Origin of the sequence: Streptomyces sp. NPDC091281, from assembly GCF_044757425.1 — a bacterium.
Classification (GTDB): Bacteria; Actinomycetota; Actinomycetes; order Streptomycetales; family Streptomycetaceae; genus Streptomyces.
On record NZ_JBIVUY010000004.1, the window covers coordinates 1 to 229,195 of the forward strand.

Here is a 229,195-nt window from a genome sequence, read left to right on the forward strand (position 1 = left end):
CAACAACGGCCCCATCACCGCCCAGGCAGCGTCAGAAATCTCCCCATCCCTCACAACCAGACCAACGATCCGATGATCGGAAAGACACTCCCTAGGGCCTGCCGGGTGTCCAGGGCCTGTCGGCGCTAGGGGAACGTCGAGGGTGGGGAGGCGAGGTCTTCCAGCTCGATGCCGGGGGCTGCGAGGACGACGTCGCCGCTGAGGTGGACGGTGTGCTGTTCGCCGGTGTCCAGGGCTGTGACCTGGTATTCGTCCACGGTCAGGGGTCCGTTGTCAGTGGTGTGTGCTTCGCTTCTGAGCAAGGTCCAGGACTGGTCCACCGTGCGGGGGGCGAGGACGGGGTCGGTGAAGGCCGTGAGGCGTACCCGGGTCGCGGAGGCGGAGGGGGTGAGGCGCAGCAGGCGGGCGGTGGCGACGAGGAAGGCGGGGGAGGTGCCGGTGAACGCGTGGGCGGGGACGTTGCCTTCGGTGGCGTGGGTGCCGGTGGGGTCGGTGCGGACCCAGGTGACGCCGTCGAGGGCGGCGCCGCGGACCTGCCAGTCGCCCGCGTGGAGTTCGAGCCGGAGGGGGCGCCCGAGGGCGTCGAGCGTGAGATCGACCGAGCCGCGGTGATCGCCGTCGGGGGTGGTCAGGGTGGAGACGTAGCGCCAGCCGGAGGGTCCGGGGGCGCACTGGAAGTGCTCGTGGGCGAGGAGGGAGTGGTCGTGCGGGTCGTGGAGCGTGTAGTGGCCGCGGGGCATGAGGGTCCTGGGGGGTGACGGGCTGGTCAGGTCTCCTCCGGAGGGTCCGGCGCGCGGTGCGGCCGGGGCGGTCCGGAGGCCGACGGGGCAGGCCCCCGACACGGGGGTGCGGGGGCCTGCTTCGCTGGACCTGGTCGAGCCGTCGGGCTCAGTAGCGGTAGTGGTCCGCCTTGTACGGGCCGTCGACGTCGACGCCGATGTACGAGGCCTGCTCGGGGCGGAGGGTCGTGAGCTTCACGCCGAGCGCGTCGAGGTGGAGGCGAGCGACCTTCTCGTCGAGGTGCTTGGGCAGCGTGTAGACGCCGGTGGGGTACTCGTCGGGCTTGGTGAACAGCTCGATCTGGGCCAGGGTCTGGTCCGCGAAGGAGTTGGACATCACGAACGACGGGTGGCCGGTGGCGTTGCCCAGGTTCAGGAGGCGGCCCTCGGACAGGACGATGATGACCTTGCCGTCGGGGAACTTCCAGGTGTGGACCTGCGGCTTGATCTCGTCCTTGACGATACCGGGGATCTTGGCGAGGCCGGCCATGTCGATCTCGTTGTCGAAGTGGCCGATGTTGCCCACGATGGCCTGGTGCTTCATCTTGGCCATGTCGGTGGCCATGATGATGTCCTTGTTGCCGGTGGTGGTGATGAAGATGTCGGCCTTGTCGACGACCTCTTCGAGGGTGGTGACCTGGTAGCCGTCCATCGCGGCCTGGAGGGCGCAGATGGGGTCGATCTCGGTCACGACGACGCGGGCGCCCTGGCCGCGGAGGGACTCGGCGCAGCCCTTGCCGACGTCGCCGTAGCCGAAGACGACGGCGGTCTTGCCGCCGATGAGGACGTCGGTGGCGCGGTTGATGCCGTCGATGAGGGAGTGGCGGCATCCGTACTTGTTGTCGAACTTCGACTTGGTGACGGCGTCGTTCACGTTGATCGCCGGGAAGAGCAGGATGCCGTCGCGCTGCATCTCGTAGAGGCGGTGGACGCCGGTGGTGGTCTCCTCGGTGACGCCGCGGATCTCCGAGGCGAGCTGGGTCCACTTCTGGGAGCCGTCGCTGATGGTGCGGTGGAGGAGTTCGAGGATGACGCGGTGCTCGTCGTTCTCGGCGGTGTCGACGGCGGGGACCTTGCCGTCCTTCTCGTACTCGACGCCCTTGTGGACGAGGAGGGTGGCGTCGCCGCCGTCGTCGAGGATCATGTTCGGGCCGCCGGTGGGGCTGTCCGGCCAGGTCAGGGCCTGCTCGGTGCACCACCAGTACTCCTCCAGCGTCTCGCCCTTCCAGGCGAAGACGGGGATGCCCTGGGGGTTGTCGGGCGTGCCGTTCGGGCCGACGGCGATGGCGGCGGCCGCGTGGTCCTGGGTGGAGAAGATGTTGCAGGACGCCCAGCGGACCTGCGCGCCGAGGGCGGCGAGGGTCTCGATGAGGACGGCGGTCTGCACGGTCATGTGCAGGGAGCCGGTGACGCGGGCGCCGGCGAGGGGCTGGGCGGCGGCGTACTCCTTGCGGATCGCCATCAGGCCCGGCATCTCGTGCTCGGCGAGGGTGATCTCCTTGCGGCCGAACTCGGCCAGGGAGAGGTCGGCGACCTTGAAGTCCTGTCGCTGGTCGACAGTCGTCATGGGGAGCTGCTCCTCGGGATAGGGGCGAGGTCTGGATACGGCTGGTCTGCGCGGCGGCGGACACAGGGGTGCCCGGGAGGACACAGGCATGCCCGCGTACACGCAGCGCAGTCCGTCGGAGGCCCTCTCTCCCTCGGACGGTCCGTCGTGGACCGCCCGACCGCCATCAGCAGCGACGTCTGGCTCCGCTCCAAGCTACACCGGAGGTGGGGGGCGGCCCCAGTCCGGCTGCGAACAGATCACGCCGAATGGGGCGGGGCCCGCCGTGGTGCGGGCGGGCCCCGGTGCGCTGAGGCGGGTGGTGCGGGGAGGGGTCAGGGGGCTGACCGGAGGGGCTGGGCGCGGGCCGGGGCCGTCAGTGGTCGTCGGCCGGGGGGTGGGCCGGGCCGCCCGGGGAGGCCTCGGGGTCGGGGCCCTTGGCGGCGTCGGTGGCGCTGTAGACGTCGGGTTCGAGGTAGATGACGCGGGCGATCGGGACGGCGGCGCGGATGCGGGACTCGGCGGCGTCGATGGCGGTGGCGATCTCGGCGGCGGTGTTGTCGTGCCGTACGGCGATCTTGGCGGCGACGAGGAGTTCCTCGGGGCCGAGGTGGAGGGTGCGCATGTGGATGAGGCGCGGGACGGTGGTGCCGTCGACGAGGGCGGCCTCGATCTTGCGGGTCTCCTCGGGTCCGGCGGACTCGCCGAGGAGGAGGGACTTGGTCTCCGCGGCGAGGACCAGGGCGATGAGGACGAGGAGGACACCGATGCAGACGGTGCCGATGCCGTCCCAGACGCCGTCGCCGGTGGCGAGGGCGATGCCGACGCCGCCGAGGGCGAGGATCAGTCCGACGAGCGCGCCGAGGTCCTCCAGGAGGACGACGGGGAGTTCGGGGGCCTTGGCGCGGCGGACGAACTCCTTCCAGGAGAGGTCGCCGCGGAGCGGGTTGGACTCCTTGATGGCGGTGCGGAAGGAGAAGGACTCGGCGACGATCGCGAAGATCAGGACGCCGACCGGCCAGTACCAGTGCTCGATCTCGTGGGGGTGCTTGATCTTCTCGTAGCCCTCGTAGATGGCGAACATGCCGCCGACGGAGAAGAGGACGATGGAGACGAGGAAGGCGTAGATGTAGCGCTCGCGGCCGTAGCCGAAGGGGTGTTGCGGGGTGGCTTCGCGCTGGGCCTTCTTGCCGCCGACCAGGAGGAGTGCCTGGTTGCCGGAGTCGGCGAGCGAGTGGACGCCCTCGGCGAGCATCGAGGACGAGCCGCTGAACGCGAACGCCACGAACTTCGATGCCGCGATGGCGAGGTTGGCGGCGAGTGCCGCCACGATCGCCTTGGTGCCGCCTGACGCGCTCATGTGTCCGCGTGGTCCCTTCGTCCTCGGGGCGTTCCCGGGCCGGCCCGGGGCGTGCTGGTGCGGGCGGTGCGCCGGGTCGGCGCTTTGCCCGTGCTTTGCGGTGGGCCATTGTTGCAGCCGCGGCCGTGGTGCGTGTGCCCGGAGGGACGAGCGGGATGCGTACGGGGACGGGGGCGGGCAGGAGGAAGGGGGTGCCGCGGGTGGGGGGATGCGGGGCGTCGGGCGGCCTGGCGGGGTGGGCGGGGTGGCTGTCAGACGACGACGGTGGCGCGGAACAGGGTTCCGGGGCCGGTGACTTGGGCCTTTTCGTACGCGGGGACGAAGACGGAGTCGCCGGGTGTGAGGGTGTGGTCGCCCGCGTGGACGGTGCCCGCCGTGCAGAGCAGGATCTGCGGGGTGGGCAGGGTGAGGTCGTGGGGGGCGGCGCCCTCGGGGAGGACGTGGCGGGAGAGGCGGAACTCGTCGATGGGGGTCGCGTAGACCTCTTCGCCGTCCGGGGCGGCCTCGGGGCGCAGGACGCCGGGGTCGCCGGGCTCGAACCGTACGACGCGCAGGAGTTCGGGGACGTCGACGTGCTTGGGGGTGAGGCCGCAGCGCAGCACGTTGTCGGAGTTGGCCATGATCTCGACGCCGAGTCCGCTCAGGTAGGCGTGCGGGATTCCGGCGCCGAGGAAAAGCGCCTCGCCGGGCTGGAGGCGTACGTGGTTGAGGAGCATCGCGGCGAGGACGCCGGGGTCGCCGGGGTAGTGGTGGGCGATGGCGGCGTACGGGGCGTGGTCGCCGCCGAGGCGGTCGCAGGCGGCGGCCGCGGCGGTGACGGTGTGGGCCATCTCGTCGGGGTCCGCGGTGAGGATCGCCGTCAACACCTCGCGCAGGGCGGCCTCTTCGGGGCGGGCGCGCAGCAGGTCGACGTACGGCGCCAGCGAGTCGACGTCGAGGGCGGCGAGGAGGTCGGCCGCGGCGGCGGGGGCGCGGAAGCCGCACAGGCCGTCGAACTCGGTGAGGGCGCAGATGAGTTCGGGCTTGTGGTTGGCGTCCTTGTAGTTGCGGTGCGGCGCGTCCAGCGGGACGCCCCGGCGCTCCTCGTCGGCGTAGCCCTCGCGGGCCTGGGCGAGGTCGGGGTGGACCTGGAGGGAGAGGGGGGCACCGGCGGCGAGGATCTTGAGCAGGAAGGGCAGGCGGGGGCCGAACTTCTCGACCGTCCTGGGGCCGAGTTCGCGCTCGGGGTCGGCCTCGATGACCTCGACGAGGGTGCCCCGCGGGGTGCGGGAGGGGGCGCCGGGGTGGGCGCCCATCCACATCTCGGCCTGCGGTTCGCCGGTGGGGGCGACGCCGAGCAGGTCCGGGAGGGCGGTCGGGGAACCCCAGGCGTAGGGGCGGATGGTGTTGTCGAGGCGGTCCATGCCGGTGTGTGCCTGCCTGTCCTTGTGGCGGGTGGTGCTGTCGGGGCGGGGGGGTGGCTGCGGGTGCGGCCCGCTTGTCTTGTGGCCGGGTGCGGTGGGGTGCCGGTGGGGTGGCCCGTGGGCCAGGTCAGGCGCCGGAGGCGAGGGCCAGGTAGACGGCGGCGAAATCCGTGACGGCGATCAGTTCCGCGAGGGTCACCAGTGCGTCTCCGGGCTCCGGTTCCAGCTCGCTGATTGGCGTGTCGTGGCCGAGGACCAGTTCACGGGCGGCCGGGGCGGCGGTGAGGCCGCCGATCGGGCGGTCGCGGAGCAGCACCACGCGCGCGTGCAGCGCGGGCGCCTCCTCCACGCGGTCGCGGAAGAAGTCGTCCGGGTCGGCGCTCGCGGCGAGCGGGCCCGCCAGGAGGGTGCTGTGCGCGGCGAGCGCCTCGGGGAGTTCGGCCACCAGGGCGGGCCGCCCGGCGAGTTCGGCGAGCGCGGCGGCGAAGCGGCGGCCCGCGGGCCCGGCGGAGGTGCCCTCGGTCCAGATCACGGGGAGGGCGTCGGCGAGTTCGGCGGCCAGCGTCTTGGCGGGGTTGCTGTACGTGGCGACGGCGGGCCCGCAGCGTTCGGCGATCTGGTCCAGGCGGTCGGCGACCCGCTCCAGCTCCTCGGGCGGGGCCGACAGCAGGGCGATGCGGTCCAGGAGGGCGAGGAGGGGGGTGAGCAGGGCCCACAGGACGCCGGGGGCGGAGGCGGTGGGGACGGGGGTGGTGGGGACGAGGGCGGCGGGGACGGGGGGTTGATCGTCGTGGCCGCGGTGGTCGCCGTCCTGGGTGGGCCGGTCGTACGGGGCCCGCTGGTCGTACGGCGCCGGTTGCTCGTAGGGGGCCGTCGCCATCGGGACGAACAGGCTGTGCGTGGCCTCCGCCGCCTCCGCGAGGGGGGTCCGGGCGGGGGCCACGGCCACGACCGTGCAGCCGCGGCGGTAGGCCTGTTCGGCGAGGAGCGAGAGGCCCGGCTCGCCGCCGTCGGGGGTCGCGATCAGGAGGAGGTCCACGGAACCGGCCCAGCCGGGGAGTTCCCAGCGCAGGGCGCCCGCCGCGGGGGCCACGCCGGTGGGGGCGAGGCGGGTGACGGGGCAGGCGGCGCCCGCGAGGGTGCCGAGCAGGTCGGCGACGCAGGTCGCGGCGGCGCCGGGGCCCGCGATCAGGATCGCGCGCGGGCGGCCGTCCGGGCGGAGGTCGCCGACGCCTGCCTCCGCCGCGTGGCGGGCCGCGGTGCGGACCCGCGCGCCGGCCTCGGCCGCGCCGCGCAGCAGGGCGCGGCGGTCCGCCTCGGCGAGGGCCTCCGGGGTGTCGAGCAGCGATTCGTCGAGCATGGCGTCAGGTCTCCGGTCGCCGGGGCGTCGTCGGGGGCGTGCGGCGGGCTCCGCCGGGGGCGGGGCCGGGGGGCGGGGCGGGCTGGCTCGGCGCCTTGGCGGGCGTCGGGGTGGGTGTGTGGCGTGGGGGGGTGCGGGGGGTCGTTGCGCGGGTGCGGGTCTCGGGCGGGGCCGGCCGCGGGGGTGTTACGCGGGGCGGCGGGCCTCGTCGACGAGGAGGACGGGGATGCCGTCGCGGATGGGGTAGGCCAGGGCGCAGTCGGTGCCGGTGCAGAGGAGTTCGGTGGCGGGGGCGTCGGTGTCCGCGGTGGCTGCGGTGTCGGTGGCCGTGGTGTCGGTGGGGGTCGGCTCGGGGGCGGGCTGTTCCTTGAGGGGGGCGTGGCAGGCCGGGCAGGCGAGGATCTCCAGGAGGCCGGCTTCGAGCGGCATGGGGGTGTCCTTTCGGGGGCGGGTGAGGGGGGTGTACGGCGGGTGGGTGCCGGGTGTGGGGGTGGTGGGCGGTGCCTGGTCAGGTTACCGCTGGTGGGGGTGGGGCGGGGTGGGGGGTTTGTCGCCCCCGCCGCCCCTTCCCGACCCGTCCCCCAGGGGCGCCGCCCCTTCCGGCCCCGCCAGGGGGCTGTGCCCCCTGGATCCCCCTTTCGGCCTGAACGGCCTCGTCCTCAAACGCCGGACGGGCTGGCAGAACGGGGACCGCCCTACCCGCGGATGATCGCCAGGACCTCGTCCCGCACGTGCCGCATCGTCTGCTCGTCCCGGGCCTCCGTGTTGAGGCGGAGGAGGGGTTCGGTGTTGGAGGGGCGGACGTTGAACCACCAGTCGGGGGTGGTGACGGTGAGGCCGTCGAGGGTGTCGAGGGTGGTGTCGGGGCGGTCGGCGTAGGCGGCGGTGATCGCGGCGAGGCGGGCCTGCTGGTCGTCGACGGTGGAGTTGATCTCGCCGGAGCCCGTGTAGCGCTCGTACTGGGAGACGAGGGCGGAGAGCGGGGTGTCCTGGCCGCCGAGGGCGGCGAGGACGTGGAGGGCGGCGAGCATGCCGGTGTCGGCGTTCCAGAAGTCCTTGAAGTAGTAGTGCGCGGAGTGCTCGCCGCCGAAGATCGCGCCGGTGCGGGCCATCTCGGCCTTGATGAAGGAGTGGCCAACGCGGGTGCGGACGGGGGTGCCACCGTGCTCCTCGACCACCTCGGGGACGGTCCAGGAGGTGATCAGGTTGTGGATGACCGTGCCGTGGCCGCCGTGGCGGGCGAGTTCACGGACGGCGACCAGGGCGGTGATCGCGGATGGGGAGACCGGGTCGCCCTGTTCGTCGACGACGAAGCAGCGGTCGGCGTCGCCGTCGAAGGCGAAGCCGAGGTCGGCGCCCTCCTCGCGGACCCGCTTCTGGAGGTCGACCAGGTTGGCGGGGTCGAGGGGGTTGGCCTCGTGGTGGGGGAAGGTGCCGTCGAGTTCGAAGTAGAGGGGGACGAGGGTGACGGGCAGGCCGTCGAAGACGGTGGGCACGGTGTGGCCGCCCATGCCGTTGCCCGCGTCGACGACGACCTTCAGGGGGCGGATCGAGGTGACGTCGACGAGGGAGCGGAGGTGGGCCGCGTAGTCCTTCAACGTGTCGGCGGCGGTGATCGTTCCGGGGGTGGCGGCCGGTGCGGGGGCGCCCTCCCGCGACCAGCGTTCGACCAGCTCGCGGATGGTGGCGAGGCCGGTGTCCTGGCCGACGGGGGCGGCGCCCGCGCGGCACAGCTTGATCCCGTTGTACCGGGCGGGGTTGTGCGAGGCGGTGAACATGGCGCCGGGCAGGTCGAGGGCGCCGGAGGCGTAGTACAGCTGGTCCGTGGAGCACAGGCCGATCTCGGTCACGTCGACGCCGAGGGCGGCCGCGCCCCGGGCGAAGGCGCGGGTCAGGCCGGGCGACGAGGGGCGCATGTCGTGGCCGACGACGATCGCCGCCGCCTCGGTCACGCGGGCGAAGGCCGCCCCGAACAGTTCGGCCAGCGACTCGTCCCACTGATCCGGGACCACCCCGCGCACGTCGTACGCCTTCACGATCTGCGACAGATCAGCAGCCACGGCCAAACCTTCCTGAAAGTCCTGTCAGTCACCACAAACTACCCGGCGGCGCGGACGGGTCGTCCCGGGTCCACCGGGACCGACCCACAGACGTAACGTGCGCGGTGGTCCGGGGTCGGTGCGGCGATCCGGCGCGGGCGCGCGCGGTGGCGGCACACGGCACGCGACGCGGAAACGTGCGGCACGCGCGTGCCGCACGCGGCGGAGACGGGCAGCGGCGGACGGCGCGCGCGTCGCGCGTCACGGGAGCATCCAGTCCAGTACCGGTGAGCTCTGCCCGACCACGATCAGGCACATCACCAGCAGCAGGCCGAGGCTCCAGGGCAGGACGCGGCGCAGGAGGTCCCCCTCGCGGCCCGCGAGGCCGACGGCGGCGCAGGCGATGGTGAGGTTCTGCGGGGAGATCATCTTGCCGAGGACGCCGCCGGAGCTGTTGGCGGCGGCGAGGAGTTCGGGCGAGAGGCCGGACTCGCGGGCGGCGGTGACCTGGAGGGCGCCGAAGAGGGCGTTGGCGGAGGTGTCGGAGCCGGTGACGGCGACGCCGAACCAGCCGAGGACGGGTGAGAGGAAGGCGAGTCCGGCGCCCGCGGCGGCGACGGAGTAGCCGATGGTGGCCGCCTGGCCGGACAGGTTCATGACGTAGGCGAGGGCGAGGACGGAGGTGACGGTGAGGATCGCGAAGCGCAGTTCGCGGACGGTGGCGGCCCATTCGCGGACGGCGTCGCGCGCGGGGACGCCCAGGACGGCGGCGGTGGCGATCCCGGCCAGCAGGACGAGCGTGCCGCCCGAGTTGGCGACGGGCCAGCTGAACACGTTCCCGGCGACCGCCTCGCCGTCGGCGTCGACGACGTCCAGGAAGGGCCAGTCGTAGGTCTGTGTCGCGCGCGCGAGCCAGTCCTTGACGGCCGGGATCTGGGCGACGGAGAAGACGGCGACGATCAGGGCGTACGGGGCGTAGGCGCGGACGACCTCGCGGCGGGGGTCGGACGCGTCGAGTTCCTCGCTGCGGGTGCCGGTGAGGACGGCGACGCGGACCGCCTCGGGGGCGGGCGCGCGGGTCTGCGGTACGAGGACGAGGGCGCCCGCTCCGGCCAGGGCGGCGCCGATGTCGGCGAGTTGGGCGGAGACGTAGTTCGAGGCGGCGAACTGGGCTACGGCGAAGGCGCATCCGCAGGCGAGGGCGGGAACCCAGGTGTCGCGCAGGCCTCTTCGGCCGTCGACCAGGCCGACGAGGACGAGGGGGACGACGAGGGCGAGGAGCGGGGTCTGGCGGCCGACGACGGAGGCGAGGGTGTCGAGGGGGAGGCCGGTGACCTGGGCGAGGGTGACGACGGGGGTGCCCATGGCGCCGAAGGCGACGGGCGCGGTGTTGGCGACGAGGGCGACGACGGCGGCGCGTACGGGGTCGAAGCCGAGGGCGACGAGCATGACGGAGCAGATGGCGACGGGGGCGCCGAATCCGGCCAGGGCCTCCAGGAGGGCGCCGAAGCAGAAGGCGACGACGAGGGCCTGGATGCGGGGGTCGGCGGAGAGGCGGCCGAAGGAGCGGCGCAGGATGTCGAAGTGCCGGGTGCGGACGGTCATCCGGTACACCCAGAGGGCGTTGACGACGATCCACAGGATGGGGAAGAGCCCGAAGACGGCGCCCTGGGCGGCGCTGGAGAGGGCCTGGCCGACCGGCATGCGGTAGGCGAGGCAGGCGACGAGGACGGCCGCGAGGAGGCCGGTGAGGCCCGCGAGGTGGGCCTTGAGGCGGACGCCGCCGAGGAGGACGAGGACGATCACGAGGGGCAGGGCCGCCACGAGGGCGGACAGTCCGAGTGATCCGGCGACGGGTTCCAGTTCCTGGACGTACACGGGCGCCTCCCGGGGCCGCTGTCCGGCGCGGTCCCGTGGTGCGGTCCCGGCCCACCGGCGAATTCCGTCATGCGAAATCGACTTCTCGATCCTAGTGAAACGGAACCATCGTGTCCGCGGCACGCGCGCGTCAACGGTCGTGCGCCACCGAGAGGGACGTACGGCTCGTGGAGGGGTGAGATCCGGCCGCGGGCGGGACCCGCGCGGCGGCGGTCCGGCGGGCGGACGCCGGTCGGCCGGTCAGTTGTCGGGGGAGCGCAGAATCCTCAGGTGGCCGCGGCGGGCGACCTCCATGGGGTCCGCCCCGCGGCCCGCGCCCCCGGCGGCGCGCTCCTGCGGACGGGCGGCCTCGCGCACGGCGTTGGCCAGCGCTTCGAGGTCGTCGCCGCTGGGGCGGGCGGGCGCCGAACCGTCGAGGAGCCGGACGACCTCCCAGCCGCGCGGGGCGGTGAGACGCTCGGAGTGCTCGGCGCACAGGTCGTAGCAGTGGGGTTCGGCGTAGGTGGCGAGGGGGCCGAGGACCGCGGTCGAGTCGGCGTAGACGTACGTCAGCGTCGCGACGGCGGGTCGGCCGCAGGCGGTGCGCGAACAGCGACGTACAGGGCTCACGACGTTGGACGGTACCGCACTCTTGAGCGGGCCGCGACGACTCTCCACCAGGTCACCCCACCGTGTCGTGTTGTGGAACGCCCCACGGGCGACTCCAGTCATACCCCGCTGACCTGCGGGAACACCAGCCCTTCGGGGGAAGGGAGCGGGTCGGTGCGGTCAACTGTGCGCACAAACGCCATCAATTGCCATGAGTTCGGCGGTCCAGGAGAGATACGGAATCGAGCCCAAGCTTGGCCGGAATGGTCATCCTGCGACAGGGGGTGTCGCGGCCGTCGGGCGTGCCGGGTCGCCGTGCGGAGCCGGGCGGCCGCGTGGGCGGGGACTACGCTTCAGTAGTGATGGAGACCCCCGTACCGCAGCCCGCCGCCGGACCCGGCCGCCCCCGCCGTCGTGATCGTCACGGCCGGGGCATGCGGGGGCCCGTCGCTCCCCCGCAGGTGCCGCTGGCCGCGAGCCGTTCCGACGTGTTCGCGGACCTGGTGCAGGACTCCGTGGAGCGCCTGGAGCGGCGGTTGCCGCAGCTCGCCGACATCGACTTCATGGTGCTGGAGGTGCCCCGGCTGGACGGGTCCGGCGAGCCGTGGAACGACGAGGCGGTGCCGCTCGGCGGGACGATCCCGGCGCGCGAGGGACGGCACGCGCGCGTGGTCGTCTACCGGCGTCCGGTGGAGATCCGCACCAAGGGCCGCGACGAACGCGCGGCCCTGGTGCACGAGGTCGTCGTGGAGCAGGTCGCGGAGCTGCTGGGGCTGACGCCGGAGGCGGTGGACCCGCGGTACGGCGAGGACTGAGCGCCCGGCTCCGGCCCCGCTCCCTCTCCCCCGGCACGCTGTCCACCCCTGCCTGCGGGCCGCTGTCGGCTCCGGGCCGCCGCTATCTCTGGACGACCGTCAGGTCCTCGTCCGCGTTCGGGACGGCCACGGCGCCGCCGTCGTCGGGGAGGGTCTGGACGGTGAAGCCGGGGACGCCGTCCTCGGTGGCGGTGAGGGTGCGGGCGGCGTGGACGGGGACCGGGGTGAGGGGTTCGACGGTGAGGGCGTAGGTGCCCTTCAAGCCCGCCGGGACGGGGAGTTCGACGTCCTGGGTGGTGCCGGACCGGATCGTGTACGTCTGCGACGCGGGCGTTCCGCCGCCGGTGCCCGCCGACGCGGTGACCTTGACCTTGGCCGTGCCGCGGGGGGCGGTCAGGGAGAGCGTGGTGTTCTTCGCGCCGTTGGCGACGGCGGAGGCGCGCCGGCCGACCGGGTCGGTGGCCGGGATGAACGCCGACTCCTGCTTCTCGCCCTTGCCGCGCACCACGCGGACCGCCGCGACGACCGGGACCGCGCGGCCGGCGGGTGTGAGGACCAGTGAACCGGCCTCCCCGCGCGTGACGTCGCCCAGGTCGACGGCGGTCGTCATACCGCCCTTGACCTGGAGGGTCTCCTGTCCGGCGGGGGTGATCAGGCCGGACGGGGAGGCCAGCTGGACCTTGAGGTCGGCGTCCGCGTCGCCCGGCGTGTGGACGACCAGGCGGACGGCCGTGGCGTCCTTGGGGATACCGGGGATCACCAGGCTGCCCGCCGGGTCGGCGGACGCAGTCAGCCAGTCGCCGCCGAGCTTGTCGTCCAGGGCCTGGACGGCGGCGCCGACGCGTCCGCTGCGGACGTTGACGTGGACGGTCAGGTCGTCGAGCTTCTCGTCGGTGAGCGTGGACAGCAGGACCGGCTCGGTGGAGTGCGGGGGGACGGTGATGCCCTCGCCCGCCGTGGTGGCCACGGCGCCGTCCTTGCCGTACAGCTCGATGTCGGCGACGGCGGCGGAGTCGTCCGGGTTGGTGAGGTGGACGTAGTCGGCGCGGTCGGCGGCCGTGCTGACGCCCGGGAACCAGAACTCGGTGTCGGGCTCCGCGCAGGTCACGCCGAGCAGGCCGCGGCCCGCCCCGGCGGCGACGCGGGTCGTCTCCTGGAGGGTCCAGCCGGGGGCCGTCCTGCCCTCGGCGGTGGCCACCAGGGCGGGGGCGTCGGCGCCGGAGACGTCACCGGTGACGGGGACGCCGGGCTCCTTCGGGGTCAGGACGGGCTTGGCGTCCTTCTTCCCGGCGGAGTCCTTCTTGTCGTCGTTCTTGTCGTCCTTCTCCGCGTCGGCGTCCTTGTCGGCGTCGGTCTTGTCGTCGTCGTCCGTGGCGGCCGGGGGTGCCGAGGCGTCGCGCGGGGCGGGGAGCAGTTCGGTCCTGCCGGTGCTGCCCGTGCCCTTGGTGACGGGCGTGAACGACGTGTACGTCGTCTCGGCGATGTCGGAGGTGCTGGGCGCCGGGCAGAGCAGGCCGGTGCGCTCCACGGGGAGGACGGCGGCGGCCCCGGCCGGGGCGTCGGCGGGCGCGTCCGGTGCGGCGAGCGTGGCGAAGCCGGTGACGGCGGCCAGGGCGGCCGTGCCGGCGATCAGGGACAGGGTGGGGCGGTTCACTGCTGGCTCCCGTCGGGGCGCTCGCTGCCGGTGCCGTGGGGGCGCTGGTCCGGGTCGTAGGCGGGATCGTAGGCCGGGTCGTAGCCGCCCTGCGGGTAGGCCGAGGGGTCGTAGCCCTGCTGGTAGGCCTGGTCGTAGGCGGCCGTGGCCTCGGGGCGGGGCTCGTAGGCGTACGGGTCGTACGGGGTGGCGGCGTAGGGGTCGTAGCCCTGGTCGTAGCCGCCCGCCGGGTACGGCGCGGTCTGCGGCGGGTAGCGGTCGTCGCCCTGGTCGGCGTAGGCCGCGGGGGCGCCCGCCCAGGCCGGGTCCTGGCCGCCCGCGGGGGCGTCCGCCGGGTGGGACGGGCGGGGTACGGCGGCGGGGATCTCGTCGGGCGCGGGGAACGGGGCGCCGTCGGGGCCGGTGTCCGGGTCGTCGTCGCCGTCGGGGCCGGTGCCGGTCTCGGCCTGGGCGCGCAGGCGGCGGGCGCGGCGGCCCTCGCCGTCGACGGGCTGGGCGGGGACGGTCTCCTCCTCGGGGAGGTCGTCGTCGACGTCGCGGCGGCGGCCGGGGAGGGCGAGGACGACCAGGACGAGGGCGAGCAGGCCCTGCGCCCACAGCCAGGCGGTGTGGGTGAACGGGTCGTCGTAGGTGAGGTCGAGGCGGCCGCCCTGTGCGGGGAGTTCGAAGCCCTGGGCCCAGCCGTCGACGGTGGTGGGGGTGAGGGGCTTGCCGTCGAGGGTGGCGGTCCAGCCGTCGGTGGCGGTGTCGGCGAGGCGCAGGACGCGGCCGTCGGCGCCCGCGGGGATCGTGGTGTGCGCCTCGACGGGGCCCGCGGCGACCGCGACCGGGGTGCCCTTGCCGTCGGCGGCGACGACGGCGACGCGGGAGACCTCCTGGTCGACCCGCCACAGGGCGCTGCCGTCCTGCTGGCTGAGCCGGGACAGGCCGGGGGTGGCGTCCAGGACGCGGGTCATCTCGCGGGGCGCGCCCTGGTGGACGAGGACGTAGCGGACGGCGAACCGGCCGAGCTGGTCGGCCTGGTCGGCGCCGGACCCGGCGACGAGGTTGGCGACGGTCTTGTCGAGCGCCGCGTTCTCCCCGTCGGTGGCGGCGAGTTCGGCGTCGCCCATGCGCGCGCCGGAGCCGCGCACCAGGAGGTAGCCGACGTGGGCGGTGGAGTCGCTGTCGAGGACGAGGGTGCGGGCCTGGTCGCGGGTGTTGCTCTCCTCGGCGACGAAGGCGGGCACCTGGATGGGGTTGCGTCGCTCCAGCGGGCCGTCGGCGCCGCCGAGCATCCAGCCCGCGGCGACGAGCAGCGGGCCCGCGGCGCACGCGAAGGCGATCAGCGCGGCGACGGGCTGGCGCCAGCCGAAGCTCTGTTCGGCGACGCGTGTGCGGGCGCCGTCTGCGCCCAGGAGGGCGGCGGCGATCAGGGCGAGGCCGTAGACGAGGGTGGGCGGGCCCGCCCAGGTGGAGCTGTTGGACAGGACCGCGAAGACCAGGCCGGTGAGGGCGACCGCCCAGGTGGCCCAGATCCCGACGTGCCGCTCGGCGCGGAGCAGGGCGGCGAGCGCGGCCAGGACGACGCCGATGAGCATCAGGCCGCTGACGGTGCCGGGGCCGCCGGGGCTGATGCCGAGCAGGTCGGTGGCGGAGGCGGCCGACGGGCCGTACTCCAGGCCCGCCTCGGTGAAGAAACCGAGCGGGAGCAGCGTCAGCGACCAGGGCGCGAGGACCAGCAGCGGGGTGCCGAGCTGGGCCACGAAGCGCAGGCCGTAGGCGGTGACGTCGCTGCGGCGCAGGGCGAGGACGGCGAGGCCGAGGACCAGGGCGAGCGGCCAGACGATCGGCGTGAACGCGGTGGTGACCGTCAGGAGCAGGGCGTACGCCCAGGTGGCGCGCCAGCTGCCGCGGGAGCCGGGGCGGCGGGCGAGGCCGCCCGCGGCGATGCCCGCGCGCGCGAGGAGCGGCAGCAGGACGGCGAGGACGGCGGTGCCGATGCGGCCGCCCGCGAGGGCGCCGGTGGCGGCGGGCAGGAAGGCGTAGACGACGGCGCCCCACGCGCGCAGGAGGCGGGACTCCACGAGCGGGCGGGACGCGAAGTAGGCGGTGAGGCCCGCCAGCGGGATGGAGCAGACCAGCAGGAGGGTGACGGCGAGGCCGGTCGAGCCGAACAGGACGGTCGCGAGGAGCGCGACGATCGCCAGGTAGGGCGGGGCGGAGGCGGTGCCGCCGACGCCGACAGGGTGCCAGGCGTCGAGGTGGCGCGCCCACAGGTCGGCGGCGTCGGCCGGGGCGGGCAGCAGGGCGCCCCCGGCGAGGGCGCCGCCGCCGAGGAGGTTGCGGCAGGCGACGAGGGAGACCAGCAGCAGCACGAGGAAGAGCAGCGGGCCGGGCTTGCGGGCGATGCGCTTGACGCGCGCGAACTGCTCGACCTCCAGGAAGTCGGCGTCGTCGCCGCCGGGGCCGGACTCGATGGCACCGCCGTGGCGGCCCGCGCCGGTGGTGGCGTCGGGGTCGTCGGAGCCGAACAGGTCGCCCGCGACCTGCTCGACGGTGGCGCGGACGGTGGCGCCGGGGGGCGGGAACAGGGGGCGCAGTTCGTCCTTGTCGATCTGCGGGCGGCCCCGGTCGCGGCGTCCGGCGAGGATGCGTTCGGGGCGCAGCAGGGTGCCGAGGAGGCCGCGGATCTCGTCGACGGCCTGGCCGGGGACCTTGCCGACGAGGTAGGCGACGGTGCGCACCAGGGTGCCGAGGACGAGGCGGAACAGGACCCAGGGCAGCAGCGCGGTGCGGCTGTTGACGAGGAGGGCGTAGGCGGCGCCGGCCTTGTCGACCTTGTGCGGGGAGGCGGTGGTGCGGCCGGCGCAGTCGACGGCGCGGCGCTCGCGGGAGGCGGCCTCGGCGTGCCGGACGACGGCGTCGGGGGCGACGAGGACGCGGTGTCCGGCGGCGTGCGCGCGCCAGCACAGGTCGACGTCGTCGCGCATGAGGGGCAGGCGGCGGTCGAAGCCGCCGAGTTCCTCGAAGACGTCGCGGCGGATCAGCATGCCCGCGGTGGACACGGCGAGGACGGGCCGGACGTGGTCGTGCTGGCCCTGGTCCTGTTCGCGGCGGTCCAGGCCGGTCCAGCGGCGGCCGGAGTGGGCGATGGTGACGCCGACCTCCAGCAGCTGGCGGCGGTCGTACCAGCCGCGGAGCTTGGGGCCGACGACGGCGACGTCGTCGCGGCCTAGTTCCCGTTCGTTCTCGACGACGCGGAGGAGTTCGGCGAGGGCGTCGGGGTCGGGGGCGCTGTCGTCGTGCAGCAGCCACAGCCACTGGACCGGTTCGCCGTGCGGCAGCTCGGGGAGGTCGTAGGCGTCGTCGCGCCAGGTGCGGGTGACGGGGTCCCAGCCGCTGGGCCGCTTCAGGTACGGCAGGTCGTCGGGGGTGAGGTGCGGGGCGGTGCGGTGCGCCTCCTCGACGGCCTGGCCGAAACCGGTGCGCCGGGCGAGGTGCAGGACACGGTCGGGGCCGAGGGCCTCGGCGACCAGCTGGGCCGAGTCGTCCGCGCTGCCGGTGTCGGCGGCCATGACGGACTGGACGGGACGCTCCTGGCCGAGCAGTCCGGCGAGCGCGTCGGGGAGCCAGCGGGCGCCGTCGTGGCAGACGAGGACCGCGGTGACGACATGACGCGGGAACTCAGGAGTGGCAGCGTCGGGTTGGGCTGCCGAGTGGCTGTACGCGGACATCGAGGTACGGGCCCCGGTTCGATGGACTGCGGTGGACGCCCGCGCCAGGTGGGAACGGCGGGGTGTCTCGGACGAGCGCCCACACTAGCGGCTGGGTACGGCGACGGCCCGCCGCCTGTGGACAACCCACCCGCGACGGGCCGTTCGAGCCCTCGGACACCCCCGGCGGGGGCGGTTTTGAGACAGCCGCCGTGGTCGGCCTGCCTCGGACGGCCGCCGTGCGCCGTCCGGTTCAGACGGCCGCCTTCTTCAGCCTGCGGCGCTCCCTCTCGGACAGACCGCCCCAGATCCCGAAGCGTTCGTCGTTGGCGAGGGCGTACTCAAGGCATTCGGAGCGGACCTCACAGGCGAGGCAGACCTTCTTGGCCTCGCGGGTGGAGCCGCCCTTCTCGGGGAAGAAGGACTCGGGGTCGGTCTGGGCGCACAGCGCGCGCTCCTGCCAGCCGAGTTCCTCGTCCGCGTCGTCGACGTCGACCAGCAGTTGCTGCACCAGCTCGGTCATGTGCGCCCCTCGCTCTGTCTTTCGCGTCCCCGTGACGTGGCCGTTACCGATGTCGGCGAAACGACACGAGTGAAATTACAAGTGTGCTGCTCCGGGCGAGTCAAGCCGAGATCTGCTATTGGGCCCCTTATTCACTCTGCGGAACCAAGGTGGCGCGTTAAGTGTTCAAATCGCCATAAACCTTGACAGGCAGATGAGGCCGCGGAGGACCTCCGGCCCCGCACAGCACGTGTGTACCTGTACGGAGAAAGACGCCCGGCGATGCGATCTCGTTCCGACCCGCGGCCGGAAGCGAACCGCGTCACATGTGGATCACATGGGGAACGCGGGACACGACGGGCCGACGGGCCCGGCATGTGCGCCATGTGTCCCGGTCAGAGGAAGGACAAACCTTTCCCCTTCGAGATCGACCTGATGAGGTGAACCCGGCGCCGCCGAGCGCCACGGAGTTGACAGGTGAGGTGTGAACCGGTGTCCTAGTGGGCATGCTCGCGAACTTGGCGCTCACCTCGACCCGCACCGCCGGGTCCCACGGTGCTGCCCGCGGTCGCCGCTTCTGTTGTTGCTGTCCCGGCTGTTGAGCCCAACGCGCTCCGGCCGACCCTGAGTCCACCGCGACTCGGCTGCTTGTTCCCCGCCCCCACCCGGGCCTCCCTCACGCCCGCGACCCGGGCGGACGGTACGTGACACCCAGCCCCCCTCACCTTCCGCCGAGGAACCACCCCACTCCATGAACAGCGACAACGATCTCCAGATCGCCGGCGACCTCCTCGAAGTCCAGCACCTCCTCCAGGCGCCCCGCGAGCACCCCGCGACGGTCGCCGAGTTCGTCGGCCTGGCCCGCTCGATCGCCGCCGACCGCTCCCAGTGGGAGCACCTCGTGCGCTACGACGCGACCAGCCGCTGGTACCACCGGCTGCGCACCGGCCCCGGCTACGAGGTCTGGCTGCTGTCCTGGGTGCCCGGCCAGGGCACCGGCAGCCACGACCACGGCGACTCCTCCGGCGTCCTGACCGTCCTGGACGGCACCCTCACCGAGCACGCCGGGCACACCACGCGCGCGCTGACCGCGGGCGCCCAGCGCGTCTTCGCCCCGGGCTACGCGCACGAGGTCGTCAACGACGCCCTGGAACCCGCCGTCAGCCTGCACGTCTACTTCCCCGGCCTCACCGAGATGCCGCTGCACACCGCGCCGTCGTGCGAGGCGCGCGCGGTGACGGCCTGACGATCCGACGGCTCGACGGCCCGGCGGGCCGGGCAGCCGGTACGGACATCGGACCGGCGTCCGGTGTGACGGTACGACCGGGCGACCGGCGGACCCGCTGTCGGTCCCGCCTGCGAGACTTCCTCCATGCGCATTGTGGTTCTGGCAGGCGGCATCGGCGGTGCCCGGTTCCTGCGCGGTCTGAAGCGGGCCGTGCCGGACGCGGACATCACCGTCATCGGCAACACCGGCGACGACATCCACCTCTTCGGGCTCAAGGTCTGCCCCGACCTCGACACGGTGATGTACACGCTCGGCGGCGGCATCAACGAGGAGCAGGGCTGGGGGCGGGCCGACGAGACCTTCCACCTCAAGGAGGAACTCGCGGCGTACGGCGTGGGGCCCGAGTGGTTCGGGCTCGGCGATCGGGACTTCGCCACGCACATCGTGCGGACCCAGATGCTCGGCGCCGGGTTCCCGCTCAGCGCGGTCACCGAGGCACTGTGCGACCGGTGGAAGCCGGGCGTGCGGCTGATCCCCATGTCCGACGACCGGATCGAGACCCATGTCGCCGTGGACATCGACGGCGAACGGCGGGCGATCCACTTCCAGGAGTACTGGGTACGGCTGCGCGCCTCGCTGCCCGCCGCGGCGATCGTGCCCGTCGGCGCCGAGCAGGCGAAGCCCGCGCCGGGCGTCCTGGAGGCGATCGCGGAGGCGGACCTGATCCTCTTCCCGCCGTCCAACCCCGTCGTCTCGGTCGGCACGATCCTCGCCGTGCCCGGCATCCGGGAGGCCGTCGCGGAGGCCGGGGTGCCGGTCGTGGGCCTCTCCCCCATCGTCGGTGACGCGCCCGTGCGCGGGATGGCCGACAAGGTGCTCGCGGCGGTCGGCGTGGAGTCGACGGCCGCGGCGGTCGCCGAGCACTACGGCTCCGGGCTGCTCGACGGCTGGCTCGTCGACACCGTCGACGCCCCGTCCGTGGAGCGGGTCGAGTCCGCCGGTATCCGCTGCCGGGCGGTGCCGCTGATGATGACCGACGACGACGCGACCGCCGAGATGGCCCGCCAGGCGCTGGCGCTCGCGGAGGAGGTGCGGGGGGCGTGAGCGACGAGAGCGGTGCGCGCGCGACGGGCGGCGCGCACGACGGGAGTGGCGGAGTCGGCCGCGGCCACGGCGATGGCGACGGCGGCGGTTTCCGGGTGTGGGCCGTGCCCGGACTGCCCGAGGTGCGGCCCGGTGACGACCTCGCCAAGCTGATCGCCGCCGCCGGGCCGGGCCTGGCCGACGGGGACGTCCTGCTCGTCACCTCGAAGATCGTGTCGAAGGCCGAGGGCCGGATCGTACGGGCCGACGACCGGGAGGCCGCGATCGACGCCGAGACCGTCCGGGTCGTCGCCCGGCGCGGCCCCCTGCGGATCGTCGAGAACCGGCAGGGCCTGATCATGGCCGCCGCCGGGGTCGACGCCTCCAACACGCCGGCCGGGACCGTACTGCTGCTGCCCGAGGACCCGGACGCCTCCGCGCGCGCGATCCGCGCCGGACTGCGCGACACCCTCGGCGTCGACGTCGGCGTCGTCGTCACCGACACCTTCGGCCGCCCCTGGCGCGCGGGACTCACCGACGTGGCGATCGGCGCGGCGGGCGTCCGCGTCCTCGACGACCTGCGCGGCGGCACCGACGCCCACGGCAACCCGCTCTCCGCCACCGTCGTCGCCACCGCCGACGAACTCGCCGCGGCCGGGGACCTCGTCAAGGGCAAGGCGGCGGGGCTGCCCGTCGCCGTCGTCCGGGGGCTGCCCCACGTCGTCGTCACCGGGGACACCCCCGGCGGGGACGACGAGGGCGCGCGGGCCCTCGTACGGGGCGCGCGCGACGACATGTTCCGGCTCGGCACCTCCGAGGCGGTCCGGCTGGCCGTCACCCAGCGGCGTACCGTCCGGGCGTTCACCGACGAACCCGTCGACCCCGGCGCGGTCCGGCGGGCGGTCGCCGCGGCGGTCACCGCGCCCGCGCCGCACCACACCACGCCGTGGCGGTTCGTGCTGCTGGAGTCGGCGGCGTCCCGGCTCGCCCTGCTCGACGCCATGCGGGACGCCTGGATCGCGGACCTGCGGCGGGACGGGAAGTCCGAGGACTCCATCGCCAAACGGGTCAGGCGCGGCGATGTCCTGCGCCACGCGCCCTACCTCGCCGTGCCGTGCCTCGTCATGGACGGCTCTCACACCTACGGCGACGCGCGACGGGACGCGGCCGAGCGGGAGATGTTCGTCGTCGCCGCCGGGGCCGGGGTGCAGAACTTCCTCGTCGCGCTCGCCGGGGAACGGCTCGGATCGGCGTGGGTCTCCTCGACCATGTTCTGCCGGGACGTCGTCCGCGAGGTGCTGGACCTGCCCGCCGGGTGGGACCCGCTGGGCGCGGTCGCCGTCGGGCATCCCGCGGAGGAGCCGAAGGCGCGGGCCGAGCGGGACGCGGGGGCGTTCCTGGTGGTGCGGTGAGACGGGTGCGGTGCGGTGGAGGGGCCGAGCAGTCGGAGAGGGCTGAGCAGTCAGAGGGAGCCGGGGGCGGAGGGGGCCTCGGAGCCGGAGGGGGTGGAGGTGAGCGGGTGGGGGCTTAGGCTCGGGGCGGGCGTCCGGCGGGGACGGGCGACGGCCTTCCCTCGCGGTGCGGGGCGCCCGTGATCCGCAGTCGACGCTAGGACCACCGTGGCAGGACGCTTCGATCCCCGGCCCTCCCCCACCCGTACGACCGTGCGCGGCGGGGAGGTCGCCGTGCCCGCCGGGGTGCCCCGGCAGGCGGCGGCGCCGGGGCGGGTGCGGACCTTCGTCCCGCCGTGGCCGCTCGATCTGGGGCTCGTGCTCGGGCCGCTGCGGCGCGGGCCCGCCGACCCCACCTTCCGGGCGCTGCCCGACGGCTCCGTCTGGCGCGCCAGCCGTACGCCCGACGGGCCCGGCACCCTCCGCGTCTCCGTCGCCGCCGCGAGCGGTGCCGTCCGCGGCGAGGCCTGGGGGCCCGGCGCGCAGTGGCTGCTGGAACGGTTGCCCCAGTTGCTCGGCGCCGACGACACACCCGAGGCCTTCACGCCCCGGCACCGGCTGCTCGCCGTCACCCGGCACCGGCGGCCCGGACTGCGGCTCACCCGGACCGGGCTGGTGCTGGAGTCCCTGATCCCGTCGGTCCTCGAACAGAAGGTGACCACCGACGAGGCGTACCGCGCCTGGCGCATGCTCGTACGGAAGTTCGGGGAGCCCGCGCCCGGTCCCGCCGCGGGCGGGCGGCTGTGGGTGATGCCCGCGCCGCGGACCTGGGCGCTGATCCCGTCGTGGGAGTGGCACCGGGCCGGGGTCGACAACAAGCGGGCGTCGACGATCCTGCGGGCCGTGCGGGTCGCTGCGCGGCTGGAGGAGGCGGTGGGGATGGACCCGGTCGCCGCTCGGGCGCGGTTGGAGGTCGTGCCGGGGGTGGGGGTGTGGACGTCTGCGGAGACCGTGCAGCGGAGTCATGGGGCGGCGGATGCGGTGACCGTGGGGGATCTGCATCTGCCGGGGATCGTGGGGTTCGCGCTTGCGGGGGAGCGGGATGCGGATGATGCGCTGATGTTGTCGTTGCTGGAGCCTTATGCGGGGCAGCGGCATCGGGCTGCTCGGTTGGTTCTGTTGAGTGGGCGGGTGCCTGCTCGGCGGGTGCCGCGGATGCCTCGGGGGGACATCGGGCGGTTGTAGGGCGCAGGGGGTGCGGGCCCCCTGTTTTCGCCCCCGCCGCCCCTTCCCGTCCCGAACCTGGGGGCTGCGCCCCCAGACCCCCGCTGTCGGCCCTGGACGGGCCTCGTCCTCAAACGCCGGACGGGCTGGGGTGACCGTCGGACGGGCTGGGGGCGCGTGGGGTTACTGGTCCGAGGAGAAGCGGACTGCTCCTCCGGGGATGCGGGCGTCGCACCAGATTCTGGCGCCCTCTCGGAGTTCGTTGTCGGGGCCGATGACCGCGCCGTCTCCTATGACGGCGCCGGTGAGGACGGAGCGTTCGCCGACGCGGGCGCGGGTGCCGATGAGGGAGTCGGTGATGACGGCGCCGGGCTCGATGACGGCGCCGGGCAGGATGGTCGAGCCGAAGACGCGCGCGCCCTCCGCCACGAACGCGCCCTCACCGACCACCGTGCCGCCGGTCAGCCTGGCGTCGGGGGCGACGCGGGCCGTCGGCAGGACCAGGCGGTCGCCGCAGCGGCCGGGGACCGCCGGGGACGGGGCCCGGCCGAGGACCAGGTCCGCCGAACCGCGGACGAAGGCCGCGGGCGTGCCGAGGTCGAGCCAGTAGGTGGAGTCGACCATGCCCTGGAGGTGGGCGCCCGCCGAGAGGAGGTCGGGGAAGGTCTCCCGTTCCACCGAGACCGGGCGGCCGACGGGGATCGTGTCGATGACCGAGCGGCGGAAGACGTAGGCGCCCGCGTTGATCTGGTCGGTGACGATCTCCTCGGGTGTCTGCGGCTTCTCCAGGAAGGCCAGCACCCTGCCGGTGTCGTCGGTGGGGACCAGGCCGTACGCCCGCGGGTCCGTCACCTGCGTCAGGTGCAGGGAGACGTCCGCGCCGCTCGACCCGTGGGTGGCGACCAGGCGCCGGATGTCGAGGCCGGTCAGGATGTCGCCGTTGAAGACGAGGACCGGGTCGTCGGGGCCGGAGTGCAGCCGGGACGCCACGTTGCGGATGGCGCCGCCGGTGCCGAGGGGCTCGTCCTCGGTCACGTACTCGATGTGCAGGCCGAGTGCCGAACCGTCACCGAAGTGCGGTTCGAAGACCTCCGCCAGATAGCTCGTCGCGAGGACGATGTGGTCCACGCCCGCCGCCCTCGCCCGCGCCAGCTGGTGCGTGAGGAACGGCACCCCCGCCGCCCTGACCATGGGTTTGGGCGTGTGCACCGTGAGCGGGCGCAGCCGGGTGCCCTTGCCGCCGACCAGGAGGATCGCTTCTGTCACCGTCGTCTCTGCTTCCTGCCGGGACCGGCCGAACTGTCTTTCGGCCGGCCAGTGTATGCAGACCGTGGTGCGGCAACTTCGATGGCCGTGCGGTGTTCCACGCGGTCCCCCCGACGGCTATGGATGTGCCCCCCACCGGGCCTGACCTCCGGCGGCCGCGGGACACCGCGGGGCCTCCCCAGGCCCCGGGGTCCCGTGCCCGGCCTCAGCGCCCCTGGTAGCGCGCCGCGATCGAGCGGGCCGTGCCGAGCTTGCCGTAGAGCTGCTTTCCTGGGCATTCCGTGGCGAAGCCGTCGCGGTGTCCGGAGATCACGTCCAGTCGTACGTTCTTACCTTTGCGGTAGAGATTGCCACCGCCGGACTTCAGGTATGTCTTTCCCTTCGGATTCGCTCCGGAGAGTCCGAGCTTCCACGCCGTCAGCTTCGCGATGGCCGTCACCGCCGCCGCGGACGGCTTCTTCGAGGTGAACGTGCCGAGGACGGCGATGCCCATGCTGTCGGTGTTGAAGCCGAGGGTGTGGGCACCCAGGACGGGCTTCGCCACCCCGCCCGCCCGGCCCTCGTAGATCTTTCCGCACTTGTCGACGACGAAGTTGTAGCCGAGGTCCCGCCAGCCCATGCTCTTGACGTGGTAGCGGTAGATACCGCGAATGACGGACGGTGCCTGGGCGCAGGTGTAACTGTTGCCGGTGGCCGAGTGGTGCACGAAGGCCGCCTTGACCTTCTTCGTGTACACGAACTTCTTCTCCCGCAGCTTCTCGTCGGCGCCCCAGCCCTTGCGGGTGACGATCGCGGGGCGCGGCCCGATGTACGGCTTGACCTCCGGGGCGCCGGGAGCGGCGGGGGCGGCCGGGGCGGGGGCCACCGGGGCGGGCGCCGCCGGCCGTCCGGCCGAGGCGGCGGGGAGTCCGCGGGCGGCGGCCGGGTCCGGGGCGCCCGGGTCGACCAGTTCCAGGCGCAGGCCCGCCGGGAGGGCGACGGGCGCGGAGACCGTACGGGCGCCGCGCGCGGTGTCCTCCGTGCGGGCGGCGGTGGCCGGGCTGACCCGGATCTCCACGCCGTCGGAGGCGCCCACCCACAGCGGGGCGGTCGCGCCGCGGACCCGGCCGGAGGCGCGTTCGGCGGTGCCGGGGTCGGCGCCGTGGTCGGCGTTGTGGGTCTCGACGTCCTGCCAGGCGGACCAGGCGCCGGAGCCGACGGCACGCGTGCGGACCTGGACGGTGCCGTCCAGCGCGGCCTCCGGGTCGTCCCAGACGACACCGAGGAGCGAGAAGGGGCGTACGTCGCGGCGGGGCAGGCCCTGTACGGCGCCCGCGGCGGCGCGGTCACGGGTGAGGGGGGTGAGGGGCAGCGACTCGGTGCCGCCGGGGAGTTCGGCGGCGGGGAGCGCGGCGCCGGGGAGGGCGGCGGCCACGGCGGCCTGCGTCGGTCCTGCCGTCGCCGCGGTGGCCGGTGGCGTCAGCGGAAGGGCGAGTGCCGCCGCACAGGTGACACCGATCGAGGGAGCAAGAAATCCACGCATGCCTACGATCCTGGACATAGTCATATATTCCTGTCCATCGCGGGCCTGACGGATCGTCGGACCGCGTTCCGCCGAACCGGTGGCGCGACAGCCGCGGGCCGGACACCCGCGACGCGTACGCTGAGCCGGGTGAACGCCACCGACCGCACCCCTGCCGACCTGCTGCGTTCCGCGCTCGCCGCGGACCCCGCGCGCCCCCTCGTGACCTTCTACGACGACGCCACCGGCGAACGGGTCGAACTCTCCGTCGCCACCTTCGCCAATTGGGTGGCCAAGACCGCGAACCTCCTCCAGGACGGGATGTCCGCCGAACCCGGCGACCGGGTCGCGCTGCTGCTGCCCGCGCACTGGCAGACCGCCGTCTGGCTCGTCGCCTGCTCCTCCGTCGGGGTCGTCGCCGACGTCGACGGGGACCCCGCCCGCGCCGACTTCGTGGTGGCCGGGCCGGACCGGTTCGAGGAAGGGCTCGCGTGCCGGGGCGAACGGTACGCGCTGTCGCTCGCGCCGCTCGGGCGGCGGTTCGTGCCGGGGCCGCCCGAGGGGTACGCCGACTACGCCGTGGACGTGCCGACGCACGGGGACCGGTTCGCGCCGTACGTCCCCGTCGACCCGGAGGAGCCCGCGCTCGTGGTGGCCGGGGCCGAGCTGACGGGGGCGCAGGTCGTGGAGCGGGCGCGGGGGGACGCGGAGGGGCTGGGGCTGACCGGGCCGGGGGCGCGGTTGCTGTCGGGGGTGGGGTTCGGGACGTGGGAGGGGTTGAGCGCGGGGCTGTACGGGCCGCTGGCGTCCGGGGGGTCGGTGGTGCTGTGCCGGAATCTGGAGGTCGCGGAGGAGTCCGTCGTGGAGCGGAGGGTGGTGGCTGAGCGGGTGACGGCGACGGTGCGGTAGGGGGCCGCCGGGGGGTGTTTCGCCCCCGCCGCCCCTTCCCGTCCCGAACCTGGGGGCTGCGCCCCCAGACCCCCGCTGTCGGCCCTGAAAGGGCCTCGTCCTCAATCGCCGGACGGGCTGGGATGGACCGCCCTCTTCACCCGTTCGGCCGGTCATCCCCCCGCACCGGACCCCCGCTCAAGGCATCGTCGTCAGGGCAGCGGCCCTACGGCGAGCGAGGGGGTGAGTGGTGTGAGCAGGAGTGTGGTGGGGGCTTCGGCGGTGGGGGTGGGGCTGGCTCGGCGGCGGCGTCGGCGGTGGGTGCGGGGCGGGGCGGGGGTGGTGGCGCTGGTCGTGGTGGGGGCCGGGGTCGCGGGGTGGGTGGCGTACGCGAAGCTCGACGGGAACATCACGCCGGACGAGGCCGCGGCGCGGGAGCTGGAGCGGTACGCGAAGGAGCGGCCTACGGCGCTGGTGAAGGACGCGCGGAACATCCTGCTCATCGGGTCGGACTCGCGCGCGGGCGCCGGGAACCGGGCGTACGGGAAGGACTCGGGCACCGAGCGGTCGGACACGACGATCCTGCTGCACCTGGCCGCCGGGCGGCGCAGCGCGACCGCGGTGTCGCTGCCGCGGGACCTCATGGTGGACGTGCCGAGCTGCCGCCAGGCGGACGGGACGCGGACGAAGCCGATGTTCGCGATGTTCAACTACGCGTTCCAGAAGGGCGGTTCGGCCTGCACCATCCGGACCGTCGAGAAGCTGACCGGCATCCGGATCGACCATCACATGGTCGTCGACTTCAGCGGGTTCAAGGAGATGGTCGACGCCGTCGACGGGGTGCGGGTCTGCCTGAAGGAGCCCATCGAGGACAAGGACGCCAAGCTGCGGCTGCCCGCCGGACGGGTGACGCTGAACGGGGAGCAGGCCCTCGGGTACGTCCGGGCGCGCAAGACCCTCGGCGACGGCAGCGACACCGACCGCATGGACCGGCAGCAGCGCTTCCTCGGGGCGCTCGTCAACAAGGTGCAGAGCAACGACGTCCTGCTGAATCCGGCGAAGCTCTATCCGGTTCTGGACGCCGCCACCTCCTCCCTCACCACCGATCCCGGCCTGGCGAGCCTGCGCGGCCTCTACAACCTCGTCCGCGGCCTGCGGGACATCCCCACCGACCAGGTGCGGTTCCTGACGGTGCCGCGCGAGGCGTACGCCCTCAACGCCAATCGGGACCAGCTCGTGGAGCCAGCGGCGGAGAAACTCTTCACCCGGCTGCGGACCGACGCGCCCGTGGCCGTCACGGAGAAGGAGGACGCCGCCGCCTCTTCCGCCGCGGAGTCGGAGGAACACGGAACGTACACGTCACCGCCTCCCGCGGAGCCCACCTTTCGGGGGAACACCGCCGCCGAGGACACCTGCGGGTAGGGCCTCCGGCGGCGCCGCGGACGCGCTCCGGGTAAAGCACGGGCCAAGCAGAGACCGGGACCTGAACTTCTGTTCAAGGAAATAGCACGGATTGCCCGGTTGTAGGGACGTGGAATATGTCACCGTCGTCGCCCCTTCCCGAACAGGGCGGATAGTGTGAGCGATCCGGTGCACCGGGCCAGAGGACCGTTCTCGGGTCGTGCACTGTGTGACCGAGACCCGAGCGCCTTTGAGGGGGGAAAGGCGCCGCGTGGCCCCGACGGAGGATTCGGACAACCGTGGACGCGCAAGGCCGTGGGCGGGCGGACAACATCGACCCCGCAGACCAGTGGGTACTCAATCCGGACACCGGCGAATACGAACTGCGACTGAGCCCTTCCGCAGCGCAGTCGGCGGTCCCCGGACCGCGCAGAGCGGGCGCCCGCGCGGCGACCGGCGCCTCCGGCGACCGGCGTGCCGCCGCGGCTCCCGCCGCGCGCCGTACGGCGGCGCCGGAACGCGACGCCCCGGAGGTGCCCGCGCCGCGCAGACGGCGCGGCGTGCCCGAGGAGGTGCCGCCGGGACGGCGTGGCCGCAGGCCCGCCAAGAAGTCGAAGTCCAAGGCGAAGAAGGTCGTGCTGTGGACCGGCGGGACGATGGCGTTCCTGCTCGTCGCCACGGCCGGGGCCGCCTATCTGTACCTGGAGCACCTCAACGACAACATCACCTCCGTCTCCGACGACGGCGCGAGCACCGGTGGCTTCAGCAAGGACAAGGCGATCAACCTCCTGCTGATCGGCACCGACAAGCGCACCGGCTCGGGCAACGAGGGCTACGGCGACTCCGGCAGCGTCGGGCACGCCGACACGACGATCCTGCTGCACGTCTCCAAGGACCGGACGAACGCGACCGCGCTGTCCATCCCGCGCGACCTGATCGTGAACGTGCCGGACTGCGACACGAAGCAGGACGACGGCACCAGCAAGGTGATTGCGGGCACCGACGGCGTGCGGTTCAACACCAGTCTCGGGCAGTTCGACCGGACGCCGTCCTGCACCATGCGCACGGTGACGGAGCTGACCGGGGTCACCCCGGACAACTTCATGGTCGCCGACTTCAACGCGGTGAAGACGCTGACCTCGGCGGTCGGCGGCGTCGAGGTCTGCCTCGCCAAGGACATCGACGACCCCGACTCCCACCTCAAGCTGCCCAAGGGCACGCACACGGTGGAAGGTGAGCAGGCGCTGGCCTTCGTACGGACCCGGCACTCCGTCGGCTTCGGCGGCGACCTGAGCCGGATCGCGATCCAGCAGCAGTTCCTCAGCTCGCTGATGCGCAAGCTCAAGTCGAACGACACGCTGACCAGCCCCACCAAGATGATCAAGCTGGCGGAGGCGGGCACCAAGGCGCTCACCGTCGACTCGCAGCTGGACAGCATCAACAAGTTGAAGGACCTCGGTCTGGAGCTGGGCAAGCTCAACACCGAGAACCTGACCTTCACCACCGTGCCGGTGATCGACAACCCGGCGGAGAAGGTCAAGGCGACGGTCGTACCGAACCCGGCGACCGCGCCGACCGTGTTCCAGATGATCCGGGACGACGTCTCCTTCACCGAGGTGAAGGAGAAGGAGAAGGCGTCCAAGAACGCCGCCGCCAAGGAGGCCGCGGCCCGCCTCAAGGGCGCCCAGTCGGCCGCCTCCGAGGTACGGGTGCAGGTCATGAACGGCGGCGCCCCCGCGGGCAGCGCCCAGGAGACGCTGAGCTGGCTCCAGAACACCGAGGGCATCACCAAGTCCGAGAACGCGGGCAACGCCCCGAAGAACCTGGCGAAGACCACGCTGGAGTACGCGCCCGAGCAGGCCGCGCAGGCCCGCAAGCTGGCCGCCGTGATGGGGCTGCCGGGGACGGCGCTGAAGCCGGGCGAGAGCGTCACCAACGCGCAGGGTCTGCCGACGATGACGCTGACGCTGGGCAAGGATTTCAAGGGCGCGGGCGTTCCGCTCACGTCTCCGACGAAGGTGCCGGACTCGGTCGAGAAGTCCACGGCGGACAAGGTCGAGTGCGCCAAGTAGGTAACCCTGCGGGCCCGTCGTGCGTCTGACTTGACGCGGGACGGGCCCGCGGCAGGTCAGGCGCAGGGCGGGGAGGGCAGGGGAAGTGGCGCGGAGCAGTGTGCGGGGGACGGATTCCGAGGTCGGGGACGGTGCGCCGGGTCAGGCGGGCCCGTCCGGGACGGACGGCGGCCCGGCGACGACGGACACGGGCAAGGACCCGGACGGAACGGACGGCAAGGGCGGCAAGGGCGGCGCGGACGGCAAGGGCGGCACAGGCGGTGGGTCCGGTGCGGACCGCAGACGGCGCAGACGCCGTGTCCTGCGCTGGTCCGCGTCCGTCCTGGCGTTCGTCATACTCGGCGGCGCGGGGGCCGGATACCTCTACTACGAACACCTCAACGCCAACATCCGCAGCGACGCCCTCAACCTGGGCGACGCCAAGGACCGGGCGGCCGAGCCGACGGCCAACGAGGCCGGACAGAAGCCGCTGAACATCCTCCTCATCGGGTCGGACGCGCGGGACACCGCGGAGAACCAGAAGCTCGGCGGCGCCAAGGACACCTTCGACGGCGTCCCCCTCGCCGACGTGCAGATGCTGCTGCACATCTCCGCCGACCGCAGCAACATGTCGGTCGTGAGCATGCCGCGCGACACCCTGCTCTCCATACCCAAGTGCACCGACCCGGACACCGGGGAGGTCTACCGGCCGCTCACCCGCGAGATGACCAACTCCTCGCTGGGGCGCGGCGGTCCGGGCTGCACGGTGGCCACCTGGGAGAAGCTCACCGACATCCACATCGACCACTTCATGATGATCGACTTCGCGGGTGTGGTGTCGATGGCGGACGCCATCGGCGGCGTCCCGGTGTGCGTCGACGCCAACGTCCACTCGCACACCAGCGACGGCAAGGGCTCCGGCCTGAAGCTGGAGGAGGGCACCCACTCGGTCAAGGGCGAGCAGGCCCTCCAGTGGCTGCGCACCCGCTACGGCTTCGAGGACGACACCGACCTCGCGCGCGCCAAGGCCCAGCACATGTACATGAACTCGATGGTCCGTCAGCTGCGCTCCGAGGCCAAGCTGACCAACCCCAACGCGCTGCGCAAGCTCGCCGAGGCCGCCACCCGGGCGATCACCGTCGACGACGGCCTGGGCACCATCAAGAAGATGTACGACCTGGCGACCGAGCTCCAGAAGGTCCCCACCGAGCGCATCACGATGACGACGATGCCCAACCGCTACGTCGGCGCCCGGGTCGAGCCCACCGAGGACGCGGAGAAGCTGTTCCGGCTGGTCCGCGAGGACATCGCCCTGGACGGCAAGGACCCCGCGAAGGCCACCGCGAGCCCCTCCCCCACGCCGACCGACGCGGCCGCCGCCGACGACGCGATCGCCGTGCAGGTCCACAACAGCACGTACACCGACGCATTGGGCGCCGCCCGCGGGCGGGCGACCGCCGTCGCGGACCTGCTCGTCGGCAAGGGCTTCACCGAGGCGGTCGCGGACACCTCCGCGGCCACCGCCGAGAAGACCACGCTCGTCCGCTATCCGAGCGCCGACCTCCAGGGCGACGCCCTGCGGGTGGCGAAGGTCCTCGGCATCCCGGCCGGGCAGGTGAAGAAGTCCACCGACGTCACCGGGGTCACGCTGCTGGTGGGCGCGGACTGGCGCTCGGGGACGGCGTACAAGGTGCCGGAGCGCGACGACCGGACGCCGAAGTCGGCGGAGACGATGAACGCGGCCGACACCAGCCAGTGCATGCGCGTCGACCCGGCCTACTCCTGGTAGGCCGGGCCGGGGGGCTCAACGCGGCGCGCGGTCACGGCTGTTGAAGCGCGACCGCCATGGGTCCGGGTGCTCAGCCCGCGCTGCTCACGACCGCCGGGCGGCGGGAGGCGATGACTTTGCGCGCGAGGGAGCGGGGGCTGGTGAGGAAGCCGTAGCCCCAGGACATGTGCATGGTGGCGAGGGCGACCGGTATCCGCAGCCGGGCGCCCACCGGGAGGCCCTTGCCCGCGGGCAGGGAGCCCGCGGCGATCGCGGCGAGGTAGCCGGCCGGGACGACGAAGCCGAGCGGGGTCAGCGCGACGCCGACGACGACCCCGGCCGCGATCGCGCACACCGCGGTCGGCGGCGCGAGGTAGCGGAGGTTGATGGAGCCCTCGTGGTAGCGGGCGACGACGTGCCGCCAACGGCCGTAGTCCTTGTACTGCTTGGCGAGGGCCTTCACCGTCGGGCGGGGCCGGTAGGAGACCTTCAGCTCGGGCGAGAACCAGATCAGGCCGCCCGCCTCACGGATGCGGAAGTTCAGCTCCCAGTCCTGGGCGCGGATGAACTCCTCGTTGTAGCCGCCCTGTTGCTCCAGCGCCTCACGCCGGAACACCCCGAGGTAGACCGTCTCGGCGGCACCGGCCTGCCCTCCGGTGTGGAAGGCCGCGTTGCCGACGCCGATCTTCGAGGTCATCGCGGCGGCGACCGCGTGCTCCCAGTCGTTCTCGCCCTCGGCGTGCATGATGCCGCCGACGTTCTGCGCGCCGGTCTCCGCCAACAGCCGTACGGCGGTGGCGATGTAGTTGGGCGAGAGGATGCCGTGCCCGTCGACGCGGACGACGACCGGGTGGCGGGAGGCCTTGATCGCGGCGTTGAGGGCGGCGGGCGTGCGGCCGGTCGGGTTCGGCACGGTGTGCACGCGCGGGTCCTCCGCCACGAGGGCGGCCGCGATCTCGTCCGTGCGGTCCGTGGACGGACCGAGGGCGATCACGACCTCCATCTCGCCGTCGTACTCCTGCGCGAGGATCGCTTGGACGGCTCCGCGCAGATGCCGCTCCTCGTTGAGGACGGGCATGATGACGGACACGGCGGGGAGCTGCACGTCGGGCTTGGCGTTCATAGACCGCTCACGTTACCGCGAACGGGGGACAGCGGTGCGCCCCGCCGGGTGCCTTGCGCCGGTCCGCCGATCGTATGGGCCTACGGTGCTCACGGCTCGCTCCCCCCAGTCCTCCCTGGCCCCGCACGGACGGCCAGCGCCCGGAGGTGACCCGCTTGTCCCCCGCACCGCCGCCCCGGTCCCCCGCCGCCCGGCCCCCGCGCCCGCCCCGCCGCCGCCCCGCGCCACCCGTCCGGCGCGGCCGGCCGCGCTGGGCCATGCGGGCGACGATGACACTGTCGGTGGTGGTGCTGGCCGCCGCGGGGATCGGCCACACCCTCGTCAACAGCCTCGACGCGGGCATCGCGCGCGTCGACCCCTTCAAGGACATGAAGAACCGGCCGCGGGCCGGACACGGCATGAACGTGCTGCTGGTCGGCACCGACGGCCGCGACCGGATCACCGAGGCGGAACGGCGCCGCTACCGGCTCGGCGGGGCGCCCTGCCACTGCACGGACACCCTGATGATCGTGCACATCTCCGAGGACCGGCGGCGGGCCAGCGTGGTCAGCCTGCCGCGCGACTCGTACGCCGACACCCCGCCGCACACCGACCGCATCACGGGTGAGGAGCATCACGGCCACCCGATCAAGATCAACGCGGCGTACGCGGAGGGCGGGCCGCAGCTGACCGTGCGGACCGTCGAGCACATGACGCGGGTGAAGATCGACCACTACCTGGAGGTCGACTTCACCAGCTTCATGAAGACCGTCGACGTCCTCGGCGGGGTGAAGGTCTGCACCGACCGGCGCCTCACCGACTCCTACACCGGGCTCGACCTAGCCCCCGGCACGCACACGCTGCGCGGCGGCGAGGCCCTCCAGTACGTCCGCTCCCGGCACGCCGACGGCTCCTCCGACCTCGGCCGGATGAAACGCCAACAGCGGTTCCTGGCCGGGCTGGTGGACCGGACGACCTCCTCGGGCATCCTGCTGAACCCGCTGAAGTTCCGGGACGTGACCCGGGCCGTGCTGGGCTCGGTGCGCGCCGACCGCGGCTTCGGCACCGACGAACTCCTCGACCTGGGGCGGGCGATGCGCACCTTCTCGCCGTCGTCGTCGGAGTTCACCACTGTGCCCATCGGCACGATGGGGTACGCCGTGAAGGGCATCGGCTCGACGCTGAAGTGGGACCCCGTGAAGTCGCAGCGGCTCTTCGCCGCCCTGCGCGACGACAAGCCCCTGGCGGCCACGCCCCGCAAGCGGGCGGCCGAGGCCGTACGGGTGGAGGTGGCGCCGCAGCAGATCCGGGTGCGGGTGGAGAACGGGACGCCGACCGCCGGGCTCGCGAAGCGGGTGGACGCGGCGCTCGCGGCGGCCGGGTTCCGTACCGACGGGGCGCCGACGACCGGGAAGAACACCGCGGTGCGGCGCACCGTCGTCTCCTACGACCCCCGCTGGGACCGCTCCGCGAAGTCCCTCGCGGCGGCCCTGCCCGGCAGCGAACTGCGCTCGGTGCCCGGCCTCGGGCCCGTGCTGCGGGTGACGGCGGGCGCGGACTTCGAGGCGGTACGGAAGGTCCGCGCGGACGTCACCGGCCAGGACGGGTCGGCGGTCGTGCGGGGGGACGAGGTGCGGTGCGGGTGAGACGGGTCAGACGGGTGGGACGGGTGAGAGGGGTCACGCGTATCGCCGTACCGCTGGGACACGTACCGCCACGGAGCCGGGCCGTCAGTCCTCGAAGCCCTCGGCCGCGCGGCGTTCGCGCAGGGCCATGATGGCGCGGCGGCGGGACAGCCGGTGGGTGCGGCGGATCTGCGCCTCCTGGTAGCGGCGGCGGTCGCGGTCGGTCTCCGGGAGGACCGGCGGGACGCGGCGCGGCTTGCCGTCGGCGTCGACGGCGGCGAAGACGAGGTAGGCCGAGCCGACCTGGGTGGCGGGCGCCGACTCGTTCCAGCGCTCGGCCATGACCCGTACGCCGACCTCCATCGAGGTGCGGCCGGTCCAGTTGACCTGCGCCTTGACGTGGACGAGGTCGCCGACGCGGACCGGCTCCAGGAACGCCATCTCGTCCATGGACGCGGTGACGGCGGGCCCGCCGGAGTGGCGGCCGGCCACCGCGCCCGCCGCGTCGTCGACGAGCTTCATGATCACCCCGCCGTGGACCGTGCCCAGCAGGTTGGTGTCGCTGTGGGTCATGATGTGGCTGAGCGTGGTGCGGGACGCGGACGTCGGCTTGCCGGGGAGGTCCGGGGCGCCCGCCGCGTCCGGGGAAACCGAGGAGTCCGTGCCCGGGGCGTCCGTACCCGGGACATGGGTGCCCGGGACGTGGGTGCCCGGCGGGTCCGTTCTGCCCGAGGGGTCCGAGTCCGCTGCGGTGACCTGGTCTGTCATGACCTCCACCTTATGCCGACGCGGACAAGCCGGGACTTTGTGTCAGCTTGGCAACAGCGGGGCCCTGATTCTCCGACGCCCCTTGTACGGCACATGGCGGTGACCGGCACACTGGGCGCATGAACGATTGGCCCGAGGGATGGTCCGACGACAACCGCGGCTCCCGGCACGGACGAGGCGGCGCGAGCGCACAGCCCGAGGGCGCGCGCGTGATGCGCCAGGTGCGCCGCGGCCCCGGGGCCCCGCCGCAGGGCGGCGGCGTCCCGCAGCAGCCGTCGTACGGGGACGGTCAGGGACACGGCGACTACACCAACGCCCGCAACACCGGCTACGACAGCGGCTACAGCGACGGCCAGGTCTACGGCGGCGGCCCCGAGGGGCCGGGCGGCGGCGGGTACGGCACGCAGGGCCCGCGGCCCGCGCCGGACTGGCGCAAGCGGATCAAGTGGACGGCGATCGCCGTGGTGACCGTCGTCACCGTGACGACCGTGGCCACGTACTTCTGGGCCGACTCCAAGCTGAAGCGCGAGGTCGACCTCTCCAAGGTCATCGACCGGCCCGAGCAGGGCGACGGCACGAACTTCCTCATCGTCGGCTCCGACAGCCGTGAGGGCATGTCCGCCGAGGAGAAGAAGAACCTCCACACCGGGTCCGCCGAGGGCAAGCGCACCGACTCGATGATGATCCTGCACACCGGCTCCAACGGCGACACCCTGGTCTCGCTGCCCCGCGACTCCGACGTGGAGATCCCGAGCTTCGTCGGCTCCGAGTCCGGCAAGACGTACAAGGGCACCGGCCGGCACACCAAGCTGAACGCCGCCTACGCCGAGGACGGGCCCGAACTCCTCGTGCGCACCGTCGAGTTCAACACCGGGCTGCGCATCGACCACTACGTCGAGATCGGCTTCGCCGGGTTCGCGAACATCGTGGACTCCGTGGGCGGCGTCGAGATCGACATCCCGCAGGACATCAAGGACACCAAGTCGGGCGCGGACCTCAAGAAGGGCAAGCAGACCCTGAACGGCGAGGAGGCGCTCGCCTTCGTCCGCACCCGGTACGCGCTGGCCGGGTCCGACCTGGACCGCACCAAGAACCAGCAGAAGTTCCTCGCCGCCCTCGCCAACCAGGTGGCCACCCCGAGCACCGTCCTCAACCCGTTCAAGCTCTACCCGACCATGAGCGCGGGCCTGGACACCCTGATCGTCGACAAGGACATGGGCCTGTACGACCTGGGGAAGATGTTCTTCGCCATGAAGGGCGTCAACGGCGGCGACGGAAAGTCCATGAACATGCCGATCTCGGGATCGACCGGCGGGAACCTCGTCTGGGACAAGGCGAAGGTGAAGCAGCTGGTGGAGCAGTTGAAGAACGACGAGAAGGTGACGGTGTCGGGTGGCTGACCCGAACCCGGTCCCGGCCGCGCGGTCCGGCGAGGGACGGCCCTTCGACGCCGTGCTGTGCGACGTCGACAACGTGATCCGGACCTTCGACCCGCGCCCGCTGGAGGCACTGGAGCGGGCCGTGGGCCTCACCGAGGGCACCACCCGCAAGGTGGCGTTCTCCCCGGAGATCGACGAGCCGCTGCTGCTGGGGCGGATCACCGAGCAGGAGTGGGTGGCGGCGATCGCCCGCGCGCTGACCGGGCAGGTCGACGAGGAGACCGGCTGGGCGCTCGGCACCGCGCTGCTGGAGTCGCCGTTCCACGCCGACGGGGACGTCGTGGAACTGCTGCGGCGGGCCCGCGTGCGGGTGCCGGTGGTCCTCGTCTCCAACGCCACCCTCGGCCTGGAACGGGACCTGGAGGCGATGGGCCTGAGCGAGCTGGCCGACGACGTCGTCAGCAGCGCGCGCGTCGGCCTCGCCAAGCCGGACCGGCGCATCTTCGAACTGGGCGCGCAGCGGGCGGGCGTCCGCCCCGAGCGGTGCCTCTTCGTCGACGACACCGAGGAGAACGTCGAGACCGCCGCCGCCCTCGGCATGACCCCGCTCCACTTCCGCGAGGCGGCCGACCTGGAACGGGCCCTGGCACCGCTGTTCGCGTGAACGGCGCGGCGCGGCTCGGTAGCGGCTTCCGGCACGCGCGAGGGCACCCACCGGGGTGCCCTCGGACGGGGAGCGGACGGGCCGTGTCACATGGTGGCGCCGGCCATCGTGCGGCACATGTCGGCGCAGCGGCGACACGCCTCCGCGCAGCGCATCATCTGCGGATCGTCCGGCATGGACATACACGCCTCGGCACACATGTCGCAGGCCTTGGCGCACAGGGCGCACATCTCGGCCGACAGCGGCGAGCGCCGCATCATCATGTCCGCGCACATGCGGGTGGTCTCGGCGCAGTCCATGAGCGCGCGCATGACCTGCATGCGGGCCTGGCCGCCCTCCTGCATGCAGGCGCTCATGGTCTCCTCGCACAGCGTGTGCGCCGCCATGCACGCCTCGACACAGTCCTGCATGGCCTTGGTCATGGCCGTCATCGGGGCCGGCTGGTTCATGGTCATGGCTTCCTCCTGGAGGACGAGGGCCCCCGAACGGGCCCCGTGCCCTTCTGTCGTACGCCTCCCCCGGTCCGCCCGCCATCGGAGAGGGGTCGGGGGGCGGCCTCGGAGGGGTAGGGGTCGGCCGGGGTGACCGTGGGCGCGCGAACGGCCCCGGTGAAGGGCCGGGGCCGTCGGGGGCCGGGTGAGGGCCGGGGGCTACGGCAGGTTGCGGGCCATCACGATCCGCTGGACCTGATTCGTGCCTTCATAAATCTGGGTGATCTTGGCGTCGCGCATCATGCGTTCGACCGGGTAGTCGCGGGTGTAGCCGTAGCCGCCGAGGAGCTGGACGGCGTCGGTGGTGACCTCCATGGCGATGTCGGAGGCGTAGCACTTGGCGGCGGCGCCCTGGAAGGTGAGGTCGGCGTCGCCGCGTTCGGACTTGGCGGCGGCGGCGTAGGTGAGCTGGCGGGCGGCCTCGATCTTCATGGCCATGTCGGCGAGCATGAACTGGATGCCCTGGAAGTCGCCGACCGGCTTGCCGAACTGCTTGCGCTCGCGGACGTAGCCCTTGGCGTAGTCGAAGGCGCCCTGCGCGACGCCGAGGGCCTGGGCGGCGATGGTGATGCGGGTGTGGTCGAGGGTCTTCATCGCGGTGGCGAAGCCGGTGCCCTCCGCGCCGATCATGCGGTCGGCGGGGATGCGGACGTTGTCGAAGTAGACCTCGCGGGTCGGGGAGCCCTTGATGCCGAGCTTCTTCTCCGGCGCGCCGAAGGAGACGCCCGGGTCGGACTTCTCCACGACGAACGCGGAGATGCCCTTGGAGCGCTTCTCCGGGTCGGTGACGGCCATCACCGTGTAGTACTCGGAGACGCCCGCGTTGGTGATCCAGCGCTTCACGCCGTTGAGGATCCAGTGGTCGCCGTCGCGGACCGCGCGGGTCTTCATCCCGGCCGCGTCGGAGCCGGCGTCCGGCTCGGACAGGGCGTACGAGAACATCGCGTCGCCCTTGGCGAGCGGGCCCAGGTACTTCTTCTTCAGCTCCTCGGAGCCGGACAGGATCACCGGCAGCGAGCCCAGCTTGTTGACCGCGGGGATGAGGGAGGAGGACACGCAGACGCGGGCCACCTCCTCGATCACGATCACCGTGGCCAGGGCGTCCGCGCCGGTGCCGCCGTACGACTCGGGCACGTGCACCGCGTGCAGGTCGCTGGCGACCAGCGCGTCCAGCGCCTCCTGCGGGAAGCGGGCCTCCTCGTCGACCGCGGCGGCGTACGGCGCGATCTTCGCCTCGGCCAGCGAACGGATGGCGTCGCGGAGCATGTCGTGCTCCTCGGCCGGGCGGTACAGGTCGAAGTCAGCCGATCCGGCCAAGGTCTCTCACGCTCCCACGCACTGGGGTGATCCCGGGAACACCGGGTGACCACCGGGGTGATCTCGCTAATTACCGTTAAGTAACTCGAATTTTAGGGGCCCTCCCCCGGGGACCGGTACGTGAGCTTGGCGACAGGGGGAACGACTGGGGGAATCACTGGGACCGGCAGGGCGGCGAGCCCGTCCGGGGTCGCTGGGAGAACTGCCCCGTGAAGGGCGTTCGTACGCCCCGACTATGCTCGTGCGCGCATCCGCCCTCCGTCCAGCCCAGGAGCACGCATGGCCCTCAGGATCACCGTGATCGGTACCGGTTATCTCGGCGCCACGCATGCCGCCGCCATGGCCGAGCTGGGCTTCGAGGTCCTCGCGCTCGACATCGTGCGCGAGAAGATCGAGATGCTGGCGCGCGGCGAGAGCCCCATGTACGAGCCCGGCCTGGAGGAGCTGCTGCGGCGGCACGTCGCCGGGTTCGAGGGCACCACCGGGCGGCTGCGCTTCACCCAGGACTGGGCGGAGGTCGGCGCCTTCGGCGACGTCCACTTCGTCTGCGTGAACACCCCGCAGAAGCACGGCGAGTACGCCTGCGACATGTCGTACGTCGAGTCCGCGATCGCCTCGCTCGCCCCGCACCTGGAGCGGCCCGCGCTGGTCGTCGGCAAGTCGACCGTGCCGGTGGGCTCCGCCGAACGGCTGGCGGCGACCGTCGCCGAGCTGGCTCCCGCGGGCGCCGACGCCGAGCTGGCGTGGAACCCGGAGTTCCTGCGCGAGGGCTTCGCCGTCGACGACACCCTCCACCCGGACCGGATCGTCGTCGGGGTACGCAGCGAGCGCGCCGAACGGGTGCTGCGCGAGGTGTACGCCACGCCCGTCGCGGAGGGGTCGCCGTTCGTGGTCACCGACTTCCCGACGGCCGAGCTGGTGAAGACCTCGGCGAACTCGTTCCTCGCCACGAAGATCTCCTTCATCAACGCGATGGCGGAGGTCTGCGAGGCCGCCGGGGGCGACGTCGCGAAGCTGGCGGAGGCCATCGGGCACGACGACCGGATCGGGAAGAAGTTCCTGCGCGCCGGGATCGGCTTCGGCGGCGGCTGCCTGCCCAAGGACATCCGGGCGTTCATGGCGCGCGCGGGCGAGCTGGGCGCCGACCAGGCGCTGACGTTCCTGCGCGAGATCGACTCGATCAACATGCGACAGCGCGGGCAGATGGTGGAGCTGGCGCGGGAGGCGCTGGGCGGGGGGCCGTTCCTCGGGAAGCGGGTCGCGGTGCTCGGCGCGACGTTCAAGCCGGACTCGGACGACGTCCGGGACTCGCCCGCGCTCAACGTGGCCGGGCAGATACACCTCCAGGGCGGCCAGGTGACCGTCTACGACCCCAAGGGCATGGACAACGCCCGGCGGGTCTTCCCCACGCTGGGGTACGCGGAGAGCGCGCTGGAGGCCGTGCGGGGCGCGGACGTCGTGCTGCACCTGACGGAGTGGCGGGAGTTCCGGGAGCTGGACCCGGCGGCGCTGGGCGAGGTGGCTGCGGCGCGGCTGGTGCTGGACGGGCGGAACGCGTTGGACCCGGCGCTGTGGCGCAAGGCGGGGTGGACGTACCGGGCGATGGGGCGGCCCACCGCCTGAGGGTGCCTGCGGCGCTTGGGCAGGTGGGGTTCGGGGGGCAGGTTCTCGTCGGTCGGGCGCGGGCCGGTGGGGGCTGGTCGCGCAGTTCCCCGCGCCCCTGAGGGGGTTGCGGTCCCGTCGGCCGAGAGGCACTGGGGCCCTGGGCCCCACTCGTGATGAGGTGACGCCGGTTCGGCCGAGGCTCAGTCGGCCGAACCGGCGTCCCGTGCATTGTGCCGCACCGCGGGAGCGGGTGTCGGGTGTCGGGGGAACTTCGCGGGGGTTACGGCGGCGGTGCGGCCGGGCACTCGTACGGCTCCGTGTCCCGTCCGTCTCCGGAGGCCCCGTATGACGCCCGTCGTCCGTCTGCGTTCCGTCGTGCTCGACTGCCCCGACCCGCGCGCCCTCGCCGAGTTCTACGCGGCCCTGCTGGGCGGCACGCCGCAGGGCGAGGAGGGCGACGACGACTGGTACGTCCTGCACGTCCCCGGCGGCACCCGGCTCGCCTTCCAGCGGTCGGAGGGGTTCACGCCGCCCGAGTGGCCGCGGGCCGACCGTAACGCGCAGCAGTTCCACCTGGACCTCGACGCCGGGGTGACCTGGGCGGAGGTCGACGTGGCGCACGAGCGGGCCCTCGCGCTCGGGGCGCGGCCGCTCCAGGTGGCGGAGCGGGAGAAGCTGGACTTCGCGGTGTACGCCGACCCCGCGGGGCACCCGTTCTGCCTGTGCCGGATCGCGGACGGATGAGCGTCGGCGCCGTTCTCATTCCGGGGCGGGCCCGGACCCTCCCGGGCCGAGCATGCTAATCGCGAGGCGGGCGAAGCGGTCCAGCTCCGGCATGGTGCGGTGGCGGCCCTGGGCGAGGGCGACCATGCCGGGGGCCACGTCCTCCAGCGGGACGCAGCGGACGTCGTCGCGCCGGTAGAAGCCCGCGATCCCGGCCGGGAGGACGAAGACGCCGAGGCCGAGGGCGACCCGCTGGAGGCTCTCCTCGATGGTGGGGGGCCGCCGGTGGTCCTGGCCGGGGGGCGGGGCGAGGTCGGTCACCGGGCCGTGCCACTCGGGCACCTCGGCGCGGTCCTGGAGCAGCGGCAGGTCGTGGAGCTTGGCGAGGGCGACGGACGGCGCGTCGGCGAGGGGGTGGGTGGCGGGCAGGGCGACCACGCGGGGCTCCGGGAACAGCGGCACCACCTTGAGGGACTCCTCCGGCAGCGGCAGCCGTACGAAGCAGACGTCGACGCGGCCGTCGAGCAGGTACGGGAGCTGGTCGGTGACGGTGGTGTGCACGACGTCGATGCTGAGGCGGGGGGCGAGGCGGGCGAACTCCCGGATGATCGGGGTCGCCTGCACGCCCGGCATGAAGCCGATGGTGAAGTGGGCCGCGTCCCGTCCGGCGAGCCGGGTACGGCGTTGCAGGGCCACCGAGGCGGCGAGCAACGGCACGGCGTCCTCCAGGAGTTGACGGCCCGCGGGGGTGAGGGAGGTGCCGCGCCGGTCGCGGTCGAGGAGGCGGGTGCCCAGGTCGTGTTCGAGCGCGCCGATCTGGCGGCTGAGCGCGGGCTGGGTCATGTGCAGGAGGCTCGCCGCGCGGACGAAGCTGAGTTCGCGGGCGACGGTGACGAAGTAGCGCAGCCTCCGCAGGTCGATGTCCATGCCCGCACGATAGACCGGTCGGCGACCGGAATCTGATGCCGTTTCAGCATGAGAGGTGAGGTGATCGGCATTGGCCGCTTCCCGAGCGATCCCGCGACGATGAGATCTCCTTGAGGTCGTGTCCGCGACCGTGTCCGACCTGCGGACGGCGGACTCCGCCATCGCTTCGAAGGGAAACGCACCGATGAGGAAACCCTCCCGCTTCCGCCTGCCGTCCCGCTCCCGGACGCTGTCCCGTTCCCGCACGCTGTCCCGCACCTGGTCGCTGTCCCTGGCCGCGGCCGTCCTGCTGGCGGGCAGCGGCTCGGCCCTCGCCGGTACCGGCACCGGCGGCAGCGGAAGCGGCGGCAGCAGCACGGCGGACACCGTCGCGGCGCGCTCCGGGTCGTCCACCGCGGCGAAGCCGACGATCGTGCTCGTGCACGGCGCGTTCGCCGACTCCTCCGGCTGGAGCGCCGAGATCACGGCGTTCCAGAAGAAGGGGTACCGGGTCCTGGCGGTCGCCAACCCGCTGCGCGGTGTCGCCTCCGACTCGGCCTACCTGGACAGCTTCCTCAAGACGGTCGACGGCCCGGTCGTCCTGGTCGGCCACTCGTACGCCGGTTTCCTGATCAGCGCCGCCGCACGGAAGAACCCGCAGGTCAAGGCGCTGGTGTACGTCGCCGCGTACATTCCGAAGGCGGGCGAGAGCCCCGCCGACCTCACCTACCGCGACCCGGGGTCGCTGCTGACGGGCACGAACCTGGTGACACGGGCGGCGCCGGGCGGGGTGACCGACATCTCGATCAACCCGGCGACCTTCGGCGAGGTGTACGCCGGGGGCCTGTCGCGCCGGGAGACGGCGGTCGCCGCGGTGACGCAGCGGCCGATCACGGCGGCGGCGCTCGGCGAGGCGACCACCGTCGACCCGCCCGCGTCGGTGCCGAAGTGGGAGATCGTCGCGCTGGACGACCACGCGATCCCGCCGAAGACGCAGTTCTTCATGGCCGACCGGGCCGGGGCACGGGTCACGACGACCCACTCGGGTCACGACGTCCCGGCGGCCCGCCCCGAGGTCGTCACGGACGTCGTCCTGAAGGCGGCCCGCTCGATCCGCTGACCGCCCCCGCCCGTACGACGCGGACGGCCGTCGGGACCCCGACGGCCGTCCGGATGCCGCCCATCCCACGCATCCCACGCATCCGACGCGCGTGACGGGTCAGTGCTCCTGGGGGCCGTCCAGGGACGTGATCGTCGCGTTCGACGGGCCCCGGGTCGCCTGGAGGTCGCGGGCGACGGCCTCGGCGGCGGCGAGGACACGGGCCGTGTTCCGCCAGGTGAGCTTGGCGAGGTCGGGCGCGGACCAGCCGCGGTCGAGGAGTTCGGCGATCAGGTTGGGGTAGCCGGAGACGTCGTCGAGGCCACGGGGCGTGAAGGGGGTGCCGTCGTAGTCGCCGCCGATGCCGAGGTGGTCGACGCCGGCGACCTCGCGCATGTGATCGAGGTGGTCGGCGACGTCGGAGACCGTGGCGACCGGGCGGGGCACGCGCTCCTCGAAGGCCTGGTGGACCTTCCGGCCCTCGGCGGTGCCGTCGAGGGGGTGGAAGCCGTGGGCGCGCATGTTCGCGTCGGCCTCGGCGGTCCAGTCCACGGCGGCCTGGAGGACGAACTTCGGCACGAACGTCACCATGGCGACACCGCCGTTGGCGGGCAGCCGCTCCAGGACGTCGTCGGGGATGTTGCGCGGGTGGTCGCAGACGGCGCGCGCGGAGGAGTGCGAGAAGATCACCGGCGCGACGGTCGCGTCCAGCGCGTCCCGCATGGTCGTGGCGGCCACGTGGGAGAGGTCGACGAGCATGCCCTCGCGGTTCATCTCCCGCACGACGGCGCGGCCGAACGCGGTGAGCCCGCCCGCGCGGGGCGCGTCGGTCGCGGAGTCCGCCCAGTCCACGTTGTCGTTGTGGGTGAGGGTCAGATAGCGCACGCCGAGCGCGTACAGGGCGCGCAGGGTGCCCAGCGAGTTGGCGATGGAGTGGCCGCCCTCGGCGCCCATCAGGGACGCGATCCGGCCCTCCGCGCGCGCCGCCTCCAGGTCGGCGGCGGTCAGCGCGGCCCGCAGGTCGGCCGGGTGCCGGTCGATGAGCTGCCGTACGCAGTCGATCTGCTCCAGGGTCGCGGGGACCGCGTCGGGCAGGTCGGAGCGGACGTACACGGACCAGAACTGGGCGCCGACGCCGCCCGCGCGCAGGCGGGGGATGTCGGTGTGCAGGTGGGTGTGCTGGTCGGCGGCGACGTCGCGGGCGTCGAGGTCGTAGCGGACCTGTTCGCGCAGCGCCCACGGGAGGTCGTTGTGGCCGTCGACGACCGGGAACTCGCGCAGCAGGGCGCGCGCGGCGTCCAGGGAGGTCACCGGCGTCACTTCCCGAAGCCGAAGCCGCCGGAGGAGGCGGAGTCGACCTTGGCGCGCAGCCGCTTGCCCTTCTCGGTGGCCTGGTCGTTGAGGTCCTGCTGGAACTCGCGCATCCGGGCGAGGAGGTCCTCGTCGTGGGCGGCGAGGATGCGGGCGGCGAGGAGTCCGGCGTTGCGGGCGCCGCCGACGGAGACGGTGGCGACGGGCACCCCGGCCGGCATCTGCACGATCGACAGCAGGCTGTCCATGCCGTCGAGGTACTTCAGCGGCACGGGCACGCCGATCACCGGCAGCGGGGTGACGGAGGCGAGCATGCCGGGCAGGTGGGCGGCGCCGCCCGCGCCCGCGACGATCACCTTGAGCCCGCGGTCGGCGGCCTGCTCGCCGTAGGCGACCATCTCGCGCGGCATGCGGTGCGCGGAGACCACGTCGACCTCGTAGGCGATCTCGAACTCGTCCAGGGCCTTGGCGGCGGCCTCCATGACGGGCCAGTCGGAGTCCGAGCCCATCACGATGCCGACAATCGGGCTGCTCATTCGGTGATCGTGCCCCTCAGGTAGCCGGCAGCGTGGCGCGCGCGCTCCAGCACGTCGTCCAGGTCGTCGCCGTAGGTGTTGACGTGCCCCACCTTGCGGCCGGGTTTCACGTCCTTGCCATACATGTGGATCTTGAGCTGGGGGTCGCGGGCCATGCAGTGCAGGTACGCGGAGTACATGTCGGGGAAGTCGCCGCCGAGGACGTTCGCCATGACGGTCCACTTCGCGCGGGGGCGCGGGTCGCCGAGCGGGAGGTCGAGGACGGCGCGGACGTGGTTGGCGAACTGGCTGGTGATCGCGCCGTCCATGGTCCAGTGGCCCGAGTTGTGCGGGCGCATCGCCAGTTCGTTGACGAGGACGCGGCCGTCGCGGGTCTCGAACAGTTCGACGGCGAGGTGGCCGACGACGCCGAGTTCCTTCGCGATGGTGAGGGCCATCTCCTCGGCGCGCAGCGCGAGCGCCTCGTCGAGGCCGGGGGCGGGCGCGATGACGGTGTCGCAGACGCCGTCGACCTGCCGGGACTCGACCACCGGGTAGGCGACGGCCTGGCCGTGCGGCGACCGTACGACGTCGGCGGCCAGCTCCCGGACGTAGTCGACCTTCTCCTCGGCGAGGACGGGGACGCCCGCGCGGAACGGGTCGGCGGCCTCCTCCACGGAGTCGACGACCCACACGCCCTTGCCGTCGTAGCCGCCGCGCACCGTCTTCAGGACGACGGGGAAGCCGTCGCCCTCGGCGGCGAACGCGGCCACGTCGGCCGGGTCGCTCACCAGGCGGTGGCGCGGGCAGGGGACACCGAGCGCGCTGAGGCGGGCCCGCATCACGCCCTTGTCCTGGGCGTGCACGAGCGCGTCCGGGCCGGGGCGGACGGGGATGCCGTCCGCCTCCAGGGCCCGCAGGTGTTCGGTGGGGACGTGCTCGTGATCGAAGGTGATCACGTCGCAGCCCCGCGCGAACGCGCGCAGCGTGTCCAGGTCGCGGTAGTCGCCGATGACGACATCGCTCACCACCTGGGCCGCGGAATCCTGGGGAGTGTCACTGAGGAGCTTGAACCTGATGCCGAGCGGGATGCCCGACTCGTGCGTCATACGCGCGAGCTGGCCTCCGCCGACCATGCCGACTACCGGGAACGTCACGCCCCCAGGGTATCGGCCACCGCGAGGTGGCCGGATTCCACGGTCCGCCCCCGGGCCGCGACCGCCCCGGCGGAAACCCCGCAGGGGGGTGGTTAGCATGGCCGGGTCGGCGCAATCGAACCCGGACGGGGGCCTGTACGAGCATGGGACACGGTTCCCCAGGGCCTTCGGTGTCCGCACCGCCCGTGACGCCCCCGGAGCCCGGCGGGGCTGAGCGGCTGCGGCGGATCGTCCGTGAGCTGGCCCGGTTCGGGGCGGTCGGCGGGGCGGGGCTGCTGGTCAATCTCGCCGTGTTCAACCTCGTACGGCACGTCACCGATCTCCAGGTGGTGCGGGCCAGCGTCATCGCGACCGTCGTCGCGATCGCCTTCAACTACGTCGGGTTCCGGTACTTCACCTACCGGGACCGCGACAAGGGCCGCCGTACGCGGGAGATGTCGCTGTTCCTGCTGTTCAGCGCGGTGGGGCTGGTGATCGAGAACGGGGTGCTGTTCCTCGCGACGTACGGGTTCGGGTGGGACAGCCCGCTCCAGAGCAACGTGTTCAAGTTCCTCGGCATCGCGATAGCGACCCTGTTCCGGTTCTGGTCCTACCGGACCTGGGTGTTCAGAACGATGGGGGTGCCTCCGGCGGAGGCGGGGGTCTCGGCGGAGTAGGAGTAGGGGTGCGGGGGCTGTGCGCACCGTCACGGCGCTTGCCCACCCACGACCACCCGTCTCGGTGGGCTGGACAGCGGACGTCCAGGCCATCCAGCCCGTCCGGCGATTGAGGACGAGGCCCGTTCAGGGCCGAAGCGGGGGGCTGGGGGGCGGCAGCCCCCGGAAGCGCGAGGCGGGTCAGCGCACCGTCGGCCGGTCCGTGTCCCCCGGCGGGGTCTCCGGGGTCGTGCGGGACAGGAACAGCGCGAAGATCGGCGGCGCCGTCTGGAGCATCTCCAGGCGCCCCCCGTCCGCCTCGGCGAGGTCTCGGGCGACGGCGAGCCCGATCCCCGTGGAGTTCCGCCCGCTGATCGCCCGCTCGAAGATCCGCGCCCCGAGATCCGCGGGGACACCGGGCCCTTCGTCGGTGACCTCGATCACGGCCTGGTTCCCGGTGACCCGGGTCCGCAGCGCTACCGTGCCGCCGCCGTGCATGAGCGAGTTCTCGATGAGCGCCGCCAGCACCTGCGCGACCGCGCCGGGCGTGCCGACCGCCTCCAGGTGCCGTTTCCCGGAGGAGACGATGGCCCGGCCGACGCCGCGGTAGGCGGGCCGCCATTCGGCGAGCTGCTGCTGGATGACCTCGTCGAGGTCGAAGGTGACGGCGGACCCGGTCCGCGGGTCGCGCGAGTTGGTCAGGAGCCGCTCGACGACGTCGGTGAGCCGTTCCACCTGGGTGAGCGCGATGGTCGCCTCGTCCTTCACGGTGTCCGGGTCGTCGGTGAGGGTGATCTCCTCCAGCCGCATGGAGAGCGCGGTGAGGGGGGTGCGGAGCTGGTGGGAGGCGTCGGCGGCGAGGCGCCGTTCGGCGGTGAGCATGCGGGCGATGCGCTCGGCGGAGGAGTCCAGCACGTCCGCGACCCGGTCCAGCTCGGGGACGCCGTACCGCTTGTGGCGGGGGCGGGGGTCGCCGGAGCCGAGGCGTTCGGCGGTCTCGGCGAGGTCGGTGAGGGGGGAGGCGAGCCGGTTGGCCTGCCGGATGGCGAGCAGCACGGCGGCGATGACGGCGAGCAGCGCGACGAGGCCGATGATCAGCAGGGTGCGGCCGACCTCGCGGGTCACGGAGGAGCGGGGCTCCTCGACGACGACGGTCTCGCCCTCCTCGCCGCGCGCCTCGCCCCGGATGACGTCGCCCTCGGGGCGGCTGCCGACCTCGATGACGGGCTTGCCGGGGATGCGGACGAGGGCGTACCGCTCGTCGGTGAGCTGGTCGCGCAGCACCTCGGCGTCGACGGTGCCGGAGCCGACGAGGCGGGAGTCGACGATGCTCGCGAGCCGGGCGGCCTCCAGCTCGACCCGTTCCTGGGCGCTGTTGCTGATGGTGCGGGTCTCGACGATGACGAGGGAGACGCCGAAGACGGCGATCACGACGAGGACGACGGCGAGGGTGGACTGGATCAGACGGCGGCGCACGGGTTACTCCGACTGGCTCTTCTGCCTCGGCCTGGTGGTTCTGCCTGGTGGTTCTTGTGCCCCGGCCGTCCGTCAGCTCTTCTCGAAGCGGAAGCCCACGCCGCGCACGGTGGCGATGTAGCGGGGGTTCGCGGCGTCGTCGCCGAGCTTCTTGCGGAGCCAGGAGATGTGCATGTCGAGGGTCTTGGTGGAGGACCACCAGGTGGTGTCCCAGACCTCGCGCATCAGCTGGTCGCGGGTGACGACGCGGCCCGCGTCGCGGACGAGGACCCGCAGCAGGTCGAACTCCTTGGCGGTGAGCTGCAGCTCCTCGTCGCCCATCCAGGCGCGGTGCGACTCGACGTCGATGCGTACGCCGTGGGTGGCGGGCGGCTGCTGGGGTTCGGCCGCGCCGCGCCGCAGGAGGGCCCGGACCCGGGCGAGGAGTTCGGCGAGCCGGAAGGGCTTGGTGACGTAGTCGTCGGCGCCCGCGTCGAGGCCGACGACGGTGTCCACCTCGTCGGCGCGCGCGGTGAGGATCAGGATGGGGATCGTCAGGCCCTCGGCGCGCAGCCGCCGGGCCACCTCCAGTCCGTCCATGCCGGGCAGGCCGAGGTCCAGCACGACCAGGTCGATGCCGCCCTGGACACCGGCGTCGAGGGCGGTCGGGCCGTCCTCGCGGACCTCGACCTCGTATCCCTCCCGGCGCAGGGCGCGGGCCAGCGGCTCCGAGATGGACGCGTCGTCCTCGGCGAGCAGTACACGGGTCATGAGGCGATGGTAGTCCGCGCCGCCCGCGGGCCGGGGTGTGATGCCCCCGTTGCCTTCTTACCCAGGGACACCCACGGACACCTGCGGCGAATCGGACAGGCCGCCGACGAACCCGTCCGCGCCACCCCGCCCCCGCGCCCGACTCCCCCGGACCGCCGCCCCACCCCCGCGCCCGCCCCCACCCGGCGGCCCCGTCACCCGCTCGCACCAGTCACCCCCAATCCACCCACCACCTTGGTCCGGACCTGGTCTCGCGGGATGGCATCCTTGCGGGGCCTTCGAATCACCGGCGTGGTTCCCTTCTCACCTGTGATCTGCGCCTCAAGTCCTTCCATTTCCGGTTCTGTCCTGCCGTATGGTGAAACAACGCCTGTAGCACCTCTGGGACCTTCGGCGCTCGACTGGACGCCGGGGGTCTCTGCTGTGTGCGGGCCGGCCTCTCCCGCCGGCCCTCGAAAGGAATGACCTGCGGCCGGGCCCCTCATGCGGGGCGTCGATCCCGGCGGTCGCCGTCCTCCGTCCCGCGATCCGGGGCGGACCTCCCCCCGGGCGTGGGGGCCGGGCGGGCCGATCGAGCCGGTTGCCGGCCGCCCCAACCGGGCGCGTTCGCTCCACCGCGCGTCCCGACAGCAAGGAACGACCATGGCGTCCAGCCTGACGAAGGCCTCGGCGGCCCCGGGAACCCCCGGCGCCGAGAAGACCTTCTTCGGCCACCCCCGCGGACTGGCCACTCTCTTCATGACCGAGATGTGGGAGCGCTTCTCCTACTACGGCATGAGGGCACTCCTCCCGCTGTACCTCGTCGCCCCCGGCGGTCTGCACCTGAACGCGGCCACCGCGACCGCGATCTACTCGGTGTACGTGTCGCTGGTGTACCTGCTCGCCATGCCCGGCGGCTGGTTCGGCGACCGCGTCTGGGGGCCGCGGAAGACCGTCGCCGTCGCGGGCGCGGTGATCATGCTGGGCCACCTCACGCTGGCCCTGCCGTCCTCCGGGACGTTCTACGCCGGTCTCGGTCTCGTCGCGATCGGCTCCGGTCTGCTGAAGGCCAACATCTCCACGATGGTCGGCCACCTCTACGAGGGCCGCGACGACGCCCGCCGCGACGGCGGCTTCACCGTCTTCTACATGGGCATCAACCTCGGCGCCTTCGCCGCGCCGCTGGTCATCGGCACCATCGGCGAGAAGGTGAACTGGCACCTCGGCTTCGCGCTCGCCGCGCTCGGCATGGCGCTCGGCCTCGCCCAGTTCCTGCTCGGCAGTCGCCACCTCGCCGACCGCTCCAGCGTCGTCCCGACCCCGCTGTCCGCCGCCGAGAAGGCGTCGACGCTGCGCAAGGCCGCGCTCTGGGCGGGCCTCGCCGTCGTGTTCTACGCGGTCGTCGGCTTCTCCGGCTCGTACACGCTGAACTGGATTCTCGTCCCGCTGACCCTGCTCGGCGTGATCATCCCGGTGATGGTGCTGGCCCGGATCAAGCGCGACCGGGACCTCGACCGCGCCGAGCAGTCGAAGATGTCGGCGTACATCTGGTTCTTCGTGGCCGCCGCCGTGTTCTGGATGATCTACGACCAGGGCGGCTCGACCCTGTCGATCTTCGCGTCGGAGTCGGCCGAGAACAGCGTGTTCGGCTGGGGCTTCCCGGTCTCCTGGTACCAGTCGGTCAACCCGGTCCTGATCATGGCGCTGGCGCCGGTCTTCGCCTGGATCTGGCTCGCGCTGAACCGGCGCGGCAAGGAGCCCAGCACGATCGTGAAGTTCGCCTCCGGTCTGCTCCTGGTGGGTGCCTCGTTCTTCCTGTTCCTGGCCCCGCTGTCGATCGCCGAGGGCGGTCACAAGGCGGCGGCGCTGTGGCTGGTGGCGATCTACTTCGTGCAGACCGTCGGCGAGCTGCTGCTCTCCCCGGTCGGCCTGTCGGTGACGACGAAGATGGCGCCCGCGAAGTACGCCTCGCAGATGATGGGCGTCTGGTTCCTGGCCGTCACCGCGGGCGACGCCACGACCGGCCTGCTCTCCCTCGCCGGGGTCGACCTGAACAAGACGGGCATCGTCGCCCTGGAGGCGCTGCTCGCCGTCGTCGCGGGCGGCGCGGTGTGGATGTACCGCAAGCGCGTCAAGGAGCTGATGGGCGACGTCCGCTGACGTCCGTCCCCCCACCCCGCTCCCGGAGGGCCGCCGCGCACGTCGCGGCGGCCCTCCGCGCGTACGGCGTCCACACGTACGGCGTCCGCGCCCGCCCGGTCAGCCGGCCCGGCGGCGGGCGGGCAGGTACGTGAGGACCGCGCCGCCGAGCAGCACCACGGTGCCCGCGAGCAGCCCGAGCGCCTTGAGCGCGCCCCGGTCGCCCGCGCCGGTCTCGGCGAGCCCGCCGCCGGAACCGGCCGTGCCTGCGCCGCCGCTCGCACCGCCGCTGCCGCCCCCGCCCGTACCGCCGCCGTTGCCGCCGTTGCTGCCGTTGCCGCCGCCCGAGGCGCCGCTCGCCTGCTCGGCGGTGTCCAGGGTGAGGGAGACCCGCGAGGTGTCGGGGGTGCAGGTGGTGGTCGTGCCGAGCGCCTCGATGGTGAGGACGCCGGGGGCGAGCGTGGAGACGCCCGTCGCGCCGGGCCGGTAGGTGCCGGTGAGGTCCGGGATGCGGATCGGGTCGCCGGACTTCACGGGCGCCGTGTTCGCCGGTCCCGTCACCTTCACCGAGCCCCGGTCGGCGCCGCCGAGCACGATCCGCATCGAGGGCTTCACGGCGTTCGCGGGAATGTCCACGGGGCTGTCCATCACGGACTTCTTGAACTGCGCGGTGAGGTCGTAACTCCCGCCGTTCTTCCGGGCGTTGATCTGCACCGGCGAGGTCGCCCGCTTCTCCCCGATCGGGGAGGCGCAGGTGTACGGCACGTCCACGACGTCACCGGTGAAGTCGGTCGCCCCGCCGCCCGAGGAGGACGGCCCCGGGGACGCGGAGGGCGACGGAGATCCGCTCGGGGACGCCGAGCCGGTCGGGACGTCCGTCGGCGTACCCGTGGGGGAGCCCGTCGGTGTCCCCGTGGGGGTGCCGTTCCCGGCCGTCACGGTGATGGTCGCCGCCGCGCCCACCGGTCCGGTCGGCGTGCAACGGGTGTCCGTGGACAGCGCGTTGACGACGTACCCACCCGGCGTGAGCGTCACCTGGCCCGCGGCCGTCAGCCGCAGTGTGCCCGTCATCCGGGAGAGCGTCATGGCGCCGCCCTTCGGGATGGGCGGGTTCTCGCGCGGTCCGCGCAGCGCGACGTCCGCGGTCTGCGCCCCGGCCGCCCTGAGGGTGCCGGACGGCTGGACCGAGTCGGCGGGCAGGTCGATGAGGTCGGGGTTGCGGGAGGCGGCCTGGACGAAGGTCCAGGCGAGGTCGACGGTGTCGCCCACCCGCGCGGTGGCGGGCGCGGTGATCTCCACCTTCGTCGTGCCGTCGACGTCGGGCAGTCCGACCCCAGGGGGCGGCACGCAGCGGGTGGCGAACGCCACCTCGGCGGCGCGCGCCTGCGGGACCGCCAGGCCCAGCAGGACGGCGCCCCCTCCGGTCAGCGCGGCGAGCGCCCCCGCGACCGGATCACGCCACCGCCCCCGCCGTACGGCTCTTTCGGTTCCTCCGGCTCTCTCGCGGGTGTTCACATCGTTCCCTTCCCGAAGTCGCTGCCAGGAGCCGTACGGCGGGTGGGGTCCGCCGGGCTCGGGGGACGGTCGTCGTCGTGCGGGGCGGTGGCATCGGCGTCCGGGGCCGCCGGGCGGGCCGTCGGGCGGGCCGCCGGGGCCGCGGGCCCCGCGACCCGGTCCACCACCGCGAGGCCGATGCGGAACAGCGCCGACGGCACGACCAGGCAGAGCAGCACCCAGAACAGGGTCACGCCCCACGGGCGGCCGACGTCCCAGGACCGTTCGGCGAGGACCTTCCCGCCGTACCGGACGGAGACGGTGTGGTCGCCGTGCGCGCCCGCGGCGAGTTCGACGGGCAGGGCGACGCGGGCCTTGCCGCCGGGGGCGAGCGTGCCGCGCCAGGGCCGTTCGTCCCACTGGGGGGCGAACACGCCGTGCGCCGTGCCCACGCTGAAGACGGGGTCGGTGACCGGGGCGGTGCCGGGGTTGCCGACGGTGAAGACCAGGGTGCGGGCGGGCGGCGCGCCGAACCAGGTGAGCAGCGAGTCGGAGCCCTCGAACGCGGTCGCGGTGAGGACGGACAGCCGCCCGCCCCTGGCGACGGGCAGCGGGGCGTCGGGGTGCCCGGCGATCCGCAGTACGGCGGCGGCGCGCGCCGTCGCGCCGGTCGCGGCCGTCACGTGGACGACGCACGGGCAGGGCACGGGCGGCGCGGTCACCGGCAGCGCGCGCCGGAACCGGCCGTCGGCGCCGGTGGTGACGGCCCGTCCGTCGGCGTTGGCGCAGCCGTTGGTGCCGCCGGTGAGGCCCGCGGCCGGGGTGGCCTGTCCGCAGACCAGCAGCATCAGCAGGGTCCGGGGGCGCCACCCGGACCCCGTCACGGTGACCTCTCCGCCGGGCCGGACCGGGGCGGCGGCGACCGTCACCGCGGGCCCGTCGGCCGCCCGGACCGGCCCCGCCCCGGACAGCACCGGCAGGGCGAGCACGGCCACCGCGACCGCCGCCGTGACCAGGACACGCAGCGCCGCGCTCCCCCGCGCACTCACGCCGACTCCCGCCGTACGGAGGGGACTTCGGGCGGCGTACGGTCCGGGCGGCGCCGTACGGCCGTGGGGGCGGACCTGGTGCGGGCGGGCCGGTCGGGGGGTGGGGCGCAGGCGGTGGCGTACGGCATCGGCGGCTCCGGGGGTGAGGGCGGCGCGGTCAGCGCGTCGGGGTCCGCCGGGTCAGCCAGAGGGTGCCCGCCGCGCCCGCGAGGAGGACGGTGCCGCCGAACGTGGCGAGGGCGAGCGCGGAGTCCTCGGGGCCGGTCCGCGGCAACTCCCCGACGGAGCCCCCGCCGGTCGCGCCACCGCTGCCGCCACCGCCGGTCCCGCCGCCTCCGCCGGTCGATCCGCCGCCCTGGGCCGCCGTCACGTCGAGGGTGAGGGAGGGCGCGGGGTTGCCGGTGGGGGTGCAGGTGGTGGTCGTGCCGAGGGCCTTGATGGTGAGCACCCCGGCGGTGAAGGTGACCTTGCCGCTGCGGCGCGGGGTGTAGGTGCCGCTCAGGTCGTTGATCTTGATGGGGGTGTCGGCGGGGATGGCCTGCTGGTTGGCGGGTCCGCTGACGGCGACGGTGCCGCTGTCGGCGCCGCCGAGCCTGATGACGGCGCTCGGGGTCATGGCGCCCTTGCCGAGTTCGACCGGGCTGGAGGAGACGCCCTTCTGCCAGGACATGGTGATCCGGTAGGCGGCGCCGTTCCTGACGGCCTTGATGTCGAGGGGCGAGACGGCGCTCTTGTCGCCGATGGGCGTCTTGCAGGTGTAGGCGACGTCGACGACCTGGGCCCCGGCCGAGGGGGCGGCGGCCCACACGGCGGGACCGGCCAGCGCGACGACGGTGACCAGCGCGCCCGCCCGCCTCGGACACGGCACGGCCGCTCGCCTGGTACGCGACGCGGTCGCCCGCTCAGGACGTGACGCGGTCGCTCGCTCCGGACACGGCACGGTCCTCACCCCACACCTCGGCGCCGCCCGCCATACCTGACGGACCATCAGACAGGGCCGTCAAGGTACGCCGGGCGACGTGAGGAGGGAAGGGGAGGGCGAGGGGCAGTTGCGGGCCCGGTCAGGCCGGGGCCGCGCCCAGTTCCGCCCAGACGGTCTTGCCCGTGACGTCCGCGGTCCGCACGACCCCCCAGTCCAGGCAGAGCCGCTGCACGATGAACATGCCGTGGCCGCCGGGGCGCCCCGCGCGGTGCGGGGTGCGGGGTGCGGGCTGGCCCGTGCCGCGGTCGGAGACCTCCACCCGGATCACCTTGTTGTCGCGGGAGAGGACGATCTCGTCGGGGCCCTCGGCGTGCAGACAGGCGTTGGTGACCAGTTCGGAGACGACGAGCAGCACGTCCTCCGCCGCGGCCCGCCGGTCGGCGCCCTCGGCGGGCAGCCAGCCCCACGCGTACAGCGCCTGTCGGGCGAAGTCACGGGCCATGGGGACGACCCCGCTCGCGCCGTCGAAACTCAGCCTGCGGACCTGGCGACCCGCCGACGCCCCGGGGGCGCCGTCGGGCTCCGGCTCCGGTCCGCGGTCGCCCGGCGAGTAAGGCCGGGTGGTGCTCATCAGCGCTTCACCTCACCGATTCACCTGTTCGATCCACCTGTTCACGTTCATACGATTCGAGATTTCAGTTGAGTTTTCAAGAGTGCGCGGTGGCCGGTGCGCACAGGAGCCAGTAGACACGGTCCGCGGCCCTCGTACGGGTCGGTCCGCGCATCCCGTCCCCTTGTCGCCCTCGTGGCCGTCGTCACCGTCACCGTCGTCGCCTCCGGCGCCGTGGGCGCCGTCGTCGCGCTCACCGCTCCCGCCGCCGTACCGCCGACATGTTCCGATGTCTCCCGCAGATGTCTCCTGCCCGACGGAGCCGCCGGGACACCCCCCGTTTCAGGTGAGGTGGCCCATCCGACCACCGCCGCGGGCCGCGCGGGGCCCGCCGGGGCGCGGGTCGGACGGGTCAGACGCCCCGGTCCGGCCGGTCGGGCCCGTCCGGACCCGCCGCCGCACCGCCCGTGGCGCCGGGATCGTCGGCCAGGGCGTCGGCCACCGAGGCGTGCACCGTGAAGACGGCGTCCGCGCCGGTGATCTCGAAGACCCGGGCCACGACGGGCAGCATGCCCGCGAGGTGGACCGCGCCGCCCGCGGCCTCCGCCTTCAACCGGGCGCCGAGCAGGACGTTGAGCCCGGTGGAGTCGCAGAACTCCAGCCGGGAGCAGTCCACGACGAGGCGCTCGATCCCCTTGTCCAGGCAGGCGTCCAACGGCTCGCGCAACAGGTCGGCCGTGTGGTGATCCAGCTCACCCGCCGGAGTCACGACGGCGCTGGAGCCCTCTTCCCGCACCTCCACCAGAAGCCGGCCAGACTGTGCGCTGCCGACCGTCCCGCGGTCCATGCCGTGTCTCTCCCGAGGTCGTGAGTGCTTGCTGACGCCCTCGAACACTACGCCTTCGATCCGCACCCCAACAGCCGAACAATCGCCCACAAACGGACATAACTCAACAAAACACACTTGCGATCGATCGAGCAAAGCAGGTAGGGCTAGAGAAGTACGTATCCGACACGGCCGGCTTTGGAGGCGCCGCACACCGCAGTGCACGCATGGCTTCGGCAGCCGTATGCCGAGAACGATGGAGGACATCATGTCACCCCGGCTCGACGCACCGCATACCCGCAGGGCGCCGTCGACACCCCCTCCGGAACACCTGACTTCCCCCGCTCCCCACCCCGCACCCGGCGTCTCCCCCGCCCCCGACACCGCGGGGCTCGCCGGACTTCCGGAGATCCCCCCGTTCGACGAGGTCGGCCCCGTCGACGCGCGGGCGCTGTCCAAGACCCTCTTCGAGCGGCTGGAGTCGCTGGAGGAAGGCACGTACGCCCACGCGTACGTCCGCAACACCCTCGTCGAGCTGAACCTCGCGCTCGTCAAGTTCGCCGCCTCCCGCTTCCGCTCGCGCAGCGAGCCCATGGAGGACATCATCCAGGTCGGCACGATCGGCCTGATCAAGGCGATCGACCGCTTCGAGCTGAGCCGCGGGGTGGAGTTCCCCACCTTCGCGATGCCCACGATCGTCGGGGAGATCAAGCGGTTCTTCCGCGACACCTCCTGGTCGGTGCGGGTGCCGCGGCGGCTCCAGGAGCTGCGGATCGACCTGGCCAAGGCGGGCGACGAACTCGCCCAGCAGCTCGACCGCGCCCCCACCGCGGGCGAGCTGGCGGAACGCCTCGGCCTCACCCGCGAGGAGGTCGTCGAGGGCATGGCCGCGTCGAACGCGTACACCGCGTCCTCGCTGGACGCGCAGCCCGAGGACGACGACACCGAGAGCGCCCTCGCCGACCGCATCGGCTACGAGGACCACGGCCTCGAAGGCATCGAGTACGTCGAGTCCCTGCGGCCGATGATCGCCGAACTCGCCCCGCGCGACCGGCAGATCCTCTCCCTGCGCTTCGTCGCCGGGCTCACCCAGTCGGAGATCGGCGAGGAGCTGGGCATCTCCCAGATGCACGTCTCCCGCCTCCTCTCCCGCACGCTGGTACGCCTGCGCGAGGGCCTGACCCTGGAGGAGTGAGCGCCCCCGCGGCGCGCCGAGGCCCCGCATACGTCCGCGCCCGGGTGAGCACGACGCGTGCTCACCCGGGCGCGGACGTATGCGGGGCGCGACGGGGCTTGCCCGGAGGCCGGGGCGAGCCCCCGTATATCGGGGCGCGCTCCGGCACCGCGACTCGGCATAATCGGGCGCCGGTGGCGCGGCGCGGCCGCGTCCCGTCCCGTCTTCGGCCGGCAGTGTCGCGGGCCCCGTTCTCCGTCCGCCGAGGAGCGCCCGTGCCCGCCGTACCCGCCGCCGTCGCGGCATCGTCCCGGTTCGCCGATCTGCCCGTGCTGCTGGTCGCCGCCGTGTGGGGGTCGAGCTATCTCGCCGCCAAGGGCGTCACGACCGCGGACACCGTGCTCGCCGTCCTGGTCCTGCGGTTCGCCGTGGTACTGCCCGTCCTGGTCGCCGTGGGCCTGCGGCGGCTGCGCGCGCTGAGCGGGCCGCAGTGGCGCGGCGGCGGGCTGCTCGGCCTGATCCTGGCGGGGATCTTCCTCCTGGAGACGTACGGCGTCGTCCACACCTCCGCAACCAACGCCGGTCTGATCATCAGCCTGACCATGGTGTTCACCCCGCTCGCGGAGAGCCGGGTGCGCCGGGTCCGGCTGCCGGGCGCGTTCCTGGCGGCGGCCGGGCTGTCCGTGCTCGGGGTGCTGCTGCTGACGCAGGGCGCCGGGTTCACCGCGCCGTCGGCCGGGGATCTGCTGATGCTGGCCGCCGCGGTGGCCCGTACGGCGCACGTGCTGGTGATGGCGCGCACCGAGTCGGTGCGGGGCGCGGACGCGCTGTCCCTGACGACGGTCCAACTGGGCGGCGCGGTCACGGTGTTCGCGCTGCTGTGCGCCGTGCTGCCGGGGGCGGGGGCGTCCCCGTGGGCCGCGGCGCGCGCCTTCGACGCCGGGGACTGGGCGGGGCTGCTCTACCTGTCGGTGTGCTGCACGCTGTTCGCGTTCTTCGTGCAGATGTGGGCGGTCCGCCGCACCTCGCCGTCCCGCGTCAGCCTGCTGCTGGGCACCGAGCCGGTGTGGGCGGCCGTCGTCGGCATCGCGCTCGCCGGGGACCGCCCCGGCTGGGCGGGCCTGGCGGGCGCGCTGCTGGTGCTGGCGGGGACGGCGTGGGGGCGGGCGGTGGCGGACCGGGAGCGGGGGGCCGTGGCGGGGGCGGGGGCCGACCCGGAGCAGGGCCCGGTGCCGGTGCCGCCGGTCGCGGACGGGGGCCCGCAGGCCCCGACGGCGGCGGCTCAGACCACCCGTACGCCCGCCCGCCACACCTGCGACACGAGCGGGACGCCCGGCCGGTAGGCGAGGTGGACGTGGCTCGGGGCGTCCAGGACGGCGAGGTCGGCGCGGGCGCCGGGGGCGAGGCGGCCGACGTCCGTGCGGCGCAGGGCGGCGGCGCCGCCCGCGGTGGCCGACCAGACGGCCTCGTCGGGCGTCATCCCCATGTCCCGTACGGCGAGCGCGACGCAGAACGGGACGGACGAGGTGAACGACGAGCCCGGGTTGCAGTCGGTGGACAGGGCGACGGTGACGCCCGCGTCGAGGAGGCGGCGGGCGTCCGGCCAGGCGGCGCGGGTGGAGAACTCGGCGCCGGGCAGCAGCGTGGCGACGGTCCGGCCGCTCGCGAGGGCGTCGACGTCGGCGTCGGTGAGGTGGGTGCAGTGGTCGGCGCTGGCCGCGTCCAGCTCGACGGCGAGTTGCACGCCGGGCCCGTAGGACAGTTGGTTGGCGTGGATGCGGGGGTGCAGGCCCTTGGCGCGGCCCGCGGTGAGGATGGCGCGGGCCTGGTCGCCGTCGAAGGCGCCCTTCTCGCAGAACACGTCGATCCAGCGGGCGTGCGGGGCGCAGGCGTCGAGCATCTCGCCGGTGACGAGGGCGACGTAGGCGGCCGGGTCGTCGGCGTGCTCGGGGGCGACGATGTGGGCGCCGAGGTAGGTGACCTCGTCGGTGTGGGCGGCGGCGATGCGCAGGGCGCGGGCCTCGTCGGCGACGGTCAGGCCGTAGCCGGACTTGGTCTCGAACGTGGTGGTGCCCTGGCGGAGCGCCTCGGCGAGGTAGCGGGTGAGGTTGGCCTCCAGTTCCGTATCGGTCGCGGCGCGGGTGGCGGCGACGGTGGTGCGGATGCCGCCCGCGGTGTAGGAGCGGCCGGACATGCGGGCGTTGAACTCCTTGGTGCGGTCGCCCGCGAAGACGAGGTGCGAGTGGGAGTCGACGAAGCCGGGGATCACCGCCCGGCCCCCGGCGTCGACCCGGTTGTCGGTGGCGGGTGCTTTGCTCGACGCACCGGTCCACACGACGCGGTCGCCCTCGATGACGACGGCCGCGTCCTGGACCAGGCCGAGGGGAGAGGTGTCACCGAGGGAGGGGTCGTTGGTGACCAGCGTGGCGATGTTGGTGATGACGGTGCTGCTCATCGTGTCCTCGTCGGGTGCGCGTGCCGGTGTGGGGGCGTGGTCGGGGGCGGGGGCCGTGGGGCGCCCGGAGGGCGCGGGCCGGGTGGGGGCGGGGGTCAGCCGTGCAGGGCGGCCACGGCCTCCGCGAGCGCGCGCGGCACGTCCGGTACGAGGGTGTGCGTGCCGTCGCGGACGATGTGCCGTCCCGCGACGACCGTGTGCCGGACGTCCGCCGCGGTCGCCGCGAAGACGGCCGTCTCGGCGCCGAGCCGGGGCAGCGGGCCCGCGGTCCTGACCGAGTCGAGGGCGATCGTCGTGAAGTCGGCGGCGGCGCCCGCCTCCAGGGTGCCCGCGTCGTCGCGGCCGAGCGCGGCGTGCCCGTCGGCGGAGGCGGCCCGCAGCAGGGCGGCGGCCGTCCAGTGGCCGCGGGTGCGGGTGCGCAGCCGCTCGTCCAGCTCCATCGCGCGTGCCTCTTCGAGGAGGTCGATGACGGCGTGGCTGTCGGAGCCCAGGGAGAGCGGGGACCCGGCCCGCTGGAGGGCGACGGCCGGGCCGATGCCGTCGGCGAGGTCGCGTTCGGTGGTGGGGCACATGCAGGTGCCGGTGCCGGTGGCGCCGAGGAGGGCGATGTCGGCGTCCGTGAGGTGCGTGTTGTGGACGCCGGTGGTGCGGGGGCCGAGGACGCCGTGGTCGCCGAGGAGGCGGGTCGGGGTGCGGCCGTGGGCGGCGAGGCAGGCGTCGTTCTCGGCGGTCTGCTCGGAGAGGTGGACGTGCAGCGGCGCCCCGCGCTCCTCGGCCCAGGCCGCGACCGTGCCGAGCTGGTCGGCGGGCACGGCGCGCACGGAGTGGATCGCGGCCCCGACCCGCGCGTGGTCCCGTTCCTTCAGCAGGGAACAGCGCTCCGCCCAGGCGTCCGCGTCGCCGTCGGAGAAGCGGACCTGGTGGGGGTTGGGCGGTTCGCCGAAGCCGGAGGAGAGGTAGGCGGTGTCGAGGAGGGTGATGCGGATACCGGCGTCGGCGGCGGCCTCGACCAGGGCCTCGCCCATCGCGTTGGGGTCGCTGTAGCGGGTGCCATCGTGCGCGTGGTGCACGTAGTGGAACTCGCCGACGGCCGTGATCCCGGCGAGCGCCATCTCGGCGTACACGGCGCGCGCCAGCCGGTGGTAGGTGTCCGGGGTGAGCCGGTCGGCGACCGCGTACATGACCTCGCGCCAGGTCCAGAAGGTGCCCGAGCCGACCTGGACGGTGCCGCGCAGGGCGCGGTGGAAGGCGTGGCTGTGGGCGTTGGCGAGGCCGGGCAGGGTGAGGCCGCGCAGCGCCTCCGCGCCCGGTGGCGGGGCGGGGACGCCGGTGCGCAGGGCGGTGATCCGCCCGCCGGTCACGTCCAGGGCGACGCCCGGCTCGACATGGGTGCCGAGCCAGGCGTGCTCCAGCCAGTACGTCCGTGTCGGCGGCGCGGTGCTCACGAGCAGGCCAGTCCTTCCAGTACGTCGGCGAGGGCGCGGACCCCGGCCACGCAGTCGTCCTCGGCCGCGAACTCGGCCGGGGAGTGCGAGACGCCCGTGGGGTTGCGCACGAACAGCATGGCGGTCGGGACGCTCCCGGAGAGGATGCCGGCGTCGTGTCCGGCGCCCGTGCCGAGGACGGGGACGGTCAGGCCGGTGTCCTTGCCGAGGACGCGGGCGAGTTCGTCGCGCAGGGCGTGGTCGAACTCGACGACCGGGGTGAACGACTCGCGGACCACGTCCAGGTCGACGCCGTGGGCCGCCGCGTACTCCCGGGCTGCCTTCTCGACCCCGCCGACGACCTGGTCGAGGCGGGGCTGGTCGGCGGCGCGGGAGTCGAGCCAGCCGCGCACCAGGGAGGGCACCGCGTTGACGCCGTTCGGCTCGACCGAGATCTTCCCGAACGTGGCGACGGCGCCCGCGAGTTCGGCCTCCCGGCGGGCGGCGAGGACGGTCTCGGCGTACGGCAGCATCGGGTCGCGGCGGTCCACGAGCCGGGTGGTGCCCGCGTGGTTGGCCTCGCCGCGGAAGTCGAACCGCCAGCGGCCGTGCGGCCAGATGGCGCTCGCCACGCCGACCCGGTCGCCGCTCAGGTCGAGGGCGCGGCCCTGCTCGACGTGGAGTTCGACGAACGCGCCGATCCGGGCGAGGCGTCCGGGGTCGGCGCCGATCGCGTCGGGGTCGTACCCAGCGGCCTCCATGGCGCGCGGGAGGGTGATCCCGTCGCCGTCGGTGAGCCGGTGGGCCTGCTCGACGGTGAGGTGTCCGGCGGTGAGGCGGGAGCCGACGCAGGCGAGCCCGAAGCGGGCGCCCTCCTCGTCACCGAAGTTGACCAGCCCGAGCGGGCGCCTGAACTCGGCGCCGCGGGAGCGGAGTTCGTCGAGCGCGGCGAAGGCGGAGACGACACCGAGGGGGCCGTCGAAGGCGCCGCCGTCGGGCACCGAGTCGAGGTGCGAGCCGGTGACGACGGCGTCCCCGGCCGCCGGGTCGCCGAGCCAGGCCCACTGGTTGCCGTTGCGATCGGTCTCGCAGACGAGGCCGCGCGCCTCGGCCTGGGCGGTGAACCAGGCACGGCAGTCGGCGTCGGCGCCGGTCCAGGCGTGCCGGCGGTAGCCGCCGGACTCGGCGTGGCGGCCCAGGGGGGCCAGGTCCCGCCACATCTCCTGGAAGGAGGCGCCGCGCGGCGGCCGGGTGTCGGTGCTCACGCCTGGTCACCCTCGCGCATCGGGACGCGGACGCCCCGCTCGTCGGCGACCCGCTCGGCGATGTCGTACCCGGCGTCGACGTGCCGGATGACGCCCATGCCGGGGTCGTTGGTGAGGACGCGGCGGATCTTCTCCCCGGCGAGCTTCGTGCCGTCGGCGACGGTGACCTGTCCGGCGTGGATCGAGCGGCCCATGCCGACGCCGCCGCCGTGGTGGATCGACACCCAGGACGCGCCGGAGGCGACGTTCACCATGGCGTTGAGGAGCGGCCAGTCGGCGATGGCGTCGGAGCCGTCGAGCATGGCCTCGGTCTCCCGGTACGGGGAGGCGACGGAGCCGCAGTCGAGGTGGTCGCGGCCGATGGCCAGCGGCGCGGCGAGTTCGCCGCTCGCCACCATGTCGTTGAAGCGCTCACCGGCCTTGTCGCGCTCGCCCTGGCCGAGCCAGCAGATACGGGCGGGCAGGCCCTGGAAGTGGACGCGCTCACCGGCCAGCTTGATCCAGCGGGCCAGGGACTCGTTCTCGGGGAACAGGTCGAGCATCGCCTTGTCGGTGCGGGCGATGTCGGAGGCCTCGCCGGACAGGGCGGCCCAGCGGAAGGGGCCCTTGCCCTCGCAGAACAGGGGGCGGATGTAGGCGGGGACGAAGCCGGGGAACGCGAACGCGCGGTCGTACCCGGCGAGGCGGGCCTCGCCGCGGAGGGAGTTGCCGTAGTCGAAGACCTCGGCGCCCGCGTCCTGGAAGCCGACCATGGCCTCGACGTGCCGGGCCATGGACTCACGGGCGCGGCCGGTGAAGCCCGCCGGGTCCTTGGCGGCGGCGTCGGCCATGTCCTCGAAGGCGATCCCGGTGGGCAGGTAGGCCAGCGGGTCGTGGGCGGAGGTCTGGTCGGTGACGATGTCGATCGGCGCGCCCATCGCGAGGAGCTGCGGGACCACCTCGGCGGCGTTGCCGAGGACGCCGACGGAGAGCGGGCGGCGGGCGTCGCGGGCCTCGACGGCGAGCTGGAGGGCGTGCTCCAGGGAGTCGGCCTTCACGTCGAGGTAGCGGTGCTCGATCCGGCGGTCGATGGCGCGCGGGTCGCAGTCGACGCAGATCGCCACGCCGTCGTTCATGGTGACGGCGAGGGGCTGGGCGCCGCCCATGCCGCCGAGTCCGGCGGTGAGGGTGATGGTCCCGGCGAGGCTGCCGCCGAACTTCTTGGCGGCGACGGCGGCGAAGGTCTCGTAGGTGCCCTGGAGGATGCCCTGGGTGCCGATGTAGATCCAGGAACCGGCGGTCATCTGCCCGTACATGGTCAGGCCGAGGGCCTCCAGGCGGCGGAACTCCTCCCAGGTCGCCCAGTCGCCGACGAGGTTGGAGTTGGCGATGAGGACGCGTGGCGCCCACTCGTGCGTCTGCATCACGCCGACCGGGCGGCCCGACTGGACGAGCATCGTCTCGTCCTGCTTGAGCGTCCGCAGCGTGCGCACCATCGCGTCGAAGGACCGCCAGTCACGGGCGGCCTTGCCGGTGCCGCCGTAGACGACGAGCTTGTCCGGGTGCTCGGCGACCTCGGGGTCCAGGTTGTTCTGGAGCATCCGCAGGGCGGCCTCCTGCTGCCATCCCAGGGCGCTCAGTTCCGTACCGCGCGGCGCTCGGACGGGGCGGGGTCCTGACATGGTCTGCCTCCTTGAGGACGGGGCGTTCCCGACGGATTTTGCTGCTCTTATTCACATCCTGGCCCGATGAATAGAGCTAGTCAATACGACGGGGCCCTCCGGGGGGGGGAGCGGAGGGCCTACGGGGGTGAGGGCGGGGGCGCGGGCGGGGCCCGGCGCGAGGGATGGGGCGTCGGGCGCGGGTGGCGGCCCGGCGCGAGGGACGGGACGTCGGGCACGGGCGGGGCCCGGCGCGAGGGACGGGACGTCGGGCACGGGTGGCGGCCCGGCGCGAGGGACGGGACGTCGGGCACGGGTGGCGGCCGGGGGCAAAGACTGGGGGTACGTACGGGGTGGCCGGTACCGGGAGGATCGATCCGGCTGCGGCGCGACGGGGCGGCGCGCGCGACCACGGGTCGGGGCCGCCCCGAGGCCGACCGGGCGGCGGAGCGCGCCCCGGCCGCCGGGGCATCAGGCGAGGCGGGCCAGGTCCGCGGCATCCCGCGAAACAAGCCGGGAGCCCGGAATGTGGCCCTCGGCAGCACCGCGCGAAGCGACCGGGAGGGGGCGCCCCGCCCAGCAAGCGGGCGCCCCCGCGCGCCGGGGAACGGGCGGGGGCGGCGTAGCGCCGAAGGCCGCCGATCGGTCGCGGAGGCGACCGGACCGGGCGCCGCCCACCGGCCCCGGCGACGGGCCCCGCAGCCGTGAGGGTGCTCCCCGCCGAGGGCGAGGGGCCTCCGCCCACCCACGACACGGGCCCCCGCGCGGCAGGAGAGACGCCGCGCGGAAACCCCTCCCGCCGAGGCGGAGAGCCGCGGCGCACCCGCCCCAAGGGGGCGCACGCCACACCTCTCACCACCCCCGCCCGCCCGCACGCCCTTGACGTGCGCCGGGGGGCGCGGTGTTGAACTGGGAGGTGGGGCCGGAGCGGGCTGATTTCCGTACAGCCGACCCACGCTAGCCACTCCGGGCATGTTCCGCTGGAAAATGCCAGAAGACTCACCGCGAGCGCACACGTTGCGTAGCGTCTCCCTCACTCAGCCGAACCGCAGGCAGAAGGGGGAGCCAACGGTGCCCGGAATCGACGAGTGCCTTGTGGAGGCCATGCGGCTGCCCGGAGCCCGGGGAGCGGCGCTGGTCGACTGGACCAGCGGACTGGCCCTGGGCTCGGTCGGGGAGTTCCCGGGCGGCGACCACGAGACGGCCGCCGCCGAGGCGGCCGAGGTCGCGCGGCTCACGGCGGAGCAGCGGGCGTTCACGCCCGGGGACCTCGGCGGGGACGGCCCGGCCGACCCCCCGGTCGAGGACCTCATCGTCAGCAACCGGGACAGCTACCACGTCCTGCGGTTCGTCCCCACGTCCTTCGACAGCAGCGTGTTCCTCCACGTGTGGCTGGGCCGGTCGGACGGCAATCTCGCACTGGCCAGAATCCGGCTGGGCGAGATGGCCGAGCGGCTGGTGCTGGGATGACCGCCGTCGTGGGGACGACGCCACCGCACACCCCGCCGCCCCGGCTGCCGGTGCGCGACCGCGCGACGGCGGCCCGGGAGGCTGGGGCGGGCGGCGCGGTCTCGCCGATGCTGACCCGGCTCGCCGCGGAGCGGGCCACCGGCGTCCTGGAGCGGGAGCGCGGCACGCTCTACCTGGCCGACGGCCGGGTGGTGCACGCCGAGAGCCCGTACGCGCCCGGCATGGAGGTGCTGCTCCTGACGCACGGCACGCTCGACCCGGCGGACTGGCGGGAGGCGGTGGAGCGCGCCGACGAGGGGTACGGCGCCGCGCTGCGCCTGATCGACTCCGGCCGTGTCACCCGGGCCGCGCTGGAGATATGCCATCTGGGGGCGCTGTTCGACGCGGCGTACTTCGCGCTGGCCCCCAGCAGCACACCGGGCCAGTTCCGCTACGGCACCGGCCACTGGTTCGGCGCGCTGCGCCCGGTGCCGGTGGAGGCGCTGGAGCGGGAGGTCCTGCGCCGCCGGACCCTGCTCCAGGGCCTGTGGCCGGACCCCCTGCCGGACAGCGCCCCCCTGCGGCGGCCGGAGCCGGTCACCATGGGGCCGCTCGCCGGGGGACCGCCCGCCGCGGAACCGTTCGCCGTGCCGGGGCTGACCGCGCGGCGGCGGGCGGTGCTGGCGCTGGTGGACGGGGTGCGGACCGCCCCGGACATTGCGCGCGAGCTGGGCCGGCCGACGTTCGCCACGCTGGTGGACGTACGGCGGCTGGCGGCGGCCGGGCTGCTGACCGCGCCGTTCCCGCCACCGCCGCCCCCGGGGCCACCGGCCGCGCCCGCTCCCCCGCCCTCGTCGTCACCGCCACCGCTCCCCCTGCCGCGGGTGAACGACACCGACATCACGCTGCTGAAGAGGCTCAGGGATGCGCTGGAGGCCCTTTGACCGGCAGCGACCCCGGCCCGAGAAGCACCGGCCGACGGCGGCCGGGCCGGAGATCCTCGCCGAGCTGCGGCGGCTGCGGGCCCGGGTGCCCCGGCTCACCGGGGCGCTCGCGGCGGGCGCGGACGGCATCGTGCTCGCCCACGACACCCCCGGCGTGGCGGCGGAGGGGGTCGCCGCGCTCACCACGACCGCGCTCGGCGCGGCCGTCCGGCTCACCGACACCAGCGGCCAGGGCGAGCTGCGCGAACTGCTGGTCCGCGGGGCCGACGGCTACGTCGCGGCGTACGCGGCCGGGGAGCACGCCGTCCTGACCCTGCTGGCCCGGGACGAGGTGAACGTGGGGCGGCTGCACCTGGAGGGCCGCAGATCGGCCGCCCGGATCGGCGCCCTGCTCGACGGCACCGTACGCCCCCGCCCGGCCACCCCCCTCCCGGCCCTGCCCCCCGCACCCCCGGCCGCCGCACCACCCCCGGTCGCACCGCCCCCCGTCGAACCGCTCCCCGTCCCCCCACCGCACGTACCCCCACCGCCCGCGGCCCCGGCGCCCGCGTCGTCCGAGGTCCGCGAGGCGCCCGCCCGCACCACCACGAAACCCCGCACCACCACCGAAAGTTGAGAGGAACCGAGGAACCGTCATGGCCAACACCGAAACCACCCTCAAGGAAGCGCTGTCCACGATCGAGGGCGCCACCGGCGTCGCGCTCGTCGACTACACCAGCGGGATGGCGCTGGGCACGATGGGCGGCAGCAAGGGCTTCGACCTGAACGTCGCCGCCGCCGGCAACACCGACGTGGTGCGCGCCAAGATGCGCACGATGGAGCACCTGGGGCTGAAGGCGGAGATCGAGGACATCCTGATCACGCTCTCCGACCAGTACCACCTGATCCGGCTGATCAGCGGCCGCGGCGGCAACGGCCTCTTCCTCTACCTGGTCCTCGACGGCAAGCGGGCCAACCTGGCGATGGCCCGCCACCAGCTGAAGCGGATCGAGAACGACCTGGAGATCTGACGCCCGCGGCCCCCGCCGTACGGGGTCCGCCCGCCCGGGACGTGAGGGCGAGGTTCACACCAGTGCCGCGGTGCGGCGACGCGCTCCGCCGGGGGCCGCGTCGCCCGCCGCGACGCCCGTGCCGCGGTAGCCCTTGACCGGCTTTCCGGCCGGGCCCCCGCCGCGGCGGTCGAGCCAGTCGACCCGCACCCACAGCAGCGCGTCCCCGGCCCGCTCCTGCCGCCCGATCCAGCCCGCCTTGAGCCACAGCCCCGCGCCGGCGCCCGCGCACAGCATCCCGGCCGCGGCGGGCACGGCGAAGGCGCTGCCGAGCGCGGCGGCGAAGGCGAGCAGCAGCCACCAGCGGTGCCCGCGCCGCCAGGCCCGTACGGTCACCGCGCGGTCCTGGAGCACGTCGTGCTTGCCCGCCCGGCCCGCGCCGCGGGCGAGTGCCCGGTAGCGTCCGCGCCGGGTGAGCGCCGTGACGGCGGCGGCGAGGATGAAGAGCGCGGCCCCGGCGAGCACGCCGATCCGCCGTCCGGTGATGCCGGGCGGCAGCACGCCGACGCCCGCCGCGCACACCCCGAGCCACCACAGCGGCGCGGCCCCGGCCCGTACGACGACGGCCACCCGCACCAGTCCCTGACCTCCGCGCCCCGCGCGCCCACCACGTGCCACGCCCCGCCTCCTCACCGTCCCGAAGCCGTACGCCCCGGCGATTTCTGGTCGCAGAACGTACCGGCGGAACCTGAGACGAGCCTGAGAACGGACCTGGCTCTCCCTGAGACGCGGCCGACTCCCCGCACGGACCCGGCTCTGTCCACGAGAGGCGGCCGACTCCACCGACGGACCCGGCTGGCGGCCGAGCCGGGCTCACTCCACGAACAGCCCCCGACCGGCGGCGCGGGCGTCGAACTCCTCCAGCCGGGCCTGCGCGTCGGGCAGGTCGTCGCACATCGCCTCCAGCAGCACCCGTCCGAGCAGCATGGGCGCGCAGGCGGTGTCGAAGGCGAGGCCGGTGCCGACGGCGGCGGGCAGCAGCAGGTCGGAGACCTTGGCGACGGGCGCGAACGCCGAGTCGGCGACGGTGACGACGGTGAGCCCGGCGGAGCGCGCGTAGCCGAGGGTGTCGACGACCTCGCGGGGGTGCCGGGGCAGCGCGAAGCAGAGCAGCGCGGACGCCCCGGCCCGGACGGCGGCGTCGATCCGGTCCTGGAGCATGGTGCCGCCCTCGTGGAGCAGCCGTACGTCCGGGTGGACCTTGGCGGCGAAGTAGGCGAAGCCGTACGCCTGGGAGGCGGCGGCGCGCAGCCCGAGCATGGGCAGCGGCCGGGAGGCCGCCAGCAGCCGTCCGGCCCGCTGGACCGGGCGCGGGTCGGCGAGCACCTCGGCGAGATGCCGCAGGTTCTCGATCTCCGCCTCGACGGCCTGCTGGTACTCGTTGAGGGCGACGGCCCCGGCGGGCTGCTCGGCGGGTGCCACCTCGCGCAGATGCCGCCGCAGGGCCGGATACCCGTCGAAGCCGAGCGCGACGGCGAACCGGGTCACGGACGGCTGGCTCACCCCCGCCAGCTCGGCCAGCTCCACACTCGACAGGAACGGCACGTCGGCGGCGCGCCGCACCATGCTGTGCGCGATCCGCCGCTGCGTCGGCGTCAGCCGATGCCCCTCGAACAGCGCCTGGAGCCGCACCCCGGGCCCGTCCCCGCCCTGGCCACCCCTGTCCGCACTCATCGCCCGCTCCACCTCGACCCATTCACCACCGGATAGCTCTGCATGAGGCTATACAGGGAAGCCGGGGTGAGACAGCCGCCCGGAGGGGGAGAGCGATCCGGCCGCCGCGGTCGCGGGCGGCCGGATCACGGGCGGCCGAGGTCAGCCGTCGAGCACCACGCACTGGCGGAGCAGCGGTTCCAGGCGCACCTGGGTGTCCACACGGTCGAGGACCTGGAGAGCGTCGAGGCAGGCGACGATCAGCCGTGCCTCGTCCTCGTCCTCGCCCTCGATCTTGAGCGCCACCGCGGTCGCCGCTCCTTCGAGGTCGAACAGCCCGTCCTTGAACGCGTCCTCAAGGGCCCGGTAACCGGCGATGAGCAGCGGGTCCGCGTACACCCCGGTCTCTTCGGCGAAGGCACGGGCCGCGGCCCGATCCGCGCGGAGTCCCGCCATCCGGCGCAGCACCTCGTCCGGATCACCCAGCTCGTTGTGCAGGCGGTGTGCCCGGCCGACCAGGACCGGCCAGCCACCGGTCAGCTCGTGAAGGCGGTCGAGGCGGTCCTCCGTGTGGAACATGTTGACGCGCTGAGCCCACCCGCGCAGGCTGCGGCGGTCGTGGCGGCGCAGCACCACCGGGGCCGCCGCGGTGGGTTCGGTTCCCGACAGCAGGGTGCGCCACAGGTCCAGCTGGGTGGTGTCGGTGACGAGGACGACCGCGCGGGTGACCCCCGGGGTGGCCGGCAGCATGGTCTCGGCCAGGTCGACGGCCTCACGGCACGTCTCGGGCCGTACCGGGTCCCGGTAGTTGACGAAGTCGCTGATGACGACGCGTCGTTCGCGTGGGCGCCCGCCGGTGAGTTCCTGCTTGTAGACGCTGGGCTTGCCGACGGGGGGCAGGGTCCAGCCGTCGATGGACCCGGCGATCGTTCGCAGGGTGTGGGCCACATCTGTGACTCCGGTGGCGGACGTCCCGAGGACGACCCTCGTCCGGTTGGACCGCTCGCCCAGGAGGTCGTCGAGCTGGGTGTTGGTCAGCGGAGCGGGCTGGCCGTCGGGCAGCTCGGGGCGGCCCTCCTGCACGATGCTCTCCTGGAGTTCGCAGTCCTGTTCGGCCCGGAGCAGACGGGCCTCCACCTCGTGGGACGTGCCGATCATGCGCAGGGCGTTGGGGCCGCGCAGATGCCAGCCCAGGCCGTCGTGGTTGGGCGCGAGAATGCCGAGACCGACCATCTCGGAGAGGTAGGCGCGGAAGCCCTCGGTGTCGAGCTGCTCGAAGCCCTCACGCCAGTAGGTCTCGCACTCCTCACGCAGCTCGGTGTCGCTCAGCCGCACCTCCAGGCCGTGGTGACGCGCCTGGTAGGCCAGCACGTTGGCGATCACGTCGTACCGGTGATCGAGGCTCAGCGTGTCCTTGAAGGCGGCCGAGATGCTGTCCCTGAGCGCGGCGTCCGACTCCACGACCTCGATGTCGGTGACCTCGACCTCGTAGGGGGGTCCTTCGGCTCCGCGGCGCGCCCGCTTGCGCTGCATGAGTTCGACCAGCCGGTGCCCGAACATCTGGAGCAGGAACGGCTGGTAGGAACAGTGTCCGAGGACCCGGTTGACGAGGTCGAGGTCCTTGAACTCGAACCCGAGCGCCCGCATCGGTTCGACCAGCAGCTCGGCCGCGGACTGGGGTGCCAGCGGTCCGATGACCTTCGGGGTCTGGGCGAGGTGGCCGAACGGGCCGTTGCTCGCGAGCTTGGAGAAGCGCTGCACGGAGTGGAGTCCGGCGAAGACGACCTTGGCACGGTCCTTCGTGTCGGACCCCAGGCCCTTGAGCTTCTTCGTCTGGTCGAACCGCGGGGCGTCCGCCTCGAAGAACTGGTCGCACTCGTCGAGCAGGATCAGCAGACGGCGGCGTGAATCCCCGTCGAGCCAGGTCCGGATACCGGTGCGCACCCGGTCGGAGATCTCCTGCCGCTTCCTGCGCCCCGGGGACCGGCTGTCGAGTACCTCCGCCTCGGCCAGTTCGCGTTCCAGGACGCTCCACAATGTCTCCGGCCCGAACGAGCTGCCCTTGCCGATGTTCTCCTGGTCCAGATTGACGTACACCGTCTGGTGGTAGCCGGGGCGCTGCTCCGTGAACCGCTCACCGGCGTCCGCGAGCAGCGCCGACTTGCCGAGTCCTCGGCCGCCATAGATGACCTGGGTTCCTCGCGGGTCGAGGATGCTCTTGCGTTCCGCGTCCCGGCCGTAGAACATCTCGCCGCCGATCCGGCCGCGCTTCTCCCTGATGTAGGGGTTGACGCCGGAGAAGGGCAGCAGTGTCTGCGTGGCCGTGCTGACCTGACGGTTGCCGCATGCCGCGAGATAGGCGAGCGCGGCGTCGTCCACGACCACCAACGGCTGCAACCGGTCCGATCCGACAGCGAGTTCGACGCGGGCCTCACGGCTGAGTGTGCCGAAGTAGACGACGAGGAGGCTCGCTCCGCTGGTGTCACGCTCTGCCCAGCTCATGACGACCTTGGCAGGCGGCCTGCCCCACACCATCATCATCCGCAGGTTGCCGCCCTGCTCCCTGACCTGCGAGCCGAACGCGGGCGCCTTCGCCCTGCCGTTGACCTCCACCCCGGTCGCTTCGAAGAGGCGGTACTCCCGCCGGTGCTGAGAGCGGTCGTCGAGCGCCCTGGCGCTCTTGGCGTCGTAGCCGAGGAGCTTGAGGAGCGGCGGCACCTGTCGCGTCGGAGCCACCTGCAGCCGCTCCTTGGGCTCGGCGGCGGCCAGCGCACGCCACTCGTCCAGGGCGTCGGCCGCCAGTGCGGCCTCGTCGGTGGACAGGGCGCCGTAGTCGAGAACGGGAAGCACCGGGTGCTTGCCACCGGACCGGACCAGGGCGACGAGGTCGTGGTCGATACCGCCCGGCAGGCCGTCGGGCACGACCGGGAAGAACTCGGTGAGGTGGGACTCGCCCCCCTCGATCTCCGGGACGGGCTCGCCGATCTCCAGGAAGTAGACCAGGTCGGCGGCGGTGGCCAGGTCGTTCGTCTCCAGGCGCCGCAGCACCTGGGAGCGCTCCTCCGCGGTGGGCTCCAACGCGTCGAGCCGGGCGCGGACACGGTCGGCGGCCTGCTGCCGGAACGCGGGCAGGTCGCCGCGTACCCTGTCGAGCGCTCGGCGCACGAGCAGCAGGTCGCGGGAGGCGGAGGGGTCCTCCAGGCGGTCACGGGACCCGGCGAGCAGTTCCTGGAGACCCAGGTCCTGGTCCTCGGTCACGGCGCCGTCCGCCTGCGCGCGGTGCAACTCGGCGACGAGTTCGTCGTACGCCGTCCGCAGCTTCCTGTGCCGTACGGCCGCCCGCTCGTCGATCTCAGCCGTGGACGGAGGGGCGAACTCGCCGTTCCGGGCTCCGGGGAGCTGCCCGCGACCGGCCAGCTCGACGATCGTCCGGGCCGCGGCGAAGGCGTCGCGGGAGAGTCTTTCGGCGAGGGCGTCCTGCCAGCTCCGGTCGACCGCGGCGAGGAGCTGATCGAGCGAGGGGTGCTCGTCGGGGCTGTCGCACACCTTGAGCAGTTCGGCGTCCAGCACGCGTTCCGGCGAGTCGGGCGAGCCGCCGGAACGCGCGGGGGCGATGTCTCCGGCCAGCAGGGCGAACAGGTCCTCCATCGAGGCGCGTGCCGCCCAGGCCGTCGCGACGGACACGGCGTCCGAGCGGCGTGCCAGCTGCTCCAGATCGGCCAGGGTCGCCTCCCTGCCGTCCAGCAGTGACTGGCGCAGGGCCGAGATCTCCTTGGCCGCCCGGTTGCCGTCGGAACGGTCACCGCGGCGGGCGACATCGACCGCCAGACTCCATTCCTTGACGATGTCCACGGCCCGCTCGACGAGGTGAACCAGGTCCTGCCGTCCGGAGCCCTGCAACGGCTTGCCGCTGGACGACCGGTGCTTACGGTCCATCCGGTCGATCTCGCTGTTGACCTCAGCGAGTTTCGACAGCCGCTCGGCCTGCTCGCGCACCTGCTGCACCGCGTCGCGGTTGTCGGTGGCGACCGCCGTGAGCAGCGATCCGAGCATTCCCTCCTCGGGGGCCAGCCAGCGCTTGGCGATCTCCGTCGCCCGCGCGAACCGCAGCCGCTGCGGCGCGAGCAGGCCACGAGCCTGCTCGCGCAGCGCCCGCAGACGCAGTTCGCTCTCGGAGGAGTCGGCGGCGAGCGGGGAGGCCATCATGAGGGCACCGCTGAGCGCACGGTCGGCGACGGCGGTGGCCGCCTCGGCGAGCCGGTCCGGGAGCCGTGGCACCAGGACCTTGAGCTGAGCGCCCGCCGAGTGATCGCCGGTGATCAGGGCGGTACGCAACAGGGCGGGCAGGAGGAGGAGTTCGCTGGCCTCGGTGTCGCGGCCCGCGTACCCGCCGTACTCCTGGAGGAGGTCCGCCGTCAGCCGGGCGCCCTGGCTGTCACCCGAGGTGAGCAGCGCGGCAGCGCCTGCCAGCCGGAGCGCCGCCACCTGCGGCCCGGCGTGGTCGGCCGCCTTCGCCAGATGGTGGGCGAGCCCGAAGCGCCGGTCCACGATCAGCCGGGAGAGAGCCCGCTCGACGGCGGCCTCCCGGGTGTCGTCCTCCGCGGGGGCGTCCGCCTCCCGGAGCGGTGCGTGCTGAACGGGAGGGACCGTCGGCGGGGCCGGTTCCGGGACGGGCAGGTCGTGTTCCGCCACGTCCGGCTGCTCGTCGGCGACGGTGGGCGCGGCTTCCGGCTCGGCGGCGGGGGGCGGCTCGGGGGCCGCCGTCGGCGCGGAGTCGACGGGGTCCGGCTCGGGGGCGGCGGGAGCCTCGGTCTCCTGGGCGCGCTGGTCGGCGGTGTCCTCGTCCCCACCGGACAGTTGTATGTCGTGCTGTTCCGGGGTCGTTCCGGGGGCGGCGGAGCCGGCAACGGCCTCGACCTCGGCGGGCTCGCTAACCACGGCCTCCGGCGGGTCAAAGGTCAGTTCGGGTGCCATGAGTACCGCCATGCCGAACGTGGGGAGGACCCGGACGACCTGCGCCTGCAGGGCGAGGATCTCTGCGGCGGCATCCGTCTGCCGCCCCAGTCGGATGAGCTGCGCCAGGGCTGCCAGTGCCGCGCTCTCGTCCCACTGCGGCTTCTCCCAGGCCGGGGAGTCCAGCAGCCGGAGGGCTGCGTCCCGGACGGCTTCCGCGGCGGCCGACGCAGCGGCGGAGCCGTCGGGCCGGGGCGAGACGTCGAGCAGCTGCCGCAAGGGTTCCCGTGCCGTGAGGCCACGCTCGTGCTCCACCCGGAGCGCGTCGACGGCACTCGTGAGGTCCGCCAGTCGACGCGGGACCCCCTCGATCCCCACCGTGCGAAGGGCCCTGTCGGCGGTGTCGAAGGCAGCGCCCAGCGTGTTCAGCGGAGCCAGGTCCTCACCCTCGGGAGGGCGGCCGTCAGCGATCGCGGCGGTTACCCGCTCGGCAGCCTGCCGGGCTTGGGCCAAGGCGGATTCCAGCAGTTGGCAGGCCGCTTCCGGATTCGTCTCGTCGGCGACAGTGTCAAGGCCGACGTCCACGGGCTCGGGTGTGGACGTGCCCGCCCCCTGGCGGCTCACCGCAGCCGCGTGGACGGATGGTGCGTCAGCGGCGACCGGCGGCTTGTCCATGTCCACTGCTTCGGGGACGAAGTCCGGGTTCGCCCCCGCGATGGACCGCGCCGCGGTCCCGACGGCGACAAGCCGGGCCGCATCTTCGTCTCCGGCGGACGCGGCGAACCAGTCCTGGTCAGCCGCCCAGGCGAGGAGACGGGCATCGGCGACCGAAGCGTTGCACCACGCGAACAGCGTGGCCCGGACGAGGGTTGCACCCCACCGTCCGACGGGATCGGGCACCGTCACCCCATCCGGCGGGTGGACAAAGCTGTCCACTTGGTGGAAGACGGTGAACGTGAGCCTCTTGATACCGCATGTACAGGTGTGCTGGCGCGACTCGCGTCGCAACCTGGCAAGGACGTCCCGGCAGAGGGCGCTGCTCACCCTCCGAGGTGCCGCCATGCGGATGCCCAGGCTGCCGAGTAACTCCTGCCGTTCTCTGGGCCGCAGCGAGTTGAAAGCGAGCTCCACCATGTCGACCGTGAGGTCGTGGAGGGCGGCGTCGGCCGGATGGTCCAGAGCGTTGAGGGCGTCGGCCAGGAGCCCGAGGTCCTTTGTCGAGGTATTCGGCGGGGACAAGGGCGGTCCTGTGATGACGCGATACCGATCGTGCATGTACGCGTGCTCCGTTTTCTGTAGGCACTGAACAGGAGGAGGGGAGGAAGACGGGACGGCCGGGCGGGCGAGCGCGGCTCGTCGAGGATGGGCGGATCAGTGGCCGCGCGTGTGCTCGGTGACGAACGTGTATCCGTGCGGCAGTTCCCAGCCGTCGGCTTTGCCGAGTCGGCGGCAGTGGTCCCTGAAGGCCACCCGCTGCGCCTCGCTCGGCGAGCAACCTGGTTGCAGACGGCGCAGGTGTCCGGGGACCAGCTGGACCGCCTGGAGGCCGTCACCGTCCGCGTCGGAGCTGCCCCAGGGCCGTACCACGCGCGGCTGGGCCGGGCGGTAGCCGATGAGGGGGATGGTCCGCTGTCCCTCGCGTGGCGGGAAGTGCGGCTGACCCCAGACGTCACGGCTGCCGAGGGCCGGTTCCAGAAGCCGTTCGGTGAGCAGTTCCGCGACGGCGGAGTTCAGCGCGGCGACCTGTGGGCGGGCGGGCCGCCGCCCGTAGGTGGCGCTGGGAAGCTGCGAACGGTCCATCAGCGCATGGCCGTCGAGGGTCAGCAGACCGCAGCGGCGGACCGTGCGCATCACGAGTTGCCGCGGGGTGAGCCCGGCGGAGCTGTCACCGTGCCGGTCGCTCCCGGGGACGTCCTCCCGTGTGAGCACCTGGGGGTCGTAGCAGTGGCCGGTCTCCCGGTCGCCGACCTGTACGCGTTCCTTGAGCCGTGTCGTGGCCAGACGGATCACCGTGCCGCCACGGAGCCGACGTAGCTCGATCACCAGACCGGGGAAGAAGTCGGAGGGCCAGGCTATCCCCGTCAAGCGCGCTGATTCGTCGCCGAGTTCGGCCGTGACCTGCTGCACCTGCTCCGTGTCCGGTGCGCCGCCGACATGGTCGAGTTCGAGGCGGACCGTGGAGCGCACGTCGTGCGAGAGGCGTAGATCCTCGACGACGTACGGATGCAGGGGGAACCAGCCGCCCATGAGCTGGGCCAGTCGAAGCGGCGCCCGCCAGACGATCTCGTGGGCGTCGCTCCGCAGCAGTTCGCCGGTGCCGAGAGAGGCGTCGTCGGCCAGTGGAAGGTCGACGGGGTCATGTTCCTGTGCGTGGTCCGGCTCCGAGGGGGCGGGCAGCGTGGACGTCCAGCCACGTCCGGCCGGAGCCAGGGGATCTCCGGGCTCTTCCTCGGCACCGGGATGATGCGAGCGCCACACGCCTCCGCCCTCGAAGGCGTCGTCGAGTGTGATCCGGGAACCGTTCCCGAACAGGCCCTGCTCGCTGTCTCCTTGGACGACGTCCGCGAGCGCCAGGTTCGCCCGGCACACCGCTGCCGCGTACCCCACTCCCCTGAGCCGCTCCGTCGCGCCCGGGAAACCGCGGAGGCGCGGGCCGACGGCCGTGTACACGGTGACGGGAGCGGTGAGGCCGTAGCGGCGCTTCGGCGGGGTGGCCGCGCGTTCGACCGCCGAGGCGAGCGACCTCAGATCGTCACCGCCCAGGGGGCCGGTGTCCCGCCAGCAGTCCGCCAACGATGTCCGCGTCATCGCGTAGTCCCGCCAGGTACGGAGGAGGGGGCTGGAGCCGAGGACATCTCGCACCGTCCCGAGGAGACCGAGCAGTCCGGCGCGCAGGTCGTCGTCGTGCGTGCCGCCGACCAGTGCGGCCAGGGAGACGGGGACGAAGGGGCTGAGGAGCTGGTCCCGCGCCGTGGTCAGAAGGTGGTCCGCGTAGGCCGTCAGATCGTCGCGCCGGGCAGCTTCCGGGGACGGGTACCGGACGTCGACGACGACATGCCCGTCCTCGTTGATCCAGCGTCGGCGCGTGCGTAAGCGATGGAGCTGGGTCGACGACAGGCTCAGTGCCGGGCCGAAGGCGTGGAGATCCGGGACCAGGAGTTCCCTCCTGGTGCCCGCGGCGCCGTCACCCGGCGCTCCGGGACCTTCGGCGCCCAGCGGCGCCCCGGACACCCAGGCGGGTAATTCCCCCAGCGTGCCCGATTCCGGATGGGCTCCCTCACGGTGGACGATCTCGGCGTAGAGCGGGTCGGAGCCGGTCGCGACGCACACCATGGCTCCGACCGGGAGCGCGGGCGCGGACCCCCCGAAGGTGATCACGGGGAAGTCGTCGAGGCGCAGCGGGCTCGCACCGTATCCGTCGCCGCCGATGTCGTATCCGAAGTACACGGCGTTGAAGGCCACGGCGGTGTGCACGGGCGAAGGGCGGACGGCGACCACCGCTTCCAGATAGCGCCGCAACCGATCGCGTTCCTCGCCGGGAACGGCGCGGTAGCCCTGCACCATGGCAGACGTCAGCAGTGCCCGGTGCCCATAGGGATCAGGCACCTGTTCCCCACCGCCGAGCGCGGCAGGCTCTTCCGATCCCCCACGTGCGTCATCCGTTGCGCATACATACGGGTCCCCACCCATGACACCTCCGCCGCGCGTCAGCCCACTGCGGTCTGACGTGCGGTTATGCACGCAGGTTATGCCGACCCGGCACATTCCGGAAGCACTTTGGTCACTTTGCGATGATGGACGATTACCAGAATCGAACATGTCTACGTGCAGACGATCGGACCGGCTTCCCGTGTTCGACAGCGGGGCCTGGGGCGCCCCATGAGGTGCCCGGCGAACCGCACGCCCGCGTGGGGCCTGTCGGCGCGGGCGATCACCGAGGCGCTTCGTCGACGTGATCCGGAATGACGCCCCTGCTTCCCGGGCGAAGGTGGAAGTGTGTTCCTCCGGCGCCCCTCGACTCGCTCCGCTCCCCCTGGGACCGGGAACGCGGGATGTCACACAAGGCCTGGACGTGTTTGCGGAAAGGAAAGCCGAGATGACCGAGACCTGGCCCCCCGGCACCCCCGGCCTGCTCCGTCTGCCCTCCGGGCGGGCCGTGCGGGGGCGGGGGCTGCGGTACGGGGACGTGGCGGGGGAGGTGCCCGCGTACGGGGTGTGTCTGACGGGGCGTCGGCCCGAGGAGCGGGCGTGGGAGTCGGTGTGGGTGCCGTGGCGGGACTTCTGGCTGCCGGGTGACCCGGAGGCGGCGCGGGCGGTGCTGCGGGGGGCGTACGAGCGGGCGGCGGTCGAGCGGGTGGAGATCTGCTGCGGGGGCGGGGTCGGGCGGACCGGTACGGCGCTGTCGGCGCTGTGCGTCTTCGACGGGCTGGAGCCGCGGGAGGCGGTGCGGTGGGTGCGGGCGCGCTATCACCGGCGCGCGGTCGAGGTGCCGTGGCAGCGGCGGTTCGTACGGCAGGTGCACGCCGCGGAGCACGGGGGCGCGCGGCGGGGATGACGCCCCGCCCCGGCCGGGGTGGCGGGGCGCCCCCCTGCCGACAGGGGGGCTAACCCCAGTGTCAGCGGCCGGGCGGCTGCCTACCGTGGAGGGCATGACGGGACGGGAGACCACCATGGACGCGCGGGACGCCGAGTTGAAGAAGGAACTCCACGCCACCTTGCAGGCCCGCAGGGAGCTGGGTGAGGAGTACGAGTCCGCGTTGGTGGACTCGTTCCTGGAGAAGGTCGACCAGCGGATCGACGGGTCGGTCGAGCGGCGGGTGCGGCGGCAGTTCGCCGAGCAGCGGATGGTCGCGGCCCGCGACGGCGGGCGGTCGGCGGGGGCGGGCGACTCGTGGGGCGAGCGGTTCGGGTTCGGGATCGTGTCGCTGGTGCTGGCGGTGCCGCTGTCCGCGATCGGCGCGGGCGTGGCCCATCTGCCGGGGCTGATCGTGTCCTGGCTCGGCATCGTCGGCGTGAACGCGGTGCAGGCCGCGCGGACCAACCCGGATCTCTTCGGCGGGCGGAGGCGGCGCGGGGGCGGGTCGGACGACGACCGCTGGTCGGACTGACCCGCGGGGGCCCGGTGACGCCTGAGCCGCCGGGGGACCCGCGACCGGCGGGAAAGAGGCTCCGCGCCGGGACATGGCCCTGAGCCGGGTGAGGCCGTGCGCGGGGAAAAGGCTGTGCACCGGGAAAAGGCTGTGCGCGGGGACCGCCGCACCCCCGTTGCCGGGGGGCGGGACGACGGCGGTCCCCGCGAGGGACGCGGGCCGGGTCAGGGCCGGGCCTCACGTCCTTGGCGTCGGTGGATGGTCCGGGAGCCGCTCCGGTGGTCCGTGACGCCGTTTTGGTGCCGGTGGGGCGGGGAGCCGCTCCCGCCCTGCCGACATCCACCAATGTGCCGGACGCGTGTTAAGCGTGTGCTGCGCGGACGTGACGCCCTCGTACCACTTCCGCGAAGTCCGCCGCCCGTGAAGTCCACCGGTCGCGGGGGCGGTTCACCGCAGGTTTCCCCGCCGTCGCGCCCCCGGACACCGGATTCGCTACTTGCCGCCCTTGGCGAGGAAGGCCAGCAGGTCCTGGCGGCTGATGACGCCGGTGGGCTTGCCCTCGACGAGGACGATCGCGGCGTCGGCGGCACCGAGCACGGTCATCAGGTCGCCGACCGGCTCACCGGAGCCGACCTGCGGCAGCGGCGCGCACATGTGCTTCTCCAGCGGGTCCTCCAGCGAGGCGCGCTGGCTGAACAGGGCGTCCAGCAGCTCCCGTTCGACGACCGAGCCGACGACCTCGGCGGCCATCACGTCGGGGTGACCGGCGCCGGGCTTGACGACGGGCATCTGCGAGACGCCGTACTCGCGCAGCACCTCGATGGCCTGGCCGACGGTCTCCTCGGGGTGCATGTGCACGAGGGACGGCATCGCGCCGTGCTGCTTGTCGTTGAGGACGTCGGCGACGCGGGCGCTGGGGCCCTCGTCCTCCAGGAAGCCGTAGTCGGCCATCCACTCGTCGTTGAAGATCTTGCTGAGGTAGCCGCGGCCGCTGTCCGGCAGCAGCACGACCACGACGTCGTCCTCGCCGAGCCGCGCGGCGACCTCCAGCGCGGCGACGACGGCCATGCCGCAGGAGCCGCCGACGAGAAGGCCCTCCTCCTTGGCGAGGCGGCGGGTCATCTGGAAGGAGTCCTTGTCGGAGACCGGCACGATCTCGTCGGCGACGGTCCGGTCGTAGGCGGTCGGCCAGAAGTCCTCGCCGACGCCCTCGACGAGGTACGGCCGCCCGGAGCCGCCGGAGTAGACGGAGCCCTCGGGGTCGGCGCCGACGACCTGGACGCGGCCCTCGCTGGCGTCCTTCAGGTAGCGGCCGGTGCCGGAGATGGTGCCGCCGGTGCCCACGCCCGCGACGAAGTGGGTGATGCGTCCCTCGGTCTGCTCCCACAGCTCGGGGCCGGTGGAGTGGTAGTGGGAGAGGGGGTTGTTCGGGTTGGAGTACTGGTCCGGCTTCCACGCGCCGGGCGTCTCACGGACCAGCCGGTCGGAGACGTTGTAGTACGAGTCCGGGTGCTCCGGGTCCACGGCCGTCGGGCAGACGACGACCTCCGCGCCGTACGCGCGCAGCACGTTGATCTTGTCGGTGCTGACCTTGTCGGGGCAGACGAAGATGCACTTGTAGCCCTTCTGCTGGGCCACGATCGCCAGCCCGACCCCCGTGTTTCCGCTGGTCGGCTCCACGATGGTGCCCCCCGGCCGGAGGGCGCCGCTCTGCTCGGCGGCCTCGATCATGCGCAGGGCGATGCGGTCCTTGACCGAGCCGCCGGGGTTGAAGTACTCGACCTTGGCCAGGACGGTCGCCCGGATGCCCTTGGTCACGCTGTTGAGCTTCACCAGCGGGGTGTTGCCGACGAGGCTGATCATCGAGTCGTGGAAATGCACCGTTGTCTCCGGTTGCTTGCACAAAACAGTGGTCGTGGTTGGTCGTGCCAGCCTACGGCCCGGTCATCACGTTCACTCCCGCGCGAGATTGACCGACCGCCGCCACGGGGCAAGGAGTGGGTGTACGACACGAGGAGGTGGCGGCGAGGCATGACGAGCATGTCCAGGGCGAGGGTGGCCAGGCGCATCGCGGCCGGCGCGGCCTACGGCGGCGGCGGGATCGGTCTGGCCGGGGCGGCGGCCGTGGGACTGGTGCTGGCGGAGGTACGGCTGGCCAGACGCGCCGTCGGCCACGGCGCCGGCGATCCGCACGTCCCCCAGGCCGACGGCCGCTACGGCCGGGCGTACGACTCCCCCGGCCCCGGCGTCGAGCCGCTGTACCTGACGCTGCTCGGCGACTCCACGGCGGCGGGGCAGGGCGTGCACCGGGCCGGGCAGACACCGGGGGCGCTGCTGGCGTCGGGGCTCGCGGCGGTGGCGGAGCGGCCGGTGGAGCTGCGCAACGTGGCGCTGCCGGGCGCGCAGTCCGACGACCTCGACCGGCAGGTGGCGCTGGTGGTCGGCGACTTCGGGCGGGTCCCCGACGTGTGCGTGATCATGGTCGGCGCGAACGACGTGACCCACCGCATGCCCCCGACCCGCTCGGTGCGGCACCTGGCGGCGGCGGTACGGCGGCTGCGGACGGCCGGGGCGGAGGTCGTCGTCGGGACCTGCCCCGACCTGGGCACGATCGAGCCGGTCGGCCAGCCCCTGCGCTGGCTGGCCCGCCGCGCCTCCCGCCAGCTGGCCGCCGCGCAGACCATCGGCGCGGTGGAGCAGGGCGGCCGTACGGTGTCGCTGGGCGACCTGCTGGGCCCCGAGTTCGCGGCGAACCCCGGCGAGCTGTTCGGCCCCGACCACTACCACCCCTCCGCGGAGGGCTACGCGACGGCCGCGATGGCCGTCCTGCCCACGGTCTGCGCCGCCCTGGGCCTGTGGCCCGCCGACGAGGAGCGCCCCGACGCCTCCCGCCGCGAGGGCTTCCTCCCGGTCGCCCGAGCCGCCGCCGAGGCGGCGAGCGAGGCAGGCACCGAGGTCACCGCCGCCCTCCCGACCGGCCCCCGAGGCCCCTGGGCCCTCCTCAAACGCCGCAGGCGCAGGAGGGTCCCAGAACCGGAACCGACCCCGACAAGGCAATAAGCCCGTCCGGCGTTTGAGGACGAGGCCCGTCCAGGGCCGAAAGGGGGGTCTGGGGGCACAGCCCCCAGGGACGGGACGGGAAGGGGCGGCGGGGGCGAACCCAGGGCGCCACCCCCACCCCGCACCCCCACCCCGCCCCCCAAGCAAGCGCTTAGAAAGTGAGCCCAGCATCACACCCCACCCCCCGTGACCCACCCCATACGGACGGGTAACTTGCCAACGAACCCCGCCCAGAACAGACGCAGGAGCCGTGATGCCCGAAGCCGTCATCGTCTCGACCGCCCGCTCCCCCATCGGCCGCGCCTTCAAGGGCTCCCTCAAGGACCTGCGCCCCGACGACCTCACCGCCACGATCATCCAGGCCGCCCTCGCGAAGGTCCCGGAGCTGGACCCGCGGGACATCGACGACCTGATGCTCGGCTGCGGCCTCCCCGGCGGTGAGCAGGGCAACAACCTTGGCCGGATCGTCGCGGTGCAGATGGGCATGGACCACCTGCCGGGCTGCACGATCACCCGCTACTGTTCCTCCTCCCTCCAGACCAGCCGCATGGCCCTGCACGCCATCAAGGCAGGCGAGGGCGACGTCTTCATCTCGGCGGGCGTGGAGATGGTGTCGCGGTTCGTGAAGGGCAACTCCGACAGCCTCCCGGACACGCACAACCCGCTCTTCGCGGACGCGGAGGCCCGTACGGTGGCGGTGGCCGAGCAGGAGGGCACCTCCTGGCACGACCCGCGTGAGGACGGCGCGGTCCCGGACGCGTACATCGCGATGGGCCAGACCGCGGAGAACCTGGCCCGCCTGAAGGGCGTCACCCGCCAGGACATGGACGAGTTCGGCGTCCGCTCGCAGAACCTGGCCGAGGAAGCGATCAAGAACGGCTTCTGGGAGCGCGAGATCACCCCGGTGACCACGCCCGACGGCACGGTCGTGAGCAAGGACGACGGCCCGCGCGCGGGTGTCACCCTGGAGGGCGTGGCGGGTCTGAAGCCCGCGTTCCGCCCCGACGGCATGGTGACGGCGGGCAACTGCTGCCCGCTGAACGACGGCGCCGCGGCCGTGGTGATCATGAGCGACACGAAGGCGCGCGAACTGGGCCTGACCCCGCTGGCCCGGATCGTGTCGACCGGCGTCTCCGGCCTCTCCCCCGAGATCATGGGCCTCGGCCCGGTGGAGGCGAGCAGGCAGGCGCTGGGCCGCGCGGGCCTGACGATCGACGACATCGACCTGGTCGAGATCAACGAGGCGTTCGCCGCGCAGGTGATCCCCTCCTACCGCGAGCTGGGCATCGACCTGGACCGGCTGAACGTCAACGGCGGCGCGATCGCCGTGGGCCACCCCTTCGGCATGACGGGCGCCCGCATCACCGGCACGCTGATCAACTCCCTCCAGTTCCACGACAAGCAGTTCGGTCTGGAGACGATGTGCGTGGGCGGCGGCCAGGGCATGGCGATGGTGATCGAGCGCCTCAGCTGACGTCGAGCGCCCCCGGCCGACGCGGAACACCCCCGGTACGGGCGGCCCCCCGCCCGAACCGCTCTCCCCGGCCGAGCAGTTGGCCGAGCGGTCGACGACCCGCGACGCCCCGCCGAGGGGTGTCCGCGCGGACCTCTCCGTAGCCGTGGAAGCACCAACGGTGAGCGGATGGCCCGGAGTCCGGGAAGCCCCTGGATTCCGGGCCGTTTTGTGATCCAATCTCCCCCAGGATGTGACCTATCTCCCTCGGGGGAGGGATTTAAGCAGCTCAGAGCCGTTTCAGCACGATAGACCGGGCCCAAAGTCCCGCCCGTTTCGTGACGTTACGCACTGACAGCTGGATAGTCCGCCCTTCAAGCTGATGTAGGAAGTCGGGGGTCGACTTTGAACCGGGAGTACGTCAGTGAGCGCCATGCCGATCGCCCTGCTGGTCACCACGGCCGCCACCGGCGCCGTGGGCGTCGCCGTCCTGCGCACCCTGTTGCAGCTGCGCCGTCAGGTCGCCGCGCTGCACACGCAGCTCGCCGAGAGCTCCGAGCACGCCGGGAGGGCGGCCGCTGAGGCCGCCGCGGCACACGGACTCGTACCCGCCGCCCGCACGTCCGACACGGACGAGATACGCGCGGCGGTGGCCGAGGCGCTCGCGGAGGAGCGGGAGCGGGAGCTGGCCGAGGCGCGTGCCTTCTGGGCCGCGCAGGAGGCCCGTGACGCCGCCGACGCGCCCTCGCTGCTGGGACTGCCGGACAGCGAGCTGTTCCTGCCCCGGCAGGCCGACCTGGTGGGTCTGGAGCCGCTGGAGCCGGTGACCGAGCCGCCCGCGGAGCTGGACGAGTTCGCGGCGGACTCCCCCGAACTGGCCGCCGCCCGCCGCCGTCACCCCTCCCACCCGGACTTCGTGCCGGTGCAGTCGCCGATCGTGAACGACCACGAGCGCACGGTGACGACGCTGGAGGACCTGGCGGCCTCGCGCGTCGAGCTGACCGATGTCCGCCCGGGTCCGCTCGGCACGCTGGACGTCTACGTCTTCGCCGACGGCACCACGCTGTGCATGACGCCGGGCCACCGCGAGACCGCCGACCGTCTCGCGCTGGCGCTCACGGCGGGCGAGACCCCGTACCTGCTCGGCGGGTCGGGCATCTCGGGCGCGTACACGCTGACCTTCGCCTGCGGCGAGGAGAACGTCTACATCCTGGCCGACCGGGTCATAGCCAGCCTCTGACCGTACGGGGCCGACAGAGCCGACGGAGCGCGCGGGCGTAGGTCTTTCACACGCCCGCGCGCTTCTGCGCCTCCGCCACCTTCCGTACCGCGTCCTCCACCTCGGCCTCGCTCGTCAGCACGACGGCGAGGTCGTGGGCGGCGACGGTGATCTGGTCGGCGGCGGCGAACATGCCCGCGTCGGGCATCTCCCGCGGTTCGGTGCCGGGCTCCTCCACCTGCTGGGTCCAGCGGGCCAACTCCCTGGCCAGCTCCAGGGCCTCGGCGGCGGCGCCGCGCTGGAGGCGGCTCTGGGGGGCCGCCCGGAGGCGGTCGGCGAAGTGGTCCACCGCACGGGACAGAGGCGACGTATCAAGCACGCGGTGAGCGTACGCGCCGTACCGGGACTGTTGCCAACGGGCGAACGGTCGGGCACGGTGACCTGAAGGACCGGCTCACACCCATGCGTCCCGGAGGCGCCGATGTCCCAAGTCTTCTCCGAAGAGACCCATCGCAACATGCTCGCCCGCATCCCGCACTGCACCGGCCGTGAGATCTCCGACTGGCTGCGGACCGTCGAGGAGGGCCCCGCTCTCCGCTTCGAGGAGAAGGTCAGCTGGCTCCGCGCCGAGCACGACCTCGCCTACGGCCACGCCAAGGCGATCATCCACGAGTACGACCTGAGAAGGGCCGCCCGCAAACTGCGCTAGCGCCCGCGCCTCCCACCCGCCCCTCTCTTTCCCTTCTGTCTCCTGTCTGTCCTCCGCCACACGACGAAGGGCCCCGGGACGAACCCGGGGCCCTTCGTGTGACGTGCCGCCGACGGGCGGGCGCGTCGGGCGTCAGTCGCTGCTGTTGAGGATGGACAGGAGTCGCAGGAACTCCATGTAGATCCACACCAGGGTCAGCGTGAGGCCGAAGGCGGCGAGCCAGGCCTCCTCACGCGGGGCACCGTAGGCGATGCCGTCCTCGACCTGCTTGAAGTCCAGGGCGAGGAAGCAGGCACCGAGGATGATGCCGATGATGCCGAAGACGATGCCGAGGCCGCCGCTGCGGAAGCCGAGGCCGTCCCCGCCGCCGAAGACGGCGAACAGCAGGTTCACGGCCATCAGCAGCACGAAGCCGAGCGCGGCGGCCATGACGAAGCCGTAGAAGCGGCGGTTGACGCGGATCCAGCCCGCCTTGTACGCGACGAGCACACCGGCGAAGACCGCCATCGTGCCGAGCACGGCCTGGGCGACGACACCGTCCGCGATGTACGTGGACACCGCCGACGAGATCACGCCGAGGAAGACGCCCTCCAGGGCGGCGTACCCCAGGATCAGCGCGGGGACCGGCTTGCGCTTGAAGGACTGGACGAGCGCCAGCACCATCGCGACCAGACCGGCGCCGACGCCGATGGCGTACGACTTTCCGAGGTTGGCCTCGTCGACGGGCAGCAGCAGCCAGGACAGGACCGCGGTGACGACCACGAGACCGAGCGTCGTCGCGGTGCGCGCGACGACGTCGTCCATGGTCATCGCGCCGCCGGTGGTGACCGGGGCCTGCGGTGCGCCGTGCTGGACGTCCTGCTGGGCGTAAGGGTTCTGCGCGTAGGGGTTGCCGGCCGGCGGGGCGTAGGTGCCGCCCTGCCCGTACGGGTTGCCCTGCTGCGTACCGACAGCGGGACCCCCGGCCTGCGGCGCGGCGTTGAAGCCCGCGTAGCCGTTGTCGCGGCTGAACCCCCGTCGCGAGAAGACCGGGTTTCTGCTCCTCATTTCACTCCTCCATGGCCACACAGCGCGGCCTTGGCTCAAGAGTAATAGGTAGGCAAAGGAAAGACCCTAGTGCCTGGGGAGGATCTTTCCCCCCTGTGCTCGGCAACACGCTACGTGTCCTGCCGATTCCCGCCCCCTCCGGCCCCGATTCATGACCGTTCCGGTACACGCCCGCGATGCTCCGGAGACCCGGGGCGGCGCTTCAGGCGAGGCCCTCCGGCCGGGGGGCGCGGGCCATGAGCGCCCCGACGACCTCCTCGGGGTCCCGGCCGCCGTGCACGATGTCGACCACGGCCCGCGTCACCGGCAGCTCCACCGCGTGGCGGGCACCGAGCGCGTCCACCGCCCGGCAGGACGCGACGCCCTCGGCGGTCTGCGTGGTCCGCCCGCGTGCCTCGGCCACCGTGAGGCCCGCGCCGAGATGGCGGCCGAAGGTGTGGTTGCGCGAGAGGGCCGAGGAGCAGGTGGCGACCAGGTCGCCCATCCCCGCGAGCCCGGCGAAGGTCAGCGGGTCGGCGCCCATCGCGACGCCGAGCCGCGTCGCCTCGGCCAGCCCGCGGGTGACGAGCGCGGCCTTGGCGTTGTCGCCGAGCCCCATGCCGTCGGTGACGCCGACGGCGAGGGCGATGACGTTCTTCACGGCACCGCCGAGTTCACAGCCGACGACGTCGTTGTTCGTGTACGGACGGAAGTGCGGGGTGTGACATGCCGCCTGCACCAGTGCGGCCGTGCCCTCGTCGGCGCAGGCCACGACGGAGGCGGCGGGCCTGCGTTCCACGACCTCACGGGCGAGGTTCGGCCCGGACAGCACCGCGATCCGGCCGGGCCCCGCCCCGGTGGTCTCGGCGATCACCTCGCTCATCAGCTTGCCGGTGCCCAGCTCGACCCCCTTCATCAACGACACGAACACCGTCTCCGGCGTCCACAGCTCCCGCCAGTCCTCCAGCAGGGGGCGCGCGTGCTGGGCGGAGACGGCGAGGACGACGAGGTCCGCCCCGAGCGCGGCCGCACCGGGGTCGGTGGTCGCCCGCACGGCACCGGGAAGCCGCGCGCCGGGGAGGTAGGCGTCGTTGACACCGGTGGCGTTGATCGCGTCGACCAGTTCGGGACGTCGGCCCCACAGCGCCACCTCGCACCCCGCATCGGCGAGAATCAGCGAGAACGCGGTCCCCCAGGACCCGGCTCCGTAGACGGCTGCGCGACGGGCCATGCGGCGGTTCTCCTCGGGAGTGGCGGTGAATCGTTCGGCGGGCGCTTCGATGTGACGGGCGTCTTAAGGTCCCCCTAGCTGTGGCTCACCAGCTCCATGTTGCGGATGAGGCCGGAGAGGGCGGAGGCCTGCGACGGCACGCCCACCCGTGCCAGGTCGGAGACGAGGGCGCGGGCCATCGGGTCGGAGTAGACGTAGTACGGAGCCTGACTCGCCGCCTCGCGCAGCTTGACGACGGCGGAGGGGCTGCGGCCCATGCGGTGCAGCGCCCTCGCCTTGTCGATCGCGAAGTGCGTCCGCCGCTCCTTGCTGGGCACCTCGGTGACGTCCGCGTCCGGCACCCGCCGCAGGCCGGTGTCGGGCTGCTCCACCTCGACGCCGGCCTCCGCCGCGTGGACGGCTACGGTGCCCCGGCCGAACACCGTCTGCCGCTCCACGTCGTACCAGCCGGGCCCGAGCCGGTCGGCGTCCTCGAGAGCGGCGTCGATACGCGCCCAGGCGTCGTCGGCGCGGCCGCCCCGCGCGTACCCGATGGCCGCCCTCAGATGGAGCGCCCCGCGCAGGGAGATCACCTCGGCGTCGGCGCCGTCGCGCGCAGCCAGGGGCTCCAGTTCCCCCAGTGCCGCGTCGGCGACCGTGACGGCCTCCCGGAGGGTGGCCTGGTGGAGGAGGGCTCCGCACCTGTCCCAGGCGACCGCCGCCATCACCACGGGGTCCCCGAGCCGGGTGGCCGCGCCCGCCGCGACCTCCGCCGAGGACCATGCCAGGTCGGGGTAGCCGAGTTGGTTGAGGCACATGCGGGCGGTACGGGCGGCGTCCGCGAGGAGACGCAGCGTCTGTTCACGTTCGTCTCCTTCGGTGACCAGCAGCGCGGTGTTGAGGTCTTCCACGAGGGGTGGCAGGAGCGTGGCGACCTGCGGCAGATTCGCCGCCTGGCGCGCGGAGTTCGCCTTGGCGGAGCGGCGCCGGAGTGCCGCGAGATCGACCGGCGCACCGGACGGGTCCAGCCCGGGGTGCCCCGACAGGATGAGGTGGGAGCGGCGCAGTCCGGTCCGCAGGGCCGGGATGTACGCGTGGGCGAGGGAGCCACCGCCGCGCTGGAGCCGGTAGGGCTGGCCGAGGAGCCACACCACGTCGACGTCGCACCGTTCCGCAATGGCGGCGATGACGGAGAACCGGTCCAGCGCGAGCCGCCCGTTCTCGACCCCGGCGACCCAGTCCGCCGACTTCCCGACGAAGTCGGACAGCTCGACCTGCGTCAGTCCAGCCGTGTTTCGCGCGATGCGGACGCGAGTACCGATGTGCTCACTGAGGGAGGACAAACGGGGTCTCCGTTCTGACCTGGATACGCGGAACGCTACTCCGCACGGCGTCGCGGGCGGCGTGAGATCTCGGGAGCCGATACGTCCACGGCGTCGCCCTCAGCGCGGGGTGGGCCCGTGGGAAGCGGCTGGGCGACCCCGGTCCCCCTACGCCGGGCGGGGGTGCAGATAACACCCGAAAGGGACCGGCGACGATCCTGGCGCCGTACAAGGAAAGGTGCCCGGAACCGGACTTGAACCGGTACGCCCGCGAGGGCAGCGAGGTTTAAGCTCGCCGTGTCTGCATTCCACCATCCGGGCAGGCCATGGGGCTCCGCGTCGAGGATCGAGCCTATCGGGGAGCGTCCGGCCAACACCGGGTCAGGGACCCGATGTTGTCTTATTTTATTGAGGTCTGAGGGAGCATCAGACCACGGACCAGGCCGTCCGCACTTGCCAAAAGGCTCGCCCGAGGGGGTCGGCCGGGTAGACGGAATGACGGAATTTCACCGTCCGAACGAGGGTGCTCCACCGGTTCTTGACGTCCGGCTCCGTGCCGCCCGCCCGCGCCGGGTCTCCTCCTGAGTCAGGGACGCGGCTCATCCCCTGGTATGACACGGGCGCCCCCCGTCCCCCCGAAGTCGCCCCCCGGAACCGGAACAGCGGCTGACTCCACGGGCCGGATCGGCCGGGACGATGGAACGGAAGCAGCACGGAAGCACGACCGATCCCGGTGGCCGCCCTCGGCCCCGGTGCCCCTCCCCCCGTCCCGACAGGAGCCCCTCCGTGACCACCACGCCCCTCGCCGACCGGACGACCGCCGTGGCCGCGCGCGCCACGGACCTGTCGAAGATCTACGGACAGGGGGAGACCCAGGTGATCGCCCTGGACCGGGTCTCCGTCGATTTCCGGACGGCCGAGTTCACCGCGATCATGGGCCCGTCCGGCTCCGGCAAGTCCACGCTGATGCACTGCGTCGCCGGACTGGACACCTTCTCCTCCGGGTCGGTGCGCATCGGCGACACCGAGCTGGGCTCGCTCAAGGACAAGCAGCTCACCAAGTTGCGCCGGGACAAGATCGGGTTCATCTTCCAGGCGTTCAACCTGCTGCCGACCCTGACGGCGCTGGAGAACATCACGCTGCCGATGGACATCGCGGGCCGTAAGCCCGACAAGCAGTGGCTGGACACCGTGATCCGGATGATCGGGCTCGCGGACCGCCTCGGCCACCGCCCGTCCCAGCTCTCCGGCGGCCAGCAGCAGCGCGTCGCCGTGGCCCGCGCCCTGGCCTCCCGGCCCGACATCATCTTCGGCGACGAGCCGACCGGCAACCTCGACTCCCGCTCCGGCGCGGAGGTGCTCGGCTTCCTGCGCAACTCGGTGCGCGAGCTGGGCCAGACGGTCGTCATGGTGACCCACGACCCGGTGGCGGCGGCGTACGCGGACCGGGTGGTGTTCCTCGCGGACGGCCGGATCGTGGACGAACTGCACGGCCCGACGGCCGACTCGGTGCTGGACCGCATGAAGCGGTTCGACGCCAAGGGCCGCACCAGCTGACCCCGTGAGCCACATCAGCTGCCCCGTGAGCCACCAGCTGACCCCGTGAGCCACATCAGCTGACCCCGTGCGCCGCACCAGCTGATCCCGTGAGGGGCGTAGAGCCCCCGCCGCGCCCGGCCCCGGACGAGACAGGTTCCGGACGGGACAGGTCCCGGCGCGCACGGACCAAGACGCCCCCGGCGGGCCCGGCGGCACCGGCATGCCCGGCAGCTCCGCCCGCCCGACCGGACGAGAAGAAGAGACGCCATGTTCCGTACCGCCCTGCGCAACGTCCTCGCGCACAAGGCCCGGCTCCTGATGACCGTGCTCGCCGTGATGCTCGGCGTGGCCTTCGTGTCGGGGACGCTAGTCTTCACCAACACCATCTCCGACGCCTACCAGAACAGCTCCGCCAAGGGCTTCGACCAGGTCGACGTCGCCGTCACGCCCGAGTACCAGCACAGTGAGGGCGACCGGGTCGGCAAGCTCGCCGAGCTGGACGAGTCCATGCTCGACACCAGCGCGAAGGTGCCGGGCGCCGCGTCCGCGATCGGTGTGGTCAGCGGCTTCACCGCCGTCGCCGACAAGGACGGCAAGCTCGTCGGCGACGGCTTCCAGTCCCAGGGCGGCAACTACTGGGGCGACAAGGACCCCCGGTACCCGCTGAAGGAGGGCGCCGCCCCGCGCGGCACCGGGCAGATCGCCCTGGACGCCGAGACCGCCCGCCGCGCCGGATACCAGGTCGGCGACACCGTACGCGTCTCCGTCGACGGCCCCGTGCTGGCGCCGAAGGTCAGCGGCATCTTCACCACCGACGACGGCAACGTCGCCGCGGGCGGCAGCCTCGCCCTGTTCGACACGGCGACCGCGCAGAAGCTGTTCGGCAAGACCGGCACGTACGACCAGATCGACGTGAAGGCCGCCGCGGGCACCTCGCAGACCGCGCTGAAGGCCGCCCTCGACAAGGCGCTGCCCGAGGACAAGGTCGAGACGCAGACCGGTGCCGTCCTCGCCGACGACCAGGCCGAGACGATCGCCTCCTCGATGAGCGGGCTCAAGCAGGGCCTGCTGGTCTTCGCCGGGATCGCGCTCTTCGTCGGCACCTTCATCATCGCCAACACCTTCACCATGCTGGTCGCCCAGCGCACCAAGGAGCTGGCCCTGATGCGCGCGGTCGGCGCCTCCCGCCGCCAGGTCACCCGGTCGGTGCTGATCGAGGCGTTCGTGGTCGGCTCGGTCGCCGGGGTCACCGGTCTGCTGGCCGGTGTCGGCATCGGCGCCGGGCTGCGCTCCCTGATGGGCACGATCGGCGCGGTCGTCCCCGACGGCCCGCTGGTCGTCACCCCCGGCACGGTCGCCGCCGCCCTCGGCGTCGGTGTGGTCGTCACGATGCTGGCGGCCTGGCTGCCGGGCCGCCGCGCCGCGAAGATCCCGCCGGTCGCCGCGATGAGCAGCGTGCACGCCAAGGCGACCACCAAGTCGCTGGTGCTGCGCAACACGATCGGCGCCCTGTTCTCGGCGGCGGGTGTCGCGGTGATCCTCGCGGCCACCACGATGAAGGGCTCCGACGGTCAGGCCCCGATGGGCTTCGGCGCGGTCCTGCTCATCATCGGCGTCTTCGTGCTGACCCCGCTGCTGTCGCGTCCGCTGATCGCGGCCGCCTCCCCGCTGCTGCGGATCTTCGGGGTGTCGGGCAAGCTGGCCCGCCAGAACTCGGTGCGCAACCCGCGCCGTACGGCGGCCACCGCGTCGGCGCTGATGATCGGTCTGACGCTGATCACCGGTATGACGGTGATGGCGGGCAGCCTCCAGAAGTCGATCGACAAGATGGCGTCGGCGGCGATCGAGGCCGACTACGTGGTGTCGATGGCGAGCGGCTCCGCCTCCCTCTCCCCGGACGTCGCGAAGAAGCTCGCGGCGACCGACGGGGTGACCGCGATCAGCCCGCTGCGCAACTCGCCCGGCCAGATCGACGGCAGGAACAGCGAGTACCTGACCGGCGTCAACGGCGCGACGATCGGCAAGCTGACCGACCTGACGCTCAAGGACGGTTCGTTCCGGGTGGGCGGCGACCGGATCGTCGTCGACCAGGAGACCGCCGACCGGTACCACTGGAAGGCCGGTTCGGCCTTCAGCCTCGCCTTCGAGGACGGCGCCAAGAAGAAGATGACCGTCGCCGGGGTCTACGAGGGCAACGAGATGATCCGGGGCATCTTCCTGGACAACAAGGTCCTCGGCCCGCACCAGGACGACCCGGCCGACCGGCAGATCATGGTGAAGACGTCCGGCGGCGCCTCGGACGCCACCAAGGACCGGCTGGAGAAGGCCCTCGGCTCCAACCCGGCCATCCAGGTGCAGAGCAAGCAGGACCTCTCCGACCAGATCGCGCAGATGTTCACGCTGATGCTGAACATGCTCTACGGCCTGCTCGCCATGGCGGTGATCGTCGCGGTGCTCGGCGTCATCAACACCCTCGCGATGTCGGTGTTCGAGCGGTCCCAGGAGATCGGCATGCTGCGGGCGATCGGCCTCGACCGGCGCGCGGTGAAGCGCATGGTGCGCCTGGAGTCGCTGGTGATCTCGCTGTTCGGCGGGGTCCTCGGCATCGGGCTCGGCGTGTTCTTCGGCTGGGCGGCCGGTGAGCTGATCGGCTCCCGGATGCAGACGTACGAACTCGTCCTGCCGTGGGGCCGGATGGTGCTGTTCCTCGTGCTGGCCGGTGGCGTGGGCGTGCTGGCGTCGCTGTGGCCGGCCCGGCGCGCGGCCCGGCTGAACATGCTCTCGGCGATCAAGTCGGAGTAGTACGGGGTCTGTTGGGACACGCGTGGGGCCCCTCGCCGGGACGGAGGCGAGGGGCCCCACGGGCGTTGCCGTCCGGCGCGGGTCAGTTCCAGGTGCGGGTGCGCAGCGGCAGCCCCGAGGTGCCGTCGGGCGGGGTGCGGACGGCGAGGACCTGGTTGACGCCGATGCCGTTGCGTTCGAAGGAGAGCGCGGAGGCGGCCATGTAGAGCCGCCAGACGCGGGCCCGGCCGGGCGAGGTGAGGGTGGCGGCGCGCCGCGGGTCGGCCTCCAGGCGGGCGACCCAGTGGCGCAGGGTGAGCGCGTAGTGCTCGCGGATCGACTCCACGTCGCGCACCTCGAACCCGGCGCGCTCCAGTTGGGTGACGGTGGTGCCGAGGGGGGCGAGTTCGCCGTCGGGGAAGACGTAGGCGTCGATGAACGCGTCGACGTGGTAGGCGGATTCGTCGGCGTGGGGGCGGCGGGAGATCTGGTGGTTGAGGAGCCGCCCGCCGGGCTTGAGGAGGGCGTACAGGTCGCCCGCGTACTCCAGGTACTTCTCGGCGCCGACGTGTTCGGCCATGCCGATGGAGGAGATCGCGTCGTACGGGCCGTCGGTGACGTCGCGGTAGTCCTGGACGCGGATCTCGATCCGGTCGGTGAGGCCCTCCTCGGCGACCCGCTTGCGGGCGTACGTGGCCTGCTCCTGGGAGAGGGTCACGCCGACGACGCTCACGCCGTGCTCGCGGGCCGCGTGGACGGCCATCGAGCCCCAGCCGCAGCCGACGTCGAGGAGGCGCTGACCGGGTCTCAGGCCGAGCTTGCGGCAGACGAGTTCGAGCTTGTCGCGCTGGGCGTCCTCCAGGGTGCCGTCCGGGTCCTGCCAGTAGGCGCAGGAGTACACCATCGACGGGCCGAGGACGAGGGAGTAGAAGTCGTTGCCGACGTCGTAGTGGTGGCTGATGGCGGTGCGGTCGGAGCGGCGGGTGTGGCGGTGGCCGGGGCGGCGGACCTCCTCGCGCGGCGGCGCGGGCGGCAGCGGCGGTCCGGCCATCCGCAGCAGGCCGCGTACGGCGGAGCGGAACCGCGGGTCGCGCAGCGCCTCGCCGAGGCCGCGGGCGTCCTCGCCGCGCTCCCAGAGGAGGCCGGAGACGAGGCCGAGGGCGGTGTAGAGGTCGCCCTCGACGTCGAGGTCACCGGCCACCCAGGCGCGGGCCAGGCCGAGTTCGCCGGGTTTGAAGATCAGGTGACGCAGGGCCCTGCGGTGCCGGACCACCAGGGCCGGGGCGCCGGGCGGGCCCGCCTGCGAGCCGTCCCAGGCCGTGAGGCGCAGCGGGAAGGGGGCGCCCAGCAACTGTTCGACGAGGGCATGGAGCCGCGACGCGGCGTCTGCCATGGTGCACACCTCCGTGACGGAGATCCCGGTATGTTCTGCCACCACGTAAACACCCGCGGGGGTCCGGATCAGTCCCCCACGCACGTCAACGATGGGCAAACCATCCGGACCGCCCCGCCCGGTGGACCCCCTGGGCATCCGGCCCGCCCTGCCTCGCGCCGGTGCCGGTGCCGGGCCGGGGCCGGGCACGCCGAAGGGGCCGCCCGCACCACGGATGGCGGGCGGCCCCTTCGGGAGTGTCTCAGCGGACGGCTGCGACCGGCGTCAGGAGGCCTTGGCCTTCTCGGCCTCGGGCTTCACGGCCGCCGCGGCCGGGGCCGGGGCGGGCTTGGCGGCCTCGTAGAACTCCTCGCGCGGGGACTCCAGCGCGCCGAGCGCCACGACCTCACGCTTGAGGAACATGCCGAGCGTCCAGTCGGCGAAGACGCGGATCTTGCGGTTCCAGGTCGGCATCGCCATGCCGTGGTAGCCACGGTGCATGTACCAGGCGAGACGGCCCTTGACCTTGATCTTCATCTTGCCCATGACGATCATGGCGACGCCCTTGTGGAGGCCGAGGCCCGCCACGGCGCCCTTGTTGGCGTGCGCGTACTCCTTCTGCGGGAAGCCCCGCATGCCGGAGATGACGTTGTCGCCGAGGACCTTCGCCTGGCGCAGCGCGTGCTGGGCGTTCGGCGGGCACCAGGCGTTCTCGACGCCGGCCTTGCGGGCGGCGACGTCCGGGACCTGGGCGTTGTCGCCCGCGGCCCAGATGTAGTCGGTGCCCTGCACCTGGAGGGTGGCGGCGGTGTCGACGTGACCGCGGGGGCCGAGGGGCAGGCCGTAGCGGGAGAGGACCGGGTTGGGCTTGACGCCCGCGGTCCACACGATGGTGCTGGAGTCGACCTCCAGGCCGTTCTTCAGCACGACGTGGCCGTCGACGCAGGAGTCCATCGAGGTGGAGAGGTAGATCTCCACGCCGCGGCTCTCCAGGTGCTCCTTGCCGTACTGGCCGAGCTTGGGGCCGACCTCGGGGAGGATCTTGTCGGCGGCGTCGACGAGGATGAAGCGCATGTCCTCGCGGGAGACCGTCTTGTAGTACTTCGCCGCGTCGCGGGCCAGGTCCTCGACCTCACCGATGGTCTCGGCACCGGCGAAGCCGCCGCCGATGAACACGAAGGTGAGCGCCTTGCGGCGGATCTCCTCGTCGGTGGTGGAGTCGGCCTTGTCGAGCTGCTCGAGGACGTGGTTGCGCAGGCCGATGGCCTCCTCGACGCCCTTCATGCCGATGCCCTGTTCGGCGAGGCCGGGGATCGGGAAGGTGCGGGAGACCGCGCCGAGCGCGACGACCAGGTAGTCGAACGGCAGCTCGTACGCCTCGCCGACGAGCGGCGCGATCGTGGCGACCTTGCGGTCCTGGTCGATGGTGGTGACCCGGCCGGTGAGGACCTCCGCCTTGGGCAGCACGCGTCGCAGCGGGACGACGACGTGGCGCGGGGAGATGTTGCCGGCGGCGGTTTCGGGGAGGAAGGGCTGGTAGGTCATGTACGACCGGGGGTCGACGACCGTGACGGTCGCCTCTCCGTAGCGCATCTTCTTCTGGATGCGCCGAGCTGCGTACAGGCCTACGTACCCACCGCCTACTACGAGGATCCTGGGACGCTCCGTGGTGCTCATGCCATCGAGTATCCACCCGCCCCGAGGGGGGTGCTCGTGCGCCCCTTCACAAGGTTGTGCGGGGTATGTGCTATCCTCCGCGACTCGCGTGATCCACATCATGGTCCACTTCGGGAACCGGGACCCCCTTCACGCCGTTGTCAATGCCGCGTGAGCTGCCCCTCCGGGCCGAACGGGCTACGGGACGACCCGGCCCGGACCCCCCGCGGCAACACCTCCGAAACGTCCGCGCCCTCCGCTTTTGAACATGTTCACCCGCCCCCTCGGCCACCGGAAGGGTCAACCGGCCCCACTTCGTCGTCCGACCGTGCCGTTTTCCTTGTGAAGAACTTCACGAACTTTTCCGCAGCGGGCTCCCGAAGGAACGATTCCGGGCCCCTGAAGCACGCTCAAACGGCGTCCGACCTGCTCAGCGGAGAGGCGGGGGAAGGCTGGAGGAGAGCTGCGGAACGGCGGGCCGACGGGGCTTCCCGCACGGCCCGCCCCCTCCCTTTTCCGCCCCCTCACTTCTCCCGCACCCTCACTTCTTCAGGGCCGCGACCTCACGCACCCGGCCCGCCATCTCCCGTACCGGCCGGACGGTGACGTGCCTGCGGAGCTGGCCGCGCAACGTCTCGAAGTGGTCGTCGCCGCGAGCCGACGAGATGTGCTCGTAGTCGTCCAGGAACCGCCCCCAGGACGCGCAGGAGGCGTCGAGGTGGCCGTGGGCGTACTGCCGCTGAGCCAGCAGTGCGTGCGCGTGGGCGCGTCCCTGCCGCTCCACCTTCGGCTGCACCCTGATGGACTGCTGGAGCGCCTTGATGCTGCCGGGCAGGTCGCGTTCCTCGTGGAGGACGTGGGAGACGTGGAACAGCCACGCCGTCCGGTCGTACCCGCCGATCGCGTCGCGTCGGCTGTCCGCCCGGTCCAGCGCCTCCTCGGCCTCCCGGAGGCGGCTGTGCGCCAGGCGGCGGTCACCGACCATGCTCGCCGCGTGCGCCTGCTGCCCCCGGAGGAAGGCCACCAGACGCGGCCCGGCGGACGGTGCCGCCTCGGCGGCGGAGTCGGCCAGCTCGAGCGACCTGCGGCCGTGTCCCAGGTTGGACGCCTGGAGGCTCATGCCGCGCAGCGTCCGGCAGTAGGTCACGTGGTCCTGCGCCTCGGTCGCGAGCTTCAGCGCCTTGACGTAGTAGGTCTGGCCGAGGCCGTGAGCCTTCTCGTACATGGCCATCCACCCCGTCAGGTACGTCAGGTCGGAGGCGGCGGCGAGCATGTCGTGGCGTACGCGGTCGCTCGCCTGCGCGTGCAGCCACGGACCCACGGTGTTCACGAGGAACGCGGCGGCCATGGGGCGTGCGTGCCCCGCGCCGAGTTCGTCGAGGATGCCGGCGATCCGCTCGGTCATGGTCCGCACAGCCTGGACCTGCGAGGGGCCGACCCGGGTCGCGCGCCTGCCGGGGGCGGCGGGCTGCTCCGCGGCGTGCGCCGCCTTGCTGAAGCCGGGTACGGCCAGAGCCGCCGAGAACACGCCTGCGGCGAGCACGCCGCGCCTGGAGGGATCCATGTCCGCCCTTCCGAGATCCATCAAGTCCTCGACAGTGTCGGTCGATTCACCACCGAGGACCGACGGCGCGGGGGTGAGCCCCGCTTCGGCGTGCGTGACCGGGCGGCCGAGCCGTGCCGAGATCACCTCGACGATCAGCGCCCTGGCCTCGGGTCTCGGACGCGTGCCGGAGATCCAGTGCGAGACGGTGGATTGGCCGTAGTGGAGGTCCAATCCCGCCTGTTCGCCCAGGCGGTTGACGCGCTGCGCGAGCTGCGTCCGCGTCAGTCCCGCCTGGTCGAGCAGCCCCGCCAAGGCGGGGTTGGGGGTGCGCTTCTTCGCGACCATGCCTCATCTCCCGACGGCATTCATGGCGTTCACGGTCCCACGGTCCTCCCACGGTACTGCGGAGGGTGATCGCACGGTTACCTGTTCACCGAACCCCGAACGATCCCAGCCCGAAAGGGGGCCTGGTGACCGCCCCGTCCCCAGCACGCGGACGTCACGTCCCGCCGCCTCGCTCCGCCGTCGACTCCGCGCAGCCGTCCCTCCCGCGGTTCTCCGCCCCTTCGCAGGCGCTGCTGCTGGTGAGCGATCCGCAATCCGCCTCGGTCGCACGCGACTTCGTCCGCAGGTACGTCGGCCACCACCTGCCGGACGCGAGCACCGAACACCTCGACGCCTGCCTGCTGGTCACCTCCGAACTGGTGACCAACGCGATCCGCTACGGCACCGAGCCGGGCGACCGCCTACGCCTGGCCGTGGACGCCGACGACACCCGCACCCGCGTCGAGGTGCACGACCCCGTACGCCGCCAACCGCGCAGGCGGCCCGAGTCCGCGTGCCGCGCTCGCGGGCGCGGCCTGCTGATCCTGGACGCCCTGTGCCCCGGCCGGTGGGGAGTCAGTGACCGGCCGATGGGCAAAGCGGTGTGGGCGGAGGTGAAGGCGACATGACCGCCCCGCGGCGGACGCCCTCTGCCCGCCGCCTCACGCGGGATTACGCGATCGACCAGGCGATGCCGTCGAGGATGTCGTGCTCGCTGACGACGACCTCGGTGGCGCCGGTGCGTTCCATGATGGCGAGGAGGACCAGGGCGCCCGCGCCGATGACGTCGACGCGGCCCGGGTGCATGGACGGGATCGCGGCGCGTTCGGCGTGGGTGGAGGCGAGGAGGCGGGTGGTGATCTCGCGGACCCGGTCCAGGGGGACGCGGGAGTGGTGGATGGCCTCGGAGTCGTACTCCGGGAGGTCCTGGGCGATCGCGGAGACCGTGGTGACGGAGCCCGCCAGGCCCACCAGGGTGCGCGCCTCGCGCAGCGGGACGGTCTTCTCGGCGAGGTCGAGGGCGGCGTCGATGTCGGCCCGCATGGCCGCGATCTGCGCCTCGGTGGGCGGGTCGGTGACCGCGCCGTCGCGCACGAGGTGCCGTTCCGTCATCCGGACGCAGCCGATGTCGACGGAGCGGGCCGCGGAGACGCCCTCGGCGCCCACCACGAACTCCGTGGAGCCGCCGCCGATGTCCACCACCAGGTAGGGCCGGGCGAGGTCGTCACGGCCCGTCAGTTCCTTCGTGGCGCCCGTGAAGGAGAACGCGGCCTCCTGGTCGCCGGAGATCACCTCGGGCTCGACACCGAGGATGTCGAGCACGCCCCGCACGAACTCGTCGCGGTTCTCGGCGTCGCGGGAGGCGGAGGTGGCGACGAAGCGCACGTGCTCCGCGCCGTGCTCCTCGATCGCGGCCGCGTACTCCCGGCACGCGGCGAAGGTCCGCTCCAGGGCGTCGGGGGCGAGCCGCCCGGTGCGGTCCACCCCCTGGCCGAGGCGCACGATCGTCATCCGGCGGTCCAGCTGGACCAGTTCACCGGTCTCCGGGTGCGCGTCGGCGATCAGGAGACGGATGGAGTTCGTACCGCAGTCGACGGCGGCGACGCGGGTCATGGCGGTTCCTAGAGGGAGAAGGAGTACGGGGTCACGGGGAAGCAGGGGTCGGGGTCGGCAGCCCGTCCGGCGTCTGAGGACGAGGCCGTCCAGGCCGAAGCGGGGGGCCGGGGGCGGCAGCCCCCGGACAGCGCCCGGACCGGGGGTCAGGCGTCAGCGGCCGGGGAAGACGACACGCACCCCTCAGCCGTCGGCGAGACACACGCGCCCTTGCGCCACCACTCCGGCAGCATCGCGAGCGCCTCGTCGCCGAGGGGGTTCACGCCGGGGCCCGCGGCCAGGGAGTGGGCGACGAGGACGTGCAGGCACTTCACCCGGTCCGGCATGCCGCCCGCGGTGGGGAACCCCTTCAGCTCCTCGATGGCGTCCCGGCGGCCGAGGTAGTCCTCGTGGGCGGCCCGGTAGGCGGCGGCCAGTTCGGGGTCACGGCCCAGGCGCTCGGTCATCTCCTTCATGACGCCGTCGGCCTCCAGCGTGCCGATGGCGGAGTTCGCCTTGGGGCACGTCAGGTAGTACAGCGTCGGGAAGGGCGTGCCGTCGGGGAGACGGGGGGCCGTCTCGACCACGTCCGGCTGCCCGCACGGGCAGCGGTGGGCGATGGCGCGCAGTCCGCGCGGCGGGCGGCCGAGCTGCTGCCGGAAGGCCTCGACGTCCGCGTCGGTGGGCTCGGTGCGGGGGGTTGTGGGCGGGGGCGTTTCCATGCCGGTACGAGAGTCTCTCTGTTCAGTTCTGTTCGTCTTGGGGGGCCGCGGCGTCGGACTTGTCGACGCCGTCCCACACGTTGGAGTACCAGGGGCGGTCGGCGCTGCCCTGATCGGCGCGGGCCTGCCGCGCGGCGTCCGGGTCGACGACGACGTAGCCCGTCTCGCCCGGCATCACGTAGTGCAGCCGCAGCCGGATCTGCTGTTCGGCGTACGCGTCGTCCTGCCAGCGGGCCTTGAGGTCGCGGAGTTCCTCCACCCGCTCGCGGGCCTGCTCCTTCTCGCGCTGGAGCCCGGCGATCTCGGCGCGCTGCGAGACGTACTGGCGCATCGGGTAGGCCAGCGCCACGATCAGCGAGCACAGGACGAGCGCGAGGAGGGCCGCACGGCCGGTGAGGCGGGAGCGGCGGGCCTGGCGTCTGGTCTGCGACCGGTAGACCCGCGCGGCGGTCTGCTCGCCCAGCAGTCTGATCCTGGTCGAGGTGGAGAAACGGTCCCGGTCCTTCACGGCCACTGTCCCGCTCCCGTCTCCCACGTGCGTACGTCCCCGCACACGGTACGGGACCGGTACGGGGACGTACGTACGACGGGGCTAGGTCGGCCCGGTGCGTGACCCCGGAAGGGTCAGCGGGTCCGCCTCCCCCGGCCGGGTGCTCAGCCCTTGAAGCGGGGGAACGCGGAGCGGCCGGCGTAGACCGCGGCGTCGTCGAGGATCTCCTCGATGCGCAGCAGCTGGTTGTACTTGGCGACGCGCTCGGAGCGGGCCGGGGCGCCGGTCTTGATCTGGCCGCAGTTGGTGGCGACGGCCAGGTCGGCGATGGTGACGTCCTCGGTCTCGCCGGAGCGGTGGGACATCATGCACTTGAAGCCGTTGCGCTGGGCCAGCTCGACGGCGTCCAGGGTCTCGGTGAGCGAGCCGATCTGGTTGACCTTGACGAGGAGCGCGTTGGCGGCGCCGTCCTCGATGCCGCGGGCGAGGCGCTCGGGGTTGGTGACGAAGAGGTCGTCGCCGACGATCTGCACCTTGTCGCCGAGGCGGTCGGTGAGGACCTTCCAGCCCGCCCAGTCGTCCTCGAACAGCGGGTCCTCGATGGAGACCAGCGGGTAGGCCGCGACCAGCTCCTCGTAGTACTCCGTCATCTCGGCGGCGGAGCGCTCCTTGCCCTCGAAGACGTACGAGCCGTCCTTGTAGAACTCGGAGGCGGCGACGTCGAGGGCGAGGGCGATCTGCTCGCCGGGCGCGTAACCGGCTTCCTTGATCGCTTCGAGGATGAGGTCGAGGGCCTCGCGGTTGGAGCCGAGGTTCGGGGCGAAGCCGCCCTCGTCGCCGAGGCCGGTGGCCAGGCCCTTGGACTTCAGCACCTTCTTGAGGGTGTGGTAGACCTCGGTGCCCCAGCGCAGGGCCTCGGAGAAGGACTCCGCGCCGATGGGGGCGATCATGAACTCCTGGATGTCCACGTTGGAGTCGGCGTGCGAGCCGCCGTTCAGGATGTTCATCATCGGGACGGGCAGCAGGTGCGCGTTCGGACCGCCGAGGTAGCGGAAGAGCGGCAGGTCGCTGGCCTCGGAGGCGGCGTGCGCGACGGCGAGGGAGACGCCGAGGATGGCGTTGGCGCCGAGCGAGCCCTTGTTGTCCGTGGCGTCCAGGTCGAACATCGCCTGGTCGATCAGGCGCTGCTCGGTGGCGTCGTAGCCGACCAGCTCGGGGCCGATCTGCTCGATGACGGCGAGGACGGCCTTCTCGACACCCTTGCCCTGGTAGCGGTTGGGGTCACCGTCACGCAGTTCGATGGCCTCGAAGGCACCGGTGGAGGCGCCGGACGGAACGGCGGCACGACCCGTGCTGCCGTCGTCGAGGCCGACCTCGACCTCGACCGTGGGGTTGCCTCGGGAGTCCAGGATTTCCCGGGCTACGACGACGTCGATGGACGGCACGAGCATCTCCTTCTTGGGATGTGACGCTGTTGTGGTGCGCCTAGAGCCTAACCGCCCGGGGGGCGTCGCCACCCGACCGACCGTCCCGTGGACAGGGGGCCGCGGGGGCACGCTGCGGGCGCGCAAGGGACTGTACCCATTGTTTCAGAGCGGAACAAAGGGGAGGGCCAACTCCGGATGACCGGGAGGCGACGAATGCGGGGCGCCGGAGGCGCGGGGGTGACGGGGGTGACGGGGGGTCGTGGCGGCCGGGGGGCGGGGCGGGAGCCGCGTGGCGGCCGGGGGGTGACGACATGACCCCGCCCCGACGCGTACGGGGGAACACGCGCCGGGGCGGGGGGGCCCGTGGGGGACGGGCTCGCAAGGGGGGCCGGTGGGGGCCGGCCGCGCCCGTGCGAGGGGTGAGCGGCCTGTCGGGTCGTGACCCGGTGCGGGACGGGACGCCCGCGGGGTCACGCCGGGATCACTTCAGGTGCAGCTGCTGACCGGGGTAGATCAGGTCGGCGTCCTGGACGATGTCCTTGTTCAGCTCGAAGAGCTTGGCCCAGCCGCCCTTGACGTCGTGCGCGGCGGCGATGGAGCTGAGGGTGTCGCCCTTGACGACCTTGTACTCGCCGTCGCCCTTCTTGACCTTCTTGCCGGTCGGGGTGGTGACGGTCTTCTGCTGCTTCTTGGCGGCCGGGCGCTCGGCGGAGCGGGAGGCGCTCTGCTGCTCGGTGGCGCGGCTCTCGGTCTTGGCGGAGCCGGAGCTGCTGGAACCGGAGCCGCTGGAGGAGGAGCCGCTGGAGGAGGAGCCGCTGGACGAGGACTCCGAGGAGGAGCCGCCGCCGTACGCGGCGGAGGACAGGCCCACGCCGCAGACCGGCCAGGCGCCCTTGCCCTGGCCCGCGAGGACCTTCTCGGCGATCTCGATCTGCTGCGCCTTCGAGGCCTGGTTGGCCTGCGCGGCGTACTGCGTGCCGCCGTACGCGGCCCAGGTGGAGGCGGAGAACTGGAGGCCGCCGTAGTAGCCGTTGCCGGTGTTGATGGACCAGTTGCCGCCGGACTCGCACTGGGCGACGGCGTCCCACTCGGAGGCGGTGGCGGCGGAGGCGTTGCCGGCCGCCATCAGCGGGGCGGCGATGGCGACGCCGGTGACACCGGCGAGCGCGGCGACGCGGGTGGCCTTGGACGGACGGCGGTGCTTGCCCTTGCCGGAAAACAGCATGGAGGATCCCCTCACCGACGCCTGCGAGGTGAGCTGTCGGGTTCGGGCCGGTTGAGTTGCCCGGCCACTCCGGCGCGGGAGGCGTGCTCCCGGCGGTGTGGCTTCACCCCCAGCCGCTCCGGTCGACTCCCGGAGACGGCACTTACCTGGGTCCCCCGCTCCTGCCTGCGGCGCGTGACGCGACGACTGTTCCCGGACTGCCACTGGCAGGATTCGGCGTTGTGACGGCCGGGGCTCGGGTTGCCGAGCGGTGATGACCGTAGACACGCGCTCGGCGGAATTTCAAAGACGATCAGGGCTTCTGAGACTCATCCCACACTTTCACCAAACCGGACATTCAGCATGAAGTGTGACGAGTGCTCAGGTCACTTCGTCCCGTTTCCGGCTTCTGTCCCGACCGGGGTGGTCAGCGTCTGACCGGCGCTGATGTTGTCCGGGTCGGCGCCGATGGCGCCCCGGTTGGCGGCGTACAGCGCGCGCCATCCGCCGTCGAAGTCAAGGGAGTCGGCGATGGACTCCAGGGAGTCGCCGACGCGGACCGTGTACGTGCCGGACGGGGCCCCGGTGGCGTTCGCGGCGTGACGGCCGCTGGAGGCGGGCTCCGTGGCGTCGGGGACGGCCTTCTCCTCGGCGGTGGCGCCGCGGTGGCGACCGGTGCCGGAATCGGTGTCCGCGTCCGCGTCGGCCGAGCCCGTGTCGAGGATGCCGCCGTCCAGGGGGGGGCGCGCTGCCGAGGGAGCCGGTGTCGACGAGGCTCCAGGAACCGACGTCCTGGACGAACTCGCCGGAACGGTCCGGGGTGTCCGTGTCGTCCGAGGGGGTGCCGGAGGCCGTGGGGTCGTCCGCGTCGGCCGATCCGGACGGGGCGGGCTTGGCGGACGAAGAGGAGGAAGGGGACGAAGAGGGCGAAGTCTTCTCGTCCGCCGACGGGTTCGCGGACGGGTCGCCGGACTCGGCCGACGGATCGGCGGACTTGCCGGAGCCCGAGGAACCGGAGGAGCCCGCGGAACCGGTGCCGCCCTTGGAGAGGTCGGACAGGCCGGGCACGAGGGAAGCGTCCTCGGACGTACCGGACGAACCGCTTTCGCCGGAGTCGTCCACCACGCCGGTGTCCAGGGCGCCCGTGCCGTTGGCCAGGGTGAGACCGGCCTCCGGGGCGCAGCTGCCCCAGGCGCCGACACCCTGGTCGGCGAGGAGCTTCTGGGCGATGGAGATCTGCTGGTTGCGGCTGGCCAGGTCGGCCCGCTCCGCGTAGTCGAGACCGCCGTACGCCACCCAGTCGTCCTGGCTCAGCGCCAGGCCGCCGTACTCGCCGCCGCCCTCGTCGGCGCTCCAGGAGCCACCGGTCTCGCACTCCGCGACCTTGTCCCAGACCGAGCCGTCGGCGGCGCTCGCGCCGGAGGCGCCGAGCAGCGGGATCGCGATGGCGGAGCCGGTCACGCCTGCCGCGACGAGCAGGGCCGGGGCCTGACGGGGTCGACGGTGACGACCGTTCCCGGAGAGCATGCGGGGGCCTTTCCCTAGACAGCGGTGCCCACACGGCGACGCGATCGGACGCGAACGGACGCGAACGGACGGACGCGGTCGTCGTGTTGACAGGTGAAGGTATAGGCAGACGATCACTTGTCACAAGTTCATGCCGCGCAGATCACGTGAAGATCACATTGTTGAAGAACGGTCATCTTTTCGGTGGGGAGGATGAGAAGGCGACCGGCAGCGTACGCAGCCCCCGCATGATGAGCCCGCCGCGCCATCTCAACTCCGCCGGGTCGGCGGCGAGTCGGAGGTCGGGCAGCCGGGTGAGCAGGGTGGCGAGCGCGGTCTGGCCCTCCAGGCGGGCCAGCGGGGCGCCCAGGCAGTAGTGGATGCCGTGGCCGTAGCCGAGGTGCTGGTTGTCACGTCGGGAGAGGTCGAGGACGTCGGGGTCGGTGAAGCGGGCCGGGTCGCGGTCGGCGGCGGCCAGCACGACGAGGACGGGATCGCCGGGGGCGATGTCCTGCCCGCCGACGGTGAGCGGCTCGGTGGCGAACCGCCAGGTGGCCAGTTCCACGGGGCCGTCGTAGCGCAGGAGTTCCTCGACGCCCGTCTCCAGCAGGGTGCGGTCGCCCGCCGCCAGCGCGGACTGGAGGCGGTGGCGCTGCTCGGGGTGGGTGAGGAGGGCGTAGGTGCCGTTGCCGATGAGGTTGACGGTCGTCTCGAACCCGGCGAACAGGAGGATGAAGGCCATCGCGGCGGCCTCGTTCTCGGTGAGGTGCTCGCCGTGGTCGGAGGCGCGGATGAGGCCCGAGAGAAGGTCCTCGCCGGGCGCCGCCTCGGCGGTCAGGGCCTCGCGCTTGCGGTGGATGAGGTCGGCGAGGTAGCCGCGCATCTTCTTCACCGAGCGGGCGACACCGCCGCGCGGGCCGCCGCCGTGGCGGATCATCATGCCCGCCCAGTCGCGGAAGTCGTCCTGGTCCTCGCGGGGGACGCCGAGCAGGTCGCAGATGGCGTAGATGGGGAGCGGGAACGCGAAGTCGTGGATGAGGTCGGCCTCGCCGTCCGCCGCGAACCGGTCGATCAGACCGTCGGTCAGCTCCTGCACGCGGGGCGTGAACTCGGCCACCCGGCGCGGGGTGAACGCCTTGCTGACGAGACGGCGCAGCCGGGTGTGGTCCGGCGGGTCGATGTTCAGCAGATGCGTCATCAGCTCGGCCTTGCGCTCCCCCGGGATGCCGGTACGGCCCCGGGCGTGCGCGGGCCCGTCGTGGTGCGCCGGGTTCTTGCTGAGGCGCGGCTCGGCGAGGGCCTGCTTGGCGTCGGCGTACCGGGTGACCAGCCAGGCCTCCACCCCGCTGGGCAGCCGCGTACGGTGCACCGGCGCGTGCTCCCGCAGCCAGGCGTACGCCGGGTAGGGATCGGTGGCGAACTCCCACGTGAAGAGGGCGGGGGCGGGGGGAGCGCCGGGGGCGGGGTCCTCGGTGCTCTCGGGGGGCCGGGGGGTGGGGGTGGGGGTGGGCTGGTCGGTCACTCCCTGACCGTATCCGGGGCGGGGGTGGGGGGTGGGGTGGCGGGGGGAGCTGCGGCTGCGGCTGTACCCGGGTAGCCGCCCGCGGCGGCTTTGCGGGACCACTCGGCGGCTTCCTCGGTGCGGCCCTGCCGGTGCAGGAGGCGGGCGAGGCGGTGGGCGGCGTAGGGGTCGCCCTGGGCGTAGCCCAGCTCGTAGGCGAAGCGGGCGTCTTCGAGACGGCCCTGCTTCTCTCGGAGATGGCCGAGGTGGGTGTGGTCCCAGGGGTAGATGCTCTCCATCATCGTGTCCTCCAGGGAGGTCTCCAGCTCCCTCGGACCGCGCGCGTCTTCGCTGCGCAGGTTCTTCCGCAGCGTCGCCGCGATCGGGTCGCCCGCGTCGGCGGCGCGCGCCAGGTACATCTCGGCCTCGGCCGGTTCCCCCCACAGCAGGAGGTGCATGCCCCGGCCGCGCGCGGCGGGCGGGTACCCGTGGCTCTCGGCCGTCGAGTAGCTGTTCCCGGCCGCCCTCAGTTCCCCGCGCCCCAGCAGCAGATCCCCCAGGTGCTGGGCCGCCTCCGCGTCGTCGCCCTGTTCGCCCCGGCGCAGCCAGGTCTCCGCCAGGGCGAGGTGGGCCCGGCCGAGGAGGCGGGCGGTGGCGGGGGCGGCGTCGGGCTGTTCGGCGGCGGTGCGCAGGTACGGCAGCGCCTCCTCCGGCTTCCCGTCGGCCAGGAGGAGTTCGCCGACCCGGGCCGCCAGCTCGGTGATGCCCGCGTCGGCGGCCCGCCGGTACCAGGACAGTTGCTCGGCCGGGTGCTCCGCGAGCAGCGCCATCAGCCGTAGGGCCTCCGGGTCGCCCGCCTCGGCCGACGCCTCGAAAGCGGCCCGGCCGGTGGCACGGACGGCTTCATGGACGTCGGCGCTGTCCTTGGTGCCGTCCAGCGCGGCCCGCCAGATCTCGCGGTCGATGCGGGTGAGCGGGCCGTGCCGCTCGGCGTCCGCGACGAGGGAGCCGTACGGTCGCCAGACGGTGTGGTCCGGCCGGGACGAGGCCACCAGCAGGCCGGTGAGGCCGTGGCGGAGTTCGGTGGCCCAGGCGATCGCGCTCTCGAAGGACTCGCGATGACTGGCGGCCCGGCCCGCCGGATAGCACCGGGCCGCCTGCTCCAGCAGGGAACGGTGCAGGCCGCCTGTGACGCCGCACATCGTCAGCTCGACGGCAGCCCGGACCAGCAGACGACCGTAGGGATGACGGCTGGTGGAGAGGCGGGCGCGAAGCAGCAGCTCCGCGAGTTCGGTGCCCAGCGCGAGGTACTGGGTGACGCCGGTGGTACCGCGCCGGGCGAGCGCCTCGTCCAGCAGGGGGCTCCCGGCGGCGGCGAACCGGTCCAACTCGGCCGCGCTCCAACGGGAGCTGACGGCCTCGGTACGGGCCCGGCTCAGGAGACGGGGGGCCGCCCCGCTGCCGAAACGGTGCTCGTCGTAGACGTCGTCGGTCATCGTGGCCACCACCGGCACGTCCAGCGCGGTGAGTTCGGCCAGCAGACCCGCCGTCAGGCCGTGGTCGCCGAGATAGCCCTCCAACTCGTCGAGCCACAGCGCGTAGTGGCCCGGACGACCCCGGAGGAGGGAGGGCAGGGGGCGCAGGTCGGTGCCGGGGGCGGGGGCGTACACGCGGGTTCCCGGCGGTGTGTCGCGCAGCAGGGCGGCCCACGCGGTGCGGGACTTGCCGGTGAGCGGGCCTCCGGTGATCACCAGCAGGCCGTGCCGCTCCCGCCAGCCGGACAGCATGGCGTCGAGGTCACGCCGTACGTACGGGGGCAGCGGGTCGTGCACGCCCGGCCGCCGCACGGGACGCACCCCGAACGCCACCGGGTCCGCCTCCGCGGCGACCGGTCGGCTCGCGGGATCGGCCAGCCCGAACCCGCCGTCCGCCGAGGTGTAGGTGGTGTGGTGCTGCACCCCGACGACCGGCCCGTGGAACGTCCCGTCACGGAAGTCGACGTGGTCGGCGGTGGGAGGTGGGGAAGAGGTGGTCGGCAGCGGAGCGTACGGTTCCGGAGCCACCGGTTCCGGAGCCACCGGTTCCGGAGCCACCGGTTCCGGAGCCACCGGTTCCGGAGCATACGGCCTTGGAACCGGTGGTGAAGCCGCCCCGGGCCACCGCAGGAACGGTGCCGGGGGAAGGGCCTTCTCGGCCTCGGGCGGACCCGACGACCCCGGCGGCTCTGAGACGGGCAACGGCCCGGCGAACGCCTTGGAGGGGGCCCCCGGTGGAACTCCCCACGGAGCGGCGGGGGAAGCCGACGCTTCGGGTCGGCCCGAGGCGGGTGCCGCTGGAGGGGGCGCCACTCTCTCTCCGGGGGACGGCGGGGCCGCGGGGCTCACCCCCGGAGGCGGAGGAAAGGAGTACTCCTCGCCTGAGGGGAGCCGGACCAGGCCGCCGTCGTCGGCGTCACCCCCGGCGGGCGGGGAGTCGGCCGCGCTGTCCGGTCCGGAGGGGGACGACTGCGTTCGGCCCTCCGCGTACCAGCCCGGAGGCTGGATGAACTGGATGAACCCGAGGTCCTTCCCCGCGTCCTCCTCGGCGGGGGCCTCCGGTCCGGGCGGGTCGGTCGCGATCGGCAGCCGGCGGGTCGCGGGCAGCGGGACACCGACGCCGCACACCGGGCACTCGCTCCCCGCCAGACCGATGCTGCCGCACTGCTCGCAGCGTGCCGACGGATACGCCGTCACCGCGTCCCCTCGCACCAGGTCGTCCCCGGCAGCACGCCGAGTGCCGCCCGATCCGTCCGTCGTCGGGATGCCCCCGCGCCCGGTGCCCACGACTCGTGTTCCATGACCGCCCCCGTACACCACGTCGGCTCAGGAACCCACCGTACTAACCGTCCACCCCCTCGGCCGACACAATCGCGTCGCGGTAGACGCGGGCCGCGGCGCGCAGGGCGGCCTCCGGGTCGACGCCCTCCGCCTCCGCGCGGGCGGCCAGGGCGAGGAGTTCGTAGCCGATGCCGTCGGCGGCCGGGAGGGGGACCGTCAGGCCGTCGGTGACGCGGACTCTGGACGCCAGTTTGGCGGCGAGGGCGAGGGCGGGCTGCTGGAGGGGGACGCCCTCGGTCACCGAGGCGCGGTGCTTCTCCTCCGCCTTGGTGCGCCGCCAGTGCTCCTTGACCTCCTCCGGGGTGGTCGCCGTGGCGTCGCCGAAGACATGGGGGTGACGGTGGACCAGCTTGGCGACGATCGTGCCCGCCACGTCGTCGACGGAGAACGGCTCCTCGGGGTCCTCCTCGGCGATCCGGGCGTGGAAGACGACCTGGAGCAGCACGTCGCCCAGCTCCTCCCGGAGCGCCTGGCGGTCGCCGTCCTCGATGGCCTCGACGAGTTCGTACATCTCCTCCACGCCGTACTTCGCGAGGCCCTGGTGGGTCTGGATCGAGGACCAGGGGCAGGCGGCGCGGATACGGTCCATGACCTGGACGAGGTCGAGGAGGCGGGCGCCCGGCAGGTCGTAGGAGGCGGGGAGCAGTTCGAGCGCGGGCAGGGCGAGCGGTCCGGAACCGGCGAGGCGGGCCAGGCCGTCGGTGAGGGCCGGTTCGCCCTCGCCGGTGGCCACGACGACCACGCTGCGCCCCCCGGCCGCCGCCGCGACGAGGTCCTCCGCGGTGGGCGCGGACTCCTCCACCCGTATGCCCGCCTCGCGGAGGTAGGGCAGCTGGGGGTGGGCGCCGTCCGCGCACAGGACCAGGTCGGCGGAGCGCAGCGCCTGCCAGGCGGGCCAGGAGAGCAGGCCGGGGGCGACGCGGTGGCTGGTGGTGAGGAGGACGACGCGGCCGGGACCGGCGGCGGGGGTGGGGACGGCTTCGGGACTCGTTGCGTTCACCCCCCGAACGTAACCCACCCCGCCGACCCCGCCCCGAGTTGTCCACAGGCCCCGGAGCGCGGTCGTACCGGAGCGGGTCGGGGCCGGGTGCGGGCGGGTTTTCCACAGGCTCGGCGGGGTGGCCCGGAAGCGTGCAGACTTTCTCGTGTCCGGCCGTCGGGTGCCGGGCGGACCCGGCGCGTCGGGCCCGCCCGGGACCGGACGGGGCCGACCGGACAGGACCGACCGGACGGACCGGACCGGGTCGGGTCGGGTCGGGGTCGGACGGACCGCGGAAAGGGCCGGGCGTGGCCGTCGCGTCCGTCAGGCCGGTTGCGGCGTCTCCGCGGGCTTGGTCACGTCCCGGACCCACGGCGTCTTCGCGTCGACCCGGCTCACCTTCCGCGCGTCCCAGTCCCCGTAGCGCGGGTTGACGTCGACGTCGAGGGCGCGGGACGCCTTGGAGAGGGTGTCCCAGAAGGCGGGCTGGCTGGTGTCCATGCCGAGGCGGGCGGCGAGCTTCTGCGCCTCGACCTGGACGCGCAGGTTCTCGTCGAGGCGCTGCGGCGGCACGCCGTACTGCTGAAGCCAGGTCGTCTCCAGGGCCTTCGCGCCGCCCGCCTGCCGCTCCAGGTCGGTGCGCAGGGCCTGGACCTCCTTGCGGCTGACGGTGACGCCCTCGTCCTCGGCGGCCCGGTGCAGGACCCGGTCGAGGACCATGCCGTGCAGGGTGTCGCGGGTGAGGCCGCCGGTCTGGGTGAGGGCCTGGGCGTACTGGGTGTCGTCGGAGACGGCGGCGCGCTGGGCGGAGCGGACCTCGTCCACCCGGTTCTCCAGCTGCGCGACGGTGATCCGCTGGCCGCCGACGACGGCCGCCGCTCCGGGGTGCGCCTCGTTCCCGCAGGCGGAGAGGAGCGGGGCCGCCGCGGTGAGCGCGGCGGAGAGCAGGAGCGCGGTGCGACGGCGGCGGTGCAAGGGAACCTCCCGAGGAGATTGTGCGACGGTGCACAAAGTCTTGCGGTGATCGATGGTAGGCAGTGGGACGGCTGTGGCCAACCCATTCGACCAACGATTCACCGGGACTTCGGGCACCGCCGCGCCCGCCGCGTCCGCCGCGCCCACCGGGGCGGGGCGGGGCGCCGGTCAGCCGACGAGGGCGACCGGCGCGTCCCAGGCGTTGCGGTCCACGGTGATCGTGAAGCCGCCGCGGGTCTCCTTGCTGTTGGCCATGTACTGGTGGGCCCGGCTGTGCGGGGTGTAGAGCTTCGGGTCCCAGGGCCAGTCGGCGGTGGTGGTGTTCTTCTTGTCCCAGAGCGCGTACCAGAGGTTGCCCGGCAGGTCGGTGCGGTCCTTGGCGGTGGCGACGGCCTTGGCGCTGGAGCTGCTGAAGCCGTAGTAGCCCGCCCGGTAGGTCTTGGCGCGCAGGGTCTTGGTGAAGGAGCGGACGTAGGCCAGGACGGCGTCGTTGCACGCCGTGTTCGCGACGTCGTACGGCTCCATGTCGAGGTAGATCGGGCTGCCGGTCCTCATGCCGAGTCCGGCGGCCTTGGCGACGGCGTCGGCGGCATCCTTGGCGCCGAGGGAGACGGCGGTGGCGGCGGTCAGCTTCTCGGGGCTGGAGCCGGTCTGGCAGGGCGGCTGGGCGCCGACGTAGAGCGGGATCAGCTTCCAGCCGGCGGAGTTGACGGACTTCACCCAGGACGCGGTCAGGTTGGGCTGGGCGCAGCCGCGGTTCTTGCCACCGATGTAGACGGCGGCGCCGCCGTAGAAGCCGTCCGTCTTCCACGCCTTCATCGCGGCGAGGGAGGGGGCGGTGCAGGCGTCGAAGGCGCGGCCGGTGTACGTCTTCTGCGCGGGCCAGGCGGCCGGGGCGGCCATGGAGGTCTGGGCGGCGATGCCGGCGCCCGCGACCACGGCGGCGCCCGCGACCGCCCAGGTGACGTATCTGCGTTTCCTCGACTGCCGGTGCTCGGCCATGGCGTTCCCCACCCCTGTCGTCCGCGGCGCGCGTCGTCCGCGGCGCCGGTCCCTGTGCCGCCGGTCCCCCTGAACCGGCATCGCACGGTACCCCGTGACCGTCCGTGGCCTACTCTTGCCCCCTGGCCACTCGGGGGGACGGGGATCGGGGATGACGACAGTGACAGCGGTACCGGAGAAGCGGCTGGAGGCGGGCTGGGGCGAGCGCGTGGGCTGGACGGTCCTCGCGTGGTTCTCGTTCGGGCTCCTGGTGTGGGTGCCGTTCCTCTACATCGCGATCCGGCGGGGGCGCGCCTCCGACTGGACGGCGCTCGGCGCGTTCGGTCTGTACGAGGCCGTGACCATCCCGTGGATGGCGACGGACGACAGCCCCGACGGCGACGAGTTCATGGGGCTCGCGATCCTGGTCGCACTGATCACGGCGGCGCTGATGCTGCTGTTCGCGATGTTCGAGAAGCGGACCCGGCCGGTGGCGTACAGCGCCGCGCAGCACCAGGGGCACCCGTACCAGCAGCAGGGCTACCCGTACGGCCGCTGACAGCGACGCCGGCGGGAACGCCGGTCGCGGCTCAGTCGGCGCGGAAGCGGCCGGGGGCCTTCGTCGGGGTGCCGCCCGTGGGGAGCTTCTGGTCGGGGCAGGCGGTGAGGACCTTCGTCATCGCCGCCTTCTCGGCGTCCGTGACCCACAGCTCGTACTTCTTCTTCACCGCGACCTGCGCCGCCACGTACGCGCAGCGGTAGCCCTTGTTCGGCGGGAGCCAGGTCGCGGTGTCGCCGTCGCCCTTGGAGCGGTTGGTGCTCGCGTCGACGGCGATCAGGTTCAGCGGGTCGTTGGCGAGGGCGATGCGTTTGCCCGCGTCCCAGTACTTCGCGCCCTTCTGCCAGGCGTCGGAGAGGGCGACGACGTGGTCGATGTCGACCTGGCTGCGTCCGCGCCGGTAGGTGATGTCCTTGCCGGAGTAGGGATCGGACTCCAGGACGCCGTACGTCACCTTGCAGGTGCCGCCGGTGGACCGGACGTCCTCCAGGTCGCGGCGGAGGATGTCGTCGCGGGTGTCGCAGTCGTTGGAGTCGGTGTCCGCCCAGGGGGTGCCGAAGCGGTCCCGGTCGTAACCGGTGCGCGGCGCGCGGCCCTTGACGGGCAGCGACCGGGCCGCGCTCAGGGCCGGACCCCCCTTGCCCCCGGTGCCGCCGGTGTCCCCGGTGGACTGCGCCGGTCCGGCCGAGCCGGGTCCGGCCAGGTCCTCCTCGCAGCCCGCGGCGGCGGCGCATGTCAGCAGTACGACGGCGGCCGCGGCCGCCCCACCCCTCAGACGCCTCACGCGCCCCTCCCCTGTCACGTCCCTGTCATGCCGTGCTCCCGGCGGCCCTCGCCCGGTATCAGGCGGCTTCCCCCGCCCGGCTCCGGTACACCGTAGTCCCGGCCCGGCCCGCTCAAGTGGCAAATCACCCCGAGCCGGGCATATCGTCGGTAGGGAGTCGTCACCGGAAGGACTTCCGCATGGGCATCTTCGACAGGTTCAAGAACCAGGGCCGGGACAAGGCCAGGGACATGTCCGACACCGCCGAGCAGAAGATCAACGAGAAGACCGGCAACAAGTACGAATCGCAGGTCGACTCCGCGCAGCAGCAGGCGCACCGGCGGATGGGCATGGACGAGGAACGGCCGCCCGAGCAGCAGCAGTAGGCGAGGGCGGACCGGGCCACCGCGAGCCCGCACGGAATCCGCGAAGGGGGCGGCGGCCACCGGACATCTCCGGTCGGCCACCGCCCCCTTCGCCGTGCATGCACCCGGCTCGCCGCGCAGGCACTCGACTCGCCGCGCACGCACCGGCTCACCGCGCACGCACGGGCTCACCGTTCACGGCACCGGCTCACCGTGCACGCACCCGGCCAGGGTTACGCCCCCGGCACCGAGGTCAGGAACTCGCCCACCCAGCCGAGCAGTTCGCGGCCGACCAGCGGCTTGCCGCCGACCTTCGCGGTCTTCGGGCGCGGCACCAGGATCTGGTGCGAGGTCGGCTTGATGACCGAGCCGGGATACAGCCGCTTGAGGCGCAGCTCCTGCGACTCGCGCAACTCCACCGGCGCGAAACGGACGTTGGCGCCCTGGAGGACGATCTCCCCCACCTCGCAGGCCCGCGCCAGCATCCGCAGCGCGGCCACCAGCAGCAGGTTCTCCACCGGCTCGGGCAACTTGCCGTAGCGGTCGGTGAGTTCCTCGCGGACGGCCTTGATGTCCTCCTCCGAGTTCGCGGAGGCGATCGCCCGGTACGCCTGGAGGCGCAGCCGCTCGCCGGGCGCGTAGTCGTGCGGGACGTGCGCGTCGACGGGCAGCTCGATCTTGACCTCCAGCGGCGGCTCCTCCTCGACGCCGCCGCTCTCCAGCTGGCGCCGGTAGTCCGCGACGGCCTCGCCGACCATCCGGACGTACAGGTCGAAGCCGACGCCCGCGATGTGGCCGGACTGCTCGCCGCCGAGGAGGTTGCCCGCGCCGCGGATCTCCAGGTCCTTCATCGCGACGTACATGCCCGCGCCCATCTCGGTGTGCTGGGCGATGGTGGCGAGCCGCTCGTGCGCGGTCTCCGTGAGCGGCTTCTCCGGCGGGTAGAGGAAGTAGGCATAGCCGCGCTCGCGGCCCCGGCCGACGCGGCCGCGCAGCTGGTGGAGCTGGGAGAGGCCGAAGTTGTCGCCGCGCTCGACGATCAGGGTGTTGGCGTTGGAGATGTCGATGCCGGACTCCACGATCGTGGTGGAGACGAGGACGTCGAACCGCTTCTCCCAGAAGTCGACCACGACCTGCTCCAGGGCCGACTCGGACATCTGGCCGTGCGCGGTCGCGATGCGCGCCTCGGGCACGATCTCCCGCAGCCGGGCGGCGGCCCGGTCGATGGACTCGACCCGGTTGTGGATGTAGAACACCTGGCCCTCACGCAGGAGTTCACGCCGGATCGCGGCGCCGATCTGCTTCTGCTCGTAGGGGCCGACGAAGGTCAGCACCGGGTGGCGCTCCTCCGGCGGGGTGGTGATCGTGGACATCTCGCGGATGCCGGTGACCGCCATCTCCAGGGTGCGCGGGATGGGCGTGGCGGACATGGTGAGGACGTCGACGTTGGCGCGGAGCTTCTTCAGCTGCTCCTTGTGCTCGACGCCGAACCGCTGCTCCTCGTCGACGATGACGAGGCCGAGGTCCTTGAACTTCGTCTCGGAGGCGAACAGGCGGTGGGTGCCGATGACGACGTCCACGGAGCCCTCGCGAAGGCCCTCCAGGACGGCCTTCGCCTCGGTGTCGGACTGGAACCGCGACAGGGCCCGCACCTTCACCGGGAACTGCGCGTACCGCTCGCTGAACGTGCCGAAGTGCTGCTGCACGAGCAGCGTCGTCGGCACCAGGACGGCGACCTGCTTGCCGTCCTGGACGGCCTTGAAGGCGGCGCGGACGGCGATCTCCGTCTTGCCGTAGCCGACGTCCCCGCAGATCAGGCGGTCCATCGGGACCGACTTCTCCATGTCCTCCTTGACCTCGGCGATCGTGGTGAGCTGGTCGGGGGTCTCCGCGTACGGGAAGGCGTCCTCCAGCTCGCGCTGCCACGGCGTGTCACCGCCGAAGGCGTGTCCGGGGGCCGCCATGCGGGCGCTGTACAGCTTGATCAGGTCGGCGGCGATCTCCTTGACGGCCTTCTTGGCGCGGGCCTTGGTCTTCGTCCAGTCGGCGCCGCCGAGCCGGTGCAGCGTGGGGGCCTCCCCGCCGACGTACTTGGTGATCTGCTCCAGCTGGTCGGTGGGGATGTAGAGGCGGTCGCCGGGCTGGCCGCGCTTGGCGGGCGCGTACTCGACGACGAGGTACTCGCGGGTGGCGCCCTGCACGGTGCGCTGGACCATCTCGATGTAGCGGCCCACGCCGTGCTGCTCGTGCACGATGTAGTCGCCCGCCTCCAGGGTGAGCGGGTCGATGGTCTTGCGGCGGCGGGCCGGCATCCGGGCGCCGTCCTTGCCCGCGGCCTTCTGCCCGGACAGGTCGGTCTCCGTGAGGACGGCCAGGCGCAGCCCCTGGTCGACGAAGCCGTGGTCGATGGAGCCGCACGACACGTGCACCAGGGACGGCGAGAGCGCGCCGAGGTCGGTGTCCAGGCGGGCCGGGACGCCCTCGCCGCCGAGGACCTCGACGGTGCGGGCGGCCGGGCCGTGCCCCTCGGTGACGAACACGACGCGCCAGCCGTCGGCGAGCCAGCCCTTGGTGTCGGCGAGGGCCTTCGCGGTGTCGCCGCGGTAGGTGTCGGGGGCGTGCATGCCGAACTGGACGGTGTCCGCCTCCAGTTCGAGGTCGGCGGCGAACGGCGACACCGACCACCACATCATGTCCAGCTCGCGCGCCCGGTCACGGACGTCGGCGAGGGACCACAGGGAGGCCGCGCCGACGTCGATGGGCGCCTCGCCGCCGCCCGCGGTCGCCGCCCACGACGCCTGGAGGAACTCCTGCGAGGTGGCGACCAGGTCGGTGGCGCGGGTCCGCACCCGCTCCGGGTCGCAGACGACCGTCATCGCGCCCTTCGGCAGCACGTCGAGGAGCAGCTCCATGTCGTCCACCAGGACCGGCGCCAGGGACTCCATGCCCTCCACGGCGATGCCCTCGGCGATCTTCCCCAGCAACTCGCCCAGTTCCGGATGCTGTTCGGCGAGGACGCGGGCGCGTTCCCGTACGTCGTCGGTGAGGAGCAGCTCGCGGCAGGGCGGCGCCCACAGGCCGTGCTCGGCGACCTCCAGGGAGCGCTGGTCGGCGACCTTGAAGTAGCGGATCTCCTCGACGTCGTCGCCCCAGAACTCCACCCGCAGGGGGTGCTCCTCGGTGGGCGGGAAGACGTCGAGGATGCCGCCGCGTACGGCGAACTCGCCGCGCTTCTCCACCAGTTCGACCCGGGCGTACGCGGCGGCGGCCAGCGCCTCGACGATCGCGCCGAGGTCGGCGTCCTGGCCGCTCCTCAACGCCACCGGCTCCAGGTCGCCGAGCCCCTTGACCTGCGGCTGGAGCACCGAGCGGACGGGGGCGACGACGACCGAGACCGGGCCCGTCTCCGGGTCGTCCGGGCGGGGGTGGGTCAGGCGGCGCAGGACCGCGAGACGGCGCCCGACGGTGTCGCTGCGCGGGCTGAGGCGCTCGTGCGGCAGCGTCTCCCAGGACGGGTAGTCCACGACGCCGTCCGGCGGCAGCAGGGTGCGCAGCGCGGCGGCCAGGTCCTCGGCCTCCCGCCCCGTCGCGGTGACCGCGAGCACCGTACGGCCGGTCTCCCGCGCGAGGGCGGCGATCGCGAAGGGGCGGGCCGCGGGGGGACCGACCAGGTCGAGGTGCCGGCGGTGGCCGTCGGCGGCCGCGGGGATCGCTTCCGTCAGGGCGGGGTCCTTGAGTACGGCGTCGAGCAGACCGTGGAGGGTCATGGAGGGGGTGTCTTCCGTCCGGGGCGGGGTGGATTACGTGGGTGGACAACGCGAACGGCCCGACGCGTGTCACGGGCCGGGGGTGTCCAGGGTACGACCTGGCGTCCCGGGGCGCCGGGTCGTACCCCGGGTGGCCCCGGCCCGGGGGCTGCCGCCCGTGCCCCCGCTGGGCCCCGCTTCTGGGGGCTGGCGCCCGGCCCTGGCTCGGGCTGCCGCCCCGTCCCGCCACTTGGGGTCCCGCTTCTGGGGGCCGCCCCCAGACCCCCGCAGTCGGCCCTGAACGGGCCTCGTCCTCAAACGCCGGTCCGGATACTCCAGACATACCACTCTGGAGTGATCACAGGTGAGCACCCTTGCCGCCCCGCTCGTCCGCCCTCACGGGAATGTCTTGGTCCCCACACGGACATGACGACTACACCCCGGAACTTTCTCGCGGGCACGGTCCACACCGAGACCCTGCGGGGTGTGCGGTGTGTCCGGCTGTCCGTGATGACGGACGAGACGACCAGCCCCGAGAGGCAGCGCGAAGCCGACGACATTGCGGCGGCAGCCCTCGGAATCAGCTTCGGCGAGGGTGACGCGCTCCGCGAAGCCGTCGACCTGGACGCAGGGGCGTGAGGCAGAGCGCGGGGAGATCACACCGCCCATGAGTAACCGGCCCGTCCGCGGGTCGCCGAAGCGGGTTGTAAGCCCGTGTGATCTCCCCACCATGTCCGGACCGGCCGAGCCGGCGAGGACGACCAAGCCCACTGACCCAACGGTAGAGGTGCGCGGTACTGGCCCCGGATCGGGGATATCGGCCGCAGAGTTCTCCGGTTCAAGTCCGGGGGTGGGCACGCAACGACGAACACCAGGACGACGACCAGGGGGTGAGCATGCGGTGTGTTGACTGCACCGAGCCCGCTACTCACCGGGGCCGCTGCGAGGTTCACCACCAGGTCTACGAACGGCGTGCTTCGGTACGTGCTCGGCGGGTCCGCCGGGCGGTGCTGGTCCGGGTGTTCTCGGGGGCCGCTCGGTTCCGTGCTCTGGTCGGTGCCCGTGGTGGTGCCAGGTGTGCGCGGTGCGGGTCGCTCGTCCTCGCGGACGTGGTGGACGTGGACCATGTGCAGCCGCTCGCCCTCGGTGGCGAGGACACGGACCGGAACGTGCAGCCGCTGTGCCATGGCTGCCACAAACTCAAGACCCGTGACGAATTTGAGGCCCAGTCGCCCCCCTGCTGATATGCGCTCAACGGCTCGACCACCAAGCGGCGCCCGTTCCCGCGGCTGTAGTGACCAGCGCGACGAACCATGCAGGTACACGTTGAATGACCACATGTACGGGTCCACAGCGCATTTCGAACTGTGGCGGGTCATTGTCCTTCGGCATCACTGAGGCCTTTCTGTTTGCCTGAGAAAGGACGCTAAACCCGAGCGTTTCGAAGCAGACACCACGCGACCGGATGTGTCAGAAACTGTTCGCAGTTGGACTCCCGATGACGGGACACTCGGCCCGCCGCTACCACCTTGCTATGCAGACCGAAACCGATGCGACGATTTCACTGCACGCCACAGCGTGAGTGTGGTACCTGCTCGCGTCACATCGTTGGAGGCGGTTCCCGTACCGCGTAGGCGCGCCTTGCCTGCTCAGTCGCCGGCCGCTCTGCGGAACGTCACCGCGACGTGAACCAAGCCGCGAGCCCGCTTCCTGCGGCCGTGGTGAGCGGCTAGCCATCTGGGGAGGCGCTGAATCGTCACGTGCAGTCCACGGAAGCGGAGTTCGAGTTCGGGGCTTTGGTCGCTATCCGTCATTCGCTGCATGCCCCTCATTCAGCCGCACGTGTGGAGGTATTGCTACGCCAGACCGAGTCCCATTTAGGTCCCACTTTTAGGCAGGCATCAGCGTCCCCTGTGGGGTATCTGCAAATGTTGGGCAGCATGTCAACCCAAAATCAGTCCCATATCGGTCCCACATTGGCGGCCCGCCCTCGCTGGAGGTGACCCCCTGTGCCTCGTAAGCCCCGCCCCCTTGCTCGGTACCCGGTTGCCCGGAACTCACTACCGGCGGACGCTGCCCCCAGCGCGCCAAGGAAGCGGAGCAACAGCGCGGGACGACCACGGCCAAGGGATACGGGGTCAAGTGGGAGCGCATCCGCCGCCGCTACCTGTACGCGCATCCGTGGTGCGTGCTGTGTAGCAAGACAGCGACCGTCGCTGACCACTTTCCCGAGTCGCGCCGTGCTCTGGTCGCCAAGGGCGTCAACGATCCGGACGCGTTCTCTATGAACGGTGCACTTCGGGCCAAGATTGTCTCCGGGTTCCGTCGGCTCGGTGGCGGTGGACTCGACTCCTGGTCAATGAGATAGCCGGGAAGCGCGCCACCATGTGGAACCGGGTCCCGCTGCTGGACGCGGGGCAGCGGCTCGACGGCACGGACGTGCTGCCGCTCACGACGGAACCGAGCGGCAAGGCGACCGGTGACATCTACGCCGTGCGTTTCGGCTCCTCCGAGGCGGACGCCGGAGTGTCCGGGCTGACCAACGGCGGAGTTCAGGCAACCGACCTGGGCGAGCCACACGACAAGCCCGTCTACCGGACTCGCATCGACTTCTCCTGCGGTCTCGCGCTGTTCGGCGGGAAGGCCGCCGCACGCCTGACAGGCGTTGCGAACGGCTGACAGCGCTCACGGTTATGCCCCGTACTCACTTCCCCTTCCGGGAGGTTGAGTGCGGGGCCTTTCCAGTTCTGGTGGTGCTTCAGATGGCCTCTGGCGAGCTGGTCCGGGTTGACTGATCGGAGTTGCCCGGCTACGGCGGGGGCATACGCTTGACGTGAGGTGAGTGCCGATGTCCACAGGGTTGGCAGACAACGTCAAGAAGTTCCGCCGTACGGCCGGACTGAGCCAAGAGGGCTTGGCTGAAGCGGCGGATCTCTCGCTGAGCACCGTGCGCAAGGCCGAGCAGGGCGGGCACGTCAGCATGGACACGCTTGCTGCCCTGGCCCGCGCACTGGGGGTCTCGACGTCTGCCTTATTCACCACCGAGGCTCCGACGTCCGTACTGGGCACCGAGGATGAGGCGAACCGGCGGTACCTGGCGGAGCTGAGGCGGGCTCTCATGCCCCCGGTCGGGCTCTCGGTGCCGCTTGCTGAACCCGGTGAAGCAGGGGAAGTCTCCGCCATCCGGCAAGGCGTGCAGGACGGTCACGCGCTCTATCAGGCCGACCGGTACACGTCCGTCGCGCGGAAGTTGCCCGGTCTGCTGCGCTCCTCCGAAGCCGCCGTTGCCACCCTCGAAGGCGAGGAGCAGCAGCACGCCACGATTGCTCGGGCTCACGCGCTGCTGCTCACAGGCAAGTACCTGACGCAGGTCCGGCAGTACGACATGGCCTATTTCGCGCTCGCCGAGGCCATCCGCCTTGCCCGCGAGACCGGCCAGACTCAGTTGGCGGCAACGGGAGTCGTGGGGCTGTGCTGGCTCCTGCTGCGAGAGGACCGGTTCGACGAGTCCGAACAACTCGCAGCGCAGACGGCACAGGAGATCGAACCGCGCATGTCCGAAGCTACCCCCGCGAACCTCGCCGTGTGGGGTGAACTCTGGCTGAGGGTCGCGGCGGCATCAGTGCGCAACAACCGGCCGGACGTGGCGCAGGAAGCGCGCAGGATGGCACGGACCGCAGGGGGTGCGCTGGACGGTGAACACGTCGATTTCCCCGCGCACTGGAGTGCGTTCGGCCCCGTCACTGTTGAGGCGAAAGCTGTTGAGGACCTGTCTCTGATCGGCGATGCGCGGGGCGTGCTGCGCCGGGCCGACGACGGGCCGCTCAGTGGCAAAGCCGTGCGGAACTACGGGACGTTGAGCACTAACAACTGGGGACGGCACCGGCTGGACGTCGCCCGCGCTCACGTCGTGCTCGGGTCGCACCAGGACGCCATGGACGAGCTGACCCGTATCCGTCGTACAGCCAGTGAGTGGATGACCCATCAGCCCATGGCCCGGCGCGTGATGGAAGACATCCTCAAGACCCGCAAGCGGACACTGACGGAAGAAATGCGCAGCATGGCGGCTCATCTCCGGGTCGCCGGGTAGTTGCTGCGGAGCGTGGTACTTCGGCTGCTCAAGGCACTGAACTACTTCTGTGAGCAGGTGGATTGAGCTTCTGAGCGCCCGTAGGTTCCCTCTACCGAGGAGCCATCAGAGGGGGCCGAAGCAATGCGCAGAACGGACAGCGACCGGCAGCGACGGCAGGACCTTGCCGAGATCCCTCCAGGGCACCATGTGCGGTTGCTGCCCTGGACGACGGACGGCAAGCGGTGCCTGCTGAGCACGGACAACGCGGGCGGTTACCTGTCCCGGCTCGCCGACGAGATGGAGTCCATTCAGCTTGCGATGGGCTCGGAAGTGCTGGAGCACGCAGGCAAAGTGCTCGACGACCAGACGGCGTCGACTGGAGAGTTGAGGTACGCCGGGGTTCGTCTCGCCGAGTGCCTGCGGGACGCGCTGAGGGTGGCCGAGTCGCGCGGAATGCGCCTGCCCGTGCCGGAGGACGTCGAAGACGACGAGAACGACTCCGACAGCCCCGCTGAGGCAGTTGGGTGACTACCGCCCCGGAGCGGTCCCAGATCGCTGTCAGGGAGCCCCACCGGACGTGCGCCGAGAGCATCAGGAAGCATCCCCTCCCACTAAATTCACTCAGCTACTGCGGGCTTTGTATCGGGCACCGGTCCATCTGGTGTGACGGGTGCTGCGGATTCGGTGGGTGTCAGCTCTGCGGATGGACCGAGAAACGCCCCTGCCCCGTATGCGTTGGTGGCAGCGCGGAACCTGTCCGCTGGTGACTCCGGCCCGCTGAGGACGGCCCGAGCAAGGCTCAGCCGGTCGGACGCCCCGCATGTGCGTCCATATCCCCGTGACGCATGGGCGGGGTCCCGTTCCTCTATCTCATCCCCCAAAGCCGAGAGCACGTTTTGGCGTGCCCGCACAACGAGGAGACGTCTTGCACAGTGACATTGACCTGACCAACCCGCCCGCTCGGCGCATCGGCGCTCTCGCGCTGATCAGGAACGAGAGCGGAGCGGTCCTCATGGTCAAACCGTCCTACAAGGACGGGTGCATCCTGCCAGGAGGCGCAGCGCACAGCGACGAACCCGCACACGAGGCGTGCGCCCGTGAAGTGACCGAGGAGACCGGGCTTGCCAACTTCCGGCCGGGCCGGTTGCTCCTGGTCGACTACATTCCGCGCGACGAGGAGACCGGCGTCACCGAGGGATACAACCTCGTCTTCGACGGCGGGACCCTGCCGAACACGGCGGCCGTCACCCTGCCCGAGTCGGAAGACGGCAAAGAGCCGGAACTGACCGCCTACCGATGGGTGCAGCCGCACACCCTGAACACCTTCACCGAACCGCACCAGGAAAGCCGCGTCCGCCGGGCACTCGCCGTTCTCGACGGCTTCGGGCCCGCGCAGTTCCTCTGCGAGGGCAAGTCGGTGACGGCGGACAACCGGTAATGGGAATCGCCAAGCGAACCGTAGCGGCGGCGCAGGCAGCCATCGAGCGGGACCGGACGAACGGCACACCGCAGAACACGCAAGAGGCACTCGCGGACCGGCACGTGCGCACCCACACGCCGGAAAGCCCCTACCCCAACGAGACCGACGAGACCGACGACGACAACGGCACCGAGACAGCGTCGTAGCACCGGTTCGAGTTGAGCCCCGTCCATGCACCTCCCCCGGCGCATTGGACGGGGCTTGCGCATGGTCTCGGCACCAGCTTCCCGTCAGCTGAGTCCCGAGCCGCACCGACACCAGGCGGCAGACATCGTCACCGCTGTAAAGTCGTCGTTCAGCGACCGAACAGACACGGAAGCGCCCCGTCCCGCCACTTGGGGTCCCGCTTCTGGGGGCCGCCGCCCCCAGACCCCCGCAGTCGGCCCTGAACGGGCCTCGTCCTCAAACGCCGGACGGGCTGAGTTGACCGGGCGTCGGCCTCGGAGGGGCAAGGTGGGACCACACCCGCCGGACAGACCCGGTGGCCCCCCCAGACACGAACCGGCGCCGAGCACACCCCCGTGGGTGCTCGGCGCCGGGAAGGGAGCCCTGGGTGACCCTTGCGGGGTCAGTCCGTGGCGATGGCGTTCAGGACGTTCATGCGGCCTGCCCGGAAGGCCGGGATGAGGGCGGCGAAGAGGCCCACGAAGGCCGAGGCGATGAAGACGCCCACGATGGTCGGCCAGGGGATGTCGAGGACGGTGAGGCCCTCCAGGGCGAGGAGCTGCTGGGCGGTGGCGCCCCAGCCGAGGCCGAGGCCCAGGCCGAGCAGGGCGCCGAAGAGGGCGATGACGACCGACTCCAGACGGATCATGCGCCGCAGTTGGCGGCGGGAGAGGCCGATGGCGCGCATGAGGCCGATCTCGCGGGTCCGCTCGACCACCGAGAGGGCGAGGGTGTTGACGACGCCGAGCACCGCCACGATGATCGCGAGCGCCAGCAGGCCGTAGATCAGGTTGAGGAGCTGCCCGATCTGGTCCTTCAGTTCCTGCTTGTAGTCGGTCTGGTCCCGGACGGTGTACTGCGGGTAGTCGTGCAGCGACGCCTTGAGCGCGGTGTACGCGGCGTCCTGCTGCCCGTCCTTGGCGGTGGCGAAGACGAGCTGGTCGAGCGGCATCCGGTCGGCCGGTACGTACTTCGCGGCGGTGGCGATCGACACGTACATGGCGCCCTTGTCGATGACGACCTCGTCGCTGGTGACGGCGCGGACGGTGAGGGTCGCGGTGGTGCCGTCCTTGAAGTCGACGCCGACCTTGGAGCCGACGGTGATGCCGTGCTTCTCGGCGAAGCCCTCGAAGACGGACATCGAGCCGGGGCGGTAGGCGTCGGCGAGGTTCCCGGCGACGGTCTCGGTGGCGACGTCGCTGGCGTACGACGGGTCGGCCGCGTTGAGGGTCTCGTTCTTCGAGGTCCGGCCGTCGGGGGTGGTGAGGGAGGCGTCGAGCAGCTTGTACTGCGTGACCCGCTCCAGGCCGGACGTCTCCTTGATCGCCGTGACGGCCTGCGGGGTGATGAGCTGCCCGCTGTCGCTCTGGATGATGAAGTCGGTGCCGACGCTCTTGTCGAGCTGGTCGGTGGCCGAGGCGACCATGGAGGAGCCGACCACGGACAGGCAGGCGACGAGCGCCAGGCCGATCATGAGGGCGGCGCCGGTCGCGCCGGTGCGGCGCGGGTTGCGCAGGGCGTTGCGCTCGGCCATCCGTCCGACCGGGCCGAAGACCCGCAGCACGACCACGCCCAGCACGCGGACCACGGCACCGGCCAGCAGCGGGCCGATCACCACCAGCCCGATCAGGCTCAGCACCACGCCGAGGCCCAGCCAGAGCGAGCCCTGGCTCGCCTTGTCAGCGGCGGAGGCGAGATAGAGGGCGCAGCCGCCGCCCCCGGTGAGGACCAGGCCGAGGACGGCCCGTACGGCTCCGGCCCGCGCGTCGGCGGGGGCGCCCGCGTCGCGCAGCGCGGCCATCGGGGAGACCTTGCCGGCCCGGCGGGCGGGCAGCCAGGCGGCGAGGACGGTGACGACCACGCCGAGGACCAGGCCGACCACCGGGGTGGTCCAGGCGACGGTGAGGTCGTCGGTGGAAAGGTTCATCCCGGCCGCGCTCATCAGCTTCATCAGGCCGACGGCGATCCCGACGCCCGCGGCGACGCCGACCAGCGAGCCGACCACGCCGAGCAGCAGCGCCTCGGCGAGGACCGAGCGGTTGACCTGCTTGCGGCTGGAGCCGATGGCCCGCATCAGGCCGATCTCGCGGGTCCGCTGGGCGACCAGCATGGAGAAGGTGTTGATGATGAGGAAGATGCCGACGAGGAACGCGATCCCGGCGAAGCCGAGCATGGCGTACTTGATGACGTTCAGGAACTCGCCGACGTCCTTCTGGTTGGCGTCGGAGACCTCCTTGGCGGTCTGCACCTTGACGTCGGTGCCGAGGGCGGTGACGACGTTCTTCTTGAGCTGCGCGTCGGAGACCCCGGCGGCGGCGGTGACGTTGACGTTGGTGAAGACACCGGAGGCGCCGACCAGGGTCTTCTGGGCGGTCGGGGTGTCGAGGTAGAAGATGGCGGCGCCGGGGTTGGTGACCTGGAAGGCGGCGATGCCGGAGATCTTCGCGGTGTGGGTGCCGACGGCGCTGATCACGCCCAGTTCGTCACCGAGCTTCAGGTGGTGCTTGTCGGCGGTGTCCGCGTCGACCATGACCTGGTCGGCACCCTTCGGGGCCGCACCCTCGGTGATCTTCATGGTGCGGGCGTCCTGGGAGTTCCAGCTGCCCACGATGGTGGGGCCGCCGCTGGTGGGCGACAGGCTGTCCTTGCCGGCGTCGACGACGGTGACGGAGGTGGAGAACACGGTCCCCTCCGCGGCCTTCACGCCCCGCGCCCCGCGGACCTCGCCGACCACGGCGGCCGGGAGGACCGGCGGGCGGCCGGTGCCGGAGGTGGTCTCCCCGGTGTCGGAGGCGCCCTTGGGGGTCACCGTGACGTCGGAGGAGGTCGCGGCGAAGAGCTTGTCGAACGTCGTGTTCATGGTGTCGGTGAAGACCAGCGTCCCGCAGACGAAGGCCACCGACAGCAGGACCGCCACGGCCGACAGCGCCATGCGTCCCTTGTGCGCGACGAAGTTGCGCCGCGACGTCTTCCATACGGTCATGGTCATGACGTCCGTCCCCGGGCGTCGAAGTCCTTCATGCGGTCCAGGACCTGCTCGGCGGTCGGCTGGTGCATCTCGTCGACGATCCGGCCGTCGGCGAGGTAGAGCACGCGGTCGGCGTACGAGGCGGCCACCGGGTCGTGGGTGACCATGACGATGGTCTGGCCCAGCTCGTCCACGGACCGGCGCAGGAAGCCGAGGACCTCGGAACCGGCCCGTGAGTCGAGGTTGCCGGTCGGCTCATCGCCGAAGATGATCTCGGGGCGGGCGGCGAGGGCGCGGGCCACGGCCACGCGCTGCTGCTGGCCGCCGGAGAGCTGGGTGGGCCGGTGCCGGAGCCGGTCGGCGAGACCGACGGTCTCCACCACCCGGTCCAGCCACGGCTTGTCGGGCTTGCGGCCCGCGATGTCCATCGGCAGCGTGATGTTCTCCAGGGCGTTCAGGGTGGGCAGCAGGTTGAACGCCTGGAAGATGAACCCGATCCGGTCGCGCCGGAGCTGGGTCAGCTTCTTGTCCTTGAGGCCGGTGATCTCCGTCTCGTCCAGGTAGATCTGCCCGGAGGTGACGGTGTCGAGCCCGGCGAGGCAGTGCATCAGGGTGGACTTTCCGGACCCCGAGGGGCCCATGATCGCGGTGAAGCGGCCACGGGCGATGTCCACGTCGACATGATCGAGGGCGACGACGCGGGTCTCCCCGGACCCGTACGCCTTGACGACCTGCCGCGCCCTTGCGGCGACGGCCGTACGCCCTCCAGTGCCCCCGTGCCTGGGAATGGTCACAGCCGAAGTCACGGTATGTCTCCTAAGTCGGAAGTAAGGAACGTGTTCGGGACGCACGGAGCCCCGCCGGACGCCTCCTGCGGGCCACCCGGCCGATTCCGGCCCGTGCGGTGTGCGGTGCAGCTCTGTGCGGTGTGCGGTGCTGCGCTCTCGCGTGGTGCTGTGTGGTGCTGTGTCGAAGAGTCTGGCGGTGGAGGCGGGTCCCGCGCGCTGGTGCACGGGCCCCTCTTCGTGGGGGGTTAACCCCCCCTCCGGTCGGTGGGGGCACCCCGCCCCCAGCGGCATAAAGCCAGGTTAAGGACGGGAACGGGGTGTCTCGTCCTCCGCCGGTACGACCCCTCCCCGAGCCGGAGTACGGAGATACCCCTAGGGGCCGTCCACCGCAGGGTGGAGGGGTCCGGGGAGGCCGTCCACCTCCGGCCACCGTCAGGCTCCACCCTCCCGCCGCGTCAGGGTCAAGTGGGAAGCTGTCCGCGGCCGATGGATGCAAGGGGCACGGGAACCGGCGGGAACGGCACAGCAGGTACGGCACGGCGAGGACTGCGGGAGGGGCTTCAGGTGGGCGACACGAGACCGGCGACCCGGCGGGACACGGAGCGGGCGGAGACCGGGCGGCGGGGCGCGGTGGTCGCCGCGCTGATGCTGGCGATGGCGCTGGCCGCGCTGGACTCCACGGTCGTCTCCACGGCCGTCCCGCAGATCGTGGGCGACCTCGGCGGGTTCTCCGTCTTCTCCTGGCTGTTCTCCGGGTACCTGCTGGCCGTCACGGTCACCCTGCCCCTCTACGGCAAGCTCTCCGACACCTTCGGCCGCAAGCCGGTGCTCATCGTGGGCGCGGCCCTGTTCCTGCTCGGTTCGCTGCTGTGCGCGCTGGCCTGGAACATGGGGGCGCTGATCGCGTTCCGGATCGTGCAGGGGCTGGGCGGCGGCGCGTTGCAGGGAACCGTGCAGACCCTCGCCGCCGACCTGTACCCGCTCAAGGAACGCCCGCGCATCCAGGCCCGGTTGTCGACCGTGTGGGCGGTGTCGGCGGTCGCGGGCCCCGGCATCGGCGGCCTGCTCGCGGGCTACGCCGACTGGCGCTGGATCTTCCTCGTCAACCTGCCCGTCGGCGCGGTCGCGTTGTGGCTGATCGTCCGTCATCTGCACGAACCGCGAAGGGAGTCGGCCGGGAAGGCGCGGGTCGACTGGGCGGGCGCGTGCGCGGTGTTCGCCTGCGGCGGGGTGCTGCTGACCGCGCTGGTGCAGGGCGGGGTGGCCTGGCCGTGGTGGTCGGCGCCCTCGCTCGGCCTGTTCGGCGCCGGGATCGTCCTCGTCGGGGTGGTGGTCGCGGTCGAGCGCCGGGCGGCGGAGCCGATCATCCCCGGCTGGGTCTGGCGCCGCCGTACGATCGCCGCGGTCAACCTCGCGCTGGGCGCGCTCGGCCTGCTGATGGTGGCGCCCACGGTGTTCCTGCCGACGTACGCGCAGGCGGTGCTGGAACTGGACCCGGTGTCGGCCGGGTTCGTGCTGTCGGTGTGGACTCTGAGCTGGCCGCTGTCCGCCGCGCTCAGCCAGCACGTGTACCGGCGGATCGGCTTCCGCGACACCGCGCTCCTCGGCATCGGCACGGCGACGGCGGTCCTGCTCGCCTTCCCGTTCCTGCCGTACCCCGGCGCGGCCTGGCAGCCAGCGCTGCTGATGCTGGTGCTCGGCGGCGCGCTCGGCCTCTTCCAACTGCCGCTGCTGGTGGGGGTGCAGTCGACGGTCGGCTGGGCGGAACGCGGCACGACCACCGCGTCGGTCCTCTTCTGCCGCCAGACCGGCCAGACGATCGGCGCCTCGGTCTTCGGCGCCGTCGCCAACGCCGTCCTCGCGTCCCGCCTCGGCGGCACCGGCGACCTCGACTCCGTCGCCCGCGACCTGGAAGCGGGCAGCACCGCCCCCGGAACCCGCCACGCGGTGGCCGAGGCCGTCCACGCGGTGTACCTGGGCGCGGCGGGAGCGGCGGCCCTCGCCTTCCTGGCCCTGCTGGTGCTGGCACCGCGGGTGTTTCCGGTGCGGGGGGAGTGAGGACGAGGCCCCTTGAGGGCCGACAGCGGGGGCCTGGGGGGCGGGAGCCCCCAGCAGCACGCGGACGGACCGGCGCGGGCGGGTGCTACTCCACCCCCCGAGCCGTCAGCACGTTCAGACTGCTCCGCACCGACGCGATCTGCCCCTGCACCTCGTCCCACCGCTCCCCGTGCTCCCGCAGCACCCGCTCCGTCTCCCGCGCGACCCCCTCCGCCCGCACCCGTGCCTCGGCGACGATCTCCGCGGCCCGCCCCCGCGCCTCCTCGTGGGCCCGGCGCCCGGCCGTGCCCGCCGTGGCGACGGCGTGTTCGGCGTCCGCGAGGGCCGCCTCGGCGCGCGCGAGGGCCGCCGCGTGCTCCGCGTCGAGCGCGGCGGTCCGCTCGGCCGCCTCCCGCTCGGCGGCCTCCCACCGCTCGGCCTGCTCCCGCTGCTGCGAGGCGAGCAGTTCGGCGCCGCGCCGGCGGGCCTCCCGGACGAGGGCGAGCGCCGCGCCGCGTCCTTCCCGTACCGCCCGGCGGGCGCCGATCCGTACGCCGTCGGCCTCGGCGCGCGCCCTCAGCATCCGCTCGCGGGCGTACTCCTCGGCGGCCGCCCGGACCCGTTCGCCCTCCTCGCGGGCCGAGCGGCGCAGGTCACGGCCGTGGGCCTGGGCGCGTTCGACCTCGTCGACGCCCGCGCGCCGGGCGCGTTCGCGGACGTCCGCCGCCTCGGTCTGGGCGAGCCGGAACACCGTACGGGCCCGCTCGCCGAGCCCTTCGTACGTCTGGGGGGCGAGTCCGGCGACGGTCTCCCGCAGGGCCGCCGCCCGTGACCGCATCTGTTTGGCGAGCACGGTGAGCCGGGCGGCGCGCTCCCACGCGGCGTCACGGTCGGCGCAGAGCGCGGCGGTGTACGCCTCGACCTGTTCCGGCCGGTAGCCGCGCCCGCGGACGGTCTCGTACCCGGGCGGTGGCACCGGTGTGCCGATCATCCTGAACCCCTTTCCACCGGACGGACGCATACATCATGATTTGGTGCATATCTTGATGTATGGGGTGGAGAGGAACGTAACGCGACACTCCGGCCAGTGGTCACGCACGACCACCCGTACGGGACACGGAAGGGGCCGGGCCCGGTCGCATCCGACCGGGCCCGGCCCCTTCCGTCCTCGTCCCCGTGCGGCTCAGTGGCCGCCGCGGGTCACAGCAGTCCGTCCCACATCTGCTCCAGCAGCACCGACCACCAGCTCTCGGGCGAGCCGAGCGCCGCCGGGTCCAGGGAGGCGAGCTGGGCCTGGAAGTCGACGGTCCAGCGGCCCGCCTGCTCCTGGTTCAGCCCGAACCGCAGCCGCCACATCCGCCCGAGCAGGGCGAGGCAGCGCGCGAACTCGGGGAGCCCGGTGTTCACGAACTGCGGCGGCACGGACCCGCCGCCCGGCCCGGCCTCGACCGGGACGGCGACGATGTTGGCCGTGCCGTACTGCACGCACAGCGCCTTGCCGAAGTCGCTGCCCATGACGAGGTACGAGCCCGCGTCCGGGGCGGGCCGCACGCCGCGTTCGGCCGCCAGCTCTGCCAACGTCGGTACCGGGCGGCCGGGTTGGGCCTGCGCCCAGAAGAACGGGCCCATGTCCAGGGGCAGTCCGGCGACCACCAGGGTGTGCGCCACGACCGGCGGCACGCCCTGCCGGGACACCGCGGCCTGCTCGAACCGGAAGATCCCCGGCCCGAACGCCGCCGCCAGCTCCTGCGCGATCGCCTCCGGCGGCACCGGCGGAGCCGCCTGCACGGGCGGCAGCGGAGCCCGTACGGGTGCGGGGCGCGCGGGACCATCCGCCACCTGGTGCAACTCGCCCTGGTGGGCGAGGAGTTGCCGCATGCCCTGCTGGCGTCCGGCGTGGTCGGCGCCGTACGGGGCGATGCTGGTGATGCGCGCCTGCGGCCACTGCTCACGGATCATCCGCGCGCAGTAGGCGCCCGGCAGTTCGCAGGACTCCAGCTCGGTGTGCAGCTCCAGCACCTGGTCCGGCGGCACGTTCATCGCGCGCAGCTCGTGGAAGATCTGCCACTCCGGGTGCGGGGTGCCGGGCGCCGAGCGGCGGATGACCTGCTGCTCGGACCCGTCCTGCGCGCGGTAGCGCAGCACGGCCTGGTAGCCGGGGCCGACGGTCGGCTGCCCCTGCTGCGGATAGCCGTACGCGGGCGGCGCCCCCGGCACGGGCCCACCGGGCTGCGGCACGGCGCCGGGCGGCACGGCACCCGGCGGCGGCATCGGCGGCCGGGGTGCGCCCGCGACCGGGCCCGGGGCGCCGGGGAAGGCGGGCGCGGGCGGCGGGGGCGCGCCGGGACCGGCCTGCGGCGGGCGGGGTCCGGTGGCGCCGGGGTCGGCGAACATCGTCGGGGCCTGGTGGACCCCGCCGGGCGGCGGGGTGCCGGGTCCGGCGGGCGGGGCGGGCGGCTGGGGGGCCTGCGGGCCGCCGAGCGAGGAGACCAGCTGCGTGGGCACGTACCCCGATCCGCCGGAGCCGCCCGCGGGGGGCGCGCCCGGTCCGGCCGGGGGCGCGGGGGGCGGTGTGGCGCCGGGGCGCGCGCCGGGCGCGCCCGGTGCGCCGGGCGGGGGCGGCGGCGTCGAGCCCCCGCCGCGCGGGCGGCGCGGCGGCGGTTCGGCCTTGCTGGTCGCGGCGTCCGCGATGTCACCGGCGTGCGGCGGCAGCGGGCGCGGCGGGGTGTGCGGACCGGCGGGCGGCTGCGGGGCGCCGCCGTACGAGGGCGGGGGCGTGCCCTGCGGACCCGCGGGCGGCGGCTGCGGGAAGCCGTACGCCTGCGGGCCGGACGGGGGCGGCGTGCCCGGCCCGGACGGGGGTGCGCCGGGGACGGGGGTGCCGTGGACCGGGGTGCCGGGCGCGTGCGGGTCGTCGAGGGTGGGCGAGACCGCCGTCGGCGGGAGTTGGCTGCCGCCCGCGATCAGCGCCGTCTGGGCCTCCGCGAGCGCGGAGGGCGGGGGCGTGTCGTCGTCCGAACCGCTCAGCGGCGGCGCGAACACGGTCGCGGGCAGCGGTACGGAGCCGTCGTCCCGGTTCTCCGGGTCGGCGTTGGTGTCCGTCCCGGCCCACGGGGTCGCCCCGACCGGGGTCCCCACCGGGGTGGCCGCCGGACCAGGCGCGCCCACCGGCACGGGCCCCGACGGTGCCGCCGGACCGGCCGGGGCGGGCACCCCGGCCTGGGTCTGCGGCAGCGCGCCGCCGGGTACTCCGGCCTGCGTCCGCGGCAGCGACGGGTCGGCCGCCACCGGGGACGGGTACGGCACCGGCGCCGGGTCGGGGGAAGGCGCGGGACCCGGAGCCGGGGTGGGGGCCGCAGCCGCCGTACCCGCTCCGCCGTCCGCCGCCGCGGCCCCCGTCCGGCCGTCACCTGTCTGGCCGCCGGTCGCCTGCCCGCCACTCGTCCGTCCGCCCCGCGTCTGTCCGCCGCGGGTGCCGCCGTCCTCGCGGCGGTCGGGGATGCCGAGCCGGTCCGCGGCCTCCTGGAGCCACTCGGGCGGCGACAGCAGGAACGACGTCTGGTTGAGGTCGACGCGGGCGGCGGGCTCCGGTTCGGGCTCGGGCCCGCCGTCGGGGCGGCCGTACTCCTCCTCGTACCTGCGGATGACCTCGCCGACCGGCAGCGACGGCCAGAGCGTGGCCTCGCCGCTGTCGCGGGCGAGGACCAGCCGCAGCGCGGACCCGTCGGAGCGAGGTCCCTCCGCGCGGTCCTCGGCCCACACCACGAACCCGAGGCCGAACTCCCGCACCCGCACCTCGCGGTGCTGGTACGCGGGCACGTCCCCGTTGATCCACTCCTCGCCGCGCTCCTGCGCCTGCGCGAACGTCACCATCCCCGGATCACTCCCCCACGCCGCTGGGCGGCACCGCACTGCCGGCGGCGACGGGCACGACCCGCGCGAAACCGCCGTCGACCATCAGATTCGCCACCGTGTCCAGCTCCGGGGGCTGCCCGGCGAGCCGGGCCAGGAACGCGTCGAAGTCCTCGCCGCAGGGCAGCAGCAGCCGCTCCACCCGCTCGGCGGGCGTCCACGACGGGTCCGTGTCGCGGGCGTCGTCGTAGGCGCAGAACCAGACCGAGCCGATCCGGTCGCCCTTCACCTTCACGGCCAGCAGGCCGCCCTGCACGAAGCCGACCCCGAGGTAGTCCTTGGTGAGGTGGTCGCGCAGGCACTTGTTGACGTAGACGAGGTCGTTGACGGCGGCCTCGTCGCGGACCGTGAAGAACGGCTGGTCCAGCAGGAGGCCCAGCTCGGCGTCGAGCGCGGCGCCCACCGGGGCGCAGCCGCCCGCCGCCTTCAGGAAGGACCGGTAGGCGCCGGGGAGCCGGTAGCCGAGGTCCTCCTCGACGCCCTGCACCTGCGCCTCCGTCACGGCCACGCCCGACCGGGGCAGCCCGAAGTGGGCGGGGCGGGTCTCCTGGAGCGGGCGGGTGCCGCGCTTGGCGTGGTCGACGGCGGCCGTGGCGATGCCGCCGTGGTGGCGCAGCAGCGCCTTCACCTCGACGGGGACCAGCTCCAGGCGCCGGGTGTCCGCGACGTGGTGCCAGGTCCAGCCGTGCGGGGTGGCCACGCTGGGCACGGTGTCCCACAGCGGGTGGCCGGTGGCGGCGAGGGCGGCGTTCGCCGAGACGTAGTCCGTGAGGCGCAGTTCGTCGACGCCGAAGCCCTCCGGGGGCTCGGCGATCTCGGCCGCCGCCCGCGCGTACGCCGAGAAGTCCGGGTGACCGTGCTCGTCGACCCGTACCCCTCTCGGGTGACGTGCGGCCCGGACCGGGTCCGGGAAATGCACGACCTGCCCGGCGTAGGCCGCGTTCGGCGGCGTGGCGCGTCCCCCGGCCTGACGGCCGGGAGGTGCCCCCAGCCCGAGCCGACCTGTCGTCATGGCGGTTGCCCCCTGCGGCATTGTGGACGGAGCGCGGCGACCGGCCCCGCGCGCGGACCCGCCCACCACACCCCGTACCCGACGGTCTCCAAAGGTCTCCCGCGCGCGTCGACCGCGCGCCTGGTGGTGGCGACAGCCTATGCGGTACGACGGGGGCGGTCACCGGGCCTCCGCTTCCGTGACCTGCCGTCACCCCCTCGTGACAGCCCGCCCCGGCGCGGGCGTGTCGCGGCGCCCCAGCTTCCCCACGCGCCCCGCCGTTTGGCAGTCTGTGACCTCCGGGGGGATGCTCGGGAGGGGATGATGATCATGAACACCACGCACACGGGACCGCACACCGGCCGATCCGGCGACCCCCGCGTCGGCTGGAGCAGCGACGACACCCTCCCCGCGCCCGTCCTGCTGCACCGCCGCGACGGCATACTGCCGACCGTCGCCGCGGCCCTCTCCGTACGGGGTGCCACCCTCACGGGGACGGCCGCCCGCGGGGACCAGCCGCCCGTGCTGCATCCGCTGGTGCAGGACTTCCTGGACTCGCTGCCGACCGCCCGGCGGGACCGCTCGACCGGCCGCTGCGCGGAGGCGCTGCTGATCTCGCGGCACCTCGCCGCGGTGGACGCGGGCCGCTCCAAGCGGGCGGCGCGCAAGCCGCTCACCAACGGCGAGGCCCGGCGGGCGCTGAAGCACGCCAAGCTGACCGCCCGGCGCATCCGGGAGGACGGCGACCCGCTGCACGGCAGCTTCGCCGCGCCCTGCCGCGCCTGCGCCGCCCTCAGCGCCCACTTCGGCGTCCGCGTCGTCGACCCGGCGGGCACCGCCTGACCCGACCCGTACGACCCGTAGACCCCTACGGGCACCCGTACGCCCCCCGTCCCCGCCGCGCCGGGAACCGGCCGTCCCCCCGCGCCCCTCCTACGACCCGTACACCCCTGGTACCCCCGGAGTCCTCCCCCCTGGCCCCCCACACCCGTCCCGGACCGTCCGGCCGGACGTACTCGACGAACGAAGGGCAGATGCACCCCGACCGCACCTCCTCCACCCGCTTCCCCGTGCCCGTCGACGCCGCGCTGCGCGCCGCCGGCTGGCAGCCCGGCCGCTGGGACATCAAGCAGGCCGAGATCTGGGCCGACACCCTGCGCGAGCACGTCTCCCCCGCCGGTCACCGGCACGCGGTCTTCCCGGCCGCCGTGGAGGCGTGGGCCGAGTTCGGCGGGCTGCACGTCACCCCGTCGGGACCGGGCCGCCGCGTCGCCCCCGCCGCCCTGCACCTCGACCCCCTGCACGGCCTCCACCTGGCCCGCACCCTCGCCGACCTGGGCCGCGCCCTGGACACCGAGGTCAGCCCCCTCGGCACGGAGACCGACAGCCACGCCCTCCTCGCCATCGACACCGAGGGCCGCGTCTACGCCCTCGACCACACCGGCGACTGGTACCTGGGCCCCGACATCGACCGCTCCCTCGCCACCCTGGTCACCGGCACGGAACCCCTCCGCCTGACCGCGGGCTGAACGGCCGTCCATGACGCGCGGACGCCGTGCCCCGCGCCCCGCCACCCGCCAGGCCCCTCCGCCCCCGGCCCCTACCCCGCAGGGATCACCGCCGACACCCTGAATCCGCCGGCCTCCGTGGGGCCGGAGACGAAGACGCCGCCGAGGGCCAGGACGCGCTCGCGCATGCCGACGAGGCCGTTGCCGCCGGAGGGGAGGCGGGGGGAAGGGGCGTCGGGGGGTGGTTCGTTCTCGATCTGCATGGCGATCTCCGCGTCGCGGTGGGCGAGGCGGACGTGGGTCTTGGCACCCGACGCGTGCTTGTGCACGTTGGTCAGGGCCTCCTGCACCAGCCGGTACGCGGTCTGTTCGATCGCGGCGGCGTAGCCGCGGATCTCGCCGTCCACCGAGAGGTGGACGACCATCCCGGCCGCCGCCGACTGGCCGACCAGCTCCTCCAGTTCCTCCAGGCAGGGCCCGTCGCCCTCCTCCGCGGCCTTGGAGGCGGCGGCCGCCGCGGCGGCGCCGACGGCCGCGAGCGGCAGCGGCGCGGGCCGCTCGCCGGGGCCGTCCCCGCTGCGCAGCACCCCGAGCATCTCGCGCAGCTCGGTCAGCGCCTGCCGCCCCATGTCGCCGACGAGGGCGGCGTTCTTCACGGCCTTCTCGGGGTCCTTGCGGGCGACGGCCTGGAGTGCCGCCGCGTGCACCACCATGAGGCTCACCCGGTGCGCGACGACGTCGTGCATCTCGCGGGCGATCCGGGTGCGTTCCTCGTTGCGCGCCCACTCCGCGCGTTCCTCGGCCCGCTCGGCCAGCAGTTGCAGCTCGCGCTCCAGGCTGTCCGCCCGCTCCCGCAGGCTCTCCATCAGGCGGCGCCGGGCCCCGACGTAGAGGCCGAGGAGCAGCGGGGGCGCGGTGACGCCGAGCGCGGTGGTGATGGAGGCGAACGGGACGAACCAGTCCCCGATGTCGAGTTCGCCGCGGACCATGTCCTGCCGGACCCGGACAAACATCACGATCAGCGTCCCGGCGAGCTGCATGCCCGCGAGGGAGGCGATGATCCGGCGCGGCAGCTCGGACGCGGCGAGCGTGTAGAGGCCGACGATGCCCATCAGGAAGCCCATCTGGGCGGGCGTGATCGCGATGGACACCAGGACGACGGCGATCGGCCACCGGCGCCGCACCAGCAGCACCGAACCGGCGAGCAGGCCGAAGACGAACCCGGCGGCGGGCGGGATGCCCGCGTCGTTCGCGAACGGGACGCCCTCCAGCGCGCACTCGGCCGCGGACAGCACCGCGAGACTCGTGTCGAACACCGCGCTGCGGCGCCTGCTCCACCACCACGGCCCTCCCCGAGCCGTGGCGTGCTCTTCCCCCGTCGTGGTCATGGCTCCAGCCTACGGGCGGCGGCCCCGGCTTTTCCGGAGCATTTCGCCGACTGGACCAGACCACTGTGCGTAATCGAACAACCCCGCAGCGGGGAGGGGCGCGGCGCCCGCTCCACCCGTCGGCGCGGGCGGTGGCGGACGGTTCGCCGTCGCGTCGAGGGCCCCGCGTGCGGCATAGTGGGTGCCGCGATCCCCGCGGACGGCCGCCCCGTCCGCCCGGTTCAACGCACCTTCCCCTGTGGTGTAATTGGCAACACGGGTCACTTTGGATGATTTGTTCCAGGTTCGAGTCCTGGCAGGGGAGCCTCCGTCACACCAGCCCCGACAGCAGCGTCGGGGCCCACTCTCATGTCCTCCGGGAAACGCCCCGGTATCCTTCGGATGTCCCACCTCTCCACAGCCGAAGGGCAATTCCGTGAGCGCCACTCGCCCGGCCGCCGTCGTCGTCCTCGCAGCGGGTGAGGGCACCCGCATGAAGTCGGCCACACCGAAGGTCCTCCACGACATCTGCGGACGCAGCCTGGTCGGCCATGTCCTGGCCGCCTCGCGGGAGTTGGACCCCGAGCACCTGGTCGTCGTCGTGGGGCACGCCCGCGAGCGGGTCACCGCCCACCTCGCCGAGGCCGACCCGGCGGCGCTCACCGCCGTCCAGGTGGAGCAGAACGGCACCGGTCACGCGGTCCGGACGGGGCTGGAGCAGCTCGGCGGGGCCGTCGACGGGACCGTGGTGGTCGTCTGCGGGGACACCCCGCTGCTGACCGGCGCGACCCTCGCCGCCCTCACCGCCACCCACCACGCCGACGGCAACGCGGTCACCGTGCTGACCGCCGAGGTGCCGGACGCCACCGGGTACGGCCGGATCGTGCGCGACGACGCCACCGGCGCGGTCACCGCGATCGTCGAGCACAAGGACGCCACCGAGGCCCAGCGGGCGCTCCGGGAGATCAACTCCGGGGTGTTCGCCTTCGACGGGCAGCTCCTGGCGGAGGCGCTCAAGCAGGTCCGTACGGACAACAGCCAGGGCGAGGAGTACCTGACGGACGTCCTCGGCATCCTGCGCGAGGCCGGGCACCGCGTCGGCGCCTCGGTCGCCGCCGACCACCGCGAGATCGCGGGCATCAACAACCGCGTCCAGCTCGCCGACGCCCGCCGCGTCCTCAACGAGCGGCTGCTGCACGCCGCGATGCTGGCCGGGGTGACGGTTGTCGACCCGGCGAGCACCTGGGTCGACGTCACCGTCACCTTCGAGCAGGACGCCGTGATCCACCCCGGCACCCAGCTCCAGGGCGCCACCCACCTCGCCGAGGGCGCCGAGGTCGGCCCCAACAGCCGCCTGAAGGACACCCGGGTCGGCGCGGGCGCCCGCGTCGACAACACGGTCGCCGACAGCGCCGAGGTCGGCCCCGCGGCCACCGTCGGGCCGTACGCCTATCTGCGGCCCGGCACCCGGCTCGGCCTCAAGGCGAAGGTCGGCACCTACGTCGAGACGAAGAACGCCGTCATCGGCGAGGGCACCAAGGTGCCGCACCTGTCCTACGTCGGGGACGCGACCATCGGCGAGTACAGCAACATCGGCGCCGCCAGCGTGTTCGTCAACTACGACGGCCGCGACAAGCACCACACCACCATCGGCTCGCACTGCCGTACGGGTTCGGACAACATGTTTGTGGCACCCGTCACGGTGGGGGACGGCGCCTACACCGCCGCGGGCTCCGTGATCACCAAGGACGTGCCGCCCGGTTCGCTGGCCGTGGCCCGTGGCCAGCAGCGGAATATCGAGGGCTGGGTGGCGCGCAAGCGTCCCGGCAGCGCGGCGGCGAAGGCCGCCGAGGCGGCCTCGGGCGAGAGCACGACCGGAGACTGACCGGAAACAGGCGCGCCGGACACGGCGTACCGTGATAAGTGCACACCCGCACCCACCAGCTGAGACGACCTCTCACGCCCCGCCGAGGTCGCTCGACACCCAGCTGAGACACCTCTGAGGAGACAGTGCTGTGACCGGGATCAAGACGACCGGCGAGAAGAAGATGATGTTCTTCTCCGGCCGCGCCCACCCCGAGCTTGCCGAGGAGGTCGCCCACCAGCTGGGTGTCGGGGTCGTCCCGACGAAGGCCTTCGATTTCGCCAACGGCGAGATCTACGTCCGCTACCAGGAGTCCGCGCGCGGCGCCGACTGCTTCCTGATCCAGAGCCACACCGCTCCGATCAACAAATGGATCATGGAGCAGCTGATCATGATCGACGCGCTGAAGCGCGCGTCGGCCCGCTCCATCACGGTGATCGTGCCGTTCTACGGCTACGCCCGCCAGGACAAGAAGCACCGCGGGCGCGAGCCCATCTCGGCCCGGCTGATCGCGGACCTGATGAAGACCGCGGGCGCCGACCGCATCCTCACGGTCGACCTGCACACCGACCAGATCCAGGGCTTCTTCGACGGCCCGGTGGACCACCTGTTCGCGCTGCCGCTCCTCGCGGACTACGTGGGCGGCAAGGTCGACAAGACGAAGCTGACCGTGGTCTCGCCGGACGCCGGCCGGGTCCGGGTCGCCGACCGCTGGTGCGACCGGCTCGGCGCCCCGCTCGCGATCGTGCACAAGCGGCGCGACAAGGACGTGGCGAACCAGGTGACGGTCCACGAGGTCGTCGGCGAGGTCAAGGGCCGGGTCTGTGTCCTGGTCGACGACATGATCGACACCGGTGGCACCATCTGCGCCGCCGCGGACGCCCTGTTCGCGCACGGCGCCGAGGACGTCATCGTGACCGCGACGCACGGCGTGCTGTCCGGTCCGGCCGCCGACCGGCTGAAGAACTCGAAGGTCAGCGAGTTCATCTTCACCAACACCCTGCCCACGCCGGGCGAGTTGGAGCTGGACAAGATCACCGTCCTGTCGATCGCCCCGACCATCGCCAGCGCGGTGCGCGAGGTCTTCGAGGACGGCTCGGTGACCAGCCTCTTCGACGAGCAGTGATCTCCGGGGGCCGGTCCGGCCCCCGCGCATGATCGATTTTTCTGCGGCCTCCCCCGCCGAGTAGACTGCGCGAGTTGCTCGGCGAGGGAGGCCGTACACGTGTGACCACGTGTGTACGGCGGTCCGTTATCGACGCGCTCTTCGTAGCAGGCCGTTCGTGGCCGGGTGACCACGTCCGACCCGATTTCTACGAGGAGTGATCCCCATGTCCGAGGTCAAGATCTCCGCCGCGTCCCGCACCGAGTTCGGCAAGGGCGCCGCCCGCCGCATCCGCCGCGACGACAAGGTCCCCGGCGTCCTCTACGGCCACGGCTCCGACCCGCTGCACCTGACCCTCCCGGGCCACGAGCTGCTGCTCGCGCTGCGCACCCCGAACGTCCTGATCGCCCTGGACATCGACGGCAAGGCCAACGAGCTGGCCATCCCGAAGGCCGTCACCCGCGACCCGATCAAGGGCTACCTGGAGCACGTCGACCTGCTGCTGGTGAAGCGCGGCGAGAAGGTCAACGTCGAGATCCCGGTCGTCACCGAGGGCGAGCTGGCCCCGGGCAACTTCCTGCTGGAGCACGTCCTGAACGCGCTGCCGGTCGAGGCCGAGGCCACCCACATCCCGGAGAACGTCACCGTCTCCGTCGAGGGCCTGGAGGCCGGTGCCTCGATCCACGCCAAGGACGTCACCCTCCCCAAGGGCGTCACCCTGGCCGTGGACGAGGACGCCGTCGTGATCCAGGTCCTCGCCGCCCAGGCGGAGGAGGCCCCGGCCGACGCCGAGGAGACCGAGGGCGAGGCCGCCGAGGCCGACGCCGAGGCCTGATCCTCACCGCAGTCCGTCCGTCAGCCGCCGCCCCCGCCGGGGGTGGCGGCTGGCGCGTATCGAGGAGAGCCGAAGGTGACGACCGCGACACCCGACCCCAGCGCCCCCTGGCTGATCGTGGGACTGGGCAACCCGGGCCCCGAGTACGCGATGAACCGGCACAACGTCGGCTTCATGGTGGCCGACCTGCTCGCCGGGCGGATCGGCGGAAAGTTCAAACGCGCGGGCAAGGCGCAGGCGCACGTCGTCGAGGGCCGCATCGGCCCGCCCGGCCTGTCCAGCCGCCGCGTGGTGCTGGCCAAGCCGATGTCGTACATGAACCTGTCGGGCGGCCCGGTGAACGCGCTGCGCGACTTCTACAAGGTGCCGGTGGCGCACGTCGTCGCCGTCCACGACGAACTGGACATCGACTACGGGGTGCTGCGCCTGAAGCTGGGCGGCGGCGACAACGGGCACAACGGGCTGAAGTCGATGACCAAGGCGTTCGGCGCCGACTACCACCGGGTGCGGTTCGGCATCGGCCGCCCGCCGGGCCGGATGCAGGTCGCGGACTTCGTCCTGAAGGACTTCGCCTCCGCCGAGCGCAAGGAACTCGACTACTTCGTCGACCGGGCGGCCGACGCGGTGGAGTCCCTGGTGATCGACGGCCTGGAGCGGGCGCAAAGCACGTACAACTCCTGACTTGTCCCCCCGCTCGCCGAGGCGGAGGTTGACGTGCTGTTCGGGCATGGCCAATGATCCCCGCCATGCCTGCCCGCGCCTCCTCCCACCGGCGGCCCCGCCGGGCCCCGGCCCGCGGCGCCGTCGCGCTCCGGTTCGGCCGGGTCGCCTCGATGGGGCTCCTCGCGGTCGTGATCCTCTGCGCGGGCGTCGCCGCGTCCTGGGGCACCGCGCAGCACGTGATGCTGACCAAGGGCCGCGAGCAGGGCACGGTCGCGGTGACCCGCTGCGGCGCGGAGACCTGCGCGGGCCCCTACCGGCCGCTGTCGCCGGGCTCGCGGGCCCGGGAGCGGGTGGTGCTGGAGAGGACGGTCGCGGTGCGCGCCGGCCGCACGTACACGGTGGTGGTGAAGCCGGGCGGCGGCGACCGGGTGCTCCGGTCGGGCCCGGCGGGCGTGCTCTACGCGTGGGTGCCGTTCGGCGGCGCGCTGCTGCTGGCGTCGGTGGTGGTCGCGGGCGGCCTCGGCCGCACCCGCGCGGGCTGGGTCCTCGCGGGGACGGGGACGGCCCTGCTGACGGCGGCCTTCCTGGCGGCGTAGCACCGGACCGGACACACGGGGGCGCCCCCGGAGCCGTGGATACGGCTGCGGGGGCGCCCCTGGTGTCGTGCGGCCCGGTGTCGGTCAGCCGGTGTTGCGCAGGCCCGCGGCGACGCCGTTGACGGTGAGGAGCAGGGCGCGGGCGAGCAGCGGGTCGGGCTCCTCGCCGCGTGCGGCGGCGTCCCGCTGGCGCTTGAGCAGGGTCACCTGGAGGTAGGAGATCGGGTCCAGGTAGGCGTCGCGGATGGAGAAGGTCTGCTTCAGGACGGGGGTGGCGTCGAGCAGTTCGCTCTCGCCGGTGACGCGCAGCACCTCGGCTACGGTCAGCTCGTGCTCGGCCCGGATCGCGGCGAACACGTGCTTCAGCTCGTCGGGGACGAGGGTGTCGACGTAGTGCTGGGCGATCCGCAGGTCGGTCTTGGCGAGGGTCATCTCGACGTTGGAGATGAAGTTGCGGAAGAAGTGCCACTGCTCGTGCATCTCGTCCAGGACGCTGTCGAGGCCGGCCTCGCGCAGCGCCTTGAGGCCGGAGCCGACGCCGAACCAGCCTGGCACGATCTGCCGGGACTGGGTCCAGCCGAACACCCACGGGATGGCGCGCAGTCCGTCGAGCGAGACGCCCGAGCCGGGCCGGCGGGCGGGCCGCGAGCCCAGGTGCAGATCGGCGAGCTGGTCGACCGGCGTGGAGGCGAGGAAGTACGTCGGCAGGTCGGGGTCCTCGACGAGTGCGCGGTAGGCGGCGTGGGCGGCGTCGGAGGCGACGTCCATCGCGGCGTCCCAGCGGGCCAGGGCCTCGTCGGACTGGCGGGGTGCGGTGTGCAGGGCGGACGCCTGGAGGGTGGCGGCGACCGTCAGCTCCAGGTTCTCCCTGGCCAGGGAGGGGATGAGGTACTTGTCGGAGATGACCTCGCCCTGCTCGGTCACCTTGATCTCGCCCTCCAGGGTGCCCCAGGGCTGGGCGAGGATCGCGCTGTGCGAGGGGCCGCCGCCGCGGCCGACGGTGCCGCCGCGGCCGTGGAAGAGGCGCAGCCGGACGCCGTAGCGGTGGGCGACGTCGCGCAGGCGGCGCTGGGCGCGGTGGATCTCCCACTGGCTGGTGGTGATGCCGCCGAACTTGGAGGAGTCGGAGTAGCCGAGCATGACCTCCTGGACGTCTCCGCGCAGCGCGACCAGGCGCCGGTAGGAGGGGTCGGAGAGCATGTCCTCCAGGATGGTGTCGGCGGCCTTCAGCTCGTCGGTGGTCTCCAGCAGCGGCACGATGCCGATCTTGGCCCACTCGGCGTGCAGGTCGATGAGTCCGGCCTCGCGGGCGAGGACGGCGGCGGCGAAGACGTCGTCGGCGCCCTGGCACATGGAGATGATGTACGACTCGATGACCTCGGGGCCGAAGACCTCCAGGGCGCGCCTGACGGTGAGGAAGACGCCGAGGGTCTTCTCCCCGGCCGCGTCGACCGGCGCCGGGACCGGGGCGAGGGGGCGCCGGGAGCGCAGTTCCTTGGCGAGCAGCTTGGTGCGGTACTCGCGGGGCATGTCCGCGTACCGCCAGGACTCCTCGCCGAGGCGGTCGAAGAGCTGGCCGAGGGTGTGGTGGTGGGCGTCGGCGTGCTCGCGGACGTCCATGGTGGCGAGCTGGAGACCGAAGGCGGCGAGGGTGCGGATGGTGCGGTTCATCCGGCCGTCGGCGAAGAGGGCGCCGCGGTGGGCGCGCAGCGAGGCCTGCACGAGGGTGAGGTCACCGAGGAGTTCGCTGGTGCCGAGGTAGTCGCGGCCGGGCTCGTGCGGGGTGCCCTTGGCGAGGCGCTGCTTGGTGTTCTCCAGCTTCTGCCGGATGCAGGTGGCCTTGAGCCGGTAGGGCTCCTCGGCGTTGAGCCGCTTGTAGCGGGGGCTGATCTCGGGCAGCAGGTCGAGGTCGGCGCGGAGCGAGGTGAGGAGTTCCTCGGTGGCGCCGGTGTAGCGGATCGAGTTGGAGAGGAAGCCGCGCAGCTCGTCGATCATCTCCAGGGCGTCGTTGATGCCGTGCTCGTGCTGGAGGATGAGGACGTCCCAGGTCACCTGGGGGGTGACGTTGGGGTTGCCGTCGCGGTCGCCGCCGATCCAGGTGCCGAAGGTGAGGGGGCGGGTGTCGTCGGGGAGGGTGACGCCGACGCGCTCCAGTTCGGCGGTGAGGTCCTCCAGGACGTCGCCGACCGCGTTCGCGTGCAGTTCGTCGAGGTAGTAGATCGCGTTGCGGGCCTCGTCGGCGGGCTCGGGGCGGACCACGCGGAGTTCGTCGGTCTGCCAGACGAGGTCGATGTTCTCGGCGAGCCGGGTGTCGTGGCGGCGGCGGTCGGACTCGATGACCGGGGTCTCCAGCAGGGCGGCGATCCGGCGCAGCTTGTTGAGGACCGAGCGGCGGGCGGCCTCGGTGGGGTGGGCGGTGAAGACGGGGCGGACGTTGAGGTTGCGGACGGTCTCGCGGACGTGCTCGGGGTCGGCGTCCTTGAGGCGGTCGGCGGTGCGGGCGAGGAGGCCGCCCTCGGCGGCCCGGCGGGCGCGCAGCTCGCGGCCGCGGTGCACCTGCTCGGTGACGTTGGCCAGGTGGAAGTAGGTGGAGAAGGCGCGGACCAGCTTGGCCGCGGTCTCCAGTTCGGTGCCTCGCAGCAGTTCGGCGGCTGCGTCGCCGTCCTCGCGCGTGAGGCGGCGGACCTTCTCGACCAGGTCGAGCAGTTCGGGGCCCTCCTGCCGGACAAGGGTCTCTCCCAGGAGGTCACCCAGTCGGCGGATGTCGGCACGCAGCTCGGGGCTGGTCGTCGTCTGGTCGTCGGCACTGCTCACAGGTGCGGCTCCTTGCAGTGTTGAAGCTCGTCCGGGAGGGTACTCGGCTGCCGGTCCCGGCGGCGGGCGCCGCATGGGGGTGTGGCATCCGGGCAGAAAACAGAGCGGACCGCGCTGTCCGACCGTCTCCAAGGATAGGTGTCCGGGCGGACGCGCAGTCGCGCGGGCCTTGCCGCCGGGCGGCGCGCTGCCATACTTACGACGCCGTAGGTTACGGAACCGTAGGAAGTGCGGGGCGCCGTCGCCCCGTACGGCCTCCCGTCCGGCATCTCTCTCCCACCACGACCCCCCAGGGGACGCGCATGACCACTCCGTCCGACGTGATCGAAGAGCCCTCACAGTCGCCCGACGACTCCTCCGCACCCGCCGCCACCGCGGCCGGCGCGGGTTCCGCCACCGCCGCCTCCGCCACCCTCGGCGGCGAGCAGAAGCGTTCGATCGAGCAGATCGCCCTGCTCGTCTTCATCATCGTGCCGTTCCTGGCCGTGCTGGCGGCGGTGCCGCTGGCGTGGGGCTGGGGGGTGAGCTGGCTGGACCTCGGTCTGCTGGTCTTCTTCTACTTCCTCGGCTGCCACGGCATCACGATCGGCTTCCACCGCTACTTCACGCACGGGTCCTTCAAGGCGAAGCGGCCGCTGCGGATCGCGCTGGCGATCATGGGGTCGATGGCGGTGGAGGGCCCGCTGGTGCGCTGGGTGGCGGACCACCGCAAGCACCACAAGTTCTCCGACGCGGAGGGCGACCCGCACTCCCCGTGGCGGTTCGGCGAGACGCTCCCGGCCCTGATGAAGGGCCTGTGGTGGGCGCACATCGCCTGGATGTTCGACGAGGAGCAGACCCCGCAGGAGAAGTACGCCCCCGACCTGGTGAAGGACGGCGCGATCCGGGCGATCTCCCGGCAGTTCGTGTACTGGACGATCCTGTCGCTGGCGCTGCCCGCGCTGATCGGCGGTCTGGTCACGATGTCGTGGTGGGGCGCGTTCACCGGGTTCTTCTGGGGCTCGCTGGTGCGGGTGGCGCTGCTGCACCACGTCACCTGGTCGATCAACTCGATCTGTCACGCGGTGGGCAAGCGGCCGTTCAAGTCGCGGGACCGCTCGGGCAACGTGTGGTGGCTGGCGGTGCTGTCCTGCGGCGAGTCCTGGCACAACCTGCACCACGCCGACCCGACCTCGGCCCGGCACGGGGTGGAGCGCGGGCAGGTCGACTCCTCGGCCCGCTTCATCCGCTGGTTCGAGATGCTGGGCTGGGCCTATGACGTGCGCTGGCCGTCACGCTCGCGTATCGATTCCCGCCGGAACACGGACGGGGACGGCTCCCGGCGCCGGAAGGTCACGGCCGACGCGGCATGATGGACGGCGTGGCGACCGACTCCGGCAGTACCCCGAGCAATGACAAACCGCGGCGCGTCCGCCGCACCAGGATGACCGGCGCCGAGCGCCGTCAGCAGTTGCTGGAGATCGGCCGCACCCTGTTCGCCGCGAAGGGCTTCGAGGGCACGTCGGTGGAGGAGATCGCGGCGAAGGCCGGGGTGTCCAAGCCGGTGGTGTACGAGCACTTCGGCGGCAAGGAGGGGCTGTACGCGGTCGTCGTGGACCGGGAGATGCGCGGTCTGCTCGACATGGTCACCGGTTCGCTCACCGCGGGGCACCCCCGTGAGCTGTGCGAACAGGCGGCGTTCGCGCTGCTGGACTACATCGAGGAGAACACGGACGGTTTCCGCATCCTGGTCCGTGACTCGCCCATCCCGCAGTCGACGGGGTCCTTCGCGTCCCTCATCTCCGACATCGCCACCCAGGTCGAGGACATCCTCGGCCGGGAGTTCAAGAACCGCGGCTTCGACGCCAAGCTGGCCCCGCTGTACGCGCAGGCGCTGGTGGGGATGGTGGCGCTGACCGGGCAGTGGTGGCTGGACGTGCGGCGGCCGAAGAAGGCGGAGGTGGCGGCGCATCTGGTCAACCTGGCCTGGCACGGCCTGGACGGTCTGGAGCAGAAGCCGCGCCTGATAGGGCACCGCAAGAGCTGAGCCGTTCCCGCGTGCACGCGTGAGGCCCCCTGTCCGACCAGGACGGGGGCCTCACGCGTGTGTAGGGGGGTGCTCAGTGCTTGAAGACGTCCTTCGTCTTCTCCTTGGCCTGGCGGGCGTCGCCCTTCGCCTGCTCGGCCCGGCCCTCGGCCTCCATGCGCTCGTTGCCCACGGCGCGTCCGGCGGCCTCCTTGACCTTGCCCTTGGCCTGCTCCATCTTCGCCTTGGACTTCTGCTCGCCTGCCACGCTCATCACTCCCAGTCAGGTACGCCGGTTGTCTGGGGACCGAGTGACCGCTGAGACCGGGCACAAACCTCCCGGCCCGGTCGGCGGGAGGGATCAGGCGGCTTTCCGGGCCACCGCGAACAGGCGGCGGAACGGCAGGACGGTGCCGTACGGGGCGGGCGGGTAGGCCGCGCGGAGCAGGTCGCGGTACTCGGCGACGAACGCGTCACGGGCCTCGGGGTCGTCGGCGAGGGCGGTGAGGACGGGCCGCAGTCCGGTGCCCTTGATCCAGTCGAGGACGGGGTCCTCCCCGGTCAGGACATGGTGGTACGTCGTCGTCCAGACGTCGGTGGCGCAGCCGAGGCGGGCGAGGCGGTCGAGGTAGACGCCGGGGGCGTGGACGGAGTCGGTGGGGCGCAGCGCGTCGGCGAGGCGGGCGCCCCAGCGGGGGCCGGTGCCGAGGCGGCGCAGGAGGGTGTGCAGGGGCGCGTCCAGGTTGTGCGGCACCTGGAAGGCGAGGGTGCCGCCGGGGGCGAGGCCGTCGAGCCAGGCGGGGAGGGCGTCGAGGTGGCCGGGGACCCACTGGAGGGCGGCGTTGGAGATCAGCAGGTCGTACGTCTCGTCCGGGGTCCAGGTGGTGAGGTCGGCGTGCCGGAAGTCGAGGCGGGGGCCGGCGTGCGCGCGGGCGTCGGCGAGCATCTGGGGCGAGTTGTCGTAGCCGGTGACGCGGGCGGTGGGCCAGCGGGCGGTGAGGAGGGTGGTCACGGTGCCGGGGCCGCAGCCGAGGTCGGCGACGCGGGGCGGATCGCCGGGGAGGCCGGGGACGCGGGCGAGGAGGTCGGTGAAGGGGCGGGCCCGGTGCCCGGCGTGGCGGAGGTACTGGGCGGGGTCCCACACGGGCGGCGTCGCGTTCATGTCTCCACTGTCACCCTCCTTTTCTCTCGGCGTCAAGAAACTCGACATCAAGAGACTTCACATCGACACAACCACTACACTGATCGTCATGGAGGACGAGGTCGATCGGCTGGTCGCTGCGTGGCGCCGGGAGCGCCCGGACCTCGACGTGGAACCGCTGGAAGTGCTGAGCCGGGTGAGCAGGCTGGCCCGGCACCTGGACCGCGCCCGACGCCTGGCGTTCTCCGAGCACCAGCTGGAGCCCTGGGAGTTCGACGTGCTGACCGCGCTGCGCCGCGCCGGGGCGCCGTACCAGCTCTCGCCGGGGCAGTTGCTGACGCAGACCCTCGTCACCTCGGGCACGATGACCAACCGGATCGACCGGCTGACGAAGAAGGGCCTGGTCGAGCGGCTGCCCGACCCGACCGACCGGCGCGGGGTGCTGGTGCGCCTCACCGACGACGGCAAGGACCGCGCCGACCAGGCGCTCGCCGGACTCCTCGACCAGGAACGCGCCATCCTGGCCGAGCTGTCCCACGGCCAGCGCGGCGAACTGGCCCGGCTGCTACGCCAGCTGACCGCCCCGTTCGACAACATCCCCGGCTAGGTCCACCGGCCCCACCCCGGCCCGTCGGGCCAGCGCCACCGCGGCGAGGGTGGAGTGCACACCCAGCTTGCCCAGCACGTTCTGCATGTGGGTGCGGACCGTGTGCGGGGAGAGGAACAGCCGTTCGGCGACGGCCTTGCGGCCGAGCCCCGCGACCATGCAGCGCAGCACCTCCCGCTCGCGCGGGGTCAGCGACTCCACCAGCCGCTCGCTCTCGGTACGGTGCTTGCGCGCCGCGGTCAGCTCCTTCAGCACCCCGGTCAGCAGGGCGGGCGGCAGATGCGTCTCCTCCCGCAGCACCCCCCGGATGACGGTGAGCAGCCGGGACAGCGAACAGTCCTTGGCGACCCAGCCGCAGGCCCCGGCCTGGAGGGCGAGGGCGGCCCGGCGCGGGTCGTCCTTCTCGGCGAGGACGACGATCCGCGCGTGCGGGTGTGCGGCGCGGACCCCGGTGACGAGGGAGATCCCGTCGACCAGCCCCTCCTCGTTGCCCTCCTGCACCGGCACGGCCGGGCGGACGCCGGGCAGCCGGCCGCCCAGGTCGGCGTCGACCAGCAGCACGTCGTAGCGGCGGCCCTCGGCGACCGCGCGGTCCAGGCTGCGCAGCGCCGCCGGGCCGCTGCCGGCCGCGGAGACGTCCACATCGGGCTCGGCGGCCAGGGCGGCCGCGAGCGACTCGGCGAAGATACGGTGGTCGTCGACGACCAGAACACGGATACGAACCACGAAACCCCCTTCCCCAGGCTCCTTCACGGAGCAGGGGATACCCCAGGCCCGGAGAACGACGACCGGCGCGGACCCGACGGCCCGCGGCGGAAGGCCGACCGCACGGACGCCGCCGTGCAGAGACTTGCTACCCCCACCGCGGGCGTCGTACCCGGCTGTCTCGCCCCCTGATCAGCACACCGGCCCCCACCGGCGCTGTCCACAGCGTAGGGCCGTGCGCGGGGAGCGGAAGGAAAATCACAGAACTGGCCGTCTCCCGCGTTTATGGTGAGGCGCATGTTCCGTCTTGAGGCAGAAGTCGACCGGACCCGGCGTGATCTGCTCCGTTCCCGGCTCCGCGACACCAACACGAACGCCTCCACCGCGCTCCGCGCGATGCGCGGCACCTCCGAGGAGCGGGAACAGCCGCTGCACCTGTGGGTGATGGACGAGGCGGGCGACCTCGCGGGCGGGCTGGTGGGCCACACCTGGGGCACCTGGCTGCACGTCGCCCTGCTCTGGGTCGACGACCGCCACCGCGGCGCGGGCCTCGGCGCCCGCCTCCTCACCGAGGCCGAACGCCTCGCCGCCGAGGACCGCGGCTGCCTCCGCTCCCGCCTGGAGACCTGGGACTTCCAGGCCCCCGACTTCTACCGCAAACACGGCTACGAGGTCGTCTGCGTCATCGAGGACTACCCGCCGGGGGTCACGGAGTACACGCTGACGAAGCGTCTGGGCTGAACGGCCGGGGGCGGGCGGCGCGGGTGGGCGCGAGAGAAGGAGAGCGGCCCGCGCTGTCAGGGGCGCGGGCCGCTCGGGCGGGGGTGGTGCGGGCGGGTCAGGTCAGGCGGTGGGCGCCTGCCGCGGGGACGGCCTCGAAGGCGCGGGGGGCCGTGAAGTCCGCGGCGGCGAAGGCTTTTTCGACGGCCTGGGTGACGGGGGCGACGTCGGCCGTCTCCACCAGGACGATCGCCGAGCCGCCGAAGCCGCCGCCGGTCATCCGGGCGCCGAGGGCACCGGCCGTACGGGCGGTGTCGACGACCAGGTCGAGTTCCGGGCAGGACACCCGGAAGTCGTCCCGCAGGGACGCGTGCCCCTCGTCGAGGACCGGCCCGATGGCCCGGGCGTCGCCCGCCTCCAGCAGGGCCACCACCCGCTCCACCCGCTCGTCCTCGGTGACCACGTGCCGCACCAGCCGCCGCACCTCGCCGTCCGGGTCGTCCGGCGCCAGCCGCTCCAGCGCCGCGCCGAGGCCGGCGTACGGGACGTCGCGCAGCGCGTCGACGCCCAGCAGGGCCGCGCCCTTCTCGCAGCCCGCGCGGCGCTTGCCGTACTCGCCGCCGCTGTGCGCGTGCTTGACCTGGGTGTCGACCACCAGCAGCCGCAGCCCCTCGGCCGCGAGGTCGAACGGGATCTGCTTCTGCGTCAGGTCGCGGGTGTCGAGGAACAGGGCGTGCCCGGCCTCGCAGCAGGCGGACGCGGTCTGGTCCATGATCCCGGTGGGCGCGCCGACGTAGACGTTCTCGGCGCGCTGGCACAGGCGGGCGAGCTGCCAGCGGGGCAGGCCCAGCCCGTACAGGTCGTTCAGGGCGAGCGCGACGACGACCTCCAGGGCCGCCGACGAGGACAGGCCCGCGCCCGCCGGGACGGTCGACGCGAGGTGCACGTCGGCCCCGGTGACCGGGTGCCCGGCCTCGCGCAGCGCCCACACCACGCCCGCCGGGTACGCCGTCCAGTCGTGGTCGCCGCCGGGGGCGAGGGCGTCGAGCGCCAGCTCGGCCACCCCGCCCTCGACGTCCGCCGAGTGCAGCCGCAGCACACGGTCGTCGCGGCGGGCGACCGCGGCGACGGCGGTGTGCGGCAGCGCGAAGGGCATCACGAAGCCGTCGTTGTAGTCGGTGTGCTCACCGATGAGGTTGACCCGGCCGGGCGCCGACCAGACGCCCTCCGGCTCCGCGCCGTACAGCTCCGTGAACGCCGCGCGTACCTGCTGCTCCCCCACCTACCGCTCCTCTGCGATCTTCCGCGTGAACTCCCACGCGTCGGCGACGATTCCCGCGAGGTCCGCGCGGGACGGGTTCCAGCCGAGGCGTTCGCGGGCGGTGGCCGCCGAGGCGACCAGGACCGCCGGGTCGCCGCCGCGGCGCGGGGCCACGACCTCGGGGATCGGATGTCCGGTGACCCGGCGGACGGTCTCGACGACCTGGCGCACGGAGAAGCCCTCGCCGTTGCCCAGGTTGCAGATCAGGTGCTCGCCCGGCTCGGCGGCGGCCAGCGCGAGGAGGTGCGCCTCGGCCAGGTCGGCGACGTGGATGTAGTCGCGTACGCAGGTGCCGTCGGGCGTCGGGTAGTCGTCGCCGTAGACGGAGATCGCGTCGCGGCGGCCCTGGGCGACCTGGAGGACGAGCGGGATCAGGTGCGACTCGGGGTCGTGCCGCTCGCCGTACGCGCCGTACGCGCCCGCCACGTTGAAGTAGCGCAGCGACACCGCCGCCAGGCCGTGCGCGCCCGCCTCCCCGGTGATCATGTGGTCGACGGCCAGCTTCGACGCGCCGTACGGCGAGGTCGGCGCGGTCGGGTCGGACTCGGTGATCGGCGTCGACACCGGCTCGCCGTAGGTGGCGGCCGTGGACGAGAACACCAGGCGCCGCACGCCCGCCTCACGCATCGCGCCGAGCAGCGCCATGGTGCCGCCGACGTTGTTGTCCCAGTACTTCTCGGGCTTCACCACCGACTCGCCGACCTGGGAGAACGCGGCGAAGTGCAGGACGCCGTCGAAGGAGGCGTCGAGCCACTTGGCGGCGTCGCGGATGTCGCCCTCCACGAACGCGGCGCCCGCGGGGACGCCCTCGCGGAAGCCGGTGGAGAGGTTGTCGAGGACGACGACCTCGTGGCCCGCCTCCAGCAGGTGCTGGGCGACCACACCGCCGACGTATCCCGCGCCACCCGTGACCAAGTACTTGCCGCTCATCAACTCGCTACCTCTCGCAGTCGCTCGGCCGCGCGCTCCGGCGGCACGTCGTTGATGAACACACTCATGCCGGACTCGGAACCCGCGAGGAACTTCAGCTTGCCGGACGTACGGCGGATGGTGAAAAGCTCCAGATGCAGCGCGAAATCGTCCCGGTTGACGCCCTCGAACTCCTCCAGCGCGCCGAACGGCGCCTGGTGCCAGGCCGCGATGTACGGCGTCTGCGGCTCGTTCTCACCGAAGATCCGGTCGAAGCGGCGCAGCAGCTCCAGGTAGACGCGGGGGAACTCGGCGCGCGCCGCCTCGTCCAGCGCGAGCAGATCCGGCACCCTGCGCCGCGGGTAGAGGTGCACCTCGTACGGCCAGTGCGCGGCGTACGGCACGAACGCGACCCAGTGTTCACTCTCCAGGACGATCCGCTCACCGCCGCGTTCACGCTCCAGGACGGCGTCGAAGAGGTTCTCCCCGCCCGTCGCGTCCTTGTGGGCCGCCGCCTGACGGAGCATGAGGGCGGTGCGGGGCGTGGTGAACGGGTAGGCGTAGATCTGCCCGTGGGGATGACCCAGCGTCACCCCGATCTCGGCACCCCGGTTCTCGAAGCAGAACACCTGCTCGACGGAGGGCAGATGGGACAGTTCGGCCGTACGGTCCGTCCACGCGTCCAGCACCAGCCGCGCCTGCTCCTCGGTGAGGTCGGCGAAGGCGGCGTCGTGGTCGGAGGTGAAGCAGACCACCTCGCAGCGCCCGGAGTCGCCGGCCAGCGAGGGGAAACGATTCTCGAACACCACCACGTCGTAGGCGGAGTCGGGGATCTCGCTCAGCCGTCCGTCCCGCGAGGGGCAGAGCGGGCACTCGTCGGCGGGCGGGTGGTAGGTGCGCCCCTGCCGGTGGGAGGCGATGGCGACCTCGTCGCCGAGCAGCGGGTCGCGGCGCACCTCGGAGGTGGTGACCGTGGGTTCCAGCGGGCGCCGGTCCACGGCGTCGCGCAGGACGTCGTCCCGCAGGTCGTAATAGATCAGCTCACGACCGTCGGCCAGGCGGGTCGAGGTCTTCTTCACCGGGTCTCTCCATCCCTCCACCGATCTCAACGGATTCCGTCTTCCAACAGAACCGAACACATGGAACCATAATTCCCCACCAGTGGTCACCCCCACGTATGAATCCGACCGCAGGGGCAACAGATTCCGAGGCGTCACCCGAGAAACGCGCACCACGGTGACCACATGCACTACATGAACTGTCTGCCCTAATTGCCCTAATTGCACCATCCGCACCATCCGCGTAACCCGCACCACCCGCACCACCCGCACCACGTCCGTCACCCGGCTCTCCGACCGAAGCGAGCAGCGCATGGGAAACCCCACGTACCCCGTTGACCCGGTCCACTCCACCTATCTGGCGGCGGAGCTGCGGCTGCCGACCAACTGGCTCGACTACACGATCCTGGGCATCTACTTCGTGGTCGTGCTGGGCATCGGCTTCGCCGCCCGCCGCTCGGTGAGGACCAGCCTCGACTTCTTCCTCTCCGGCCGTTCGCTGCCCGCCTGGATCACGGGCCTGGCGTTCGTCTCGGCCAACCTGGCGGCCACCGAGATCCTCGGCATGGCGGCCAACAGCGCGCAGTACGGCGCGTACACCGTGCACTGGTACTGGATCGGCGCCATCCCGGCGATGGTCTTCCTGGGCCTGGTGATGATGCCGTTCTACTACGGCTCCAAGGTCCGCTCGGTGCCCGAGTTCCTGCTGATGCGCTTCGACAGAAGCGCCCACCTGCTGAGTTCGGCCCTGTTCGCGTTCGCCGCGATCCTCATCTCGGGCGTCAACCTGTACGCGCTGGCGATCGTCGTCGAGGCGCTGCTGGGCTGGCCGCAGTGGGTGGCGATCGTCGTCGCGGGCTTCTTCGTGCTGGCGTACATCACGCTGGGCGGCCTGTCCTCGGCGATCTACAACGAGGTCCTCCAGTTCTTCGTGATCCTGGCGGCCCTGATCCCCCTGACCATCCTCGGCCTGAAGAAGGTCGGCGGCTGGGACGGCCTGACCGACTCCCTCGACAAGAGCCACGGCGACGACTTCGTGACGGCGTGGGGCGGCACCGGCATCGGCAGCGACAACCCGCTCGGCGCGAACTGGCTGACGATCGTGCTCGGCCTCGGCTTCGTGCTGTCCTTCGGCTACTGGACGACCAACTTCGCCGAGGTGCAGCGGGCGCTGTCCGCGAAGAACCTGTCGGCGGCGCAGCGCACCCCGCTGATCGCCGCGTTCCCGAAGATCTTCATCGTCTTCCTGGTGATGATCCCGGGTCTGGTCGCGGCCGTCCTGGTCCCGAAGATCGGCACGTCCGGCTCGGACCTCCAGTACAACGACGCGATCCCCTACCTGATGGAACAGCTCCTGCCGAACGGTGTGCTGGGCATCGCGGTGACAGGTCTGCTGGCCGCGTTCATGGCGGGCATGGCGGCCAACGTCTCGTCCTTCAACACCGTGTTCACCAGCGACATCTGGGCCAAGTACGTGGTGACGGGCCGGGAGGACGCCTACTACGTCCGCTTCGGCCGCCTGATCACCGCGATCGGTGTGCTGGCGTCGGTCGGCACGGCGTTCCTCGCGTCGTCCTTCTCCAACATCATGAGCTACCTCCAGACGCTGTTCTCCTTCTTCAACGTGCCGATGTTCGTGGTCTTCATCGTCGGCATGTTCTGGAAGCGGGCGTCGATGAAGTCGGGCTTCTGGGGCCTGCTGGCGGGCACCACGGCCGCGATGGTCAACTACTTCGTCCTCTACAAGCAGGACATCGTTGCCATCCCCACCGACCAGGGCGCCAACTTCGTCTCCGCGATCGCGGGCTTCGTCGCGGGCGCGGTGGTCATGGTCGGCGTCTCCCTGTTCACCAAGCCGAAGCCGGAGGCGGAACTCCAGGGCCTGGTCTACGGCACCCGCTCCCCCGGCATGGCCGAGGCGCCCGCGAAGGGCGACGACGCCTGGTACCGGCGCCCGGCGCTGCTGGGCTGGGGCGCGGTGATCCTGGCGGCGGCCTGCTACATCCCGTTCTCGTTCTGAGCGGCCGCCGATCCGGGCGGCTGCCGTCCCGGGCAGCCACCGTCCCGAGCAGCCACCGTCCCGGGCGGCTGCCGTTCGGTCCCACACGACGTCCGTCGGTGACGACGGGAGGATGGAAGAGTCATGGCATCTGAGCACGAAGAGCACCCGGAGCGCGCGACCGGGGGTGGCACCACCCCCGGCTCCGGTTCCGGTTCCGAGGCGGGTCTCCAGAAGGAGGTCACGGACCTGGAGCAGAAGTCCGCGACGGCGGCCCGTATTTTCGACCTGCGCCGCATCATCGGCGGCCTGTTCGTCGTCTACGGCGTGATCGTCACGATCGCCGGTCTGACCGACGACGACGCGGCGATCGACAAGGCGCAGGGCGTCAACATCAACCTGTGGACAGGCCTCGGCATGCTGCTGCTGGGCGTGTTCTTCCTGGCGTGGCTGAAGCTGCGCCCGACCCCGCCCCCGCTGCCTCCGACGGAGGAGGGGACGGAGACGCGGGAGCAGTTCTGAGGCGCGGAGGGCTCTGACGCGCGGGAGGTTCTGACGCGCGGAAGGTTCAGGGGGCGGCCGGCCCCGCCGGAAGGCGGGCGGGCCGCCCTCGGCGTGCGGGAGCTTTTCGGTCTGGGAGCCTTTCGGTCTGGGAGCCTTTCGGTCCGGGAGGCTTTCGGAGGGGTCAGAGGAGGAACAGCCCGCTGAGCCGGGGCAGTCGGCGGCGCGTCTCCTCCTCGTCCTCGGCGTCCCAGTCGTCGCCGGTGGGCCGACCGGGCCGGTCGAGGCCGCGGAGGGCGTCGGTGAGGGCGGCGTCGAGGGTGTCCGTCTCGCCCCGGACCTCCCGATAGGCCTCCCTCACCAGGTGGTTGAGCGACTCGAACCCGAGCCAGCCGCTCTCGCCCCGGCTCATCCGGACGACGAGGGGAAGGTCGGCGAGGGAGTCGGGGTCGGCGACGGCCCGCTCGAAGACGGCCCGCCCCTGGAGGGCGAGCCCGTCCCGGAAGTCCATGAACCCGTCGTCGCCGCAGCCGCCTTCGATGAGGTACGCGGCGTTCCAGAGGGGGTAGTGGTAGGCGGAGTCGGTGACGGTGATCCGCCGGACCCCGAAGGCGACGATGCCGTCGGCCCCGAGCGGAACGAGCACGTCGGTGAGCGCACGGGGCAACGGATCGTCCCGAGCGTCCCGGTCCTCGGCCCGCGCCTCCCCCACCGCGACCCGCGCCCGCTCGACAAGCCCCCACCACACACTGGTGTCCATGCGCCGGAGCCTAGGCCAGGCCACTGACATCGACGGGAGGAGCGGCCCGCCACCGCCCATCGGGACCGGTCAGTCCGCCGTCTCCCCGAACAGGGCGCTCGCGTCGGTGACTTCGTACGAGCGGTCCAGCCAGGTGCTCAGTTCGGTCATGTCGGTGGAGGCGAGGACGCGGTCGCGGACAGCGTCCGGGATGTCGATCCGGCGCCACTGGAGATTCCGCAGGACGACCTCGGCCCGCTCACGCGCCCGCCCCTCCTGACGTCCCTCCTCCCGGCCTTCCTCGCGGCCCTCCTCCCGGACCTCTTCGGCCAGCGGGTGCCGCCAGAAGTACTGCATCGCCGTCATCAGGTCCCTCCACATCTGCCGGGCCTGGGCGTCCGCCAGGCACGAGTCGACGAACTGCACGAAAACCGCGGCGCTGTCGCGGTCGATGGTCCGCAGGGCGGCCGCCAGCGATTCCAGTATGGCCGGAGCCTGCCTGCCCCGCCCGTGTGTCATGGCCGAGAGCACCGCGAGGGGTACGTCCCGTTCGGCCTCCCGCTCGTCCGCGATCACCGGCACGTTGTCCGGGCCCAGCACGAACGGACGGACCGTCAGCGACGGGCAGCCCCGTACCCCCAGGTGGATGGGCTCCGCCGCCCACCGTGCCGTCGCGCTGTTCTGCGTCACGACGATCAGCACCGGCTCGCACCGGTACTTCTCGTGCAGATAACTCAGGTAGTACGGCCAACTGCCGCGCTTGCGCTCGTCGGGCTTGCCCTGCGACTCGACCACCAGCAGATACGTGCCCTCGTCGGTCTCGGCCCGCAGCAGCGTGTCCACGCGGCGCTCGACGGGCTCGATCTCGGTGAGGTCGATGTTCATGGCCGCGAAGTCACGGGGCTCCGGGAACGGCACGCGTAACACGTGTTGGAGGGCGCGGGTCAGGAGCGCCGGGTCCTTCTGGAAGATCCTGTGCATGGCCTCGTGCGAGGAGCCGGGCATGGGCTACGCCACCTCCAGTTCGCACCATACGAACTTGCCGTGCCGCCCGAAGCGGGCCAGCGGGTGCCAGCCCCACACGTCGGCGAAGGCCCGCACCAGCGCGGTGCCGCGTCCGTTCTCCGCGTCCGTCAGGTTCGCCCAGTCGTCCGGCGGCTCGGGCGGCTCCGGGTCCGCGTCCCACGCCCCCACCCGCAGCACCCCGCCCGCACAGCGCAGCCGGAAGATGGCCGGCCCCTTGGTGTGCAGCACGGCGTTCGACACCAGCTCGGAAGTGATCAGCTCCGCCGGTTCCGCGAGGTGGGCAAGCCCGTGCACGGTCAGGATCAGCCGCAGGGTGCGACGGCACACCGGAACGGCCTTCGGGTCGTTGGGGATCTGGAGGGAGTACTCCCAGGGCTCAGCGGAGGTGGTTCCAGGCATGCGTCAACTCCGTGTGTGGGGTGAGGGGTTGAGGGCGCGGTGGCAGTGCCGCGGGCGTCCTGGCAGGACGAAGCGGTGCGCTTCCGCAGAGTGAGGCTCGCATCACCGACGGTAGGGCAACAAATTATTCCCATGCAACCCGTTGCCGTAATCTGACACCCGAACGAGGCACGAATCGTCGGGTGTTGAGGAGCTGGCATGGCCCCGAGAAGCCATCCCACCGCGCGGCAGATGCGGCTCGGGGCGGAACTGCGCAAGCTGCGGGAGGCAGCGGGGCTGAAGGCTCGGGAAGTGGCGGCGTTCCTCGACTCCACGTCGACGCAGATGAGCCAGATCGAGGCCGGAATCGCGGCAGTCAGCGCCGAACGCATCCGCCGCCTCGGTACGCACTACGGCTGCACGGACGATGACCTGATCGACGCCCTCGCCGACATGGCGGGCGACCGTGTACGGGGCTGGTGGGACGACTACCGGGGAGTGCTGCCCCAGGTGAACCTGGATGTCGCGGAGGCCGAGCACCACGCGACGTTCCTACGAGAGATCTCCATCGCCTACGTACCTGGGCTGTTGCAGACCCCTGACTACGCGCGGGCGGTGTTCCGCTACGTGCGGCCTGAGCTGCCCGAGAGCGAGCTGACGCCACGGGTGGAGCACCGGATGCGGCGGCACGCCATCATCGAAGCCGACGCTCCGACGCCGTACGAGACGATCGTGCACGAGTTCGCCCTCCGCCTGCGCGTGGCCGACCGTGGCGTCTCCCTGGCTCAGCTCCGGCAGATTCTGCATCGCATCGAGGAGGGGCACGCGGCCGTGCGCGTCATCCCTCTCGACCAAGACAACTTCGCCGGGGCAGACGCCTCGATGGTCCACGTCGGTGGCCCGGTGCCCAAGCTGGACACGGTACTCAGGGACACCCCCAGCGGCACGGCTTTCATCGACGCCGAACTTCAACTTGCGCATCTGCAACGCCTGCTCCATAGAGTGAGATCGGCATCGCTGGACGCCACGGCGTCGCGGGACTTCATCCACCGTCTGACCAAGGAACTGTGAGGGATCACATGAACGCCGCCCCTCAGTGGCAGAAGTCCAGCTTCTCCGGAGGCGGCGAAGGCAACACCTGCGTGGAGCTGGCGTCCTTCACCGGCGAGATCCGGCTCCGCGAGAGTGACACCCCCGCAGCGACCCTCTCGATGACGCCAACCACCCTTGCCCTCTTGCTCCAGGGCATACGGAGCGGCACTCTGCGAGAGACGAAGGGGGCTCCATGACTGACACCCTGCGCTGGCAGAAGTCGACGTACTCCGACGGCGGCGAAGGCAACACCTGCGTCGAACTCGCCGCCTCACCCTGTGGGATGCACCTCCGCGAGAGCGACGAACCCGAGACGGCCCTCACGGCAACCCCGACCGCGATGAGCCATCTGCTGCACGCCATCCGTCTGGACTTCTCACGAAGGACGTGAATCCATGGCCGCCAGAGCCACCCCGCGCTGGCAGAAGTCCACCTTCTCCGGAGGCGCGGAGGGCAACGCATGCGTCGAACTCGCCTCCACCTTCGGCAACATCCACCTCCGCGAGAGCGACACCCCGGTCGAGACCCTCACCACCACCCCCGCCGCCCTCGCGCACCTCCTGCTCGGCATCCGCGAAGGGCTTTCGGCGCGGTAATTCGATGGCGTACCGGTGAAACCGTGACCACTCTGGTCCGGTGACCCACCCCAAGCACCAGATCCGCGCCCTGCACACGGACTCCACGATCACGGTCTACCAGGCGTACTCGCCGACGATCGGGGTGGCGGCGGCCCGGGACGGGCGCTTCCCGGAGGTCTGGAAGCGGGACCGGATGACGTGGATCAAGCCGTCGTTCCTGTGGATGATGTACCGCTGCGGATGGGGCACGAAGGAAGGCCAGGAGCACGTCCTCGCCGTCGAGGTCGCCCGCGAGGGCTTCGAGTGGCCACTGCGGCATGCCTGCCTGTCCCACTACGAGCGGGGGCTGCACAGCGATCGCGACGCGTGGCGACGCGAGGTGAAGCGGGCGCCCGCCCGGGTGCAGTGGGACCCCGAACGCGATCTGCACCTCCGGCCGCTCCCCCACCGGTCGCTGCAACTCGGCCTCACCGGGGAGGCCACGCGCCGCTACGCCGACGAGTGGATCGTCTCCCTGACCGATGTCACGCCACTGGCGCGTGAGATCCACGCTCGCGTTCGGGGTGGAGAACTGGACGCCGCGCGGCGTCTCCTGCCGCGGGAGCGCCCTTATCCGGTGACCGCGCCGCACGTGACCCCGGAGGAGGACGCTGCCCCGAAGATTCTCCGAGGGCTGTGACCACATAGTGGTCACAGCCAGAACTCCAGCGTGTGGAATGTCAGGAAGACGCAGACGATCAGCTGGACCGCGCCGACGAATTGGGGGCCTGTCCGCAGCAGCACGACGGCGATTACGCCAACCAGCAGGGCCAGAGCGCCGAAGCCCAGTACGGACGCCCAGTCCACGGGCTGCGCGCCGGGCACTGCCTGTCCGGAGCTGGAGTGCATCCGGTTCAGCCCCCGGACGGCGAGCACGATAGCGACCAGCAGTGCGGCCGCCGCGTCAGCCACCAGGACGAGAAACAGGAGGCAGCCTGCGGTGAGGGCTCGCTCACTGCCGGAGGACTGCTTGTCGTCGAGTTCGGGCATGGCTTGACGATCGCCCGGAATACATCCCTCCGAACGGCCCGTCGTCAACTCGCAACCACGGCGTACTGCACTCTTGATGGGCCCATCGAGTCCCGAGATCACGCCAAGGTCCGCAGCCTCGGCAAACGTGTCACGGCTGACCACTCTTGAGTGCTGATGATCGCCCCTTGAGTGGCCGTTGGAGGCTTGGCCGTTGGCGACAGCACGCGGGCAGAAGATCGTTTATTCCAAGACGCGAATAGTCGCGTCCCGTCATAGACACGTCTCCGTGACCTGCCTAGCGTCGTCCCTGAGAGTCGGGAAGCGCCCGACCGGCAGGGGGCCACGGTGACGACCAGGGAACGCCTTACCCGTCTCACAGGCACGGTCAACGGGCGAACTGTGATGACGACGACTGCCCAACGTGTGTGACACAGAGCGCCGCACGTTCGTGGTTCAGGGAGACGCGTACGGGACTTTCAAGGTGCCGGACAGCGAAGGGCTCGCAGAGATTCCTGAGCACGTTCTCAGGGAGGCTGTGCGCGCTCTCGAATGGTGAGTGGCGGAACGTCTTCGACGCCTTCCAGCACGACGCATGGCGTTTCAAAACCCAACCGACGTACATCATGCCTCGCGAAGCTGAGAACGTGGCCCGCCTCCTGCGGGGTGAGGACAAACCCGCCGAGCACCACGTGGAATGGCACTCGCGCGTCAAAGGCTATCTCGAAGAAGGTAAGAAGATCGGGCGCATATGTATTGTTCGGCACCCGCTGACCGACTACCAGCGGTATCAATCCGCGTGGGGTATCCCTGGGAATGTCGCGGTGAGTGAAGACATTCGCGTTCTGGACGTCACGCACGATGAATACGGTCTTCCCGTTGGCGGGCAGGATTGGTGGATTTTCGACGAGTCCACCATTGTTCATCTGAACTTCCGGCCGGACGGAACGCAGATCGGTCGCGAAATCCACGAAGGCGATGTGGAATAGTTTCGCGCCTGGAAGCGTACGACTCTTTCCGCAGCAGTGCCGTACGCCGAGTATGTGAAAGAGCACGGGTGACACTTGAGCCAGAACGGTTGGGCCGGTCCAAGGCCGACCTAGCTGAAACTCTACGCGACTTGCGGAAGCGAGCTGGCCTCACCGGGGATCGGCTCGCCAAGCGTTGCGCCATGAGTCAGTCGAAAATCAGCAAGATCGAGACGGGCAAGACCACTGCCTCACTCATGGACGTCGAACGCATATTGCGGGCCCTGGAGGCTCCTCCGGAGCTTGTCAGAGAGGTCATGGCCATAGCCGGGCTGGCCAAAACCGAGTGGCAGGAAAAGCGTTCATTATGGCGCATGGGCCTTGACAAGCGACAAGTGGAGCTAGCGGCGCTGGAATCCGAGTCAACGGAGATGCGCTACTTCCTGCCGTCCATGCTGACCGCCCTTCTGGCCACACCCGAGTACGCGAAGGCAAGCCTCACCCATTCCCCAGGGGACACATCCAAGACTGTTTCCCGCAAACTGGAACGCCAAGCCGTCCTGTACGACACGTCAAAACGTTTCACCTTTCTGCTCACCGAACAGGCGGTCAGGTGGCTCATCGTTCCCGCATCAGCGATGACCGTTCAAATTGACAGACTCACGTCACTTTCACGGCTGCCCAATATCAGGATGGGCATACTCCTCGACGGAGTCACCATTCCGCGCGGGCCGTTGAACCCCTTCACCGTCTACGACGACCGCCTGGCGACCGCCGAGACCTTCACAGGCCGGATAGTTTTCCAAGACGGCCGCGATGTAACCCAATATCGGGAAGTCTTCGACATGTATGCCGGGTTCGCGGTCTACGAGGACGAAGCCCGCAACTATCTGGCCGCGCGGGCGCGGTCTCTCCTGCGTGATCTTTAGGCGACAACAGGAATTATTCTGAGTCCCTGCCGAACCCTCCTTTACCTTGGGTGCCACACGGAGAAGACGGAGGGAAAGTCGTGGGAGAGCGGGAAATCGGCACGCGGAACGTGGTTCGTGTGTTGCCGTGGAAGACGAAAGACGGCAAGAGATGTCTGCTTCAGAGCGACGATGCCGGGGGTGTGCTCAGCCGTCTCGCGGACGACATGGAAGCGGCGCAACTCGGCATCGGGCAGCGGGTCCTTGTCCACGCCCAGGCACTCCTGACCAACCCCCGTGCCACCGAACCCGAAATTCGTTATCTCACACGGCAGTTGACGGAGTGCCTGGGGGACGCCTTACGCGTCGCCGAGAGCCGTGGTGATCGTCTGGGAATCAGCCCTGCCGACGACGATCAAGGCGACGGCGAGGAAGAGCCGGAGCTGCCCGCTGAGGCCTTCGGATGACCACCGCGCCATCTGGTGCAACGGGTACCGTGGCCAACCCGAGCTGCTGCGATCACTGGCGCCCGGCCGCCGGTCTCGCGGCCCGCCCGGCCCGGTGGCCGAAGTCCGCCCCACCAGCGGGAGTTGGCGCGGATATTCGCGCGGTGCTTCCAAGATCAGCGCCTAGACTCCCCGCATTCGGGTCGATGCGACGGGGGTCTGCATGTTGTTCAACCGGGGCCGCTTCTTGCTGCCCGCGGTCGCTGCCGGTGCTGTGGTGGTGCTGGTCGGGGGGTGTTCGCCGGCCGAGGGGGGTGCGAAGGCGCGGGGCGGGGAGTCGTCCGGTGCCGCGTCGGCGAAGGCGGTGCGGCCGTTGAGTGCGCAGGAGTTGGCTGCCGCGCTGCCCACGGAGGCGTCCGCTCCGGGGTTCCGGATCGTGGGGACGCCGACGCTGCGGACCGGTGGCAGCACGTGGGGCGCGGACGCCGAGCCCGAGGTGTGCCGTCCGCTCTGGGAGGCGCGTGCCGGTGGCCCCGACCGAGCCGTGGCCTCCGCGTCGCTGTCGATATCGCACTCCGACACCGCCCTGGAGACCAGGTTCCTGACCTTCGCCAGTCTCGGTCCCGGACAGGCGGACGCCTTCGTCGCATCCGTCGGGAAAGCCCTCGCTTCCTGCGCGTCGACCTCCTTCGTCAGCTCCCGTGGGGATCGCGTGACCACGCAGGTCGAGGAGGTGACGGAGCCGACGGTGGCGGGCTACGACGCGGTGAGTTTCCGGATGCGCTGGCACAGCGAGATCGACGGGTTCGCGGCGGACACCCACACCCTCGTCACGACGCTGCGGGCCGGTGACGCCACCCTCACCGAGGTGGCGGACATCAGCCTGGGGAGCCGGCTCTCGGCCGCGCGGCAGCGGGCCTTCGTACCGACGCTCTATCCGGACCCGCTGAAGGCGCAGGCCGACAGCCTCCGGGAAGCACAGTCCCGGTCCGCCGCCGGCTGAGTGGTCCTCGTGGGCCGTCCTCCGCCTCGGGAGAGGATCTCAGCTCTCCGCCCCACCCCGCGGCAGCGCCCCCGCGCGGTCCAGCAGGCCGGTGCGGGCGGCCAGGGCGGCCGCTTCCAGGCGGGAGCCGACGCCGAGTTTCATCAGGACGCGCTGGACGTGGGTGCGGGCCGTGGAGGGGGCGATGCCCATGCCTGCCGCGATGAGGCGGGTGTCCTCGCCGTCGGCGACGCGGACCAGCACCTCGATCTCGCGCGGGGTGAGGAGCTGGAGCAGGCGCTGACCCTCGTCGTCGGGCTGGGCGGCGGGGTTGAGGAGTTCGGCGAAGGCGCCCTGGAGGAGGGTGGGGGCCACGGCCGCCTCGCCCGCGCGGGCCTTCATGATGGCGCGCTCCACGCCCTCGATGCGCTCGTCGTGACGGACGTAGCCCGAGGCGCCCGCGGCGAACGCGGCGGCGATGCCGCGCGGGCTCGGGACCGGGCCGAGGACCAGGACCGCGACCTGGGGCCGTTCCCGCTTGATCCGGACCACCGGGTCGAACATGCCGGGTTCGGCCGGGGTCGCCGTGCCGAGCAGGCAGACCTCCGGGGCGCGGGTGATCACCAGTTCCGCCGCGCCCGCGGCGGGCGCCGCCGCGGCGAGCACCCGGTGCCCGCGCAACTTCAGCGCCGAGGCCAGCGCCTCGGCGAGCAGGCGGTGGTCGTCGACCACCATCAGCCGCACTCCCATCGAGCAACCCCCCAGTCCCCCCATGGCTGCCCAGTCGCGCACCGCCCCAGACCGGCGGAGGCCGAAAGACAGCCAACCAGCGAGGGGTGCCCCCCGGCACCCCGTTCCTCATGCCCCCGGAAGCTACACGCTTGTTCGACCTCGCGCTCCCCCTACCGGCGAGAAGTGTCCCGGATAGGGGGAATGAGTGCTTGCGCGAGATAAAGGAACGTATGCGTGTGGCCCCGCTCCTGAGCTGGGGCGGGGCCACAGGGGTGCGGCGGGGCCGGGGTGTCAGCCGGTGGTGCCGAACGCCAGTGCCAGGTACTCCTTCTCGTCGGCGGCGCCGCTGGAGTCCGCGTACACGGCCGCCATGTAGAGGTGGCCGCGGGCGAAGATCAGCTCCGAGTACTCGGGGAGCATGCGGCTCTCCGCGTCCCGTACCGACTGGGTGGACGGGTTCTGGAGCAGCTTGGTCTGCTTGAACGAACCGCCGTCGACGCTGACGATCTGGCCGCCCTCGTCGTACGGCGCCCGCTTGTAGGCGATGACGTTCTTGCCGTCCATGCGCAGCGGCACCAGTTCGTAGCCGTCGCCCGCGTCCGCGCGCTGGCCGGTCTGCTTGCCGGTGTTCAGGTCGAACGAGACGATCTCGTTGGTACGGCTGTAATCGCCGCCCCCGTCGTGCTCCTCGGTCGGGATGTAGAGCCGGTCGGCGCCGACGGCGAGGCCCGAGCACTGCTCGATCTTCGTGATGCCGTCGCAGCGGGCCGCGAACTGGTCGCCGGGCGCGCTCAGCCGGGCCTTGAGCTTGCCGGTCTTGTTGTCGATCGAGAAGAAGTCGGAGATGCCGCTGCCGTCCCCGGCGCTGTCGCCGACGTCGGCGGCCACCACCAGCGGGTCGGTCGACACGATCGCCGCGTACTCGATGCCGCTGGTCATCTTGTACTCGGAGAGCACCTTCCCGGAGACCGGGTCGATGGTCTGGATCTGGAGCTGCCGCGCGTCGTACGGGCCGCACTTGCGGATCGCGACCAGCTTGGGGCCGCCGCCGTACCCGGCGTCGTAGCAGGTGTCGGCCTGCTTCGGCGACCACAGGGACTTGCCGGTGTTGATGTCGAAGGCGGAGCCGCCCTCGGTGGCGCCCAGGGCGACCGTCGTGCCGCTGACGGTGACGTTGTCGAAGGTGATCGGGTAGTCACCGGCCGCGGAGGTCTTCGTCCACAGCTGCTTGCCGGCGTCGAGGTCGATCGCGGCGACCTGGCTGCACCCGGCCGACCTGTTCTTCTCGGGCATCTTCGGCTGGAAGACCACCGCGGTCTTGCCGTCCTCGGTGGCGTACTTGCTCGCCGTGCACACCGGGCCGGGCAGCTTGATCGTCCACAGGCGGGTGCCCTTGTCGGGGTCGTAGCCCGCGATCTCGGCGACGCCCGCCTTCACGTACGTCTTCTCCGTCAGCCATGAGCCGCTCACGACGACGCTGTCGTCCTTGGCGACCTTCGGCGACGGGATCTGGAACAGCAGCTTCGACGCCGGGTCGGCGGGCGCCTTCTCGGTGCCGCCGGCCGGGGTGCCGCCGGTGCCCTTGCCGTCGCCGTCGTCGGTGCCGCCCTTGGTGCCGCTGGAGCTGGCGGTGTCGTTCTTCTTGCCGCCGCCGCCGTCGCCGTCGTCGGAGCCCGCGTAGAGGACGCCCGCGCCGACGATCAGCGCGATCGCGACGACCGCGGCCAGCACGATCGCCACCGGGGCGTTGATGCCGCGCCGCCCGGCGGGGGCCTGCGGCGGCATCGGCACGGTCGGCTGGCCCGGATAGCCGGGATAGCCCTGCTGCGGGTGGCCCTGCTGGGGGTACGGCGCGGTCGGGTAGCCGTAGCCCGGCTGCGGGGCGCCGTACGGCTGCTGCGGGGCGCCGTACGGGTTGGGGGTGCCGGGGTTCGGGGTGCCGGGCGGGACCGGCGCGCCGGGCTGGCCCGGGTAGCCGTAGCCGGGGGGCGGCGGGGTCTGGGGCGGCTGGGGGGCACCGGCGGACTGGGGGTAGCCGTAGCTCGGGGCGGGCGGGGTCGGGGGCGCGGGGGGAGCCGCGGGGGGTGCGGCCGGTGGTGTCGCCGGGGGTGCGGCCTTGTCCAGGCTCGGGGCCTGGGCCGGGGGCGTGGCGGGGGCCGCGGGCTGGTCCGGGGTGCCCTGCGGGGGCGGGGGCGGGCCGAAACCGGGCGGTGGGGGCGGGGTGGCCCCGGTGGAGGGCTCGCCCTCCGGAGCGGCGCCCTGCGGCGGGGTGTCCCGCGGGGGCGTGTCCTGCGGGGCGGCGCCCTGCGGCGGGGTGTCCTGGGGCGGCGTGTCCTGCGGGGGCCGGTCCTCGGGGGTGCCCGGCGGGGGCGGCGGCGACTGGGTCATGGTGTGAATACCTCGGAAGAGCGCTCAGGAAGAGGGGGGACGGGGAGACGGGCGGGGAGGGGAGACAGCGGGGACGACCGCCTCACTTGCCGTAGGCGAGCATCAGCTTCTCCTTCGCCTCGTCGTTGCCCGTGAGCCGGGTGGAGGAGATGTAGAAGCGGCCGTCCACCCAGGCGACGTCGCGCGAGAAGAAGCTGCGCTCCAACGACAGCGTGCCCTCGGGGAGCTGGAGCAGCGTGGTCGGCTGGTGCGCGGACCCGGTGGTGGGCACGGACACGACGCGGCCCGCGCCGTCGTACGACGGCTGGACGTAGGCGACGAGCTTGCCGTCCTGGACGTCCATCGGCAGCATCGACGCGTCGGTCGGGGACTTGACCCGCCACTTCTCCTTGCCGGTGGCGAGGTCGAGGGCGACGACCTCGTTGGCCCCGGTGGTCGCCTCGGTCGGCAGGTAGAGGGTGTCGCCGCCGACGGCGACGCCCCCGCAGCCGGTCAGGTCGCGCTGGAGGACCGCCCAGCCGCACTGCGGCGCGAAGTCCTCGTCGACCGCGACCTGCGAGCGGAACCCGCCGCCCGGCTTGAACGCCGCGATGTTCCAGGCGTTCTTGTCCTTGTTGGTGCTGTAGACCACCAGCGGGTCGACCGAGTAGGTCCGCGCGACGGTCCAGCCCTTGTCGAACTTCTGGGTCCAGCGGGTCTTCCCGGTCGCCGGGTCCAACTCCTGGAGTTCGTCGTGCGCGTTGGCGCCGCCCGCGCCGCAGGAGGCGACCGAGATCAGCTTGGCGCCGCCCGCGAAGGCGGTCGGGAAGCAGGCGTCGCCGTACTTCTCCTTGTCCCACAGCTTCTTACCGGTCCGCACGTCGTACGCGGTGCCCGACTGCGAGCGGCCGACCATCAACGTCGTACCGGTGACGGAGAGTTCGACGGAGAGCGCGCTGTCGAAGAGCCCGCCGTCGGCGACCGTCGCGGTCCAGCCCTTGGCGCCGGTGTCCAGGTCGATCTGCTGGAGCTGGTTGCACTTGGCGCGGTCGCTGGTGCCGTTCATGTAGGCGACGACGACCTTGTCGTCGGCCGTCTTCTCCGGGGTGACCGCGCACACCTTCTGCGGCAGCGCGATCGGGTCGAAGGCGGGCTTGCCGTCCGCGACCCCGTACCCGACGACCTCCTTGTACGCCGCCTTCACCGCCGTCTTCGCGGTGACCCACATGCCGGGGGCGTCGGCGCCGGAGGCGGGGGCGTCGGGCGCCTCCTTGTACCAGAGCACCTTGGCCTCGCCGGACTTGCGGTCGGCGTTGAAGTCCTCGGTGTCGTCACCGCCGTCACCGTCGCCGCTGCCGTCGCCGGGGTCGACCGGCGTATCCGCGCTCGCGGACGCCTTGCCGTCGCCGCTCGGGGCCGCGACCGGCTTCTTCTTCCCGCCTCCGTCGTCACCGGACGTCACCGCGAACACGGTGCCGCCGATGACGAGCAGCGCGGCCACCGCGGCGCCCACCGCGAGTGCGGGCCGCCCCCGGAAGGGGTTGCGCGAACCGGACGGCGGGGTGCCGGGAGCACCGGGCGCGCCCGGGAACTGGGGCGGCGGATAACCGTAGCCCTGCCCCGGCTGGCCCGGCTGCCCCGGTTGGCCGCCGTAGGGCGGGGTGGGAGGGCCGTACGGACCGGGCTGGCCGTACGGTCCCGGCTGGGCGCCGTAGGGTCCCGGCTGCTGCGGGCTGCCGTACGGGCCCGGCTGCGGCGGTGGGCCGTACGGGCCGGGCGTGCCCGGGGCGCCGTAGGGTCCGGCCGGCGGCTGGGCGCCGTACGGGCCCGGCTGCGGCGGCTGCTGCGGCGGTCCGGCGGGCGGCGGCGGTGCGCCGAACCCGCCCTGTGGCGGCTGCTGATCGGGCGGCTGGGTCATCAGCGTCTCCCCCTCGCTCACTGATTTCTAGCCACGCCCCGAGGTTGTGTGACGGCCCCAGAGTCGTACGCGGAAACTTCTCAGACGGCCCTTTCTATCACCCGGGTACGACACCGGACGGGGCCGCGGGGGCCGCTGTTCCCAAGGGAGAACCGGCGCGTGATGCCCTTGTTACGCGCCTTCACGCCCCCTCCACGCGCCCCCCACGCCTCCGGGGGCCGGGGAGTGGGGGTGCGGCGGATCGGGCGGCGTCGGCCGGACACGAGGGGGCGTCTTCGGCCACGGCGGTCCGGGCGGCGCCGAAGACGAGGGTCCGGGGGGCGCCGCGGACGCGGGCCTGGGCGTCGTCGGCGGAAGGGCGGAAGGCCGGACCGGCGGGCCCGGCCCGGGGTCGATCAGAGGGCCCGGCCCGGATCGGTCGAGGCGTCCTCGCCCGGACCGGTTCAGGCGTCCTCGGCCAACTCCAGCCAGCGCATCTCCAGTTCCTCGCGCTCCCCGGCCAACGTCCGCAGTTCGGCGTCGAGTTCGGCGACCTTGGCGAAGTCGGTGGCGTGCTCGGCGATCCGGGCGTGCAGCTTGGTCTCCTTGTCGGAGACACGGTCCAACTGGCGCTCGATCTTCTGGAGTTCCTTCTTCGCGGCCCGCTGGTCGGCGGCGCTCTTCTCCGGCCGGTCCGCGCCGGTCCCCGTGGCCGGGGCGGGCTTCTGCGCGGCGGGCGCGCTCGCCGCGGCGGCCTCCTCCATGCGGCGGCGGCGCTCCAGGTACTCGTCGATGCCGCGCGGCAGCATCCGCAGGGAGGCGTCGCCGAGGAGGGCGAAGACGCGGTCGGTGGTGCGCTCCACGAAGAAACGGTCGTGGGAGATGACGATCATCGAGCCGGGCCAGCCGTCGAGGACGTCCTCCAGCTGCGTGAGGGTCTCGATGTCGAGGTCGTTGGTGGGCTCGTCGAGGAAGAGGACGTTCGGCTCGTCCATGAGCAGCCGCAGCAGCTGGAGGCGGCGGCGCTCACCGCCGGAGAGGTCGCCGACCGGCGTCCACTGCTTCTCCTTGCCGAAGCCGAACGTCTCGCAGAGCTGCCCGGCGGTCATCTCGCGGCCCTTGCCGAGGTCGACGCGCTCACGGACCTGCTGCACGGCCTCCAGCACCCTGAGGGTCGGGGCGAGTTCACTGACCTCCTGGGAGAGGTAGGCCAGCTTGACGGTCTTGCCGACGGCGACCCGGCCGCCCGCCGGCTGGGTCTCGCCCTCGCTGCGGGCGGCCTCCGCCATGGCCCGCAGCAGGGAGGTCTTGCCCGCGCCGTTCACGCCGACCAGGCCGATCCGGTCGCCGGGGCCGAGCTGCCAGGTGACGTGCTTGAGCAGCACCTTCGGCCCGGCCTGGACGGTCACGTCCTCCAGGTCGAACACGGTCCTGCCGAGCCGGGAGGACGCGAACTTCATCAGCTCGCTGGTGTCGCGGGGCGGCGGCACGTCCGCGATCAGCTCGTTGGCGGCCTCGACCCGGAAGCGGGGCTTGGACGTACGGGCGGGGGCGCCGCGCCGCAGCCAGGCCAGCTCCTTGCGGACCAGGTTCTGCCGCTTGGTCTCCTCGGTCGCCGCGATGCGCTCCCGCTCGGCGCGCGCGAAGACGTAGTCGGAGTAGCCGCCCTCGTACTCGTGGACGGCGCCGCGCTGCACGTCCCACATGCGGGTGCAGACCTGGTCGAGGAACCAGCGGTCGTGGGTGACGCAGACGAGGGCCGAGCGGCGCTCGCGCAGATGCCGGGCGAGCCAGGCGATGCCTTCGACGTCGAGGTGGTTGGTCGGCTCGTCCAGGACGATGAGGTCCTGGTCGTCGATGAGCAGCTTGGCCAGCGCGATACGGCGCCGCTCGCCACCGGAGAGCGGCCCGATCACGGTGTCCAGGCCCTGCGGGAAGCCGGGCAGGTCCAGGCCGCCGAAGAGGCCGGTCAGCACGTCGCGGATCTTGGCGTTGCCCGCCCACTCGTGGTCGGCGAGGTCGCGGATGACCTCGTGCCGGACGGTGGCGGCCGGGTCGAGCGAGTCGTGCTGGGTGAGCACGCCGAGACGGAGCCCGCCGGAGTGGGTGACCCGCCCGGAGTCGGCCTCCTCCAGCTTGGCGAGCATACGGATCAGGGTCGTCTTCCCGTCGCCGTTGCGGCCGACGACACCGATCCGGTCCCCTTCGGACACACCGAGCGAGACACCGTCGAGGAGGGCACGCGTTCCGTACACCTTGCTGACGTTCTCGACATTGACCAGATTGACGGCCATCTCACTCCTGCCCAGGGGGTCGATCAGCCTCCCAGCCTAGCCGCGAAAATTTCGTACCGGTCCGCCGACGGAATCGGCGGACCGCCAGGCCGCGGTGAGGTGAGGGCGGCACGGGCCGAAGCGCCGGGATGACGCTGAGCTGCACGGAGCCGGGTCGAGTGATGTTGATATCCACGAAAAGGAAACCCACGGGCCAACCGGCATGAAGCGCCTGGATGAGCCGGCCGCGGGAGCACTGCAATGTGACCGGTCCAGGGCCAGTGCGAGGTCAGGCGGGCGGGGCGACCACCAGCTGGCGGTTGATGCGGAGCCGCAGTCGGCAGCGCTCGGCGCAAGCCCCGTCGGCCAGTGCGGGTACCCCAGCATCCGCAGGCTGGGAGATCACAAACGGTCTGCACGATGTCCAGCCAGATCCGGTTCTGGGCCGTCGGCGCATGGGCATGTTGCCCGCACTGACAGCCTTGGCGGCGCGGACACGGCCCTCGGCCCGGGCCCCGGCCCCGGCCCCGGCCCCGGCCCCGGCCCACAGCAGGTGACGACGCATGAGTTCGGTAGTGATACAGCCCGAGGCATGAGTGGCGAAACAGTTCAGACGTATGCCTTCTGCGCCTGCGATCCACCAAGCGGATCCCTGAGATGCGGCTGTTCCAGCGCCGAGCCAGGAAGCGAGGGCGAATATGCACATAGCCATACGCCCATGACGCATAAAAACCTTAGAGAGCCATAAAAGCGACATCATAGATATTTAGCGCAGCCTCGCAACCGACGCATGTTTGTTCTTCGCAAATTCTTCAAGATCAAAAATAGATCGCCGAGAAACCCTGCCGTAACCCTTGATCAGTAGGGCGAGGTGACGGGGGTGCGTCACATTGATCCTTTATCCGGCAAATCCCCCTTACTGCAGCTTGGTCGCACCTTTCACTTCTTGACCATTTATTGAACAACTCTCCAGGATTCCCAACCCTGCCTCGCAGCTGATCTGCATATATGAGCCGTTCGATCGATGATGCGCAGGCCAGATTTTGGGAGGGGCTTGACCATGCCGCACAGACAAGTGACCCGGTGGGGGTCAGGATTCCGACGCCGACCACCGCAGTCCCGTCGGCTTCCACGGATGGCTATTGGCCTTGTCCTGGCAATGGCCGCAGAAGTGGCATTGGTGTCACAGAGCACCGGACTTGCGTTCGCCGCAGACACAACCATGGCTACCGCGCCTCAGGCCGTCACAGCTACCGCATCCGGACCGGCTCAGGCACAGAACGAGGCATCGGCGGTGCTGATCGCTCGTCTCCAAGGCCGGAAGATCGAGATGCGCTCGGCCCGGACAGCCGATTCGACAACATACGCACTACCCAGCGGCGAGCTGGAAACCGAGACGTACGCCGGTCCGGTGCGAGTCAAGCAGGATGGCGCTTGGAAGGACATCGACACCTCGCTGTCCGACACCGGTGCTGATCTGACCCCGGCCGCCGCGGCGGCTGACATCGCGGTCTCGGACGGAGGTGACACGGATCTGGCATCGGTTACGAAGGGGAAGGAGTCCTTCGGTCTGGGCTGGGACAACAAACTTCCCAGCCCGACGGTCAAGGACAGCACGGCCTCGTATGCTCTGGGCCGTGGCCAGACCCTGTCCGTGACGGCGCTGGCTCAGGGCTTCTCCGAAAACATACGGCTCACTCAGCGGCTGGACAACGAGACGGTCTCGTACCGGATTCCGCTAAATCTAGACGGCTTGAAGCTGTCGCAGGCGGACTCCGGGCACCTGCTACTCGCAAACGGCGCCGGCGATCTGGTGGCCGAAGCGCCCGCGCCAATGATGTGGGACGCGAGTACGGACGAAGCGTCCGGCGAGCCTGCCCACCAAGAGCGAGTAGCGACAAAGATCGAGACGGCGGACTACGGCTCGCAGATCCTGGTCCTGACCCCGGACAGCGACTTCCTCGCCACCGCGACCTACCCGGTCACCGTCGACCCCACTTCGACACTCGCGGCGGCCACGGATACCTGGGTGCAGAACCCCGACTACCCTGACTCGCAGGTCTCCTCGCAAGAGCTGAAGTCGGGCACGTACAACTCCGGCGCCGACACGGCGCGCTCTTACCTGAAGTTCGACACTTCGAAGTTCACCGGCAAGCACATTACTTCGGCGACGATGTCGCTCTATTCGTACTATTCCTCCAGCTGCTCCAGCACCGCCTCAACGCAGGCGAGGCGGGTCACCTCCTCCCTGAACACCACAACTCTTACCTGGGCCGCGCAGCCTACGACCACGACAACCAACATGGCCACCAACAGCGGTCACTGGGGCTACAGCTCCTCGTGCCCGGCCAACTGGTCGGGCTGGACGCTGACCGGCATGGTCCAGGACTGGGCCAACGGCGCCGCCAACCATGGCATCCAACTGCGCAGCTCGGACGAGACGGACTCCACGAACTGGCGCCGATTCCGTTCGGCGAACTACACCACCTCGGGGTACGCGCCCAAGCTGTCCGTGACCTACAACTCGTACGCCATCACCGGCTCGCTGGCGATCTCACCGAGCGCCGTCAACGCCTATAACGGCAAGCGCTATGTGACCAGTTACAGCCCGACCCTGTCGGCGAAGGTGACCGACCCGGACGGCTCCACGGTCAAGGCCCAGTTCGAGATCACCAACGACCCGACGTACAGCGGTGAGACTCCCTACTCCTACACGAGCACCTCGTCCTCGGTCGCCTCCGGCTCCACCGCGAAACTGACGATCCCGCCCGCGAGCCAACTGGCCGCATCGCACCTCCGGATGCGGGTCCGCGGCTACGACGGCACGGACTACGGTGCCTGGTCGTCGTACATCTACTTCGTGCCGAACGTGGCCAAGCCCAACGCACCGACCATCTCATGCGCCCCCTACACCGAGCAGACCTGGACGGCGAAGGCAGACAGTGGGGCAACCTGCACTCTGGATACGTCCTCGTCCGATGGCCAGGGTTACTACTGGGGCCTGGACGACTCTTCGGAGCCGGGCCGCGTGTACGACACCTCAGACGGCAACGGCGGCGACGCGTTGACGATCACGATCAAGCCGGGCGAGGACTGGCACAAGCTGTACGCCAAAACCATCGACTCAGGCGGGAACGTGTCTGCCACGGCTACGGAGTACGGGTTCGGTGTCGGCAACGGCGTCGGCCTGCTCACTCCGGCCAACGGCGACAACGTCGCCCGCCGGGTCGGCCTCACCTCGACAGGCAAGTCGACGTACACCGGTGTCACCTATCAGTATCGGCGAGGCGAGACCGACTCCTGGACCAGCATCCCGTACGTGGATGTCACCAAGTCCTCTGACGGCTCAGCAATCTCGGGCTGGCCGGTCACGGTCATCACCGGTGCGCCCGCACCTCTGACTTGGAGTGCCACCAACTCTCTCTCGCAGGACGGTCCGATCGACATCCGGGCAGCTTTCACCGATGGCACCACCACCGCATACTCGCAACCTCACACCATCACCTTGGACCGCAACGCGGGTACCGCTCCCGGCTTGAACATCGGGCCTGGCTCGGTGAACACGCTGACCGGCGACTACACCGTGTCCGGCACAGACGCCTCGGGTTTCGATCTGTCGGTGTCGCGGACCGCGTCCTCGCGCCGCCCGGCCTCGGGAGCGGACGCCGAGGGTCAAGTGGCAATCTTCGGCCCGCAGTGGACCTCCGGCACTACCGCGGAGATCACTGACTCGAACTGGGTGGACGTACACCGGACCTCGGCCACCTCGGTTGCTGTCGTGGATATTACTGGTGACGAGACGGGGTTCACCGCTACTTCCGCAGGCGGCTGGAAGCCCGAGCCGGGCTCGGAGGACCTGACCCTCGCTGGCTCGCTGACCGGTTCGTTCACCCTGAAGGACAACGAGGGCACGACGACCACGTTCACGAAGGTGGATTCGACAGCCACCACCTGGCAGGTGTCCACCACCAGCCTGCCGACCGACAACTCCACGACCACGGTGGTCTCGGAAAAGATAGCCTCGGTCGGCGGCACGCTGGCCCGCCCGAAGTACGTCATCGCCCCTACATCCGCTGTTTCAGCCGCCACCTGCGTCACCGCGCCGTCCACGGCGGGCTGCCGGTTGCTGGAGTTCGTCTACTCAACCTCCACCACCGCCACCTCCGGCACGCTGGGTGACTACACCGGTCAGGTCAGACAGATCAAGGAGTGGACCACCGACCCGGGCGCCTCGACGGCGACCGCTGCGGTCGTGTCGCAGTACGCCTACGACAGCTCTGGTCGCCTGCGCGAGCAGTGGGACGCTCGGATCAGCCCCGTGCTGAAGACTGCCTACACCTACGACAGCGCGGGCCGTGTCGTCACACTGACTCCTCCGGGTGAGCTGCCGTGGACGTTCGCCTATGGCAGCGCCGGAAACGCGGCCACCGCGGGTGACGGCATGCTGCTGTCTGCGTCTCGGCCGAACCTGACGGCGGGCACGAAGAGCACCACCGACGGCACAACCGCGACCACCAGCGTGGTCTACGACGTTCCACTGACCGGCGGCAAGGCACCCAACGCCATGGGCACCTCAGACGTCGGAGCCTGGGGCCAGACGGATGTACCGACGGACGCGACCGCCGTTTTCCCGGCCGGAGTCTCCCCGGACGCCTCCGTGCCTGCCTCGAACACAGGCAGCAACCTGGGGGCCTCCGACTACAAGCGCGCAACCATCATCTACAGCGACGCCTCCGGGCGCGAGGTCAACACCGCGAGCCCGGGTGGGCACACCAGCACCACCGAATACGACCGCTTCGGCAACGCCGTCCGAGAATTGTCCGCGGGCAACCGCGAGCTAGCTCTGACCTCGGTCACCAACAGTGACGCCTACGAAGAACTGTCCCTGCTGCACATCGCTGGCGACACGACCGCCGACCGCGCCACGCAGTTGTCCACCGTCTCCACCTACTCCATCGACGGTCTACAGCTACTGGACGAGAAGGGCCCCCTGCACCAGGCCACCCTCACCTCGGCCCTGGCAGCCGGAACCAGCGGAACCGACGTACCTGCCGGGACCTCCTGGCCTGTCCGCCAACACACCGTCAACACCTACGATGAGAACCGGCCGACTAACGGCACCGCTACTGTCGTCAACCAGGTCACGACCACCACAGTCGGCGCGTGGGCCGATGGATACCCTTCCGATGCCGATGTGCGCACCACGAGCAAGCAGTACGACTGGGTCAAGGGTCTGGCCACGGCCAGCATCACCGATCCGTCCGGTCTGGCGCTGAGAACCACCACCTCGTATGACTCGCAGGGAAGGGTCACCAAGTCCGCCCTCCCCAAGTCATCCGGATCGGATGCGGGCGCCACGGTGACCACGTACTACTCGGCCACGGGCACCGGTACCTGCCATGGCAAGCCGGAATGGGCCGATCTGGTCTGCTCCACCGGCCCGGCCGGCGCCATCACCGGCGGCGGCTCCAACCCCACTCAGCTGCCGACCAAGACCACCGAATACGACCGCTGGGGCAACGCCGCCAAGACCACCGAGACTGCCAACTCCGTCACACGCACCACGACCAACACCTACGACGGTGCGGGCCGCGTCCAGACCGCCGCCGTCAGTGGCGGTATCGGCACCGCCGTACCGGACACGACCACCACGTACGACACCGACAGCGGTGACGTGGCCACGGTCACGTCCAACGGGCAGACCATCACCCACACCTACGACAGGCTCGGACGGGAGATCGCCTACAACGACGGCGCCGGCAACACGGCCAGTACGCAGTACGACGCACTCGGCCGACCGGTGAAGACCACCGACTCTGCCCCATCTACCACCACCTACGCCTACGACATCACCAAAGATCCCCGAGGCCTGGAGACCTCCCGGGTCGACTCCGTCGCCGGCACCTTTGCCGCCACCTACGACGCGGACGGCAACCTCGCCACCGAATCCCTGCCCGGCGGCTACACCCTGACCGTCGCCGAGGACGAGACCGGCGCCGAGACATCCCGGGTCTACACCCAGGACAGCGACGGCACGATCGTAGCCTCCGACACCGTGGACCATTCGGTGCAGGATCAGATCGTCACGGACACCGACAGCAACGGCCAGACCCGAACCCGCGCCTACACCTACGATGCCGCCGGCCGCCTGACCCGGACCGACGACACCGACCCGAGCGGAGCCTGCACCCGCCGCGACTACACGTTCGACGACAACAGCAACCGCAGCGTCCTCGCTGCTTCCGCGGGTGAGGTCGGTGCGGCCTGCAGCTCGACCGGCGCCGCCACCACGTCGTACTCCTACGACAGCGCCGACCGGCTGACCACATCCGGAACGGTCTACGACGCATTCGGCCGCACTATCACCCAGGCCTCTGGCTCCACCATCGGCTACTACACAAACGACCTCGTCCGCCAGCAGACCTCCGGCATCAGCCGACAGACCTGGAACGTAGACGCGATAGGGCGCCTCGCAAGCTGGATCACCGAATCGAACAGCACCGGTTCCTGGACCCAGACCGCGTCCAAGACCAATCACTACGGCGCCGACAACGACAGCCCGAGCTGGACCGCCGAGAACTCCAGTGGCGCGATCACTCGGAACGTGCGTGGTATCGAGGGCCAACTCAACGCGTCCACAGGTGGTGCCGGCTCAGCAGTGCTCCAGCTGAGCAACGTCCACGGCGACGTGACGGTGCAACTTCCGCTGGACAGCGCACTTGCGGCAGTCGCCCAGTCCTTCGACGAGTACGGAAACGCCGAAGGTGATACGGCCGCTGCTCGCTACGGATGGCTCGGCACCGCACAGCGTTCTGCGGACTCCACCACCGGGGCCGTCCTGATGGGACAACGACTGTACGACCCCACCCTGGGCCGATTCCTGTCCGTCGACCCCGTGGCGGGCGGCAACGACGACGCTTATGTCTATCCGGCCGACCCTGTCAACCGGCTTGACCTGAATGGAAGGGCCACGAGGAAGCCCGCCTCGCTGAGCCATAAGGAGAAGGAAGCCCTCGACGACAAGGCGAACGGGCGGCCCTACGACCGCAAGGCATACAACTCGGCTAAGAAGAAGCTTGAGCAGGCCGAGAAGTACGCGGGGAGCCGTAACGCGCGTAAGAACCGCTCGCAGTCGGACAGCCTGCGCGTCGTGCTGAAGGATCTGGGGCTTTGGGTCTTCATCATCGCCCTCGTAGTCACCCTCGTCGTCTTCTGGGAGGTGGGCATCGTGGCCGCCGTCATCTGGGCGCTGTCGTAATAGAGCGCACAATCGAGACCCCTTGAGAGGTGGGGGGTCTAGAGGCCTCCCACCTCGGACACTGGAAAACACGAAAGAAGATGAAGTTCTCATGCATAATTTCTCCTGGTATGGCGTGCGATGTGTTTTTCGGCATCTCTCCCTCGGCGTATACGAAGAGCGGGTGACGCTGTGGACCGCCCATTCGCCGGACGAGGCGATCGCCTGTGCGGAAACCGAGGCGCGCGAGTACGTAGAAGCGCTCGAAGATGTGGAGTACGTGGACTTCGCGGAGGCGTTCCGCATCGACGGGGCTCCGGGCGAGGGAGCCGAGGTCTTCTCCCTCATGCGGGAGAGCGAGCTGGCGCCGGATACGTACGTTGAGCGGTTCTTCGCGACGGGGGACGAGCGGACCGGGTGACCGCCCCGCGGTTAGGCACCAGTGCGCGCGGATCGGTGGACGATCCGCGCGCAGTGGCTGTAGGGGTTGGCGGCCGGTCGGCGCTCTTCGTCCGAAGGGCGTCCTCAGGCGCGGTGGCCGGTCAGAGGAAGCGGACCGAGCCGATGCCTTCGAGGCCGAGGGTGCGGACGTCGGCGACGTTGGAGCTGATGGTGGTGACCTTGCCGGTGCAGTCCTTGCCCTCCCAGATCTTCACCGGGCCGGTGGTCTGGACGGACAGGCGGCCGAAGCGGGTGTTCTGGCAGGTCTGGCCGTTGCTCGGGGTCAGGCCCTCGGACGGGTCACCGAAGTTCACGTCCTGGGAGACCGTGACGCTCTTGGCGGGGGCCGCCGGGGTGGCGGGCGGGGTGGTGTTCTGGTTCTGGTCGTCGCCCTGGTTCTGGTCGTTGTTCTGGTTGTCGGGGGCGGTGCCCTTGCCGAAGAGCTGGCCGCGGACGGCGCCGTCGGGCTTGTCGGCGGTGTGGAGGTTGGCGTAGTAGTTGCCGGGGTTCTGCTTGATGCGCTGGACGACGGCGGGGTCCTGGTTCACGGCCGTGCCGGCGACGGAGAAGATGTTCTGCGGGATCGCGGTGGCGAACAGCGGGACCTGGACGGGGCCGTTCTGCCCGAAGCGGCCCTTGTGGAGGTGGGCCAGGGTGGGCGGGGTGAGGTTGACCCAGGTCAGGTTGTAGCCGACCTGGGTGCCCTTGGGCCGCTGGAAGGCCACCGCGGCGCCGTCGGGGTCACCGACCTTGGAGGCGTCGCCGTTGGGGACCTCCTGGCCGCCGCTCATGATCGCCGCCAGCCCCGACTCACGGCTGATGCCCAGCGGGTTGGCGAGCCCGCGCAGCGGCTTCAGCTGCCCGCGGATCGCGCCCGCCGGGTTCGCCGCGTCGTGCAGGTTGACGTAGAAACCGGACGGGTCGGTCCGCAGCTTCTGCGCGAGGGCCTTGTCGGTCACCGAGACCGCGCCGACCGCCTTGCTGACCGTGACCGGCATCGGCGTGGTGAACAGGCCCACCTTCACGTCACCGTTGGTGCCCGCCCGGCCCTGGTGGATGTGGCCCAGGGTCGGGGCGCCGATGCCGTTCCAGCGCAGGGAGAAGATGACCCGGTCGCCCTTGACCTCGACCAGCGCCTCGCCGGAGCCGTCGGCGTCACCCGCATGCGACTGACCGGGGGCCGGTACCTCCTGGTCGCCGGAGAGCCGGGCCCGCAGGAAGGTGGGCTTGCCCTGCGCGGGCTTCACCTGCTGCCGCTCCACGGAGGTGACGGTGCCCTGGGCGTCGTGGCCACCGCCGTGGCCGTCGCCGTGCGCGGTGCCCGTCCCGCCGTGGGCGGCGGCGGGAGAGGCGGCGAGGAGGGCGAGGGCGGCCGCCGCGGAGAAGGAGATGATCCGGCCGCGTGCTGTGTGCTGACGCATTTCTTTCGACTCCTGTCGGAAAAGGGGAAGCAGAGGAAGAAGGGGAATACGGAAGGTCCGGAGCGTGCCGAGGGAATTCATGTGCGGGTGCCAGGAGGAATGCGTCAGGCGACGGGTGACTTCACGAGAGAACCGTCGGGGGCGACCGCGAACCATTCCTCGTCGAGGCCCTGGCCGTTGAGGTCGCCGGGCACCTCGTCTCCGGCGTAGTAATAGAGCGGCCAGTCCTTGTAGGCGACCTGCTGGGCGCCCTCGGCACGCTTGACCATGCGGAAGAGGCCTCCCTCCGCGCCGTCACCGGCCGTCGGCTTCCCTTCGGCGGTCAGCGCGGGCCACACGGCGATGCAGGACTCGGAGCAGGCGCTGACGCCCTCCTTGTCCTTGGTGAAGCCGTACAGGGTGCGGCCCGCCTGGTCGACGAGGATCTTGCCGAGGTCCGTGTCGGCGACCTTCACGGCGACCTTCTTCGCACCGACGGGCTTTCCGGCCGCGGAATCCTCCGCCTTCTTCTCGTCACCGCCCCCGCAGGCGGCGAGCGAGAAAAGGGAAAGGGTGGTGACGGCGGCCAGCAGGACGGCTCGGGTACGCATGACTCTCCTGAATTCCTGAATAGGGGGACGTGTCGTTCGGCGGTGCGGGAGAGGCATGGCTCCCACTGAGCCGTCGACCCCCCGGAAGGCGTCTGCGTGTGCCTTCTGATGCCGTCTACGGGACCTTTCCCGGACAGGTTCACGAGGCGCGGAAAAACAATGAGCGGGCCGGTGTGACCGGCCCGCTCATCGGGTGGACCCAGGTGACCCCGGGGCGGTGACGCTACGGCTGCCGCGCCACCACCGTCGCGCCCGGCGCGGGTCCGGACGCCACGCGCACGGTCTTGCAGGTGCCGGACGCGGCGAGGGCGTCCGCGATGCGCGCGGCGGCCTCCGGGTCGCGGGCCAGGAACGCCGTGGTGGGGCCGGAACCGGAGACGAGGGTGGTGAGGGCGCCCGCGGCGCGGCCCGCGGCGAGGGTGTCGGCCAGCTCCGGGTAGAGGGAGAGCGCCGCGGGCTGGAGGTCGTTGCTCACGGCGGCGGCGAGCGCGTCCGGGTCGCCCTTGGCGAGCGCGTCGAGGAGGTCGCGGGAGGCGACCGGCTCCGGGATGTCCCGGCCCTCGGCGAGCCGGTCGAACGCGTGGAAGACCGCCGGGGTGGACAGGCCGCGCGGGGCCATCGCGAACACCCAGGAGAAGGTGCCGCCCGTCTCCAGCGGGGTCAGGCGCTCGCCGCGACCGGTGCCGAGGGCGGCGCCGCCGACCAGACTGAACGGCACGTCGCTGCCCAACTCGGCGCAGATGTCGAGCAGTTCGGTACGGGAGGCGCCGATGCCCCACAGGGTGTCGCAGGCAAGCAGGGCCGCCGCGCCGTCCGCGCTGCCGCCCGCCATGCCGCCCGCGACGGGGATGTCCTTGGCGATGTGGACGTGGACGTCGGCGGTCCGGCCGTGGCGCTCGGCGAGGGCCAGCGCGGCGCGGGCGGCCAGGTTGGTGCCGTCCAGGGGGACCTGGTCGGCGTCCGGGCCGGTGCAGGTGACGCGCAGGCCGTCGGCGGGGGTGACGGTGACCTCGTCGTAGAGGCCGACGGCGAGGAAGACATTGGCGAGGTCGTGGAAGCCGTCGGCGCGGGCGGCGCCCACCGCGAGCTGGACGTTGACCTTGGCGGGCACCCGGACGGTGACGCTCACTCGGCGCTCTCCTGCTGGTTCTCGGTGCGGGCGGCGGGCCCGGTGCCGTCGGTGCCGTCCGCCGGGCCGGTGGGCTCGGCGGGCTTGTGCTCGGCGATGCGGGCGAACTCCTCCACAGTGAGGGACTCGCCGCGGGCCTGCGGGGAGACCCCGGCCGCGACCAGCGCCCGCTCGGCGGCGGCGGCCGAACCGGCCCAGCCCGCCAGCGCGGCGCGCAGCGTCTTGCGGCGCTGCGCGAAGGCCGCGTCGACGGCCGCGAAGACCTCGTGGCGGGAGGCGGTGGTGGCGAGCGGCACGGTACGGCGGGTGAGGGCGACCAGGCCGCTGTCGACGTTCGGGGCGGGCCAGAAGACGTTCCGGCCGATCGCGCCCGCGCGCTTGACCTCGGCGTACCAGTTCGCCTTCACCGACGGGACGCCGTACACCTTCGAGCCGGGCGGGGCGGCGAGGCGGTCGGCGACCTCCGACTGCACCATCACGAGGGTGCGCTCGATGGTCGGGAAGGTGTCGAGCATGTGCAGCAGGACGGGCACGGCGACGTTGTACGGCAGGTTCGCCACCAGCGCGGTCGGGGGCGGGCCCGGCAGCTCGGTCACCTGCATGGCGTCCGAGTGCACCAGCGCGAAGCGGGCGGCGCGGTCGGGCATACGGGCCGCGATCGTCGCCGGGAGGGCGCTCGCGAGGACGTCGTCGATCTCCACGGCGGTGACGTGGGCGGCGGCCTCCAGGAGGGCGAGGGTCAGCGAGCCGAGCCCCGGGCCGACCTCGACGACGGTGTCCTCGGGGCGGACCTGTGCGGTGCGGACGATACGGCGGACCGTGTTGGCGTCGATCACGAAGTTCTGGCCGCGTTGCTTGGTGGGGCGTACGCCGAGGGTGGCCGCGAGGTCGCGGATGTCGGCGGGGCCGAGGAGGGAGTCGGGGGTGGGGCTGGTCACGGGGTCAAGGGTACGGGGGGTTGGGGGGCGGTTTCCCCTGCCGGGGTGGGGGGCGCCTGGTCTGTGCCGGTGCGGTGCGCGGTTCCCCTCCGGGGGTGCCTGGTCCGTGCCGGTGCTGCGCGGTTCCCCGCGCCCCCAAGATGCCGGGGTCGCCCCGGCCGGGGTCGTAATGCCTGGGCGATCATCGCCCTGTGCGCGGTTCCCCGCGCCCCCAAGGTGCCGGGGTCACCCCGGCCGGTGTTGTGAGGCCTGGCCCACCACCGCTCTGTGCGCGGTTCCCCGCGCCCCCAAGGGGGGTGGGACGCTCAGCGGCGCTCAAGGCCGCGGCTACAGCCGTGCCCCGCAATGGGGCCACGGGGACGCGCCTCGGGTGATGTAGAGCTTTTTCGCTCGGACCGTCTGTTCTGCTGCGGGGGCGTCCTGGGGGCGGCCGGTGCCGCCGAGGCTCTGCCAGGTGCGGGTGTCGAACTGGTAGAGGCCGCCGTAGGTGCCGGAGGGGTCGACGGCGTGCGGGCGGCCGCCGGACTCGCAGGCGGCGAGGGCCTGCCAGTCGAGGTGGTCGGCGCCGCTCACCGAGGTCGGCATCGCGCGGGTGCCGACCTTCACCAGCTGGGGGCGCGGCTCGCGGACGAGTTCGGTGCGCAGCCGGGTCGGGCGCTGGCGGACGCCGTTGACGGTGCGCAGGGCGTACGTGATCCGCCGCAGCCCGACCTGCCCGGCCCGCTCGACGACCTCGGTGCCCTTGAACAGCGAGGGGTCCTCGACGCGCCGTACCGCGAACGCGACCGGCTCCTCCCGTACCTCCTGGCCGCCGGTGATCCGCAGCACGGTGACGGTCTGCCCGTCGCGCGGGAAGCTCTCCGCCGGTACGGAGGTGGTGTCCAGGCCGCGCAGGGTGATCCCGGCCTGCTGGACGGCCTCCTCCACGGTCGCGGCGTTGGTGCGCACCACGCGGGCCCGGCCGTCGGCGACGACCGTCACCGCCCGCTCGGTGCGGACGTCCAGCGCGAGCCCGGCCCGCCCGATGCGCGCCGACCGCGCCAGGGAGAGGTGGGCGCCCTCGGCGCGTACGCCGAACTGCCGCAGCGCCTCGTCCACGGTCCGCGCCGTCGTCCACACGTCGCGCCGCTCGCCGTCGAGGGTGAGGCGTACGGGGCGGCCGTAGTGGACCTCGATGTCGTCGCCGCTGGTCAGCCCGGTGCCGGGGGCGGGTGAGACGACATCGTGGGCGCCGAGGCGTACGCCCTCCTCGGCGAGGAGTTCGCCCACGTCGTCGGCGAAGGTGTGGAGGGTGCGGGGCGCGCCGTCGACGGTGAGTTCGACGGCCTTGTCCTTCGCGACGAACGCGGTCGTCCCGCCCGCCAGGAAGGCGACCACGAGGGCCTGGGGGAGGAGGCGGCGGACGGCGGAGTCCGGGCGTTCGCCCCGGCGCCGGTCGGCCCGCCGCCCCGTGGCGGGCCGGGCGTCGGCCTGGCGGGGCAGGCCCGGCGGCGCCGGGGCGACGAGGGTGGGGGTGGGCGCGGGGGCCGTCCCGTGGCCGGGGCGGTAGGGGTCGCCGTAGGGGCCGGGCGGCGGCGGGTACGTCCCGTACGCCAGGGTCTCCGCGCTGTGCAGGTCTCTCACATCGCTCACGCCGACACGCTCCCCAGGGGTCCGGATTCGGGCCCCCAGAACCTAGCGGAGCGCCCGTCACTCTCCAAAGCGACGCGGCTACGCGGAGTGCTGTTCGAGGAGGCGGCCGGAATGTTCGGCCGGGCCCGTCAGTAACCGAACGCGCGGGCCGTGTTGGCGGCGAGGGCGGTCGCGAGGGTGTCCTCGTCGAGGTCGCGTACGGCGGCCATCGCGCGGACCGTGACCGGCACGAGGTAGGGGGCGTTGGGGCGGCCGCGGTAGGGCGCCGGGGTGAGGAAGGGGGCGTCCGTCTCGACCAGGACCAGGTCCAGGGGGGCGACGGCGAGGGCGTCCCGCAGGTGCTGGGCGTTCTTGAAGGTGACGTTGCCCGCGAAGGACAGGAAGTACCCGGCGCGGGCGCACACCTCGGCCATCTCGGCGTCGCCGGAGTAGCAGTGGAAGACGGTGCGCTCGGGCGCGCCCTCCTCCTTGAGGATGCGCAGCACGTCCGCGTGGGCGTCGCGGTCGTGGATGACGAGGGCCTTGCCGTGCCGCTTGGCCATCTCGATGTGGGCGCGGAAGGAGTGCTCCTGGGCGTCCTTGCCGTCGGGGCCGGTGCGGAAGTGGTCGAGGCCGGTCTCGCCGACGCCCTTGACGTGCGGGAGCGCGGCGAGCCGGTCGATCTCGGCGAGCGCCTCGTCGAGCGCGCCCGCGCCGCCGCCGGGCCGCGCGCCCTGCCGGGACCAGCCGTCGGGGTCGCCGTGCACGATGCGCGGCGCCTCGTTGGGATGCAGGGCGACGGCGGCGTGGACGTTCGCGTACGCCTCGGCCGTCTCGGCGGCCCAGCGGGAGCCGTTCACGTCGCAGCCGACCTGGACCACCGTGGTCACCCCGACCGAGGCCGCCTTGGCGAGGCCCTCCTCGACCGTGCCCGCCTGCATGTCGAGGTGGGTGTGCGAGTCGGCGACCGCCACCCGCAGCGGGGCCGGGAGCGGCGGCGCGGCGTTCTTGTCGGAGCGGCCCGTGCGGTCGGCGTTCGAAGGCATGCCCCCGATCCTACGGAAGGGGCCGACCCCCGAACGCCCCGCTCTGCGGCCTAGCTCGCCTTGCGCTGGAAGGGGTGGAGGAGGTCGGAGAGGTGCCAGTGGTGCGGCCGGGGGCCGGGGACCTCCGCCGGGTCCTGGGCGCCGTCGCCCGCGCTGTCGGTCCCGTCGGGCGTCTGTCCGGGCGTGGCCGTCCCGCGGGGCGTACGGGCCGCGCTGAGCACCGAGGAGACCTGTCCGGCGCGCATGATGCGCACGAGGTGCCCGTCGCAGTTCTGGCATCCCGGCCGGCTCAGCGGCGACGGCACGATCCGGCCGTCGGCGACGTAGACGACGAACTCGTGTCCGTCACGGTCCCGGTGGTGTTCGATCTCGTACGACTGTTCCCAGCCGTGCCCGCAGCGCATGCAGGCGAAGGAGTACGACTCGTGCACGACGGGGGTGCCCGCCGCCCGCAGTCCGGTCTGCCCCGACATCTCGCTCATGCCAGCTCCTGTTGTCCGCTGGTCAGACGCCTCCGGGTACGGATTCCCCCCGGAACCCCGTGGAGGCGAGGGACGGGTGCGTCCCTGAGTCCAGTGGACTGCTCGGCCCGCCCGGACGCAGCACTCCTGCCGACTGTTGGACCCGATTTGGCCCTTCCTTGCCGAAGCGGTGCACACGGTACGCCTGGGCTTTGCCGACGACGTCAACTCTTTACCGCGCCGAGGACATACCCCCGCCCCGAGCAGGTGGCGGGGCCGCAGGCCCCCGCCTCAGGGGCGCGGGGAACTGCGCGACCGGCCCCCACCCACCCGCACCCGCCGCCGCACCCGCGCCCGACCGCCCCGCCCCGCGCCCCCCGCTCAACCCTCGGAGTGCTTCGCCGACACCACCGCGTCGAACACCTGCCGCTTCGGCACCCCCGCCTCCGCCGCGACCGCCGCGATCGCCTCCTTGCGCCGCTCCCCGGCCTCCTCCCGCACCCGCACCCGCCGTACGAGTTCCTCCGGCCCGAACTCCTCCGGTCCGCGCACGGGCGCCCCGGTGACGACGACGGTGATCTCGCCGCGTACGCCCTCGGCGGCCCACTCGGCCAGGTCGGCGAGCGGGCCGCGCCGTACCTCCTCGTACGTCTTGGTCAGCTCGCGGCAGACGGCCGCGCGGCGGTCGGCGCCGAAGACCTCGGACATCGCGGCGAGGGTGTCGTCGAGGCGGTGCGGGGCCTCGAAGTAGACGAGGGTGCGGCGTTCCTCGGCGACCTCGCGCAGCCGGGTGAGCCGTTCGCCCGCCTTGCGCGGCAGGAACCCCTCGAAGCAGAACCGGTCGACGGGCAGCCCGGACAGGGCGAGCGCGGTGAGGACGGCGGACGGGCCGGGCACGGCGGTGACGCGGACGTCCTGCTCGACGGCGGCGGCGACCAGCCGGTAGCCGGGGTCGGACACGGACGGCATGCCCGCGTCGGTGACGAGCAGCACGCGTGCCCCGCCGAGGAGGGCGTCGACCAGTTCGGGGGTGCGGGCGGACTCGTTGCCCTCGAAGTACGACACGACGCGGCCCTTGGGGGTCACGCCCAGCGCCTGGGTGAGGCGGCGCAGCCGCCGGGTGTCCTCGGCGGCGATGACGTCGGCGCCGGCCAGTTCGGCGGCGAGCCGGGGCGGCGCGTCTTCGACGTCGCCGATGGGGGTGCCGGCGAGGACGAGGACGCCGGGCGGGAGGGCGGAGGAGCCGTGGGCGGCGGGACGGGCGGGCGTATCTGTCACGTTTCCATCCTCGCAGGGGGAGAGACACGGGACTCCCACAGACGGGTTCCCTACGATGGCGCGGTGACCAGTACCGCGTCCTCGACGGACTCCACGGGCTCCACGGGCTCCCCGCGCGCCACGGACCACGGCCGGGACAGCCGCCCGCACGACGGCTCGCACGACGGCCCGTACGACGGTTCGGACCACGGCGCAGCCGACGGCCGGGACCCGGCGCCGCAGGACCGGCGGCCGTCCTGGCCGGACCGCCTGCGCCGGTTCGGCCACACGCCCGCGCCGGCCGCCGACGTCCGCGAGCGGCTGGTGCCGCCGTACGCCGTGCCGGGGTCGCGGCTGTGGCAGGCGCTCGGGGTGCCGCCCACGCTCGCCGACCGGGTGAACCGCTGGTCGGGCTGGCTCGGGCCGCTGCTGGTGACGCTGGTGGCGGGGGTGCTGCGGTTCTGGAACCTCGGCAGCCCGAAGGCGGTGATATTCGACGAGACGTACTACGCGAAGGACGCGTGGGCGCTGGTCCACCGGGGCTTCGAGGTCAACTGGGACAAGAACGCCAACGACCTGGTGCTGTCCTCGGGCGGGCATCTGCCGATCCCGTCGGACGCGGCGTACGTGGTGCATCCGCCGGTCGGGAAGTACGTCATCGGGCTGGGCGAGCTGCTCTTCGGGTTCGACCCGTTCGGCTGGCGGTTCATGACGGCGCTGCTCGGCACGCTCTCCGTGCTGATGCTCTGCCGGATCGGGCGGCGGCTGTTCCGCTCCACCTTCCTCGGCTGCCTGGCGGGCGCGCTGATGGCGGTGGACGGCCTGCACTTCGTGATGAGCCGCACCTCGCTGCTCGACGGCGTGCTGATGTTCTTCGTGCTGGCGACGTTCGGCTGCCTGCTGGCCGACCGGGACCGGGCGCGTGCCCGGCTCGCGGCGGCGCTGCCCGTGGACGCGGACGGCCGGGTGCGGCCGAACGCGCTGGTCGCGGAGACCGTGAGCCTGGGATGGCGGCCGTGGCGGTGGGCGGCGGGCGTGATGCTCGGTCTGGCGATCGGCACCAAGTGGAACGGCCTGTACATCATGGTCGCGTTCTGCCTGATGACGGTGGTGTGGGACGTGGCCGCGCGCCGCGTCGCGGGGGCCCGCCACCCGTACCGGGCGGTGCTGAGGCGGGACACGGGCCTGGCGTTCCTGTCGACCGTGCCGGTGGCGCTCGCCGTCTACCTGGTCTCCTGGACGGGCTGGATCCTCTCCCCCACCGACGGCTCGGGCGGCTACTACCGCAACTGGGCGGCCGGTGACGGCAAGGGCGGCACCTGGTCCTGGCTGCTGCCGGACTGGCTGCGCAGCCTGTGGCACTACGAGCACGAGGTGTACGACTTCCACACCCACCTCACCTCGCCGCACACCTACCAGTCGAACCCGTGGAGCTGGCTGGTCCAGGGCCGCCCGGTGTCGTACTTCTACGAGTCCCCGGCGCCCGGCACGGACGGCTGCCCCATGGACGCGGGCGAGAAGTGCGCGCGGGAGGTCCTGGCGCTGGGCACCCCGATGCTGTGGTGGACGGCCTGCTTCGCCGTCCTCTACGTCCTGTGGCGCTGGCTGTTCCGCCGGGACTGGCGCGCGGGCGCGATCCTCTGCGGCATCGCGGCGGGCTACCTCCCCTGGTTCCTCTACCAGGAACGCACGATCTTCCTCTTCTACGCCGTCGTCTTCCTCCCCTTCCTCTGCCTGGCCGTCGCGATGCTCCTCGGCGCCCTGGTCGGCCGCCCCGGCTCCACGGACACCCGCAGAGTCGCGGGCGCCACCGCCGCGGGCGTCCTGGTCCTCCTCATCACCTGGAACTTCATCTACTTCTGGCCCCTCTACACCGGCCAGGCCATCCCGATCGACGACTGGCGGGCCCGGATGTGGCTGGACACGTGGGTGTAGCGCCCGGGGAGCCGCCGCCCGCGCCGGGCACCCAGGACCACGAGGCCCCCCAGGACCAGGAGGACCACGAGGAGCAGGCGAGCGTCACGCGCCGCCTGCTGTACTTCCTGAACGGTCGGCTGGCCCCGCGCTGCCGGCTGCGGGGTGTGCTGCCCGCTCCGGGTGCCGTGCGCGTCGCCGTACGGGTGGGGAAGAGGAAGGACGCGGTGGACTTCCTCTACGAGATCCCCCACGGCGCGGTGAGCACGTACGCCCTGCCGGGCCTGCTGCGGGCCGTGCTGACCGGTCGGCGGCTCCACAGCAGCAGCGACGTCGGCGAGGTCATGGGGATGACGCTGATCCGGCTGCACCCGGAGCGGATCGTCGCGGACCCGGAGCCCGCGGCGGGCCGCGCGCTGACCGCGGTGCGGGCGCTCGCGGAGCCCGCCGCCGACGCCGAGGACCCGTTCCTGGTGGGCTTCCTGATGCGTGACGACGGTCTGCTGCGCCTGTACGTCCGGCCCACCGACGGCCCCGGTGTCCTCGGTGCCGACGTCCCCCTCGCCGAGAGCCCGTCCACCGCCCTCCTCGCCGCCCTGCCCTCCCTCGTCGAGGAGCCCGGCCGCCTGCGCCCCTCCCCGGACGACCCGCACTGCGACCTGCTGGCCGATCTGACGGACCGGTTCTGAGGGCGGAGGAACCCCACGCGGGCCCCGCTCGTCCACGTATGTGATCCTCGACCCCCTTTTCGGTCAGCCCACCGACTGCGGTTCGGCCAACAAAAGGCAACAGCAGGCCCAGTTTTCGCCCGTGACGCATACAGTGCGGGGACGGAAACGGGGAGGGTGCACGTATGCGCAAGGGGGCCAAGGCGGCGGTCGTCGGGGTGGTGTTCGCCGGGATGGTGGGCGGGGCCGGGTACGGGGCGTTCAACCTCGTGGACGCGGTGAACGGGGGCGACCCGGGGGCGGCGGAGGCGGAGGTCCGCAAGAGCGGGCCGCCCACCGACGGGGAGGTGAAGCGGGTCAGCCGGGACTTCTTCGCCGCGTGGGAGGAGAACGATCCCGCGACGGCCGCGGCCCTCACCAACAACTCGGCCAAGGCGGGCCCGCTGCTCACCTCGTACGGGGAGTCCGCCCGCATCACCGGCGTGAAGATCACACCGGGGACGGCGAGCGGGGCCACGGTGCCGTTCACCGTACGGGCCACGGTGTCGTACGACGGGAAGAGCAAGCCGCTCTCCTACGCGAGCCGGCTGACCGTCGTGCGCGGCGTCACCACCGGGAAGGCGCTGATCGACTGGCGGCCGGCCGTCGTGCACCCGGCGTTGAAGGGCATGGACGACACCCTCGTCACCGCGGAGGCGAAGGCGCCCCCGATCGAGGCCGTGGACCGGGACGGCGGCGTCGTCACCAAGGAGAAGTACCCGTCCCTGAGCCCGATCCTGGACGCGCTGCGCGCCAAGTACGGCGAGAAGGCGGGCGGTGTCGCGGGCGTGGAGATGGTGGTGCGCCACGCGGAGGAGGGCAGCGCCGACACCCCGCTGCTCACGATCGTCGAAGGCAAGGCGGGCAAGCTGCCCACCACGCTCAGCGCCCGCGCCCAGGCCGCCGCCGAGAAGGCCGTCATGAAGTACCCGCAGTCGTCGGTCGTCGCCGTGCGGCCCAGCACCGGGGAGGTGCTGGCGGTCGCCAACAACCGCACGGACGGCTGGAACGCCGCGTTCCTGGGGCAGGCCGCCCCCGGCTCCACGATGAAGATCGTCAGCGCCGCCGCGTTCATCGACCACGGCATCACCACCGCGAACGGCCCGGCGCCCTGCCCGCCCGAGGCGACCTGGCAGAGCCAGACCTTCCACAACCTCCGGGGCCTGGACCCGAACGAGAAGGCGACCCTCTCCGAGAGCTTCGCCCGCTCCTGCAACACGGCGTTCGTGAAGTACGCCGACGACCTCAAGGTGGACACCCTGACCGCCGAGGCGCGGGACGGCTTCGGCATCGGGCCGGTGTGGAACACGGGCGTGCCGACGTTCGACGGGTCGGTCCCCGCCTCCGGCGGCCCGGACACCGCCGCCGCGCTCATCGGGCAGGGCCAGGTCCAGATGAACCCGCTGACCATGGCGTCGGTGACGGCGACCGCGATGACGGGCGCGTTCCGGCAGCCGGTGATCGTGCCGCAGAGCCTCGACGGCCGGGAGCTGGCGAAGGCGCGCGGCCTCCCCCCGGGCACCGTGCAGCAGTTGCGGTCGATGATGAACCGCACCGCCACCAGCGGCACCGCCGCCCAGGTGATGGCCGGGCTCGGCGGCCGGATCGGCGCGAAGACCGGTTCCGCCGAGACCGACGGCAACGCCACCTCCAACAGCTGGTTCACCGGCTACCGCGACGACGTCGCCGCCGCGGCCCTGGTCCAGGACGGCGGCCACGGCTCCGACGCGGCGGGCCCGCTGGTCGCCGCCGTGCTCCGCGCGGGCGGCTGACCCGGCCCGCCCGCCGGGCCGGAACCGACCCACCGGCGTGGCTGACGTCACACCTGACGTCACCCCCCTCCCCGGGGACTCTAGGCTGGTCGCGGTCGTTGGGGTGGTGAGGGAACTCCGGGGAACCCGAGGGGACTCGAAGGAACCCGAGGGAGCTCCAGGGCCCTCACCGATGGGGACAGCGGGGCGCGGGCGGCCCCCGGGGATGGCGGAGGAACGCGGACCGTGGGCAAGAGAAGGCGCGTCGCCGAGCGACGCAACAACCGGCCCGCCGTGATCGGCGGCGTGATCGCCGTCGTCGTCGGCGGCGTCGGCCTCGGCGGGTACGCGCTGTACGGCGGCGGGGGCGCCGCCGCCGAGGACGGCTCAACGTCCGCCGCCGAGCGCAGACCCGCCGTGAAGACCGGCCCGCTCTCCGCGAAGGAGGTCACCGGCACCGCGCAGGCGTTCCTGACGGCCTGGCAGAAGGGCGACGTCGCCGCCGCCGCGGCGGCCACCGACGACCCGAAGGCCGCGACCGCCCTCCTCACCGGGTACGGCAAGGACGCCCGCGTCACCGGCACCGCCCTCACCGCGAAGGCCCGCGCCGGGGACAAGGTGCCGTTCGCCGTGAAGGGCACGGTGACGTACAAGAAGACGAGCAGGCCGCTGGCGTACGACAGCGCGCTCACCGTGGTGCGCGGCCCGGACGGCGGCGAGCCGCTGGTGGACTGGCACGCCTCGGTCGTGCACCCCGACCTCGCCGACGGGGACCGGCTGATGACGGGCGAGGCGGGCGACCCGCCCGTGAAGGCCCTCGACCGCGACGGCGGCGAGCTGTCCGCGAAGACGTACCCGTCGCTGGGCACCGTCCTGGACGGGCTGCGCGAGAAGTACGGCAAGAAGGCCGGCGGCACGGCGGGCGTCGAACTGCGCGTGGTGCGCGGCAAGGAGTCGAAGGCGAGGAAGGCCTCCGACAAGACGCTGCTGGAGCTGAGCGAGGGCACCGCGGGGACGGTGAAGACGACGCTGGACCCGGATCTCCAGGCCGCCGCCGAGAAGCAGGTCGCGAGCCGTTCCCGCGCCTCCGTCGTCCTCACCCGCGCGTCGACCGGGGAGATCCTCGCCGTCGCCAACAGCAACCCGAACTTCAACACGGCCTTCCAGGGTTCCCTCGCCCCCGGCTCCACGATGAAGGTGATCACCGCCTCGCTGCTGCTGGAGAAGGGCCTTGCCTCGGCCGACAAGCCGCACCCCTGCCCCAAGTACTTCAGCTACGGCGGCTGGAAGTTCCAGAACGACGACAAGTTCCAGATCAAGGACGGTACCTTCAAGGCCAGTTTCGCCCGCTCCTGCAACACGGCCTTCATCAGCCAGGCCGGGGAGCTGGACGACGACAGCCTCACGCGGCAGGCGCGGGAGGTGTTCGGGCTGTCGCGCAACGACTGGGCGATCGGCGTGCCCACCTTCGACGGCAGCGTGCCCGTGCAGAGCAAGGCCCAGATGGCGGCCTCGCTGATCGGCCAGGGCGGTGTGCGGATGAACCCGCTGAACATGGCGTCCGTCGCGGCGACGGTGAAGTCGGGCCGCTTCCACCAGCCGTTCCTGGTCGCCCCCTCGGTCGACGACCGCGCCCTCGCGCGGGCCGGTCGGACCATGTCGGCGGACGCCCTCTCCCAGTTGAGGGAGTTGATGAACTACACGGCCGCGTACGGCACGGCCGCGCAGGCGATGTCCGGTCTCGGCCCGGACTACGGCGCGAAGACCGGCTCCGCCGAGGTCGACGGCCAGAAGAAGCCCAACGGCTGGTTCACCGCCTACCGCGGCGACCTCGCCGCCGCGGGCGTCGTCCAGCAGGGCGGGCACGGCGGGGAGACGGCGGGACCGATGGTCGCGGCGCTGCTGAAGGCGGGGAACTGAGGGGTACCCAGGGGTGCCCAGGAGTATCGAGGGGCACTGAGCGGGACCGAGGGGACGCGCCGGTCGGCGGGGCCGGGTCCGGCGGGGGCAGGGCGGGGAGGGCGCCTCAGGCGACCGGTCCGCTCACCGGCTGGGCCGCCGCCGTGTAGGTGCGGCGCAGGAAGCGCAGCAGGGCCTTGGACTCGAACTGGACGACCGAGACGCCCTCGGCGGTGTGGAACTCGACGATCGCCTGCACCCGCCCGCAGGGCCAGACCCGCACCTCGCCGCTGCCCGCGGGGGCGCGCAGCCCCTGTTCGAGGAGGGCGCGGGCGATGCTGCGCTCATGGGTGCCGGGCTCGTGGATGCCGGGGATGCCGACGCGGACCGTACGGGGGTCGTCCTCGGGGTCGTAGCGCAGGACGACCGGGACGGCTTCGCGCTCCTGCTCGACGAGGTCGGCGTCCGTGACGATGTGGGCTCGCGCGTACTGTTCGACTACAGACATGGCCGACCCTCTCACACTGCGTCACCCGTGTGGAAACCGTGCGTCCGCCCCCGCTTCCTCTCTCCTTCTCCAATGTCCCATATTTTCCCAGGTACGCCCGTTGGAGCCGGTGGTCCGGCCCGGCATCTCATCTGTGCGATGAACAGATGGATGACAGGTCCATGAACAAGCTCCTCGCTCTTGCGAAGGGTTCGCATCTGGCCACTATTATCGAACAGTGCACGTACCAGACGGATTCATCAACGCCCCCACCTCCGCCGTGGCCGGAGTCGTCGCGGCCGGTGCCATCGCCGTGAGCCTGCGCGGCGCGCGCCGCGAGCTGGACGAGCGGACGGCGCCGCTGGCCGGGCTGGTCGCCGCGTTCATCTTCGCCGTGCAGATGCTGAACTTCCCGGTCGCCGCCGGGACCAGCGGCCACCTGCTGGGCGGGGCGCTGGCGGCGATACTCGTGGGCCCCTTCACCGGGGTCCTGTGCGTGTCCGTGGTGCTGCTGATGCAGGGCATCCTCTTCGCCGACGGCGGCCTCACCGCGCTCGGCGTCAACATCACCGTCATGGCCTGTGTGACGACGGTCGTGGCCTACGCCGTCTTCCGCGGCCTGCTCAAGGTGCTGCCCGGCGGACGCCGCTCGGTGACCGCCGCCTCCTTCGTCGCCGCCCTGCTGTCCGTGCCGTCGGCGGCCCTCGCGTTCACGCTGATCTACTGGATCGGCGGCACCACCGACGTGCCGATCGGCAAGGTGGCCACCGCGATGGTCGGCGTGCACGTGCTGATCGGCATCGGCGAGGCCGTCATCACCGCGCTCACCGTCGGCGCCGTCATCGCCGTCCGCCCCGACCTGGTGTACGGGGCGCGCGGCCTGCGGCAGAAGCTCCAGCTGCGGATCGACGGCGAGCTGGTCGACGCGCCCGCCGCGGCGCCGGAGCCCGCCCCCGCGGAGCCGGTCGCGGCCCGCACCTCCCACCGCGCGGTGTGGCTGAGCGGCCTGGCCGCCTCCCTGGTGCTGGCCGGTTTCGTCAGCTTCTACGCCTCCGCCAACCCCGACGGCCTGGAGAAGGTCGCCGCCGACAAGGGCATCGACGAGAAGGTCGAGGACCACGCGGCGGCCGACTCCCCGCTCGCCGACTACGGCGTCAAGGACGTCGACAACGTCCGGCTCTCCGGCGGCCTCGCGGGCGTCATCGGCGTCGGCGTGACCGTCGTCGCGGGCACCGGCGTGTTCTGGGCGGTGCGCAGGCGCCACGGCTCCGACACGTCGCCGACCAGCGTCGAGAACGTCTGACGGAGGCCTCGTCATGGGCGCCGGGCACGCGCACAGGCTCTACCGGCACGGGCACTCCCCCGTGCACGCCCTGCCCCCGCACACCAAGCTCGCGGCGGCCCTCGCGTTCGTGGTCGTCGTGGTGTCGACGCCGCGCGAGGCGGTCTGGGCGTTCGCCCTGTACGCGCTGCTCCTCGCCGCCGTCGCGTACGCCGCCCGCGTCCCCGCCGGTTTCGTGCTGCGGCGGCTGCTGATCGAGGTGCCGTTCGTCGCGTTCGCCGTGCTGCTGCCGTTCGTGGCGGAGGGCGAGCGGGTCGAGGTCCTCGGGATGTCGCTGAGCGTCAGCGGCCTGTGGGGCGCCTGGAACGTGCTCGCCAAGGGCACCCTGGGCGTCGCGACGTCGGTCCTGCTGGCCTCCACCACCGAACTCCGCGAACTCCTCCTCGGCCTGCAACGCCTCAAGCTGCCGCCGCTGCTCGTCCAGATCGCCTCGTTCATGATCCGCTACGGCGACGTCATCGCCGACGAGATGCGGCGCATGAAGATCGCCCGCGAGTCCCGCGGCTTCGAGGCGCGCGGCGTACGGCACTGGGGTGTCCTCGCCAAGACCGCGGGCGCCCTGTTCATCCGCTCCTACGAGCGCGGCGAGCGGGTGCACCTGGCGATGGTCAGCCGCGGGTACGCCGGGTCGATGCCGGTGATCGACGAGGTGAGCGCGTCGCGCGCGCAGTGGTCGTACGCGATGACGCTGCCGGTCGTCGCGCTCGGCGTGTGCGTGATGGGATGGGTGCTGTGACCGTTCCGAACGAGGAGTCCGTCTCCGGGGCCGACGGGTCTGTCTCCGCGGCCGACGTACCTGTCTCCGGGGCCGACGGGCCCATTCCGGGGGCCGACGCGCCGTCGCCATCGGCATCGCCGTCGTCGCCGTCGCCGTCGCCGTCGCCGGAGGGCGCTCCCCCGTCCCTCGACGTCTCCGGCCTGGCCTTCGCCTACCCCGACGGCCACCAGGCTCTGTTCGGCGTGGACTTCGCGGTGGCGCGCGGGGAGCGGGTGGCGCTGCTCGGGCCGAACGGCGCCGGGAAGACCACCCTCGTCCTGCATCTCAACGGCATCCTGACCGGCGGCGCGGGCACGGTGACCGTCGCCGGGCTGCCGGTCGGCAAGCGGCACATGGCGGAGATCCGGCGCCGCGTCGGCATCGTCTTCCAGGACCCCGACGACCAGCTGTTCATGCCGACCGTGCGGGAGGACGTGGCGTTCGGACCGGCGGCGGCCGGACTGAAGGGCGTGGAGCTGGAGGCCCGGGTGGACCGAGCGCTGGAGCAGGTCGGGATGGCGGAGTTCAAGGACCGCCCGCCGCACCACCTCTCCTTCGGCCAGCGGCGCCGGGTCGCGGTGGCCACCGTCCTGTCGATGGAGCCGGAGATCCTCGTCCTCGACGAGCCGTCGTCCAACCTCGACCCCGCCGCCCGTCGCGAACTCGCCGACATCCTGCGGGCGTTGGACGTCACCGTCCTCATGGTCACGCACGACCTGCCGTACGCGCTGGAGCTGTGCCCGCGCGCGCTGATCCTCAGCGAGGGCGTGATCGCCGCCGACGGCCGCACCGCGGACCTGCTCGCCGACGAGGCGCTGATGCGCGCCCACCGCCTGGAGCTGCCGTTCGGCTTTGACCCGCGCACGGTGCCGGCGGGCGCGTGAGGAATCCCCGGCCGGGGCGGAACGTTCCCGCCTACGGCTGGAGACGTGTGCGGTGGCGGACAGGGAGGCGGCGACGGTGACGACGGACGAGGCGGGCCCCGCCGGGGTGACGGTGCACGGCACGGTGGCCGAGGGCTTCGAGCCGGTCCGGGAGGCCTTCGTACGGAACTTCACGGCGCTCGGCGACCGGGGCGCGGCGGTGGCCGTGTACCGGGACGGGCACCGGGTCGTGGACCTGTGGGGCGGGCACCGCGACGTCCAGGGCTCGGCCGCGCCCTGGGAACGGGGCACCGCGCAGATCGTGCGCTCGGCGACCAAGGGCGTGGCGGCGGCCGTGGCGCTGCTGCTGTGGCAGCGGGGCGAGCTGGACCTGGACGCGCCGGTCGGGGCGTACTGGCCGGAGTTCAAGACGGCGGGCAAGGAGCGTACGCGCGTACGGGACCTGCTGGCACACCGGGCGGGCGTGCCGGTGCTGGACCGGCCGCTGACGCCCGCCGAGGCCGCCGATCCCGCGCGCGGCGCGGCGGCCGTGGCGGCGCAGGCCCCGGTCTGGGAGCCGGGCACCGCCCACGGCTACCACGCGCAGACCTTCAGTTGGCTGACGGCGGAGCTGGTGCGGCGCGTCACCGGCCGCACGATCGGCGCGTGGATCGCGGAGGAGATCACGGCCCCGGTCGCCGCGGACCTCTGGCTCGGCCTGCCGGACGCCGAGCGCTCCCGGGTCGGCCGCGTGGGCCCGATCCCGGAACCGACCCGTCCGGGCACGCTGCGGCTCCGCCCCAAGCAGGCGGTCGCGGACGCGTACGCCGACCCCGCCTCCCTCACCCGCCGCGCCTTCGCCGCGATCACCCCGCTGCCCGACGAGAACGACCCCGCGTACCGGGCGGCCGAACTGCCCGCGTCCAACGGCATCGCCACGGCGGACGGCCTAGCCCGCTTCTACGCCGCGCTGATCGGCGAAGTCGACGGCGGACGACGGCTGTTCACCCCGGAGACGGTGGCGGCGGCGCGCGTGGAACGCTCGGCGGGCCCGGACCGCGTCCTCGTCGTGAACACGCGGTACGGCCTCGGCCACATGCTGCACGGCCCGGCCGCCCCGCTCCTGTCCCCCGCATCCTTCGGCCACCCCGGCCGCGGCGGCGCCCTCGGCTTCGCCGACCCGGAGGCGGGCATCGCGTTCGGCTACGTCACCAACGGCTTCCGTACGAGCGTGACGGCGGACCCGCGCGCGCAGGCGCTGGTACGGGCGGTGCGGGGCGTACTGGGCTGAGGGGTTTTTGGCGGCTGGGTGCGGCTGCCGCTTGGCGGGCGCGGGCGGGTGCGGCTGAGCCGTGTCACGCGTGGATGGGGTGGGACACCCTCCCGGAGGCGTCGTCGATCTCCCCGTGCGCCTTGGTGAGGAGCTGCATGGCGATCTCGTTGAGGGCGCGGGCCCCGGCGATCTCCTCGCCGACACGGGGCTGATCAGGGTCGATGCGGTGGCGGCTGGCGTGCCCGTGGGCCCGTACCTCGGTCCCGTCGGGCAGCCGCACCAGCGCGGCGGCGTGGGTGTGCGTCCCGTCCTCCTCGAACTCCAGCTCGACATGCCATCCGACGACGGTGTGCGTCACGTCCATCTCGGTCACCTCTCCCGGCGCAGATCGGTCTCCTGTCTCCAGGGTGCGCCTGGGGGCGCGGGGACGCAGGGGAAGGGGGCGGGGGCAGAGGAAGGGGGCGTGGCGGAAGGGGTCGGCGTCGACGGGGTGGTCCTCGGGGAGACGCGGCCGAAAGCCGATTGCCGGGCCGGGAGGACGTCCCGTACCGTCGGCCGGGTGACTACCGGGTCGGCCATGGGCCACGCACGAGTGGGGCACCCGGCCTCCGAGTGAGGCAGGGGCGGGCGAGGGGCCCGCCGCGCGACTCCACGCCCCCAGCTTCCCGCCCGTACGGGAAAGGGCGCGCGGTCCGCACGCCCGCCCCCGTACGGCTCGATCCCCATCCCCCGGAGCCCGCCTTCCCATGCCTGCTTCCCCTTCCCCTTCACCCCTCTCCTCCCCTTCCTCCACCTCCCTCCCCCGGCTGGACCACGTGGTGGTGCATGCCCGTGACCGCGCGCTGTCCGCGGAGTTCGTGGCGGCGGTCCTCGGTCTGTCGGTGGGCGCCCCCTTCGGCCCGTTCCTGCCGGTCGACCTCGGCAACGGCGTCACCCTCGACTTCTACGAACTCCGCGACGAGCCGGTGCAGTCGCAGCACCTGGCGTTCCTGGTGACGGAGGCCCAGTTCGACGCGGCACTGTCCCGCCTCGACACCCTCGGCGTCACGTACTACGCGGACCCGACCCACCGCGAACCCGGCCGCGTCAACCGGCTGTTCGGCGGCCGGGGGGCGTACTTCGCAGACCCGGACGGACACAACTTGGAGGTGCTGACGCGGAGTTATGTACGGCCGTGAGGTGGTGGGGCGGGGGCGGGGGCGGGACGGATCATCGACTGTCCCAGGCTTCTGATTCCGCCTGCGCACGGGCGTAGCCCGCGACTAGGGTGATTCCTCGTCGATCGACCGGGGGGGCGACGGTGTACTGGGCTGCGGACGCAACGCTGACCGAGTTCCAGCAGATCCTACGAAGACCCGAAGCAGGTGGAGTTCTACTCCGCGCTGTTCCGTCGGCTCAACTCCGAAGCGCTCCCGGTCGAACAGTCCCTGTCCATCATCCGGCAGCACATCAACGAAACGGACTGACCATGTCTGCTCTCAACAACGCTTCCCTCACAGGCTATGACTGGTTCAAGTCCTCGTACTCCAGCGGAGACAACAACTGCGTCGAGGTGGCGCGCGTCGCGGGCAACGTTCCCGTCCGGGACAGCAAGAACCCGGAGGGACCGGCCCTGCTGTTCGAACTGCCCGCCTGGGGCGCGTTCATGACCCAGCTCAGGGTTCAAGGGGACTGACAGCAACAGACCATCCCGCACGAACCGATGAGAGGGCTCCGGCACACGGGGCCCTCTCAGTCATGAGCGCTGTCGGCGCCGCGTGTGCACAGCGCGGCGTCACCCGGCAGGCAGCGTAAGAACGACCTTGCCCGTTACGGCGCCGTCGAGGAGGCGGCGTACGGCCGTGGCGGTTTCGGTGAGGGGGTGGACGCGGTCGATGACCGGGCGGAGTGTGCCCGCGTCGACGAGGTCGCTCAAGTCCCGCAGCCCGTCGGCGTGTTCGGAGGAGATGAACGTGCCGAGGTGCCGACGGGTGAACGGGGACAGCATCTGGGCGCGGAGTTGTCGGTCGGTGCCGCCGAGCCAGCGGCCGTCGGTCTCGCCGCCGGTGATGACGAGCCTGCCGCGGGGCGTGAGGGCGCGGCGCAGGTCGCGCAGGGTGCGGTTGCCCGCGATGTCGATGACGACGTCGTAGGGTTCCGGACCGGCGAGGAAGTCGTCGTGGGTGTAGTCGATGACGCGGTCGGCGCCGAGGGCGCGTACGGCGTCGAGCTTGGGCGTGCTCGCGACGGCCGTCACGCGGGCGCCGAGGGCGCGGGCGATCTGGACGGCGAAGGTGCCGACGCCGCCCGCGGCCCCGGTGATCAGGACGCGCTGCCCCTCCCCCACCTTGCCCTGGTCGCACACCGCCTGGAGCGCGGTGAGCGCGCTGATCGGCATGGCCGCCGCCTCCTCGAAGGTCAGCCCGGACGGCTTGGGGGCGATCCGGTCGGGGCGGGCGGCCACGTACTCGGCGAACGCGGCGTCCGCCGCGCCGTACACCTCGTCGCCGGGCGCGAACCCGGTCACGTCGGCGCCGATCGCCTCGACGACACCGGCGAGGCTGCGACCGGGGTTGGGCAGTTTCGGCGCGCGCAGCCCGCTCACGGGGCGGACGGCGAGGGGGAGTCCGGCCATCAGGTGCCAGGTGCCGCGGTCGACGCCAGCGGCGCGCACCCGCACGAGGACCTGGTGCGGGCCGATGTCCGGCCGGGGGAGGCGGTCGGTGCGCAGGACGGCTTCGGGGTCGGCGCCGTAGCGGTCCTGGACGACGGAGGTCATCGTCACGTCCGTGGCCGCGTCGGCTCTATTCCTCGCCTTGCTCGTGTTCCGCATGGTGGCCGCCCCGGTTCCTGAAGCTCGCTTGCTTACACCGTAAGTGTCCTGCTTACGCCGTAAGTACAGCACTTACGGCGTAAGCTCGTCAACGCCGCAAGGAGTTCGTCCGCGACAGAAAGCGCCGCCCACCGTGACCCGACGTACGCCCCCGAAGCAGGCCCGCGAGACGCTCACGCGGGAGGCGGTGCTGCGAGCCGCCGTGGCCCTCGCCGACACGGGCGGACTCGACGGGCTCAGCATGCGCAAGCTCGGCGAGGCCGTCGCGGTGGAGGCGATGTCCCTCTACAACCACGTCGCCAACAAGGAAGACCTGCTCGACGGCATGGTCGACCTGGTCTTCGCCGAGATCGCACTGCCCGAGCCGGGGGCCGACTGGCGGGAGGAGATGCGGCGGCGGGCCCACTCCATGCGGGAGGTGCTGTCCCGGCACCGCTGGGCGATCGGCCTGATGGCGTCCCGCGCGACGCCGGGCCCGGCGACCCTCCGCCACCACGACGCGGTCCTCGGCTGCCTACGCCAGGGCGGCTTCTCCCTGCCCCTGACGGCGCACGCGATCTCCGCCCTCGACAGCTACATCCTCGGCTTCGCCCTCCAGGAGAAAACCCTCCCCTTCGGCACCCCCCAGGAGACCGCCGCCCTCGCCGACTCCATCATGAGCGGCTTCACGGAGGGCGAGTACCCGTACCTGACGGAAATCGCAACGGCGCATGTCATGCAGCCGGGTTACAGCTACGGGGAGGAGTTCGGGTTCGGGTTGGAGCTGGTGTTGGAGGGGTTGGGGAGGGGGGTGGTGTGAGTGGCTCCGGGCTCCGGGGCTGCGCACCCGGACGCAGCCCCGGAGCCCGGATACGCCCTTCAGGACGGCGGGCCTTGCGTCTCCGAGCCCAGATCGAGGCGGCACCACACCGTCTTGCCGCCCCGGTCCTCCGGAGTCCACCACACCGCCGCCGCCACACGCTGCACGATAAGCAGCCCCCGGCCGCTCTCGGGCACCACCGCCTCGGCCCGTTCTTCCCTCAGGCCCGGCCAGAACGTGTCCCCCAGGGGCAGCAGAGGCGGTGACGCGTCTTCGTCCGCGACCCCGATGAACAGCCACTTCGGCCATGCCTTCACGTGCACGTCGACCCGGCGAGAGCCGCCAGGACGAGCCAGGGAGCGTTCCGGCACCACGTGGTTCACCACGTTCCCCACGAGTTCCGACACGATGAGCCGAGCGTCGTCCACCACCCCACCGGCACCCACGCCTCGCAGGAACTCCGCTGCCTGGTCACGCGCGACCCGCGCCGCGTTGCCGTGGTCGGCGAGGAGAGTCAGCGTCAGACAGCGGGCACCGGACGACGGATCAGGTTCGGTGAACCAGTGCGCGTGCGCCTCCAGTTCACTCACTAAGCACGCGTGCGACCGCGCTCTTCTCGCATCCATGAACGGTCCCGTCTCAGGTCAGGTCTGCCAGGGACATCCCGGCAGGGTGACGAGGGTGGACCCTTCAACCCATCTGCCGCTCCCCCCTCTTGGGGACCCCCCTCACCGGTACACTCGGGCTCAGGACGTGAGTGCAGATCGAGAGAGCCGATCCGACGAAAAACGTCAGGTCAGTCACGATGGGGAAGTGAGATGACCGAGGTAGCGCCCACCCCGGCAGCTCTGCCACCGCATGTGCTCGAACGCGCGGACGTGCGGTCGGCGATCGCCACTCACGACTTCGGCGAAGTCTTCCGGCTCGCCAGGCTCCACGGCCACATCAGCTACGCCAAGATCTCCGAGGCCGTCGGCTGCAAGCGCGAACACATCGGCAAGATGGCCCGCCCGGAGACCGGCGGCAAGGGCGTCCGCCCGCGGATCACGCAGTACTTCAAGATCCTCGAAGTCGTCGACGGTCTGCGCATCCCCGGCCATCTCGCAGGACTCGCGCCCCGGCCGTGGGAGCTGGAACGACCGGTGACCCCGTCCCCGTCCCACGACCCGTCCGCCCTGATCGCCCAGGGGGGAGCCGGTCTGTGGGACATCGCCGAGTTGCTTCGGCGAACCGAGATGTCCAGCATCAACAGCGCCGCCCTGGAGTCGATCGAGCAGGGGATCGACCAACTCGCCCGCGCGTACCCGTACGCCGATGCCGACCACCTCCACGACCGCACCCGCAACGGCCTCCAGTACGTCACCAAGCAACTCGAAGGCCGTGTGACACTTCGCCAGCATCGGGAACTGCTCATAGACGCGGGCTGGTTGTTCCTGCTCAACGCCTGCGTCCAGTACGACCGGGGCCAGCGCGAGGCCGCCAACCTCAGCAAAGCCGCCGCCCTCCGCATCGGCCAGGAGACGGACCACGGCGAGATCATGGCGTGGGCGTGGGAGATCGAGGCGTGGTTCGCCCTCACGCAGAGCCGCTGGCAGGACATGCTCGAAGCGGTCGAAGCCGGGCACGTCGCCGACCAGACCCACTCCGTCGGCGTGCAGCTCTACGCGCACAAGGCCCGAGCCGCCGCCCGCATGGGAGACAGCCGTCTGGTACGGGACTCCCTCGACGCCGGTCGCGCCCGCCTGGACCGCCTGCCGCGCCCGGACCACCCCGAGCACCACTTCATCATCGACCCCGACAAGTGGGACTTCTACGAGATGGACGCGTACCGGCTCCTCGGAGACGACGAACGCGCCGCCGCCCACGCCCGCTCCGTCCTCCGCATCAGCACCGGCCCCAACGGCACCGAGACCTCTCCCATGCGTGCGGCGGAGGCCCGACTCACCCTAGGGGTCGCCGCCGCCCGCACCGGCGACATCGAAGAAGCAATCGGCATGGGCACCACAGCACTCGAAGCCGACCGCAGGTCACTGCCGTCCCTGCTGTTGGTCGCTGACGAGTTGGACAAGGAACTCCGCTCCCGCTACCCACGCGAGGCCACAACGCGGGACTTCCACGATCGGGTCCTGACCATCAAAAGAGGCGCAACCAGACCCGAACTGCCCTTCTAGCCAGATCGGATGACTGCCAGGCCGCCGAGGCCACAAGCGCCACCCCGTGGGTCAAGCCCGCCAGCTTGCGGGGGGGGGCGATGGGCCAGGGCGCTTCACATCGTCCCTGCCCCCACATGCGCAAGCAGGGCCCGGTCTGCCCGCCGCCAGGCACCCACCGCTACAGCTCCTCGAAGTCACCTTCCACCAAGCTGCTTTCGAACGCGTCCCACCCGCCATACCGAAAAACAAGGACTGCGCCCACCCCACCGCCCTTGCTGTCCCGCAGGGCAACCCGGCCGCCGGCGAGGAAGGCCACCTCGACGCACTCGGCCTGACCATTGCTGCGGCTACTCTTGCGCCACACCGCGCTTCTGAGGTCTGAACTCGTCATCGCACGAACTCCTTTGGCGCCTGTCGAAGCGTGCTGCGGGTGTGCTTGGCAGTTGCTCGGCGGTCCAAGGCGTCTGCTGCGGCCGAGGGCCGGTTCCACCCTATCCAAGCCGGGCGGCCGAGGCCCGATCAATCCCGGCAACTGCGCCGCGCACTGCTCCGGCGGCGACGGTGGCTAGGCTGACCGCAGCGGACGAAGGGTGGAAGCATGGATGCGCGCCAGGCCCGGCAAGTGGGCGCCTTGCTGCGGCAGTTGGGGATTCCCGGCTTTGTCGCGCCGGAGGACCCGGAGAACGCGGAGGGGCCCTGGCGGGTGTACGACGCGGTCGACCCCGCCACGCGCCGGGACGTGACGGCTGACGCGCTCGCCTCCGTGGCCGCCCGGTTCCCCGAGGCGGAACCGGGGCCGGGTCCGACGCGAGGGTTCGTCGTGCCGCCCTCGGGTGCGTGACCGTCGGCGCAGGAAGGCCGCCGCCTGGTCACGCGCCGCCCGTGCCGCGTTGCCGTGAGCGGCAAGCAGGGTCAGCGCCGGACCGTGCGGACCGGAGGACGGGGCCAGGGCGGCCCCCGTCACGAAGAGGCAGCAGCCTCACGGGCGGTGCCGGGAGCTACCGCTTGGCCCCGCATGCCTTCACCGTCGTAGTCGTCGGCGGGCGACATCGCCGTACCGCCCGCCCCACGCCACGAAAAAGCCGGTGAGGGCACCCCGTCCCCACGGAGCCCTCACCGGCGGTCTTTCGGAGCGGACCGGCGGCCTACGGGGGCCGGTCCGCGTGCTGCGCGTGCGTCAGTGCTCGTGGTGCACGCGCCGTCACGGCGCTACACGTGCGCCAGCTCCCGGTTGCCGTCCCGGTCGTCGTCCTCGGCGTGGTCCTTGAGGCCCTCGCCCTCGATGTCGACGTTGGGGAGGACGCGGTCGAGCCACTTGGGGAGCCACCAGGCGCGCTTGCCGAGGAGGGCGAGGACGGCGGGGACGAGGGCCATGCGGACGACGAACGCGTCGAAGAGGACGGCGATGGCGAGGCCGAAGCCGATCATCTTGACCATGGAGTCGGAGGAGCCGATGAAGCCCGCGAAGACGGCCATCATGATGATCGCGGCGGCGGTGACGACGCGGGCGCCGTAGCGGAAGCCGGTGACGACGGCCTGGCTGGGGGTCTCGCCGTGGACGAAGGCCTCCCGCATGCGGGTGACGAGGAAGACCTCGTAGTCCATGGCGAGGCCGAAGACCACGCCGACCATGAAGATCGGCATCATCGACATGACGGGGCCGGTCTCCTCGACGCCCATGAGGCCGGACAGCCAGCCCCACTGGAAGACGGCCACGACGGCGCCGAGCGCGGCCAGGACGCTGAGGAGGAAGCCGAGGGCGGCCTTCAGCGGGACCAGGATCGAGCGGAACACCACGATCAGGAGCAGGAAGGCGAGGCCGACGACGAGGACGAGGTACGGCACGAGCGCGTCGTTCATCTTCTGGGAGATGTCGATGTTCATGGCCGTGGAGCCGGTGACGAAGACCTCGGCGTCGGTGCCCGCCTTGATGTCGGTGCCCTTGTCGCGGATGGAGTGGACGAGGTCCTCGGTGGTGACGGAGGACGGCTTGGAGTCCGGGATGACGGTGATCGTCGCCGTGTCGCCCGCCTTGTTGGGGGCGGCGGGGGTGACGGTGACGACGTCCGGGAGGCCCTTGATCTCGTCGCCGACCTCGGTGAACGCGGCCTTCGGGTCGTCGCTGGACTTGGCGTCGACGACGATCATCAGGGGGCCGTTGAAGCCGGGGCCGAAGCCTTCGGACAGCAGGTCGTAGGCGCGGCGCTGGGTGGTGGACGTCGGCTGGGAGCCGTCGTCGGGCAGGCCGAGTTCGAGGGAACCGGCGGGGACGGCGGCGGCGCCGAGGCCGACGACGCCCAGCAGGAGGACGGCGACCGGGCGGCGGACGACGAAGCTCGCCCAGCGGGTGCCCATGTTGGGCTTGGCGGCCTTCTCGGCGGACTTGGCGCGGCCGCCGCCGAGGAGCTTGCTCTTCTCGCCCGCGGGGCGGACGCGGCGGCCCGCGTAGCCGAGGAGGGCGGGGATGAGGGTGAGCGCGATGAGGACGGCGATGGCGACGGTGCCGGCCGCGGCGACGCCCATCTTCGTCAGCATCGGGATGTTGACGACGGAGAGGCCGACCAGCGCGATGATCACCGTGAGGCCGGCGAAGACGACCGCGGAGCCCGCGGTGCCGACGGCCCGGCCCGCCGCGTGCTCGCGGGAACGGCCCTCGGCGAGTTCGGCGCGGTAGCGGGAGACGATGAAGAGGGCGTAGTCGATGCCGACGGCGAGGCCGATCATCGAGGCCAGGATGGACGTGGTGGAGCCGAGGTCCAGGGCGTTGGCGAGGGCGCCGATCGAGGAGACGCCGATGCCGACGCCGATGATCGCGGTCAGCAGCGGCATGCCCGCCGCGAGCAGCGAGCCGAAGGTGATGACGAGGACCACGGCGGCGATGGCGATGCCGATGATCTCGGTGGCGCCGGTCTCGGGGGCGGCGCTGAGGGCGTCACCGCCGACCTCGACGGTCAGGCCCGCGTCCTTCGCGTGGTCGGCGGCGTCGGTGAGGGCCTCGCGCGAGGACTCCTCCAGCTCCATGCCGGAGACGTCGTACGACACGGAGGCGTACGCGATGGTGCCGTCCTTGCTGACGGCGTCCGCCTTGTACGGGTCGGTGACGGAGCCGACCTCGGAGCCGTCGGACAGCTCCCGCACCGTCTTCTCGACGGTGGCCTTGTGGGCCGGGTCGGTCATCTTCTCGCCCTCGGGGGCCTTGAAGACGACGCGGGCGGTGGCGCCGTCGGCGGCCATGCCGGGGAAGCGCTGTTCGAGGAGGTCGAAGGCCTTCTGGGCCTCCGTGCCGGGGATGGAGAAGGACGAGTTGCCGGCGGCGGGCGCGGAGGCCGCGCCGACCCCCGCGAGGGTCAGCAGCGCGATCCATATCAGCGCGACGAAGTGGCGGCGGCGGAAGGCGAGCCGGCCGACTTTGTAGAGGAACGTGGCCACGGAGGCGTACTCCCGGTCAGGTCGTGGGGTGGTACAGGGCAGGGGTGACCCACCGCGCCCGGAGCGGGTCCGGGGCATGGTCGATCGGCCCGACGACGTGAGCGGTGACGTCAGGTGGGGCGGACCGCGGGGACGGTCAGGAGATACGGGGGTGTGGACCGTGGGCGGTCGGGGGAACGGCGGCCGTGGGGGCGGTCGCGGGTCCCGGCCGTGGGGACGGTCGGAGGTTCCTGGCCTCGGGGACGGTCAGGAGGTGGTGACGGGGACACCGAGGGCGGGGAGCACCACGGCGTCGATGTACGAGACCAGGAACGACTGGTTCGGCGGCTGGTCGTCGAGGAGGGCCCGGGTGGCGAACCCGCCGACCATCATGTGCAGCAGGAACTCCAGCGCGGGACAGTCCGCGCGGACCTCGCCGCGGTCGATGGCCCGCTGGATCACCTGGTGGAACCCGGAGATCTCCGGCTCCACCAGCTGGGCCCGGAAGGCGCTGCGCAGATCGGGGTTGTTGTGCATCGCCATGGCGACACCGCGCATCAACGCCGAGTTCTGCTCGATGGTGCAGTCGTCCTCCAGCCGGACCAGGGTGTGCAGGTCGCCACGGAGGGTGCCCGTGTCGATGCCGTCGATGTGGTCCGGCTTGTTGTGCGCGATCGCCTTGACGACCAGGTCGGCCTTGCCGCCCCACTGGCGGTAGAGGGTGGCCTTGCTGGAGCGGGTGCGGGTGGCGACGGCGTCCATGGTCAGGGCGTCGTAGCCGACCTCGCGGAGCAAGTCGAGCACGGCCCCGTACAGCTCGGACTCGCGCTCGGGTGTGATGCGACTGCGACGCGCCGTTGCGACCTCAGTCATGCCACTCACCTTCCACTCACCCTTCGGCAGATCACGCGTGCGGAGGTGGGGGCGGGCCCCATCTCGTACACCACGACGATACCGCGCCGAAATGCGAAACGAAACAGTTTCGTACGTGTGATGGCTCACGTCGGCGCGGAAAACACAAGTTGCCCGGCCCGATCTGCCGGAAAAGCATGGGAAGGTGACCTATCTGCGCCTGCCGCATCTGAGCGGTGACCTGCTGTGTTTCGTGGCCGAGGACGACCTCTGGCTCGCGCCGCTCGACGGACCGGGCCGCGCCTGGCGGCTCACCGTCGACCGCACGAAGGCAGGACCGCCCCGCTTCTCCCCCGACGGCCGCCAGGTCGCCTGGACCAGCTGGCGCAGCCTGGTGCCCGAGGTCCACCTCGCCCCCGTCGACGGCGGACCCGGCCGCCGCCTCACCTACTGGGGCAGCGCCGACACCCGCGTCTGCGGCTGGACACCGCCCGGCCCGGACGGCCGCAGCGACATCCTCGCCGTCGCCTCCCACGGCGAGCCCTTCTCGTACTTCACCTGGGCCTACAAGGTCTCCCCCGACGGCTCCCCCGGCCGCGCCCTGCCCTGGGGCCCGGTCTCCGACCTCCAGGTCGCCGACCTCGGCGGGGAACGCCGGACCCTGCTGCTCACCGGCACCCCGCCGCACGAACCCGCCGCGTGGAAGCGGTACCGCGGCGGCGCCACCGGACGGCTCTGGCTGCACGGCGAACGGCTGCTGCCCGACCTGCCCGGCCACCTCTCCAGCCCGATGATCGTCGGCGACCGGGTCGCGTTCCTCTCCGACCACGAGGGCGTCGGCAACGTCTACTCCTGCGCCCTGGACGGCACCGGCCTGCGCCGCCACACCGACCACGACGCCTTCTACGCCCGCGACGCCGCCTCCGACGGCCGCCGGATCGTGTACCAGTGCGCCGGGGAGCTGTGGATCGTCGACGACCTCGCCCCGGACGCCCGGCCGCGCCGTCTCGACGTACGCCTCGGCGGGCCGCGGGCCGGACGGCGGCCCTACCAGATCCCCGCCGCGCAGCACGTGGACGGCCTGTCGGTGGACGAGACCGGGCGGGCGAGCGCGGTCGTCGTACGGGGCAGCCTGTACTGGCTCACCCACCGCGACGGCCCGGCCCGCACCCTCGCCGACACCCCCGGCGTCCGGGTCCGGCTGCCCGAGATGCTCGGCTCGGGCGGGCAGATCGCGTACGTCACCGACGCGGAGGGCGAGGACGCCGTCGAGATCGCCACCCTGCCGCGCGCCAGCGGGGACCGCCCGCCGCGCAGGCTCGGCGCCGGGCGCCTCGGCCGGGTGCTGGAGCTGGTCTCCGACCCGGACGGCGAACGGCTCGCCATCGCCGCCCACGACGGACGGCTGCTGATCGTCGACGCGAGCGACCCGAGGGACGACGGGAGCGACGGGGACGACGGGGGTGGGGGCGGCGTACGGGAGGACGGGGGCGCGGGCGGGGGCGGAGTCGAGGCCGGGGGGATCACCGAGCTGGTGCGGTCGGAGAACGGGCCGGTGCGCGACCTCGCGTTCTCCCCGGACGGGGCCTGGCTGACCTGGTCGCACCCCGGGATCGGGCGGTCGCTGCGGCAGATCCGGATGGCCCGCCTGCCCGGACCCGGACGGCCCGACCCCCTCGTCGTGGACGTCACCAACGGCCGCTTCGAGGACGAGAACCCCGTCTTCACCCGCGACGGGCGCTACCTCGCCTTCCTCTCCTGGCGCGGCTTCGACCCCGTCTACGACGTCCACACCGGCGACCTCTCCTTCCCGCTCGGCTGCCGCCCCTACCTCGTACCGCTCTCCTCCGCGACACCGTCGCCGTTCGCGCTCACCCCCGAAGGGCGCCCGGCGGCGGGCGGCCTCGACCCGCTGGTCACCGAGGGCGAGGAAGGGCCGGAGGGGCGGGACGGGACGGTGACCGTCGAGGTGGAAGGGCTGGAGAGCCGGGTCACCCCGTTCCCGGTGCCCGCCTCCAAGTACTCGGCGCTCTGCCCCGTCGCGGGCGGCGGACTGGTCTGGCTGCGCTGGCCGATCTCCGGCGCGCTCGGCGAGACCTTCGCCAACCCGGCCGACACCAGCGGGCGGCCGACGCTGGAGCACTTCACCCTCACCAAGGCGAAGAAGTCCGAACTCGTCGACGACCTCGACTGGTTCGCCGTCAGCGGCGACGGCAGCCGGCTCGTCGTGGTCGACGAGGGCGAACTGCGCGCCGTCCCCGCCACCGAGCCCGGCGACTCCGACTCCACCGTCTGGATCGACCTGCGGCGCATCCTCCACGAGGTCGACCCCGGCGCCGAGTGGCGGCAGGCCTACGAGGAGGCCGGGCGGCTCGTCCGCGCCTACTTCTGGGACCCCGGCATGTGCGGCATCGACTGGGACGCGGTGCTCGCGCAGTACCGGCCGCTGGTCGAACGGGTCGCCACCCCCGACGAGTTCGCCGACCTGCTGCGCGAACTCCTCGGCGAACTGGGCACCTCCCACGCCTACGTCACCGCCGCGCGCCGCAACGAGGGACCCCCGCACTACCAGCGGCGGCAGGGGCTGCTCGGCGCCAACCTCGTGTGCAGGGACGGCCGTTGGACGGTGAAGCGGATTCTTCCCGGCGACTCCTCCGACTCCAAGGCCCGCTCTCCGCTGGCCGGTACGGGCATCCGCGAGGGCGCCGTGCTCACCCATGTCGACGGGCGGCCGGTCGACCCGGTCACCGGGCCCTACCCGCTGCTCGCCGCGGCGGGCGGGACAACCGTGGAACTGACCTTCACCCCGGCCGAGGATGCGGACTCCGGCGGAGCCGGACGGTCACGGCGGGTGGCCGTCGTCCCGCTGGTCGACGAACGGCCGCTGCGCTACCAGGACTGGGTCGCCAAACGGCGCGAGGTGGTACGGGAGTTGAGCGGCGGGCGGTGCGGCTATCTGCACATCCCCGACATGGGCGGCTCCGGGTGGGCCCAGTTCAACCGCGACCTGCGCATGGAGGTGTCCCGGCCCGCGCTCATCGTCGACGTACGGGGCAACGCGGGCGGCCACATCAGCGAGTTGGTGGTGGAGAAGCTGACCCGGACCATCCTCGGCTGGGACGTCACCCGCGACGCGCAGCCGGTGTCGTACGCCTCCAACGCGCCCCGCGGGCCGGTCGTCGCGCTCGCCGACGAGGCGACCTCCTCCGACGGGGACATGATCGCGGCGGCGTTCAAACTGCTGAAGCTGGGGCCGGTGGTGGGGCAGCGGACCTGGGGCGGAGTCGTCGGCATGACCGGTCGGCACCGGCTCGGCGACGGGACGGTGATCACGGTGCCGATGAACGCGGCGTGGTTCGACGCGTACGGGTGGTCCGTGGAGAACCACGGGGTGGACCCCGATCTGGAGGTCCTGCGGACGCCGCTGGACTGGGCGGAGGGCCGGCACGCGCAGTTGGACGACGCGGTGGCGCTGGCGCTGGAGCTGTTGAGCACGCAGCGGGTGGTGGCTCCGCCGGATCTGTCGGGGGTGCCGGACCGGTCGCGTCCACGGTTGCCCCTGCGGGGGGCGGCTCCCCTGCGGGGGGCTTAGCGGGGGGGGCGGGGGGGGCGGGGGGTGCGTGGTCGGTGTTTCGTTGCCGGGTGACCGCCGGTGGGGCCCGTTCGCGCAGTTCCCCGCGCCCCTGAGGGGGTGGGGCGGGCCGTCGTGGGGCGGCTTTCCGTCGGTGGGGCTCGTTCGCGCAGTTCCCCGCGCCCCTGAGGGGGTCGGTGTCGGGGCCGGTACTGTGCCGGGGTGCTGACCGTGACCTCTGTGAATGTGAATGGGCTGCGGGCCGCCGCGAAGAAGGGCTTCGTGGAGTGGCTCGCCGGGACCTCCGCCGATGTGCTGTGCCTCCAGGAGGTGCGCGCCGAGGCCGAGCAGCTGCCGGAGGCGGTGCGCGCGCCCGAGGGCTGGTACGTCACCCACGCGCCCGCCGCCGCGAAGGGCCGCGCGGGCGTCTCCCTCTACAGCCGCCGCGAGCCCGACGCCGTCCGCGTCGGCTTCGGCTCCGCCGAGTTCGACGGCTCCGGCCGCTACGTCGAGGCCGACCTGCCCGGCGTCACCGTCGCCTCCCTCTACCTGCCGTCCGGTGAGGTCGGCACCGAGCGCCAGGACGAGAAGGTCCGCTTCATGGACGCCTTCCTCGCCCACCTCAAGGAACTGCGCGAGCGCGCCGCCGCCGACGGGCGCGAGGTCCTCGTCTGCGGCGACTGGAACATCGCCCACCAGCCCGCCGACCTCAAGAACTGGCGGGCCAACCAGAAGAACTCCGGCTTCCTCCCGGAGGAGCGCGCCTGGCTCACGCGGGTCGTCGGCCCCGAGGACGGCGGCTACGTCGACGTCGTCCGCGCCCTCCACCCGGAGACCGAGGGCCCGTACTCCTGGTGGTCGTACCGGGGACGCGCCTTCGACAACGACAGCGGATGGCGCATCGACCTCCACGTGGCCACGCCCCGCCTCGCGGGACGGGCGCTGAAGGCGTACGTCGAGCGCGCCGCCACCCACGCCGAGCGCTGGTCGGACCACGCCCCCGTGACAGCCGTCTACGACCTCTGAGGCGACGGGCCCCGCCTCCGCCGGTGGCTACGGCCGGGGTTTCGGTGCGTGGCTCGTCCGGCGGTCCAGCGCCAGGGAGAGCTCCGCCTCGACCACACTGCGGGCCAGCGGACGCAGGCGGGGCAGGGCCTCCGCGTCGGCGTGGCGGAGGATCAGAGTGACGAAGAGGTCCGCCAGGGCGTCGGCGTGGGCGCGGACGCGGGCGCCCGCCGTGAGGACGTCCGCGAGCGGGATGCCCTCGCCGACCAGCGCGGCCGAGACGTCCAGCAGGCGGCGGCTGATATGGACGATCTCCTCGCCGTCGGTGCCGAGGTAGCCGAGGTCGAGGGCGGCGGCCAGGTTCTCCGGGGTGACGTGGTGCTCGAAGCGGGCGGCCAGTTCCTCGGGGGTGAGGCGGACCGGCTCCTCCTCGGTCGGGGTGCCGACGCCGAGCAGGTCGGCCACGTCCCGGCCGTGGTCGAAGGCCTCCGCGAGTTCCGCGATGCCGTTGAGGGTGTGACCGCGCTCCAGCAGCGCGGCGATGGTGCGCAGCCGGGCCAGGTGGTGGTCGTCGTACCAGGCGATCCGGCCCTCGCGGCGGGGCGGCTGGAGCAGCTTGCGTTCGCGGTAGAAGCGCAGGGTGCGCACCGTGATGCCGGCCTTCTCGGCCAGCTCCTCCGTCCGGTACTCCCGCTTGTCGTCCACCCGCGCAGCCTATGTTGTACCGCCGGTAACTTTCCCTCCGCGCCCCCTACCCATGAGTACGGCTCTGCTCTACGCTCCCATTGCGCCAGTGTTCACTGGCACGGTTACCGGGGCGGTTGCCGGCGGTTGCCGGGTGCGGTTCCCGGCAGGTGCTCCGGTGGGCACGGCGTCCGCAGGGGGCGTGGTCCGTCCGTGGCGGGCACGGTCCGTCCGTACTGGGCAGGGTCTGCCTGGCCGGGCGTGGTCCGCCGGTGCCGGGCACAGTCGTACGAGTCGCAGGGTCGCGAGGCAGGGAGGCGTCGGGATGGCGGAGCACGAGCATGTGCGGGTGGCGGTGATCGGGTCCGGGTTCGGAGGACTGGGAGCCGCCGTACGACTGCGCCGGGAGGGGATCACCGACTTCGTCGTCCTGGAACGGGCGGGCAGCGTGGGCGGGACCTGGCGGGACAACAGCTACCCCGGCTGCGCCTGCGACGTACCGTCGCACCTGTACTCCTTCTCCTTCGCCCCCCACCCCGACTGGCCGCGCACCTTCTCCGGCCAGGAGCACATCCGCGCCTACCTGGAGCACGTCGCCGACGTCTTCGGTCTCCGCCCCCACCTGCGCTTCGACGCCGAGGTCAAGCGGATGGCGTGGGACGCGGACGCGCTGCGCTGGGAGATCGAGACCGCGCGCGGCACCCTCACCGCCGACGTCGTCGTCTCCGCGACCGGACCGCTGTCCGACCCGAAGACGCCCGACGTCCCCGGCCTCGACACCTTCCCCGGCGCGGTGTTCCACTCCGCGCGCTGGAACCACGACCTGGACCTGGCCGGGAAGCGCGTCGCCGTCGTCGGCACCGGCGCCTCCGCCATCCAGATCGTGCCCGCGATCCAGCCGGAGGTCGGCCGCCTCACCCTCTTCCAGCGCACCCCACCGTGGGTGATGCCCCGCGTCGACCGCGCGGTCACCGGCGCCGAACGCTGGCTGCACCGGCGGGTGCCGCTCACCACCCGGGCCCGGCGCGGCCTGCTGTGGGGCATCCGCGAACTCCAGGTGCAGGCCTTCACCAAGCACCCCGACGAACTCGGCTTCGTGGAACGCCTCGCCAAGCGCAACATCGCCCGCTCCATCAAGGACCCCGCGCTGCGCGCCAAGCTGACCCCGGACTACCGGATCGGCTGCAAGCGCATCCTGCTGTCCAGCACCTACTATCCGGCGCTCGCCCGGCCCAACGTGGACGTCGTCGCCAGCGGCCTGCGCGAGGTCCGCGGCTCCACGCTCGTCGCCGCCGACGGGACCGAGACCGAGGCGGACGTCATCGTCTTCGGCACCGGCTTCCACGTCACCGACATGCCGATCGCCGAACGCGTCTTCGGCGCCGACGGCCGCAGCCTGGCGGAGAGTTGGAAGGACGGCATGGAGGGCCTGCGCGGGGCGACCGCGGCCGGGTTCCCCAACTGGATGACGATCATCGGCCCCAACACCGGCCTCGGGAACTCCTCGATGATCCTGATGATCGAGTCCCAGCTCAACTACCTCGCCGACTACCTCCGCCAACTCGGCCTCCTCGGCGGCCGGGTGGCCCTCGACGCCCGCCCGAGCGCCGTGCACGCCTGGAACCGGCAGGTGCAGGAACGGATGAAGCGCACGGTGTGGAACACCGGCGGCTGCACCAGCTGGTACCTCGACGCGAACGGCCGCAACACCACCGTGTGGCCGGGCACGACGAGCGAGTTCCGCCGCGCCACGCGCCGCGTCGACCTCACCGAGTACGCGGTGCTGCGCCCGGCCGACAGCGCGGTGAGCCCCGCTGGCGTGACGCACGCCGCCGCGGCGCCCGGCGTCCCGGAGGTCACCGTTCCCGCCCCCACCGAAGCCGATCCGGGTTCCGGTTCCGGCTCGGACTCCAGCTCCGGCTCGGGTTCCGGTTCCGCGCGGGAGGTGACCGCGTGACGACCCTCGCCACCGGCCCGTACGCCCCGCCCGACCCGGCCCGCGTCCTCACCGCCCGCTCCGCCGACGGCGCCGCCCTGCACGTCGAGGTGCACGGCCCCGAGGGCGCCCCCGCGGTGGTCCTCGCGCACGGCTGGACCTGCTCGACCGCGTTCTGGGCGGCGCAGATCCGGGCCCTGTCCGCCGACCACCGGGTCATCGCCTATGACCAGCGCGGCCACGGCCGGACCCCCGCGAGCCCCGCCTGCGGCGTCGACGCCCTCGCGGACGACCTGGAGGCCGTGCTGACGGCGACGCTCGCGCCGGGCGAACGGGCCGTGATCGCCGGGCACTCGATGGGTGCGATGACCATCATGGCGGCGTCCCGGCGCCCGGTGTTCCGGGAGCACGCGGCGGCCACTCTGCTGTGCAGCACGGGCAGTTCGCGGCTGGTGGCCGAGTCCACCGTCGTCCCGCTGCGGCCCGGCAGGCTGCGGACCTGGCTGACCGGCCGCGTCCTCGGCTCGCGCGCCCCGCTCGGCCCGGTCACACCCGTCGCCCGCCGCGTCCTCAAGTACGCGACCATGGGCGCCGGTTCGGCCCCGCACGCGGTCGACGCCTGCGCGCGCATCGTGCACGCCTGCCCGCGCACCGTGCGGCACGCCTGGTCCCGCGTCCTGGACCTGCTCGATCTCGACGACGGCGTACGGGAGTTGTGGGTGCCGACCGCCGTCCTCGCCGGCGGTGCCGACCGGATGACCCCGCCCGTCCACGCCCGCCGGATCGCGGCGGAGCTGCCGGACTGCGTGGGCCTGACCGTGCTGCCCGGCATCGGCCACATGAGCCCGGTCGAGGCACCCGAGGCGGTCACCGCCCGCATCCGCGACCTCGTCAGCATCCACATCGGCCCGAAGGAGGGCGCATGACCAAGGTGAGCCTCGAAGGACAGGTCGCGGTCGTCACCGGCGCGGCGCGCGGCGTCGGCGAACTCCTCGCCCGGAAGCTGTCCGCGCGCGGCGCGAGCGTGGCGCTGGTCGGGCTGGAGCCGGACGAGCTGAAGCGGGTCGCGGAACGGCTGCACGGCGACGGCGACCACTGGCACGCCGACGTCACCGACCACACGGCGATGGCCCAGGTCACCCGGGAGGTGAAGGAACGCTTCGGGAAGGTGGACATCGTCGTCGCCAACGCCGGTGTTGCCAGCGGCGGTCCGTTCGCCGACTCCGACCCCGAGGCCTGGCGCCGGGTCATCGAGGTCAACCTCATCGGCTCGGCGGTCACCGGCCGCGCCTTCCTGCCGCTGCTCGCCGAGAGCCGCGGCTACCTCCTCCAGATCGCCTCGCTCGCCGCGATCACCCCGGCGCCGATGATGACGGCGTACTGCGCGTCGAAGTCGGGGGTCGAGGCGTACGCGCACTGCCTGCGTGCCGAGGTCGGCCACCAGGGCGTACGGGTGGGCGTCGGTTACCTGTCCTGGACCGACACCGACATGGTGCGCGGCGCCGACCAGGACGACGTGATGCGGGAGTTGAGGCAGCGGCTGCCCTGGCCCGCCAACCGCACCTACCCGCTGGGCCCGGCCGTGGACCGCCTCGTCGCGGGCATCGAACGCCGCTCCGCGCACGTCTACGGCCAGGGCTGGCTGCGCGGCATGCAGGGCGTGCGCGGCTACCTGCCCACGCTCATAGGCACCGTGGGACAGCGCGAGATGCGCCGGATCGCGCCCCGTCTGGCGGGGATGCGGACCGGGCTCGTCGGGGCCGGTGGAGCGGCGGACGAGCAGGCCAGAGGGGGTGCGGCTACCCACCGTAGTTGATCGAAATGCGCGGGATGTCCTGCCGTGTGAGTCTGATCGAGGCCCGATCGGGCCGACACCTCACCCGCTACGGGAGTGAAACCGCATGGGTATGAAGGACAAGTTCCAGGACCAGGCCGAGCAGCTCCGCGACCGCGCCAAGGGCGCGATGGACGAGGCCCGCGAGAAGACCGCCGAGCGCGGCCGTCCCCAGGACGAGCGGAGCCGCGAGCAGCAGGGCCGCCGGCCGGGCCAGGAGCAGAGCCGCGAGCAGGGCCGCCGCCCCGGCCAGGAGCAGCCCCGCGAGCACGGCCGCGAGCAGCACCACCGCCCCGGCCAGGACCCGGCCCGCACGGAGCGCCCCGAGCGCGCCCAGCGCGCGGAGCGCGAGGACGACCGCTTCGACCCGGACTTCGACGAGTCGTCGATGCGGTGACGCTGCCGCTGAGCTGAGCGGAACGCAGGGCGCCCCCGTCTTGGGGGCGCCCTTGCGGCCGTTCCGGCACCGCCGCTCAGGCGGACGGCCGCCCGATGGCGAGCAGCCGACCGGTGAACCCCTCCCGGCAGAGACGCTCGTACGCCTCCCGCACCTCACCGGGCACGTCCTGGGCGACCATGAAGCCCATCTCCGGGTAGACCAGCAGCCGTTGCAGGGCACCGACCAGCATGTCGATGACCATGCGGGCGTCCTGGATCGAGTCGGCGTACGCGGGAAGCGTCATCGGCGTCGCAGCGTCCAGCGGGCACTCGGCATCTCCGGGCCCGCCCTCGACCCCGTCGTGTGGGGCACCGAGACGTCCATGACCGCCGAGGCCTCACCGCTGCGGACCTCGCCCGTCCGCAGCGACGACAGTGAACTACGGCGATTCACGTGGCTCACGACCGCACCCACCGTGCGCGCTCGGTACCGTCTGGAATGCCTGGACCTACGAGTAGGCCGCACCGGGCGGGGCTTCGCCCGCACCCTGGCAGCCAGACCAACCCGCACCCGCAAGGCGGTCACGTCGATCCGTTCCACGCTCGCGGTCTGCCAGCGGAGCAAAGTACCCGGCGCCGCCGATCTCGCACGCCGCGTCCGCGAGGCCCTGACCCAACATGCCCGACAACGCGTCCGCCGAAGGGAACACATCGTGACCGAGCAGACCGACGACCAGCCGAAGGCCCTCAAGCCGGCGCTCGAATCGATGACCCTGCTGGTCGCCGCGGTCATCGTCCACGACAAGGCCACGAACCGCGTCGTCCTCCTCCAGCGCAGCGAGAACGCCAAGTTCGCCCAAGGTCTGTGGGACCTTCCGGTCGGCAAGAGCGAACCGGGCGAACCCATCACGCAGACCGCGGTCCGCGAGCTGTACGAGGAGACCGGCCTCACCGTGAAGCCCGAGTCCCTGAAGGTCGCCCACATCATTCACGGCGCCTGGGGTGTCGAAGCTCCCAACGGCTTCCTCACGGTCGTCTTCGCCGCCCACGAGTGGACAGGCGAACCCGAAAACCGCGAGCCCCGTAAGCACTCCCGCGTCTGCTGGGTCGACGCCGACGCCATTCCCGAAGCCTTTGTCGACACCACTGCCAGTGCTCTGACCCGGTACCTGGACGGAGGCCAAGGGGTCTCGCTCAATGGGTGGCGGTGACGCATCCCTGGTCCATCACGTAGGGACAGGGTTCAGGCGATGCGCCCCGGAACGGCCGACGACGCACGTGTACGCACACGGGGGCGGGCCGGGGCCGACGGCTGCACGGATGCCTCGGCACGGTGGTGGCGCTGGCCCTCGCCGTCTCCACCGCCGCGCTCCTGGGCAGGTCGTGGAACGCCTGCGACATCGGCGTCAACAACGCGGCCAACGGCACTTTCCTCGTACTCCTCTTCGTGCCTGGCCTCTGGGCGCTCCTGCTGCTGGCATGGGGCGCGGTGAGTGCCCTCGCCGGACACCTGCCCGTGGTCCACGCCTGCGCCCTCGGGGTGACGCTCCTGGCCGTGGCCTGGTGCGCGGTCTCGATCTTCTGGGGCGCCACCCCGAGCCCCATGTGCCTCGACGACACCCGGCACGCTCAGGCGGACGGCCGCCCTGCGGCGAGCAGCCGACCGGTGAACCCCTCCCGGCAGAGACGCTCGTACGCCTCCCGTACCTCGCCGGGGACGTCTTGGTGGACCATGAAGCCCATCTCCGGGTAGACCAGCAGGCGTTGCAGAGCACCGACCAGCATGTCGATGACCATGCGGGCGTCCTGGATCGAGTCGGCGTATGCGGGAAGCGTCATCGGCGTCGACGCGCTGACGAACTCGGCCTCGGGCCACAGCTTGCGGGCCGTGGCGCAGGCCCGCCGCTCCTCGTACGGCTTGCTCACCAGAAGCACGGAGGACACCTCCACCCCCGCCTCCTCCAGCACGGCCCGCGAGAACCGGATGTTCTCCCCGGTGTTTTGGGCGCTCGGCTCGACCAGTACGCGCTCTGCGGGAACACCGAGTTCAAGCGCCCGCTCGCGGTAGTGCACGGCCTCACCGCGCGGCATCCGCTCCCGCGTCGTGGGACTCGTGGCACCCGTGAACAGGAGCAGCGGGGCCATACCGTCCCGGTACAACTCGACGGCCCGGTCCGCCACCCCGAGATCGTGGCTGCCGAGTCCGATCGCGACGGAGCAGGGCCGGGGCGAGTGCCCCATCTGGTGGTAGTCCCACAGGCGTTGCGCGTCGGCCCATGCCTGTACCGAGATCATTCCTGCCCCTCGCCCCTCGTCGCTCATCGTTCGTCGCCGAGCGAACTCAACCAGCGTCCCGGGTGGCGGATGGGCGGTTCGGTGCAACTCGGCCACGGGTTCACCCGATTGCATACGCGGAAAAGTCACCGGGGAACGGGACAGCTACCGAGTCGCTGTCAACCCGTGCGACTTGCGGTCGACTTGAGGCTCGCCACGAAGTCGTCCAACGCCTGGCGGGACAGCAGCAGCGCCGGGCCGACGGGGACCTTACTGTCCCGGAGCGCGATCCGTCCGGGGGCGACGACGGCGCACTCGACGCAGTCGGACTGTGCTGCCGACGCCGACGACTTCCACCATGTCGCGGGGAGCGTCGAGGAGTCGTCCACCTGGGCCATGTTCCACTCTCCTGTCTGCCCGATGAGCGTCGTGAAGCCTCGTACGGCGGTCCGCCTACGCCGCGGCGACCAGCTCACGTGCCCGTTCGTTGAAGTCGGCGACGAGGCGGTTGCCGCCGAAGGGCCGCATACGGCGTTGCAGGTCCTGTACGGCCTCGATCGCGCGCGACGACTTCACCTGGGCCGACAGGCGCAGGGTCCGCAGACCGGCCGCGTACGCTCCGTCGAAGTCGCGGCGTTGGAGGTGGGACACGGCGAGGGCTGCTTGCGACATCGCGCCTCGGCGGGCCCGGTTCTGCTTCTTCGCATGGTCGATGGACCGGCGCGCGTGTTCCTCGGCGGCCTGTGGCTGGTCCAGGTCGCGCATGGTGTTCGCGTGCTCGCCATGCAGGTAGGCGGGGTCGATGAAGGCCGCCCACTCCGCCTCTTCCGCGAGGTCGACCCGTTCGTACGCCCGTTCCGACTCCACGACCGCGTGGGCGGCGGCGGCCTTGTCGTCGAGGAGGGCGAGTGCCCGTGCCTCCAGGCACCACAGGTCCGCGAGGCAGGCGCGCGACTGCGCCTGCGAAAGCCCCTGCCGACCCGCCTGCGCGAGGCGACGCCCCTCGGCCGGATTGCCGGTCAGCGTCGCCTGATCGGCCATGCCCGCGAGGACATGCGCGCCGAGGGCGGCGTTCCGTGATTCCTCGGCGAGATGGAGCGACTGGATCAGATACCGCTGGGCAATGGCCTGTTCGCCGTTGTCGTAGGCCATCCAGCCGAGCAGGTAGGTCTGTTCGGCGGCGGCCTCGCACAGTGCGCGCCGCACTGTTTCGTCGTGGGACCGCCGCAGCAGCGGGTAGACGTGATGGTTCATGTACTCGGCGAGGATCAGCCGCCCCGATCCGCCGCCCTGCAACACGTCCATCCGCTGGAACGTGGCGAACATGTTCTTCACCGCGGTCACGTCTTCCAGACGCACCCGCGGACCTGGTTCGGGTGTCTGGTCAAGGATGTTGAGGTGCCGGTCCCGCGAGGGACCCGTACCGACCATTGCAACAAACGGTGGAGCTGCGAGGAAGGTACGTCGATCCATGGCGGTTCTCCCCAGGTCGGCGACGCGTTCCACCGTAGCCAGGGAGCGGGGGTGGAGGTGAGTACGGTGTCGGCCGAACGAGGTGCGGCCTGATCCCGCCCCGGCGGGCAGGCCGCCACCGCCGTCCATCGATGGCACCGCCCCCGCGCGGCCAAGACGGCCAAGCGGGGGCGGTGTACCGCGTGTTCGGGGGGCTACAGCGCGCCCGACCTGATGCCGGACACCAGCCTTGCCACGGCCGCCCGAGACATCAGCAGCGCGGGGCCGGACGGCTGCTTGCTGTCGCGGAGCGCGACCGTCTGGCCGTCGAGGATTGCGCACTCGACGCAGTCGGACTGAATCCCGCTGGCCGACGCCTTCCACCAAGTCACGGGGAGCGTCGAGGAGTCGTCAACGTGGGCCATGTTCTTCCCTTATCTGTTCGATGCGTTCTGCGGACTCCTCGGGCGACAGTGCCGCCGCTTGAAGCCGCTCGAACGCGTCCCGGTACACACCGACCTGTTCGCCGTCCTCGACATACAGAGCAGCGGTCAGGCTTTCGACATGTACGACGTCGAGGTCCGCATAGTCCTCGAACCCGAGGACCGAGTACGAACCCATCTGACCGACGTGGGGCGGCGCGTCGGAGGGCAGCACCTGAACCGTCACGTTCGAACGTCGGCCGCGGTCGAGCAGGCGACCGAGTTGGTCACGCATGACGCCGGCACCGACGCAGCGCGTGCGCAGAGCGCCTTCGGCCACGATCGCCCACAGGTCGAGCGGGTGTTCGCGGGTGAGGACGGCCTGCCGCGCGAGGCGCACCTCGACCAAGGCATCAACCTTGTGCTCGACCGCCTGCGGCATGCCGAGTGAGGTCATGAGTTCGCGGGCGTACTCACCGGTCTGGAGGAGACCTGGAACCACGCCGATCTGCCACGTTCGGATCGACGTGGCCTCGGCGCGACGGCCCTCCGGGCCGGAGCGGCGCGGGCGCTGACCGCCGAGGTGTCGGCCGCCGAGCGGCTGGCCGAGGAGGTCGATCCGCTGCCCGCCGACCAGGCCGCGGCGCGGCTGGCCGGGCATCCGGCGAGCCTCGTGGAGCAGGTGCTCGATCTGCTGGGGACCCGCAGGGCGCGGGCGATCCGGGCCGCCTCACGGGCCGGGGAAGGCCGGAACGGGTAGACCGGGCAGACAGGGCAGACGGGGCAGTCCTCCCCGTAGGGCCGGGGCTCGGCCGGGGAGGGTGCTGTCGCACACTGGAGGCCGTCCGGAAAATACCCCAACCACCGAACCTGCATGGATGTACCGTGAGCAGTATGAATATGCGCCGTCTTCCCTTCGACCATCCTGACGCCGTCAAGCTGAACGACGAGGTGCAGGCCGAGTATCACGAGCGGTACGGGGACGGGGGTGACGCCACGGTGGTGGACGCGGCGGACTTCGAGCCGCCGCGCGGGGTGTACTTCGTCGCGTACGACGCGCTGGAGCGGCCCGTGGCGACCGGGGGCTGGCGGAGTCAGGACGCCAACGGGGAGGGCAACGAGGACGGGGACGCCGAGCTGAAGCGGATGTTCGTGATCCGGGAGATGCGCGGGCTCGGGCTGGCGCGGCGGATGCTGGCCGCGCTGGAGGAGGACGCGCGGGCGGCCGGGCGGACGCGGATGGTGCTGGAGACCGGCACGGAGCAGCCGGAGGCCATCGCCCTCTACACCTCCAGCGGCTACGAGCCGTGCGGGAAGTTCGGCTACTACCGGCATCACGAGGCGAGCCGCTGTTACGCCAAGCCGCTCGCCCCCTGAGCAGCACGTTCCCTGAGCAGCACGTCCCTCCGGGCCTATTTGAGGAACGCCAGCACGGCGAGGACCCGCCGGTTGGCGTCGTCCGACACCGGCAGGTCCAGTTTCGCGAAGATGTTCGAGGTGTGTTTGATCACCGAGCGTTCGGTGATCACCAGGGACTGGGCGATGGAGGCGTTGGAGCGGCCCTCGGCCATGAGGGCGAGGACCTCCCGTTCGCGGGGGGTGAGGCGGGCCAGGGAGCCGGTGGGGCCCGCGGCGTCCCTGGCGAAGAGCTTGGCGACGACGTCGGGGTCCATCGCGGTGCCGCCCCCGGCGACCCGGCGTACGGACTCCACGAACTGGTCGGGGTCGAAGACGCGGTCCTTCAGCAGGTAGCCGATGCCGCCGCTGCCGTCGGCGAGCAGCTCACGCGCGTAGAGCTGCTCGACGTACTGGGAGAGGACGAGCACCGGCAGGCCGGGGACCTGTCTGCGGGCCTGGAGGGCGGCCTGGAGGCCCTCGTCGGTGAAGGTCGGCGGGAGGCGTACGTCGACGACCGCGACGTCGGGCCGCTCGTCGACCAGGGCCCGTAAGAGGCTGGGCCCGTTGTCGACGGCGGCCACGATCTCGAAGTCGTACGCCTCCAGCAGCCGGACCAGGCCGTCGCGCAGGAGGAAGAGGTCTTCGGCTAGGACAACGCGCAAGGGATCTCCAGGGTGAGGGTGGTGGGTCCGCCCACGGGGCTGGTGACCGCGAGCAGCCCGTCGAAGGCGGCGAGGCGGCGTTCGATGCCGCGCAGGCCGGTGCCGCGGGAGGGGTCGGCGCCGCCGTGGCCGTCGTCGGAGACCTGGGCGCGGACCCGGCCGTCGGCGTACCAGAGGTCGATGTCGACGTGGGTGGGGGCGGCGTGCTTGGCGGCGTTGGTGAGGGCTTCGGAGAGGGCGAAGTAGAGGGCGGACTCGACGGGGGCCTCGGCGCGGCCGGGCAGGTCGGCGGTGACGGTGACGTCGAGGGGGCTGTCGAGGGCGAGGGCGCGGACGGCGTCGGCGAGGCCGCGGTCGGCGAGGACCGGCGGGTGGATGCCGCGGATGAGGTCGCGCAGCTCGTTCAGGGCGGAGGCGGACGCCTTGCGGGTGTCGGCGAGGATGGCGCGGACGGCGTCGGGGTCCTTGGCGAGGAGCTGCTCGGCGACGCCGAGGTTCATGCCGAGGGCGACGAGGCGGGCCTGGGCGCCGTCGTGCAGGTCGCGCTCGATGCGGCGCAGTTCGGCGGCGGAGCTGCTGACGACCTCGGAGCGGGTGCGGGTGAGGTGCAGGACCTTCGCGGACGTCTCGGTGGGGGCGAGCAGGGTGCGGGCCAGCTGGGCGTGGGCGCGCAGCAGGGCGGGCGCGGAGGCCAGGCCGGCCAGCAGGGTGGGGACGCCCAACGCGAGCGCGAACAGGGCGCTCTGACTGTCCGTCACCTTGATGAACCAGTACCAGTTGTTGCCGCCGTTGCTGGTGATGTCCTCCCACAGCAGCGGCATCAGCAGGCCGAAGACGCCGAAGGCGATCAGTGCGAGCGGCAGCAGCACGAGGGCGATGCCGACGACCGGGTTGACCAGCGTCCAGGCGAGGTCCCGCCAGGTCGCCGGGTCGGTGAGGATCCACTGGGTGCGGTTCCACCAGCCCTTGAGGCCGCCCACGCGCGGCGGCTCGGGCAGGTAGGGCGCGGGGATGCCGCCGTCCAGGCGGGCCGCGGCGAGGCGGCGGGTGACGTCGACGGTGCCGCGGGTGAAGAGCGCGGCGGCCGGGATGAGGAAGAGGCCGATGCCCGCGCCGAGCAGGGCCATCGCCGTGACCAGCACGGAGAAGGCGACGGTCTCGACGACGGCGAGACCGGCCAGCGGGAGGCCGGCGACCGCGGTGCGTGCGTTCCGGGCGATGTTCATGCCGCAACTCCTGAGATCTGGCGGCTCGTTGCCGCCGTACGTGTTACATCCTGGGGTGCCACGTGCCGCCGATCACGGGACCATTGTCCCCTCTCGGGGGGTGTACCTAGGTCCCCTTTGCACACCACACAGGGCCCTGGGGCGCGGCGGCCGTACGCGGTGGAATCGATGGCATGACGAGCCGAGAGCGATTCCTCATCCTGGTGGCGGCCGCGCTGACCGCCGTCCTGTGCGTGGTGAACCCGGCCGCCGCGGACGGCCACCCGGCCGCCGCCCCCGGCGGCGCCCAGAGCAGCGGCGCCCGTGCCGCCTCCGGCGGGAGCCTGGGCGCGCTGCTGGACGAACTGGTGCCGAAGCAGCTGGCCGACCGGCGCATCCCGGGGGCCTCGGTCGTCGTCGTACGCCGCGACGGGTCGACCCTCACCAAGGGGTACGGTCTCGCGGACGTCGAGCGGAAGGTGCGCAGCGATCCGCGCCGCACCGGCTACTTCATGGCCTCCGACGCCAAGCTGTTCACGGCGGTGGCCGTGCTCCAGCAGGTGGAGAAGGGGAAGCTGGATCTCGACACGGACGTCAACCGGTACCTGAGGACGTTCAAGGTCAAGGACACCTACCCCGGCAAGCCGGTGACGCTCCGTCATCTCCTGACCCACACCGCGGGGTTCGACACGAGCATCCTCGGCCGGGGCGGCACGGCGCCGGAACCGGCGGGCGCGCTCGGCGCGAGCCTCGCCGAGCACCAGCCGAAGCGGGTCCGGCCGCCCGGCGAGGTCGCCAGCTACGACAACTACGGTGTGGCGCTCGCCGGTTACGTCGTCGAGCAGGTCACCGGCACCCCCTTCGCCGCCTACGTCGACCGGGCCGTGCTGAAGCCGCTCGGCATGACCCGCACCACCTTCGCCCGGCCCGACGCCCGCACCGCCGGCACCCTGGCCCTCGGCTACCGGCCCGACGGCGGGACGCAGCGCGCCGAGGACGGCCAGTACGGTGCCTGGACGCCGACCGGGGCGGGCGCGGTCACCACCGCCGCCGACATGGGCCGCCTGATGCGGGCCCTCCTCGACGACGGCGGCCCGGTCCTCACCCGCGCCTCCACGAAGGCGATGCTGCACCGCCAGTTCGCCAACGACACCCGGCTGCCCGGCATCGGCTACCTGATGGAGGAGCGGGTGCGCGACGGACGGCGCATGTGGGTGAAGGACGGCGACCTGCCCGGCTTCCACGGCAACCTCGCCCTCCTCCCGCAGTCCGGCGTCGGCGTGTACGTCGTCTACAACGGCGACGGTGTCGACGGCAGCGCCTCCTACGCCGCCCAGGAACTCGTCAACCGGGTCGCCGACCGGCTCTCCGGCGCCACCGGCGGCACGAGCGGCACGGACCGCACCACCGCGGACCAGACCGGCACCGGCACCGGCACCGGCACCGGCACCGACCGGGACAACGGCCGGGGCACGGCGTCCGGCACGGCCCGCCTCACCACCGGCGACAAGGCGGCCGTCTCCCCGTACGCCGGGTTCTACCGCACCACCCGCACCAGCTCCTCCGACCTGACGCGGGTGGCGGCGCTCACCACCGCCGTGCACGTCACCGCGGACGGCGGCGGCGGGCTCACCACCACCGGGCTGGCCCGGGACCCGCGCGTCGGCGAGCAGCACTGGACGCCGGTCGCGGCCGGGGTCTTCCAGGAACGCGGCGGCCAGGACCGGATCGCCTTCCGCGACGGACGGCTGGCGCTGGCCTCCGACCCGACGCAGGTCTTCGACAAGCTCGCCTGGTACCAGTCCCCCGCCCTGCACCAGCAGGCCCTCGCCGCCGGACTCGGCGTGCTCGCCGCGGCGCTGCTGCTCCTGCCGCTGGTGGCGTTCCTGCGGCGCGGCAAGGACAAGCCCGCGGGCGGCCGGATCGCCTGGGCGCTGGCCTGGACGGCGGGGGCGCTGCTCGCGGCGGCCACCGTGTGCTTCCTGCGGCTGACCGGCGACGGCAACGCCCTCAACCGGACGGTCCTGGTCGGCGACTCGCCGCTGCTGACCCTGATCCCGCAGCTGGTCGCCGCGGCGGGCGCGGTCACCGCGCTGCTGCTGGTCTGCACGGTCGTCGCCTGGAAGCGCGGCTGGTGGCCGGTGGCCGGCCGGGTGACGTACACCTGCCACACCCTGGCGGCGGCGGTCGTCGTCGGACTGGGCGCGGCGTACGGGCTGATGCCGTAGCCGGGGCCGGGGCCGGGGCCCCGGCGGCACGGACCCGCAGCACGCCGAGCCGCCGACCGGGAAGGAACCGGTCGGCGGCGTCGGTGTGCCGGTGGGGCGGAGGGGCGAGGTCATCCCGTGTCCCGCCAGGAGCCCGCCGTCCGGTACTCGCCGGGGCGGCGCCGCCACCACTCGGCGACCGAGCGGGTGGCGTCCGCGGACTCGGGGCGCGACTGCGTGAAGGCGTACAGGACGAGGGTGAGCGCGGCGAGTTCCGTCAGGTCGGGGTCACCGGCGACCACCTCGAAGCGGGGTTCGGCGGCGGCACCGAAGGGTGACGGTGTCGGGGCGGGGGCGGGGAGGCCCGCGGGGAGCGGGAGCGCGGGCGGGTCGGTGTACACGGCGGCCCCGCCCCTCAGCCCAGGCCCGCCGCGGCGCGCAGCTTCTCGGCGCGGTCGGTGCGCTCCCAGGTGAAACCGGGCAGCTCACGGCCGAAGTGACCGTAGGCGGAGGTCGGGGCGTACAGCGGGCGCAGCAGGTCGAGGTCGCGGATGATCGCCGCCGGACGCAGGTCGAAGACCTCCGCGACGGCCTCCCTGATGCGGTCCACGGCGACCCGGGCGGTGCCGAAGGTCTCGACGAACAGACCGACCGGCTCCGCGCGGCCGATGGCGTACGCCACCTGCAGCTCGCAGCGGTCGGCGAGGCCGGAGGCGACGACGTTCTTCGCCACCCAGCGCATCGCGTACGCCGCCGAACGGTCCACCTTCGAGGGGTCCTTGCCGGAGAACGCGCCGCCGCCGTGCCGGGCCATGCCGCCGTACGTGTCGACGATGATCTTCCGGCCGGTGAGGCCCGCGTCGCCGGTCGGGCCGCCGATCTCGAACCGGCCGGTCGGGTTGACCAGGACACGGAAGTCGCTCACGTCGAGGTCGATGCCGCGCTCGCGCAGCGCCGCCAGCTCCGGGGCGATGACGTGGGCCCGGACGTCCGGGGCGAGGAGGGAATCGAGGTCGACGTCGGCGGCGTGCTGCGCCGAGACGACGACCGTGTCCAGGCGTACGGGTCTGCTGCCCCGGTACTCGACGGTGACCTGCGTCTTCCCGTCCGGGCGGAGGTAGGGCACGGTGCCGTCCTTGCGTACGGCGGTGAGGCGCTCGGCGAGACGGTGCGCGAGGGAGACGGGCAGCGGCATCAGCTCCGGGGTGTCGCGGCAGGCGTAGCCGAACATCAGGCCCTGGTCCCCGGCGCCCTGCGCGTCCAGCGGGTCGCCCGGCGTGCCGTCGGTGTCGACGCCGCGCGCGATGTCCGGGGACTGGCGGCCGATCGAGACGGAGACTCCGCAGGTGGCGCCGTCGAAGCCCTTGACCGAGTGGTCGTAGCCGATGTCGAGGATCTGGTCGCGGACGAGGGAGGCGACGTCGAACGACGCGCGGGAGGACACCTCGCCCGCGAGGTGCACCTGGCCGGTGGTGATCAGCGTCTCCACGGCGACGCGGGCGTACGGGTCCTGCGCGAGATGCGCGTCCAGG

The 229,195-nt window shown here is 72.4% G+C and carries 193 protein-coding genes, 2 tRNA genes, 3 pseudogenes and 1 riboswitch (1 of these 199 cut by a window edge); of the genes and pseudogenes, 90 read left to right on the forward strand and 108 right to left on the reverse strand.

Annotation, left to right across the window (positions count from 1 at the left end):
* Positions 1-125: 125 nt before the first annotated feature.
* The 9 genes from ACIQPQ_RS11615 to ACIQPQ_RS11655 all read right to left on the reverse strand — a co-directional run bounded on the left by ACIQPQ_RS11615 (position 126) and on the right by ACIQPQ_RS11655 (position 11,022).
* Positions 126-740 carry a hypothetical protein gene (locus tag ACIQPQ_RS11615; RefSeq protein WP_383774297.1) on the reverse strand — a complete coding sequence of 205 codons (615 nt, stop codon included), beginning with the start codon at positions 738-740 and terminating at the stop codon, positions 126-128.
* A gap of 148 nt (positions 741-888) precedes the next feature.
* Positions 889-2,346, reverse strand: a complete 1,458-nt coding sequence (gene ahcY / locus ACIQPQ_RS11620; RefSeq protein ID WP_401302707.1) for an adenosylhomocysteinase — start codon at positions 2,344-2,346, stop codon at positions 889-891.
* A gap of 355 nt (positions 2,347-2,701) precedes the next feature.
* Positions 2,702-3,685 (reverse strand): cation diffusion facilitator family transporter, encoded by a 984-nt coding sequence (locus ACIQPQ_RS11625; RefSeq protein ID WP_401302709.1) that lies wholly within the window; start codon positions 3,683-3,685, stop codon positions 2,702-2,704.
* A gap of 251 nt (positions 3,686-3,936) precedes the next feature.
* Positions 3,937-5,088 (reverse strand): mannose-6-phosphate isomerase, class I, encoded by a 1,152-nt coding sequence (manA, locus tag ACIQPQ_RS11630; RefSeq protein WP_401302711.1) that lies wholly within the window; start codon positions 5,086-5,088, stop codon positions 3,937-3,939.
* A 127-nt stretch (positions 5,089-5,215) separates the two neighbouring features.
* Positions 5,216-6,448, reverse strand: a complete 1,233-nt coding sequence (locus ACIQPQ_RS11635; RefSeq protein WP_401302713.1) for an SIS domain-containing protein — start codon at positions 6,446-6,448, stop codon at positions 5,216-5,218.
* 186 nt (positions 6,449-6,634) lie between these two features.
* Entirely contained in the window at positions 6,635-6,877 is a 243-nt protein-coding gene (locus ACIQPQ_RS11640; protein ID WP_401302714.1) for a Trm112 family protein, read from the reverse strand.
* A gap of 266 nt (positions 6,878-7,143) precedes the next feature.
* Positions 7,144-8,508 (reverse strand): phosphomannomutase/phosphoglucomutase, encoded by a 1,365-nt coding sequence (locus tag ACIQPQ_RS11645; protein WP_401302716.1) that lies wholly within the window; start codon positions 8,506-8,508, stop codon positions 7,144-7,146.
* A 240-nt stretch (positions 8,509-8,748) separates the two neighbouring features.
* Positions 8,749-10,365: an L-lactate permease gene (locus ACIQPQ_RS11650; RefSeq protein WP_401302718.1), complete on the reverse strand. Its 1,617-nt coding sequence runs from the start codon at positions 10,363-10,365 to the stop codon at positions 8,749-8,751.
* A 240-nt stretch (positions 10,366-10,605) separates the two neighbouring features.
* Positions 10,606-11,022: a DUF3499 domain-containing protein gene (locus tag ACIQPQ_RS11655; protein ID WP_383774476.1), complete on the reverse strand. Its 417-nt coding sequence runs from the start codon at positions 11,020-11,022 to the stop codon at positions 10,606-10,608.
* A 293-nt stretch (positions 11,023-11,315) separates the two neighbouring features.
* On the opposite strand from ACIQPQ_RS11655, the gene ACIQPQ_RS11660 reads away from it, so the two are divergent.
* Positions 11,316-11,768, forward strand: coding sequence for a metallopeptidase family protein (locus tag ACIQPQ_RS11660; protein WP_383774309.1), 453 nt, complete (start codon positions 11,316-11,318; stop codon positions 11,766-11,768).
* A gap of 82 nt (positions 11,769-11,850) precedes the next feature.
* On the opposite strand, the gene ACIQPQ_RS11665 is transcribed toward ACIQPQ_RS11660, so the two are convergent.
* From ACIQPQ_RS11665 to ACIQPQ_RS11675, 3 genes are all read right to left on the reverse strand, one after another.
* Complete coding sequence (locus ACIQPQ_RS11665) at positions 11,851-13,422, reverse strand: DUF5719 family protein (RefSeq protein ID WP_401302720.1); 1,572 nt, start codon at positions 13,420-13,422, stop codon at positions 11,851-11,853.
* Positions 13,419-17,138 (reverse strand): glycosyltransferase family 2 protein, encoded by a 3,720-nt coding sequence (locus tag ACIQPQ_RS11670; protein ID WP_401302721.1) that lies wholly within the window; start codon positions 17,136-17,138, stop codon positions 13,419-13,421. Before ACIQPQ_RS11670 ends, ACIQPQ_RS11665 begins: the two co-directional genes overlap by 4 nt.
* A gap of 232 nt (positions 17,139-17,370) precedes the next feature.
* Positions 17,371-17,640, reverse strand: coding sequence for a WhiB family transcriptional regulator (locus ACIQPQ_RS11675; RefSeq protein ID WP_020128551.1), 270 nt, complete (start codon positions 17,638-17,640; stop codon positions 17,371-17,373).
* 730 nt (positions 17,641-18,370) lie between these two features.
* Between ACIQPQ_RS11675 and ACIQPQ_RS11680 the strand changes: the two genes are divergently transcribed.
* From ACIQPQ_RS11680 to ACIQPQ_RS11695, 4 genes are all read left to right on the forward strand, one after another.
* Positions 18,371-18,865, forward strand: a complete 495-nt coding sequence (locus ACIQPQ_RS11680) for a cysteine dioxygenase (RefSeq protein ID WP_401302724.1) — start codon at positions 18,371-18,373, stop codon at positions 18,863-18,865.
* Between the two features lie 126 nt (positions 18,866-18,991).
* Positions 18,992-19,951, forward strand: a complete 960-nt coding sequence (cofD, locus tag ACIQPQ_RS11685) for a 2-phospho-L-lactate transferase (protein ID WP_401302726.1) — start codon at positions 18,992-18,994, stop codon at positions 19,949-19,951.
* 95 nt (positions 19,952-20,046) lie between these two features.
* On the forward strand, positions 20,047-21,342 hold the full coding sequence (locus ACIQPQ_RS11690) for a coenzyme F420-0:L-glutamate ligase (protein ID WP_401303544.1): 1,296 nt from the start codon (positions 20,047-20,049) through the stop codon (positions 21,340-21,342).
* A gap of 207 nt (positions 21,343-21,549) precedes the next feature.
* On the forward strand, positions 21,550-22,566 hold the full coding sequence (locus ACIQPQ_RS11695; RefSeq protein WP_383774331.1) for a DNA-3-methyladenine glycosylase family protein: 1,017 nt from the start codon (positions 21,550-21,552) through the stop codon (positions 22,564-22,566).
* Positions 22,567-22,728: 162 nt separating this feature from the next.
* Here ACIQPQ_RS11695 and ACIQPQ_RS11700 read toward each other — a convergent pair whose 3' ends face one another.
* A complete protein-coding gene (locus tag ACIQPQ_RS11700) occupies positions 22,729-23,811 on the reverse strand; it encodes a sugar phosphate nucleotidyltransferase (RefSeq protein ID WP_401302728.1) in 1,083 nt (360 codons plus the stop codon).
* A gap of 205 nt (positions 23,812-24,016) precedes the next feature.
* Positions 24,017-25,333, reverse strand: a complete 1,317-nt coding sequence (locus ACIQPQ_RS11705) for a peptidoglycan recognition protein (RefSeq protein WP_401302729.1) — start codon at positions 25,331-25,333, stop codon at positions 24,017-24,019.
* A 129-nt stretch (positions 25,334-25,462) separates the two neighbouring features.
* Between ACIQPQ_RS11705 and ACIQPQ_RS11710 the strand changes: the two genes are divergently transcribed.
* The 4 genes from ACIQPQ_RS11710 to ACIQPQ_RS11725 all read left to right on the forward strand — a co-directional run bounded on the left by ACIQPQ_RS11710 (position 25,463) and on the right by ACIQPQ_RS11725 (position 31,441).
* On the forward strand, positions 25,463-26,221 hold the full coding sequence (locus ACIQPQ_RS11710; protein ID WP_401302731.1) for a TIGR03089 family protein: 759 nt from the start codon (positions 25,463-25,465) through the stop codon (positions 26,219-26,221).
* Between the two features lie 231 nt (positions 26,222-26,452).
* Entirely contained in the window at positions 26,453-27,622 is a 1,170-nt protein-coding gene (locus ACIQPQ_RS11715) for an LCP family protein (protein ID WP_401302732.1), read from the forward strand.
* Positions 27,623-27,900: 278 nt separating this feature from the next.
* Positions 27,901-29,673 carry an LCP family protein gene (locus ACIQPQ_RS11720; protein WP_401302734.1) on the forward strand — a complete coding sequence of 591 codons (1,773 nt, stop codon included), beginning with the start codon at positions 27,901-27,903 and terminating at the stop codon, positions 29,671-29,673.
* 85 nt (positions 29,674-29,758) lie between these two features.
* Positions 29,759-31,441, forward strand: coding sequence for an LCP family protein (locus tag ACIQPQ_RS11725; protein WP_401302736.1), 1,683 nt, complete (start codon positions 29,759-29,761; stop codon positions 31,439-31,441).
* A gap of 70 nt (positions 31,442-31,511) precedes the next feature.
* Here ACIQPQ_RS11725 and ACIQPQ_RS11730 read toward each other — a convergent pair whose 3' ends face one another.
* Positions 31,512-32,543: a glycosyltransferase family 2 protein gene (locus ACIQPQ_RS11730; RefSeq protein WP_401302738.1), complete on the reverse strand. Its 1,032-nt coding sequence runs from the start codon at positions 32,541-32,543 to the stop codon at positions 31,512-31,514.
* A 257-nt stretch (positions 32,544-32,800) separates the two neighbouring features.
* Between ACIQPQ_RS11730 and ACIQPQ_RS11735 the strand changes: the two genes are divergently transcribed.
* The gene (locus ACIQPQ_RS11735; RefSeq protein ID WP_401303546.1) at positions 32,801-34,168 is read left to right on the forward strand and encodes an LCP family protein; all 1,368 of its coding nucleotides are present in this window, start codon (positions 32,801-32,803) and stop codon (positions 34,166-34,168) included.
* 84 nt (positions 34,169-34,252) lie between these two features.
* Here ACIQPQ_RS11735 and ACIQPQ_RS11740 read toward each other — a convergent pair whose 3' ends face one another.
* The gene (locus tag ACIQPQ_RS11740; protein WP_401302740.1) at positions 34,253-34,915 is read right to left on the reverse strand and encodes an acyl-CoA thioesterase; all 663 of its coding nucleotides are present in this window, start codon (positions 34,913-34,915) and stop codon (positions 34,253-34,255) included.
* A 119-nt stretch (positions 34,916-35,034) separates the two neighbouring features.
* Between ACIQPQ_RS11740 and ACIQPQ_RS11745 the strand changes: the two genes are divergently transcribed.
* On the forward strand, positions 35,035-36,315 hold the full coding sequence (locus ACIQPQ_RS11745) for an LCP family protein (RefSeq protein WP_401302741.1): 1,281 nt from the start codon (positions 35,035-35,037) through the stop codon (positions 36,313-36,315).
* Positions 36,308-36,958 carry an HAD-IA family hydrolase gene (locus tag ACIQPQ_RS11750; protein WP_401302743.1) on the forward strand — a complete coding sequence of 217 codons (651 nt, stop codon included), beginning with the start codon at positions 36,308-36,310 and terminating at the stop codon, positions 36,956-36,958. Before ACIQPQ_RS11745 ends, ACIQPQ_RS11750 begins: the two co-directional genes overlap by 8 nt.
* A gap of 86 nt (positions 36,959-37,044) precedes the next feature.
* On the opposite strand, the gene ACIQPQ_RS11755 is transcribed toward ACIQPQ_RS11750, so the two are convergent.
* Both ACIQPQ_RS11755 and ACIQPQ_RS11760 read right to left on the reverse strand, forming a co-directional pair.
* On the reverse strand, positions 37,045-37,407 hold the full coding sequence (locus ACIQPQ_RS11755; protein WP_401303548.1) for a four-helix bundle copper-binding protein: 363 nt from the start codon (positions 37,405-37,407) through the stop codon (positions 37,045-37,047).
* A 201-nt stretch (positions 37,408-37,608) separates the two neighbouring features.
* Positions 37,609-38,766 carry an acyl-CoA dehydrogenase family protein gene (locus ACIQPQ_RS11760; RefSeq protein ID WP_401302745.1) on the reverse strand — a complete coding sequence of 386 codons (1,158 nt, stop codon included), beginning with the start codon at positions 38,764-38,766 and terminating at the stop codon, positions 37,609-37,611.
* Between the two features lie 279 nt (positions 38,767-39,045).
* Between ACIQPQ_RS11760 and ACIQPQ_RS11765 the strand changes: the two genes are divergently transcribed.
* Together ACIQPQ_RS11765 and ACIQPQ_RS11770 are read left to right on the forward strand one after the other, a co-directional pair.
* Positions 39,046-40,389: a UDP-glucose dehydrogenase family protein gene (locus ACIQPQ_RS11765; RefSeq protein ID WP_401302747.1), complete on the forward strand. Its 1,344-nt coding sequence runs from the start codon at positions 39,046-39,048 to the stop codon at positions 40,387-40,389.
* Between the two features lie 327 nt (positions 40,390-40,716).
* Positions 40,717-41,115: a VOC family protein gene (locus tag ACIQPQ_RS11770; RefSeq protein ID WP_401302748.1), complete on the forward strand. Its 399-nt coding sequence runs from the start codon at positions 40,717-40,719 to the stop codon at positions 41,113-41,115.
* 15 nt (positions 41,116-41,130) lie between these two features.
* Here ACIQPQ_RS11770 and ACIQPQ_RS11775 read toward each other — a convergent pair whose 3' ends face one another.
* Complete coding sequence (locus ACIQPQ_RS11775) at positions 41,131-42,021, reverse strand: LysR family transcriptional regulator (protein WP_383774366.1); 891 nt, start codon at positions 42,019-42,021, stop codon at positions 41,131-41,133.
* Positions 42,022-42,205: 184 nt separating this feature from the next.
* Here ACIQPQ_RS11775 and ACIQPQ_RS11780 point away from each other — a divergent pair, with 184 nt between their 5' ends.
* Complete coding sequence (locus ACIQPQ_RS11780) at positions 42,206-43,120, forward strand: alpha/beta fold hydrolase (RefSeq protein ID WP_401302750.1); 915 nt, start codon at positions 42,206-42,208, stop codon at positions 43,118-43,120.
* A gap of 99 nt (positions 43,121-43,219) precedes the next feature.
* Here ACIQPQ_RS11780 and ACIQPQ_RS11785 read toward each other — a convergent pair whose 3' ends face one another.
* The 3 genes from ACIQPQ_RS11785 to ACIQPQ_RS11795 are packed head-to-tail and all read right to left on the reverse strand — an operon-like array spanning position 43,220 to position 46,082.
* A complete protein-coding gene (locus tag ACIQPQ_RS11785; protein ID WP_401302752.1) occupies positions 43,220-44,410 on the reverse strand; it encodes a dipeptidase in 1,191 nt (396 codons plus the stop codon).
* 5 nt (positions 44,411-44,415) lie between these two features.
* Positions 44,416-44,946: a 5-(carboxyamino)imidazole ribonucleotide mutase gene (gene purE / locus ACIQPQ_RS11790; RefSeq protein WP_383774372.1), complete on the reverse strand. Its 531-nt coding sequence runs from the start codon at positions 44,944-44,946 to the stop codon at positions 44,416-44,418.
* Positions 44,943-46,082 (reverse strand): 5-(carboxyamino)imidazole ribonucleotide synthase, encoded by a 1,140-nt coding sequence (locus ACIQPQ_RS11795; protein WP_383774374.1) that lies wholly within the window; start codon positions 46,080-46,082, stop codon positions 44,943-44,945. The genes purE and ACIQPQ_RS11795 overlap by 4 nt, the downstream gene beginning before the upstream one ends.
* 143 nt (positions 46,083-46,225) lie before the next feature.
* On the opposite strand from ACIQPQ_RS11795, the gene ACIQPQ_RS11800 reads away from it, so the two are divergent.
* The gene (locus ACIQPQ_RS11800) at positions 46,226-46,738 is read left to right on the forward strand and encodes a GtrA family protein (RefSeq protein ID WP_401302754.1); all 513 of its coding nucleotides are present in this window, start codon (positions 46,226-46,228) and stop codon (positions 46,736-46,738) included.
* Between the two features lie 180 nt (positions 46,739-46,918).
* On the opposite strand, the gene ACIQPQ_RS11805 is transcribed toward ACIQPQ_RS11800, so the two are convergent.
* Complete coding sequence (locus ACIQPQ_RS11805; protein WP_401302756.1) at positions 46,919-48,193, reverse strand: ATP-binding protein; 1,275 nt, start codon at positions 48,191-48,193, stop codon at positions 46,919-46,921.
* A gap of 72 nt (positions 48,194-48,265) precedes the next feature.
* Positions 48,266-48,943 (reverse strand): response regulator transcription factor, encoded by a 678-nt coding sequence (locus tag ACIQPQ_RS11810; RefSeq protein WP_383774380.1) that lies wholly within the window; start codon positions 48,941-48,943, stop codon positions 48,266-48,268.
* A gap of 642 nt (positions 48,944-49,585) precedes the next feature.
* On the opposite strand from ACIQPQ_RS11810, the gene ACIQPQ_RS11815 reads away from it, so the two are divergent.
* Positions 49,586-51,082: an oligopeptide:H+ symporter gene (locus ACIQPQ_RS11815; protein WP_383774382.1), complete on the forward strand. Its 1,497-nt coding sequence runs from the start codon at positions 49,586-49,588 to the stop codon at positions 51,080-51,082.
* Between the two features lie 99 nt (positions 51,083-51,181).
* On the opposite strand, the gene ACIQPQ_RS11820 is transcribed toward ACIQPQ_RS11815, so the two are convergent.
* From ACIQPQ_RS11820 to ACIQPQ_RS11845, 6 genes are all read right to left on the reverse strand, one after another.
* The gene (locus tag ACIQPQ_RS11820) at positions 51,182-52,489 is read right to left on the reverse strand and encodes a hypothetical protein (protein WP_401303550.1); all 1,308 of its coding nucleotides are present in this window, start codon (positions 52,487-52,489) and stop codon (positions 51,182-51,184) included.
* A gap of 83 nt (positions 52,490-52,572) precedes the next feature.
* The gene (locus ACIQPQ_RS11825) at positions 52,573-53,604 is read right to left on the reverse strand and encodes a hypothetical protein (RefSeq protein ID WP_401302758.1); all 1,032 of its coding nucleotides are present in this window, start codon (positions 53,602-53,604) and stop codon (positions 52,573-52,575) included.
* On the reverse strand, positions 53,601-53,732 hold the full coding sequence (locus tag ACIQPQ_RS11830; RefSeq protein ID WP_401302760.1) for a hypothetical protein: 132 nt from the start codon (positions 53,730-53,732) through the stop codon (positions 53,601-53,603). The genes ACIQPQ_RS11825 and ACIQPQ_RS11830 overlap by 4 nt, the downstream gene beginning before the upstream one ends.
* A 29-nt stretch (positions 53,733-53,761) precedes the next feature.
* A complete protein-coding gene (locus ACIQPQ_RS11835) occupies positions 53,762-54,472 on the reverse strand; it encodes an LPXTG cell wall anchor domain-containing protein (protein WP_401302762.1) in 711 nt (236 codons plus the stop codon).
* Positions 54,473-54,665: 193 nt separating this feature from the next.
* Positions 54,666-55,157, reverse strand: a complete 492-nt coding sequence (locus ACIQPQ_RS11840; RefSeq protein WP_401302764.1) for an ATP-binding protein — start codon at positions 55,155-55,157, stop codon at positions 54,666-54,668.
* A 391-nt stretch (positions 55,158-55,548) separates the two neighbouring features.
* On the reverse strand, positions 55,549-55,983 hold the full coding sequence (locus tag ACIQPQ_RS11845) for an STAS domain-containing protein (RefSeq protein WP_401302766.1): 435 nt from the start codon (positions 55,981-55,983) through the stop codon (positions 55,549-55,551).
* Positions 55,984-56,218: 235 nt separating this feature from the next.
* On the opposite strand from ACIQPQ_RS11845, the gene ACIQPQ_RS11850 reads away from it, so the two are divergent.
* Both ACIQPQ_RS11850 and ACIQPQ_RS11855 read left to right on the forward strand, forming a co-directional pair.
* The gene (locus ACIQPQ_RS11850; RefSeq protein WP_401302768.1) at positions 56,219-57,157 is read left to right on the forward strand and encodes an RNA polymerase sigma factor SigF; all 939 of its coding nucleotides are present in this window, start codon (positions 56,219-56,221) and stop codon (positions 57,155-57,157) included.
* Between the two features lie 254 nt (positions 57,158-57,411).
* Entirely contained in the window at positions 57,412-58,479 is a 1,068-nt protein-coding gene (locus ACIQPQ_RS11855; protein ID WP_401302770.1) for a DMT family transporter, read from the forward strand.
* Here the strand turns inward: ACIQPQ_RS11855 and hutI are convergent.
* The 4 genes from hutI to hutU form a co-directional block, all read right to left on the reverse strand.
* Positions 58,419-59,591, reverse strand: a complete 1,173-nt coding sequence (hutI, locus tag ACIQPQ_RS11860) for an imidazolonepropionase (protein ID WP_401302772.1) — start codon at positions 59,589-59,591, stop codon at positions 58,419-58,421. The genes ACIQPQ_RS11855 and hutI overlap by 61 nt on opposite strands.
* A 95-nt stretch (positions 59,592-59,686) precedes the next feature.
* Positions 59,687-61,036 (reverse strand): formimidoylglutamate deiminase, encoded by a 1,350-nt coding sequence (locus ACIQPQ_RS11865; protein ID WP_401302774.1) that lies wholly within the window; start codon positions 61,034-61,036, stop codon positions 59,687-59,689.
* Positions 61,033-62,235: an allantoate amidohydrolase gene (locus tag ACIQPQ_RS11870; protein ID WP_401303552.1), complete on the reverse strand. Its 1,203-nt coding sequence runs from the start codon at positions 62,233-62,235 to the stop codon at positions 61,033-61,035. Before ACIQPQ_RS11870 ends, ACIQPQ_RS11865 begins: the two co-directional genes overlap by 4 nt.
* Positions 62,236-62,276: 41 nt before the next feature.
* The gene (hutU, locus tag ACIQPQ_RS11875) at positions 62,277-63,941 is read right to left on the reverse strand and encodes a urocanate hydratase (protein WP_383774399.1); all 1,665 of its coding nucleotides are present in this window, start codon (positions 63,939-63,941) and stop codon (positions 62,277-62,279) included.
* A 1,050-nt stretch (positions 63,942-64,991) separates the two neighbouring features.
* Between hutU and ACIQPQ_RS11880 the strand changes: the two genes are divergently transcribed.
* Genes ACIQPQ_RS11880 through ACIQPQ_RS11895 form a run of 4 tightly spaced genes read left to right on the forward strand, consistent with a single transcriptional unit; the run spans position 64,992 to position 67,323 of the window.
* Positions 64,992-65,390, forward strand: a complete 399-nt coding sequence (locus tag ACIQPQ_RS11880) for a hypothetical protein (RefSeq protein ID WP_383774401.1) — start codon at positions 64,992-64,994, stop codon at positions 65,388-65,390.
* On the forward strand, positions 65,387-66,313 hold the full coding sequence (locus ACIQPQ_RS11885; RefSeq protein WP_401302777.1) for a transcriptional regulator: 927 nt from the start codon (positions 65,387-65,389) through the stop codon (positions 66,311-66,313). Before ACIQPQ_RS11880 ends, ACIQPQ_RS11885 begins: the two co-directional genes overlap by 4 nt.
* Complete coding sequence (locus tag ACIQPQ_RS11890; RefSeq protein WP_401302779.1) at positions 66,294-66,929, forward strand: roadblock/LC7 domain-containing protein; 636 nt, start codon at positions 66,294-66,296, stop codon at positions 66,927-66,929. Before ACIQPQ_RS11885 ends, ACIQPQ_RS11890 begins: the two co-directional genes overlap by 20 nt.
* 19 nt (positions 66,930-66,948) lie before the next feature.
* Positions 66,949-67,323 (forward strand): hypothetical protein, encoded by a 375-nt coding sequence (locus ACIQPQ_RS11895; protein ID WP_401302781.1) that lies wholly within the window; start codon positions 66,949-66,951, stop codon positions 67,321-67,323.
* Positions 67,324-67,377: 54 nt separating this feature from the next.
* Here the strand turns inward: ACIQPQ_RS11895 and ACIQPQ_RS11900 are convergent, their stop codons facing one another.
* The 4 genes from ACIQPQ_RS11900 to ACIQPQ_RS11915 all read right to left on the reverse strand — a co-directional run bounded on the left by ACIQPQ_RS11900 (position 67,378) and on the right by ACIQPQ_RS11915 (position 77,574).
* The gene (locus ACIQPQ_RS11900) at positions 67,378-67,980 is read right to left on the reverse strand and encodes a hypothetical protein (protein WP_401302783.1); all 603 of its coding nucleotides are present in this window, start codon (positions 67,978-67,980) and stop codon (positions 67,378-67,380) included.
* Between the two features lie 195 nt (positions 67,981-68,175).
* Positions 68,176-69,036 (reverse strand): MurR/RpiR family transcriptional regulator, encoded by an 861-nt coding sequence (locus ACIQPQ_RS11905; RefSeq protein ID WP_401302785.1) that lies wholly within the window; start codon positions 69,034-69,036, stop codon positions 68,176-68,178.
* Between the two features lie 141 nt (positions 69,037-69,177).
* Positions 69,178-75,243 (reverse strand): hypothetical protein, encoded by a 6,066-nt coding sequence (locus ACIQPQ_RS11910; RefSeq protein WP_401302787.1) that lies wholly within the window; start codon positions 75,241-75,243, stop codon positions 69,178-69,180.
* A gap of 96 nt (positions 75,244-75,339) precedes the next feature.
* Positions 75,340-77,574: a hypothetical protein gene (locus tag ACIQPQ_RS11915; RefSeq protein WP_401302789.1), complete on the reverse strand. Its 2,235-nt coding sequence runs from the start codon at positions 77,572-77,574 to the stop codon at positions 75,340-75,342.
* A 490-nt stretch (positions 77,575-78,064) separates the two neighbouring features.
* Here ACIQPQ_RS11915 and ACIQPQ_RS11920 point away from each other — a divergent pair, with 490 nt between their 5' ends.
* Together ACIQPQ_RS11920 and ACIQPQ_RS11925 are read left to right on the forward strand one after the other, a co-directional pair.
* On the forward strand, positions 78,065-78,523 hold the full coding sequence (locus tag ACIQPQ_RS11920) for a protein phosphatase (protein ID WP_401302791.1): 459 nt from the start codon (positions 78,065-78,067) through the stop codon (positions 78,521-78,523).
* 115 nt (positions 78,524-78,638) lie between these two features.
* Positions 78,639-79,076, forward strand: coding sequence for a hypothetical protein (locus ACIQPQ_RS11925; RefSeq protein ID WP_401303554.1), 438 nt, complete (start codon positions 78,639-78,641; stop codon positions 79,074-79,076).
* A gap of 474 nt (positions 79,077-79,550) precedes the next feature.
* On the opposite strand, the gene ACIQPQ_RS11930 is transcribed toward ACIQPQ_RS11925, so the two are convergent.
* A complete protein-coding gene (locus tag ACIQPQ_RS11930) occupies positions 79,551-80,939 on the reverse strand; it encodes a cystathionine beta-synthase (RefSeq protein ID WP_401302793.1) in 1,389 nt (462 codons plus the stop codon).
* A gap of 150 nt (positions 80,940-81,089) precedes the next feature.
* Here ACIQPQ_RS11930 and ACIQPQ_RS11935 point away from each other — a divergent pair, with 150 nt between their 5' ends.
* The 3 genes from ACIQPQ_RS11935 to ACIQPQ_RS11945 all read left to right on the forward strand — a co-directional run bounded on the left by ACIQPQ_RS11935 (position 81,090) and on the right by ACIQPQ_RS11945 (position 84,811).
* Complete coding sequence (locus ACIQPQ_RS11935; protein WP_401302795.1) at positions 81,090-82,118, forward strand: SGNH/GDSL hydrolase family protein; 1,029 nt, start codon at positions 81,090-81,092, stop codon at positions 82,116-82,118.
* A 253-nt stretch (positions 82,119-82,371) separates the two neighbouring features.
* Positions 82,372-83,592: an acetyl-CoA C-acetyltransferase gene (locus ACIQPQ_RS11940; RefSeq protein WP_401302797.1), complete on the forward strand. Its 1,221-nt coding sequence runs from the start codon at positions 82,372-82,374 to the stop codon at positions 83,590-83,592.
* Positions 83,593-83,995: 403 nt separating this feature from the next.
* Entirely contained in the window at positions 83,996-84,811 is an 816-nt protein-coding gene (locus ACIQPQ_RS11945; RefSeq protein ID WP_401302799.1) for a hypothetical protein, read from the forward strand.
* A 46-nt stretch (positions 84,812-84,857) separates the two neighbouring features.
* Here the strand turns inward: ACIQPQ_RS11945 and ACIQPQ_RS11950 are convergent, their stop codons facing one another.
* Positions 84,858-85,169, reverse strand: a complete 312-nt coding sequence (locus tag ACIQPQ_RS11950) for a hypothetical protein (protein WP_383774423.1) — start codon at positions 85,167-85,169, stop codon at positions 84,858-84,860.
* 102 nt (positions 85,170-85,271) lie between these two features.
* Here ACIQPQ_RS11950 and ACIQPQ_RS11955 point away from each other — a divergent pair, with 102 nt between their 5' ends.
* Positions 85,272-85,499, forward strand: a complete 228-nt coding sequence (locus tag ACIQPQ_RS11955; protein WP_383774425.1) for a DUF4287 domain-containing protein — start codon at positions 85,272-85,274, stop codon at positions 85,497-85,499.
* Between the two features lie 132 nt (positions 85,500-85,631).
* On the opposite strand, the gene ACIQPQ_RS11960 is transcribed toward ACIQPQ_RS11955, so the two are convergent.
* From ACIQPQ_RS11960 to ACIQPQ_RS11975, 4 genes are all read right to left on the reverse strand, one after another.
* Entirely contained in the window at positions 85,632-86,546 is a 915-nt protein-coding gene (locus ACIQPQ_RS11960; RefSeq protein ID WP_401302802.1) for a Bax inhibitor-1/YccA family protein, read from the reverse strand.
* Between the two features lie 202 nt (positions 86,547-86,748).
* On the reverse strand, positions 86,749-87,756 hold the full coding sequence (locus ACIQPQ_RS11965) for an NAD(P)H-dependent glycerol-3-phosphate dehydrogenase (RefSeq protein ID WP_401302804.1): 1,008 nt from the start codon (positions 87,754-87,756) through the stop codon (positions 86,749-86,751).
* 74 nt (positions 87,757-87,830) lie between these two features.
* The gene (locus ACIQPQ_RS11970; RefSeq protein ID WP_401302806.1) at positions 87,831-89,078 is read right to left on the reverse strand and encodes a helix-turn-helix domain-containing protein; all 1,248 of its coding nucleotides are present in this window, start codon (positions 89,076-89,078) and stop codon (positions 87,831-87,833) included.
* A 218-nt stretch (positions 89,079-89,296) separates the two neighbouring features.
* Positions 89,297-89,378, reverse strand: a tRNA-Leu gene (locus ACIQPQ_RS11975).
* Positions 89,379-89,843: 465 nt separating this feature from the next.
* Between ACIQPQ_RS11975 and ACIQPQ_RS11980 the strand changes: the two genes are divergently transcribed.
* Both ACIQPQ_RS11980 and ACIQPQ_RS11985 read left to right on the forward strand, forming a co-directional pair.
* A complete protein-coding gene (locus ACIQPQ_RS11980) occupies positions 89,844-90,614 on the forward strand; it encodes an ABC transporter ATP-binding protein (RefSeq protein ID WP_401302808.1) in 771 nt (256 codons plus the stop codon).
* Between the two features lie 249 nt (positions 90,615-90,863).
* On the forward strand, positions 90,864-93,398 hold the full coding sequence (locus ACIQPQ_RS11985; protein WP_401302810.1) for an ABC transporter permease: 2,535 nt from the start codon (positions 90,864-90,866) through the stop codon (positions 93,396-93,398).
* A gap of 82 nt (positions 93,399-93,480) precedes the next feature.
* Here the strand turns inward: ACIQPQ_RS11985 and ACIQPQ_RS11990 are convergent, their stop codons facing one another.
* The 3 genes from ACIQPQ_RS11990 to ACIQPQ_RS12000 form a co-directional block, all read right to left on the reverse strand.
* Complete coding sequence (locus ACIQPQ_RS11990) at positions 93,481-94,770, reverse strand: class I SAM-dependent methyltransferase (RefSeq protein ID WP_401302812.1); 1,290 nt, start codon at positions 94,768-94,770, stop codon at positions 93,481-93,483.
* 264 nt (positions 94,771-95,034) lie between these two features.
* Positions 95,035-96,426, reverse strand: a complete 1,392-nt coding sequence (locus ACIQPQ_RS11995) for an NAD(P)/FAD-dependent oxidoreductase (RefSeq protein WP_401302814.1) — start codon at positions 96,424-96,426, stop codon at positions 95,035-95,037.
* A 520-nt stretch (positions 96,427-96,946) separates the two neighbouring features.
* Positions 96,947-98,296 carry a hypothetical protein gene (locus ACIQPQ_RS12000; protein ID WP_401302816.1) on the reverse strand — a complete coding sequence of 450 codons (1,350 nt, stop codon included), beginning with the start codon at positions 98,294-98,296 and terminating at the stop codon, positions 96,947-96,949.
* Between the two features lie 233 nt (positions 98,297-98,529).
* On the opposite strand from ACIQPQ_RS12000, the gene ACIQPQ_RS12005 reads away from it, so the two are divergent.
* Positions 98,530-98,904 carry an ATP-binding protein gene (locus ACIQPQ_RS12005; RefSeq protein ID WP_401303556.1) on the forward strand — a complete coding sequence of 125 codons (375 nt, stop codon included), beginning with the start codon at positions 98,530-98,532 and terminating at the stop codon, positions 98,902-98,904.
* Between the two features lie 43 nt (positions 98,905-98,947).
* On the opposite strand, the gene ACIQPQ_RS12010 is transcribed toward ACIQPQ_RS12005, so the two are convergent.
* From ACIQPQ_RS12010 to ACIQPQ_RS12065, 12 genes are all read right to left on the reverse strand, one after another.
* A complete protein-coding gene (locus tag ACIQPQ_RS12010; protein WP_401302818.1) occupies positions 98,948-99,889 on the reverse strand; it encodes an exopolyphosphatase in 942 nt (313 codons plus the stop codon).
* Positions 99,890-100,035: 146 nt separating this feature from the next.
* Entirely contained in the window at positions 100,036-100,590 is a 555-nt protein-coding gene (locus tag ACIQPQ_RS12015) for a DUF501 domain-containing protein (RefSeq protein WP_401302819.1), read from the reverse strand.
* A 22-nt stretch (positions 100,591-100,612) separates the two neighbouring features.
* Positions 100,613-101,104, reverse strand: a complete 492-nt coding sequence (locus ACIQPQ_RS12020; protein ID WP_383774443.1) for a septum formation initiator family protein — start codon at positions 101,102-101,104, stop codon at positions 100,613-100,615.
* 140 nt (positions 101,105-101,244) lie between these two features.
* Positions 101,245-102,531 (reverse strand): phosphopyruvate hydratase, encoded by a 1,287-nt coding sequence (gene eno, locus ACIQPQ_RS12025; protein WP_383774445.1) that lies wholly within the window; start codon positions 102,529-102,531, stop codon positions 101,245-101,247.
* A 457-nt stretch (positions 102,532-102,988) separates the two neighbouring features.
* Entirely contained in the window at positions 102,989-103,732 is a 744-nt protein-coding gene (locus ACIQPQ_RS12030; RefSeq protein ID WP_401302821.1) for a transglycosylase family protein, read from the reverse strand.
* 3 nt (positions 103,733-103,735) lie between these two features.
* Positions 103,736-103,915, reverse strand: a riboswitch (cyclic di-AMP (ydaO/yuaA leader).
* A gap of 182 nt (positions 103,916-104,097) precedes the next feature.
* A complete protein-coding gene (locus ACIQPQ_RS12035; RefSeq protein WP_401303558.1) occupies positions 104,098-104,253 on the reverse strand; it encodes a hypothetical protein in 156 nt (51 codons plus the stop codon).
* On the reverse strand, positions 104,228-105,172 hold the full coding sequence (locus ACIQPQ_RS12040) for a transglycosylase family protein (protein WP_401302823.1): 945 nt from the start codon (positions 105,170-105,172) through the stop codon (positions 104,228-104,230). The genes ACIQPQ_RS12035 and ACIQPQ_RS12040 overlap by 26 nt, the downstream gene beginning before the upstream one ends.
* Positions 105,173-105,410: 238 nt before the next feature.
* The gene (locus ACIQPQ_RS12045) at positions 105,411-106,739 is read right to left on the reverse strand and encodes a cytochrome P450 (protein WP_401302825.1); all 1,329 of its coding nucleotides are present in this window, start codon (positions 106,737-106,739) and stop codon (positions 105,411-105,413) included.
* Positions 106,736-108,781, reverse strand: a complete 2,046-nt coding sequence (locus ACIQPQ_RS12050) for a hypothetical protein (protein ID WP_401302827.1) — start codon at positions 108,779-108,781, stop codon at positions 106,736-106,738. The genes ACIQPQ_RS12045 and ACIQPQ_RS12050 overlap by 4 nt, the downstream gene beginning before the upstream one ends.
* Before the next feature lie 814 nt (positions 108,782-109,595).
* Complete coding sequence (locus tag ACIQPQ_RS12055) at positions 109,596-110,594, reverse strand: nucleoside triphosphate pyrophosphohydrolase (protein ID WP_401302829.1); 999 nt, start codon at positions 110,592-110,594, stop codon at positions 109,596-109,598.
* Positions 110,595-110,897: 303 nt separating this feature from the next.
* Entirely contained in the window at positions 110,898-111,548 is a 651-nt protein-coding gene (locus ACIQPQ_RS12060) for a SurA N-terminal domain-containing protein (RefSeq protein ID WP_401302831.1), read from the reverse strand.
* 168 nt (positions 111,549-111,716) lie between these two features.
* On the reverse strand, positions 111,717-112,550 hold the full coding sequence (locus ACIQPQ_RS12065) for a glycoside hydrolase domain-containing protein (protein ID WP_401302833.1): 834 nt from the start codon (positions 112,548-112,550) through the stop codon (positions 111,717-111,719).
* Positions 112,551-112,701: 151 nt separating this feature from the next.
* Here ACIQPQ_RS12065 and ACIQPQ_RS12070 point away from each other — a divergent pair, with 151 nt between their 5' ends.
* The gene (locus ACIQPQ_RS12070) at positions 112,702-113,088 is read left to right on the forward strand and encodes a hypothetical protein (protein ID WP_401302835.1); all 387 of its coding nucleotides are present in this window, start codon (positions 112,702-112,704) and stop codon (positions 113,086-113,088) included.
* A 31-nt stretch (positions 113,089-113,119) separates the two neighbouring features.
* Here the strand turns inward: ACIQPQ_RS12070 and ACIQPQ_RS12075 are convergent, their stop codons facing one another.
* Complete coding sequence (locus tag ACIQPQ_RS12075; protein ID WP_401302837.1) at positions 113,120-113,872, reverse strand: HNH endonuclease family protein; 753 nt, start codon at positions 113,870-113,872, stop codon at positions 113,120-113,122.
* 179 nt (positions 113,873-114,051) lie between these two features.
* On the opposite strand from ACIQPQ_RS12075, the gene ACIQPQ_RS12080 reads away from it, so the two are divergent.
* The gene (locus ACIQPQ_RS12080) at positions 114,052-114,237 is read left to right on the forward strand and encodes an antitoxin (RefSeq protein WP_401302839.1); all 186 of its coding nucleotides are present in this window, start codon (positions 114,052-114,054) and stop codon (positions 114,235-114,237) included.
* A 212-nt stretch (positions 114,238-114,449) separates the two neighbouring features.
* On the opposite strand, the gene mfd is transcribed toward ACIQPQ_RS12080, so the two are convergent.
* Entirely contained in the window at positions 114,450-117,983 is a 3,534-nt protein-coding gene (gene mfd / locus ACIQPQ_RS12085; protein WP_401302841.1) for a transcription-repair coupling factor, read from the reverse strand.
* 405 nt (positions 117,984-118,388) lie between these two features.
* On the opposite strand from mfd, the pseudogene ACIQPQ_RS12090 reads away from it, so the two are divergent.
* From ACIQPQ_RS12090 to ACIQPQ_RS12120, 7 genes and pseudogenes are all read left to right on the forward strand, one after another.
* Positions 118,389-118,598, forward strand: a pseudogene (locus tag ACIQPQ_RS12090) (recombinase family protein); the annotation flags it as partial.
* Positions 118,599-118,858: 260 nt separating this feature from the next.
* A complete protein-coding gene (locus ACIQPQ_RS12095) occupies positions 118,859-119,206 on the forward strand; it encodes an HNH endonuclease (RefSeq protein ID WP_401302842.1) in 348 nt (115 codons plus the stop codon).
* A gap of 1,141 nt (positions 119,207-120,347) precedes the next feature.
* A complete protein-coding gene (locus tag ACIQPQ_RS12100; RefSeq protein ID WP_401302844.1) occupies positions 120,348-120,641 on the forward strand; it encodes a hypothetical protein in 294 nt (97 codons plus the stop codon).
* Positions 120,642-120,810: 169 nt separating this feature from the next.
* Complete coding sequence (locus tag ACIQPQ_RS12105; RefSeq protein ID WP_401302846.1) at positions 120,811-122,052, forward strand: helix-turn-helix domain-containing protein; 1,242 nt, start codon at positions 120,811-120,813, stop codon at positions 122,050-122,052.
* A gap of 123 nt (positions 122,053-122,175) precedes the next feature.
* The gene (locus ACIQPQ_RS12110) at positions 122,176-122,562 is read left to right on the forward strand and encodes a hypothetical protein (protein WP_401302848.1); all 387 of its coding nucleotides are present in this window, start codon (positions 122,176-122,178) and stop codon (positions 122,560-122,562) included.
* A gap of 397 nt (positions 122,563-122,959) precedes the next feature.
* Positions 122,960-123,472 (forward strand): NUDIX domain-containing protein, encoded by a 513-nt coding sequence (locus ACIQPQ_RS12115; protein WP_401302849.1) that lies wholly within the window; start codon positions 122,960-122,962, stop codon positions 123,470-123,472.
* A complete protein-coding gene (locus tag ACIQPQ_RS12120) occupies positions 123,472-123,660 on the forward strand; it encodes a hypothetical protein (protein ID WP_401302851.1) in 189 nt (62 codons plus the stop codon). The genes ACIQPQ_RS12115 and ACIQPQ_RS12120 overlap by 1 nt, the downstream gene beginning before the upstream one ends.
* A 422-nt stretch (positions 123,661-124,082) precedes the next feature.
* Here the strand turns inward: ACIQPQ_RS12120 and ACIQPQ_RS12125 are convergent, their stop codons facing one another.
* Complete coding sequence (locus tag ACIQPQ_RS12125) at positions 124,083-126,662, reverse strand: ABC transporter permease (protein ID WP_401303559.1); 2,580 nt, start codon at positions 126,660-126,662, stop codon at positions 124,083-124,085.
* Between the two features lie 2 nt (positions 126,663-126,664).
* On the reverse strand, positions 126,665-127,453 hold the full coding sequence (locus tag ACIQPQ_RS12130; protein WP_401302853.1) for an ABC transporter ATP-binding protein: 789 nt from the start codon (positions 127,451-127,453) through the stop codon (positions 126,665-126,667).
* A 546-nt stretch (positions 127,454-127,999) separates the two neighbouring features.
* Here ACIQPQ_RS12130 and ACIQPQ_RS12135 point away from each other — a divergent pair.
* Positions 128,000-129,493 (forward strand): MFS transporter, encoded by a 1,494-nt coding sequence (locus ACIQPQ_RS12135; RefSeq protein ID WP_383774469.1) that lies wholly within the window; start codon positions 128,000-128,002, stop codon positions 129,491-129,493.
* A gap of 85 nt (positions 129,494-129,578) precedes the next feature.
* On the opposite strand, the gene ACIQPQ_RS12140 is transcribed toward ACIQPQ_RS12135, so the two are convergent.
* The 3 genes from ACIQPQ_RS12140 to ACIQPQ_RS12150 form a co-directional block, all read right to left on the reverse strand.
* A complete protein-coding gene (locus ACIQPQ_RS12140) occupies positions 129,579-130,463 on the reverse strand; it encodes a cellulose-binding protein (RefSeq protein WP_401302855.1) in 885 nt (294 codons plus the stop codon).
* 209 nt (positions 130,464-130,672) lie between these two features.
* Positions 130,673-133,345 carry an SUKH-4 family immunity protein gene (locus tag ACIQPQ_RS12145; protein WP_401302857.1) on the reverse strand — a complete coding sequence of 891 codons (2,673 nt, stop codon included), beginning with the start codon at positions 133,343-133,345 and terminating at the stop codon, positions 130,673-130,675.
* A 7-nt stretch (positions 133,346-133,352) separates the two neighbouring features.
* Positions 133,353-134,396 (reverse strand): SMI1/KNR4 family protein, encoded by a 1,044-nt coding sequence (locus tag ACIQPQ_RS12150; RefSeq protein WP_383773029.1) that lies wholly within the window; start codon positions 134,394-134,396, stop codon positions 133,353-133,355.
* Positions 134,397-134,696: 300 nt separating this feature from the next.
* Here ACIQPQ_RS12150 and ACIQPQ_RS12155 point away from each other — a divergent pair, with 300 nt between their 5' ends.
* Together ACIQPQ_RS12155 and ACIQPQ_RS12160 are read left to right on the forward strand one after the other, a co-directional pair.
* Positions 134,697-135,218: a YwqJ-related putative deaminase gene (locus ACIQPQ_RS12155; RefSeq protein WP_401302859.1), complete on the forward strand. Its 522-nt coding sequence runs from the start codon at positions 134,697-134,699 to the stop codon at positions 135,216-135,218.
* A 191-nt stretch (positions 135,219-135,409) separates the two neighbouring features.
* Positions 135,410-135,904 (forward strand): SUKH-3 domain-containing protein, encoded by a 495-nt coding sequence (locus ACIQPQ_RS12160; protein ID WP_383773033.1) that lies wholly within the window; start codon positions 135,410-135,412, stop codon positions 135,902-135,904.
* 71 nt (positions 135,905-135,975) lie between these two features.
* On the opposite strand, the gene ACIQPQ_RS12165 is transcribed toward ACIQPQ_RS12160, so the two are convergent.
* Positions 135,976-137,271 (reverse strand): sensor histidine kinase, encoded by a 1,296-nt coding sequence (locus ACIQPQ_RS12165; protein WP_401302861.1) that lies wholly within the window; start codon positions 137,269-137,271, stop codon positions 135,976-135,978.
* Between the two features lie 232 nt (positions 137,272-137,503).
* Here ACIQPQ_RS12165 and ACIQPQ_RS12170 point away from each other — a divergent pair.
* The 6 genes from ACIQPQ_RS12170 to ACIQPQ_RS12195 all read left to right on the forward strand — a co-directional run bounded on the left by ACIQPQ_RS12170 (position 137,504) and on the right by ACIQPQ_RS12195 (position 142,313).
* Positions 137,504-137,575, forward strand: a tRNA-Gln gene (locus ACIQPQ_RS12170).
* A gap of 111 nt (positions 137,576-137,686) precedes the next feature.
* Entirely contained in the window at positions 137,687-139,135 is a 1,449-nt protein-coding gene (glmU, locus tag ACIQPQ_RS12175) for a bifunctional UDP-N-acetylglucosamine diphosphorylase/glucosamine-1-phosphate N-acetyltransferase GlmU (RefSeq protein WP_401302863.1), read from the forward strand.
* 130 nt (positions 139,136-139,265) lie between these two features.
* On the forward strand, positions 139,266-140,240 hold the full coding sequence (locus ACIQPQ_RS12180; RefSeq protein WP_383773039.1) for a ribose-phosphate diphosphokinase: 975 nt from the start codon (positions 139,266-139,268) through the stop codon (positions 140,238-140,240).
* 205 nt (positions 140,241-140,445) lie between these two features.
* Entirely contained in the window at positions 140,446-141,054 is a 609-nt protein-coding gene (locus ACIQPQ_RS12185) for a 50S ribosomal protein L25/general stress protein Ctc (RefSeq protein ID WP_401302865.1), read from the forward strand.
* Positions 141,055-141,129: 75 nt separating this feature from the next.
* Positions 141,130-141,735: an aminoacyl-tRNA hydrolase gene (pth, locus tag ACIQPQ_RS12190; RefSeq protein WP_383773043.1), complete on the forward strand. Its 606-nt coding sequence runs from the start codon at positions 141,130-141,132 to the stop codon at positions 141,733-141,735.
* Positions 141,736-141,788: 53 nt separating this feature from the next.
* Positions 141,789-142,313, forward strand: a complete 525-nt coding sequence (locus ACIQPQ_RS12195; protein WP_401302867.1) for a hypothetical protein — start codon at positions 141,789-141,791, stop codon at positions 142,311-142,313.
* Positions 142,314-142,397: 84 nt separating this feature from the next.
* Here the strand turns inward: ACIQPQ_RS12195 and ppc are convergent, their stop codons facing one another.
* Positions 142,398-145,127, reverse strand: coding sequence for a phosphoenolpyruvate carboxylase (gene ppc / locus ACIQPQ_RS12200; protein WP_401302869.1), 2,730 nt, complete (start codon positions 145,125-145,127; stop codon positions 142,398-142,400).
* A 302-nt stretch (positions 145,128-145,429) separates the two neighbouring features.
* Here ppc and ACIQPQ_RS12205 point away from each other — a divergent pair, with 302 nt between their 5' ends.
* Positions 145,430-146,479: an acyl-CoA desaturase gene (locus ACIQPQ_RS12205; protein WP_401302871.1), complete on the forward strand. Its 1,050-nt coding sequence runs from the start codon at positions 145,430-145,432 to the stop codon at positions 146,477-146,479.
* Positions 146,476-147,153: a TetR family transcriptional regulator gene (locus tag ACIQPQ_RS12210; protein WP_383773051.1), complete on the forward strand. Its 678-nt coding sequence runs from the start codon at positions 146,476-146,478 to the stop codon at positions 147,151-147,153. Before ACIQPQ_RS12205 ends, ACIQPQ_RS12210 begins: the two co-directional genes overlap by 4 nt.
* 73 nt (positions 147,154-147,226) lie before the next feature.
* Here ACIQPQ_RS12210 and ACIQPQ_RS12215 read toward each other — a convergent pair whose 3' ends face one another.
* Together ACIQPQ_RS12215 and ACIQPQ_RS12220 are read right to left on the reverse strand one after the other, a co-directional pair.
* Positions 147,227-147,400 carry a CsbD family protein gene (locus ACIQPQ_RS12215; protein ID WP_401302873.1) on the reverse strand — a complete coding sequence of 58 codons (174 nt, stop codon included), beginning with the start codon at positions 147,398-147,400 and terminating at the stop codon, positions 147,227-147,229.
* Between the two features lie 93 nt (positions 147,401-147,493).
* Positions 147,494-148,294, reverse strand: a complete 801-nt coding sequence (locus ACIQPQ_RS12220; RefSeq protein WP_401302875.1) for a trans-aconitate 2-methyltransferase — start codon at positions 148,292-148,294, stop codon at positions 147,494-147,496.
* 88 nt (positions 148,295-148,382) lie between these two features.
* Here ACIQPQ_RS12220 and ACIQPQ_RS12225 point away from each other — a divergent pair, with 88 nt between their 5' ends.
* The gene (locus tag ACIQPQ_RS12225) at positions 148,383-148,880 is read left to right on the forward strand and encodes a MarR family winged helix-turn-helix transcriptional regulator (protein WP_401302877.1); all 498 of its coding nucleotides are present in this window, start codon (positions 148,383-148,385) and stop codon (positions 148,878-148,880) included.
* On the opposite strand, the gene ACIQPQ_RS12230 is transcribed toward ACIQPQ_RS12225, so the two are convergent.
* Positions 148,839-149,606 (reverse strand): LuxR C-terminal-related transcriptional regulator, encoded by a 768-nt coding sequence (locus tag ACIQPQ_RS12230; RefSeq protein WP_383773059.1) that lies wholly within the window; start codon positions 149,604-149,606, stop codon positions 148,839-148,841. The two genes, ACIQPQ_RS12225 and ACIQPQ_RS12230, sit on opposite strands and share 42 nt — an antisense overlap.
* 264 nt (positions 149,607-149,870) lie before the next feature.
* On the opposite strand from ACIQPQ_RS12230, the gene ACIQPQ_RS12235 reads away from it, so the two are divergent.
* Positions 149,871-150,326, forward strand: coding sequence for a GNAT family N-acetyltransferase (locus ACIQPQ_RS12235; protein WP_401302879.1), 456 nt, complete (start codon positions 149,871-149,873; stop codon positions 150,324-150,326).
* A gap of 97 nt (positions 150,327-150,423) precedes the next feature.
* On the opposite strand, the gene galK is transcribed toward ACIQPQ_RS12235, so the two are convergent.
* The 3 genes from galK to galT are packed head-to-tail and all read right to left on the reverse strand — an operon-like array spanning position 150,424 to position 153,614.
* Entirely contained in the window at positions 150,424-151,587 is a 1,164-nt protein-coding gene (gene galK, locus ACIQPQ_RS12240) for a galactokinase (RefSeq protein WP_401302880.1), read from the reverse strand.
* On the reverse strand, positions 151,588-152,556 hold the full coding sequence (gene galE / locus ACIQPQ_RS12245; protein WP_401302882.1) for a UDP-glucose 4-epimerase GalE: 969 nt from the start codon (positions 152,554-152,556) through the stop codon (positions 151,588-151,590).
* The gene (galT, locus tag ACIQPQ_RS12250; RefSeq protein WP_401302883.1) at positions 152,556-153,614 is read right to left on the reverse strand and encodes a galactose-1-phosphate uridylyltransferase; all 1,059 of its coding nucleotides are present in this window, start codon (positions 153,612-153,614) and stop codon (positions 152,556-152,558) included. The genes galE and galT overlap by 1 nt, the downstream gene beginning before the upstream one ends.
* A gap of 292 nt (positions 153,615-153,906) precedes the next feature.
* Here galT and ACIQPQ_RS12255 point away from each other — a divergent pair, with 292 nt between their 5' ends.
* Together ACIQPQ_RS12255 and ACIQPQ_RS12260 are read left to right on the forward strand one after the other, a co-directional pair.
* On the forward strand, positions 153,907-155,613 hold the full coding sequence (locus tag ACIQPQ_RS12255) for a sodium:solute symporter family protein (RefSeq protein ID WP_401302885.1): 1,707 nt from the start codon (positions 153,907-153,909) through the stop codon (positions 155,611-155,613).
* 123 nt (positions 155,614-155,736) lie between these two features.
* Positions 155,737-156,114 (forward strand): hypothetical protein, encoded by a 378-nt coding sequence (locus ACIQPQ_RS12260; protein WP_401302887.1) that lies wholly within the window; start codon positions 155,737-155,739, stop codon positions 156,112-156,114.
* Between the two features lie 163 nt (positions 156,115-156,277).
* On the opposite strand, the gene ACIQPQ_RS12265 is transcribed toward ACIQPQ_RS12260, so the two are convergent.
* The 3 genes from ACIQPQ_RS12265 to ACIQPQ_RS12275 all read right to left on the reverse strand — a co-directional run bounded on the left by ACIQPQ_RS12265 (position 156,278) and on the right by ACIQPQ_RS12275 (position 158,257).
* Entirely contained in the window at positions 156,278-156,853 is a 576-nt protein-coding gene (locus ACIQPQ_RS12265; protein ID WP_401302888.1) for a DUF4240 domain-containing protein, read from the reverse strand.
* A 69-nt stretch (positions 156,854-156,922) separates the two neighbouring features.
* Positions 156,923-157,837, reverse strand: a complete 915-nt coding sequence (locus ACIQPQ_RS12270; protein WP_401302889.1) for a hypothetical protein — start codon at positions 157,835-157,837, stop codon at positions 156,923-156,925.
* A 3-nt stretch (positions 157,838-157,840) separates the two neighbouring features.
* The gene (locus tag ACIQPQ_RS12275; RefSeq protein WP_383773079.1) at positions 157,841-158,257 is read right to left on the reverse strand and encodes an ATP-binding protein; all 417 of its coding nucleotides are present in this window, start codon (positions 158,255-158,257) and stop codon (positions 157,841-157,843) included.
* A gap of 198 nt (positions 158,258-158,455) precedes the next feature.
* Here ACIQPQ_RS12275 and ACIQPQ_RS12280 point away from each other — a divergent pair, with 198 nt between their 5' ends.
* From ACIQPQ_RS12280 to ACIQPQ_RS12300, 5 genes are read left to right on the forward strand one after another with little or no spacing between them, the layout of a single operon-like run.
* The gene (locus ACIQPQ_RS12280) at positions 158,456-159,307 is read left to right on the forward strand and encodes a helix-turn-helix domain-containing protein (protein ID WP_383773081.1); all 852 of its coding nucleotides are present in this window, start codon (positions 158,456-158,458) and stop codon (positions 159,305-159,307) included.
* Positions 159,308-159,315: 8 nt separating this feature from the next.
* On the forward strand, positions 159,316-159,525 hold the full coding sequence (locus tag ACIQPQ_RS12285; protein ID WP_383773083.1) for a DUF397 domain-containing protein: 210 nt from the start codon (positions 159,316-159,318) through the stop codon (positions 159,523-159,525).
* On the forward strand, positions 159,522-159,719 hold the full coding sequence (locus ACIQPQ_RS12290) for a DUF397 domain-containing protein (RefSeq protein WP_401302892.1): 198 nt from the start codon (positions 159,522-159,524) through the stop codon (positions 159,717-159,719). Before ACIQPQ_RS12285 ends, ACIQPQ_RS12290 begins: the two co-directional genes overlap by 4 nt.
* A 4-nt stretch (positions 159,720-159,723) precedes the next feature.
* Positions 159,724-159,924 (forward strand): DUF397 domain-containing protein, encoded by a 201-nt coding sequence (locus ACIQPQ_RS12295; protein WP_401302894.1) that lies wholly within the window; start codon positions 159,724-159,726, stop codon positions 159,922-159,924.
* 40 nt (positions 159,925-159,964) lie between these two features.
* A complete protein-coding gene (locus ACIQPQ_RS12300) occupies positions 159,965-160,585 on the forward strand; it encodes a DUF4291 domain-containing protein (protein ID WP_401302896.1) in 621 nt (206 codons plus the stop codon).
* Between the two features lie 11 nt (positions 160,586-160,596).
* Here ACIQPQ_RS12300 and ACIQPQ_RS12305 read toward each other — a convergent pair whose 3' ends face one another.
* Positions 160,597-160,935, reverse strand: coding sequence for an inner-membrane translocator (locus tag ACIQPQ_RS12305; protein ID WP_401302898.1), 339 nt, complete (start codon positions 160,933-160,935; stop codon positions 160,597-160,599).
* A gap of 407 nt (positions 160,936-161,342) precedes the next feature.
* Here ACIQPQ_RS12305 and ACIQPQ_RS12310 point away from each other — a divergent pair, with 407 nt between their 5' ends.
* The 4 genes from ACIQPQ_RS12310 (at position 161,343) to ACIQPQ_RS12325 (ending at position 164,239) form a co-directional block, all read left to right on the forward strand.
* Positions 161,343-161,903 carry a DUF6879 family protein gene (locus ACIQPQ_RS12310; protein WP_401302900.1) on the forward strand — a complete coding sequence of 187 codons (561 nt, stop codon included), beginning with the start codon at positions 161,343-161,345 and terminating at the stop codon, positions 161,901-161,903.
* A 68-nt stretch (positions 161,904-161,971) separates the two neighbouring features.
* Entirely contained in the window at positions 161,972-162,811 is an 840-nt protein-coding gene (locus ACIQPQ_RS12315; protein ID WP_401302902.1) for a helix-turn-helix domain-containing protein, read from the forward strand.
* Positions 162,812-162,891: 80 nt separating this feature from the next.
* Complete coding sequence (locus ACIQPQ_RS12320; RefSeq protein WP_401302903.1) at positions 162,892-163,257, forward strand: hypothetical protein; 366 nt, start codon at positions 162,892-162,894, stop codon at positions 163,255-163,257.
* 352 nt (positions 163,258-163,609) lie between these two features.
* Positions 163,610-164,239: a hypothetical protein gene (locus ACIQPQ_RS12325; RefSeq protein ID WP_401302904.1), complete on the forward strand. Its 630-nt coding sequence runs from the start codon at positions 163,610-163,612 to the stop codon at positions 164,237-164,239.
* Between the two features lie 39 nt (positions 164,240-164,278).
* Here the strand turns inward: ACIQPQ_RS12325 and ACIQPQ_RS12330 are convergent, their stop codons facing one another.
* From ACIQPQ_RS12330 to ACIQPQ_RS12345, 4 genes are all read right to left on the reverse strand, one after another.
* Entirely contained in the window at positions 164,279-164,968 is a 690-nt protein-coding gene (locus ACIQPQ_RS12330) for a LuxR C-terminal-related transcriptional regulator (protein WP_401302906.1), read from the reverse strand.
* A 273-nt stretch (positions 164,969-165,241) separates the two neighbouring features.
* Positions 165,242-167,338, reverse strand: coding sequence for a PQQ-binding-like beta-propeller repeat protein (locus tag ACIQPQ_RS12335; RefSeq protein ID WP_401302908.1), 2,097 nt, complete (start codon positions 167,336-167,338; stop codon positions 165,242-165,244).
* Between the two features lie 82 nt (positions 167,339-167,420).
* Entirely contained in the window at positions 167,421-169,235 is a 1,815-nt protein-coding gene (locus tag ACIQPQ_RS12340; protein WP_401302910.1) for a PQQ-binding-like beta-propeller repeat protein, read from the reverse strand.
* A 443-nt stretch (positions 169,236-169,678) separates the two neighbouring features.
* Complete coding sequence (locus ACIQPQ_RS12345) at positions 169,679-171,508, reverse strand: ABC-F family ATP-binding cassette domain-containing protein (RefSeq protein WP_401302912.1); 1,830 nt, start codon at positions 171,506-171,508, stop codon at positions 169,679-169,681.
* Positions 171,509-172,781: 1,273 nt separating this feature from the next.
* Between ACIQPQ_RS12345 and ACIQPQ_RS12350 the strand changes: the two genes are divergently transcribed.
* Both ACIQPQ_RS12350 and ACIQPQ_RS12355 read left to right on the forward strand, forming a co-directional pair.
* The gene (locus tag ACIQPQ_RS12350) at positions 172,782-178,745 is read left to right on the forward strand and encodes a DNRLRE domain-containing protein (RefSeq protein WP_401302913.1); all 5,964 of its coding nucleotides are present in this window, start codon (positions 172,782-172,784) and stop codon (positions 178,743-178,745) included.
* A gap of 163 nt (positions 178,746-178,908) precedes the next feature.
* Positions 178,909-179,145, forward strand: coding sequence for a hypothetical protein (locus ACIQPQ_RS12355; RefSeq protein ID WP_401302914.1), 237 nt, complete (start codon positions 178,909-178,911; stop codon positions 179,143-179,145).
* 121 nt (positions 179,146-179,266) lie between these two features.
* Here ACIQPQ_RS12355 and ACIQPQ_RS12360 read toward each other — a convergent pair whose 3' ends face one another.
* From ACIQPQ_RS12360 to rsmI, 8 genes are all read right to left on the reverse strand, one after another.
* Complete coding sequence (locus ACIQPQ_RS12360; RefSeq protein WP_401302916.1) at positions 179,267-180,586, reverse strand: CHRD domain-containing protein; 1,320 nt, start codon at positions 180,584-180,586, stop codon at positions 179,267-179,269.
* 104 nt (positions 180,587-180,690) lie between these two features.
* On the reverse strand, positions 180,691-181,176 hold the full coding sequence (locus ACIQPQ_RS12365; protein ID WP_401302918.1) for a hypothetical protein: 486 nt from the start codon (positions 181,174-181,176) through the stop codon (positions 180,691-180,693).
* Positions 181,177-181,399: 223 nt separating this feature from the next.
* Positions 181,400-182,305, reverse strand: coding sequence for a 4-(cytidine 5'-diphospho)-2-C-methyl-D-erythritol kinase (locus tag ACIQPQ_RS12370; protein WP_401302920.1), 906 nt, complete (start codon positions 182,303-182,305; stop codon positions 181,400-181,402).
* The gene (gene rsmA / locus ACIQPQ_RS12375) at positions 182,302-183,243 is read right to left on the reverse strand and encodes a 16S rRNA (adenine(1518)-N(6)/adenine(1519)-N(6))-dimethyltransferase RsmA (RefSeq protein WP_401302921.1); all 942 of its coding nucleotides are present in this window, start codon (positions 183,241-183,243) and stop codon (positions 182,302-182,304) included. Before rsmA ends, ACIQPQ_RS12370 begins: the two co-directional genes overlap by 4 nt.
* Before the next feature lie 327 nt (positions 183,244-183,570).
* Positions 183,571-184,875: a ubiquitin-like domain-containing protein gene (locus ACIQPQ_RS12380; protein WP_401302923.1), complete on the reverse strand. Its 1,305-nt coding sequence runs from the start codon at positions 184,873-184,875 to the stop codon at positions 183,571-183,573.
* Positions 184,876-185,003: 128 nt separating this feature from the next.
* Positions 185,004-185,900 carry a TatD family hydrolase gene (locus tag ACIQPQ_RS12385; protein WP_401302925.1) on the reverse strand — a complete coding sequence of 299 codons (897 nt, stop codon included), beginning with the start codon at positions 185,898-185,900 and terminating at the stop codon, positions 185,004-185,006.
* 50 nt (positions 185,901-185,950) lie between these two features.
* Complete coding sequence (locus tag ACIQPQ_RS12390) at positions 185,951-186,382, reverse strand: hypothetical protein (protein WP_401302927.1); 432 nt, start codon at positions 186,380-186,382, stop codon at positions 185,951-185,953.
* Between the two features lie 360 nt (positions 186,383-186,742).
* A complete protein-coding gene (rsmI, locus tag ACIQPQ_RS12395) occupies positions 186,743-187,639 on the reverse strand; it encodes a 16S rRNA (cytidine(1402)-2'-O)-methyltransferase (RefSeq protein ID WP_401302929.1) in 897 nt (298 codons plus the stop codon).
* A 63-nt stretch (positions 187,640-187,702) separates the two neighbouring features.
* On the opposite strand from rsmI, the gene ACIQPQ_RS12400 reads away from it, so the two are divergent.
* The 4 genes from ACIQPQ_RS12400 (at position 187,703) to ACIQPQ_RS12415 (ending at position 193,910) form a co-directional block, all read left to right on the forward strand.
* A complete protein-coding gene (locus ACIQPQ_RS12400) occupies positions 187,703-189,553 on the forward strand; it encodes a dolichyl-phosphate-mannose--protein mannosyltransferase (RefSeq protein WP_401302931.1) in 1,851 nt (616 codons plus the stop codon).
* Positions 189,544-190,221, forward strand: coding sequence for a hypothetical protein (locus tag ACIQPQ_RS12405; RefSeq protein ID WP_401302933.1), 678 nt, complete (start codon positions 189,544-189,546; stop codon positions 190,219-190,221). The genes ACIQPQ_RS12400 and ACIQPQ_RS12405 overlap by 10 nt, the downstream gene beginning before the upstream one ends.
* 164 nt (positions 190,222-190,385) lie before the next feature.
* Complete coding sequence (locus tag ACIQPQ_RS12410) at positions 190,386-192,011, forward strand: penicillin-binding transpeptidase domain-containing protein (protein ID WP_401302935.1); 1,626 nt, start codon at positions 190,386-190,388, stop codon at positions 192,009-192,011.
* Positions 192,012-192,236: 225 nt separating this feature from the next.
* On the forward strand, positions 192,237-193,910 hold the full coding sequence (locus tag ACIQPQ_RS12415; protein WP_401302937.1) for a penicillin-binding transpeptidase domain-containing protein: 1,674 nt from the start codon (positions 192,237-192,239) through the stop codon (positions 193,908-193,910).
* 106 nt (positions 193,911-194,016) lie between these two features.
* Here the strand turns inward: ACIQPQ_RS12415 and ACIQPQ_RS12420 are convergent, their stop codons facing one another.
* Positions 194,017-194,397: an SsgA family sporulation/cell division regulator gene (locus ACIQPQ_RS12420; RefSeq protein WP_401302938.1), complete on the reverse strand. Its 381-nt coding sequence runs from the start codon at positions 194,395-194,397 to the stop codon at positions 194,017-194,019.
* A gap of 217 nt (positions 194,398-194,614) precedes the next feature.
* Between ACIQPQ_RS12420 and ACIQPQ_RS12425 the strand changes: the two genes are divergently transcribed.
* The 4 genes from ACIQPQ_RS12425 to ACIQPQ_RS12440 all read left to right on the forward strand — a co-directional run bounded on the left by ACIQPQ_RS12425 (position 194,615) and on the right by ACIQPQ_RS12440 (position 198,629).
* Entirely contained in the window at positions 194,615-195,679 is a 1,065-nt protein-coding gene (locus tag ACIQPQ_RS12425) for an energy-coupling factor ABC transporter permease (RefSeq protein ID WP_401302940.1), read from the forward strand.
* A 13-nt stretch (positions 195,680-195,692) separates the two neighbouring features.
* A complete protein-coding gene (gene cbiQ / locus ACIQPQ_RS12430; protein WP_401302941.1) occupies positions 195,693-196,454 on the forward strand; it encodes a cobalt ECF transporter T component CbiQ in 762 nt (253 codons plus the stop codon).
* A 182-nt stretch (positions 196,455-196,636) separates the two neighbouring features.
* Complete coding sequence (locus tag ACIQPQ_RS12435; RefSeq protein WP_401303561.1) at positions 196,637-197,359, forward strand: energy-coupling factor ABC transporter ATP-binding protein; 723 nt, start codon at positions 196,637-196,639, stop codon at positions 197,357-197,359.
* Positions 197,360-197,465: 106 nt separating this feature from the next.
* Complete coding sequence (locus ACIQPQ_RS12440) at positions 197,466-198,629, forward strand: serine hydrolase domain-containing protein (protein WP_401303563.1); 1,164 nt, start codon at positions 197,466-197,468, stop codon at positions 198,627-198,629.
* A 64-nt stretch (positions 198,630-198,693) separates the two neighbouring features.
* Here ACIQPQ_RS12440 and ACIQPQ_RS12445 read toward each other — a convergent pair whose 3' ends face one another.
* Positions 198,694-198,969 (reverse strand): DUF1876 domain-containing protein, encoded by a 276-nt coding sequence (locus tag ACIQPQ_RS12445; RefSeq protein ID WP_401303565.1) that lies wholly within the window; start codon positions 198,967-198,969, stop codon positions 198,694-198,696.
* 388 nt (positions 198,970-199,357) lie between these two features.
* Here ACIQPQ_RS12445 and ACIQPQ_RS12450 point away from each other — a divergent pair, with 388 nt between their 5' ends.
* The 3 genes and pseudogenes from ACIQPQ_RS12450 to ACIQPQ_RS12460 all read left to right on the forward strand — a co-directional run bounded on the left by ACIQPQ_RS12450 (position 199,358) and on the right by ACIQPQ_RS12460 (position 200,286).
* On the forward strand, positions 199,358-199,789 hold the full coding sequence (locus ACIQPQ_RS12450; protein WP_401302943.1) for a VOC family protein: 432 nt from the start codon (positions 199,358-199,360) through the stop codon (positions 199,787-199,789).
* Positions 199,790-199,954: 165 nt separating this feature from the next.
* A pseudogene (locus tag ACIQPQ_RS12455) lies at positions 199,955-200,077 on the forward strand (XRE family transcriptional regulator); the annotation flags it as partial.
* 2 nt (positions 200,078-200,079) lie between these two features.
* Positions 200,080-200,286, forward strand: a complete 207-nt coding sequence (locus tag ACIQPQ_RS12460; RefSeq protein ID WP_401302945.1) for a DUF397 domain-containing protein — start codon at positions 200,080-200,082, stop codon at positions 200,284-200,286.
* Between the two features lie 99 nt (positions 200,287-200,385).
* Here ACIQPQ_RS12460 and ACIQPQ_RS12465 read toward each other — a convergent pair whose 3' ends face one another.
* Positions 200,386-201,423, reverse strand: a complete 1,038-nt coding sequence (locus ACIQPQ_RS12465) for an NAD(P)-dependent alcohol dehydrogenase (RefSeq protein WP_401302947.1) — start codon at positions 201,421-201,423, stop codon at positions 200,386-200,388.
* 133 nt (positions 201,424-201,556) lie between these two features.
* On the opposite strand from ACIQPQ_RS12465, the gene ACIQPQ_RS12470 reads away from it, so the two are divergent.
* Positions 201,557-202,222 carry a TetR/AcrR family transcriptional regulator C-terminal domain-containing protein gene (locus ACIQPQ_RS12470; RefSeq protein WP_401302949.1) on the forward strand — a complete coding sequence of 222 codons (666 nt, stop codon included), beginning with the start codon at positions 201,557-201,559 and terminating at the stop codon, positions 202,220-202,222.
* A gap of 59 nt (positions 202,223-202,281) precedes the next feature.
* Here the strand turns inward: ACIQPQ_RS12470 and ACIQPQ_RS12475 are convergent, their stop codons facing one another.
* Positions 202,282-202,848 carry an ATP-binding protein gene (locus ACIQPQ_RS12475; RefSeq protein WP_401302950.1) on the reverse strand — a complete coding sequence of 189 codons (567 nt, stop codon included), beginning with the start codon at positions 202,846-202,848 and terminating at the stop codon, positions 202,282-202,284.
* 192 nt (positions 202,849-203,040) lie between these two features.
* Here ACIQPQ_RS12475 and ACIQPQ_RS12480 point away from each other — a divergent pair, with 192 nt between their 5' ends.
* On the forward strand, positions 203,041-204,393 hold the full coding sequence (locus ACIQPQ_RS12480; RefSeq protein ID WP_401302952.1) for a tetratricopeptide repeat protein: 1,353 nt from the start codon (positions 203,041-203,043) through the stop codon (positions 204,391-204,393).
* Positions 204,394-204,553: 160 nt separating this feature from the next.
* On the opposite strand, the gene ACIQPQ_RS12485 is transcribed toward ACIQPQ_RS12480, so the two are convergent.
* Positions 204,554-204,766, reverse strand: a complete 213-nt coding sequence (locus ACIQPQ_RS12485; RefSeq protein WP_401302954.1) for a DUF397 domain-containing protein — start codon at positions 204,764-204,766, stop codon at positions 204,554-204,556.
* Positions 204,767-204,973: 207 nt separating this feature from the next.
* Here ACIQPQ_RS12485 and ACIQPQ_RS12490 point away from each other — a divergent pair, with 207 nt between their 5' ends.
* A complete protein-coding gene (locus ACIQPQ_RS12490; protein ID WP_401302956.1) occupies positions 204,974-205,216 on the forward strand; it encodes a hypothetical protein in 243 nt (80 codons plus the stop codon).
* A 368-nt stretch (positions 205,217-205,584) separates the two neighbouring features.
* On the opposite strand, the gene ACIQPQ_RS12495 is transcribed toward ACIQPQ_RS12490, so the two are convergent.
* The gene (locus ACIQPQ_RS12495) at positions 205,585-207,804 is read right to left on the reverse strand and encodes an MMPL family transporter (protein ID WP_401302958.1); all 2,220 of its coding nucleotides are present in this window, start codon (positions 207,802-207,804) and stop codon (positions 205,585-205,587) included.
* Between the two features lie 246 nt (positions 207,805-208,050).
* Positions 208,051-208,656, reverse strand: coding sequence for a TetR/AcrR family transcriptional regulator (locus ACIQPQ_RS12500; protein ID WP_383773156.1), 606 nt, complete (start codon positions 208,654-208,656; stop codon positions 208,051-208,053).
* 184 nt (positions 208,657-208,840) lie between these two features.
* Here ACIQPQ_RS12500 and ACIQPQ_RS12505 point away from each other — a divergent pair, with 184 nt between their 5' ends.
* Positions 208,841-212,227, forward strand: coding sequence for a S41 family peptidase (locus ACIQPQ_RS12505; RefSeq protein ID WP_401302960.1), 3,387 nt, complete (start codon positions 208,841-208,843; stop codon positions 212,225-212,227).
* 201 nt (positions 212,228-212,428) lie between these two features.
* Complete coding sequence (locus tag ACIQPQ_RS12510; RefSeq protein WP_401302961.1) at positions 212,429-213,232, forward strand: exodeoxyribonuclease III; 804 nt, start codon at positions 212,429-212,431, stop codon at positions 213,230-213,232.
* A 27-nt stretch (positions 213,233-213,259) separates the two neighbouring features.
* Here the strand turns inward: ACIQPQ_RS12510 and ACIQPQ_RS12515 are convergent, their stop codons facing one another.
* Positions 213,260-213,916 (reverse strand): MerR family transcriptional regulator, encoded by a 657-nt coding sequence (locus tag ACIQPQ_RS12515; protein ID WP_383773162.1) that lies wholly within the window; start codon positions 213,914-213,916, stop codon positions 213,260-213,262.
* Between the two features lie 304 nt (positions 213,917-214,220).
* Here ACIQPQ_RS12515 and ACIQPQ_RS12520 point away from each other — a divergent pair, with 304 nt between their 5' ends.
* The 4 genes from ACIQPQ_RS12520 to ACIQPQ_RS12535 all read left to right on the forward strand — a co-directional run bounded on the left by ACIQPQ_RS12520 (position 214,221) and on the right by ACIQPQ_RS12535 (position 218,062).
* The gene (locus ACIQPQ_RS12520; protein WP_401302963.1) at positions 214,221-215,852 is read left to right on the forward strand and encodes a flavin-containing monooxygenase; all 1,632 of its coding nucleotides are present in this window, start codon (positions 214,221-214,223) and stop codon (positions 215,850-215,852) included.
* Positions 215,849-216,757: an alpha/beta fold hydrolase gene (locus ACIQPQ_RS12525; RefSeq protein WP_401302964.1), complete on the forward strand. Its 909-nt coding sequence runs from the start codon at positions 215,849-215,851 to the stop codon at positions 216,755-216,757. Before ACIQPQ_RS12520 ends, ACIQPQ_RS12525 begins: the two co-directional genes overlap by 4 nt.
* Complete coding sequence (locus tag ACIQPQ_RS12530) at positions 216,754-217,647, forward strand: SDR family oxidoreductase (RefSeq protein ID WP_401302966.1); 894 nt, start codon at positions 216,754-216,756, stop codon at positions 217,645-217,647. Before ACIQPQ_RS12525 ends, ACIQPQ_RS12530 begins: the two co-directional genes overlap by 4 nt.
* Positions 217,648-217,732: 85 nt before the next feature.
* Positions 217,733-218,062, forward strand: coding sequence for a hypothetical protein (locus tag ACIQPQ_RS12535; RefSeq protein WP_401302968.1), 330 nt, complete (start codon positions 217,733-217,735; stop codon positions 218,060-218,062).
* A gap of 76 nt (positions 218,063-218,138) precedes the next feature.
* Here the strand turns inward: ACIQPQ_RS12535 and ACIQPQ_RS12540 are convergent, their stop codons facing one another.
* Complete coding sequence (locus ACIQPQ_RS12540) at positions 218,139-218,348, reverse strand: hypothetical protein (RefSeq protein ID WP_401302970.1); 210 nt, start codon at positions 218,346-218,348, stop codon at positions 218,139-218,141.
* 78 nt (positions 218,349-218,426) lie between these two features.
* Between ACIQPQ_RS12540 and ACIQPQ_RS12545 the strand changes: the two genes are divergently transcribed.
* The gene (locus tag ACIQPQ_RS12545; protein ID WP_401302972.1) at positions 218,427-219,254 is read left to right on the forward strand and encodes an NUDIX domain-containing protein; all 828 of its coding nucleotides are present in this window, start codon (positions 218,427-218,429) and stop codon (positions 219,252-219,254) included.
* Positions 219,255-219,672: 418 nt separating this feature from the next.
* Here the strand turns inward: ACIQPQ_RS12545 and ACIQPQ_RS12550 are convergent, their stop codons facing one another.
* From ACIQPQ_RS12550 to ACIQPQ_RS12570, 5 genes and pseudogenes are all read right to left on the reverse strand, one after another.
* Positions 219,673-220,338 (reverse strand): YdcF family protein, encoded by a 666-nt coding sequence (locus ACIQPQ_RS12550; protein WP_401302974.1) that lies wholly within the window; start codon positions 220,336-220,338, stop codon positions 219,673-219,675.
* 158 nt (positions 220,339-220,496) lie between these two features.
* The gene (locus ACIQPQ_RS12555) at positions 220,497-220,715 is read right to left on the reverse strand and encodes a DUF397 domain-containing protein (RefSeq protein WP_401302975.1); all 219 of its coding nucleotides are present in this window, start codon (positions 220,713-220,715) and stop codon (positions 220,497-220,499) included.
* A 55-nt stretch (positions 220,716-220,770) separates the two neighbouring features.
* Positions 220,771-221,829 (reverse strand): annotated as a pseudogene (locus tag ACIQPQ_RS12560) (transcriptional regulator); the annotation flags it as partial.
* A 155-nt stretch (positions 221,830-221,984) separates the two neighbouring features.
* The gene (locus tag ACIQPQ_RS12565) at positions 221,985-222,194 is read right to left on the reverse strand and encodes a DUF397 domain-containing protein (protein WP_401302977.1); all 210 of its coding nucleotides are present in this window, start codon (positions 222,192-222,194) and stop codon (positions 221,985-221,987) included.
* Complete coding sequence (locus ACIQPQ_RS12570) at positions 222,181-222,852, reverse strand: DUF5753 domain-containing protein (RefSeq protein ID WP_401302978.1); 672 nt, start codon at positions 222,850-222,852, stop codon at positions 222,181-222,183. Before ACIQPQ_RS12570 ends, ACIQPQ_RS12565 begins: the two co-directional genes overlap by 14 nt.
* A gap of 233 nt (positions 222,853-223,085) precedes the next feature.
* Here ACIQPQ_RS12570 and ACIQPQ_RS12575 point away from each other — a divergent pair, with 233 nt between their 5' ends.
* Complete coding sequence (locus ACIQPQ_RS12575; RefSeq protein ID WP_401303567.1) at positions 223,086-223,568, forward strand: GNAT family N-acetyltransferase; 483 nt, start codon at positions 223,086-223,088, stop codon at positions 223,566-223,568.
* Between the two features lie 35 nt (positions 223,569-223,603).
* On the opposite strand, the gene ACIQPQ_RS12580 is transcribed toward ACIQPQ_RS12575, so the two are convergent.
* Positions 223,604-224,251: a LuxR C-terminal-related transcriptional regulator gene (locus ACIQPQ_RS12580; protein ID WP_383773210.1), complete on the reverse strand. Its 648-nt coding sequence runs from the start codon at positions 224,249-224,251 to the stop codon at positions 223,604-223,606.
* Positions 224,236-225,477, reverse strand: a complete 1,242-nt coding sequence (locus ACIQPQ_RS12585) for a sensor histidine kinase (RefSeq protein WP_401302980.1) — start codon at positions 225,475-225,477, stop codon at positions 224,236-224,238. The genes ACIQPQ_RS12580 and ACIQPQ_RS12585 overlap by 16 nt, the downstream gene beginning before the upstream one ends.
* Positions 225,478-225,650: 173 nt before the next feature.
* Here ACIQPQ_RS12585 and ACIQPQ_RS12590 point away from each other — a divergent pair, with 173 nt between their 5' ends.
* Positions 225,651-227,684: a serine hydrolase domain-containing protein gene (locus tag ACIQPQ_RS12590; protein ID WP_401302982.1), complete on the forward strand. Its 2,034-nt coding sequence runs from the start codon at positions 225,651-225,653 to the stop codon at positions 227,682-227,684.
* 110 nt (positions 227,685-227,794) lie between these two features.
* Here ACIQPQ_RS12590 and ACIQPQ_RS12595 read toward each other — a convergent pair whose 3' ends face one another.
* Positions 227,795-228,064 (reverse strand): acyl-CoA carboxylase subunit epsilon, encoded by a 270-nt coding sequence (locus ACIQPQ_RS12595; protein WP_401302984.1) that lies wholly within the window; start codon positions 228,062-228,064, stop codon positions 227,795-227,797.
* A gap of 14 nt (positions 228,065-228,078) precedes the next feature.
* Positions 228,079-229,195, reverse strand: the 3' portion of a protein-coding gene (gene metK, locus ACIQPQ_RS12600) for a methionine adenosyltransferase (RefSeq protein ID WP_401302986.1). Its footprint extends 80 nt past the window's final position; 1,117 of the gene's 1,197 nt are visible here — the last part of the coding sequence; its start codon lies off the right edge, out of view; the stop codon is at positions 228,079-228,081.

Excerpts from the sequence above, each read along its gene's own strand:
- ACIQPQ_RS12545 (WP_401302972.1), top strand. The coding sequence starts at position 218,427 with ATGACCGCCGAGGCCTCACCGCTGCGGACCTCGCCCGTCCGCAGCGAC.
- hutI (WP_401302772.1), bottom strand. The coding sequence starts at position 59,591 with ATGAGCAGCACCGTCATCACCAACATCGCCACGCTGGTCACCAACGAC.
- ACIQPQ_RS12155 (WP_401302859.1), top strand. The coding sequence starts at position 134,697 with ATGATGATCATGAACACCACGCACACGGGACCGCACACCGGCCGATCC.
- cofD (WP_401302726.1), top strand. The coding sequence starts at position 18,992 with ATGCGCATTGTGGTTCTGGCAGGCGGCATCGGCGGTGCCCGGTTCCTG.
- ACIQPQ_RS12335 (WP_401302908.1), bottom strand. The coding sequence starts at position 167,338 with ATGACCCAGTCGCCGCCGCCCCCGCCGGGCACCCCCGAGGACCGGCCC.
- ACIQPQ_RS11730 (WP_401302738.1), bottom strand. The coding sequence starts at position 32,543 with ATGAACGCCAAGCCCGACGTGCAGCTCCCCGCCGTGTCCGTCATCATG.
- manA (WP_401302711.1), bottom strand. The coding sequence starts at position 5,088 with ATGGACCGCCTCGACAACACCATCCGCCCCTACGCCTGGGGTTCCCCG.
- ACIQPQ_RS12590 (WP_401302982.1), top strand. The coding sequence starts at position 225,651 with ATGACGAGCCGAGAGCGATTCCTCATCCTGGTGGCGGCCGCGCTGACC.
- ACIQPQ_RS11870 (WP_401303552.1), bottom strand. The coding sequence starts at position 62,235 with ATGTGGCGGGACCTGGCCCCCCTGGGCCGCCACGCCGAGTCCGGCGGC.
- ACIQPQ_RS12490 (WP_401302956.1), top strand. The coding sequence starts at position 204,974 with ATGGATGCGCGCCAGGCCCGGCAAGTGGGCGCCTTGCTGCGGCAGTTG.
- ACIQPQ_RS11995 (WP_401302814.1), bottom strand. The coding sequence starts at position 96,426 with ATGAGCACCACGGAGCGTCCCAGGATCCTCGTAGTAGGCGGTGGGTAC.
- eno (WP_383774445.1), bottom strand. The coding sequence starts at position 102,531 with ATGCTCGTGCCGTCCATCGACGTCGTCGTAGCCCGGGAAATCCTGGAC.
- ACIQPQ_RS12220 (WP_401302875.1), bottom strand. The coding sequence starts at position 148,294 with ATGAACGCGACGCCGCCCGTGTGGGACCCCGCCCAGTACCTCCGCCAC.
- ACIQPQ_RS11895 (WP_401302781.1), top strand. The coding sequence starts at position 66,949 with ATGGCCAACACCGAAACCACCCTCAAGGAAGCGCTGTCCACGATCGAG.
- ACIQPQ_RS12305 (WP_401302898.1), bottom strand. The coding sequence starts at position 160,935 with ATGCCCGAACTCGACGACAAGCAGTCCTCCGGCAGTGAGCGAGCCCTC.
- ACIQPQ_RS11960 (WP_401302802.1), bottom strand. The coding sequence starts at position 86,546 with ATGAGGAGCAGAAACCCGGTCTTCTCGCGACGGGGGTTCAGCCGCGAC.
- ACIQPQ_RS12105 (WP_401302846.1), top strand. The coding sequence starts at position 120,811 with ATGTCCACAGGGTTGGCAGACAACGTCAAGAAGTTCCGCCGTACGGCC.
- ACIQPQ_RS12345 (WP_401302912.1), bottom strand. The coding sequence starts at position 171,508 with ATGGCCGTCAATCTGGTCAATGTCGAGAACGTCAGCAAGGTGTACGGA.
- ACIQPQ_RS12275 (WP_383773079.1), bottom strand. The coding sequence starts at position 158,257 with ATGCCTGGAACCACCTCCGCTGAGCCCTGGGAGTACTCCCTCCAGATC.
- ACIQPQ_RS12095 (WP_401302842.1), top strand. The coding sequence starts at position 118,859 with ATGCGGTGTGTTGACTGCACCGAGCCCGCTACTCACCGGGGCCGCTGC.
- ACIQPQ_RS11810 (WP_383774380.1), bottom strand. The coding sequence starts at position 48,943 with ATGACCCGTGTACTGCTCGCCGAGGACGACGCGTCCATCTCGGAGCCG.
- ACIQPQ_RS12260 (WP_401302887.1), top strand. The coding sequence starts at position 155,737 with ATGGCATCTGAGCACGAAGAGCACCCGGAGCGCGCGACCGGGGGTGGC.
- ACIQPQ_RS11755 (WP_401303548.1), bottom strand. The coding sequence starts at position 37,407 with ATGAACCAGCCGGCCCCGATGACGGCCATGACCAAGGCCATGCAGGAC.
- ACIQPQ_RS12550 (WP_401302974.1), bottom strand. The coding sequence starts at position 220,338 with ATGATCTCGGTACAGGCATGGGCCGACGCGCAACGCCTGTGGGACTAC.
- ACIQPQ_RS12585 (WP_401302980.1), bottom strand. The coding sequence starts at position 225,477 with ATGAACATCGCCCGGAACGCACGCACCGCGGTCGCCGGCCTCCCGCTG.
- ACIQPQ_RS11780 (WP_401302750.1), top strand. The coding sequence starts at position 42,206 with ATGAGGAAACCCTCCCGCTTCCGCCTGCCGTCCCGCTCCCGGACGCTG.
- ACIQPQ_RS11955 (WP_383774425.1), top strand. The coding sequence starts at position 85,272 with ATGTCCCAAGTCTTCTCCGAAGAGACCCATCGCAACATGCTCGCCCGC.
- ACIQPQ_RS12475 (WP_401302950.1), bottom strand. The coding sequence starts at position 202,848 with ATGGATGCGAGAAGAGCGCGGTCGCACGCGTGCTTAGTGAGTGAACTG.
- ACIQPQ_RS11615 (WP_383774297.1), bottom strand. The coding sequence starts at position 740 with ATGCCCCGCGGCCACTACACGCTCCACGACCCGCACGACCACTCCCTC.
- ACIQPQ_RS12255 (WP_401302885.1), top strand. The coding sequence starts at position 153,907 with ATGGGAAACCCCACGTACCCCGTTGACCCGGTCCACTCCACCTATCTG.
- ACIQPQ_RS12520 (WP_401302963.1), top strand. The coding sequence starts at position 214,221 with ATGGCGGAGCACGAGCATGTGCGGGTGGCGGTGATCGGGTCCGGGTTC.
- ACIQPQ_RS11850 (WP_401302768.1), top strand. The coding sequence starts at position 56,219 with ATGGAGGACATCATGTCACCCCGGCTCGACGCACCGCATACCCGCAGG.
- ACIQPQ_RS12100 (WP_401302844.1), top strand. The coding sequence starts at position 120,348 with ATGTGGAACCGGGTCCCGCTGCTGGACGCGGGGCAGCGGCTCGACGGC.
- ACIQPQ_RS11830 (WP_401302760.1), bottom strand. The coding sequence starts at position 53,732 with ATGCCGTACGCCACCGCCTGCGCCCCACCCCCCGACCGGCCCGCCCGC.
- ACIQPQ_RS12205 (WP_401302871.1), top strand. The coding sequence starts at position 145,430 with ATGACCACTCCGTCCGACGTGATCGAAGAGCCCTCACAGTCGCCCGAC.
- ACIQPQ_RS12420 (WP_401302938.1), bottom strand. The coding sequence starts at position 194,397 with ATGTCTGTAGTCGAACAGTACGCGCGAGCCCACATCGTCACGGACGCC.
- ACIQPQ_RS11745 (WP_401302741.1), top strand. The coding sequence starts at position 35,035 with ATGAACGATTGGCCCGAGGGATGGTCCGACGACAACCGCGGCTCCCGG.
- ACIQPQ_RS12330 (WP_401302906.1), bottom strand. The coding sequence starts at position 164,968 with ATGGGAGTGCGGCTGATGGTGGTCGACGACCACCGCCTGCTCGCCGAG.
- ACIQPQ_RS11640 (WP_401302714.1), bottom strand. The coding sequence starts at position 6,877 with ATGCCGCTCGAAGCCGGCCTCCTGGAGATCCTCGCCTGCCCGGCCTGC.
- ACIQPQ_RS12150 (WP_383773029.1), bottom strand. The coding sequence starts at position 134,396 with ATGACGACAGGTCGGCTCGGGCTGGGGGCACCTCCCGGCCGTCAGGCC.
- ACIQPQ_RS11775 (WP_383774366.1), bottom strand. The coding sequence starts at position 42,021 with ATGGACATCGACCTGCGGAGGCTGCGCTACTTCGTCACCGTCGCCCGC.
- ACIQPQ_RS12535 (WP_401302968.1), top strand. The coding sequence starts at position 217,733 with ATGGGTATGAAGGACAAGTTCCAGGACCAGGCCGAGCAGCTCCGCGAC.
- ACIQPQ_RS11940 (WP_401302797.1), top strand. The coding sequence starts at position 82,372 with ATGCCCGAAGCCGTCATCGTCTCGACCGCCCGCTCCCCCATCGGCCGC.
- ACIQPQ_RS12210 (WP_383773051.1), top strand. The coding sequence starts at position 146,476 with ATGATGGACGGCGTGGCGACCGACTCCGGCAGTACCCCGAGCAATGAC.
- ACIQPQ_RS11765 (WP_401302747.1), top strand. The coding sequence starts at position 39,046 with ATGGCCCTCAGGATCACCGTGATCGGTACCGGTTATCTCGGCGCCACG.
- ACIQPQ_RS12385 (WP_401302925.1), bottom strand. The coding sequence starts at position 185,900 with ATGCCTTCGAACGCCGACCGCACGGGCCGCTCCGACAAGAACGCCGCG.
- ACIQPQ_RS12570 (WP_401302978.1), bottom strand. The coding sequence starts at position 222,852 with ATGCCCGGCCAGCCGCGCCGCGGCCTGGTCGGCGGGCAGCGGATCGAC.
- ACIQPQ_RS11840 (WP_401302764.1), bottom strand. The coding sequence starts at position 55,157 with ATGAGCACCACCCGGCCTTACTCGCCGGGCGACCGCGGACCGGAGCCG.
- ACIQPQ_RS12270 (WP_401302889.1), bottom strand. The coding sequence starts at position 157,837 with ATGCCCGGCTCCTCGCACGAGGCCATGCACAGGATCTTCCAGAAGGAC.
- ACIQPQ_RS12540 (WP_401302970.1), bottom strand. The coding sequence starts at position 218,348 with ATGACGCTTCCCGCGTACGCCGACTCGATCCAGGACGCCCGCATGGTC.
- ACIQPQ_RS11910 (WP_401302787.1), bottom strand. The coding sequence starts at position 75,243 with ATGCACGATCGGTATCGCGTCATCACAGGACCGCCCTTGTCCCCGCCG.
- ACIQPQ_RS12295 (WP_401302894.1), top strand. The coding sequence starts at position 159,724 with ATGGCCGCCAGAGCCACCCCGCGCTGGCAGAAGTCCACCTTCTCCGGA.
- ACIQPQ_RS11705 (WP_401302729.1), bottom strand. The coding sequence starts at position 25,333 with ATGCGTGGATTTCTTGCTCCCTCGATCGGTGTCACCTGTGCGGCGGCA.
- ACIQPQ_RS12565 (WP_401302977.1), bottom strand. The coding sequence starts at position 222,194 with ATGGCCCACGTTGACGACTCCTCGACGCTCCCCGTGACTTGGTGGAAG.
- ACIQPQ_RS12235 (WP_401302879.1), top strand. The coding sequence starts at position 149,871 with ATGGTGAGGCGCATGTTCCGTCTTGAGGCAGAAGTCGACCGGACCCGG.
- ACIQPQ_RS12340 (WP_401302910.1), bottom strand. The coding sequence starts at position 169,235 with ATGACCCAGCCGCCCGATCAGCAGCCGCCACAGGGCGGGTTCGGCGCA.
- ACIQPQ_RS12000 (WP_401302816.1), bottom strand. The coding sequence starts at position 98,296 with ATGGTCGCGAAGAAGCGCACCCCCAACCCCGCCTTGGCGGGGCTGCTC.
- ACIQPQ_RS12010 (WP_401302818.1), bottom strand. The coding sequence starts at position 99,889 with ATGACCCGCGTCGCCGCCGTCGACTGCGGTACGAACTCCATCCGTCTC.
- ACIQPQ_RS11635 (WP_401302713.1), bottom strand. The coding sequence starts at position 6,448 with ATGCTCGACGAATCGCTGCTCGACACCCCGGAGGCCCTCGCCGAGGCG.
- ACIQPQ_RS11770 (WP_401302748.1), top strand. The coding sequence starts at position 40,717 with ATGACGCCCGTCGTCCGTCTGCGTTCCGTCGTGCTCGACTGCCCCGAC.
- ACIQPQ_RS12485 (WP_401302954.1), bottom strand. The coding sequence starts at position 204,766 with ATGACGAGTTCAGACCTCAGAAGCGCGGTGTGGCGCAAGAGTAGCCGC.
- ACIQPQ_RS12015 (WP_401302819.1), bottom strand. The coding sequence starts at position 100,590 with ATGGAAACGCCCCCGCCCACAACCCCCCGCACCGAGCCCACCGACGCG.
- ACIQPQ_RS12125 (WP_401303559.1), bottom strand. The coding sequence starts at position 126,662 with ATGACCGTATGGAAGACGTCGCGGCGCAACTTCGTCGCGCACAAGGGA.
- ACIQPQ_RS11680 (WP_401302724.1), top strand. The coding sequence starts at position 18,371 with ATGAACAGCGACAACGATCTCCAGATCGCCGGCGACCTCCTCGAAGTC.
- ACIQPQ_RS11735 (WP_401303546.1), top strand. The coding sequence starts at position 32,801 with ATGCGGGCGACGATGACACTGTCGGTGGTGGTGCTGGCCGCCGCGGGG.
- ACIQPQ_RS12365 (WP_401302918.1), bottom strand. The coding sequence starts at position 181,176 with ATGCGTACCCGAGCCGTCCTGCTGGCCGCCGTCACCACCCTTTCCCTT.
- ACIQPQ_RS12185 (WP_401302865.1), top strand. The coding sequence starts at position 140,446 with ATGTCCGAGGTCAAGATCTCCGCCGCGTCCCGCACCGAGTTCGGCAAG.
- ACIQPQ_RS11845 (WP_401302766.1), bottom strand. The coding sequence starts at position 55,983 with ATGGACCGCGGGACGGTCGGCAGCGCACAGTCTGGCCGGCTTCTGGTG.
- ACIQPQ_RS12530 (WP_401302966.1), top strand. The coding sequence starts at position 216,754 with ATGACCAAGGTGAGCCTCGAAGGACAGGTCGCGGTCGTCACCGGCGCG.
- ACIQPQ_RS12120 (WP_401302851.1), top strand. The coding sequence starts at position 123,472 with ATGGGAATCGCCAAGCGAACCGTAGCGGCGGCGCAGGCAGCCATCGAG.
- ACIQPQ_RS12280 (WP_383773081.1), top strand. The coding sequence starts at position 158,456 with ATGGCCCCGAGAAGCCATCCCACCGCGCGGCAGATGCGGCTCGGGGCG.
- purE (WP_383774372.1), bottom strand. The coding sequence starts at position 44,946 with ATGAGCAGCCCGATTGTCGGCATCGTGATGGGCTCGGACTCCGACTGG.
- ACIQPQ_RS12195 (WP_401302867.1), top strand. The coding sequence starts at position 141,789 with ATGATCCCCGCCATGCCTGCCCGCGCCTCCTCCCACCGGCGGCCCCGC.
- ACIQPQ_RS12030 (WP_401302821.1), bottom strand. The coding sequence starts at position 103,732 with ATGCTGTTTTCCGGCAAGGGCAAGCACCGCCGTCCGTCCAAGGCCACC.
- ACIQPQ_RS12165 (WP_401302861.1), bottom strand. The coding sequence starts at position 137,271 with ATGACCACGACGGGGGAAGAGCACGCCACGGCTCGGGGAGGGCCGTGG.
- ACIQPQ_RS12265 (WP_401302888.1), bottom strand. The coding sequence starts at position 156,853 with ATGGACACCAGTGTGTGGTGGGGGCTTGTCGAGCGGGCGCGGGTCGCG.
- ACIQPQ_RS12140 (WP_401302855.1), bottom strand. The coding sequence starts at position 130,463 with ATGATCGGCACACCGGTGCCACCGCCCGGGTACGAGACCGTCCGCGGG.
- ACIQPQ_RS12460 (WP_401302945.1), top strand. The coding sequence starts at position 200,080 with ATGTCTGCTCTCAACAACGCTTCCCTCACAGGCTATGACTGGTTCAAG.
- ACIQPQ_RS11990 (WP_401302812.1), bottom strand. The coding sequence starts at position 94,770 with ATGGCAGACGCCGCGTCGCGGCTCCATGCCCTCGTCGAACAGTTGCTG.
- ACIQPQ_RS12110 (WP_401302848.1), top strand. The coding sequence starts at position 122,176 with ATGCGCAGAACGGACAGCGACCGGCAGCGACGGCAGGACCTTGCCGAG.
- hutU (WP_383774399.1), bottom strand. The coding sequence starts at position 63,941 with ATGTCAGGACCCCGCCCCGTCCGAGCGCCGCGCGGTACGGAACTGAGC.
- ACIQPQ_RS12390 (WP_401302927.1), bottom strand. The coding sequence starts at position 186,382 with ATGAGCGAGATGTCGGGGCAGACCGGACTGCGGGCGGCGGGCACCCCC.
- ACIQPQ_RS12070 (WP_401302835.1), top strand. The coding sequence starts at position 112,702 with ATGACGACAGTGACAGCGGTACCGGAGAAGCGGCTGGAGGCGGGCTGG.
- ACIQPQ_RS11815 (WP_383774382.1), top strand. The coding sequence starts at position 49,586 with ATGGCGTCCAGCCTGACGAAGGCCTCGGCGGCCCCGGGAACCCCCGGC.
- ACIQPQ_RS11625 (WP_401302709.1), bottom strand. The coding sequence starts at position 3,685 with ATGAGCGCGTCAGGCGGCACCAAGGCGATCGTGGCGGCACTCGCCGCC.
- ACIQPQ_RS12080 (WP_401302839.1), top strand. The coding sequence starts at position 114,052 with ATGGGCATCTTCGACAGGTTCAAGAACCAGGGCCGGGACAAGGCCAGG.
- ACIQPQ_RS11740 (WP_401302740.1), bottom strand. The coding sequence starts at position 34,915 with ATGACAGACCAGGTCACCGCAGCGGACTCGGACCCCTCGGGCAGAACG.
- ACIQPQ_RS12575 (WP_401303567.1), top strand. The coding sequence starts at position 223,086 with ATGAATATGCGCCGTCTTCCCTTCGACCATCCTGACGCCGTCAAGCTG.
- cbiQ (WP_401302941.1), top strand. The coding sequence starts at position 195,693 with ATGGGCGCCGGGCACGCGCACAGGCTCTACCGGCACGGGCACTCCCCC.
- ACIQPQ_RS12360 (WP_401302916.1), bottom strand. The coding sequence starts at position 180,586 with ATGCGTCAGCACACAGCACGCGGCCGGATCATCTCCTTCTCCGCGGCG.
- ACIQPQ_RS11920 (WP_401302791.1), top strand. The coding sequence starts at position 78,065 with ATGACCGAGACCTGGCCCCCCGGCACCCCCGGCCTGCTCCGTCTGCCC.
- galE (WP_401302882.1), bottom strand. The coding sequence starts at position 152,556 with ATGAGCGGCAAGTACTTGGTCACGGGTGGCGCGGGATACGTCGGCGGT.
- mfd (WP_401302841.1), bottom strand. The coding sequence starts at position 117,983 with ATGACCCTCCACGGTCTGCTCGACGCCGTACTCAAGGACCCCGCCCTG.
- ACIQPQ_RS11985 (WP_401302810.1), top strand. The coding sequence starts at position 90,864 with ATGTTCCGTACCGCCCTGCGCAACGTCCTCGCGCACAAGGCCCGGCTC.
- ACIQPQ_RS11675 (WP_020128551.1), bottom strand. The coding sequence starts at position 17,640 with ATGACCGAGCTGGTGCAGCAACTGCTGGTCGACGTCGACGACGCGGAC.
- ACIQPQ_RS12500 (WP_383773156.1), bottom strand. The coding sequence starts at position 208,656 with ATGACTGAGGTCGCAACGGCGCGTCGCAGTCGCATCACACCCGAGCGC.
- ACIQPQ_RS11890 (WP_401302779.1), top strand. The coding sequence starts at position 66,294 with ATGCGCTGGAGGCCCTTTGACCGGCAGCGACCCCGGCCCGAGAAGCAC.
- ACIQPQ_RS12465 (WP_401302947.1), bottom strand. The coding sequence starts at position 201,423 with ATGCGGAACACGAGCAAGGCGAGGAATAGAGCCGACGCGGCCACGGAC.
- ACIQPQ_RS12290 (WP_401302892.1), top strand. The coding sequence starts at position 159,522 with ATGACTGACACCCTGCGCTGGCAGAAGTCGACGTACTCCGACGGCGGC.
- ACIQPQ_RS12160 (WP_383773033.1), top strand. The coding sequence starts at position 135,410 with ATGCACCCCGACCGCACCTCCTCCACCCGCTTCCCCGTGCCCGTCGAC.
- ACIQPQ_RS11670 (WP_401302721.1), bottom strand. The coding sequence starts at position 17,138 with ATGTCCGCGTACAGCCACTCGGCAGCCCAACCCGACGCTGCCACTCCT.
- ACIQPQ_RS12480 (WP_401302952.1), top strand. The coding sequence starts at position 203,041 with ATGACCGAGGTAGCGCCCACCCCGGCAGCTCTGCCACCGCATGTGCTC.
- ACIQPQ_RS12065 (WP_401302833.1), bottom strand. The coding sequence starts at position 112,550 with ATGGCCGAGCACCGGCAGTCGAGGAAACGCAGATACGTCACCTGGGCG.
- ACIQPQ_RS12285 (WP_383773083.1), top strand. The coding sequence starts at position 159,316 with ATGAACGCCGCCCCTCAGTGGCAGAAGTCCAGCTTCTCCGGAGGCGGC.
- ACIQPQ_RS11935 (WP_401302795.1), top strand. The coding sequence starts at position 81,090 with ATGACGAGCATGTCCAGGGCGAGGGTGGCCAGGCGCATCGCGGCCGGC.
- ACIQPQ_RS11925 (WP_401303554.1), top strand. The coding sequence starts at position 78,639 with ATGGACGCGCGGGACGCCGAGTTGAAGAAGGAACTCCACGCCACCTTG.
- ACIQPQ_RS11905 (WP_401302785.1), bottom strand. The coding sequence starts at position 69,036 with ATGAGTGCGGACAGGGGTGGCCAGGGCGGGGACGGGCCCGGGGTGCGG.
- ACIQPQ_RS12450 (WP_401302943.1), top strand. The coding sequence starts at position 199,358 with ATGCCTGCTTCCCCTTCCCCTTCACCCCTCTCCTCCCCTTCCTCCACC.
- ACIQPQ_RS12555 (WP_401302975.1), bottom strand. The coding sequence starts at position 220,715 with ATGGCCCAGGTGGACGACTCCTCGACGCTCCCCGCGACATGGTGGAAG.
- ACIQPQ_RS12410 (WP_401302935.1), top strand. The coding sequence starts at position 190,386 with ATGCGCAAGGGGGCCAAGGCGGCGGTCGTCGGGGTGGTGTTCGCCGGG.
- ACIQPQ_RS12145 (WP_401302857.1), bottom strand. The coding sequence starts at position 133,345 with ATGGTGACGTTCGCGCAGGCGCAGGAGCGCGGCGAGGAGTGGATCAAC.
- ahcY (WP_401302707.1), bottom strand. The coding sequence starts at position 2,346 with ATGACGACTGTCGACCAGCGACAGGACTTCAAGGTCGCCGACCTCTCC.
- ACIQPQ_RS11660 (WP_383774309.1), top strand. The coding sequence starts at position 11,316 with ATGGAGACCCCCGTACCGCAGCCCGCCGCCGGACCCGGCCGCCCCCGC.
- ACIQPQ_RS11885 (WP_401302777.1), top strand. The coding sequence starts at position 65,387 with ATGACCGCCGTCGTGGGGACGACGCCACCGCACACCCCGCCGCCCCGG.
- ACIQPQ_RS11800 (WP_401302754.1), top strand. The coding sequence starts at position 46,226 with ATGGGACACGGTTCCCCAGGGCCTTCGGTGTCCGCACCGCCCGTGACG.
- ACIQPQ_RS12225 (WP_401302877.1), top strand. The coding sequence starts at position 148,383 with ATGGAGGACGAGGTCGATCGGCTGGTCGCTGCGTGGCGCCGGGAGCGC.
- ACIQPQ_RS11965 (WP_401302804.1), bottom strand. The coding sequence starts at position 87,756 with ATGGCCCGTCGCGCAGCCGTCTACGGAGCCGGGTCCTGGGGGACCGCG.